184 protein-coding genes and 4 pseudogenes (1 of these 188 running past the window's edge) are annotated in these 230,686 nt (G+C 56.0%); 91 read left to right on the top strand and 97 right to left on the bottom strand.

Features of this window, described 5'->3' with window-relative positions; genetic code table 11:
- The 3 genes from R3F50_07810 to R3F50_07800 form a co-directional block, all read left to right on the top strand.
- Positions 1–1,590, top strand: the 3' portion of a protein-coding gene (locus R3F50_07810; protein MEZ5490211.1) for a sulfotransferase. The gene continues 246 nt to the left of window position 1, outside the view; the window shows 1,590 of its 1,836 coding nt (coding positions 247–1,836); its start codon lies beyond the left edge, outside the window; its stop codon occupies positions 1,588–1,590.
- 137 nt (positions 1,591–1,727) lie between these two features.
- Positions 1,728–2,273, top strand: a complete 546-nt coding sequence (locus R3F50_07805; protein ID MEZ5490210.1) for a hypothetical protein — start codon at positions 1,728–1,730, stop codon at positions 2,271–2,273.
- Positions 2,274–2,334: 61 nt separating this feature from the next.
- A complete protein-coding gene (locus R3F50_07800) occupies positions 2,335–3,009 on the top strand; it encodes a putative 2OG-Fe(II) oxygenase (GenBank protein ID MEZ5490209.1) in 675 nt (224 codons plus the stop codon).
- Positions 3,010–3,354: 345 nt separating this feature from the next.
- Here the strand turns inward: R3F50_07800 and R3F50_07795 are convergent, their stop codons facing one another.
- From R3F50_07795 to R3F50_07775, 5 genes are all read right to left on the bottom strand, one after another.
- Complete coding sequence (locus R3F50_07795; GenBank protein MEZ5490208.1) at positions 3,355–3,822, bottom strand: hypothetical protein; 468 nt, start codon at positions 3,820–3,822, stop codon at positions 3,355–3,357.
- A gap of 585 nt (positions 3,823–4,407) precedes the next feature.
- Positions 4,408–7,611 (bottom strand): efflux RND transporter permease subunit, encoded by a 3,204-nt coding sequence (locus R3F50_07790; protein ID MEZ5490207.1) that lies wholly within the window; start codon positions 7,609–7,611, stop codon positions 4,408–4,410.
- Positions 7,612–7,638: 27 nt separating this feature from the next.
- Positions 7,639–8,832 (bottom strand): efflux RND transporter periplasmic adaptor subunit, encoded by a 1,194-nt coding sequence (locus R3F50_07785; GenBank protein ID MEZ5490206.1) that lies wholly within the window; start codon positions 8,830–8,832, stop codon positions 7,639–7,641.
- Positions 8,833–9,334: 502 nt separating this feature from the next.
- Positions 9,335–10,744 (bottom strand): TolC family outer membrane protein, encoded by a 1,410-nt coding sequence (locus R3F50_07780; GenBank protein MEZ5490205.1) that lies wholly within the window; start codon positions 10,742–10,744, stop codon positions 9,335–9,337.
- Between the two features lie 55 nt (positions 10,745–10,799).
- Positions 10,800–11,261, bottom strand: coding sequence for a hypothetical protein (locus R3F50_07775; protein ID MEZ5490204.1), 462 nt, complete (start codon positions 11,259–11,261; stop codon positions 10,800–10,802).
- Positions 11,262–11,430: 169 nt separating this feature from the next.
- On the opposite strand from R3F50_07775, the gene R3F50_07770 reads away from it, so the two are divergent.
- Positions 11,431–12,156 carry a response regulator gene (locus R3F50_07770; protein ID MEZ5490203.1) on the top strand — a complete coding sequence of 242 codons (726 nt, stop codon included), beginning with the start codon at positions 11,431–11,433 and terminating at the stop codon, positions 12,154–12,156.
- Entirely contained in the window at positions 12,156–13,529 is a 1,374-nt protein-coding gene (locus tag R3F50_07765; protein MEZ5490202.1) for an ATP-binding protein, read from the top strand. Before R3F50_07770 ends, R3F50_07765 begins: the two co-directional genes overlap by 1 nt.
- A gap of 395 nt (positions 13,530–13,924) precedes the next feature.
- On the opposite strand, the gene R3F50_07760 is transcribed toward R3F50_07765, so the two are convergent.
- Together R3F50_07760 and R3F50_07755 are read right to left on the bottom strand one after the other, a co-directional pair.
- Positions 13,925–16,345, bottom strand: coding sequence for a hypothetical protein (locus tag R3F50_07760; GenBank protein ID MEZ5490201.1), 2,421 nt, complete (start codon positions 16,343–16,345; stop codon positions 13,925–13,927).
- Between the two features lie 120 nt (positions 16,346–16,465).
- Entirely contained in the window at positions 16,466–17,776 is a 1,311-nt protein-coding gene (locus R3F50_07755) for a hypothetical protein (GenBank protein MEZ5490200.1), read from the bottom strand.
- A gap of 446 nt (positions 17,777–18,222) precedes the next feature.
- On the opposite strand from R3F50_07755, the gene R3F50_07750 reads away from it, so the two are divergent.
- The 6 genes from R3F50_07750 (at position 18,223) to R3F50_07725 (ending at position 25,290) form a co-directional block, all read left to right on the top strand.
- A complete protein-coding gene (locus tag R3F50_07750; GenBank protein ID MEZ5490199.1) occupies positions 18,223–18,459 on the top strand; it encodes a hypothetical protein in 237 nt (78 codons plus the stop codon).
- A gap of 242 nt (positions 18,460–18,701) precedes the next feature.
- On the top strand, positions 18,702–19,196 hold the full coding sequence (locus R3F50_07745) for a hypothetical protein (protein MEZ5490198.1): 495 nt from the start codon (positions 18,702–18,704) through the stop codon (positions 19,194–19,196).
- 49 nt (positions 19,197–19,245) lie between these two features.
- Positions 19,246–21,504 carry a multicopper oxidase domain-containing protein gene (locus R3F50_07740; protein MEZ5490197.1) on the top strand — a complete coding sequence of 753 codons (2,259 nt, stop codon included), beginning with the start codon at positions 19,246–19,248 and terminating at the stop codon, positions 21,502–21,504.
- A gap of 52 nt (positions 21,505–21,556) precedes the next feature.
- Complete coding sequence (locus R3F50_07735; GenBank protein MEZ5490196.1) at positions 21,557–22,735, top strand: aminotransferase class V-fold PLP-dependent enzyme; 1,179 nt, start codon at positions 21,557–21,559, stop codon at positions 22,733–22,735.
- 66 nt (positions 22,736–22,801) lie between these two features.
- Positions 22,802–24,175 (top strand): GntP family permease, encoded by a 1,374-nt coding sequence (locus R3F50_07730; GenBank protein MEZ5490195.1) that lies wholly within the window; start codon positions 22,802–22,804, stop codon positions 24,173–24,175.
- A gap of 239 nt (positions 24,176–24,414) precedes the next feature.
- Positions 24,415–25,290 carry a DNA/RNA non-specific endonuclease gene (locus R3F50_07725; GenBank protein ID MEZ5490194.1) on the top strand — a complete coding sequence of 292 codons (876 nt, stop codon included), beginning with the start codon at positions 24,415–24,417 and terminating at the stop codon, positions 25,288–25,290.
- 85 nt (positions 25,291–25,375) lie between these two features.
- Here R3F50_07725 and R3F50_07720 read toward each other — a convergent pair whose 3' ends face one another.
- Entirely contained in the window at positions 25,376–28,327 is a 2,952-nt protein-coding gene (locus R3F50_07720) for an FAD-linked oxidase C-terminal domain-containing protein (GenBank protein ID MEZ5490193.1), read from the bottom strand.
- Positions 28,328–28,494: 167 nt separating this feature from the next.
- Between R3F50_07720 and R3F50_07715 the strand changes: the two genes are divergently transcribed.
- The 3 genes from R3F50_07715 to R3F50_07705 all read left to right on the top strand — a co-directional run bounded on the left by R3F50_07715 (position 28,495) and on the right by R3F50_07705 (position 32,435).
- On the top strand, positions 28,495–30,498 hold the full coding sequence (locus R3F50_07715) for a DUF1800 domain-containing protein (protein ID MEZ5490192.1): 2,004 nt from the start codon (positions 28,495–28,497) through the stop codon (positions 30,496–30,498).
- A gap of 206 nt (positions 30,499–30,704) precedes the next feature.
- Complete coding sequence (locus R3F50_07710; GenBank protein ID MEZ5490191.1) at positions 30,705–31,952, top strand: DUF1501 domain-containing protein; 1,248 nt, start codon at positions 30,705–30,707, stop codon at positions 31,950–31,952.
- Between the two features lie 12 nt (positions 31,953–31,964).
- Positions 31,965–32,435: a universal stress protein gene (locus tag R3F50_07705; protein MEZ5490190.1), complete on the top strand. Its 471-nt coding sequence runs from the start codon at positions 31,965–31,967 to the stop codon at positions 32,433–32,435.
- A gap of 18 nt (positions 32,436–32,453) precedes the next feature.
- On the opposite strand, the gene R3F50_07700 is transcribed toward R3F50_07705, so the two are convergent.
- The 3 genes from R3F50_07700 to R3F50_07690 all read right to left on the bottom strand — a co-directional run bounded on the left by R3F50_07700 (position 32,454) and on the right by R3F50_07690 (position 34,609).
- On the bottom strand, positions 32,454–32,864 hold the full coding sequence (locus tag R3F50_07700; GenBank protein MEZ5490189.1) for a hypothetical protein: 411 nt from the start codon (positions 32,862–32,864) through the stop codon (positions 32,454–32,456).
- Between the two features lie 135 nt (positions 32,865–32,999).
- Positions 33,000–34,085 carry an alpha/beta hydrolase gene (locus R3F50_07695; GenBank protein MEZ5490188.1) on the bottom strand — a complete coding sequence of 362 codons (1,086 nt, stop codon included), beginning with the start codon at positions 34,083–34,085 and terminating at the stop codon, positions 33,000–33,002.
- A 317-nt stretch (positions 34,086–34,402) separates the two neighbouring features.
- Positions 34,403–34,609 carry a cold-shock protein gene (locus tag R3F50_07690; protein MEZ5490187.1) on the bottom strand — a complete coding sequence of 69 codons (207 nt, stop codon included), beginning with the start codon at positions 34,607–34,609 and terminating at the stop codon, positions 34,403–34,405.
- Positions 34,610–35,865: 1,256 nt separating this feature from the next.
- Between R3F50_07690 and R3F50_07685 the strand changes: the two genes are divergently transcribed.
- Positions 35,866–36,378 carry a hypothetical protein gene (locus tag R3F50_07685; GenBank protein MEZ5490186.1) on the top strand — a complete coding sequence of 171 codons (513 nt, stop codon included), beginning with the start codon at positions 35,866–35,868 and terminating at the stop codon, positions 36,376–36,378.
- Complete coding sequence (locus tag R3F50_07680; protein ID MEZ5490185.1) at positions 36,375–37,532, top strand: DcaP family trimeric outer membrane transporter; 1,158 nt, start codon at positions 36,375–36,377, stop codon at positions 37,530–37,532. Before R3F50_07685 ends, R3F50_07680 begins: the two co-directional genes overlap by 4 nt.
- Before the next feature lie 45 nt (positions 37,533–37,577).
- Here the strand turns inward: R3F50_07680 and R3F50_07675 are convergent, their stop codons facing one another.
- The 4 genes from R3F50_07675 to R3F50_07660 form a co-directional block, all read right to left on the bottom strand.
- Positions 37,578–38,156, bottom strand: coding sequence for a histidine kinase (locus R3F50_07675; GenBank protein ID MEZ5490184.1), 579 nt, complete (start codon positions 38,154–38,156; stop codon positions 37,578–37,580).
- 499 nt (positions 38,157–38,655) lie between these two features.
- Entirely contained in the window at positions 38,656–39,612 is a 957-nt protein-coding gene (locus R3F50_07670; GenBank protein MEZ5490183.1) for a D-2-hydroxyacid dehydrogenase, read from the bottom strand.
- Between the two features lie 4 nt (positions 39,613–39,616).
- Positions 39,617–40,159 (bottom strand): carboxymuconolactone decarboxylase family protein, encoded by a 543-nt coding sequence (locus R3F50_07665; protein ID MEZ5490182.1) that lies wholly within the window; start codon positions 40,157–40,159, stop codon positions 39,617–39,619.
- 150 nt (positions 40,160–40,309) lie between these two features.
- On the bottom strand, positions 40,310–41,182 hold the full coding sequence (locus R3F50_07660; protein MEZ5490181.1) for a hypothetical protein: 873 nt from the start codon (positions 41,180–41,182) through the stop codon (positions 40,310–40,312).
- Positions 41,183–41,602: 420 nt separating this feature from the next.
- On the opposite strand from R3F50_07660, the gene R3F50_07655 reads away from it, so the two are divergent.
- From R3F50_07655 to R3F50_07640, 4 genes are all read left to right on the top strand, one after another.
- A complete protein-coding gene (locus tag R3F50_07655) occupies positions 41,603–43,969 on the top strand; it encodes a membrane-bound PQQ-dependent dehydrogenase, glucose/quinate/shikimate family (GenBank protein MEZ5490180.1) in 2,367 nt (788 codons plus the stop codon).
- A gap of 119 nt (positions 43,970–44,088) precedes the next feature.
- Positions 44,089–44,562 (top strand): hypothetical protein, encoded by a 474-nt coding sequence (locus tag R3F50_07650; GenBank protein ID MEZ5490179.1) that lies wholly within the window; start codon positions 44,089–44,091, stop codon positions 44,560–44,562.
- 18 nt (positions 44,563–44,580) lie between these two features.
- The gene (locus R3F50_07645; GenBank protein MEZ5490178.1) at positions 44,581–44,964 is read left to right on the top strand and encodes a hypothetical protein; all 384 of its coding nucleotides are present in this window, start codon (positions 44,581–44,583) and stop codon (positions 44,962–44,964) included.
- 313 nt (positions 44,965–45,277) lie between these two features.
- Positions 45,278–46,243, top strand: coding sequence for a tetratricopeptide repeat protein (locus R3F50_07640; protein ID MEZ5490177.1), 966 nt, complete (start codon positions 45,278–45,280; stop codon positions 46,241–46,243).
- A 161-nt stretch (positions 46,244–46,404) separates the two neighbouring features.
- On the opposite strand, the gene R3F50_07635 is transcribed toward R3F50_07640, so the two are convergent.
- From R3F50_07635 to R3F50_07625, 3 genes are all read right to left on the bottom strand, one after another.
- Positions 46,405–48,321: a PQQ-binding-like beta-propeller repeat protein gene (locus tag R3F50_07635; GenBank protein MEZ5490176.1), complete on the bottom strand. Its 1,917-nt coding sequence runs from the start codon at positions 48,319–48,321 to the stop codon at positions 46,405–46,407.
- Between the two features lie 248 nt (positions 48,322–48,569).
- Positions 48,570–50,222 (bottom strand): amidase family protein, encoded by a 1,653-nt coding sequence (locus tag R3F50_07630; protein MEZ5490175.1) that lies wholly within the window; start codon positions 50,220–50,222, stop codon positions 48,570–48,572.
- A 360-nt stretch (positions 50,223–50,582) separates the two neighbouring features.
- Positions 50,583–51,461, bottom strand: a complete 879-nt coding sequence (locus tag R3F50_07625; GenBank protein ID MEZ5490174.1) for an SDR family oxidoreductase — start codon at positions 51,459–51,461, stop codon at positions 50,583–50,585.
- Between the two features lie 134 nt (positions 51,462–51,595).
- Here R3F50_07625 and R3F50_07620 point away from each other — a divergent pair, with 134 nt between their 5' ends.
- From R3F50_07620 to R3F50_07605, 4 genes are all read left to right on the top strand, one after another.
- Positions 51,596–52,945, top strand: a complete 1,350-nt coding sequence (locus R3F50_07620; GenBank protein ID MEZ5490173.1) for an aminotransferase — start codon at positions 51,596–51,598, stop codon at positions 52,943–52,945.
- Positions 52,946–52,969: 24 nt separating this feature from the next.
- A complete protein-coding gene (locus R3F50_07615) occupies positions 52,970–54,667 on the top strand; it encodes an amidohydrolase (protein ID MEZ5490172.1) in 1,698 nt (565 codons plus the stop codon).
- A 232-nt stretch (positions 54,668–54,899) separates the two neighbouring features.
- Complete coding sequence (locus tag R3F50_07610) at positions 54,900–55,574, top strand: alpha/beta hydrolase fold domain-containing protein (protein ID MEZ5490171.1); 675 nt, start codon at positions 54,900–54,902, stop codon at positions 55,572–55,574.
- A 66-nt stretch (positions 55,575–55,640) separates the two neighbouring features.
- Positions 55,641–57,014, top strand: coding sequence for an APC family permease (locus R3F50_07605; GenBank protein ID MEZ5490170.1), 1,374 nt, complete (start codon positions 55,641–55,643; stop codon positions 57,012–57,014).
- A 15-nt stretch (positions 57,015–57,029) separates the two neighbouring features.
- Here R3F50_07605 and R3F50_07600 read toward each other — a convergent pair whose 3' ends face one another.
- The 4 genes from R3F50_07600 to R3F50_07585 all read right to left on the bottom strand — a co-directional run bounded on the left by R3F50_07600 (position 57,030) and on the right by R3F50_07585 (position 62,963).
- A complete protein-coding gene (locus R3F50_07600) occupies positions 57,030–58,361 on the bottom strand; it encodes an amidohydrolase family protein (GenBank protein ID MEZ5490169.1) in 1,332 nt (443 codons plus the stop codon).
- 3 nt (positions 58,362–58,364) lie between these two features.
- On the bottom strand, positions 58,365–61,340 hold the full coding sequence (locus R3F50_07595) for an amidohydrolase family protein (protein MEZ5490168.1): 2,976 nt from the start codon (positions 61,338–61,340) through the stop codon (positions 58,365–58,367).
- Positions 61,341–61,688: 348 nt separating this feature from the next.
- The gene (locus R3F50_07590) at positions 61,689–62,153 is read right to left on the bottom strand and encodes an NIPSNAP family protein (protein ID MEZ5490167.1); all 465 of its coding nucleotides are present in this window, start codon (positions 62,151–62,153) and stop codon (positions 61,689–61,691) included.
- A 45-nt stretch (positions 62,154–62,198) separates the two neighbouring features.
- On the bottom strand, positions 62,199–62,963 hold the full coding sequence (locus tag R3F50_07585; protein ID MEZ5490166.1) for a methyltransferase domain-containing protein: 765 nt from the start codon (positions 62,961–62,963) through the stop codon (positions 62,199–62,201).
- A gap of 217 nt (positions 62,964–63,180) precedes the next feature.
- Between R3F50_07585 and R3F50_07580 the strand changes: the two genes are divergently transcribed.
- Together R3F50_07580 and R3F50_07575 are read left to right on the top strand one after the other, a co-directional pair.
- Positions 63,181–64,335, top strand: a complete 1,155-nt coding sequence (locus R3F50_07580) for an alpha-hydroxy acid oxidase (GenBank protein ID MEZ5490165.1) — start codon at positions 63,181–63,183, stop codon at positions 64,333–64,335.
- A gap of 307 nt (positions 64,336–64,642) precedes the next feature.
- Positions 64,643–65,680 (top strand): hypothetical protein, encoded by a 1,038-nt coding sequence (locus R3F50_07575; GenBank protein ID MEZ5490164.1) that lies wholly within the window; start codon positions 64,643–64,645, stop codon positions 65,678–65,680.
- On the opposite strand, the gene R3F50_07570 is transcribed toward R3F50_07575, so the two are convergent.
- Both R3F50_07570 and R3F50_07565 read right to left on the bottom strand, forming a co-directional pair.
- The gene (locus tag R3F50_07570; GenBank protein MEZ5490163.1) at positions 65,670–65,834 is read right to left on the bottom strand and encodes a hypothetical protein; all 165 of its coding nucleotides are present in this window, start codon (positions 65,832–65,834) and stop codon (positions 65,670–65,672) included. The two genes, R3F50_07575 and R3F50_07570, sit on opposite strands and share 11 nt — an antisense overlap.
- 111 nt (positions 65,835–65,945) lie before the next feature.
- Positions 65,946–66,524: a GNAT family N-acetyltransferase gene (locus R3F50_07565; GenBank protein ID MEZ5490162.1), complete on the bottom strand. Its 579-nt coding sequence runs from the start codon at positions 66,522–66,524 to the stop codon at positions 65,946–65,948.
- Positions 66,525–66,859: 335 nt separating this feature from the next.
- Here R3F50_07565 and R3F50_07560 point away from each other — a divergent pair, with 335 nt between their 5' ends.
- On the top strand, positions 66,860–67,147 hold the full coding sequence (locus R3F50_07560) for a ferritin-like domain-containing protein (protein MEZ5490161.1): 288 nt from the start codon (positions 66,860–66,862) through the stop codon (positions 67,145–67,147).
- Between the two features lie 65 nt (positions 67,148–67,212).
- Here the strand turns inward: R3F50_07560 and ftsH are convergent, their stop codons facing one another.
- Positions 67,213–69,108: an ATP-dependent zinc metalloprotease FtsH gene (gene ftsH, locus R3F50_07555; GenBank protein MEZ5490160.1), complete on the bottom strand. Its 1,896-nt coding sequence runs from the start codon at positions 69,106–69,108 to the stop codon at positions 67,213–67,215.
- A gap of 322 nt (positions 69,109–69,430) precedes the next feature.
- On the opposite strand from ftsH, the gene R3F50_07550 reads away from it, so the two are divergent.
- Positions 69,431–71,569 (top strand): hypothetical protein, encoded by a 2,139-nt coding sequence (locus tag R3F50_07550; GenBank protein ID MEZ5490159.1) that lies wholly within the window; start codon positions 69,431–69,433, stop codon positions 71,567–71,569.
- A 72-nt stretch (positions 71,570–71,641) separates the two neighbouring features.
- Here R3F50_07550 and can read toward each other — a convergent pair whose 3' ends face one another.
- The 4 genes from can to cysQ form a co-directional block, all read right to left on the bottom strand.
- Entirely contained in the window at positions 71,642–72,271 is a 630-nt protein-coding gene (can, locus tag R3F50_07545; GenBank protein ID MEZ5490158.1) for a carbonate dehydratase, read from the bottom strand.
- A gap of 26 nt (positions 72,272–72,297) precedes the next feature.
- Positions 72,298–73,602, bottom strand: a complete 1,305-nt coding sequence (locus tag R3F50_07540) for a serine hydrolase domain-containing protein (protein ID MEZ5490157.1) — start codon at positions 73,600–73,602, stop codon at positions 72,298–72,300.
- Positions 73,603–73,635: 33 nt separating this feature from the next.
- Positions 73,636–75,483, bottom strand: a complete 1,848-nt coding sequence (locus tag R3F50_07535) for a DUF885 domain-containing protein (protein MEZ5490156.1) — start codon at positions 75,481–75,483, stop codon at positions 73,636–73,638.
- A 400-nt stretch (positions 75,484–75,883) separates the two neighbouring features.
- Positions 75,884–76,699: a 3'(2'),5'-bisphosphate nucleotidase CysQ gene (cysQ, locus tag R3F50_07530; GenBank protein MEZ5490155.1), complete on the bottom strand. Its 816-nt coding sequence runs from the start codon at positions 76,697–76,699 to the stop codon at positions 75,884–75,886.
- A gap of 65 nt (positions 76,700–76,764) precedes the next feature.
- On the opposite strand from cysQ, the gene yrfG reads away from it, so the two are divergent.
- The 4 genes from yrfG (at position 76,765) to gshA (ending at position 81,306) form a co-directional block, all read left to right on the top strand.
- Positions 76,765–77,502 carry a GMP/IMP nucleotidase gene (gene yrfG, locus R3F50_07525; protein MEZ5490154.1) on the top strand — a complete coding sequence of 246 codons (738 nt, stop codon included), beginning with the start codon at positions 76,765–76,767 and terminating at the stop codon, positions 77,500–77,502.
- A gap of 10 nt (positions 77,503–77,512) precedes the next feature.
- Positions 77,513–77,923: a S4 domain-containing protein gene (locus R3F50_07520; protein ID MEZ5490153.1), complete on the top strand. Its 411-nt coding sequence runs from the start codon at positions 77,513–77,515 to the stop codon at positions 77,921–77,923.
- Positions 77,924–78,093: 170 nt separating this feature from the next.
- On the top strand, positions 78,094–79,656 hold the full coding sequence (locus R3F50_07515) for a phosphoenolpyruvate carboxykinase (protein ID MEZ5490152.1): 1,563 nt from the start codon (positions 78,094–78,096) through the stop codon (positions 79,654–79,656).
- Between the two features lie 42 nt (positions 79,657–79,698).
- On the top strand, positions 79,699–81,306 hold the full coding sequence (gshA, locus tag R3F50_07510; GenBank protein MEZ5490151.1) for a glutamate--cysteine ligase: 1,608 nt from the start codon (positions 79,699–79,701) through the stop codon (positions 81,304–81,306).
- 8 nt (positions 81,307–81,314) lie between these two features.
- On the opposite strand, the gene R3F50_07505 is transcribed toward gshA, so the two are convergent.
- Positions 81,315–83,492, bottom strand: coding sequence for an FAD-dependent oxidoreductase (locus R3F50_07505; GenBank protein MEZ5490150.1), 2,178 nt, complete (start codon positions 83,490–83,492; stop codon positions 81,315–81,317).
- Positions 83,493–83,726: 234 nt separating this feature from the next.
- On the opposite strand from R3F50_07505, the gene hemB reads away from it, so the two are divergent.
- From hemB to ubiD, 4 genes are all read left to right on the top strand, one after another.
- Positions 83,727–84,731 carry a porphobilinogen synthase gene (hemB, locus tag R3F50_07500; protein ID MEZ5490149.1) on the top strand — a complete coding sequence of 335 codons (1,005 nt, stop codon included), beginning with the start codon at positions 83,727–83,729 and terminating at the stop codon, positions 84,729–84,731.
- 350 nt (positions 84,732–85,081) lie between these two features.
- Complete coding sequence (gene trxA, locus R3F50_07495; GenBank protein MEZ5490148.1) at positions 85,082–85,408, top strand: thioredoxin TrxA; 327 nt, start codon at positions 85,082–85,084, stop codon at positions 85,406–85,408.
- A 732-nt stretch (positions 85,409–86,140) separates the two neighbouring features.
- Positions 86,141–87,400, top strand: coding sequence for a transcription termination factor Rho (gene rho / locus R3F50_07490; GenBank protein MEZ5490147.1), 1,260 nt, complete (start codon positions 86,141–86,143; stop codon positions 87,398–87,400).
- Positions 87,401–87,454: 54 nt separating this feature from the next.
- Positions 87,455–88,927 carry a 4-hydroxy-3-polyprenylbenzoate decarboxylase gene (gene ubiD / locus R3F50_07485; protein ID MEZ5490146.1) on the top strand — a complete coding sequence of 491 codons (1,473 nt, stop codon included), beginning with the start codon at positions 87,455–87,457 and terminating at the stop codon, positions 88,925–88,927.
- 10 nt (positions 88,928–88,937) lie between these two features.
- Here ubiD and R3F50_07480 read toward each other — a convergent pair whose 3' ends face one another.
- From R3F50_07480 to hemC, 4 genes are all read right to left on the bottom strand, one after another.
- Positions 88,938–90,212: a heme biosynthesis HemY N-terminal domain-containing protein gene (locus R3F50_07480; GenBank protein ID MEZ5490145.1), complete on the bottom strand. Its 1,275-nt coding sequence runs from the start codon at positions 90,210–90,212 to the stop codon at positions 88,938–88,940.
- A 70-nt stretch (positions 90,213–90,282) separates the two neighbouring features.
- Positions 90,283–91,404, bottom strand: a complete 1,122-nt coding sequence (locus R3F50_07475; GenBank protein ID MEZ5490144.1) for a uroporphyrinogen-III C-methyltransferase — start codon at positions 91,402–91,404, stop codon at positions 90,283–90,285.
- Positions 91,405–91,439: 35 nt separating this feature from the next.
- A complete protein-coding gene (locus tag R3F50_07470) occupies positions 91,440–92,348 on the bottom strand; it encodes a uroporphyrinogen-III synthase (GenBank protein ID MEZ5490143.1) in 909 nt (302 codons plus the stop codon).
- A 40-nt stretch (positions 92,349–92,388) separates the two neighbouring features.
- Positions 92,389–93,321: a hydroxymethylbilane synthase gene (gene hemC, locus R3F50_07465; GenBank protein ID MEZ5490142.1), complete on the bottom strand. Its 933-nt coding sequence runs from the start codon at positions 93,319–93,321 to the stop codon at positions 92,389–92,391.
- Positions 93,322–93,536: 215 nt separating this feature from the next.
- On the opposite strand from hemC, the gene argH reads away from it, so the two are divergent.
- Positions 93,537–94,976 (top strand): argininosuccinate lyase, encoded by a 1,440-nt coding sequence (gene argH, locus R3F50_07460; GenBank protein ID MEZ5490141.1) that lies wholly within the window; start codon positions 93,537–93,539, stop codon positions 94,974–94,976.
- A 62-nt stretch (positions 94,977–95,038) separates the two neighbouring features.
- Here the strand turns inward: argH and R3F50_07455 are convergent, their stop codons facing one another.
- Together R3F50_07455 and R3F50_07450 are read right to left on the bottom strand one after the other, a co-directional pair.
- Complete coding sequence (locus tag R3F50_07455; protein MEZ5490140.1) at positions 95,039–96,115, bottom strand: trypsin-like peptidase domain-containing protein; 1,077 nt, start codon at positions 96,113–96,115, stop codon at positions 95,039–95,041.
- A gap of 98 nt (positions 96,116–96,213) precedes the next feature.
- On the bottom strand, positions 96,214–98,103 hold the full coding sequence (locus R3F50_07450) for an ATP-binding cassette domain-containing protein (GenBank protein ID MEZ5490139.1): 1,890 nt from the start codon (positions 98,101–98,103) through the stop codon (positions 96,214–96,216).
- Positions 98,104–98,285: 182 nt separating this feature from the next.
- Between R3F50_07450 and R3F50_07445 the strand changes: the two genes are divergently transcribed.
- Complete coding sequence (locus R3F50_07445) at positions 98,286–98,987, top strand: response regulator transcription factor (GenBank protein ID MEZ5490138.1); 702 nt, start codon at positions 98,286–98,288, stop codon at positions 98,985–98,987.
- Positions 98,984–100,318: an ATP-binding protein gene (locus tag R3F50_07440; protein MEZ5490137.1), complete on the top strand. Its 1,335-nt coding sequence runs from the start codon at positions 98,984–98,986 to the stop codon at positions 100,316–100,318. The genes R3F50_07445 and R3F50_07440 overlap by 4 nt, the downstream gene beginning before the upstream one ends.
- Before the next feature lie 574 nt (positions 100,319–100,892).
- Here R3F50_07440 and R3F50_07435 read toward each other — a convergent pair.
- From R3F50_07435 to R3F50_07425, 3 genes are read right to left on the bottom strand one after another with little or no spacing between them, the layout of a single operon-like run.
- Positions 100,893–102,902, bottom strand: coding sequence for a Gldg family protein (locus R3F50_07435; GenBank protein ID MEZ5490136.1), 2,010 nt, complete (start codon positions 102,900–102,902; stop codon positions 100,893–100,895).
- Positions 102,903–102,936: 34 nt separating this feature from the next.
- Complete coding sequence (locus tag R3F50_07430; protein MEZ5490135.1) at positions 102,937–103,671, bottom strand: ABC transporter permease subunit; 735 nt, start codon at positions 103,669–103,671, stop codon at positions 102,937–102,939.
- 12 nt (positions 103,672–103,683) lie between these two features.
- Complete coding sequence (locus R3F50_07425; GenBank protein ID MEZ5490134.1) at positions 103,684–104,610, bottom strand: ATP-binding cassette domain-containing protein; 927 nt, start codon at positions 104,608–104,610, stop codon at positions 103,684–103,686.
- Between the two features lie 290 nt (positions 104,611–104,900).
- Between R3F50_07425 and R3F50_07420 the strand changes: the two genes are divergently transcribed.
- The 5 genes from R3F50_07420 (at position 104,901) to R3F50_07400 (ending at position 111,280) form a co-directional block, all read left to right on the top strand.
- Complete coding sequence (locus tag R3F50_07420; GenBank protein MEZ5490133.1) at positions 104,901–105,047, top strand: lipoprotein; 147 nt, start codon at positions 104,901–104,903, stop codon at positions 105,045–105,047.
- 54 nt (positions 105,048–105,101) lie between these two features.
- On the top strand, positions 105,102–106,352 hold the full coding sequence (gene lysA / locus R3F50_07415; GenBank protein ID MEZ5490132.1) for a diaminopimelate decarboxylase: 1,251 nt from the start codon (positions 105,102–105,104) through the stop codon (positions 106,350–106,352).
- 78 nt (positions 106,353–106,430) lie between these two features.
- A complete protein-coding gene (gene dapF, locus R3F50_07410; protein ID MEZ5490131.1) occupies positions 106,431–107,273 on the top strand; it encodes a diaminopimelate epimerase in 843 nt (280 codons plus the stop codon).
- Positions 107,270–107,980, top strand: a complete 711-nt coding sequence (locus R3F50_07405; protein MEZ5490130.1) for a DUF484 family protein — start codon at positions 107,270–107,272, stop codon at positions 107,978–107,980. Before dapF ends, R3F50_07405 begins: the two co-directional genes overlap by 4 nt.
- Before the next feature lie 36 nt (positions 107,981–108,016).
- Positions 108,017–111,280 (top strand): glycosyltransferase, encoded by a 3,264-nt coding sequence (locus R3F50_07400; GenBank protein MEZ5490129.1) that lies wholly within the window; start codon positions 108,017–108,019, stop codon positions 111,278–111,280.
- Positions 111,281–111,366: 86 nt separating this feature from the next.
- On the opposite strand, the gene R3F50_07395 is transcribed toward R3F50_07400, so the two are convergent.
- The 10 genes and pseudogenes from R3F50_07395 to R3F50_07350 all read right to left on the bottom strand — a co-directional run bounded on the left by R3F50_07395 (position 111,367) and on the right by R3F50_07350 (position 124,194).
- On the bottom strand, positions 111,367–112,584 hold the full coding sequence (locus R3F50_07395) for an alginate export family protein (GenBank protein ID MEZ5490128.1): 1,218 nt from the start codon (positions 112,582–112,584) through the stop codon (positions 111,367–111,369).
- 10 nt (positions 112,585–112,594) lie between these two features.
- Positions 112,595–113,809: a hypothetical protein gene (locus R3F50_07390; GenBank protein MEZ5490127.1), complete on the bottom strand. Its 1,215-nt coding sequence runs from the start codon at positions 113,807–113,809 to the stop codon at positions 112,595–112,597.
- Positions 113,810–113,825: 16 nt separating this feature from the next.
- Positions 113,826–115,196 (bottom strand): proton-conducting transporter membrane subunit, encoded by a 1,371-nt coding sequence (locus R3F50_07385; protein ID MEZ5490126.1) that lies wholly within the window; start codon positions 115,194–115,196, stop codon positions 113,826–113,828.
- Positions 115,189–118,116, bottom strand: coding sequence for a DUF2309 domain-containing protein (locus tag R3F50_07380; protein ID MEZ5490125.1), 2,928 nt, complete (start codon positions 118,114–118,116; stop codon positions 115,189–115,191). Before R3F50_07380 ends, R3F50_07385 begins: the two co-directional genes overlap by 8 nt.
- 14 nt (positions 118,117–118,130) lie before the next feature.
- Positions 118,131–119,246 carry a SulP family inorganic anion transporter gene (locus tag R3F50_07375; protein ID MEZ5490124.1) on the bottom strand — a complete coding sequence of 372 codons (1,116 nt, stop codon included), beginning with the start codon at positions 119,244–119,246 and terminating at the stop codon, positions 118,131–118,133.
- A gap of 76 nt (positions 119,247–119,322) precedes the next feature.
- Positions 119,323–119,694: pseudogene (locus R3F50_07370) on the bottom strand (SulP family inorganic anion transporter).
- 212 nt (positions 119,695–119,906) lie between these two features.
- Entirely contained in the window at positions 119,907–120,275 is a 369-nt protein-coding gene (locus tag R3F50_07365) for a hypothetical protein (GenBank protein MEZ5490123.1), read from the bottom strand.
- A gap of 299 nt (positions 120,276–120,574) precedes the next feature.
- Complete coding sequence (speA, locus tag R3F50_07360) at positions 120,575–122,578, bottom strand: biosynthetic arginine decarboxylase (GenBank protein ID MEZ5490122.1); 2,004 nt, start codon at positions 122,576–122,578, stop codon at positions 120,575–120,577.
- A 13-nt stretch (positions 122,579–122,591) separates the two neighbouring features.
- On the bottom strand, positions 122,592–123,563 hold the full coding sequence (locus R3F50_07355; protein ID MEZ5490121.1) for a deoxyhypusine synthase family protein: 972 nt from the start codon (positions 123,561–123,563) through the stop codon (positions 122,592–122,594).
- 241 nt (positions 123,564–123,804) lie between these two features.
- Positions 123,805–124,194, bottom strand: coding sequence for a VOC family protein (locus R3F50_07350; GenBank protein ID MEZ5490120.1), 390 nt, complete (start codon positions 124,192–124,194; stop codon positions 123,805–123,807).
- Between the two features lie 162 nt (positions 124,195–124,356).
- Between R3F50_07350 and R3F50_07345 the strand changes: the two genes are divergently transcribed.
- A complete protein-coding gene (locus R3F50_07345) occupies positions 124,357–125,046 on the top strand; it encodes a YafY family protein (protein ID MEZ5490119.1) in 690 nt (229 codons plus the stop codon).
- 982 nt (positions 125,047–126,028) lie between these two features.
- Here the strand turns inward: R3F50_07345 and R3F50_07340 are convergent.
- Genes R3F50_07340 through R3F50_07330 form a run of 3 tightly spaced genes read right to left on the bottom strand, consistent with a single transcriptional unit; the run spans position 126,029 to position 128,476 of the window.
- Positions 126,029–126,958, bottom strand: coding sequence for a glycosyltransferase family 2 protein (locus R3F50_07340; GenBank protein MEZ5490118.1), 930 nt, complete (start codon positions 126,956–126,958; stop codon positions 126,029–126,031).
- A gap of 4 nt (positions 126,959–126,962) precedes the next feature.
- Entirely contained in the window at positions 126,963–127,934 is a 972-nt protein-coding gene (locus tag R3F50_07335; protein MEZ5490117.1) for a glycosyltransferase family 2 protein, read from the bottom strand.
- 20 nt (positions 127,935–127,954) lie between these two features.
- On the bottom strand, positions 127,955–128,476 hold the full coding sequence (locus tag R3F50_07330; GenBank protein MEZ5490116.1) for a hypothetical protein: 522 nt from the start codon (positions 128,474–128,476) through the stop codon (positions 127,955–127,957).
- A 193-nt stretch (positions 128,477–128,669) separates the two neighbouring features.
- Here R3F50_07330 and gshB point away from each other — a divergent pair, with 193 nt between their 5' ends.
- The 5 genes from gshB to R3F50_07305 all read left to right on the top strand — a co-directional run bounded on the left by gshB (position 128,670) and on the right by R3F50_07305 (position 132,354).
- Entirely contained in the window at positions 128,670–129,620 is a 951-nt protein-coding gene (gene gshB, locus R3F50_07325; GenBank protein MEZ5490115.1) for a glutathione synthase, read from the top strand.
- 12 nt (positions 129,621–129,632) lie between these two features.
- Positions 129,633–130,508 (top strand): TonB family protein, encoded by an 876-nt coding sequence (locus R3F50_07320; GenBank protein MEZ5490114.1) that lies wholly within the window; start codon positions 129,633–129,635, stop codon positions 130,506–130,508.
- A gap of 79 nt (positions 130,509–130,587) precedes the next feature.
- Positions 130,588–131,166 (top strand): YqgE/AlgH family protein, encoded by a 579-nt coding sequence (locus tag R3F50_07315; protein MEZ5490113.1) that lies wholly within the window; start codon positions 130,588–130,590, stop codon positions 131,164–131,166.
- A 53-nt stretch (positions 131,167–131,219) separates the two neighbouring features.
- Entirely contained in the window at positions 131,220–131,660 is a 441-nt protein-coding gene (ruvX, locus tag R3F50_07310; protein ID MEZ5490112.1) for a Holliday junction resolvase RuvX, read from the top strand.
- Positions 131,661–131,862: 202 nt separating this feature from the next.
- Positions 131,863–132,354 carry an SRPBCC family protein gene (locus tag R3F50_07305; protein MEZ5490111.1) on the top strand — a complete coding sequence of 164 codons (492 nt, stop codon included), beginning with the start codon at positions 131,863–131,865 and terminating at the stop codon, positions 132,352–132,354.
- Between the two features lie 522 nt (positions 132,355–132,876).
- Here the strand turns inward: R3F50_07305 and R3F50_07300 are convergent.
- On the bottom strand, positions 132,877–133,911 hold the full coding sequence (locus R3F50_07300; protein ID MEZ5490110.1) for a type IV pilus twitching motility protein PilT: 1,035 nt from the start codon (positions 133,909–133,911) through the stop codon (positions 132,877–132,879).
- A gap of 103 nt (positions 133,912–134,014) precedes the next feature.
- Between R3F50_07300 and R3F50_07295 the strand changes: the two genes are divergently transcribed.
- The 11 genes from R3F50_07295 (at position 134,015) to argA (ending at position 143,040) form a co-directional block, all read left to right on the top strand.
- On the top strand, positions 134,015–134,698 hold the full coding sequence (locus R3F50_07295; GenBank protein MEZ5490109.1) for a YggS family pyridoxal phosphate-dependent enzyme: 684 nt from the start codon (positions 134,015–134,017) through the stop codon (positions 134,696–134,698).
- Positions 134,699–134,766: 68 nt separating this feature from the next.
- On the top strand, positions 134,767–135,588 hold the full coding sequence (gene proC / locus R3F50_07290; protein ID MEZ5490108.1) for a pyrroline-5-carboxylate reductase: 822 nt from the start codon (positions 134,767–134,769) through the stop codon (positions 135,586–135,588).
- Between the two features lie 21 nt (positions 135,589–135,609).
- The gene (locus tag R3F50_07285) at positions 135,610–136,197 is read left to right on the top strand and encodes a YggT family protein (GenBank protein MEZ5490107.1); all 588 of its coding nucleotides are present in this window, start codon (positions 135,610–135,612) and stop codon (positions 136,195–136,197) included.
- Between the two features lie 14 nt (positions 136,198–136,211).
- On the top strand, positions 136,212–136,511 hold the full coding sequence (locus R3F50_07280; protein MEZ5490106.1) for a DUF167 family protein: 300 nt from the start codon (positions 136,212–136,214) through the stop codon (positions 136,509–136,511).
- Positions 136,504–137,694: a homoserine O-acetyltransferase gene (locus R3F50_07275; GenBank protein ID MEZ5490105.1), complete on the top strand. Its 1,191-nt coding sequence runs from the start codon at positions 136,504–136,506 to the stop codon at positions 137,692–137,694. The genes R3F50_07280 and R3F50_07275 overlap by 8 nt, the downstream gene beginning before the upstream one ends.
- Positions 137,691–138,284 carry a methionine biosynthesis protein MetW gene (gene metW, locus R3F50_07270; GenBank protein ID MEZ5490104.1) on the top strand — a complete coding sequence of 198 codons (594 nt, stop codon included), beginning with the start codon at positions 137,691–137,693 and terminating at the stop codon, positions 138,282–138,284. Before R3F50_07275 ends, metW begins: the two co-directional genes overlap by 4 nt.
- 48 nt (positions 138,285–138,332) lie before the next feature.
- Positions 138,333–138,953, top strand: a complete 621-nt coding sequence (gene rdgB, locus R3F50_07265; protein ID MEZ5490103.1) for an RdgB/HAM1 family non-canonical purine NTP pyrophosphatase — start codon at positions 138,333–138,335, stop codon at positions 138,951–138,953.
- Entirely contained in the window at positions 138,932–140,071 is a 1,140-nt protein-coding gene (gene hemW / locus R3F50_07260; protein MEZ5490102.1) for a radical SAM family heme chaperone HemW, read from the top strand. Before rdgB ends, hemW begins: the two co-directional genes overlap by 22 nt.
- A 60-nt stretch (positions 140,072–140,131) precedes the next feature.
- Positions 140,132–140,473: a 4a-hydroxytetrahydrobiopterin dehydratase gene (locus tag R3F50_07255; GenBank protein ID MEZ5490101.1), complete on the top strand. Its 342-nt coding sequence runs from the start codon at positions 140,132–140,134 to the stop codon at positions 140,471–140,473.
- 42 nt (positions 140,474–140,515) lie between these two features.
- On the top strand, positions 140,516–141,697 hold the full coding sequence (argE, locus tag R3F50_07250) for an acetylornithine deacetylase (protein ID MEZ5490100.1): 1,182 nt from the start codon (positions 140,516–140,518) through the stop codon (positions 141,695–141,697).
- 17 nt (positions 141,698–141,714) lie between these two features.
- Complete coding sequence (argA, locus tag R3F50_07245; GenBank protein ID MEZ5490099.1) at positions 141,715–143,040, top strand: amino-acid N-acetyltransferase; 1,326 nt, start codon at positions 141,715–141,717, stop codon at positions 143,038–143,040.
- A 277-nt stretch (positions 143,041–143,317) separates the two neighbouring features.
- Here the strand turns inward: argA and R3F50_07240 are convergent, their stop codons facing one another.
- Positions 143,318–143,851: a hypothetical protein gene (locus tag R3F50_07240; GenBank protein ID MEZ5490098.1), complete on the bottom strand. Its 534-nt coding sequence runs from the start codon at positions 143,849–143,851 to the stop codon at positions 143,318–143,320.
- Between the two features lie 70 nt (positions 143,852–143,921).
- Positions 143,922–144,431 (bottom strand): hypothetical protein, encoded by a 510-nt coding sequence (locus R3F50_07235; GenBank protein MEZ5490097.1) that lies wholly within the window; start codon positions 144,429–144,431, stop codon positions 143,922–143,924.
- Between the two features lie 786 nt (positions 144,432–145,217).
- Between R3F50_07235 and R3F50_07230 the strand changes: the two are divergent.
- A pseudogene (locus tag R3F50_07230) lies at positions 145,218–145,436 on the top strand (site-specific integrase).
- 172 nt (positions 145,437–145,608) lie between these two features.
- Here R3F50_07230 and R3F50_07225 read toward each other — a convergent pair.
- The 3 genes from R3F50_07225 to lgt are packed head-to-tail and all read right to left on the bottom strand — an operon-like array spanning position 145,609 to position 147,777.
- Positions 145,609–146,115: a dihydrofolate reductase gene (locus R3F50_07225; protein MEZ5490096.1), complete on the bottom strand. Its 507-nt coding sequence runs from the start codon at positions 146,113–146,115 to the stop codon at positions 145,609–145,611.
- Between the two features lie 15 nt (positions 146,116–146,130).
- The gene (locus R3F50_07220; protein MEZ5490095.1) at positions 146,131–146,964 is read right to left on the bottom strand and encodes a thymidylate synthase; all 834 of its coding nucleotides are present in this window, start codon (positions 146,962–146,964) and stop codon (positions 146,131–146,133) included.
- A gap of 21 nt (positions 146,965–146,985) precedes the next feature.
- Positions 146,986–147,777, bottom strand: coding sequence for a prolipoprotein diacylglyceryl transferase (lgt, locus tag R3F50_07215; GenBank protein MEZ5490094.1), 792 nt, complete (start codon positions 147,775–147,777; stop codon positions 146,986–146,988).
- Between the two features lie 408 nt (positions 147,778–148,185).
- Here lgt and R3F50_07210 point away from each other — a divergent pair, with 408 nt between their 5' ends.
- Positions 148,186–148,977, top strand: a complete 792-nt coding sequence (locus tag R3F50_07210; protein ID MEZ5490093.1) for an NRDE family protein — start codon at positions 148,186–148,188, stop codon at positions 148,975–148,977.
- 46 nt (positions 148,978–149,023) lie between these two features.
- Here the strand turns inward: R3F50_07210 and ptsP are convergent, their stop codons facing one another.
- Together ptsP and R3F50_07200 are read right to left on the bottom strand one after the other, a co-directional pair.
- Entirely contained in the window at positions 149,024–151,297 is a 2,274-nt protein-coding gene (gene ptsP, locus R3F50_07205; protein MEZ5490092.1) for a phosphoenolpyruvate--protein phosphotransferase, read from the bottom strand.
- An 83-nt stretch (positions 151,298–151,380) separates the two neighbouring features.
- Entirely contained in the window at positions 151,381–151,866 is a 486-nt protein-coding gene (locus tag R3F50_07200) for an RNA pyrophosphohydrolase (GenBank protein ID MEZ5490091.1), read from the bottom strand.
- Between the two features lie 221 nt (positions 151,867–152,087).
- Between R3F50_07200 and R3F50_07195 the strand changes: the two genes are divergently transcribed.
- Complete coding sequence (locus R3F50_07195) at positions 152,088–152,747, top strand: HAD family hydrolase (GenBank protein MEZ5490090.1); 660 nt, start codon at positions 152,088–152,090, stop codon at positions 152,745–152,747.
- Positions 152,748–152,822: 75 nt separating this feature from the next.
- Here R3F50_07195 and R3F50_07190 read toward each other — a convergent pair whose 3' ends face one another.
- The 3 genes from R3F50_07190 to R3F50_07180 form a co-directional block, all read right to left on the bottom strand.
- Positions 152,823–153,347 carry an ACT domain-containing protein gene (locus R3F50_07190; protein MEZ5490089.1) on the bottom strand — a complete coding sequence of 175 codons (525 nt, stop codon included), beginning with the start codon at positions 153,345–153,347 and terminating at the stop codon, positions 152,823–152,825.
- 69 nt (positions 153,348–153,416) lie between these two features.
- Positions 153,417–155,828 carry a DNA polymerase II gene (locus R3F50_07185; protein ID MEZ5490088.1) on the bottom strand — a complete coding sequence of 804 codons (2,412 nt, stop codon included), beginning with the start codon at positions 155,826–155,828 and terminating at the stop codon, positions 153,417–153,419.
- A 152-nt stretch (positions 155,829–155,980) separates the two neighbouring features.
- Complete coding sequence (locus tag R3F50_07180) at positions 155,981–157,144, bottom strand: sulfite oxidase (protein MEZ5490087.1); 1,164 nt, start codon at positions 157,142–157,144, stop codon at positions 155,981–155,983.
- A gap of 166 nt (positions 157,145–157,310) precedes the next feature.
- Here R3F50_07180 and R3F50_07175 point away from each other — a divergent pair, with 166 nt between their 5' ends.
- The 4 genes from R3F50_07175 to R3F50_07160 all read left to right on the top strand — a co-directional run bounded on the left by R3F50_07175 (position 157,311) and on the right by R3F50_07160 (position 159,735).
- Positions 157,311–157,679, top strand: coding sequence for an MmcQ/YjbR family DNA-binding protein (locus R3F50_07175; GenBank protein ID MEZ5490086.1), 369 nt, complete (start codon positions 157,311–157,313; stop codon positions 157,677–157,679).
- Positions 157,680–157,949: 270 nt separating this feature from the next.
- Complete coding sequence (locus R3F50_07170; GenBank protein MEZ5490085.1) at positions 157,950–158,246, top strand: helix-turn-helix transcriptional regulator; 297 nt, start codon at positions 157,950–157,952, stop codon at positions 158,244–158,246.
- A 144-nt stretch (positions 158,247–158,390) separates the two neighbouring features.
- On the top strand, positions 158,391–158,567 hold the full coding sequence (locus tag R3F50_07165) for a hypothetical protein (GenBank protein ID MEZ5490084.1): 177 nt from the start codon (positions 158,391–158,393) through the stop codon (positions 158,565–158,567).
- A 274-nt stretch (positions 158,568–158,841) separates the two neighbouring features.
- Complete coding sequence (locus tag R3F50_07160) at positions 158,842–159,735, top strand: LysR family transcriptional regulator (protein ID MEZ5490083.1); 894 nt, start codon at positions 158,842–158,844, stop codon at positions 159,733–159,735.
- A gap of 99 nt (positions 159,736–159,834) precedes the next feature.
- Here R3F50_07160 and R3F50_07155 read toward each other — a convergent pair whose 3' ends face one another.
- Positions 159,835–160,734, bottom strand: a complete 900-nt coding sequence (locus R3F50_07155; protein ID MEZ5490082.1) for a TraB/GumN family protein — start codon at positions 160,732–160,734, stop codon at positions 159,835–159,837.
- Positions 160,735–160,978: 244 nt separating this feature from the next.
- On the opposite strand from R3F50_07155, the gene R3F50_07150 reads away from it, so the two are divergent.
- Positions 160,979–161,341 (top strand): DUF6164 family protein, encoded by a 363-nt coding sequence (locus R3F50_07150; protein ID MEZ5490081.1) that lies wholly within the window; start codon positions 160,979–160,981, stop codon positions 161,339–161,341.
- Positions 161,342–161,440: 99 nt separating this feature from the next.
- On the opposite strand, the gene R3F50_07145 is transcribed toward R3F50_07150, so the two are convergent.
- Positions 161,441–161,797: a PilZ domain-containing protein gene (locus R3F50_07145; protein MEZ5490080.1), complete on the bottom strand. Its 357-nt coding sequence runs from the start codon at positions 161,795–161,797 to the stop codon at positions 161,441–161,443.
- 509 nt (positions 161,798–162,306) lie between these two features.
- On the bottom strand, positions 162,307–166,845 hold the full coding sequence (locus tag R3F50_07140; GenBank protein ID MEZ5490079.1) for a DEAD/DEAH box helicase: 4,539 nt from the start codon (positions 166,843–166,845) through the stop codon (positions 162,307–162,309).
- Between the two features lie 142 nt (positions 166,846–166,987).
- On the opposite strand from R3F50_07140, the gene R3F50_07135 reads away from it, so the two are divergent.
- From R3F50_07135 to R3F50_07095, 9 genes and pseudogenes are all read left to right on the top strand, one after another.
- A complete protein-coding gene (locus tag R3F50_07135) occupies positions 166,988–167,152 on the top strand; it encodes a hypothetical protein (protein MEZ5490078.1) in 165 nt (54 codons plus the stop codon).
- Positions 167,153–167,163: 11 nt separating this feature from the next.
- The gene (gene lepB / locus R3F50_07130) at positions 167,164–167,883 is read left to right on the top strand and encodes a signal peptidase I (protein MEZ5490077.1); all 720 of its coding nucleotides are present in this window, start codon (positions 167,164–167,166) and stop codon (positions 167,881–167,883) included.
- Between the two features lie 137 nt (positions 167,884–168,020).
- Positions 168,021–168,251, top strand: a complete 231-nt coding sequence (locus tag R3F50_07125) for a hypothetical protein (protein ID MEZ5490076.1) — start codon at positions 168,021–168,023, stop codon at positions 168,249–168,251.
- 12 nt (positions 168,252–168,263) lie between these two features.
- Positions 168,264–168,602 (top strand): annotated as a pseudogene (locus R3F50_07120) (redoxin domain-containing protein).
- Positions 168,603–168,922: 320 nt separating this feature from the next.
- Positions 168,923–171,166 (top strand): DUF5916 domain-containing protein, encoded by a 2,244-nt coding sequence (locus R3F50_07115; GenBank protein ID MEZ5490075.1) that lies wholly within the window; start codon positions 168,923–168,925, stop codon positions 171,164–171,166.
- Positions 171,167–171,513: 347 nt separating this feature from the next.
- Entirely contained in the window at positions 171,514–172,605 is a 1,092-nt protein-coding gene (gene gcvT, locus R3F50_07110; GenBank protein ID MEZ5490074.1) for a glycine cleavage system aminomethyltransferase GcvT, read from the top strand.
- Positions 172,606–172,648: 43 nt separating this feature from the next.
- Positions 172,649–173,038 (top strand): glycine cleavage system protein GcvH, encoded by a 390-nt coding sequence (gene gcvH, locus R3F50_07105; protein ID MEZ5490073.1) that lies wholly within the window; start codon positions 172,649–172,651, stop codon positions 173,036–173,038.
- A 98-nt stretch (positions 173,039–173,136) separates the two neighbouring features.
- Positions 173,137–176,052, top strand: a complete 2,916-nt coding sequence (gene gcvP, locus R3F50_07100; GenBank protein MEZ5490072.1) for an aminomethyl-transferring glycine dehydrogenase — start codon at positions 173,137–173,139, stop codon at positions 176,050–176,052.
- Positions 176,053–176,164: 112 nt separating this feature from the next.
- Positions 176,165–177,319, top strand: a complete 1,155-nt coding sequence (locus tag R3F50_07095; protein MEZ5490071.1) for a DUF2235 domain-containing protein — start codon at positions 176,165–176,167, stop codon at positions 177,317–177,319.
- Positions 177,320–177,328: 9 nt separating this feature from the next.
- Here the strand turns inward: R3F50_07095 and R3F50_07090 are convergent, their stop codons facing one another.
- The 3 genes from R3F50_07090 to nhaA form a co-directional block, all read right to left on the bottom strand.
- On the bottom strand, positions 177,329–177,991 hold the full coding sequence (locus R3F50_07090; protein ID MEZ5490070.1) for a hypothetical protein: 663 nt from the start codon (positions 177,989–177,991) through the stop codon (positions 177,329–177,331).
- A 220-nt stretch (positions 177,992–178,211) separates the two neighbouring features.
- Positions 178,212–178,544 carry a heavy metal-binding domain-containing protein gene (locus R3F50_07085; GenBank protein MEZ5490069.1) on the bottom strand — a complete coding sequence of 111 codons (333 nt, stop codon included), beginning with the start codon at positions 178,542–178,544 and terminating at the stop codon, positions 178,212–178,214.
- A gap of 621 nt (positions 178,545–179,165) precedes the next feature.
- Positions 179,166–180,371 carry a Na+/H+ antiporter NhaA gene (nhaA, locus tag R3F50_07080; protein ID MEZ5490068.1) on the bottom strand — a complete coding sequence of 402 codons (1,206 nt, stop codon included), beginning with the start codon at positions 180,369–180,371 and terminating at the stop codon, positions 179,166–179,168.
- A gap of 109 nt (positions 180,372–180,480) precedes the next feature.
- Between nhaA and pepQ the strand changes: the two genes are divergently transcribed.
- Positions 180,481–181,845 (top strand): Xaa-Pro dipeptidase, encoded by a 1,365-nt coding sequence (gene pepQ, locus R3F50_07075; protein MEZ5490067.1) that lies wholly within the window; start codon positions 180,481–180,483, stop codon positions 181,843–181,845.
- Positions 181,846–181,865: 20 nt separating this feature from the next.
- Here the strand turns inward: pepQ and waaA are convergent, their stop codons facing one another.
- Positions 181,866–183,149: a lipid IV(A) 3-deoxy-D-manno-octulosonic acid transferase gene (gene waaA / locus R3F50_07070; GenBank protein ID MEZ5490066.1), complete on the bottom strand. Its 1,284-nt coding sequence runs from the start codon at positions 183,147–183,149 to the stop codon at positions 181,866–181,868.
- Between the two features lie 116 nt (positions 183,150–183,265).
- Between waaA and R3F50_07065 the strand changes: the two genes are divergently transcribed.
- The 3 genes from R3F50_07065 (at position 183,266) to R3F50_07055 (ending at position 186,003) form a co-directional block, all read left to right on the top strand.
- Positions 183,266–184,501: an FAD-dependent oxidoreductase gene (locus tag R3F50_07065; GenBank protein MEZ5490065.1), complete on the top strand. Its 1,236-nt coding sequence runs from the start codon at positions 183,266–183,268 to the stop codon at positions 184,499–184,501.
- A 28-nt stretch (positions 184,502–184,529) separates the two neighbouring features.
- Positions 184,530–185,324 (top strand): aldo/keto reductase, encoded by a 795-nt coding sequence (locus R3F50_07060; GenBank protein ID MEZ5490064.1) that lies wholly within the window; start codon positions 184,530–184,532, stop codon positions 185,322–185,324.
- 163 nt (positions 185,325–185,487) lie between these two features.
- A complete protein-coding gene (locus tag R3F50_07055) occupies positions 185,488–186,003 on the top strand; it encodes a GNAT family N-acetyltransferase (protein MEZ5490063.1) in 516 nt (171 codons plus the stop codon).
- Between the two features lie 332 nt (positions 186,004–186,335).
- Here R3F50_07055 and R3F50_07050 read toward each other — a convergent pair whose 3' ends face one another.
- Positions 186,336–186,773: a DsrE family protein gene (locus R3F50_07050; GenBank protein MEZ5490062.1), complete on the bottom strand. Its 438-nt coding sequence runs from the start codon at positions 186,771–186,773 to the stop codon at positions 186,336–186,338.
- Positions 186,774–187,329: 556 nt separating this feature from the next.
- Here R3F50_07050 and R3F50_07045 point away from each other — a divergent pair.
- Positions 187,330–187,950 carry a LysE family translocator gene (locus R3F50_07045; GenBank protein MEZ5490061.1) on the top strand — a complete coding sequence of 207 codons (621 nt, stop codon included), beginning with the start codon at positions 187,330–187,332 and terminating at the stop codon, positions 187,948–187,950.
- A gap of 547 nt (positions 187,951–188,497) precedes the next feature.
- Positions 188,498–189,265 carry a DUF3800 domain-containing protein gene (locus R3F50_07040; GenBank protein MEZ5490060.1) on the top strand — a complete coding sequence of 256 codons (768 nt, stop codon included), beginning with the start codon at positions 188,498–188,500 and terminating at the stop codon, positions 189,263–189,265.
- Between the two features lie 411 nt (positions 189,266–189,676).
- Here R3F50_07040 and hldE read toward each other — a convergent pair whose 3' ends face one another.
- Positions 189,677–191,122: a bifunctional D-glycero-beta-D-manno-heptose-7-phosphate kinase/D-glycero-beta-D-manno-heptose 1-phosphate adenylyltransferase HldE gene (hldE, locus tag R3F50_07035; protein ID MEZ5490059.1), complete on the bottom strand. Its 1,446-nt coding sequence runs from the start codon at positions 191,120–191,122 to the stop codon at positions 189,677–189,679.
- A 437-nt stretch (positions 191,123–191,559) separates the two neighbouring features.
- Here hldE and lpxL point away from each other — a divergent pair, with 437 nt between their 5' ends.
- Both lpxL and R3F50_07025 read left to right on the top strand, forming a co-directional pair.
- On the top strand, positions 191,560–192,501 hold the full coding sequence (gene lpxL, locus R3F50_07030) for an LpxL/LpxP family Kdo(2)-lipid IV(A) lauroyl/palmitoleoyl acyltransferase (GenBank protein MEZ5490058.1): 942 nt from the start codon (positions 191,560–191,562) through the stop codon (positions 192,499–192,501).
- Positions 192,501–194,012: a hypothetical protein gene (locus R3F50_07025; protein MEZ5490057.1), complete on the top strand. Its 1,512-nt coding sequence runs from the start codon at positions 192,501–192,503 to the stop codon at positions 194,010–194,012. Before lpxL ends, R3F50_07025 begins: the two co-directional genes overlap by 1 nt.
- Positions 194,013–194,047: 35 nt before the next feature.
- Here R3F50_07025 and R3F50_07020 read toward each other — a convergent pair whose 3' ends face one another.
- From R3F50_07020 to R3F50_06925, 20 genes are all read right to left on the bottom strand, one after another.
- On the bottom strand, positions 194,048–195,796 hold the full coding sequence (locus R3F50_07020; GenBank protein ID MEZ5490056.1) for a carbamoyltransferase C-terminal domain-containing protein: 1,749 nt from the start codon (positions 195,794–195,796) through the stop codon (positions 194,048–194,050).
- 33 nt (positions 195,797–195,829) lie between these two features.
- Complete coding sequence (locus R3F50_07015; GenBank protein MEZ5490055.1) at positions 195,830–197,299, bottom strand: lipopolysaccharide kinase InaA family protein; 1,470 nt, start codon at positions 197,297–197,299, stop codon at positions 195,830–195,832.
- Between the two features lie 8 nt (positions 197,300–197,307).
- Entirely contained in the window at positions 197,308–198,123 is an 816-nt protein-coding gene (rfaP, locus tag R3F50_07010) for a lipopolysaccharide core heptose(I) kinase RfaP (GenBank protein MEZ5490054.1), read from the bottom strand.
- Positions 198,123–199,250, bottom strand: coding sequence for a glycosyltransferase family 4 protein (locus R3F50_07005; GenBank protein MEZ5490053.1), 1,128 nt, complete (start codon positions 199,248–199,250; stop codon positions 198,123–198,125). Before R3F50_07005 ends, rfaP begins: the two co-directional genes overlap by 1 nt.
- Positions 199,250–200,317, bottom strand: coding sequence for a lipopolysaccharide heptosyltransferase I (waaC, locus tag R3F50_07000; protein ID MEZ5490052.1), 1,068 nt, complete (start codon positions 200,315–200,317; stop codon positions 199,250–199,252). Before waaC ends, R3F50_07005 begins: the two co-directional genes overlap by 1 nt.
- Positions 200,318–200,335: 18 nt before the next feature.
- Complete coding sequence (gene waaF, locus R3F50_06995; GenBank protein ID MEZ5490051.1) at positions 200,336–201,379, bottom strand: lipopolysaccharide heptosyltransferase II; 1,044 nt, start codon at positions 201,377–201,379, stop codon at positions 200,336–200,338.
- Between the two features lie 21 nt (positions 201,380–201,400).
- Positions 201,401–204,328: a bifunctional [glutamate--ammonia ligase]-adenylyl-L-tyrosine phosphorylase/[glutamate--ammonia-ligase] adenylyltransferase gene (gene glnE, locus R3F50_06990; GenBank protein MEZ5490050.1), complete on the bottom strand. Its 2,928-nt coding sequence runs from the start codon at positions 204,326–204,328 to the stop codon at positions 201,401–201,403.
- Positions 204,329–204,345: 17 nt separating this feature from the next.
- Positions 204,346–206,118 carry a GspE/PulE family protein gene (locus tag R3F50_06985; GenBank protein MEZ5490049.1) on the bottom strand — a complete coding sequence of 591 codons (1,773 nt, stop codon included), beginning with the start codon at positions 206,116–206,118 and terminating at the stop codon, positions 204,346–204,348.
- A 377-nt stretch (positions 206,119–206,495) separates the two neighbouring features.
- Entirely contained in the window at positions 206,496–208,019 is a 1,524-nt protein-coding gene (locus R3F50_06980; GenBank protein MEZ5490048.1) for a M48 family metalloprotease, read from the bottom strand.
- A gap of 67 nt (positions 208,020–208,086) precedes the next feature.
- A complete protein-coding gene (locus R3F50_06975; protein ID MEZ5490047.1) occupies positions 208,087–208,767 on the bottom strand; it encodes a hypothetical protein in 681 nt (226 codons plus the stop codon).
- Positions 208,768–208,808: 41 nt separating this feature from the next.
- The gene (locus R3F50_06970) at positions 208,809–209,429 is read right to left on the bottom strand and encodes a hypothetical protein (GenBank protein ID MEZ5490046.1); all 621 of its coding nucleotides are present in this window, start codon (positions 209,427–209,429) and stop codon (positions 208,809–208,811) included.
- A 432-nt stretch (positions 209,430–209,861) separates the two neighbouring features.
- Entirely contained in the window at positions 209,862–210,860 is a 999-nt protein-coding gene (locus tag R3F50_06965; protein MEZ5490045.1) for a VWA domain-containing protein, read from the bottom strand.
- Entirely contained in the window at positions 210,860–211,960 is a 1,101-nt protein-coding gene (locus tag R3F50_06960) for a VWA domain-containing protein (GenBank protein ID MEZ5490044.1), read from the bottom strand. The genes R3F50_06965 and R3F50_06960 overlap by 1 nt, the downstream gene beginning before the upstream one ends.
- The gene (locus R3F50_06955; GenBank protein MEZ5490043.1) at positions 211,947–213,323 is read right to left on the bottom strand and encodes a hypothetical protein; all 1,377 of its coding nucleotides are present in this window, start codon (positions 213,321–213,323) and stop codon (positions 211,947–211,949) included. Before R3F50_06955 ends, R3F50_06960 begins: the two co-directional genes overlap by 14 nt.
- The gene (locus R3F50_06950) at positions 213,320–214,135 is read right to left on the bottom strand and encodes a MotA/TolQ/ExbB proton channel family protein (GenBank protein ID MEZ5490042.1); all 816 of its coding nucleotides are present in this window, start codon (positions 214,133–214,135) and stop codon (positions 213,320–213,322) included. The genes R3F50_06955 and R3F50_06950 overlap by 4 nt, the downstream gene beginning before the upstream one ends.
- Before the next feature lie 42 nt (positions 214,136–214,177).
- Positions 214,178–214,447: a hypothetical protein gene (locus tag R3F50_06945; GenBank protein MEZ5490041.1), complete on the bottom strand. Its 270-nt coding sequence runs from the start codon at positions 214,445–214,447 to the stop codon at positions 214,178–214,180.
- Between the two features lie 4 nt (positions 214,448–214,451).
- Complete coding sequence (locus R3F50_06940; protein MEZ5490040.1) at positions 214,452–216,530, bottom strand: PEGA domain-containing protein; 2,079 nt, start codon at positions 216,528–216,530, stop codon at positions 214,452–214,454.
- Between the two features lie 4 nt (positions 216,531–216,534).
- Entirely contained in the window at positions 216,535–218,082 is a 1,548-nt protein-coding gene (locus tag R3F50_06935) for a hypothetical protein (protein MEZ5490039.1), read from the bottom strand.
- A 56-nt stretch (positions 218,083–218,138) separates the two neighbouring features.
- Positions 218,139–219,245, bottom strand: coding sequence for a hypothetical protein (locus R3F50_06930; GenBank protein MEZ5490038.1), 1,107 nt, complete (start codon positions 219,243–219,245; stop codon positions 218,139–218,141).
- A gap of 74 nt (positions 219,246–219,319) precedes the next feature.
- Positions 219,320–219,829, bottom strand: a complete 510-nt coding sequence (locus tag R3F50_06925) for a hypothetical protein (protein ID MEZ5490037.1) — start codon at positions 219,827–219,829, stop codon at positions 219,320–219,322.
- Between the two features lie 307 nt (positions 219,830–220,136).
- On the opposite strand from R3F50_06925, the gene R3F50_06920 reads away from it, so the two are divergent.
- Positions 220,137–220,409 (top strand): hypothetical protein, encoded by a 273-nt coding sequence (locus tag R3F50_06920; protein MEZ5490036.1) that lies wholly within the window; start codon positions 220,137–220,139, stop codon positions 220,407–220,409.
- Between the two features lie 523 nt (positions 220,410–220,932).
- Here R3F50_06920 and R3F50_06915 read toward each other — a convergent pair.
- Both R3F50_06915 and R3F50_06910 read right to left on the bottom strand, forming a co-directional pair.
- Positions 220,933–222,363 carry a hypothetical protein gene (locus R3F50_06915; GenBank protein ID MEZ5490035.1) on the bottom strand — a complete coding sequence of 477 codons (1,431 nt, stop codon included), beginning with the start codon at positions 222,361–222,363 and terminating at the stop codon, positions 220,933–220,935.
- A gap of 63 nt (positions 222,364–222,426) precedes the next feature.
- Complete coding sequence (locus R3F50_06910) at positions 222,427–224,442, bottom strand: hydantoinase/oxoprolinase family protein (protein MEZ5490034.1); 2,016 nt, start codon at positions 224,440–224,442, stop codon at positions 222,427–222,429.
- Between the two features lie 108 nt (positions 224,443–224,550).
- On the opposite strand from R3F50_06910, the gene mutM reads away from it, so the two are divergent.
- Positions 224,551–225,366 (top strand): bifunctional DNA-formamidopyrimidine glycosylase/DNA-(apurinic or apyrimidinic site) lyase, encoded by an 816-nt coding sequence (gene mutM, locus R3F50_06905; protein MEZ5490033.1) that lies wholly within the window; start codon positions 224,551–224,553, stop codon positions 225,364–225,366.
- 55 nt (positions 225,367–225,421) lie between these two features.
- Here mutM and coaD read toward each other — a convergent pair whose 3' ends face one another.
- From coaD to rsmD, 3 genes are read right to left on the bottom strand one after another with little or no spacing between them, the layout of a single operon-like run.
- Positions 225,422–225,919: a pantetheine-phosphate adenylyltransferase gene (gene coaD / locus R3F50_06900; protein MEZ5490032.1), complete on the bottom strand. Its 498-nt coding sequence runs from the start codon at positions 225,917–225,919 to the stop codon at positions 225,422–225,424.
- A 54-nt stretch (positions 225,920–225,973) separates the two neighbouring features.
- Positions 225,974–227,005, bottom strand: a complete 1,032-nt coding sequence (locus R3F50_06895; GenBank protein ID MEZ5490031.1) for an alpha/beta fold hydrolase — start codon at positions 227,003–227,005, stop codon at positions 225,974–225,976.
- 1 nt (position 227,006) lies between these two features.
- On the bottom strand, positions 227,007–227,627 hold the full coding sequence (gene rsmD / locus R3F50_06890) for a 16S rRNA (guanine(966)-N(2))-methyltransferase RsmD (GenBank protein MEZ5490030.1): 621 nt from the start codon (positions 227,625–227,627) through the stop codon (positions 227,007–227,009).
- Between the two features lie 448 nt (positions 227,628–228,075).
- Here rsmD and ftsY point away from each other — a divergent pair.
- From ftsY to ftsX, 3 genes and pseudogenes are all read left to right on the top strand, one after another.
- Positions 228,076–228,987 (top strand): annotated as a pseudogene (ftsY, locus tag R3F50_06885) (signal recognition particle-docking protein FtsY).
- Positions 228,984–229,661, top strand: coding sequence for a cell division ATP-binding protein FtsE (ftsE, locus tag R3F50_06880; GenBank protein MEZ5490029.1), 678 nt, complete (start codon positions 228,984–228,986; stop codon positions 229,659–229,661). Before ftsY ends, ftsE begins: the two are co-directional and overlap by 4 nt.
- Positions 229,654–230,637 carry a permease-like cell division protein FtsX gene (ftsX, locus tag R3F50_06875; GenBank protein ID MEZ5490028.1) on the top strand — a complete coding sequence of 328 codons (984 nt, stop codon included), beginning with the start codon at positions 229,654–229,656 and terminating at the stop codon, positions 230,635–230,637. Before ftsE ends, ftsX begins: the two co-directional genes overlap by 8 nt.
- Positions 230,638–230,686 lie beyond the last annotated feature (49 nt).

Below are 230,686 nucleotides of genomic sequence, written 5' to 3'. Positions count from 1 at the left end.
GTCCTCACACACGCCTGGCAGGTGAATCCCGACCACACTCAGATATGGCAGGTGGCCGTGGCACTGGCCGCCGAGATTCGGGACTGGGCTGAGTTATTGCGGATAGCCGAGGCCTGGACTCAGCAGCAACCAGACTCCCTCGAGGCCTGGCAGGCACTGTCCCGCGCTCACTTTGAAGAGTCCCGATTCGATGCCGCCATCGCCGCGTATGCCGGCGTGCTTAAGCTGGCACCCGGCAACCCGGCAATTCTGGTCGGCGCAGCCCGCCTCGCAATCGCAGCACAGCAGTATGACCAGGCCCGCACGTATCTCGACGCGGCGCAAAAGCTGGCACCGGATCTGCCAGAGCTCCTTTATACGCTGGGGCGCCTGCACCACATGACTGGCGACCTCGTCCCCGCCGAAGACTGTTTTCGTCGTGCCATCAAAGCCCGACCGGATTTTGCGACCGCTTATGTTGAGCTGGGGACACTGCGTGAAGGCAGGATGGACGATGGGGAGATAGAGGCGGTCAGAAAATTGTTCGGTGACCGGTCCGTCCACCCCGAGTACCGGGTCATGCTCGGTTTTACCCTGGGGGATGCACTGGATCGCCGGAAAGACTATGCCCAGGCGTTCGCCGCCTGGGACAGAGCCAACGAAATAAACCGCGCGATCTCCGAACAGGAAGGTATCACCTATCAACCGGCCCGGACAGACAGCGAACCGGAACTCCTCGCTGCCCTCTTCAGCAATCTGGATTGTGAGCTTGAGCCGCTGAGTTCCAAACATCCGCGACCAATTTTCGTGGTCGGCATGCCCCGCTCCGGTACGACGCTGATCGAATCGATCCTGGCTTCTCATTCAGAGGTCTACGGTGCCGGAGAACTGCCTACTCTCTACGATATTTACGAAGAGATGATGGAGGTGGCTCGCGGGCAGGGCATCGCAGTCGCGCGTGAAATGGTACGCAGCAAGGCAGCCAGCTGGCGCCAGCGCTACCTCGAGGCACTGCCGGCTGCCGCCGTTGAGGCCTGCGTGGTGGACAAACAACCAATGAATTTCCGGTCCATCGGCCTGATCCGCCTGCTGTTTCCCGATTCGCCGGTTATCTTTACCGTGCGCTCACCCCTTGATGTCGGACTTTCCATCTACCGGCACAAGTTCTCCAAGAACTGGCCCTGCGCCCACAGACTGAGTGACATTGGCCATTACTATGGCATGCATACCAGGGTCTTTGAGCTATGGAAGAGTCGCTATCCGGATGCCTTTCTGACCGTTAATCATGCCGACATGGTGCAGGATACACAGGCCGAAATTGGCCGCGTGCTGGAGTTTGCCGGACTTTCCTTGCAAGCCGCGTGCTTCAGCCCCCATGAAACTAAGAGGCCTATTGCCACCTTCAGCTCGGTGCAGGTTCGCCAACCGGTGTCGGCCGCATTCAGCGGTCGGGCGAGGCATTATGATCTACAACTGGCCCCATTGCGCGAAGCTCTGCTGAAAGCCGGTGTTGATGTCGAAAGCGGCCTCACAGAGCGCAGCACCCTGGAAGGCGACTCACTTGAAGGTGTCGATGACGACGGAGCCACAAAAAAGGACGAGAGCACATGACAATCTCAAACCCTGACTTACAAGCTGTCTCACTACATCAAGCCGGATCCGGTAACGAAAATATCGCGACTCACTTTTCCATTGCGACTTTCCAACAACAACTCCTGACCCCAGCCCCTAACCCAGGGAATAAACTTATGTTGAAACTCAATCCGATAGTTGTTGCCACAGTATTTTCCGTAGCGCTGTCATTCACCACTTCTGCCGATGCTCAGACTCCCCTCACGGGCACCCGCCTGAACACAGCAGGGACCGCCAATCCGAGAACGACCATTCAATTTGAGGAACCTGACGAAGTTTCAAGCATTCGCCGTCTGCTTTCTCAAGACAAACCGGACGAGGCTCTTACACTGGCACTGCGGTTCAAAGAACGGGCGCAGCAGGCCGGGATGGATACCAGCAGCCGTTATTTCGCCTACAATTCATTGTGCGTTGTTTATACCTACATCCGGGAGCTGGCCAAGGCCGAGGTGGAATGTACAGAAGCCGTAGAGATGATACCGGGTCAATGGTCGGCCTGGAATAATCGGGGCACCGCCCGGTATCTGGCCGGCGACATGGTCGGCGCCCAACAGGATTACCTGCGCGCTCTCGAAGCGGCCGGCGACAGACAGGGGGTGGTTGATCTGTTGCGCCACAACCTGTCATTGCTCGATGTGCCGGCGCCCACCCTGCAGCCTTGAAAACATAAGCTGCTGTTAACATAATCATCACTCCAGAATTCTAGCCAGCCCTTAACGCACTATGAGCCAATTACTCCCACTGTTCAGCCATCCGGTACTGACCGTCGACGATTTCCCGGACAAGGAAGCCCTGGCTGATAAGTTTTTTGCCAGAAGCATGGCATTAATGGAGGAATACCCGGACGCCGGACTGATCAGCGATGCCTGGCACAGCGGCAAGCGCGCCGAAAGCAGGGAAGATATCAAGCAGCATGGGTTCACCTCGTTCTACAACGTAAACCTGGGCAGACGGAAGGATTTCGACTTTATCAACAAAGCAGCGATGGACGTGTTCGCCCACTATCTCCAGGTGGTTGGCAAGCCCGGTCTCGGCATGCGGCTCGATAATGCCTGGGCCTCAGTCTACGGCCGGGGACATTATGTCCCGGAGCACACCCACCCGCTTTCCCATCTGAGCATGGCATTTTATGCAGCCGCAACGGAGAACACTGGCCGTATCGTGTTTGACAACCCATCAAGGGGTCACTTCCAACACTTTTACCCCCCGGAAATAAGCTGGCTTAATTACCGCTACTCGATCCAGCCGACGAAAGGTCTTTTTGTGGTATTCCCGAGCTATCTGATGCACCACACCGAACCCCATGAAAGCGACGAGTATCGGGTTATCTATTCTGCCAATGTGCAACTGCAGTACAGTAAGCCGACCGATGCGGACAAGGTGGTTGCGAAGACTTAGGGACTGTGACCTTCTCAATCCGTAACTCGCTGCTGAGACCGAATATAGTTGCCTCTACGTGCAAATTGGAGGATTCTTTAAAAAACTGCCAAGTCAGGTCAGTTTGGCAACTGCAGACAAGGATCGACGATGAAAGTTACGGGAAAATACAGGCGAGTATTCGGTTCGATAAACGACCTTTCTGAGGTCAACTCTCAAGTAGAAAAAAAGCTACTTGAAGGATTTAGTCAAACGCATAAAGAAAAGCGCGTTCTTCAAACGGCCTAGTATTGAAACACTAAATGCAACATAAGTTGTATTGATAAGCATCCCGCATGTATCGAAATCAATAAGTTGGGGTGAAGTTCAATTCTTGTTATATCCATCGCCTCGATTCAAAAGGTTTGCGGTGTCTTGTCGTCTCTGCCGCCACATCGACAAGAGCGCAACTGTCACGCTAAAAACACAAATCGAAATATAATACGCCACGTTGCGTCTTCCAGGAAAACTACCTGTACCCGTGAGATTGGTGCCCCAATATTCAAGGCTTACACCAGCTATGGCGTAAGCCAGTGGTATGACAATCAACATGATTAGCGCACCAAATCGATTAACGAAACCGAACACTATCAGTGCCGCACCTGTAATAAGATTCGACGCACCGAATGCGATCATTAAAGTCAGCTGGTCGAGCCCGGTCGAACCGGCCAAATCAAGACCGGCCAGTATTGCACCTTTGTTTCCTACAAAGACAGTGTGCACGAGGCCGCGAACGATATCGAAGCTGCCAAGCAAAATTGCAACGATTGATACAAAACGGGGAATGGTATGCATGAGAATCCGATCCAATCTCTATTTCAGGCAGAGCTGCTGCCCAATGGCCTCCAACAGCCTTTTATGGCGTGATAGTGTCGGTAGTTTCAGCTGTAAGATTTAAAGCAAGTCGTTCTTGTGCGGCAAAAACGTGCGCTGGACCTCCAATACCAGGCCAAAGGGTGTTAGGTCTGCCTCGCATTATTGAATAGCTACTTGATTGGCTAAGGAACCTCTGATTAATTAGGGAATCGCTCTGGCTTTCAGGCGAGGTCACTGACGAGGCGCCTTGCCGCCGGCATGCGTCGGCCTGTCAAGGCGAGGCAACGAAGGCAGTGGGCTCGCCTGAAAGCCCCTTCGGGCGGGGCCTGTCGGGCGCCACTGCGGCGTTGTTGCGCTTGGCAAGGGCCGGGCCATTCCCTGCGCACGACGCCTTGCAATGACGCCCGACAGACTCCCGCAGAGCGTTTCCCTAATTAATCAGAGGTTCCCTAACTCTGCAGACACCTCAATACTGTATTCTCCCGCTGTTCTACCATCACTATCATTAAAGAAATGCCCAGTTGGCCCGCGAGTAAGAACCTGAAGGCATGGCTAAACACTCGGCTAGTGCTGGTAGGCCAGTGCGCGTTCTTCGGCTGAATCGGTGTGGCCGATGAAGTCGTGCAGGATCAAATACAGGCTGGGAACCAGAAACAGCGTGATCGCAGTGGAAAACAGCACGCCAAAAGCCAGGGATATAGCCATTGGGATAACAAACGCGGTAGCCGGAGTAGCAGTCGCCATCAGAGGCACGAGTCCTATAAACGTAGTAATAGAAGTCAAAATGATGGGGCGAAACCGCATCATGCCTGCCTTGGATAACGCTTCCACCATGCCGTATCCTTCATTACGAAGACGATTGATCGAATCCACCAACACCAGGCTGGCATTCACAACTACCCCACTCAGAGCAATAATACCTAGTAGTGAAAAGAACACGAGATCAGCGCCCATGATGAAGTGTCCGCAAATTGCACCAATAGCCCCGAAAGGAATCACACTCATGATGATGAGAGGCTGCAGATAAGACTTCAGCGGTATTGCCAACAAGGCAAAGATCACGATCATAGCGAGCGGGAATGTTGAGAACAGATTGGATAGAGATCGCACCTGTTGTTCGGCTTCACCACCAAGCACCAGTTCCACATCCAGCTCCCGCTCCCAACGCTGGGCGTACTTTGACATCACTTCAGATCGAATTTCTTCCGGCTTGACGATGGTGCGATCGATGTCACCCCGAACAGTTATAACTCGACGTCCATTTTGACGATTTATGGAGGAGTAACTATTTCCCAGTGTGTATTCGGCTACGCTGAGAAAAGGCACCTCGGCGCCACTTGGCGTGCGAATCAACAGATCTTCCAGGTTGCCAAGTGACTGGCGCTCCTGTTCGGGGTAGCGAACCATGACACGGATGTCGTCGGCGCCACGTTGAATACGCTGGGACTCGGCGCCATAGAAGGCCTGACGAACCTGAGTGGCGATATCATTTAGAGTAAGCCCCAGTGTCTTACCCTGCTCCAGGATCTGGACCTGCACTTCCTGTTTGCCAGCGCGGAACGAATCGCTGATATCGAAGACACCAGGGTACTGGGCCAGCTCACCTTTTAACTGATTTGCAGCTGTCTTTAGATTTTCTTCGTTGCGTCCTTCCAACCGATAGTTGATCGCTTCGCCTGCCGAAAAGGCATCGGAGACATAAGTTAATTCCAACGCATCGGGAATAGTTCCGACTTTTTCCCGCCAGCGATCTCGAATCTCTGCAGAACTGATCTGTCCGCGATCTTTAAATGGAGCCAGGTATAACACGACTTCTGCTACTTCGCTGCTGCCAGCTGATCGCCTGCCAGGAGGGTTGGGGCCTCCGCGAGGTGCCTGGCCACCAATGATGGTTAGAATTCTGTCAACTGCCCGCTCAGTAGAATCAGGTGCCATGCCTATAGCTTTCAATTGTTCCAGTTCGACATCAAGTTCTGCGGCGAGTTCTATGGCCTTTTCCTGCAAATTACTGACAGCATCTTCGGTAACTTCGCCAGGCACTCCCGCTGGCATTTGTAGTGACCCATACACCACATCTCCTTCTACCGAGGGCATGAACTGAAAAATCACCCTACCACTGAACACTAGAGCCAACGTAATGATCATCACACCTGTTGCAGTTGCCCAGGCAGCGTAGCGATATTTTAATACTTTTTTCAGCGCACGCTGGTATCCATGCTCGGCAAGTTTCTCCATGCTCTCCGCAATGCGGTTTTGAAAGCGCTGCCACCACTGCACTAACGCAGAGCTTTCAAGAAAATACCCTTCGGTTTTCCGATGCGCAATATGCCCCGGCAGAATCAGTTGTGATTCAACGAGACTAGCGATCAGGCAGAATACGACTACTGCCCCAATCGTGTTGAAAAACGCACCCATTTGTCCATCGAGTAACAGGATAGGAAGGAAAGCGGCAATTGTTGTGAGTACGCCAAATATAACTGGTACGGACACTTCACAGGTACCTTCTATTGCAGCCTGCTCCTTGTCGAAACCCTTGCGTTCGAAGGCGTGAATACGTTCACCTACGACGATAGCGTCATCTACGATGATCCCCAGCACCAGTATGAACCCCATTACAGTCAGGGAACTGATGGTCAGACCCACGCTGGGAAACAGGGCCAGTGCACCGAAAATAGCGATGGGAATGCCTGCTGCTACCCATACGGCCAATTTGAAGCGCAGGAAAAGCCCCAGTACGATCAATACGAGAATAAGTCCTGTGTAAGCGTTCTGAGCTACCGTCGAAATACGTTCCTGCGTGGCTGAGGCTGAATCTGTCACCACTCTCAAGGTCATCCCTTCTGGTAGATCCAGCTTCGCAGATTCCATCCACCGACGTATCTGCCGCGCAGAACGCACAATGTCCTCGTCGCCCACCCGCAACACATCAATAATGGCCGCATTGACGCCATTGAGACGCGCATCCAGGTAACCTTCTTCGAATCCGTCTTTTACCGTAGCAATATCGCCAAGGCGCAGTTGGGTGCCATCGGGGAATGAGCGTATAACGAGATTCTGGTACTCGGAGCCGTCATAAACCTGCCCCTTGGTGCGCACTAGAATTTCACCCGACTCGGATCGGATGGTGCCGCCAGGCATATCCAATGAGGCCCTGGAAATGGCCCGGGAAATCTCGTCTAGGGTCAATTCATACTGGCGCAAGGTGTACTCTGATACCTCGATAGAAATTTCCAGCGGTCGCAGATACTCGATATTGACGGTGGAGATACCCGGTAGGTCGAGGATGTTGTTGCGAACCTCTTCTGCAATGAGCTTGAGGCTAAGATCGTCTGTCTCGGAAGCCAAGGCAAGGGTCATAACGTTGCTAGTGGGGCTCAGTGCCCGCACGATGGGTCTTTCTGTCTCGACCGGGAAAGTAGTGATGGCATCCACCTTGCCCTTTACGTCATTCAATACGCGATTAAGATCCGCTCCACTAGTCAGCTCCAGGGTGGCATCACATCCACCCTCCCGCGCCGTGCTGATCAGGCGTTCGATATCTTCGGCTCCTTCCAGTGCCTCCTCGATACGAAGACAGATAGCAGACTCGGATTCTGCAGGCGTTGCACCCAGGTAGGCGACACTGACCTGTACGAATCCAAAGTCGATATCGGGGAACTCTTCCTGGTTGAGGTTTATATAGGCGATGAGGCCACTCGCTAGAAACAGCCACATCATCAGGTTGGTGGCCACGGGATTCTTTACGAACCAGGTTATTGGTGTGCGCATGTTTGGCTCTCCCGGATACCAACTGGCTTAGTTTGAGGCCTGAGCAGCAGCGGAATTCATTTCACGCAAAGGCTGCACTGTCATGCCATTGACCACTGCCTGGATCGGCGAGATACAGATCAGCTCACCTGGCAACAGGCCGCCACTGATTAGCACTCGGTCTTCTTCCAGGCGGAAGATCTCCACATCCCGGAAATACATTTTATTCTCCGCATCAATTACTAGCACCTGGTCGTTATTGCGAATCACGGAACGGGGCAGAGCGATTAACTCTTCTACCCGTTTGCCCTCAATCTCCGCTCGTACAAACAGACCAATGGGCAGAGGAATCTGATTGGTGTTCGGGGAATTGCTCACGGCCAGGGGACCCGGCTGCTTTACACGAATTATGGATTGCACCGTATTGCTGTTGGCATCGATGGCTGCCTCGGTTCTCACCATTCGGCCAGTCCAGTGATGTTCTTCGCCACCGTAGATACCGGTGAGTGTTACAGTTGGCGCCGCTGTTTCGCTGAACTCACCTCGTGAACCGAGGGGAATGTTCAGGTAACCGAGCTGTCTGATGGCCAGCGGCACCCTCACCTCAACTTCTTCAGCACCATACAAAACCGCAACCTGCTGGGCCCGGTTCACATACTGACCAAGTTCAACATCACGGCTTGCTACAATGGCATTGATGGATGGCCTGATCTGGGTGCGCTCGAAATCCAGTACAGCCTGATTAAAATTCGCTTCTGCATCTGCCAGACGTGCCTTGGTTACCTCTACCTGCCTTGTCGAATCCTGCAGCTGGGATTCACTTGCGAGGCGTTGATCTGCCAGTTCCTGGAATCTGGCCAGTTCCGCTGCGGCATGGCGGGCTTCCGCCTCTGCCTGCTGCATGGCGGCCCGACTCCGCGCCATGACCGTTTCGAAATCGCTGGATTCCAGGCGTATTACTACCTGGTTTACTTCCACATAACCGCCAGCTTCGAGAGCCGGGCTAATCCACTGTACCGGTCCGGCTACCGGTGCTGACAGGCTCACCGTCTGTGCCGCCTGCACCTTGCCCTGGGATTTCACTACCAGGTCCACCGTTTCCATTTGCACCTCGGCAACCCTGACCGTGACCGGAATGACTTCCGGCGCACTTTCTTCCAACAGAGTCGGAGTTCGAATCAGGAAGACGGCTACCAGGATACATCCCAGCATTATGCCGATTGGAATTAGAACTCGCTTCATGTAAGAACTCCTTAGTCTTCCTTCTCCTGCTGCTTGTGCGTTACTTTTGCTTATCCATTCACCAGGTCAGAGCAAACCTTTACCTGAACCTGGTCTTGGGCAAATAGCTAAATGACACAGCGAAAGCCGGCAAAGTAAGTCATTTAGCATTCCATTAAACCAATAATAGGGGGAATACTAGCCTTCGAGAGTTACCTCGTTATGTCGCAGGAGCAACCAATTGTTGCGAAATGTTGCCGAGAGCTGTCTTTCGCATTAAAGCGCCACAAAGCCGAAGTTGAGCGTGTCATATGAAGCAGATAAGCCCCATTCATGGACATGTCTTACCGCATCCTGATTGTTGATGACGATCTCGAGATCTTTGACCTGATTAATGGGGTACTAAATCGGATTGTATGGAAAAGCGCTGAAAGGGTTGAAGAGACTACCGTTCTAGCGGCATAAAGAAGGTGACTATCTAGCATAGATAACACCCATTGTGTTTATCCCGTCATTGCTGATGTTATTGGACGGTTTGTTCCGGAGCTTCCAGCCACTGGTTTAGATCCAGTATATCTTGCGGTGTCAATACGCCGGTAATCTGCTTAAGTGCCAGGGTATCGAGTACATAGTCATAGCGCGATACCGCATACTGTCGTAAAGCGCGATATAGATTCTCGCGGGCACGTAATAATTCAACTATATTCCGCTGCCCGATTTCCAGCCCCAGTTCAGTCTGATCCAGTGCACTCTGGGCAGAAACGATGGACTGCTGCCGCTGGGCGATGACCAGCACATCAGTGTTGACGCGACGATAGGCGTTGCGGATGTTCTGGGTCAACTGGCGCCTGGCTAGCTCCAAGCTTTCCTGAGCAGCTGTAACATTATACTCGGCAGCGCGACGTCTCGAACTGAGTGCGCCACCGGAATACAGCGGAATGTTCAGCGCCAGTCCGAGATTGGTCTGATCAAAAGCACCACCTGAGGCCTGAACACCGTCACGCACGATAGTTGGTGTGACGAAATGGCTGAAACTACCGGTTGCAGTAAGAGTGGGGTAGCGATCCGCTTTGCGGGCGCGCAAAGTATCCTGCGAAGCTTCCAGGTTATATTTTGCCGCGGCGACGGCCAGACTGTTTTCACCCGCCATAGCCTCCCACTCATCCAAGGAACCGTCCACCTGCAGGATGGGGAAATCTTCCCGCAAGACTTCAACCTCCAAATGGCGCTGGCCGGTTATCGCTTCCAGTGCTTCGTAGCTGGCTCGCAGAATGTCGCGCTGCAGGATCGTAGTGTTGCGTGCAAGATCGTAAGCCGCCTGACTGTCATTGACATCGATGATGGTGTCCAGGCCCACTTCCTCCCGCCGGCGCGTCTGCTCAAGAGATGTCAGAGCTGCCTCTTCCTCCTGGATGTTTGTTTCAAGCAGGTCGATGGCTCGCAGTACATCGAAGTAGGCAATGGCGACGCGGAAAATCAGGTTCTGTTCCTGGGCGGCAAAGTCCATAGCGGCTGCCCGATCCGTGGCTTTAGCACTCTGGTAGGTATACCACGCCGGCAGATTGAAAAGAGCCTGGGACAGGTTCACGAAGTAACCGTGGCTGTTCAGGCCAGGTTGGAAACTCATATCGTCCGCGATCCTGATTCTTCTTATTTCGCCAGTCTGAGGATCGGTTATCGTGGCATAAATGGAGTCAGACGGACCGGAAGTTTGGCGTGACGTTGTACCAGTTGTACTTAAACTTGGCATGAGGGCCGCCCGTCCCTGTACCAGCACTTCCCGGTTGGCCCGGTATAAGGCCCGGGCTTGTCGTAAGGTCGGGTCGTTGTCCAGCGCCAGATTCAGTATTTCGGCCAGGTCGTCCGCGGGGGCAGCCTGCGGAATTGACGCGCAAGCTAGCATAATGCCGAGTGTTCGTAGGAGCGATCCCATGGAGTCACCTTTTACCTAGGATGGGCAAGCATCGAGGGGTGTAAATTGAGCGGTTTCAGTTAGCCAGGGAATCAAGTCTGTTGGTATTGCTCATGCCCGCACGTAGTGCAGCCATTTCTTCACTACTAAGCACTTCATCATTATTTTTGTCACCAGCCTCGAACATGGGCTCGGGTCCTTCTAGTAGTTCAGAGCGCGAAATGCGCTGATCTGCATCGACATCGTAGCGGGCTTTCATACGGTTAAATGCTTCATCGAATCGCCGTCCAAACCCAAAACCGGGACGGTCCTGCTTATCAACAAATCCATCGCCATTGCGATCTAGACGCGCAAACGCATTTGTCCGCATCTCAATCACTTCAGACCAGGTGATCTCACCGTCTCCGTTTGAATCGGCACTCAATATGGAAGACCGACTGCCCTGGCTTTGTGCCTTGGATTCCAACGGTGTGGCCAGTAATATAAAACCAGCAGCCATGAAGTAACTAACACGGGCACAGCGGGAATAGAATTTCATATTGCACTCCATCAATCTGAGAATTGGCTAAATATTAGCCTCTGTGTCTTGTCGCATTTTGCCGGACAACTGACCAAATGTTGCGAAATGTTGCCAAGGGCTGACTTTGACACTAAAGCGCCACAAACCGGAAGTTGAGCGTGTCTTCTGAAGCAGATAAGCTCTATTCATGGACATGTCTTATCGCATCCTGATTGTTGATGATGATCTCGAGATCCTTAATTTGATCAAGGAGGTGCTGGAGCGTAACGGGATGGAAACACAAATAGCCTACTCTGCAGCCACAGCCGATATCGAATTGGAGCGCTTTGATCCAGACCTGATAGTGCTCGACTTGATGATGGAGGGCGAAGACGGCTTGTCTTTCTGCCAGCGCCTGAGAAGAAAGTGCAACGTACCGATCATTATGGTGACAGCGCTTGCCGAAGATGTAGATCGTATTGTAGGCCTTGAAGTGGGTGCTGATGATTACCTTGCTAAACCCTTTAATCCCCGGGAATTGGTCGCACGCATAAAATCTGTGATGCGCCGGGCACAAGACAAGACCGGCTCTCCCGCATCCAGCACAGGTCGCGCCTTCGCTTTTGGACACTTCACTTTATTCCCCGAACGCAGGTCGATCCAACGAGACACGGGTGAGTCGATTGACTTAACGTCTGGAGAGTTCGCTCTATTGCTTGCGTTAGTAGAGCGGGCCCCGCGGGTTTTATCGCGAGATCAGCTTATTGATCTGTCGCGTGGTGTAGCCACTAATCCATTCGACCGCAGCATTGACTCTCAGATCAGCCGCCTGCGCGGCAAAATCGAAAAAGACCCCCGTCGTCCTGAATATATAAAGACGGTACGCAATCTCGGCTACGCATTCGCGGCCGAGGTAAAAACGGTGAATATTTGATGGTCCGCTTGAGCGACGTTTTTTCGTCGATCATAGTGCGGGTGATGGGCCTCACAGTGGGCGGTATTATCCTCCTGTTCCTGTTGCTCATCGCGCTCATGCAAACTCCTTTTACTAACCTGGTGTTCCCTTCAGTGGTAGAAGAGAATGCAGTGAGCATTGCAGAGCTTGTCTGGCTCTTGGAAAATGTACCCGAAGAAATGGAGCCGTTCATTCTGTCGGCGTACTCTGGGAGTGAGCGGTTGGCATCAGTCAGTGATTCCTTTGAGAACGGTCTCCAGTTACGGGCAGAGTTACGTGCTGAACTCGATAGTGCCGACAGCGATGTAACAGGGCGACTTAGAAACCGAGAAATTCGTTTTCGCAACCTGGGCGCGTTAGAACTTCGCAGGGATGCTGATTTCGGCAGCAATGAAGCGTTAGACGCGGCCTCTGCGATTCATATTGCTATCGAGCTGGAGGATGGACGCGTTCTCAATCTGAAGCTCGCTCCATCGGCTTCATTGCCTGGTCAACCAAGAGGCATCTTAGTGGCCATTACTTTACTTGTGGTATTTGCCCTAATCTTCAGTTACTCGCTTTCTTCGGTCATGTTACGACCAGTACAGGATTTGGAACGAGATGCCGAAAGAATCGGCCTGGCAGAAGTCGGCACAGTTGTATCGGAGTCAGGGCCGGTAGAATTGAGACGCATTGCAAGTGCGCTGAATCGAATGCGGTCCAGACTAGCAAACCTGATACGGGAGCGCGAACAGATTATGGTCGCAATTGCCCATGACATCCGAACTGGGTTAACCAGGGTTCGGCTACGCATGAGTGAGGGGCACACTATTACAGAAAAGGAAATCGAATCTGATCTAAATCAGATGGAGTCACTCGTCACCGACATGCTTGCTTATGCCCGCGCCGAAAGTCCAAAAGGCCCTCGGGAGTTGATCGAACTGAATACTTTTCTTGCGAAGATTGCAGAAACGGCCCCCTTCGAGGTTGCCTACTCAAATACCAGATCCACCGACCGTTTCGAGATCGCTGGCGACCCGATTGCCCTACGACGACTTTTCGAAAATTTGTTAGATAACGCAAGGTCTTACGGTAATGGTCAAATTTCATTATGTACGATCTTTGACGGCAAGAACTTTGTAGTCCGGGTGGAGGACAATGGTCCAGGATTGCCAGAGGATCAACTTGAAGATGTGTTTGAACCGTTTTACCGCCAGGATTCCTCACGGAGCAGGCAGACTGGCGGTAGCGGCCTTGGACTTGGTATTGCCCGCGCCATCGCCCGAGCCCATGGTGCATCTTTGGAGCTGGAGAATCGACCTGCTGGAGGACTATCTGCAATCGTTAGCTTTCCAGAGGCTATTCGAACTTGAGGTGAGTAGTTTACCGATTGAATTCGAAATTGTTGTAGACAAGGAAGGCGATCCGACAGAGTCAGTTTTCAGTGAAAACGAGTAAGGAAAACGGAGTTTTTACCTGTTTTGAGTTCAACTCTCACTCCTTTTTACCCCCAAAATGTTGTAAAAAACCACGAGCTTTGATGGCAAAATAGGCCATTTTTGGAAGAGTTGAACGCAACACTGAACTGAACGTTTAAGCTATTGATTTATATAGATAATTTCGGAGATATCGGGTTGCAACATTTCATAGCAACACACGTGGCAACATTTACGAAACTTGAACTCATCTTTATTTATTAATATCAGATAGTTAGAAGCCTAATTCAACTCCCCACGCCAGCACGCTACGGTGCTCGGTCAAAGCGCCCCTAGTGCAGAGCCCTGCGCAGAAAATTGGCCGGTAAGGCCAGGGCGGCATAACAGACCACCGCTATCAGCAGGCTGGCGCTGATGCCGGCCCACATGGAAATGGCGACGGCCAGTACCGAAGCCAGTACGCCGGTAGCCCCGTTGATACCCCACATCCATGGCAGGCAGGAGTCGGCGTATTCCCGGAACAGGCGCAGACCCAGCGGGAAACACATTCCCATGGGGAAGGCGACGATGGACACGATAAGCACCACGATCAGACAGCGGACCAACAGTGACTGATCAATACTGTTATCAATCACCCATCCTGAAACCAGGTAAATAATAAACAGCAGTGAGGCGATCACCGCAGGCAGCCACACCGTCCAGCGGCTGGCGCGATTGACCGCGAGGCGATCGGACACGAAACTGCCTGCTCCGGCAGAGAGAATCATGGAAAACAGCAATACACTGACCGCATAGACCGGGTGCCCCAGATACACTGAATAGCGCTGAATGAGCGGAATCTGCACCATCATGAATCCCGTACCGATCAGTGCAAAATACAGCAGGCCACTGGAGAACACCCCGACCGGCAAAGCCGGTTTACCCATGGTGAGCAACGGAATCAGGATGACCAGTACGACACCGAACAGACTGAGACCACACAGCACCAGCAGTGTATAAGTTGCCAGCAGGTTGCCTCCGGCTACGATACCCAACTCCTCCAGATCTGCACCGTCGCTGAACAGGGCACCAGGCTTGAGTATATTGAAAAAGTACGGCCGGCTGTCGGTGGGCGGGGTAAAATCCAGCCACTCATGCCGTGTCGCCTGCTCCAGTTCCGGCAGGGATTTACTGGCCAGGACGCCACGAATAAGCGCATTGTCACTGGCGTGGCGGGGTGACTGGATGATTGAGAATTTATAGCGGTCGGCCACCTGCTCGAGCTTATCCAGGTCCGCCTCGGACAGAGGTCGTGGAGAAACCAGCAGCGTGGCGACCCGGTCCCGCGCCACCAGGGCCATATAATCGGCAGGATTCGTAACCCCTCGTTCCAGTAATGCGCCCGTTGCCAGGGATAATAGCCGATTGGTTTCCGAAAGGGCTTCGGCGGAATACCAGCGGGACACACTGAACAGACCATCAGGCTTCAGTCGATCGAGGAAGATCTGCCAGCCTTCAACAGTGTAAAGCCCGTTCTCAGACAGAGTAAACGCGCCAGCTCCGGTGGCAGCCCAGGTGTCTATCAGCGACATCTGGATCAGGTCGTACTGCTGATCGCCGCGAGTCAGAAAGGAGCGTGCCTCGTCGTGAACGAAAACCACCTCCGGCTGGGTCGCCAGATTGACGAAGTCGCGCATTTCGTTCTCCAGCAGGTCCAGTATCGCCGCGTTGATTTCGATGCCGGTGATGCTGGTGCTGTCCGCCCACAGAGCCGTAAGGATATCGCGACCGCCCCCGACGCCGATTACTGCCACTTCGCCGCCGGGACGCAGATGATAGGGTAGCGCGGTGACATCGAACTGGGGCCATTCCAGCTCATCGCGGTTGCCGTCCCAGCCGGTGACGGCCGTGCCGGCTTCCCCGTCGATGACCAGGGGGTGTAACAGCATGCCAGGGGTTGAAGGTGCACCCTCGCCCGGCCCCCAGAAGAACGGCCCGCCTTCGTTGCGGACCGGGTGGAGCAGGATCTGACCGTGGATAGTCCAGTATTCCCGCATGGTTTCGTCATAGGTGATAGTAGTGCCTTTGGGATGAAATACCCGTAAGCCGTTTATGCTCTGATGATTGACCAGCCCGGCTATTGTCGCTATCAGCGCCACCGCGAGCCAGGCAAGCGGCAGTGGCTTGCTGCTGAGACTGGCGAAGCAGGTGACACCAACCAGCGCCACCGCAGCGACAATAAACGTGGCACTGGATATATCCAGTGCACTCAGCAATGCCAGACAGGCAATGCTGCCAAGCGCCGCACCCGCCAGGTCCACGGCATAAATGAAGCCGCTGTTACCTGGCACCTGGGTCAGGGCAACGGTGACAACTACACCGCTGAGAAAAAAGGGAACGGCGATAGCCAGGGTGATCATGGCCATCCGCATCACCAGCGCGGCAGTCCATCCCTCCCGGATATCCAGCACGGTGTTGACGATAACGATATGGCAAAGCACGGTGCCGGCGGCAAACAGCAGACTGTAGACAAACAGATTATGAAAGGCTCTTGCCCGGGTAAATTTTCCCGGCCGCAGATAAACCCACAGCGCACCAGCCGCCATGCCAAACATGGCCATGGACACGGCAAAAAAAGACAGGTGGTACCAGGTAACAACCGACAACAGCCGGGTGTTGAGAATTTCCAGCAACAGGGTCGATGAGGTGATAAAGAAAAGTCCAACCAGGAAAAGACGGTTGGTGGGCTGGCTGGTGTCTGCTGTTGAAGTCACGGATTTTTTGCTCGCGCTGCCCGAAGGGCGATTTCAGATTTGGCGACCTCTGAGAATGACACAGAAGCTCGACGATTTCAGGAAACCCCAGTCAGATGAGAGGTTTCGTTCTCTGGCTGATTACACTTTCTTATGCCCCCTGCTCATGGTTGCCAGCAGCGCGCCAAAGTAGACGGCCATCAGAGCGAACTGTATGAGCAGCGTTATCCGGTCACCCGGCACCATGGACGACGCATAGAAGTGGCCCAGGTTGGCTGCCTCCCCGTATGCGGAGAATAGCAGTGCCGGGGCAGCACCAGGATCGAACAATTGCCCGCCCTCATCACCAGGGATCGGCAGAAACACCCGGAAAGTGAGCGTCTGGACCAGGACAAGCGGCCCAAAGAATAACACTTTTCGCAGCCGATCAGTATCGCGCCAGGGCAGGCATTCCAGCACCTTGCCGAATACCACCAGCACCGCCGGGTAGGCCCACAGCACCAGCCGGTCGGTATGAAACCCCGCTACCAGGGCCAGCAGCGACAGGCCCAGCAGGTAAAGCAGAATATCCTGGTTGGCACCCAGAAATCCCAACAGCCGGTGATTTAGCCGCAACAGGATAATCACCGGTATCAGCCCAAAGGCAGTCAGCCAGGCCAGGGGGTAAATAGTGGGCTGCTGCACAAGCTGGGTGATTACCCGCTGGGCCTGCACCAGATACTGGTAGCTGCCGGTGGATTCCACGGCAGCATTGGCCAGCCATATACCGGCCAGGGTGGCGGCGACGGGAACCAGCGCCAGCCCCAGTGCAGAAAAGGATTTCAGCCGTAGCCACGGCGCACTGACGGACAGGCTGGCACACTGGCAGAAGCTGGTTACCAGCACCGCGCACAGCACCAGTTCCCGAAACAGTGCGCCGACAAATCCTGCCGTGGCAAACACCAGGGCCGTGCGCAGATTCAGCGTCGCGATACGACGATTCAACAACAGTAACAGGGTAATGAAGAACAATGCCGGCGGATCTGTATAGGCCGGCAGATAAAACACAAACCGCAATGGTGAATTGGGATTCACCACGGTCAGCAGCAGCAGCGACCAGACCAGCCATTCACTGCGCAGAAACTCCCGCAGAAAAAGCCCCAGCAGTAGCAGCCCACCCAGTGCAAAAGCAATATTAAGCACGGTGAATCCCAGCATCAGGTCGGCTGGAAACAGCTTACCAACCAGCCAGGGCAGCGCCACCCTGGAGGCAAACGGCCGTAGCTCCTCAATCCGCTCCCCGGCAGCGACCTGTTCAGCCATGTGGTAGTAGGACTGGGAATCGTAAGGATGGCCATCGCCGGACACGATGGGGGGCTGAGTGAACCCGTAGAGCAGGATGACCGCTGGCAGTGTGAGCAGCAGAAGCAGCTTCCCGCTCACTTCCAGTACGGACCGGTTTCGGTCGAGCATAAAAATACCTGGGCAAAAACCCGCAAAGGCCGAATTCTGGCGGAGAAAGCCAGCCAGCGCAACAGGCGGTATCTGTGGGCCCGATGCGCAGAACTGTGATCCAGCGCCTCAAGCGAACAGTTCTGATAATCGTAGCGTGCGTTGCAATAACAATACGTTTCGTCAACGGAAAGGCATACGCGGCTAGCAAAGAACTCATAACTTACCTCGATACCAGTCCACCGGTGTTCGTTGCGGTATTCTGGACCTCCCTCGCAATGCTGGGCGCAATCTGTTGTCTGGCACTCGCCATGCCACGGGTACGCGTCAGGCATCTGCACCAGGAATGCAGGCGCAAGCGCATTGCAAGCCAGTGGTTGCCTCTCTTCAATGCGGAACAGGCTGATCGCCCCTGTGAAATACGCAGGGACGGGACTTCTTCTCTGCCGTAACTGCTGAAGTTGTGGGTGGATTACCGCAAACTGGTTCGAGGTCCCGGTGGCGACAGGCTCGACGAACTGACCGTGGAAATTCCAGGCGCCATGGAGGGGCTTGCGCTGCGCGTCCCTGATTCCTGGCAAGCGGTGGAGCTTCCTGATAACGTCCGCATGATAGGCGATGTACTGATCTTCGACACCCTGTCGGGCAAACAGGAACTCACGCTGCATGTAAAAACGCTTGAGTTTGATCAGGGAAGTGACTAACCTGACAGATCGCAATCTGCAGGACCACGGGCCTGGATGAGCCTGAATTACGGGCACATTCAAAGCACCTGTGAATGTGGTTGTGAGGTTGTGTAGTTGTGTAGTTGTGTAGTTGTGTAGTTGGACATTCGCGGATTTTGGATACCCGTAGTTTTCAGATGCGCACGGGTTGCATCTATCCAGAAAGGCACGGCCGCGCTATTGAGAAAATGCAGAAACGCCACCAGGTACCTTTGCAGACAATGCCAAACCTGAAAGCACTTCATCGCCTTAGCCTTTTCCTGATTCTGTCGTTGCTGGTCAACAGCAGCCAGGCACTTGAGATCGCCGTGCATAATATGCATGGCCATAATGAAAGCTCTATGCTGGCAGGGGCACATGACGATCCGGGCAGATTCGAAGGCAGATTTAAAGATCACCACAACTCTGACCACAATGCAGACAATGACCTTCCCCACCCTGGCGACGAAGCGTCACGCCCCGATGAATCTCGGCTCCGGGCGACTGATCTTTCCCCTGCCAGATCAGCTGGTGGTCTGACTGTTGATTCAACTGATTACTCCCTCGAGAGTACTGATGATTGCCTTTGTGCTGAATTGTGCTGCATAAGTCTGGCCGGGTTCAGCTTCGCAGCGACCGGCCATTCCCATTACCCAGGCATCTCGTTCGAAAAACGCCTGCCCGACCACTATCAATCAATCTCTCTGGACCCGCTGCGACCACCGCCAAATCACTGATCCTCTTTACGCTGTATTTCTTCAAGTCAGCCGATTACGGAGAGGCAATGTGTTCAAACATCTGTTAAACCTTTTCCTATTAGTTCCTGTCGTCGCCCTCGGCGCTACGACAAGCTATGAGTTCGATATTGATACTGTTCAACTCAATGTAACAGGGTCCCCGGTGGAGGCCCTTGCCATTGACGGGCAGATACCCGCGCCAACGATAAGCGCTGCTGTGGGTGATACCCTGCGGGTCACCTTTCATAACCACCTTGGCGTCACCACCTCGGTGCACTGGCACGGCATTCTGCTGCCAGCCGACCAGGACGGCGTTCCCTACCTGAATACGCAACCCATTGCACCTGGAGAATCCCACACATTTGAGTTCCCCATCCTGCATGACGGAACCTTCTGGTATCACTCGCACACCGACCTGCAGATCCAACACGGGCTGTATGGCGCCGTGGTGCTCAAGGATGGAGCCTCACTGCTGCCTGAAGATCAGGTGGAAGACCAGGTCGTGGTATTTTCCGACTGGACCGACGAAGACGCGGAAACGGTGCTGGCGAACCTGAAAAAGTCGGACGACTTCTACGCCTGGAAGAAGGGTAAGGTGCAGTCCTGGGACAAAGTATTTGCCAACGGTGGATACGCCGTGCGCAATCGAATCGACAATGCCCTGACACGTATGGGGCCAATGGATCTTACCGACGTGGGTTATGACGCTTACCTGGTCAACGGTAAACGGGAAAGTGTGTTGCCGTTGCAGGACCAGACTGCCGGGCAGGTCAAATTGAGGCTGGTCAATGGTTCCACTTCCAGTTATTTCGATCTTGAGTACGCCGGGGGGCCAATGACCGTTGTCGCTGCCGACGGTCAGGATGTCCAGCCGTTGCGGGTGCAGAGACTGCGCATCGCCACCGCTGAGACTTATGATGTGCTGGTCTCAGTGACACCGGAACGGGCTTACGAACTGCGCGCCACTTCGTTCGATGGAACCGGACACAGCAGTCTCTTCGTAGGCACAGGCGAACGGGTGGCCGCGCCGGATAGGATTCCGCCCAATCTGTACCTGATGGATCATACGGATATGTCTGCAATGGACATGGACATGGGTATGTCGATGGATAGGCCTGCGGACAGGGACAGGGCTTCCGGTGAAGCCATGAACACGGACAGCGCCGCGTCGGCAATGAAACCCCATGACAGTCACGACGAACCTGGCGTAAATGTCGAACCGTTGCCGATGGCGATGCCGGCAGATACGAGCACCGTCGCTGAAAACAGCTCCGCTCAAGCAGACCATCACAGCCACGCCGATCACCTGGCAGAGGCCCGGCCCATGCCCAAATCCGGCAGGATGGCAATGGCGATGCCGGGCGAGGTGATCGAACACATGACCGACTACCGCTACCTGGCGGCCAGGCACGATACGTCGCTGCCCGATGACCAACCCTGGCATGACATCGAATTGACCCTGACCGGCAATATGGAACGTTATGTCTGGAGTTTCGACGGGCAGACTGTGCGGGAAAACCCGCAAGTCATGATCCGCGCCGGTGAAAACGTACGATTCCACCTGACCAACGACACCATGATGCACCACCCGCTGCATCTGCACGGGCATTTTTTCCGGATAGTCAACGAACAGGGTGAACGCAGCCCGCTGAAACACACGGTGAATGTGCCGCCCATGGGCCACGTAGTCATTGAATTTAATGCCAGCGAGAAAGCAGACTGGTTGTTCCACTGCCACAACCAGTACCACATGAAAACCGGCATGAACCGGGTGATCAGCTACGAACAGAGCAGCACTTTTGACCCCCAGATGGCCGACCTGATTGTGCCATCGATCCGCTGGTTTCGGATCAATGAATTCCACCTGCTGACTTCTTTCGCAGATTATGAGTTCCGCGTATCCGATGAACGGCACTCGTTTGACCTGGAGCTGGATACCGATCTCGACGATACCCTTGAGCTGCATCTGTTCTACAACTACCATTTCAATCGATTTGTGTCTGCCTTTGGCGGCCTGGAAAGACGCGAGCACCATCACGGCAAGAGCCATGATCTGCCGGTTGCCGGACTCAACATTCTACTGCCCTTCATGATAGACAGTGAATGGCGAGTGGATGACCACGGCAGGTTTCGCCTGGAGCTGGAGTCACAAATGCACTTCACCCGCCGCTTCGGTTTCGACTGGCGCTGGAATTCCGATGACGAACACCGCTATGGTTTCAGCTACCGGCTCAGTAACCGTTTCTCTGTCACTGTCCACACCGATACCGAGTACGGTGATGGTATCGGTGTACAGTTTTTTTATTAGCCCAATAGGTTAGACTGCGAACTTTCCAGCCAACAGTCTCAGGCGACTACACATGAACCAGAACAAGCCACACCATGCGGGCCGTCACTTTCTCCAGATACCGGGCCCTTCCAACGTACCGGACAGCGTACTGCGCGCCATGGCCCAGCCGGTAATCGATCATCGTGGCCCGGCATTTCCGGAACTGACCTATCGACTTCTGGAGAAGTTGAGCAGGGTATTTAATTGCACAGGGCCAGTCTTTATCTACCCCGCTTCCGGTACTGGTGGCTGGGAAAGCGCCCTGCTGAATTGCCTGTCGCCGGGCGATCGGGTACTGGGGGTAGAAACCGGACACTTTGCCACTCTGTGGAAAAACGTCGCAGAAAGACTTGGCCTGGAAGTGCAGTGGCTGGAAGGGGACTGGCGCCATGGGATCGATCCGCAGCGGATCGAAGAGGCCCTGCGCGAGGACAGCGGCCACAGAATACAGGCCGTGCTGGCCGTACATACTGAAACATCTACCGGCGTTACCAGTCGCATACCGAACATACGAGCGGCCATTGACAACGCGGGACATCCGGCGCTGTTCATGGTGGACGCGGTGTCCTCTCTGGCCTGCTCCGAATTCAATCACGACGCCTGGTCTGTGGATGTCACCGTCAGTGCATCCCAGAAGGGCCTGATGCTGCCTCCGGGTCTCAGCTTCAACGCGGTGAGTGAAAAAGCGCTGAGCCGGTCCCGCAACTCAACGTCTCATCACTCCTACTGGCGCTGGGATACCATGCTGGAAAACAATCAGCGGGGTTACTACCCTTATACGCCCGCCACCAATCTGTTGTACGGACTCGATGAGGCATTGAGCCTGCTTCATGCCGAGGGGATGGATAATGTGATCGCCCGTCACGCCCGTCTCGCCGAGGCTACCCGTCGGGCAGTATCGGCATGGGGGCTGGAAAATGTCTGCCTGGATGCACAGGAGTACTGCAATTCCACCACGGCGGTGCTGGTCCCCGATGGCCACGACGCGGATGTGTTGCGTAAGCTGATTCTTGAGCGCTTCGACATGTCACTGGGCACCGGCCTGGGCAAGCTGAAAGGAAAAATTTTCCGTATCGGGCATATTGGTGATTTCAACGAGCTCATGCTGGCCGGCACGCTGAGCGGTGTTGAAATGGGTTTGCAGCTGGCAGGAATTCCCAGCAATCGAGGCGGCATTGGCGCCGCCCTGGAATTCCTGGCGGCAGGCTGAGAGAGCAGTTTACAGTCCTGTTTTCAGTGACAGATAAAGAAAGAACAATAACAAGGTACTAAAAAAATGGATCCTTCTACCGCGGTCAACACCAGCGCCGCCATCTCCCTTCTTGGCTTCTCGGTCGTTATCTTCCTGCTGCTGTTCCTCATTGCAAAGTGGAAATGGCATGTATTTTTTGCGCTGTTGATTCCTATCCTGCTGTTCGGCGTGTTACCCGGGATACAGCAGAACAATTTTATCGACGCTTTCGAGAGCGGGTTCGGCAATACGCTGGGATCAATCGGCGTCGTGATCGTGCTGGGCTCGATCATCGCCGAAGCAATGAAGCACACCGGTGCGATTCAGGTGATAACGCGATCGATGGTAAACCTGGTGGGGCGATCCCGCATGCCGCTGGCGCTGACACTGACCGGGTTTATCATCGGTATCGCCATTTTTTCCGATGTGGCCTATGTGATTCTAAACCCGCTGGTGCATTCCGCAGCCAGGACCATGGGGGTCAGCATCGCGACCATGTCTACGGGCCTGGTAGGCGCTCTCCAACTGACCCATGCCATCGTTCCGCCCACGCCCGGTCCACTGGCTGCGGCAGCCATCGTCGGTGCCGATATCGGTACCACCATCATCTATGGAGGCATCGCCTGCCTGGCCGGCTCCCTGGCCAGTTGGGCCTGGGGCATGTACGTTGCCGGGCCACGGATCAAAACCATGGCCAGCGACGAGTTTGAGGGAATCTCCATGGAGAGTCTGCACGTCGAGGGCCCGTCCGACCTGCCCAGCACCCTCAACTCCTATACGCCCATTGTCATTCCCATTCTGTTGATTGGAACCCAGAGTGTGGTGTCCCTGGTCCTTGAGGAGGGGCATTTCATACGCACCCTCTTCCAATACCTGGGCTGGCCGGTGGTGGCACTTTCCATCGGGGTCTGGCTGGCCTACCGTAACATCCGCAGTGCGGATGATCGGGAAAAAGCCCGGGATCAATGGGTGGAGGCGGCACTTAAAACCTCGGCAATGATCCTGGTTGTGACCGGGCTCGGGGGTTCACTGAGCGCAATTCTGCGCGGCACGCCGGCTGTCGAGACTATCGCCTCGCTGTTCACCGATTACGGTCTGCCCACTATTCTGCTGCCTTTTGTTATTGGCATTATCGGCAACATGATTACCGGCTCCACGACCGTCGGGGTGATTACCGCGGCCTCGCTGGTGGCGCCAATGCTGGGCAGCCTGGGCCTGTCGCCGGAAGCCGCCATGCTGGCCGGCGCGAGCGGTTCTGTAATCATCAAGTACGTCAACAGCAGCTATTTCTGGGTGTGCACCTCGCTGTCCCGATTGCGGGTCCCCGATGCAGTCTTTACCTACGGCGGGGCAACCTTCGTGGGCGGCATCGCGACCTTTCTGACGGTCTGTCTGATGTGGACACTGGGGCTGGTGTAAGCAGCGGGATGTAAGAAGTACCTTAACATTGATCGGAATCAAGAGTAGGTCCGGTACCCGTGACAGTTTGCTGCGCAACCAACCCTAAAAGTTGTATTCTGAGCAAAGAAGTTGGGCCTTCCCGCCCAGTTGGCCAGCGATTATCAGGAAACACCAGAATTGATCTGGTGCGAGAGACGGTGAGAAAATCGCTATCCACTTATATATCACTAGGATTCGGTGAACCAGGCACTATGAAAATGTCACTCAGCAAACAAGTCAATCCGTTGCTTGCCGGCTCGCTAATCGCCGCCGTCATGCACCTGTTTCCGGTCACAGCCTCTGCCCAGGAAATCGCCATCACCCATTGTCAGGACTCCTGTCCACAGTACCGGTCGGCTATAACCGCCAACAACTCAAGAGTGGTGATCCATCACCTTTATGCCGCAGGCCTGAACAGCTACAGCCGCCGCTCCGACTGGGTTGCCTACCGGCTGACCCGGGATGCCGTGGGTATTGCCTCGCTGCTGCCGAGGGAATGGCATCCGGACCGGCTGGCCAATCTTTCCGAGATATCGCGGCTGGCGGATATGGAGGAACTGGAACCGGTGGATAACCTGCCCGATATCAGGAGTAGCGCCAGCCCTTACGGTGGCATTTCGACGCCTGTCAGCCGGGAACAGAACCGGGTCCGCCTGGTGCCTTTGACCAGCTTTGCCAGCACTCCGTACTGGTCAGAACTCAACAACACCAGCAATATGCTGCCAATGCCTGCACCGCTGCGCCTGGGGGCCTGGCTGCAGCTGGAGCAGGCGCTGAACTCCCTGACAGCCCAGGAAGAAGAGATCCATGTGATTGCCGGGCCTGTCTATTTTAACGGTACGGCCCCGGGCTCCGACCCCCTTGAGCCTGGCACCAATCTGGCGGGCTATTATAAGATCGTGGCTACCGATTCGGGCATCGCGAGCTTCGTCTTTCCCCATGACATGCGGCAATCGGAGTCATTCTGCCAGCAGCTGCAGAGTCTGGGCGACGTTGAACGGCTGACCAATCTCGAGCTGTTCCCGGGACACCAGAAGAATCAGTCCTGGCAGCTGGTCGCCGATCTGGGCTGCAGCCAGCCGGTCTCCCCTTAGAAACCCCCGGGCTCACCAAGATTCTGCTGCGGGGTCGGGGAATCTGAAAATTCCGGGAATGAGTTACCCCCGGCCAGACAGGGCATCAACGCGCCTGCGAAGTTTTCGGTACGAAAAGGGGGTTGATCAGAGCTTCCTTCAACACCTGCACTACGTGCACAGCCTGCCTGCCGGTACCGTGGCTGATCTGGCTGCGACAGCTGGTGCCATCCGCCACGATCAGGTCTGTTGCATCGGCGCTCTGCACGGCAGGAAAGAGTGATAACCCGCCCATCTGCATGGAGGCTTCGTAGTGCTCGGCCTCGTAACCGAATGAACCAGCCATACCGCAACAACTGGATTCTATGGTCTGAACCTCAAGGCCGGGAATCATCGCCAGTAATTTCTGTACTGGCGTCAGCACATTAAAAGCTTTCTGATGGCAATGTCCGTGCAGCAGGACACGGTTCGCTGCGATGGGTTTCAGGTCCAGCTGTAACCTTCCCGCCTCCTGCTCGGCGACCAGAAACTCTTCCAGCATGAACGCCTGCTCAGCCAGTCTGCGCGTATCCGCGCCGGGCAGAACAGCCAGGTACTCATCGCGCAGGGTAAGCAGGCAGGAAGGTTCCAGACCGACCACGGGCACACCTCGTTCCAGGAACGGTTGCAGGGCGGTGATTGTGCGCCGGGCTTCGTGCCGAGCCTGATCCAGCAGACCGCTGGAGAAAAAAGTGCGCCCGCAGCACAAGGGCCGGCTGGAGTCGGCTGCACCAGGGCTGTGGACCCGGTAGCCGGCGGCACGCAGGACATCCACTGCCGCGCGGGCATTCTCACTCTCGAAGCAACCATTGAAGGTATCGACCAGCAGCACCACTTCTTTCTCGCGGCCCGGCTGAGGGTCAGCCCGGGTTATTGCATGGTCTTTCGTTAATTCTTCTGCAGCCCGAAACTGATCCCTGCGCCAGCGTGGCAGAGTGCGTTTGCTGCTGAGCCCCAGCAGCCATTGTGAAACAGTGGCCAGCCCCGGCACCTGGTCACGCAGATTAAGCAGAACACTGAGATTGCCCAGGCGATACGCATAACGGGGCAGATAGGCGAACAGACGATCACGCAGCGCCAGCCCATGGCGCTGTCTGTATTGAGACAGAAACTCCATTTTCATGCGCGCCATATCTACACCGGTAGGGCACTCACGCTTACAACCTTTACAGCTGACACACAGATCCATGGCCTGATACATGGCTTCTGAGGTGAGAGCATCCTCGCCCAGCTGCCCGGTCAGGGCCAGCCGCAAGGTATTTGCCCGACCCCGGGTCAGGTGCTGTTCATCTCCAGTGATACGATATGAGGGACACATGACGCCTACGTTGGCCTTTCGGCAGGCGCCGTTGTTATTGCACATCTCGGCGGCACGATCGAAACCGCCCCAGTCTGACCAGTCCAGCTGCGCGTCAGTGGCTATCGGCCCATAGCCGGGCGGAAAGCGCATCAGGCGCCTGTCATCCATTTTTGGGGGGTTAACTATCTTACCGGGATTGAACAGATTGTCGGGATCGAAACAGCGCTTCACCTCCGCGAAATTCTCCACCATGCGACGACCGAACATGGATTCATGAAACTCGGATCTGGATATTCCGTCTCCGTGCTCGCCGGAATGAGAGCCTTTGTATTCGCGGACCATCTCGAGAGTTTCCTCAGCGATAGCGCGCATTTTCTTCGCCCCGCCTTCTTCTTTCATATTCAGGACAGGCCTGACGTGCAGGGTTCCTACCGAGGCATGCGCATAGAACGTGCCGGTTGTCCCGTGCTTATGAAAGATATCCGTAAGCCGCCGGGTGTATTCGGCCAGGTCTTCCAGTCGCACGGCGCAATCCTCAATGAACGATACCGGCTTTCCGTCACCCTTCATGGACATCATGATATTAAGGCCGGATTTCCGCACTTCCCAGACAGCATTCTGGAAAGCCGGTTCGGTCGCGCGGACCACGGCATCCGGGAAACCAAGATCAGCCATCAGTTCCACCAGACCATTCAGCCTGCGCAGCTGTTCATCCAGGTCATCACCGGCAAACTCCACCAGCAGCAAGGCATCCGGCTCGCCGTTGACGAAGCGGCTGACGGTAGGAGCAAACAATGGAATGTCCCGCGCCAGTTCGATCATAGTGCGATCCACCAGCTCCACCGCATCCGGATTCAGCCCTACTATATGCCGTGTGCTGTCCATGGCCTGGTAGAAGGTGGGAAAATGACAGATCCCTAACACCTTGTGGGTGGGAATCGGTTGCAGGTTCAGATGAATGCGTTGAAAAAAGCCCAGCGTGCCCTCGGAACCGACCAGCAATCTGGCCATATTAGGGGCATCCCGGGTCAACTCGTCGATGTTATAGCCGCCAACCCGGCGCAGCAGGTCTGGAAACCTGGCCCGTATCTCGTCAGCCTCCCGCGTGCCCAGAGCCAGTAAATCCGCTACCAGCTTCTGATAAACGGGACTTTCGTCGCCAGCGCTTCGGGCGTTCTGAAAATGGGCCCTGGTGCCGTCCGCCAGCAGAGCTTCAATGGAGCGGACGTTATGGACCATGTTGCCATAGCGAATGGAGCGGGCTCCGCAGCTGTTGTTACCAGTCATGCCCCCCAGGGTGGCCCGATTGGCGGTCGACACGTCAACCGGGTACCAGAGGCCATGGGGTTTCAGATAACGGTTGAGGGTATCGAGTACGGTGCCCGGCTGGACGCAGACCGTGCGTGACTCAGGGTCGAAATCCAGAATCCGGTTGAGATGCCGGGTGGTGTCCAGCATCAGCGCCTCGCCGATAGCCTGGCCATTCTGAGAGGTACCCCCGCCCCTGGGCAGGACAGGCAATCCCTCGTCCGCCGCCATCTGCACGGCGATCTCGACATCCTGCTCGTCGGCCGGGATAACCACGCCGAGAGGCAGCAACTGATAAATGGAGGCATCCGTGCTGTAACGACCGCGGCTGAAATCATCAAACAACACCTTGCCACGCAGCGCTTTAGCAAGCCGCCGGGCGAAATCACTGTGCTGGTAATTTTCAGCCATCTACCCGCTCTTTCCTGCTGAGAAACAAAAACACCTTATAACACAATGTCGGGCGCTTCACGCAAACCGGGGGTATCCGGAATGATCGGGTAGTTTGATCGGGCGCATTGAAATGTGTTTACTGCTCCATTACTCTGCCGGTAGTTCCACAGAATCTGGAGGAGTCTATGAAGACCTTCGTGCGCCGCATCCCGGCTCATAACGCCCCTGTTCGCGCAGCGATACGCCCGGCAGATCTGCCCGGGCCCCTCTTTAAGGGCCTCTTCAGAGTTCTCTCCAGCAGTGTTTCCAAGACAGACCCCCGGCGTCTCATAAACGGTCTTTTTAAGGATTTCTCCAGCGGGCGCGCCAGGCACCGGACGGTTTCGATGCCCGTGTACGCGGCGGTCTTGCTGGTCTCCAGGCTCGTACTGGCGCAGGATGCCGGCTTACTGTCCTGGCAGGACAATCTTTCTCCACTCGCGGACGCCGACTGGAATTATGACCGCGCGGCGCACCTGCTGGAACGGGCCGGCTTCGGGGGCACCCCGGAGCAGGTCCAGGCCCTGGCCGCCCTGCCGGTATCAGAAGCGGTGCGCAGCCTGGTTTATTTCGATGCGGCCGCCAATCCTCACCTGCAGGCCTTTGACCACTCCGGCATCCACGACCCGGGCCTGGAGCCCTTCCCGCCCAGCCGCCCGGCTACTACTGCGCTGGCCAGGGAGCACGGCGAGGCGCTTGGCATTAAAGTAAAGCCGGCCGGCAACCGCCCCCTGCAGCCGATCGTTAATAAGTTTTTTTACTGGCTGCGGGCCAGCACCCTGGAAACTGACCGGGTTGCCTACTGGTGGGCAGACCGAATGGTAACCACCAATACACCGCTGCAGGAAAAGATGGCCCTGTTCTGGCACGGCCATTACGCTGTCAATGAGGGCAAGGTGCGTGATTACCGCAAGCTGCTGAAAGAGCTGGAACTGTTTCATGCCCAGGGCACCGGGAGTTTTCGTGACCTGATGATAGCGGTGGCCCAGGACCCCGCCATGCTTGCCTTTCTTGACGCCGGCGTGAATGTCAAAGGCGCTCCCAATGAGAACTTCGCGCGCGAAATCATGGAACTGTTTACCATGGGCGTCGGTAATTACACTGAAGTCGATATCCGGGAGGGAGCAAGGGCTTTCACCGGCTGGAACTTCACCGACCTGGATTTTGTCATTAACGCCGATCAGCATGACGATGGCAGCAAGAACTTTCTTGGTCGACAGGGCAACTTCGACGGTGTTGATATCATAGACATCATCATGGAGCAGCCGGTCACTGCGGAATACCTTGCCGGCAAGATCTATCGGTTCTTTGTGCGCGAAGACCTTAGCCCGGAACTGCGGCGACAATTGGGTACAGTGCTGAGGGATGCGGACTACGGAATCGCGGCCCTGCTGGAAACGATCTTTATGTCCCGGGATTTTTACAGCGCCGCCTCCGTGGGCACGCACATAAAGAGTCCCGTAGAACTGGCCGTCTCCACTTACAGAAAACTTGGCCTCGAGGGCGTGCCAGGAGTCCCTGATTTTAACCAGGCAACTGGCGCCCTGGGCCAGAGCCTGTTCAGACCACCTACCGTAGCCGGCTGGGCCGGAGGCCGCAGCTGGATCACACCCGGTCTGCTTCTGGAGCGCGGCAATTTTGCCAGGGACGTCTTGTTCCCTGACATTAATTTCATTCCGGCCGACCGCCGCAACCCAAGCCGCGAGATACAGAGTGTAGCCCAGCGGATCCGCCAGGGGCTGGATATCACCTCCGCGACTCAGCCCGCCAGCATCGGCGAGGGCCAGATCATGGCTGAGTCAAACAGGCTGGCCGACCGCGATGAAGACTTCAACACCCGCTACGGCAGCTTCCGTGGCTGGCAGATGGCGATCGAGCGGGTCAAACCCATTCCTCGCCACACCGCCCGGCTGAACCTTAGCCGGATGGTGATCCAGCAGGAACTCCAGACTACCGCCGATGTCGTCGACTATTTGATCAGTCGGTTCATGCGTGTATCGCCGGGGCCGGAAGCGCGCCGCTTGCTGATTGGCTTTCTCGATCGGGAACTTGGCACGTCCGCTATTGCAGAAGCGGAAACCTACATGGAGGATGCCCTGCGAATGGCATTGCATATTCTCATGAGCCAGCCGGAATACCAGTTGGGCTAACCCAGTCATTGCATAACTTGTTGAGGTCAGGAGCTTTCAGAGTGGCAATGCCAGTGTCGTACGGAGAATTTTATGGGTTGAGCGCAGCCACGCTGCGTGATATCGAGAAAAATTGAGTACGGCGCTGGAAAGGCTGCTATGGAAACAGCGCAGCGGTCCCGGGCCAACAATTTATGCAATGATTGGGTAAACAAAGGGAGAGAGGTATGACAAGTCGAAACCTGCTTAATCAGGCAATCAAACGGCGTGACCTGCTCAAGAAAGGCCTGGCCGGGCTCAGTGTAGCCGGCCTGAGTGGCAACATTCTGGCGCCCTCAGTCCTGGGCAGGGCGGCGGAGGCTGCAGCGGCCGCACCTCGTAATGATAGAATTCTGGTGATCCTGGAGTTGTCGGGTGGCAACGATGGGCTGAATACCGTGGTGCCTTACGGTGACGATGCCTATTACCGCCAGCGGCCGAACATTGGCCTGGCAAAACAGAACCTGCGGCTTCTCGACGATCATTTCGGCCTGAATCCGGGCATGGCCGGCTTCGAACGCCTCTATAAAGAAGGAGACCTGGCGATCATCCACGGCTGTGGTTATGACAACCCCTCTTATTCCCACTTCACCTCAATGGCATACTGGCACACAGCGGCCCCGAACAGCGGCGAGGAATACGGCTGGGTAGGACGACTGGCTGACTCCATGGCACCGGACGCACCCCCCAACTACCTGGTCAATGTGGCCGCAAGACAATCCCTGGCTGTCCGCAGTGAACACCACGTACCCGTCGTCTTCGATCAACCGGAAAGTTTCATGCGGGATGCTTTTTTCGAAGAACAAGACACGCTCGCCATGGTTCGCGACAGCGGCAATATCGACAACCCGTCACGACGATTCCTGCTGGACATCGCACGCAGCGCCAATGATGCTTCGGCCCTGGTACGCCAGGCGTGGTCAAACTACCGCTCTCCGGTGGACTACGGTATCAACGGGCTGGACCTGCCGAAAGTGGTCTCGCTGATTGATGCAGGCATGCCTACCAGGCTTTACTACGTGTCCTATCGCAACAACGCCTTTGATACGCACGTCTTTCAGAACGCCCTGCATCAGCGATTGCTCACTTACACTTCGGATGCCATTGCCGCCTTCATCCAGGACCTGGAGCGTATCGGCCGGGCCGACGATGTCACGCTGATGGTTTTTTCCGAGTTCGGCCGCCGAGTGCCCGAGAATGTCAGCCTGGGCACCGACCACGGCGCTGCCAACAACATGTTTGTGGTCGGCAAACCGGTGAAAGGCGGTCACTATGGCGAATTACCGAGCCTCACCGCGCTGACCGAGGGCGACAATCTCGCACACACCACCGATTTCCGTCGCGTCTATCAGACCATGATAGAAGGCTGGCTTGGTCATCAGGCGCCAGAAGATTTCTTAAATGGTAGCTTTGAATCTTTTGATCTTTTTGGTTGAAGTGCAATCTTTATGTCGACCATTAAACACATTCTGGTACCCACCGATGGCTCAGAGGGGGCCCTCAAAGCGGCCTCGTTCGCCGGTGACCTGGCGCGTTCACTGGACGCCCGTGTCAGTCTGTTGTTGGTGCAGAGCGACGATCTGCTCGTCGCCAGTGCCTGGGGAGCAAGCGGCTTTCCGGCGGGCCCTCCGCAGGGAACCATGTCGGTGGAGGAAGTCCGCAATATGCTCGAAAAAAGAGTTCGTGAGAAAGAGCTGCCCGATACGGTAAAAGCACTGGGCAAACTGAATGCGGCGCCAGAGCTGGCCACCACCTGGGGTCAGGCAGCGGAAGAGATCTCCCGTTTCGCTACCGAAAACTATGTCGACCTGGTTGTCATCGGCTCCCACGGCCGCTCAGGTATCAGGAAAGCGATACTGGGCAGTGTCAGCCACGCGGTCGCCAACCACGCACCGTGTCCGGTCACCATTGTGAGGTAACTTTGCGTTAACAGACTGTTAACCAGTCCAGCGGCTTCTGGACCGCCACAGTACCACCGCAAGGGCCAGGAAAGGCAGGGCCGTCAGCAGTCCGGCTACCAGGCCCGCGCCGCGCTCATCCAGTGTGCTCCAGACCAGCATCCCCACCGCGACCTGCCCCGTGTACAGGCTGGCCCAGGGATGCATCCATTGTTTCATCTGCCAGAACCCGGCAGTGCCGGCAGCATAGATCAGAAAATGAAGAGGCTCGGTGGCTTTGGCCGCCCAGCTCAACAGCAGTATGCCGAACCAGACTTCCTGTGCCTCCGCAACCGGCTTGGATAACATATCCCAGGGCACATAGATAAATGTCATGTAGGCACAGAACAGCATAAGCCCGTTCATCCACCATGGGCGCCTGGCAAGATTGTTACGCAACTTTTCAAACATGGTGTATTGAATCCTTCCCTTAAGCCAGCGGGATGGTCAGCAACCCCCGGGGCAACGGTCTGCAGAATGACACCAGCTTCCTCACTGCCATCGAGGCGGTCTGGCTGATTATCGGGCAGAGCTTCCAGACTGAAATCAGCGCGCCAGATGTCTGTCAAAAAACAGGGCCATCTCTTCAAACACCTCCTGCGCCTCGGGAATGTCACGCAGGTAGTAGGCATGGGCCTGGGCTTCATAGACGTGCAGATCCGCAATCACTCCCGCGCGCCTCAGTTTGCGATGAACGCGAACGGTATCGCTCAACAGCAGGTCACGTGTTCCGGTAGTCAGTATGGTGGGCGGAAAACCACTCATGTCTCCATAAACTGGCGACAGCATCGGGTCACTCAGGTCGTGTCCGCCGGCATAAACCTCGGCCATCGCCTGGCATCGCCCTTCCGTTCCGAACAACACGTTATCGACCAGGCGGTTGGTAGAGAAAGAGTCGCTGCTTTTCGTCAAATCGGACATCGGCGTACCGGGGCCTATGGCGGCTGGCAATGGCAGTCCCTCCGCCTTCAGACGAAGCACAGTCGAAAGTGTCAGAGCACCACCGGCGGAGGCACCAAAGATGCCCATCCTGTCAGGATCGGCCATTTCCAACAGGCCCTGCCAGGCCGCCACAGCGTCGTCCAGCGCCGCCGGGTACAGGTAGGTGGGTGGTCGACGGTAATCGATTGAGAGTACTCTGAACCTGCCATAGCCGGCCATCCTGATACCTTCAGCCATCGCGGCCTCACCGCCAAACATCATGTAGCAGCCCCCATGAATATGCATGAGCAGTCTGTCACGGTTGGCCTCGGGCATGTCTTCGGGCGTCAGCATAAAGGCGTTTACACCATTTACGACCATCGGTTCTGCTGTGACCCGGAAGCGTTCGAGGAGAGCCTGGGCGCCACTGGGCGCCTCGTCCATTCGAGCTGCAATTGGCAGCCACGCTTCACGGGTGCGTGGTGGGGAATCCCATCCGTCGGGAGCAGGGGCCGAAAGAAGCTGTTGCATTTGCGGACTCACCGTACTCGGTACCGGCAGAGTACGCGACGGAATTTCCCGCGGCTCGGGTGCCTGGCCCGCAACAGTGGGCAGCGCTAACGTGACAATGAACAATCCGATAAGCCGCCATGCCCTCGTATAAATCGTTACGGGCTTGACTGAGGGTAGTAAACGGCCATTACTCTTCATTTTTATACCCCTTTTCCTGGTTTCCCAGTGATTGTGACTCTAACTGCTTTCAAACAGCCTGTTAATTTACTTCTATGGCTGTCACTTTTCTACTTTTCTATTGTTCTTTTCTGATGTGCTTTTTTATTGTGCTTATTTAATACTGACTTCCTTATCGCCTACTGCTTTGCCGCTTAGGTCATCAGCCCTTCACAACTTTTCCGGGACTGATTTATTTGTCGGCCACTCTCTCATTGACTCGGGGGAAAATGCTGCAGACAAAAAAAAACGGCGCCCGCAAAGCGGACGCCGTCTCATTCAACTAATGACTGGCCGGATTAGCCGGGTATGACATTAGTCGCGCAAGGGCCTTTCTGGCCTTGCCCAACTTCAAACTCTACAGCCTGACCATCGTTCAGTGTTGCGTATCCGCCATCACTTTTGATTTCAGAAAAATGTACAAAGAGATCCTTGCCACCGTCTTCGGGTGTAATAAAACCAAAACCTTTGTCCGCGTTAAACCATTTAACTGTGCCTTTACTCATATGACCTTCTATATAACTAATGGTGAAAAAGTTGAAATTCCTCAGTCTCGGCTTCACCAATCCGAGCTGGGAATACGTGAATCCACACGACTCACGCATTATCTTTGCACTCACAACACTATGATCTAACTCATACCGACGTGCATACCGGTTCAAAACATGTGCAAGACCAGCGAAATGCTCGAGACTCCCACTTGCATTCACCCCGGTTCGGGCCTTCAGCGGTGCAGGTTCCCAAGTAACAACAATGGCGGAAACAACAATGATCCAGCAATCTGCAAAGGATAACTGGGGTCTATTTTAGGCTAATTAGTTGTTAATTGCAGGTATAAATTGGTAGACACGGGTCAAAATCCGCGAAATAGACTGCAGACTCACTTGAATTTGACCCGAATTGGTCCCCGGATCCATGAATCAGCCAGAATTCGCAGCTTTCAATCTGTTCGCCCACCCCAGTCAATGGTTTCTGCGCTGACCCCCTGTCTGAATTTTTTGACACCTCGGGGAATCACCGTAGAAGACCCCCGTTGCGAGGGCGACCCGCCGCCCGGGGTGATGCTGCGTCAATTCTGCAGCCGCTCGGTGAGAAACAAGAAAAATGCCATTGAGCCTAACCCGGCCTCTGCTGGCGTCAAGCTCACCTGATGATGAATGGGCGGACTCATCTGAAGGTCGGCGCATTGCAGTAATTAATCAGAGGCTCCTTAACTTTAAACGAGGGTCGCAGTTGTTCAGGGAACTGGTGTCTCTCGCGTACCGGTAAACTTTGCCTCCGCCTGATCCAGACAGGACTCTCCGGAACGATCGGTTGCGTAAACCAGTCGCCGGTGATGGGATTGAGCGTGGCCTCACCGGTGCGGGTATTGGGCACGTGACCGACAGAAGCCCAGTTACCGTTTTCGGTAGCGGGTTCAGGGAACCTCTGATTAATTAAGGAATCGCTCTGGCTTTCAGGCGAGGTCACTGACGAGGCGCCTAGCCGCCGGCATGCGTCGGCCAGACAAGTGATCAGCGGTTTTGAAATCTATTCTTGCCAGTTGTTCCTGTTAACAAACATCACCTCGTCACTCCACCGGGGTTCCAGTAACTGTCCCACCAGACCTTAGTGTTTATTGGCAATTGACGCAATACGGTGCCACCAAGACCCCGGCGAAGCAAACTCTGACCGGCATCCCTGCAGGCAGGGCGGTTTCTTCTTTAACAGAGGCAGCGTCGCAGTGTTAGCATTGCCCTTGTTCAGCTTGAGTATCAGGACCATGTTCAATCCACAGCGATTCTTTCCAACCGCAGTGTGTCTGTTGACCGTGCTGCTCGGTGCCTGCGCCGGCGAGGTTTCGTCCCGCCCACCTGAAATCTCCGAAACAGGCGACGGGGCTGAAACAGCCGGTCTGCACGCCGTGATGAGCGAGCAGTTGATGGTGGACAGCGCCCGCCTCAATGCACTGCTGTTCGATCTGCATCGCACAGAGACTGTCCTGGCGAGGGAACGGGAACAGCAGATCAGGCGTATCGGCGAGTCTGCGCGCAGCCTGCAGCAGGGTGCGATCGGCGTGGGGGGGCTGGCGACGTCTCTGCCGCTGTCGGAAAACGATACCTCCCGGTTTGCTGACCTTGCCGCTCGGCTTGTGGAGCAGGCGGACTCCCTGGCAACCCAGGCCGAGGGCGGACAGCTGACGCCGGGGCAGATGGAAATTATCCTGTCCCGCATCAACACCACCTGCAATGACTGCCATATTCTGTACCGCCAGCCGAGAGGAATTGGCCGGTGACACGGGCAGCCGCGTTGCGCTCGGGCCTGGTGATTGCTGCCCTGCTGAGCCAGAGTGTCGGGCCGGGGACTGCAGCAGGAGCAGAGTTTCCCGCTCTGAGTACCGGCGGATTCGCCAGATTACACCTGCTGGCAGGTGATATCTCTGCCGCAAGGGACCGCGCCGGTGACAGTGAACTCTGGGCCCCGGATATCCCTGTTGCCGGCGAACCCGGCCTGATCCGACACCGGATGAATGCCCACGCGCGGGAATCCCGGATCTGGGTGCGAGCGGTTCAGGAGACACCCCTGGGTGATCTGGAGGCACTGGTGGAAGCCGATCTCGATGGTGACCGGGCCGACGGTCATGATCCCCGTTTACGTCATGCTTACCTGATGCTGGGTCCCCTGCTGGCGGGACACACCTACACGACTTTCTCCAACACCTCGGCGCTGGCTGATCTCGACAGTGGTATCGCGGTCGGTAATGTCGTAACCCGGCACCGGCTGGTACGCTGGCAGCAGCCGCTCGGTGGTACCGTGCTGCTCAGCCTGGCACTGGAGGATTCCCTGAACCGACTGCATTTCGCCGGCACGGACAACATAGTCAGTAGCGGCGACCGCCGACCACCGGACGTGGTAGCACGACTGGATCAAACGGGTGAATGGGGCAATCTGTCGCTGAGCATGCTGGCGCGGGAAATCACTACCACCAGCCCCACAGGCACGGCCGCCCGCAGTGACGGCGATCTGGGTACAGCATTCAGCCTGGCCGGAAGAATCGAAACCGGTGCACTGGATAACCTGCGCTTCATGTTTAATTACGGCAATGCCCTGGCGCGCTATTCAACCCTGTCGACCTACGCCGATGCTACCGTTACAGCGGAAGGGCAGGTTGCGCTGGCGACCACCTATAGCGGCCTGATAGCCTGGCAGCATTTCTGGTCTCCCCGCTGGCGCTCGTCATTCGCCTTGAGTCTGTCCGTGACCGATCCTCACAGAACAACCAGCAACAGACTGACCCGGGAAAGCCGTTCCGCCCATGCCAACCTGATCTGGGCACCCAATCAGAGGATTTCCCTCGGGGTCGAATACCTCTATGGCTGGCGCAGCCTGCTGAGCGGTGAAGACGGAAATCTGCACCGCCTGCAATTGACTACCCGAATCAATTTCTGAGCGGGAGCGATCAGCGGAACGGCCCCTATCCCGTTTACCTCCTGTTTATCTGATGCGTTGGCTGTAGGGCGAGACCGGGGCGAAAACCCGGTAAAAGCTCGACTCATCCCGTATCTCTATCGGGCGTTGCAGCCTTTCAGACAACTCATCGGCCGAAAAAATCCCCTGTATCTGATGAGTCTGCCGGTCCAGTACCAGGGCAAAGCGGCAGCCGGATTTCTTGATTGCGGAAACCACGTCACCAATGGTCGCTCTCTGAATCTCCTCCGCATCAAAGGCCGGCAGGTCCCTGCGTCTAATCATGACATCGCTTACCTTGATTTCCTTTCGGAAGAAACCCTCGGCCTGCTTTCTGATCAATGCCTGGTCGCTGAGTTCTCCCAGGCTCACAATCCCTGCAAAGTGAGATTGTGAGTCGAGAACCGATATCGGCTGGATATGCGAATGGAGCATGAAAGATTTCAGCTCGTCGGCGGAAGTCGTTGCATCATAGACTATTGGCTTGATCTGCCTGAAGTCGACCATGAATTTCGATGCCGGTGAATCCAGGTTGCAGCTGGCAGAATCATCCGGCCAGGCTAGTTCATCGACTTCCAATGCTGTGTAAAGGTGTAGATTTTGCATAAATAAATACTCCAGAAACTTGAACCTGAAAGGCCCACCGCATTCTTCAATTGATTGATTTGACACTTTACTGTGGCTCCTGATTGTGGAGCTCAGGCAAACAGTGATCAGGCGGGGGTAACTGGAGGGGCGCGGCTATGCTGAGGCAGCCATCGGCAGGACCGGATGACGCCGGCAGGATGATAATAGACAATGGCAGCCGACAAAGACAGGACGGTATCGGTAGCGGGTATACCTGGCAGACCGGGTTCCGGTGAATCGACATCATCCAGTAATTCAACGCAATACTGGTAACCAGACTGGCGGTCATCGCCCACCAGTGCGGTGTCCGCAACCGCACTGAAACTGAGAAATAAAACAAGGCAAGGAAGTAATACGCCCGGTACTGCTCCTTTTCTGAGAGCCCTGCAGGGAAGGACTGAGTCTGCGCTCACACTAAATTCCTTTATCGACCGGTTTCACTATAACACAGTTCCTTTATCTGGCCAGTGATGACATCTCAATACCCCCGGGCAAAATCCACCAGGTACCGCAGCTCATTGCCAGCGTTGAAAAGGCGATAGTTTTCAGCAAACAAGCGGACAATATCCCGGGGCTGACTGACCGCGGCAATATGCCCGGTAATTTTCAGTTCAGGGGTATCCCATAGCGGGCTGTCGGGTGGTAAAGGTTCCTGCCTGAACACATCCAGTACGGCACCGGCCAGTTGCTGCTCCGCAAGCGCCCGGCATAAAGCCTTCTCATCGATCAGGTTGCCGCGCCCGGCGTTAATCAATACTGCAGTGTCTTTCATTCGAGCAAAGGCCTCGGCATCAAGCAGGTTGTTGGTCGCGGGCGTATCGGGCAGGATGGACACCAGGTGATCACATCGCGCCAGAAAGGGCTGGATAGATCGCCTGCAGTAGACTTCATCAAAGGGTTCGACCGACGCACCCCGCGTGTTGAAACCAATGGGCACCATGGCGAATGCCAGAGCGGTTTTTGCCAGGTACCGACCAATCGAACCAGTACCCATGATACCCAGCACCTTGCCGCGCAACGAGCCGCTCTCAACGTCATCCCAATGATGGGCCTGTTGTTCCCTGAATCGCCTCGCTATCCCGATTTCATGGGCAAGCAGATAGGAAAACACATATTCCGCCATCTGGGGCCCGAAAATACCTTTAACGCCGGTCAGCTGGTAATCCCTGAAATTCAATTTCAGCAACGGCGCAACCCCCGCCCAGGTGGACTGTACCCATTGGACCGGGGGCCGGGTCTCCAGCAGGTCGGTCAGGTAGTCCGGGGAGCCGAGGATTATCGGCTGCCCCTGGTAGCCGGCTGTCACTGCGGATCTGGAACAGGCAATGTCGACAGGCACCGCCCCGCCAAGCTCAGCGGTTATAAGATCCCGGTACGCTTCAGCATCGTGGGCGGCAACAAAAACAGCCGGCGGATCAGACTGGTGCTGACTCATGGAATCACCCTGCTCCATCGCTTGAAGGCGCTTCCACCTCGAATACGTTGAGAGTCATCGCAACCAGTGCATAATAACCAAGTACCCCGACCAGTTCGACGACAGCCACTTCTCCAAACTGCTCCACAGCCCGCTTATAGGTGGCAGCACTGACTCGCCGGAGGTCAAACAGTTCCCTGGCGAAGTCATACACGACGGCCTCATCGTCATGCTCAAACACCGGACGCCGGTCTGCCTGCAGAGAAGCGATAAGCTCTGCGGATAATCCCGCCTCTCGCGCGATTGGCTCATGAATACGCCATTCCACGTCAGCCTGCCACCAGCGCGCGGTAACCAGAATCGCCAACTCTGAGAGACGGGGTGGAAGACTCGTGTCATAGCGACAGAAGGCGCCCAGCTTCTGGGCCCGATCGGCAAATTCCGGTGCATGCAGCCAGGCCTTGAACGGGCCTTCGATGCGCCCGTTACGAGACTTCAGAATATCCTGATAGATTGCTTCCTGCTGCCGGGACAGTGCTGCTCTATCGAGTTCTTTCAGTCGGCTCATTGGTCCGCTCCATGCCAGGAATCTCTGATTTACTCTGACCATTAATCATAGGTTGCTTAAATTGCCTCGAGAACTGGCGGACAATCACTGTCTATTAGGGCCACCTGGCATTCTTAGCGATGATTGTTAAGAGTCTGCCCGCCTGTGAACTCAGGGCTTTTCGAAAACCAGCACGAAGCGGTCAGTCTGTCCGCGCAGGTCCTCATCGAAAACAATGCGCCGACGATCATCGTCAGGATTGTGCAACGCAGTGGACGAGGTAACGAAGCGAAAGCCACGGGATTCCACTTCCCGCCTGGCAAATCCTTCCTCCATCCGGTGCAGGTCCGCAACCTGGTCCGGGGCCATGCCGGGTTCGCCGGCATGGTCCACCACCACGAAACGCCCCCCCGGTTTGAGCGAGAGAAACACCTGCTCCAGAAAATTACCGGCATCCATGGGTTCGCCCACCGGGACATATTCCTGTCCATTATATCGCTTGGGGACAACATAGAGATCGTGCAGAGCCATGACTATCAGGGCGGCATCCAGCGATTCCGGGGCCAGATCCAGATTGATCCCGTTGGTCGTGTGACGCTTCACATTACCAGGATTCCGACGGTAGAACCGGTCAGTCAGCTCATTCACACCCCAGGCTTCAAACCCCATGTTGTTGTGCAGAACCGCCTCGCCTTCGGGACCCAGTACGCGGGCCAGCAGCTCACTGTAGTAACCGCCGCCGGCGAAGATGTCCAGGGCCCGGTCACCCGGCTCCAGATTGAGTAAAGGTATTACCTTTTCCGGTCTGCTGCGGGGGTCTCTGGCGATATCGGTTGCCAGCCTGCCGGACTGATTCATGGCCTCCACGACTGCCGCCTCGCCAATAACACTGGCATACAGGTGGGTAGCGCCTGTCAGCCAGGCAACCAGAGCGAGCAGGAATAGTTTCTTACCTGGCTGTCGCAGTCCGAATTGGCGACCTTTGACCAGCCTGGCTTTGGGGCCTCGCCCCCCTGTCAATGTAGACGGAATTCTGAAAATCATAGCAGGCCTCTCGTGATTCACTGCCCCGTGGCTCGTCGGAGCCAGAATCGCCAGCGCAATTGCCTGGCTCCGGCGATCCGCCGATTCAGGCGGATTCAACTCACCATCAACCGCACTCTGGCACTCTGGCAACCTGACCACCGACCTGAAAGTGGCGGTAATTCGGGTTGTAGCTTAAACGAACAGGGCAGAAAGACATAGACAATGGTATATTCGCGGATGTTGCTTAAAGATCCCATAAAGACAACAGCAGCCAGGCAGTGAATACGGTCGTGTCGCCAGCCCACCGACCGGTTCGGATAGACGGTTTGCGCAGACCTTCAAGACAAGTAACGGTGCAGTGCAGATTGAGAGGCTGCGCCAGTATCGCCTCGGCTCATCCGTCTCTGCAGCAGACGAACTGAAAAGAGAGAAGACCTTGTGACTGAGCCCATTACCCGCTACCCCAAACCCCTTTTCCTGGCCATCGTCATCGGTCTGTGCAGCATCGGACTGCTGCGGCAGGGCTATGGGCTTATCCTGGCAGGAGGCTCATTCTACTACCTGCTGGCGGGAGTTGCGCTGGTCCTCTGCAGCGGACTGTTGTTTCGGGGCGACCGGCGCGGTGCAACATTGTATGGCGGCTTCCTGATCGCCACTTACCTCTGGGCATTCTATGAAGCTGGCCTGGCATTCTGGCCATTGATGCCACGGATAGCCTTTTTCACCGTACTGGGGCTCTGGTTCGTGGTACCGAGAGTGCGCCGCGGTCTGTTGCAGACACAACCAGAACCTCTGTTCCAGAAAACTGAAACCCAACTCACCCTGGGGGCCTATGCAGTCTTTGTGCTTGCCCTTTCCTTAGCCAACACCGGTTACCAGGTCGGTACACCAACGGCCCCAGGAACCGGTCAGGTACGTAATGACTCCGGGGAATGGCGACACTACGGATCATCGAAAGGTGGTACCCGCTATGCTGCCGCTGACCAGATAAACCGGGGCAATGTGAGCCGATTGCAGAAAGCCTGGGAAATTCGCACCGGCGTGCCAGGAGAATTCAAAGGCACACCCATCCAGGTTGGCAACGGTCTGTACCTGTGTACCGGTCAGAACATCATCCTGTCACTGGACCCGGACAGCGGCGAAGAACGCTGGCGGTTTGACCCTGAAATACAATCCGCCCGCATCGGTTTCTGGGACACCTGTCGGGGTGTTACCTACTACCAGTCGCCGACTGATGCAGAAACGAATGACTGCCCGGAGCGTATCTTTACCGCCACCACCGACGCCAGGCTGGTAGCGGTCAACAAGGAGACCGGCCTGCCCTGTCGGGAATTCGGCACCGGCGGCGAAATCGACCTGCTGGAAGGTATGGGAGAGGTAAAACCCGGGTTTTACTTCGTCACCTCGCCGCCCACCATTGCCAATGATGTGCTGGTACTGGGCGGCTGGGTGATGGATAACCAGGAGACCCAGGAGCCTTCCGGAGTTATACGAGGATTCGACCCCCTCACCGGCGACCTGATCTGGGCCTGGGACATGGGCCGCGAGGAGCGCCCCGGCCTGCCGGCCGCCGGAGAAACCTATACTCGCGGCACGCCGAATGTCTGGAGCCTGACCAGTGCCGACGAAGACCTCGGCCTGGTCTACGTACCTACCGGCAATGCGACGCCTGACTATTGGGGAGGTCACCGCAGCGAAGCCATGGAGAAGTATTCAAGCTCTATCGTCGCTCTCGACTCCCGCACGGGTAAAGTCAGGTGGCACTTTCAAACCACTCACCATGATATCTGGGACTACGACGTGCCGGCGCAACCGACCCTGGTGGACCTGCCCGTCAACGGCGACATGCGCAAGGCAGTGGTTGTACCCACCAAGCGGGCTCAGATCTTCCTGCTGGACAGGGAAACCGGTGAGCCGATTGCGGATGTGGCCGAGCTGCCGGTTCCGCAGACCGACCTGCCAGATGAAACGACGTCACCCACCCAGCCGTTTTCCATCGGCATGCCCCGCTTTGATTACGACAGACTCTCTGAACGGGATATGTGGGGTATCACGCCGTTTGATCACGCGGCATGTCGCGCTCAGTTCAAAAAGATGCGTTATGAGGGACCACTGACCCCTCCTACTACCGGCGATGGCACATTTCATTATCCCGGCGTTGCCGGTGGCATCAACTGGGGCGGAGTTGCGGTAGATGAAGTCAATCACCTGATGGTAGTGAACGCGCTGCACAACCCTTCGGTAGTCCGGCTTATTCCCAAGGAACAACTGCAGGGCGATGAATTTCTGGGAGTGGGCGGCGCCCAGGCCGGCACACCGTATGGCGTCTATTCCTTTTTCTTTCTGTCACCGCTCTTCGCACCCTGCCTGCGCCCACCCTATGGCGAGCTGGCAGTGGTAGATCTGGTGTCCCGGGAAATCCTCTGGCGTCGCCCACTTGGCACGGCCAAAGACCTGGGCCCCCTGGGCCTGGCTACCGGCCTGCCCCTGCCTATGGGGATGTATTACAACCTGGCCGGATCCGTCGCTACCGGGGGAGGGCTGATTTTCAATGGCAATGTTGTTGACAGCACCATGCGGGCTATTGATATCTTTACCGGCGAGGAAGTCTGGACCGACGCCCTGCCTGGTTCGTCCACGGCCACTTCCATGACTTATGTCAGCCCGTCCTCCGGCAGGCAGTACGTGCTGGTGACTGTACCCGATGGCGGGGGAGGTCTGCAGTTGGAGACAGCTACCGACCGGAGCGCCGAACAGACAGAGGTACCCGGTGGCTGGGTTATCGCTTATGGTTTGCCGGACTGACTGACAGGCTGCTGAACAAGGTTATGCGCGCAGCCACGACGGGGCAGAAACTGGCGGGAAAGCACAGTTTTTTCCCGCAAAGGCCATTGCAGTAGTTCGTACCGACAGGATCAGCATCGATGAACAACAACGACATTAATTACATGGAGCGCACGCGTCAGTACTACCGTGCCCAGGGCTATACCAGCGACTATCAGTGGGCTCACTTCGAAACCATTCCGTTCTCGAAGCCGACAAGAACCCTGAAGGAATCGAAGGTGGCGATTATCACCACGGCCATGCCTGCTGAAACAGAACACAAAGCCGATCGACAGGTGGAAGCGGTTCCGGTGGATCCGCCACCCTCTGCCCTGTTTACCGATCACCTGTCCTGGGATAAAGACAATACCCATACGCGCGATGTCCCCACTTTTCTTCCCATCGAGCAACTGAACAGGCTGGTGGCTGAGGGCACAGCAGGTGAGCTGGGTCGGCGGTTTTTCTGCGTACCTACCGAGTACAGCAAACGACTCACCCTGGATAACGACGCACCCAGAATTCTGGAGCTCTGTCGAGAGGATCAGATTGACCTGGCACTTCTGGTACCCTTGTGACCCGTCTGTCACCAGACCGTGAGTCTGGTCGCACGCCACCTGGAGGTCAACGGACTGCCCACCGTGGTACTCGGCTCCGCGCTGGATATCATCGAATATTGCGGCGTTCCGCGTTTCTACTATGTTGACTTCCCGCTGGGCAACCCTTGTGGAAAGCCGGGTGACAAGGCCATGCAACTGGAAATTGTCCGGCAGGCAATGACCCTGTTTGATAGCGCGACCGTCTCCGGCGTTACTGTCAGGTCGGCTTATCTGTGGAGTGACGACCAGTCGTGGCGGGACCGGTATGCCCGGGTAGACGCCAGCAACCGCGAGGCCTTGCTCCGGAAAGGGGAGCGTCGGCGGCAGCAACAGGCCCTGGCCAGGGCCGAAGGGAGAACAAGAATACCGATGATCGACTGAACACCGAATTAAAAAAAAGTTGAAGCATTACGGTATACGGCCCTTGTTTGCCCGGGCTGTCGATTTTGAGTTCTGTAGTTTTGTGTTATAAAGGGACTGTTCGGCAGGCTAAGAACAAAAACAGAGCCGCCGGCAGCCATGCAAATGAGAGAGGCTGGGATGCGTTAATAACGTAACCCGGGTTTGCATACACATGTCGAAATCAACTATCGCAAGCGCTGCGGGGCGCTGGATTGGTTGTTTGCGGGTATGTCTGTTAATACCTGTTCTATGCCTTTCCGTTCCGCCACTCGGTGCCGGCCAGGATTTACAGTTGCCGGCTTCATTCCGTTCCTATGGCAATCTGGAACAGCCTTCTGCAGTGGTACTCAGCCAGGAACTGGCAGACCACCGCCAGACCCTCGGCAGGATGCAGAGCGAACGGGGACAGTACGATCCTGCCCTGATCGAGGTCTATGACGACCTGGCCGGAATCTATCAGCAGCATGGCGACTTCGAAAAGGCGACCGCCAACTACCAGCAGGCACTGCAACTTACCCGGATAAACTTCGGTCTCGACAGCGAGCAACAGTTACCTTTTCTCGGGAAACTGATCCTTTGCAGTCTCTCCCTGCAGGACTGGCAGCAGGCGGATACCCAGCACCAGCTGCAGTTTTATCTCAAGAACCGTCTCTATGAGAGCACCGATATTCGCTACGCGGAGGCCGTGGTGGAACTGGCAGACTGGAAAATACGCAGTCTGCGGGAAAACCTGCTGGGCGAAGGTCCGCGCGAAAGAGGTTGGAAGGCGGAGGAGATAAGCACCATTTACCGCACCGGCCTGGCCCGGGTTAAAGACAATCCGGCCAGAAATGTCGCCGCGCTGGCTCTGCTTTACCAGGGCAAGTCCCAGGCGGATCTCGCCATGGCCAGAACCCTGGCCGAAACGCCCCACCAGTTTTTCCCTGGCACGGTAAATCCCTACGTCCAACAGCAGGTCTGTCAGAATAACGGCCAGGGTGGCCGAGCGCGTCAGTGCACTTCGGTGAGACGGGACAACCCCCTCTACCCTGAGTCTCAGCGAGACACCAGACGCAACCTGGTCTACCGCAGTATCAGCGAGCTGGAGAGATCACTGGAGAACCTTGGCCGGTTACTGGCGCAACACCCGGTCGCGCTTGCAGATCAGCGGGACAGCGTGCTGACCGAAATTCACGCTCTGCAGGCTGAGTTCAGGGAATTCAAAACCCATTCGTTCGCCGCCTGCTGTGCCCAGGGCACGCCGCTGGCACATCGCTGAGAATCCTGGTTCGCCCGCCGCCGCCTGCCAGCCCAGGCATCATGGGAGCCTGGCGTGGCGTTTTCTGCACTGCCCGGACAGATTGAGGTATGGCAATGACTATGACCTCCCAGGGAGTTTGTCGCCCGAGCAGCGTATTGCGCTACTCGACGAGAACCGCCCTAATCCAGTGCCAGCGCAATCCACTCCGCTGCCGAACCCAGGTTACCGACCGCTACCACGATGTACTGCCTGCCCTCATGCAGGTAACTCATGGGGCCTCCGGTAGTGCCTGAGGGGAGCGCCATTTCCCACACTATATCGCCGGTGGTCTTATCGAAGGCGCGGAACATTCTGCCCCACATATTGGGCTGGGTTCCACCGTACACGTTGCTGCCATCGCCCAGAAACAGCAAAGTTTTGGTCACCAGCGCCACCGGCCGGCTGGCAATACCCAACATCGGCAGGTCGAGATTTCTCAGCGCCGGGTGGTCGCTCAATGAGTCGCCATTGGCAACCTGCCAGACGTGCTCACCGGTATTCATGTCGATTGCGGTAATCCTGCCCCAGGGTGGCCTGGTCAGGGGTATACCGTCTATATAGGGCGCATCCCTGTTCGGGCTCCAGTAGGCCATTTCGGTATCCTCCTGGGTCGCCTCCTCAAGGCGATAAACCCGTGGTACATCATGCGTCACTCCGAAGTAATACCCGGTTTCGGGATCGAACGCACCGGTGTTCCAGTTTGCCGAGCCCCACGAACCCGGCAGCATCAGGGTTCCCTGGGTACCACCCACCTGCTCGCTGGCCAGAGTGGGCGGCGTAAAAATCGGCCCGGTGACGAAATTCGCCGCCGTCGCACGGGCAATCTGCCCTATTTCCGGAAAGTCGATAATATCCGCTGCCGTGATGCCCTGGGTGGCGATGGCTGCCGGTTTGGTAGGAAAGGGCTGGGTAGGAGACAATACTTCGCCCGGCACATCGGACTGCGGCACCGGCCGCTCCTCGATAGGCCAGACCGGCTCGCCGCTGACCCGGTCAAAGACATACACCCAGCCGGTCTTGTTGGCCTGCATCACTGCCTGGATGGTTTTGCCCTCGACCGTTATTTCTCCGAGTACCGGAGGCCCGATGTTGTCGTATTCCCAAACATCGTGATGGACCATCTGGAAATGCCAGACGCGCTCGCCGGTTGCGACGTCGATCGCAACCAGGCTGTTGGAGAAAAGGTTGTCGCCTGGCCGATGACCACCGTAGTAGGCGGCTGTTGGGGCCGTGAATGGCACGTAAACATAGCCCAGTGACTCGTCGGCACTGAGGCAACACCAGGACCCCAGGTCCCCGGACTCCCGCCAGGATTCATTGCCCCAGGTGTCGGTGCCGAATTCGCCTTCCCTGGGAACCGCATGAAAGGTCCAGAGGTGTTCCCCGGTTCTGACATCGTAACCACGCACATCTTCCGAAGCGACCCCCCGCCATAACCGGCCACTGTCTCCCGCGCCATCGAGAGTACCCGCCACTACGACGACATCGTTGACCACTATCGGACCGCCGGAAATGAAGGAGAATCGCTCGGCGGAGTCAGGCACCAGGTTGACGCGACCGTCGATGCCGAACCCCGGGATCGGCTGGCCTGTTGCCGCATCCAGCGAGAAAAGGTAATTATTTCTGACTACCAACAGGTGATTACTGGACCCATCGGTCCAATAATCAATACCCCGGGTACTCTGACCTCTCATTTCTTCCAGAGTCGGGGCAATCGGCTGCTGTATCCAGATTGTCTCTCCGGTGGCGGGATCGAATGCTTCGACCAGGCCGACGGCGTTAGTCGCATAGAGCAGGCCATCGAGGAGAATCGGCGTAGAGCGGAGATTACCGGACACGCGAATTTCCGGGAACGCGTTCTGGAGAGAAGGGTCCAATGCCGGCCGCCGCCAGGCGATTTGCAGATCGGCCACATTGTCTGCGTTGATCTGATCGAGGCTGGAATACCGATTAAACTCCCTGGTGCCACCCCAGTAGGGCCAGCCGCTCGTTTCTTCGGCCGCCTGAATCGAAACGCTGACGAGTGCCAGCATCACGCAAGGAAACAATCTAACCATGATGAACTCCTTTTAGTTCAAAGCCACTTCTACCCACAGTGGTGTCACTGCAGCCAACAGCTCTCCAACACTTTACAGTTGCTGCATGTTGCGTTTCAAGAAGCCTGATCTACGCTCTTGTAGAGACTTGAGGAGCCTCTGATCAATGAGTTAAACCAGTGACTGGACGACCTGATTCTTCAATTTCTTGGGTTCTTGTTTTCTGTTGTTTCTGTGTTTCTGTGTTTCTCTATTTCTTGGCCACTCAGCTACTCAATGGTAATCAACTCACCGGGTAAAACCGGCGTATGCGCAGGCAATCGCCTGGCGTGGGTCCGTTGCTCAAAGGCATAGCCGAGCCCCAGCAACCGTGGTTCACTGAAAGCGGGACCGAGAAAAGAAAGAGTTATGGGTAGACCACGGGCGGTAAAACCCGCCGGTACTATCATATCGGGAAACCCTGACATGTTTGCCAACGTCACCGGAGATTCACCACCGCCCGGAGCACTATCGGGATCAGGATCGGGGTCCACCCTGCCGGGCCTGGTCGTCGATGTGGGATAGACGATCGCGTCCAGTTCATTTTCACGCAGGATGCCTTCCAGCACGCTGCGTACCAGCGGTAGCGCATGGTCTCGCACGGCTATGTATTCAGCGTCGCTGAGTTCGCCGCTCGCGTCTTCCCTCATCATGAGATTCCATCTGCCAGGATTTGGAATAGCCCCGTCTTCCCTTCGCGCGGTAAGCGCCATGGACTGTTTGATGAGTTCATCGAGAGACTTGGGATAATCCGACCCCAGGGTAGCGAGATAATCGGCGATCTGGGCGCGAAACTCACGGTAGCGGATCGTCTGATAGAACCGGCCGCGCACATCCATGAGCCAATCAGGTATCGTCACGTCCACGACTTCGGCGCCGGCATCACGCAGGGTCTGTAACGCTGACTCGACGATCCAGTCGACTTCATTATCGCTGCCCATGAATACTCTGGCGACGCCGATTCTGGCGCCGCTCAAGGCGTCAGCGTCCAGGTAGCGGGTATAGTCGGTCTCAAATTTCCCGAAGCTTTTTGACGTCGAGGGATCGGCTCTATCGATGCCAGTCATCACACCCAGAGCCACAGCTACGTCATAGACGCTGCGCGCCATTGGACCGACCGTATCGAAGGACAGGGCCAGGGGCACGACTCCGTCGCGACTGAGCAGACCATGTGTGGTTTTCAACCCCACAATACCATTGGCCGAGGAGGGTCCACGCACCGAACCCCCGGTGTCGGTTCCCAGCCCCATCATGGCATAGCCGGCTGCGATGGCGGCACCGGTACCCCCGGACGAACCGGCCGGGGTACGTGACGTGTCATGGGGGTTAAATGTCGGTCCACCCAGGGAATTCAGCGCCCCACCGGAGGCGAATTCGCTCATATTGACTTTGGCCAGTATGATCGCGCCGGCGTCACGCAGTTTTTTCACGATAAACCCATCATCCGGAGGGATCGAACCCTTAAGCAGAAAAGAACCGGCGGTGGTGGGCAGGTCCCGGGTATCCATGTTGTCTTTAAGCACAATGGGGATGCCGTGTAATGGCGACCGCCGCCCGTTCTGCTGCCTCTCCAGATCCAGCAGACGCGCCTGATCCAGCGCATCCGGATTCAGTGTCAGCACGGCGTTGATGGCCGGCCCCTGCTTGTCATAGGCGGCTATGCGACTTTGAAACATTTCAACCAGCTGCACAGAGTTCAGCGTGCCCGCATCCATCGCCGCGTTTAAATCAGCTATGGTTGCATCGGTAAGTTGCAGCTCCGCCGCCAGACTAAGGCCCGAACAAGAAGCCAGCAGAAACCATAGCAGGAATCTGGAACGGTACTTCTTCAGGCTGCCACTCGCCCTGCCCCGCGCTACCCGACACCCCGCTCCGCTGTTCATAATATTCCTCTTTGTTTCGCTTTATTTGTTTCGCTCTATTTATTGCGCTTTATTGAGCCACTGTTCCTGCAGTTTTTACTGGCCACGCTGGCTGACAGAGAAACAGAGTGACATTCGGCGCCGACAGGCCCTGGCCGGTTAACCGGTGGTCTGAATGAGCAACCATCGAGGAACGCCTGTCTCGGCAGCTGTGTGGATAAGACTTTCTACCGACCGTGACACCGACAATATGAATTTTTTAATCACAGTGTCAATGCCAGGTGACTGGTGTAGTGGAGTTTTTTATTGCTGACAGGACTATCGCCCCGCTTTGGTGCCAAACCGGCAGGTTTCAGGTCGAGCCGCCCCAGCAAGGGGCAATCATTCGTTCAGAAAGGGTTGCACCAGTTCCAGGCTGACGCTCCAGAGTCTGTGGGCTGCCTCGTCGGTAGCAAAGGAAGCAATGGACGGTCTCTTACGCTTGAAATAATAGTGTCCATTGGCATGGCGCGACAGATCATCCGTGGAACTGGCCAGCCAGATCATGGTGTCAGCGCCTTTCTCAATACTGATCATGAACGGGTAAAGCAGGAGACCCAGCAACCGGCCGGATACACCGCCCTTGGACCAGATGGGCGTGCGCACAGCACCCGGATGAAAGGAACTGGCCACAATACCCTGGTCCCGATAGCGCTGGTCCAGCTCGCGGGCGGTTAACAGGTTCATCAGTTTGGATCGCCCGTAGGCTTTCAGGCCACGGTAACCCTTTCGCATATTCAGGTCGTCGAAGTCCAGTGGCCCGCTCTTGTGACCCAGTGAACTGGTGAACACGATGCGGGCATGGTCTTTTCCGGCGGCGGCCAGTAACGAGGGCATCAGCAACTGGGTAAGCAGAAACCCACCCAGGTGATTGGCGGCGAAGGTCAATTCAAATCCCTCTGCAGTCTCCTGGCGCTTCTCGTTGGCTGCGCCGGCGTTGTTGCAAAGCACATCGATACGGGGAAAGTCTTTCTGCACGGCTCTGCCTGCCTCGGCAACACTGGACAGCAGACTGAAATCAGCCAGATAAAGATACACGTCCGGATTGCCGGTTTCCTGCTTGATGGTATCCACCGCTTCCTGACCGCGTGCTTCGTTGCGGCACAGGATGACGACGGTGGCACCACGGCGGGCGAAATCCCGTGCCGACTCGAAACCGATGCCACTGTTGGCGCCGGTGACAACAAAAATCTTGTCCTGCAAATCTTTTTCAGTCTTCATAGGGTTCCATTGTGGCGGGTTGCTGTCGAGTTTACGCCCATGCAACCGTGAGTGGTTCAGCCATAGTACCTGTTACCTGGGAAACCTTCACCGCATGTTGGCAATCGGGCCCGTGCTGACTTATGCTCTAGCCCATGACAAAACTTGTGTATCCCACCACCAACCTCAAACAGGTCGAACAATTGAATATTGTTCGCGGCGAGGGTATCTACGTTTACGACGCCGCTGGCAAGCGCTATCTGGAGGGCCTGGCCGGATTATGGTGTTCGGCACTGGGATATGGCAACCAGGAACTGATCGAAGCCATCACCGAACAGTTGCAGACTCTGTCTTACAGCCATCTGTTTGGCGGCCGTACCAGCCAGGTCGCCATGGACCTGGCCGATCGACTGACCGCCATGGTGCCGGTCGACGGCGCCAGGGTGTTTTTCGCCAATTCAGGCAGCGAGGCCAACGACTCCCAGATCAAGATGCTGCACTACTATCACAACGTGATCGGCAAACCGCGGAAAAAGAAAATCATCACCCTGGATCGTGCCTACCACGGCGTTACCATGGCCTCCGCCGCACTGACCAGCCTGCCCGCCATGCATACCCATTTCGATATCCCTGTTGAGGCGCTGGGTATTCTGCGAACCGCAACCCCGCACTACTACCACGGCCACGAGCCCGGGGAAACCGAGGAGGCTTTCGTGACCAGGCTGCTGGCCGGGCTGCGAGTACAGATCGAACAGGAAGGGCCGGAAACCATTGCTGCCTTTGTTGCCGAACCCATAGGCGGTGCCGCCGGCGTGGTGGTGGCACCCGACAGCTACTTTCCGGCGCTGGAAAAATTACTGGCAGAGTACGACATCCTGTTCTGGGCCGATGAGGTAATCTGCGGCTTTGGCAGGACCGGTAACGACTTCGGCAGCAATACCATGGGCATCAAACCGCAACTGATGAGCCTCGCCAAGCAGCTGTCATCAGCCTATATCCCCATCAGTGCGGCCATAATCCCCGACTTTATGTATGAAGCCATGCAGGAACCCAGCGCCCAGGTTGGCGTCTTCGGGCACGGATACACCTATACCGGCCATCCAGTGGCCTGTGCCGCTGCATCGAAGGCCATTGAGATTTATCAGCGTGACGGACTGTTTGCCCATGCCGCTGCGGTGGGCCGGCACATGCAGTCACGCCTGCGGGAATTCAGTGAGCATCCGTTGGTGGGCGAAGTGCGCGGCAAGGGCCTGATCGCCGCCGTGGAACTGGTAGCCGACAAACGGACCAGGCGGGGCTTTGTCGATGGCCGGGTTGGAGCCATGGCCAAACAGTTCTGCCAGAATCACGGCCTGTTAACCAGGGCAGTCAGTGGCAACTGCCTGGCTTTCTGTCCGCCGCTGATTATCAGCATAGAGCAGATAGACGAGATGATTCACCTGTTCAGTAAGGCACTGGACGACACGGCAGCGTATGTGCAAAAGGAAAATCTGTCAGCATCCTGACTGTAATAACCAGCGAGGTATCACATGAACAAGAAGATCAGCATTCGGCTACCCGCAATACTCACCACGTTTTTATTCGGTCTACTGCTGGCCGGTTGCGGTCCGCAGGAACCGCAGCAGAATTCAACTGACACGGCAGATACCCGGGAAACCAGGGGCGTCGATCTCATTCTGACCAACGGCAAGGTGCTGACGGTAGACGGAAATTTCTCCATCCACAATACCGTGGTCGTCGACGATGGGCGTATCGTGGCCACCGGTGGCAGTGAGTTGGCCAATCGTTATGAGTCAGACCGGTTGGTGGACCTGGAGGGCAAGACGTTGATGCCCGGTTTCATCGACTCCCATATCCATATCCGGGGGCGCCCACAGCGCTACATTGAACTCAGTGAGGTGGAGTCCATTGCCGAAATACAGGCGTTGATCAGCGCCAAGGTCGAGGAGATCGGCGAAGGCGAGTGGATTACCGGTTACGGATGGTCAGAGGACGAACTGGCGGAGGGTCGACGGCCACTGCGCCGGGATCTGGACGAGGTGGCACCCAACAACCCGGTCACCCTGACCCGCGCCGGAGGCCACAGTGCCGTGGTCAACACCCTGGCGCTGGAACTGGCCGACGTTACTCTTGAAACCCCGCAACCGGAAGGTGGTGTTATTGAGCGGGATGACAACGGGGAATTGAATGGCATCATCAGAGAGCGCCAGGAAATTGTCGGGCGCCTGGTCCCTGACTCCACCTACGAGGAACTGATCGCCAGCCTGGAGGTCAATCTGAATGCCTTATTGGCCAAGGGAATCACCAGCATCATCGATGCCTCCAAAACCACTAACGATTACCTGATGTTCGAAGATCTTTACGCAAACGCAGATCTTCCGCTGCCGCGGGCAGCGCTGCAGTTTCAATGGCGCAATCCGGAAACCATCAACGATCTGAAAGCCCGGGTCGGTGACGGCACCGAATTCCTGAAAATCGGCCCCATCAAGGTTTTCGCCGACGGCGGGTTTACCGGCCCGGCCGCCTACACGCTGGAGCCCTATGTGAACCAGGGCGAGTATCGGGGCTATCTGAACATGCCAGAGGGCGAACTGGTGGCCCTGCTCAATGAAATACACGATGCCGGCTGGCAAATGGGCATTCATGCCATCGGCGACGCCGCTATTGTCCTGGTGGTCAATACCCTGGCGGACACTCTGGAAAGAAATCCCCGTGCAGACCATCGCCACTACCTGAATCATTTTTCCATGCGCCCTCCCGAAATTACCATGGAACTGATGGCCGAACATGACATCCATATCACGCAGCAGCCTAACTTCACCTATACCCTTGAGGGTCGCTACGCGGAAAATCTGGACGGCTGGCGTTTGCAGCATAACAATCCATTACGCAGCCCCATGGATCATGGCATCACAGTGGCAATATCCAGCGACATTCTGCCAATCGGCCCGTTGGTAGGGCTGTATGCAGCAGTGACCCGCAAAGGCATGAGTGGCCAGGTCTATGGCCCTGATGAAGCCATCACCATGGAGGAAGCCATTCGCGGGTACACGATTCTCGGGGCCTACCTGAATCGCGAGGAAGCGGTGAAAGGTTCATTGGAGCCGGGCAAGTTTGCCGACATGATCGTACTCTCAGACGATCTGCTTACCATTGACCCGGAACAGATCATGGATGTTGCGATCGAACAGACCTGGGTGAATGGCGAGCTGGTTTACCAACAATAATTGTTCCCGGCGGGAATCAAGGCAGAGGCGGCCTCATGCTTAAAAATCTTTGCTCATTCCTTCTGTGCAGCCTGTTGCTGGCTGGCCAGTCAGCGCAGGCGCAGCTTGTCCCCAATCCAGATTTTCTGAGTGGTGCTGGCAGCCACACGTATAAGTCGGTGGATGGTGTCACCTTGCGCCTGCATGTTTTTCAGCCCCACAGCGACAGCGTCGAACCCAGAGCCGCCATAATATTTTCTTCGGCGGCGGCTGGAGACAGGGTTCGGTGCAACAATTTGTGCCACACGCTGAGCATTTAGCCAATCTGGGCATGGTCGCGATCGTTGCCGATTATCGGGTGTTGTTTCGTCATGGCAGCAACGTTGCAGCGGCGGTGGCTGACGCCAAATCGGCTATCCGCTGGGTGCGCAGCCATGCCGGCGACCTGGGCATCGACCCGAATCGCATCGCCGCGGCGGGGGGTTCCGCTGGCGGCCATCTGGCAGCGGCTGCCGCGGCGCTGCAGGGTTTCGAAGCACCCGGTGAAAATCTTTCCGTCAGCTCGAGACCCAATGCCCTGGTGCTGTTTAATCCGGCAGTCAATACAGGCAAGATCGGTGACTCCCGGCCCCGCCAGTTCCCGGGTGATGCTGAAGCCCTGTCTCCCTATCATCAGGCTGGCGGCGATTTCGTCCCCACATTGATCCAGCATGGTTATGGAGATACCACAGTGCCATACAGCGATGTCCAGGATTTCTGCGACAAGTTGACCCGCCTGGCCGGAGATTGCACGTCAATCGGCTACGAAGAGGCAGAACATGGTTTCTTCAACAAGGGTGTGGAGAACGACCGCTGGTACCTTCCGACGGTGGAGCAGATGGACGGCTTCCTGGTCAGGCTGGGCTATCTCGAAGAGCCCGGACGCTGATTCGCCAGCCCGCGGAGTTTGGGCTCCCCGCCCGCCCGGGTTTCTGAAAATAACGACAAAACAGCCATGAGTGAAAACAATAAAGATCACGCCTCAGAGAAATCCAGCTTTCTTCGCGTCCTGGGCCGTCGGGACGTCATTGCCCTGGCCTTTGGTGCCATGGTCGGCTGGAGCTGGGTAGTACTGACCGGCACCTGGATACTCTCTGCCGGTACCCTTGGGGCCATCCTGGCTTTCCTGATCGGCGGCGGCGCCATAGCGATCGTAGGGCTCACCTACGCGGAGCTGGCCTCAGCGCTGCCCTTTGCCGGCGGGGAGCATGTTTACAGCCAGCGGGCCCTGGGTAACAGCGCCTCGTTTGTGTGTACCTGGGCAATCATTCTGGGCTATGTGTCGGTCATTGCGTTCGAAGCCGTGGCATTGCCTACCGTCCTGAGTTCTCTGGTTCCGGGGCTTGACCGCGGCTATCTGTGGACCATCGCCGGGTGGGATGTTTACCTGTCCTGGGTCTTGACCGGCGTGGTCGGGGCGGTGGTGATGACCACCCTGAATAGCATCGGCGTCAAGATGGTCGCTATCGCGCAGACCGTCGTCGTCGCATTGATGCTTCTGGTTGGCGCTCTTTTTATCGGAGGATCGGCATTCAGCGGCAGCCCTGACAATCTTCAGCCCCTGTTCACCGATGGTGTCAGCGGCATCACGCTGGTGCTGGTCATGGTGCCCTTCATGTTTGTAGGCTTCGACATTATCCCCCAGGCAGCCGAAGAAATTGACTTACCGTTCCATGACATCGGTACCGCGCTGGTACTGTCCATTCTCATGGCGATCGCCTGGTACAGCCTGATTATTCTCGGCGTCGGTCTGGTGATGGATAGCGGAAGCCTCGGTGACACTGACGTGGTCACGGCCGAAGCCAATGCCCTGATCTACGGCAGGGTTGGCGGCACTGTCCTGTTGCTGACCGGTCTGGCCGGCATCCTGACCACCTGGAATGCACTCATTGTCGGCGCCAGCCGGGCCATCTACGCCATGGCCCACGCCAACATGCTGCCGCAGTTTCTGGGTAAAGTGCATCCGAAATACCGGACGCCGGTAAACGCTATCCTGCTGGCCGGCGCCCTGTCACTGATCAGCCCCTTGTTCGGCCGGCCGGCCCTGGTATGGCTGGTAAATGCCGGCGGACTGGGTATCGTTGTTGCTTATACTTTCGTAGCCTGGTCGTTCCTGGCGCTGCGGAAAAACGAACCGGAGCTGGAACGACCTTATCGGGCGCCATACGGCACACTCACCGGCTATGCGGCACTGCTGCTGTCCATTGGGCTGATTTTCCTGTACCTGCCGGGTAGCCCGTCGGCACTGGTCTGGCCCCAGGAATGGGGCATCATCCTGTTCTGGGTTATCCTCGGCGGAGTTCTGTTCGGCCTGAAAAACCGTTTCTGAGCCGCCGCTACCGGTTCAGTCTCTGCGGGGCTGCGAGTAGCGTTCCTGATACCTCTCATACAGCTCCTGCTGAGTGCCGTACAAGTCGATTTCCCGCCCCTGAATAAAGGCCAGGATGACATTGCTGGTACGCATGTCGAGGGCATCTCCCGTGGAAACTATCAAAGTTGCGTCCTTGCCCACCACAAGCGTCCCGACCCGTTCGGCAACACCAAGTATCTCGGCATTATTGCGCGTGATCATCGACAAGGCGGTTTCCCTGTCCAGACCGTAGGCCGCCGCCGTGCCGGCGAAAAACGGCAGGTTGCGCTGCCTGTCCAGGGATGTGCCGCCGCCACCGATGCCGACTTTGAGCCCGGCATCATGAAGCAGAAACGGCATCCGGAACGACTCGTTAACGTCACTCCAGGTATTTTCCGGCAGCGCATGAATCTCCTCGTAGAGGACCGGCACCGCTTCCTCAAGCAGCAGATCCTTGACCAGCAGCGCCCGACGCCCTCCGACGAGCACGATATCAGAGACGCCGTAACGGCGGGCGAAGCGCACGGCGCTGATGATCTCCCGTGCCTCGTCGGCATGAAGGTAGAGTCGGGCAGCGCCATTGAGAACAAGCTGCAGGGCACGCAGATTCAGGTTGGCCGGTTCACCGGTGTAGGCCACACCATTCTGGAACAGCGAATTCAGAACCTGAACGGCGCCTTCATATTCTGGATTGTCTATCGTTTCCAGCTCGCCGGTCTCCTCGTCGCGCTCCCGAATCCGAAGACTCGGCCAGCGTAAATGTAAGCCATCATCCTCCTGCAGCAGGGCGTCCTCCCAGTTCCAGCCGTCCAGCTTCATTACTGATGAATAGCCGGAAACAAGCCCGCCTTCCGGAGTGATCTGGGCTGTGAGGATGCCATTGAATCGTTGCGTGGGAATGAACTCGGAATCGGTGTTGTAGGCAATCGCCGATCTGACACTGGCATTGATGTCGCCCTCTTCTACAACATCCTGCGTAGCGCGTACGCTGCCGACCTCTTCAAGCCCCAGGACGGTGTTGGGCAGGACGAATCCCGGATAGACGTGCTGCCCTTGCAGATCGATGATCCGGTGCCCGGCGAGATTAATCCTGTCCGCCGCCTGGCCGACTGAGGTGATGATACCGTCATCGAAAGTAATCACTCCGTCACCAATAATCGTACCATCACCAACATGAATGATGGCGCCAACCACAGCGATGGGTTCACTCTGGTCCGCCGCCGGAACGGGTACTACCGCCCCGGCCAGACTGCTGAAGACCAGGCAAACCGTCACAACCAGACGGCGCAATGAGGAAACAGCTCTCGACCTGTTTATCCAGTTCATGCCCTACTCCTCCTCTTCACTGCTGTCATTGCCGTTCGCCGCGCTGTCCCGGGTTATCCTGGCGATCAGCCTGGCCCGTTCGGCGGCGATTTCAGTGCGTAATTGCTGGTCAGACTCCAGGTCAAAGTAGGGGATACCGTCCACCCAGGTCGTTTCCGCTACCGCGTAAACCGACAAGGGGTGATCGGACCACAGCACCAGGTCCGCATCCTTACCAACCCTGATGCTCCCCATGCGATCATCGAGGTGGAGGAGCCTGGCGGGATTCAGCGTGATCATTTTCATCGCATCCACCTCGCTGACACCCCCGTACTTGACCGCCTTGGCGGCTTCCTGATTCAGGCGCCGGGACATCTCTGCGTCATCCGAGTTGATTGCCACTACCACGCCGGCCTGCTGCATGAGAGCGGCGTTATAAGGTATCGCATAGCGTACTTCCCATTTGTATCCCCACCAATCAGAGAAAGTGGAACCTCCGGCACCATGCAGCGCCATTTTGTCAGCTACCTTGTAACCTTCGAGGATATGGGTGAAGGTATTGATATTGAAATCGAAACTGTCGGCCACCTGCATCAGCATATTGATTTCCGACTGCACATAGGAATGGGCGGTCACATAACGTTCCCCATTCAATATCTCGAGCATGGTTTCATGGACCAGGTCCCTGCGGGGTCTTGGCGTATTGCGGCGCGCCACACCGGAAAGGCTGTTGTAATCGTTCCAGGCCTTTTCGTAGGCTCGCGCATTGGTGAACGCATCAACGAAGACCTGTTCCACACCCATGCGCGTCTGCGGGTAGCGGACCGACGCCGGGTTGCTGCTGCGCTTGACGTTTTCTCCCAGGGCGAACTTGATAAACCTGGGGGCATTTTCGATCAGCAGTTCCTGCGGCGGCCTGCCCCAGCGCATCTTGATCAGCGCGGACTGTCCGCCAATGGGGTTGGCGGACCCGTGCAATAGCTGGGCGGCAACCACACCGCCGGCCAGGTTGCGGTAGATATTGATATTTTCGGAGTTCACCACGTCCGGCATGCGCACCATGCCGGAGTTGGTGGCCCGTTCATTGATATTGAAAAGGGCGATATGGGAATGTTCGTCGATGATGCCCGGCGTCAGATGCTTGCCGGTGCCATCGACCTCCAGCACATTGCCCGCTGCCAGATCGGGCCCCACCGCGCTGATTCTGCCTCCTTCGACAAGCACGTCGGTAACCACGATTCCGGCCGCTTCATTAGTCCAGACCGTGGCGTTTCTGATCACCATGTCCTGTTGCGCCGGCAGGGATTCCCGCCCGTAAGCCACAAAGGGATAGATCACTGCACCAGGGCTGTCTTCCAGACTGTCTGATGCTACCCGCTCTTCCTCGACGGCCACGTCTCCGAGTCGGGACAGCGACCAGCTGACGGACGCACCGCCGGGCAGGTTGCCGTTTCCGCGCCAACCGTCACCGTCCGGCCAGCCGGCGAGTCGCGTCTTGTTGCCGTTGTCGTCACTGACATAGTTAAGGGAGATGAACTCGTCATCGACTTCGATGTCGACCACGGTGTCAGATTCGGTCAGGCTGGCATTGGCCTCACCATTCCGGAAGGACAGTTCCATGGTCGACACGCGATCACCAACGGCCAGCCGATACTGCCCTGAGCGGTCCGACTTGTCGACATCCAGGGGATAGCGCTGGCCCTGAATCCAGTTCTCCAGCAGCACGGTGCCATCATCCATCAAGGGACCCGAGGTGATAAGGAAATTGGCCAGTGCACCAGGGATCAATTGCCCGACACGGTCCTCGACGCCAAGTAGGCGGGCGGGATGCAGGGTAACTGCCTCCACCGCCGCGGATTCAGACAAGCCTTTTTCTACCGCCTCGCGCAGATTCGACCAGAATTCTTCCCCGGCTCCATGACTGGTAATCGCAAAACGTATTCCAGCCTCTGCAAGTCTGGCCGGGTTATAAGGCGCCAGCTCCCAGTGCTTGAGATCAGCCAGAGAGACTTCGTCGCTTTCTACCGCATCTTCAACAGCAGGCGCCTCAGGAAAATCAATCGGCACGATAAGGGAAGCACCGGTTGCCCGGACCAGGTCAAGCTGCTGGTAACTGTCACCGGCTGTCTTGAGAATGTACTGAGTCGAGAACTCATCCCCGATCCGGTCCATGGTCAAGGCCAGCTGCCAGTTATCCACCTCCATAATCTGCGGCAGGGACCGGTTTCGAATCAGCGCTTCCAGCGATTCATCCGTGAAAGGCCTGGGGCTCTGTGCCGCGAACCATTCCGTATCCAGATAGGTCTGTCGCAGCAACGCCATCGCCCCCATCAGCGATCCCGGCACTGATTGCACAGAGGTGCCCTTGTCCAGCGAGTAGTGGGTAGCCGCATCGGGAACGATCACCGACTGGTTGGCTCTCTCGTCACCCAGCGTAACCAACGATGAAGTGCCGCGGGCGATGCCGTCACTGCGAAAACTGAGCACGGTGGAAAAACCCATCTCACGCAGTGCCTGTCGCCTCTCTTCATCGGGACTGAAAACCATGCTGGCGCGGAACTGGGACTTGATCGCGTCGTTAACGTAAAACGCCTGCTCGGTGGCGAACAGATTTTCCGCCGCCCCGTTGCTATCCTGAGCGCGGTCCGGCGCCGGCAGCCCGTAATCCGTATAGATATCGATCAGCCCCGGATACACATAGCGACCCGCCACATCGATTTCGAAATAGCCGGAAGGTACTGCACCATCAACACCCACCTGGTCAATTTTCCCTTCACTGACCAGCAGCATACCGTTCTCAAGAATGTTGCCACCAGACTGGTAAATACGCGCATTGGTGATCGCGAAGGCATCGCGGCGATTATCGGCAACGCCGTTGGGAGTGAAATTGTCCTGCCCATAAGCCCCGAGAGCGGCCGAAATCAGCCCGGTGGCGACGCTGACTACGATGGCCAGACGCTGTTTCCTGCCTGGCAATCCGGCAATTGGAAGAGAATTCATCGTTAATTCGGCCTCATCTGGAAAGCTGAAGGGTCTTTTGTCAAGGAGCCTCTGAAAAGCGATCTCCTTATAATCAACCCTCTGTGAAGGAAAATCTGTGATTAAGGAACCTTTGGTCTATTACCGCGGCGCTCTGTGCGAGCCTGCCGGTTCCCGTTGCAGAGGTTAGTGCGCTCAAAATGAACTGCCACCCTGCCCGGCTCTGTAATAGCGAAACGATGTCTGACAGGAAAACTCAATTGGACTGCAGGTAGAAACTGTTACATAACCGAGATTGCGCTGACCTGTATGGCAGACGCTCGCAAGGGGCAGCAGTCAGACTGTGCCCCGCAGCTCGCGATTTTCGGACTACTTCAGGTTTGAATAATCGGTGTTGCTCATCATGTAGACTTCAGCAGACACCTGAACCGGGTACTTCTCGCGCAGCGCCAACCACTCCGCATCGGTACGGAATGCATCCCAGACTTCGGTGCGGTGGGCGCGGTCACGATAGGCCAGCATCCACACCAGGGTGTTGGGATCGTCCAGCCGTTGCCAGACGGCGATTACTTCAGCGCCCAGGCGTTCAAAAATACCCACTTCCTGCTCACGAAAACGCTGATGCAGCTCACCGATGCCATGATTGCCATTTTCGTCTGGCTGTGCGGTGTACATGCGCAGCTCGAAACAGCGTGCATCCTCCGCCACGTCCGCGGCTAAATCGGCGGGCAGCTGGCCGGCAGGACCGCAGGGAGCCGGCGCCTGCTGGGCAGAGGCAGCACTGCCAAAGGCAAGCAATAGAGTTGGTATCAAGGCCACTAAAAGGTTTTTCATTATTATCTCCTTCGCATATTGTTAACAGGTAATTCAGATAATTTCTTATTTTCGATATAACGCCACGAACTTGCTGGTCTGACCCTGTATCGATGGGTCAAAAACACTGTTATCCAGGGGGTCTGCGTCGTTCCTGTGCAGATTTGAGTTACGCACCATCTCCAGCCCCACGGCTGCAGCGTAGCCGGTCACCACCTCTTCACGGATTCGGTGCAGGGTACCACCCACTTCCACACCTGAGCCCGGCGGGCCGATATGGTCAATGGCCAGGAACAGCCCACCGGGTTTCAGGACACGGCTGATTTCGGCAAACGCGGTTTCCGCATCGCCCAGGGATTCTCCATCGGGGGCATAGCCCAGTTCGTGAGGTCCCAGAATCCAGGTCACCATGTCGACGGAATTATCCGGCGCTTCCAGCACATCAAAATTGGTCCGGGTCACGCGCACGTTGGGCAGCCGGTCGTTTGCCACGCGCTGGGCAACGGAATCACCGAGAAAACTGTCGAACGACGGTGGATTGTGCATGATTACCGCTCCGGCAGGCCCTACTGCACGACTCATGATCTCCGTGTAGTAACCTCCGCCCGCTTCCAATTCGAAGACTGTCATGCCCGGCTGCAGCCCGGCAAATGCCAATACTTCGAGGGGCATGCGTCGTGCGTCGTCCGCAGCGTCGGCTGCTGGTCGATCACCATGGATCAGGGCATTGCCGACCAGGTCGGCGGTAGCGGGCTGGGCATTCAGTCCCAGGCTGGCTGCCAGTAATCCGACACCGACCAGGGGTATAAAGAGTTTCTTGATTGTGTTCATTTACTTGTCCCAACGTTTGTTATTAATAGGCAGGGCCCCTAAGTGTAGGGGTAAAAGCTGAGGAACACCACGCCTGACGCAGGTCCGATAGGTAGATTCAACCCAGGTGAGCGCCGTTTTGCCGTCGATCAGGCTTGGGAACCCGGTTCTCCAGAATGTTTTCCTCCCTGCCGGATTAGCGCTAGACTTGATTCTATTTTTCAGCAGGACAGCCAACATGTTCCGACGCCTCAACAACTGCCACAATGTTCATGACCTGCGCCTTCTGGCAAAACAGCGTCTCCCTGGTCCGATCTTCCACTACATTGACGGTGCAGCGGACGACGAAGTGACCTATCGGCGTAACACCAGCGCCTTCGAGGAGTGCGACCTGGTCCCCCGGGTACTGGCAGGGGTAGAAGAAGTGGACATGTCAGTTACTGTCATGGGGCAGAAACTGCAGATGCCGGTGTTCTGTTCACCTACCGCCCTGCAACGGCTGTTTCATCGCGATGGCGAGCGGGCGGTGGCGCGGGCGGCAGAAAAATTCGGCACCATGTTCGGCGTGTCGGCTCTGGGTACTGTTGCGCTGAAAGAAATTGGCGAAATGATCTCCACGCCAAAAATGTTCCAGTTCTACTTTCACAAGGATCGTGGCCTCAATGACGCCATGGTCGAACGGGCCCAGGCGGCGGGATTCAATGCCCTGGCCCTGACCGTGGACACTATTACCGGGGGCAACCGGGAGCGGGATCTTTACACCGGGTTTACTTCCCCGCCCAGACTGACTTTGCGCAGCCTGATGAGTTTTGCTACCCATCCGGGCTGGACTTTCGACTACTTTTTTGGTGAGTCATTTGAACTGGCAGAGCTGAAGGACTTTGTTCAGCAGGGCTCCAATGTCGCTGTTTCAATCGGTGACTATTTCGCCTCGATGCTGGATCAGACCATGAGCTGGAGTGACGCTGAGGCGCTGAAAACCAGGTGGGGAGGACCTTTCTGCCTCAAAGGCATCATGAGTGTGGAGGACGCCCGCAAAGCGGTCGACATCGGGGCCGATGCCATAATGATCTCCAATCACGGCGGTCGTCAGCTGGATGGCTCCAGGTCACCCTTCGACCAGATTGCCGAGATCAGCGATGCTGTCGGTGACCAGATCGATGTCATACTCGATGGTGGCATTCGCCGCGGCACTCATGTGATCAAAGCCCTGGCGGCGGGCGCCAGGGCCTGCTCCGGCGGCCGGCTCTATCTGTATGCCCTCGCTGCCGCCGGGCAGCCCGGCGTGGAGCGGGCATTGAACAACCTGAAGCTGGAAATCGAAAGGGACATGAAGCTGATGGGCGTGACAAGCGTGGCTCAACTGAATCGCTCCATGTTGCGTTTCCGATAGCCTCCGGTCGCATTTCAAACTGCTTTGCAGGACACCCTGCGTATCAGGAATCGTCGTGTGTTTCCCCTGCAGCCGGGCTGCCTGCTGCGCTCAGCACCCATTGTCGGGCGGGTTTCGCGGGTATCCACCAGGCTCACTGGCGTCGGGAATAGTCCCGCGTGCCGCCCCATAGTGTCCCTGACAAAGCAGGCTGGCTTACCAGAACCGACAGTTGAGAATAGCGATGTTTGCGCGTAGTCTGTACAGGGTATGAATAGGCGTTCCCCGTCAATACTCGTAAACCAATAAAAATAAGGAGCACCCTGTCATGGGACCAACTCAACCTGATATACAAAAAGCCTGCTGGTTTGCGCTCGGTCTCGCAGTTTTTGCGCTCCCGGCCCAGGCCCAGGACGCCGGGCGCCCTGATCTTGAAGGGATCTGGACCAATGCATCCTTAACCAGCCTGCAGCGCCCCGCAGGTGTCGAGACACTGGTGGTGTCTGCCGAGGAGGCCCGGGTAATAGCAGCCAGCACTCCCATCGCGGGCATTGAAGGAGGCCTGGACGAAGGCGACGGAATCAATGACATCCCCGATGAAGGGGCGTCAGATTTTGGTGTCAGGGCTTACAACAATTTCTGGGTGGATCCCGGCTCCAATCTGGCCCAGGTCAAGGGCGAATTCCGGACCTCTTACATCATCGAACCCGCCAACGGCCGCGTACCCTGGCTGGACAATCCCCGTTTCGACTTCGAACGCGCCAGTTTCGGCTCCCGCTATGCCACCGGTGTCGCGGACTTCCGCGGGCCGGAGGCGTTCCCGAATTCAGAGCGTTGCCTGCTGGGGTTCGGGAATAAAGCCGGGCCCGGCATGATGGGAGCGCTCTACAACAATACCTATCAGTTTGTGCAGACCGACAAGTACGTAACCATCCTCGTTGAGATGGTCCACGACGCGCGTATCATTCCAGTTTTTGATACCCCCGCTGAGGCGCGGGCCAATCGCCGGCCAGCCGTTCACGAGCCCTGGTTCGGGGATTCTGTTGGCTGGTACGAAGGCAACGAGCTGGTGGTGGAAACCGTTAACATCAACCCGCAGCAGCTCAGCCAGAGCACGGTGTCCATTACCAAGCAGGGGCGTATTATCGAACGCTTCAGCCGCTATTCCGATGCTGAAATGCTGTACCAGTTCAGCGTTGAAGACAGTAATCTGTACCGCCAGCCCTGGACTGCCGAACTGAGCTTCTACGCCACCGACGATGGACTCTATGAATACGGCTGCCACGAGGGCAACTACTCCATGCCGGGGTCATTGGCTGGTGCCCGTACATTGGAAGTCTACGAAGAATTCGGCATCACTGACTGAGACGGGCGCTGCCCAGCAGCAGGTCCGGCACACTGTCAATGCTGCCGTCTGATCGGGATTTCAACCGCACAAAGTCGTCCTGTACGGTCTGTGACAGAGTCGCCACCTTGTCGGTGTTGGATGTCGTGCTTTCCACCAGCTGATTCAGCCCCATCAGGCGCTGGTTCAGCTGATCAAGCTGCTCACGCAGGCGGGGATCATCGATGGCCGTGGTATCAATGCGCGAGGCCAGGTTCTGCAGTTCTTCCGAGGGCTGCCTCCAGACTCACTTGCCGGGCGGTAGTCCTGGAAAACCATCACCGGCCGGCCTGTGTTCAGACTTAAGCACGCCAAACAGATCGACGTCTTCAGGTTTGCCCCATTTAAGCAGTTGCTGGCGCAAGGTACCTTCATGACGCATGCCTAACTTCTGCAGCACCCGCTGCGACGCCTGATTCCGCCGCAGCGCGCGGGCAAAGACCCGTTGCAGACCCAGCTCGCCAAAAGCGTACTCTACCACCGAACGGCCGGCCTCGGTGCAGAATCCCTGCCCCCAATAGGGCAGCCCTATCCAGTAGCCCAGCTCACCCAGGTATCCGCTCTCCAGCATCAGCCCGATGGCGCCCAGCGGCTGATCGCTGGCATGCAGCGTGATGGCAAAAGTGACCTGCTCACCAGTCTTGAAAGCATCGGCGTGGCCGGCAATCCAGGACTCCGCCATACCGTCCTCGTAAGGATGGGGAATGTTCGCCGTGGTGTCGGCGATCTCCCAGGCACCGGCCAGGCGCTGCACGACGGGCCCGTCCTCAAGCTGGAAAGGCCTCAGTCGCAGGCGTGTGGTTATAAGATCCGGTTGCTGTAACATGCGTATCCATCGTCAGGGCTCAGGCGCCTTGCCGGGATGTTTTGCTGACTGCCAGGATGGTAGACTTCCACCTGCTGAATTCCAAGATGCAATACTGATAAACCCGATCATTGCATAAATTGTTGAGGTCAGGAGCTTTCAGAGTGGTATTTCCAGCGTCGCTTGGAGATTTTTATGGATTGAGCGTAGTCATTCTACGTGATATCCAGAAAAATCGAGTACGGCGCTGGAAATGCTGCTAGGGAAGCAGCGAAGCGGTCCCGGGCCAAGAATTTATGCAGTGAGCGGGTAAATTTAGGTATCACTGCCGTGATGCCATCAACAAGGAGAAAACAATGGCAAATGAAGGCTATCACGAACCCATTGAGGAACTGTCAGATGCTACCCGCGACATGCACCGGGCCATTACCTCGCTGATGGAAGAACTGGAAGCCGTGGACTGGTACAACCAGCGGGTAGATGCCTGCAAGGATGACGAGTTACGGGCCATTCTCGCCCACAATCGCGACGAGGAGATGGAGCACGCGGCCATGGTGCTGGAGTGGATACGCCGTCGCAGCCCACGCTTCGACAAGGAACTTAAAGACTATCTGTTTACCGACAAGCCTATTGCCCATAAATAGCGGAGGCTTCGTCGCCCCCTGGATCTTTGCGCTGGCCAGACCGGGCACCCGGCCCGCTGATCGAACTAACTGACAGGAGCCGCAGCGGCTTTCTTCTTGAAGGGCGCCAGCATCTGTCGGACATCTTCATCGGTCAGGGTTTCTTTCTCCTGCAGGGCCGCGGCAATGGCATCCAGCTCTTCCCGGTGGGCCTGCAGGGTATCGAAGGCGCGCAGCTCGTTATCACGGACCAGCCTGCTCACCTCCTCGTCGATCAACTCTGCGGTATGCTCGCTGTAATCCTTACGCAGCACCAGTTCCTGGCCGGGAAAGGTCTGGTCCGGGTGCTGGAAGCTCAGGGGGCCAAGACCCTCGTTCATTCCCCACTCTGTAACCATGTGACGAGCCAGCGTGGTCGCCTGCTGCAGGTCATTGGCAGCACCGGAACTGACTTCATCGAACACCAGCTTTTCCGCACTGCGCCCACCCAGCATGATGGATATCCGGTCCTCCAGGTAGTGCTGCCCGTAATTGACCTTGTCCTCTTTCGGGGTCTGCTCAGTAAAGCCCAGAGACAACCCCCGCGGAATGATACTGACCTTGCGCAGCGCATCGGCATAAGGCATGTAATAGGCTGTCAGGGCGTGACCGGCCTCGTGGTAAGCAGTGCGCTTGCGCTCATCCTCGGTCAGTAGAGATTCCCGTTTCTCCCCGAGAATCACCTTGTCACGGGCACGCTCCAGGTAGCTGTTGTCTACCCGCTCCTTCCCTTCCCGGGCCGCCAGCAACGCGGCCTCGTTAATCAGGTTCGCCAGGTCTGCGCCGGAAAAACCTACCGTGCCGGCTGCAATCCTGTCCAGATCCACGTCTTCCGCCATGATGACTTTGCTGGCATGGACTTTCAGAATATCGAGCCGCGCCTGACGCTGGGGCAAGTCCAGCACTACCTTGCGATCGAAACGCCCGGGGCGGGTAAGGGCCGTATCGAGTACGTCCGGCCGGTTGGTGGCAGCAATGACCACAATGGCTTCATCGCCGGTAAAGCCGTCCATCTCGGCGAGAATCTGATTCAGAGTCTGTTCCCGCTCATCATTGCCCAGCCCCGCGGCACTGCTGCGGGCGCGTCCCACCGAGTCAATCTCGTCGATGAAAATGAGGGCCGGTGCCACTTCACGGGCCTGCTTGTACATATCCCGGACGCGGGACGCACCGACACCGACGAACATCTCCACGAACTCGGAGCCCGTAATACTGAAAAAGGGGACACCTGCCTCTGCCGCTGTCGCTCTGGCGAGGAGTGTCTTGCCGGTGCCGGGCGGACCTATCAGCAGTATGCCCTTGGGAATTTTTGCACCAATGCGCCGATACTTGTCCGGGTTCTTCAGAAAGTCGATAACCTCGGCCAGGTCATCCTTGGCGTGCTTAAGGCCGGCAATGTCATCGTAACTTAACTTGATATTCTCACCACGGGTCATGCGCGCCTTGGACTTGGTGAAACTGAACACACCGCCGCCAGGATAGCCCTTGCCGCCAGCCCGCATCGCCCGGGTTCCAAGCATAAAAATGCCGATCAACAACAACCACGGAAGCAGGTTTATCAACAGCAGGGTCCACATGGACTGCTGTTCGGAGCTGACCCGAACCTCCACGTCCATTTCCTCCAACAGTGGAAACAGATCATCGTCAGCCAGAGGAGGGAAGGTGGTAGTGAACTCAGTAAAATCATTCACGGCAAAGCGGTAGGTACCGTCGATCCTGTCACCGCGCATGTTGATGCTGGCAATCTCATCGTTACGCAGCCGCTCCTTGAACTCCGAGTAGGCAATGTCCGCCTGCCCCTGCCCGCCCCGGTCAAAGAAGGTAATCAGCGCAAAAAACAACAGGGTGAGAATGAACAGGTCGGTCCAGCGCTGGATACCGGGAGGGATGGCAGGCGGTGGTGTGCCTGACGGCTTGTGGTCCTGCTGTTCTGGTGTTGGCATGCTTCAGGCCATTGCTGCTTGGCGGACTTTAGACTTGAGGAGCCTCTGATTTATCGCCACAGCGCGTTGTGGGAATCAGTCAGAGGCCACTTAACCGTAAAACGAGCATAAACAGGTTCCCCAGCAGTGTCCACTGGTCAGGGCAGACGCGAAGCCCCATTTTAGCGGCATCAACGCCAGATCGAGGCACCGGGCAACAGATACTGGAGCCTGCGACACCCTGGCAGGAGAATCGCGCCAGAAAAAATCTTCACTAACCGCTTGCTCACCGACCAAAGAGGGGGTTAACCTGCCAGCCTGGAAGGCCAGAATAATAATAACCATGGCACTCAAATACCCCCGCCTCCGCTTGCTCTGCGGGCTTTTTTGCCTGTCCCAGACCCTGTCGTTGCAGGCTCAGGATACACCCGACGGCACCGTCACCTATGCGGCGGGTTTTTTTACCCAGTACGCACCGGTTACTGTCAATGACATGCTGAACCGGATTCCGGGCATCGGCCTGGCGCTCGATGGAGACAGTGCCAGTAATTTCAGGGGCGGCAACGATCGGGGCCTGGGTGGCAGCGACCGGATACTTATCAATGGCAAACGCCTGGCCGGCAAGTCCAATGAAGCGCGATCGCAGCTTGATCGGATTACTGCGGATCAGGTGAACTATATCGAAATTATCCGCGGCAACTCCGGCAACCTCGATGTACAGAATGCCGGCCAACTGGTTAATATCGTACTGTTTGAGTCCCAGTCCTCCATCGCTTACTCCAGCGAACTGGGTATGACTCACTTTCAAGACGGTACTGTCGAGCCGACGGGGTCCTTTTCTCTCAGCGGCCAGCGCGGGCCGCTCAATTACCTTTTCAGTACCAACCTGGCGACCAGCTATGAGGCGCTGGAAAGTTACGAACTCAGCCTGCTGTCCGACCACTCCCTGAACGAAACAAGAACGTTTGACCGCTACCGGGATCAGCAGAACATATCTGTTAATTCCAATCTGGTCTACCAGCCAACACCGTCGGACCGCATCGCTTTTAATGTGCTGTATGGGGAGAGCGACCCACCAAGCAGCCTGGTCCGGGTGATCACCGACCTGAAGCCAAACCCGGGACCCGTTGTATTCGAGCGGGAGGAACTCCCCGCGACCGCGGATAACTGGGAATTCGGCGGCGACTACGAACACAACTTCGACGGCGGCGGACGCTATAAGCTGTTATTTATTGTTAACGAAAAGAACAATGCCATTAATCGGCAACGGTATGTATCCACGGCCATTAATAACGAAGAGATCAAAAACCTGTTCCTGGATACCCGCAGCCAGTACCAGGAGAGGATCGTCCGCACCTCTTATGCCTGGGACATTGCCGGAGGCCAGAACCTGGAGCTGGGGATAGAGGGCGCCCAGACTATCCAGGATTCCAGCCTCAAACTTGGCCTGCGCATCCCCGGCGATCCCCTCCCGGAATACGGTGGGCTCGTGCCTGCCGATCCTCCCAATGCCGTATCCACCGTAGAGGAGTTACGCTTCGAGGGATTCGCAATCCATAACTGGCAGATTAATACGCGCATGTCCCTGCAGAGCAGCCTGCTCTATGAAAAGTCTGAAATTGAACAGCGGGCCGATGACTTTAAATCCAGGATATTCGATTTCCTCAAGCCCAAACTGGATTTCCGGTTCAATGTCAGCAACTCGCTTCAGCTGCGCATGTCGGCGGAGAAGCAGGTGTCTCAGTTAAGGTTCTCCGATTTTTCTGCTGCCACCAACGACCGGGACGAAGATCAGGACACCCTGGCGGGCAACCCTGAACTGGTGCCGGAAGAAAGCTGGCGTTATGACCTGAATATTGACTATCGCCTGCCCGCTGACGGAGGCGTGTTGAACACCCGGCTGTTCTATTACGACATCAGCAATGTCATTGATCGTATCGACATCTCCAGCAGCCCCGGCAGGCTGGCCACAACCAATGGCAACGTGGGTGACGGAACAGTCTATGGCCTGAATATCAATGCCAGCCTGCGCCTGGGCATAATAAACCTTCCCCAGGCCGTTCTTACGGCAGGTCTCCTGGTGCAGGATTCGTTTATCGATGATCCGATGATCGCCATGGAAAGGAAGGTTGTGCCTTATGACCGGGGCCGGGTAAGTCTTGGGTTCAGGCATGATATTCCATCCATCAATCTGAACTATGGATTCAATTACTTCGATGGCATCGATGGTAACCGACCGTTCTTCGATATCGACAACGTCATCTACATCGGCTCGAACAGCAACCTGAACCTGTTCGTGGAGAAAGTCGGTTTTGCCGGCATGACTTACCGCTTTGAAGCAGACAACGTGCTCGACCACGAGAACTGCCGGGAAAGAAGGCGTTATTTCGGCTACCTGAGGGATGACAACCTGAGAGAAATTGAGCGCTATTGCACAACCAATGGCACACGTTTCGTGTTTAAGGTGAGAGCGACATTCTGATACCCGATCAGCTGCAAACGCTACTGGCGAAGAGGCTGCAATCAGATCTGACCGGCGTTGTTCAACGGGCTGTCAGTCGAGACGGTGTATCCGCGCTAGCTCCTCTGTGCCGGTTACGCTGACTTCGAGATCTTTAAGGATGCCGTCACCAACGCTGTAGATCCAGCCATGCACCGTCAACTGCTGGCCTGATTTCCAGGCATTCTGTAAAACCGTGGTGTGACAGACGTTGGCCACCTGCTCAATCACATTACACTCGCACAGCAGATTCTGTTGCTCCCGGTCCGAACCTGCCGCTTCCAGCTGCGCCTGATGAATGCGGTAAATATCCTTGATATGCCGTAGCCAGTTGTCGATAAGCCCGTGGTCCTTGTTTTCCAGCGCCGCCCGGACACCGCCGCACTCGTAGTGGCCACAGACGATAATATGCTTAACCTTGAGCACCTCGACGGCGTATTGAATGACCGACAGGCAGTTCAGGTCCGTGTGAACGACCAGGTTGGCGATGTTACGGTGAACAAACACCTCGCCGGGCAGCAGGCCCACTATCTGGTTAGCGGGCACGCGACTGTCGGAACAGCCAATCCAGAGGTACTCCGGACTCTGCTGTTCGGACAGTTTCCTGAAGAACTGAGGGTCCGCCTCTTTTATGCCGTCGGCCCAGTTACGGTTCCGGTCCAGCAGAAAATTCAGATCGCTCATAGTGCCGTTCGCCGCCCCTGCCAGCCCTAACGCCGCTCCACAATGGCCGCATCTACCAGGGCTTTGAAATTCTCGCGAAAACCATTCCCGCTGGCGGGGGAAACCTGGGCCATGATGACTACCACCATGTTCTCATTCGGGTCGATAAAATAGCGGGTCCCGGCCGAGCCATCCCACCAGATAGTGCCGTTGCTGACCGGAAAATTGTAGGCTTCGCTGTCGAGGACCACGTTGAATCCCCCCAGCGACCAGCCGGACCCCAGCCAATAACCTCGCGAATTCAAAGGCAGCACACTGTCAGGCACGGCGTTGGCAAAAATCTGCGCAACGGTCTCTTCCTGCAGAACCCTGACACCGTTGAACTCGCCACCGTTCAGCAGCATCTGGGAAAAATTCAGGTAGTCTCGCGCCGTCGAAAGCAGGCCTACACCGCCTTCCACCAGTCGCGGCCTGACGGTGAAGGGAACGCTTTCAATCTGGTAGGGAACCAGCTTTCCGTCGGTTGGACGATAGACAGTAGCCAGCCTGTCTACCCGGGACGGATCCGCCCAGAAGACGGTATCGGTCATTGCAAGCGGTTCGAACAGCCGGGTCTGCAGAAAATCCTCGAATGGCATGCCGGAAACCACTTCCACGACCCGCCCGAGGATGGTGGCGGAGATGCCATAGTTAAACTGGGTGCCCGGGTCGAAAAACAGCGGTACACGGGCTGCATTGTCCACCATTTCCTCCAGGGTAATATTGCGATCCCTGACATTGTTCTCCCGATACACAGGCACGCTGCGGCTACCCAGTCCGCCGGTATGGGTGAGCAGGTGTGCAATGGTGATGTCGCCAACCCGTTCCCGGGTCTGATTGATGTCCGGGGCAGCCTGATTCAGGAATACCCGCTGATTTTCAAACTGGGGAAGGTATTTCTTGACAGGGTCATCAACGCTGAGCGCCTGCTGCTCCGCCAGCAGCATGATTGCTGTGCTGGTGATCTGCCGGGTCATCGAATATTGCCGGAACAGCGCATCGTCGACCATCGGCTTGTGGCTCTCCAGATCCATCTGACCCAGGGATTCGAAATAGACGACTTTATTATCCCTGGCCACCACGGCTACCACGCCGGCAATATCACCGTCGTCAATGTGCTGTTGCAGCCGGGCCGTTGCGGTTGCCAGACCAGCGCGGGAAAGACCGACATCTTCCGGTGCGGCGCTCGCCAGACCCTGGGCGTAGCCAGCCATCGACCAGCTCAGCAACACCAGCGCAGTAGCGACCAGGCCGCCGCGCTGCCGCTTAACCCGGGCCTCGCTGCTGTTTCTGTTTTTTAACATTCGTTTCATAAAACCTCCACACCACTCTGTTCTGCTGTTATCTCAGACCTGCTGCTCGCGTACCCAGCGCTCCACCCGCTCACGCAGGATGGGCATCGGCAGGGCGCCCGCGCCAAGAACCACATCGTGGAACTCCCTGATATCGAAACGATCACCGAGTCGGGATCGCGCCTCTTCCCGCAGTTCCAGGAATTGCATCATGCCTATCTTATAGGCAGTCGCTTGTCCCGGGCCAGTTATATAGCGCTGAATCTCCGATCGCACGGCGCCTTCCGCCAGGGGTGAATTTTCCAGCATATAGCTGACCGCCTGTTCCTCGCTCCACTGCCGGGAATGAATACCGGTATCAACGACCAGTCGAATTGCCCGCCAGATTTCACCGGTCAGGCGGCCGAAGTCTGAATAGGGATCCTGGAAGAATCCCATCTCCTTGGCCAGATACTCAGCATACAGCCCCCAGCCTTCGGTATAGGCGGTGTTCCTCGACTGGGTGCGGAACCTGGGAATGTCGGTCAGCTCCTGCTGAATGGAGATCTGCATGTGGTGACCAGGGCTTCCTTCATGGTAAGCCACGTCCTCCAACTGGTAGACCGGCATGGCGTTCATGTCGGACAGGTGGGTATAGAAGGCTCCCGGGCGGGATCCGTCCGGCGCACCCGCCATATAATGCTGCGCGGCACCGTCCTGTTCACGAAACGCTTCCACGCGTCTGACTTCCAGTCCGGCCAACGGCAGCCTGCCGAAGTACTCCGGCAGTTTTTCGTCCATGGCGCTCAGGTAACTGCGGGCCAGCTCCAGGTAGTCCTGCCGACCCTGATCGGTGTTGGGGAAGTAAAACTGATCACTCTCCCGCATGAAAACAAAAAATTCCTGCAGGGAGCCCTCGAAGCCGACGCTGCGTTTGATGGTCTCCATCTCACCGGTCAGACGTTCCACTTCGGCCAGCCCGATGTCGTGAATCTGGTCGGCAGTCAGGTCGAGTCCTGTCATCAGGTTAAGTCGATAATTGTAGTAGGCTTCACCATCGGGCAGATTCCATACTCCGGTGGCCGCTTCGGTGCTGTTTTCGCGGTCCGCCCGCAACCAGTCGGCCAGTGCCGAATAGGCTTCGGCCACCGGCCCGCTCAGCAGCTGCCGGCCTTCCTCCAGCAGGGCCGACGCAGCCATGGAATCCAGTGTTCCGGCCTGCACGAGGGCCCCTACCTTAGTCTTCAGATCAGCCCAAAGGGGCGACTCACCCTCGGTACTGAAAGGCTGACCGGCGGTCACCCGCGCAATCTCCTCCAGGGCGAAATCAAAGGCAAACCGAGGCTGGCGGATGCCTTCCCGGGCAGCCAGCTGTGCACGTTCCAGCAGCTGGTCGAATACCCGTGGTATCTGTTCCAGCCTCGACAGGTAGGCCCGGGCGTCCTGCTCGGTATCCACCCGGTGAAAGTTGATCAGGAAGTTGGGCAGGCCGGCATGAGGCCCGCCTCTACCAAAAATATAGCCATGGCGCCAATACGGCCTGCCCCGCTCAGCGATGTCCAGGTTGTATTCCCACAGATCCCAGGACAGCTGACCATCCGGAGTCAGTGCGTCATAATCAAATTGCCGGCGCATACTGGCTACGCTGTCCCGCCGCCAGTCCAACTGCCGCTCGGCAGCCGCTTCGGACCTATCGTCCAGTTGGTCATAGTCGGTTTTTTCACCAAGCCGGGTGCGCATTTCCGGGCTGAAATCGAGCAATTCCAGGAACTGTTCGTCAAGCCAGGCATTGAGACGCCCGGTTTCAGTCAACGCTGTTGCGGGACTGGTTACAGGCGCAGCCTGGTCGGTCCGGGAAGTCTCCTCATTGCCGCAGGCAACCAGCAAAGGGAGCAGAATAAAGAGGGCGAGAAAGCGTTTCATGGTGTACTCCGTGTCAGCCGGGCTCAGGGAACCCCTGGTGCCACCGCAGGGTACCCAATCATTGCATAAGTTGTTGAGGTCAGGAACTTTCCGAGTGGCATTTCCAGTGTCGCACGGGGATTTTTTTGGATTGAGCGTAGTCATTCTACGTGATATCCAGAAAAATTGAGTACGGCGCTGGAAATGCTGCTACGGAAGCAGCGAAGCGGTCCTGGGCCAACACTTTATACAATGATTGGATAAACCAGACCCTGGCGCAAATCCAGGCGCACCCGCGCGGACATCAGGTTACGTCGCCAGTCAGCCTGTGGTCTGAAGGGTCTGGCGCTCCCGGCAGGTCAGTGGCCGACCAGCAGTGGGCCACTGTTTACGGCAGGTTGTAGTGAGCCGTTGTTAAGCATCAGTCGAAGAACTTCTGCCAGTTAACAGACGGATCAGCAATAGCGGTGAAGTGCGGATTAAGCAGCTCGGCCTTGCTGTTGTAGCGCAGCTCTTTGAAGTCCGGGTCCACCAGCGTCCCGCCAGCGGCGAGCAGGACTCCGTGGGCCGCCGCTGTGTCCCACTCGCAGGTGGGTCCCAGGCGCGGATAGAGATCCGCCTGCCCGGCGGCAACCAGACAGATCTTCAGGGAACTGCCCATGCTCACCAGGTCCAGGTCGGTGAATTCAGCGCGCAGCCTGTCCAGCAGACCATCCAGCGCCGGTGCACGGTGACTGCGACTGGCCACTACCTGCAGGGATTTCTGGCCGGGGCTGATCCTGCGGCAATGAATCGGCGTGGCGTTGCCCGCCTCCACGCGACTGGCTCCCACACCCTTGAGGCCAAGATAAGTGATACCCGTGACAGGAACATGGACGATCCCCATGACTGGCTGGCCGTCTTCAATAAGGGCAATATTGACAGTAAATTCACCATTGCGTTTGATGAACTCCTTGGTGCCGTCCAGCGGATCTACCAGCCAGTATCGGGACCACTGGCTTCGAACAGTAAAATCCAGTTGCTCGGATTCCTCCGACAGAACCGGCAACGGTGGGTTCAGCTGGCTCAGCCTGGCCACGATCAGTTCATGGGCCCGCCGGTCAGCCTCGGTCAGGGGTGAGTTGTCATCCTTGACAGTTACATCAATATTGCCGGTCTTGTTATAAACTTGGAGAATCTCCCGGCCTGCGGCTTCAGCAATCTGGCCGGCAAGGTGCAGAAGTTGTTCATCAATCATACTTGGGAACCTCAGATTAAATACCGCGATTTCCAGCTAAATCACGAGTCGTTGCACAACGTACTATGCGCGAGTTAAGTAACGAAAGCCACCCGCAGGGCAGCCAGATGCCACCCTGGGCACAAATTGATACCGTCATGTTCGACATGGACGGTACGCTGCTGGACCTGCATTTTGACAATTACTTCTGGCAGACATTCCTGCCCCGCGCCTGGGCCCGCGCCAGGGGCATGGACCTGGAGAGTGCCAGCCACAGGCTGCACCAGATGTACAGCGAACTGCGGGGCACCCTCAACTGGTACTGCCTTGATTTCTGGGCCGAGCAGTTGCAGTTGGACATCACGCTGCTCAAACACGAAGTCAAACACAAGATCGCTATCCGACCCAACGTCGTCGATCTGCTGACCAAGCTGCGGCAGCTGGATAAACGCATACTGCTGATTACCAATGCCCACCCCGACAGCCTCAATCTGAAACTGGCACACACCGGTATCGGCAGGTACTTTGACAATACGATCAGCTCCCATGTGCTGCGCCTGGCCAAGGAAAACCATGGCTTCTGGACTGCCCTGCTGGAACTGGAACACTACGACCCCAATCGAACCATGCTGATCGACGACAGCCTGCCGGTGCTGCGCCAGGCGCAAAAAGAGCAGATCCGCTACCTGTACGGTATTTATCAACCGGACAGTCAGCAGGACCCCCTGCTGGCGGAGGAATTTCCGCAGATCATCGACTTCGGGCACATCATGCCGGCACTCCACCCAGCTGCCGGTTCCCGGCCATTGAGTGAAGCCCCGTGAGCAGGGAACCATGAGCAGACAGGACAACCCGTTGCGGGACAGCAAGGTAAGACTGGATAAATGGCTGTGGGCAGCCCGCTTCTACAAAACCCGCGCTATCGCCAAGCAGGCCATCGAAGGTGGCAAGGTGCACTGCGACGGGGCACGGGCAAAACCGGGCAAGGAAGTTCACGAAGGCCTGCAGATCAGCCTGCGGCAGGGCTTCGACGAAAAGACGGTCATTGTGACGGGGCTGACCGAACAGCGACGCGGAGCCATGGAGGCCCAGCTGCTCTATGAAGAGACCCCGGAGAGTATCGAACGCCGGAAACTTGCCGCGGAACAACGCAAGGCGCTACCCAGGCATCTGCAGACCGAGGGCCGGCCCACCAAAAGGGACCGGCGCCTGATCCATCAGTTCAAGAACTCACAGCAGGAATAACGCATTTCACGCCAGGGAAGCTTTTACTCCAGGGCTTTTTATTTGGCATAATGGCTGCCTTCTTGAATGCCACGAGTAAGCACGCCCGGCAGCTTCCGGGAATCGAACAGTCAGCCCACCAAACAAGTTGCACAGTCAAGGCACTTTTTTGCCTCACAGGTAAACCGATAATGACGAGTCAGTCTGACATCCCTGACCAAACCGTCCACCGCAATCTTCCCAACAGTCAGCTCATTGAGCTCGCCCTGCAGAACCGTGAAGGTCGCCTGGCCGACACCGGGGCACTGGTGGTTGAAACCGGTCACCGCACCGGTCGGAGTCCCAAAGACCGCTTTATCGTAATAGAACCCAGCACCTCCGATTCCATCGATTGGGGGGCAGTCAACCAGCCCTTTGAGCCGGACGCCTTCGACGCCCTGTGGAACCGGGTGAGCCAGTTTCTGTCGGAAAAAGACATTTACGTTGCCGACCTCCATGTCGGGGCGGATCCGGAACACTACATACCAGTTTCTGTGACTACCGAGTACGCCTGGCACAACCTGTTTGCCAAGACTCTGTTCATCGGCCCTGACACCTACAATCCCAAAGACAAGCAGATCTGGCAGATCGTCAGCGCACCCGGGTTTGTCTGCGAGCCGGAGCGGGACGGCACTAACAGCGATGGCGTGGTCATTATCAATTTCGCTCAACGCAAGGTTCTACTGGCAGGGATGCGCTACGCAGGAGAGATGAAGAAGTCGATGTTTTCCGTGCAGAATTTTCTGTTACCGGAAAAAGACGTGTTGCCGATGCACTGTTCGGCAAATGTGGGGAACGACGGAGATGTCTGCCTGTTTTTCGGCCTGTCCGGCACCGGCAAAACCACTCTGTCCGCCGATACGGACCGCTATCTGATCGGTGATGACGAGCACGGCTGGGGCAAAGGGACTGTTTTCAATATCGAAGGGGGCTGTTACGCCAAGTGCATAAACCTCAGCCAGCAGAACGAGCCGGTTATCTGGGATGCCATCCGGTTCGGCGCCGTAATCGAGAACGTGGTAATCGACGAAAAGACCCGGGTTGCCGATTACGCGGACACCACCCTGACCGAAAACTCCCGCACCTGCTATCCCCTGGCACACATCGCGAAGCGCGTGCCTGAAAATCGCGCCGGCGAGCCGCGCTCCATCATCTTTCTGACCTGTGACCTGACGGGTGTCCTGCCTCCGGTAGCAATCCTGAGCAAGCAGGCGGCCGCCTATCACTTTCTCAGTGGCTATACCGCCCTGGTGGGATCCACTGAGATGGGTGCCGGGGAAGGCATCAAGTCCACTTTCTCTGTGTGTTTCGGGGCACCGTTCTTCCCGCGCCCGGCAAATGTCTATGCAGACCTGCTGATGAAACGTATCGATGATTTCGGCAGCCAGGTATACCTGGTAAATACCGGGTGGACCGGCGGCCCCCACGGCGTGGGAAAACGCTTCGACATCCCCACTACCCGCGCCATTCTCGCGGCAATACAGACCGATGCCCTGCGGGACACCGAAACCGAACACCTTCCGGGCCTGAATCTCGACATACCAAAGCTGGTAGCCGGTGTAGACAGCTCTCTGCTCAATCCCAGAAATACCTGGCTGGACCACGCCGCCTACGACAGGCAGGCGGCCAACCTGATTGCCCAGTTCAACGAGAATATCAAGCGGTTCGATATCGCGGACACGATCATCGCGGCAGGGCCGCAACAACAGGTTTGAGTGCCTGCAAAAACAACACCGCCGCAATCATCAGAAATCTGATTGCAGCATATAACAGAGAGAGGGACGCCATTGGCCGGGCAATTTGAGCAAAGTCTCGAGTACTTCAACCTGGTGGAATTTTTACCTGAATGGGGAAACGTTCGCCGCGGCATCGAGAAAGAAAGTCTGCGGGTTTCACCAGAAGGCAGCATAGCCCTGTCGCCTCATCCCGGTGGCCTGGGTTCCGCGCTTACCAACCCCTACATCACCACGGATTTCTCTGAAGCCCTTCTGGAATTCATAACTCCGGCCCGTGACAACATCGATGAGTGCCTGCAGTTCCTCGAAGCCATCCATCGCTTTTCCTATCAACACCTGGAAAACGACGAGTTGCTATGGGCGTGCAGTATGCCGTGCCCGACCGGTAACCTCGACGATATACCCCTGGCCAACTACGGCAATTCCAATATCGGCAGGCTGAAAACTCTGTACCGTCGCGGCCTCAGCCAGCGGTACGGCAGCCTCATGCAGACTATCGCCGGCATTCATTACAATTTTTCCATGCCCGACGAATTCTGGCCGGCCTTTCAACGCCACTGCAACGACGAAGGCAGCCTGCAGGAATTTCAAACCTCCCGGTATCTGCACCTGATTCGTAATTTCCACCGCTTCAGCTGGCTGCTGCTGTATCTGTTCGGTGCCTCACCGGTCACCTGCAAGTGCTTCGCCCGGGGGCGAACCCATAATCTCGAAGAATACGATGACGGAACCCTGTATCTGCCCTATGCTACCTGTCTGCGGATGGGCGACCTCGGATACCGCAGCGAGGCGCAAAAATCCCTGTTCGTCTGCTACAACGATCTGCACAGCTACGTCGACAGCCTCAGCTCCGCCCTGCAGACCGTCTACCCCCCTTATCAGGCAATCGGAACCGGGCCCGACGGCGAGCGCCGGCAGATGAACAGCAACCTGCTACAACTGGAGAACGAGTTTTACAGCACCATTCGCCCCAAACGTATAACTGAACCGGGCGAAAGGCCGCTTTCGGCACTGCTGCGTGGCGGTATCGAGTATATCGAAGTCCGTTCGCTGGATCTTAATCCCTTTATACCTATCGGTATAAACAAGGAACAGACAAAGTTTCTGGACGCGTTCCTGCTTTATTGTCTGCTCAGCGACAGCCCGGATTGCAACCCTGAAGAACAAAAAGAGATTGGCGAGAACCTGGAAGCAGTGATCTCCCGCGGCCGGGACCCGGAACTGCAACTGAACTGGCGCGGCAATCCAGTCGCTCTGACCGAGTGGGCAAACAAACTGCTGGACGGTATTCAGCAGGCCGCCGTTATCCTGGACGAATGCGAGGCCAACAAGATGCATGTGGCGAGCCTGGAGAAACAACGTGAAAAAGTTGTCAATCCTGACCTGACCCCTTCCGGCAGACTGTTGAACGGCATGCGGCAATCCGGTAAATCTTTCTACCGCTACGCCATGGAGGTCTCCCTGGAACACCGGGAAACGTTACGGCGGGGGACTATCGACAGCAAAAATCTGGCTATCCTGGAAGCGGCCGCCTCAATTTCCAGAGAGCGACAAAAAGAAATTGAGGAAAGCGACACCAGCAGCTTTGAAAGCTACCTGGCTGAATGGAACGCGTATCACGTTTCGTGAACCGCTGATCAGTCAACGGACACCGAGCGGGCCGCCCTGTCCGCCCTGGATTCCCGCCGCTGCCAGCGGAAAAAACGCTCCATGTAAGGAAACAGCTTAACGGGCAACCTGGCACTGCGCCAGTTGTTGGCCGCAAACCTGTTGGCTTCCATCAGTGTCGGGTAGATGTGGGTGGTGGCGGCGATCTTTTTCAAACCCAGCCCATGAGTCATGGCAAACACGTACTCGGCAATCAGCTCGCCGGCATGATAACCGACGATCGTCACCCCCAGTATCTTATCCTTGCCGGGTACGGTCAGCACTTTGACGAACCCGTGGGCCTCCTGGTCGGCCAGGGCACGATCCAGGTGGGAGAGATCGTAGCGGGTTACTTCGTAGGCGATGTTTTTTTCCTTTGCTTCCTGTTCGTTCAGTCCCACCCTGGCCACTTCCGGGTCGGTAAAAGTGGCCCAGGGAACGACCCGGTAATTGATCGGGGATTTGCGCAGCCAGCCCGCCAACGCGTTCAGTGCTGCATACCAGGCCTGGAATGAGGCCATGTGGGTGAACTGATAAGGACCGGCAACGTCTCCGCAGGCGTAAATATTCGGATAGGCGGTCTGCAGGTATTGATTCACCTCCAGCGTACCCTGTCTGGTCAGCGGCATATTCAGCGCTTCGAGACCAAAACCCTCTACATTGGCTTTACGCCCAATGGCCAACAGGACCCGGTCGAAGCCTACTTCAACCTTTTCACCCTCGCGTTCGGCCTCCATCACGGCCCCATCGTCCGTCTTGCGGAAACTCACGACCTTATGCCCGGTTAATACTCTGATACCCTCATTCTCAAACCGGCGGGCTACCAGCTCTGACACTTCCGCATCCTCCCGCGGCATGATGCGGGGCGCCTGATCCACCTGGGTCACGGCCGCCCCAAGGTTATTGAACGCCTGTGCCAATTCGCAGCCGATCGGGCCGCCACCGATAACCAGCAGGCGCTTCGGCAGTTCACGCAGTTCCCAGACAGTATCAGAGGTGAGGTAATCGATCTGGTCCAGGCCCGGTATGGATGGCACGAAAGGTCTTGCACCCGTGGCAATGATTATTGAGCGGGTATTGATTACACGGTCGTTCACCTTTACCTGGTACGGATTCAGAATACTGGCTTCGCCCTGCTCGCATTCGACACCCAGCGAAGTAAAACGCTCAACCGAATCATGGGGTTCAATCGCCTTGATCACTCCCTGAACGCGCTCCATGACCGCGGGGAAATCAACCTCCGCTGCCGGGGCCTTCAGACCATACTCACAGGCCCGTTTCAGATAGGACGCCACCCGCCCGCTGCGGATCAGCGATTTGCTCGGAACACAACCGGTATTCAGGCAATCCCCACCCATCTTGTGCTTCTCGATCAGAACGACCCTGGCCTTGGCGCCAGCTACGATCAATGACGCTACCAGGCCTGCGGAGCCGGCACCCAGAACCACAACGTTGGCATCGAAATGAGAGGGCTTTTTGAACTGCCTGAGCATACGATTCCGCCTGATCGTGTTAACCAGAAGTCGTGCAATCAGCGGGAAAACACCTATCAGAGCGAACGACAGCAACACAGTACCGCTGACCAGACCGGACAAAGACGTAATCTGGGCGAGTTCTGAACCCGCGTTGACGAACACGATCGTCCCGAAGAACATGCCCGCCTGACTGACCAGATAAAAAGACAGAGCGGATATGGGTGTAAGACCCATCAGCAGATTTATCATGAAGAAGGGGAAAATAGGCACCATGCGAAGGCTGAACAGGTAAAAGGCACCATCTTTCTCCACTCCCCTGTTAAAAGAGGTCAGGTAGTCTCCAAAGCGCGCCTGCACCCAGTCCCGAAGCAGAATACGGGACACGAGGAATGCCAGGGTTGCACCTATGCTGCTCGCAAAGGACACCAGCACGACCCCCCAGGCAAGGCCAAATACCGCACCACCCAACAGAGTCATCAACACCGCACCGGGAATCGAGAGCGCTGTTACAAGCACATAGATGAAAAAATAGGCAGCGGCAAACAGCACGAAATTTTCATTCTTAAGCTGCTCGACGGAGGTCAGCTGAGACTGCATGTAATCAAGCGTCAGAAAACGCCCCAGATCAAAAGCAAAATAAGAGGTCAAGGTTGCGGCGATTATCAGCACGAGCAGAAGTCTGGAGCTTTTCAAATTATTCTTCCTGTTGTTGTCTTTACAGGATGGCGGGGCCACCCGGCCAACGTCCTGAATTCAAGGTCAGAGACATTCCCTGTCAAACGGATTTCCCGTTTCGACCCTGAGCGAGATTGCGTGCGGGCAGCAGGGGCTGCTTGCTATTGCAGGGACCCGGCAGGATGTAATTTCTTTCAAGGTCAGCCATAATAACCCCTGGACCCTGAATTGGAAGCGCACCAGGATTACAACGTGCCAGAAATAAAGCGTAAATTCCCCGTTACCCGAATGCGCCGCATGCGCCGGGATGGGTTCAGTCGCAGACTGATGCAGGAAACCCGGCTTACGGTCGATGATCTTATTTTCCCGATCTTCATCGTTGAGGGTGAGCGGCAGCGTCAACCCATCGACTCCATGCCCGATATGTATCGGCTCAGCATCGACAAGTTGCTGGAGGAAGCCGCACAGCTGGTCGATCTTGGCATTCCGGCTATTGCCCTGTTTCCGTCTCCGGATCCGGCAGGTAAAACGGAAGACGGCCGCGAAGCTTACAACCCGGAAGGGCTGGTACAGAGAGCAGTTCGAGGCCTGAAGGAACGTTTTCCCGACCTGGGGATAATCACAGACGTGGCCCTGGATCCCTATACTACCCACGGGCAGGACGGCATCATCGATGAAAACGGCTATGTGCTGAATGATGAAACCGTGGAAGCGCTGGTCAGGCAGGCGCTTTCTCAGGCTGAAGCAGGCGCCGACATAGTGGCACCCTCAGATATGATGGATGGCCGCGTCGGTGCCATTCGGGAAGCGCTGGAAGAACAGGGCCTGATCTATACCCGCATTCTGGCTTATTCAGCCAAATACGCCTCCAGTTATTATGGGCCTTTCCGCGATGCAGTGGGGTCCAGTTCCAACCTGGGCAGTGGCAACAAGCATACCTACCAGATGGATGTAGCGAACAGTGATGAAGCCCTGCAGGAGGTTGCTCTCGATCTCGCCGAAGGGGCGGATATGGTAATGGTAAAGCCGGGCATGCCCTATCTGGACATCGTCAGCAAAGTGAAGAATCAATTTGGCGTACCGACTTTCGTCTACCAGGTGAGCGGAGAGTACGCCATGCACATGGCGGCTGCCAGAAATGGCTGGTTGAACGAGGACGCGGTAGCGCTGGAGTCTCTGGTTTGTATCAAACGTGCCGGTGCGGACGCGATTCTGACCTACTTCGCCCCGAAAGTGGCCCGCATGCTGAAGGGGTGAGGGGATTCCCCCGCCGCGTCTGACCCGGCTTTCGCACCCGGGATTCCGCTACCAACCGACATCCGCTGGCCATTTTCCATAAGCCTGCCGGGCCAAAACAGGGGCCTTCGGCACGTTTACGGCATTTTTCGCTTGAATCTCCCTGTTTTGGCCTTATTATAGAGCCCAGCTAAAAGTTGCCTGAGCCCTAAAGGTCAAGGAATCCACGATTATCGCTAGTTTAGAGACTGATTTTTTCACGAGATTGGCCAGTCAGAACTACCATAACGCCCTCTTCCAGCCAGCCCGGCAGCTATAATTTCTCTACATATTTCCCGCTAAACGACTAACTGAATCAAAGGAATCTATACATGAGCGAAAAAATCGTTCACATAACTGATACCAGTTTTAATCAAGATGTTCTGGAAGCAGATGGCCCGGTCCTGGTGGACTTCTGGGCTGAGTGGTGTGGCCCCTGCAAGATGATTGCTCCGGTTCTGGAAGAACTTGCCGACGATTACGAAGGCAAGCTGAAAATCTGCAAATTGGATATTGACGCCAATACCCAGACTGCCCCCAAGTATGGAATTCGCGGCATACCAACGCTTATTGTGTTCAGTAACGGTGAAGTGGTTGGTACAAAAGTGGGCGCTCTGTCAAAATCCCAGCTGTCTGCTTTTATTGACAGCGTAATATAATTTACGTTTAATGGCTTCCGGTTCCGCTACGTCAAGCGGAATCGGCTCCCAGCTGAATCACTCCTTATTCGAGACCATCGCGACAATCACGATAGTAGAGAAAGTCGAGATAGCTCAACAAGTCCGGGGATATCAATAACGACGCCCCCTGACGAGAGATTTCGGGAATATTTCCTTAGTGTTAGCTTGAAAAGTTCGGCAGACGTATGCCGATATAGTGCTCAATCGAATAGTATTCAGCCGTAAAAGCAAAAAAATCTGGACGAAGTGTGAGAGTCGTTCTATATTGAGAGCATCAAAAGCACCTGACCTCTTGCTTCTCGCTGATTTACCCTGACCTCTTGCAAAACCCAGTGGCCACACCGGGCCGTCGCAATCAATTGAGAATTTGAAGTTAGAAATCCTAAAAAAGACATCGATAATATCCAGAGTTTTTCTGAAAAGAGTTTACCTGGAAAGAGGTACTGAAAAGAGCCAACGAGGCTTATCAGGCCGCTGATCCAGAACTGCATTACAGTATCAGAGCAACTTGATATTAATTCTCTTTTCGGCTGGCGCAGAGTTACGAATTCAATCGAGTTAGTGAACAGGACGTATGTTGATCGATTAATTGAACAGATTTCAAAATGCTGACGGCTTTCCCCGGGGCCAGATTTTTTCTGTAGTTTTCTCAACACCAACAAACTAATTAATAAACCCAATCTCCCTTTACCCTTTTGTGATCCCCAAGCTATGAATCTAACTGAACTAAAGCAGAAACCCATCGCCGAGTTATTAAAAACTGCTCAGGAAATGGGCCTGGATAATGTATCCAGAACCCGAAAGCAGGACATCATCTTCGTTATCCTTAAGAAACACGCCAAGAACGGCGAAGATATCTACGGAGATGGTGTACTGGAGATACTTCAGGACGGCTTTGGTTTTCTGCGTTCATCCGACTCTTCCTACCTGGCAGGTCCGGACGACATTTATGTTTCACCCAGTCAGATAAGACGCTTCAACCTGAGGACCGGAGATACAATTTCCGGAAAAATCAGACCACCTAAGGAAGGCGAGCGGTATTTTGCGCTACTGAAGATTAACGAGATCAACTTCAGCAAACCGGAAGCCGCCAAGAACAAAATCCTGTTCGAAAACCTGACTCCATTATTCCCCAATGACAGGATGAAACTGGAAGTCGGTAACGGCAGTACCGAGGATCTCAGCGCCCGCGTCATTGACCTGGTAGCGCCTATCGGAAAAGGCCAGCGCGGACTGATCGTGTCGCCACCGAAAGCCGGTAAAACTCTTATCCTGCAGAACATCGCCCAGTCGATTACCAGGAACAACCCGGAATGTCGACTTATCGTTCTGCTAATCGATGAACGCCCCGAGGAAGTGACAGAGATGCAGCGTTCTGTGCGCGGCGAAGTAGTAGCCAGTACTTTCGATGAACCCCCCTCACGCCACGTACAGGTTTCCGAAATGGTTATCGAGAAAGCCAAACGGCTGGTCGAGCACAAGGAAGACGTGGTCATTCTGCTCGATTCCATAACCCGACTGGCACGCGCCTACAACACTATCATCCCTTCCTCTGGCAAGGTTCTTACCGGCGGGGTCGACGCCCACGCACTGGAACGCCCGAAGCGTTTCTTCGGCGCAGCCCGTAACCTCGAAGAAGGCGGCAGTCTGACTATTATCGCCACCGCCCTCGTCGAGACCGGCTCCAAGATGGATGAAGTCATCTATGAGGAATTCAAAGGCACCGGCAACATGGAATTGCACCTGGACCGCAAGATTGCCGAGAAGCGGGTCTATCCGGCAATCAACGTCAGGCGTTCGGGAACCAGGCGCGAAGATCTGCTTACTTCCGAAGAAGAACTGCAGCGCATGTGGATTTTGCGCAAGATACTGAGCTCCATGGAAGACGTTCAGGCAACGGAATTCATTCTCGACAAATTGAAGGATACCAAGACCAACGAGGAGTTCTTCAACGCCATGAAGCGTAAATAGACTGATTCGATAACACCTGGTTTCTGGCACTGACAGTCTGTTTGAGGATAATCGATGGCGCTGCGCGACTTACGTGATTTTATCGCTCTGCTTGAAAAGCAGGGTGAGCTTAAACGCATTGCCACCGAAGTAGACCCCTACCTGGAAATTACCGAAATCTGCGATCGCACCCTGCGTAACGCCGGTCCGGCGTTGCTGTTTGAAAACCCGAAGAACAAGACACCACTGCTCGGCAACCTGTTCGGCACACCCCGACGCGTGGCGCTGGCCATGGGGCAGGACGATATTCAGGGGCTTCGGGAGGTCGGTAAGTTACTGGCGCTGCTGAAGGAACCCTCACCGCCCAAGGGCTGGAAAGAGCTGCTGCAGAATCTGCCCAATTATCGCCAGGTGTTGAACATCAAGCCCAACATCAAACGCAGTGCTCCTTTTCAGGAAGAGATCTTCGAGGAAGATGACATAGACCTGTCCAGCCTGCCTATCCAGACCTGTTGGCCTGGTGATGCCGGCCCGCTCGTTACCTGGCCCCTGGTGATAACCCGGGGACCCAGACAGGATCGCCAGAATCTGGGCATCTATCGTATGCAGCTGATCGGTCGCAACCGACTCATCATGCGCTGGCTGTCACATCGGGGAGGCGCACTGGATTTCCGGGACTGGCAGGAAGCCCATCCGGGCCAGCCGTTTCCGGTATCCATCGCGCTTGGCGCCGATCCTGCTACCATTCTTGCCACCGTGACACCGATCCCGGACACACTGTCAGAGTATGCATTCGCCGGCCTGTTACGGGGCGAAAAGACCGAGCTGGTTGCCTGCCAGACCAATGATCTGCAGGTGCCCGCCAGTGCGGAAATCGTGCTGGAAGGGGTGATCGAAGCTGGCGACCTGGCGCCAGAAGGGCCGTTCGGCGACCATACCGGTTATTACAACGAAGTGGAAAAATTCCCTGTATTTACCGTCAAGCGGATGCTGCGCCGTAAAGACGCCATTTATCACAGCACCTACACCGGCCGCCCCCCCGACGAACCCTCAGTATTGGGCGTGGCACTGAATGAAGTCTTCGTGCCGCTTTTACAGAAGCAATATCCTGAGATCGTGGATTTTTATCTGCCACCGGAAGGCTGCTCCTATCGCATGGCGGTTATCAGCATCAAGAAACAGTACCCGGGTCATGCCAAGCGGGTCATGATGGGCGCCTGGTCGTTTCTACGACAGTTCATGTACACCAAGTTCGTCGTGGTGACTGACGACGATGTCAATGTCCGTGACTGGAATGATGTGATCTGGGCGCTTACCACGCGGGTGGATCCGTCCCGTGATACCGTACTTATCGACAACACGCCGATCGACTACCTGGACTTTGCCTCCCCGGTATCAGGCCTGGGTTCCAAAATGGGTATCGATGCCACCAGCAAATGGCCGGGAGAAACCAGTCGGGAATGGGGTCAGCCTATAAAAATGGATGCTTCGGTTAAAAACCGGGTTGATGATCTGTGGGAAGAACTGAATATCTTCGCCAGCAAGTAAGCCAGCCCAGTCAGCCGTTCGGCTCTCCAACCGAAGACTCAGATTCAGGTAGCGGCAGTTCAGGCAGCGGACTGTCGACGGCCTGCAGGTATTTTTCAAAATAAGGCAGACTGGCTTTTGCCTCGCCGAGACTGGCGAGCAGCCTGGCGAGCTCCCCGTAAACCTGGCCATCGGGCCTCAGCAGACAGCTGGCTTCAAAGTATTCCCGCGCTTTACTCCATTCCCTGTTACGCAGTGCGAGTCGGCCAAGGGTCAGAAGCAGAACACCGTTATTAGGCCGTTCCTGCAGCCAGCCTTCCGCAATCAGCAGCTGTGCCTGGTAGTTACCCAGATCTTCGGTGCCATACAACTCAATCAGCTGATCATCCCAGGCCTTGGACAGGGTTGACTCGAGAATCTGGGCCGACTCCTCCCTGGCGCCAGCGCCGGCCAGCAGCCTGGCTATCAGGGCGACCAGCTCCGGGTCCTTGTGATAGGCGTGCGGTGCGCCATCCCAAAGCCTGATGAGTTCAGCCGCAATGCTGTCGCTGTCCGGGACATCGGCGCCAGCCCGTTCGCCCAGCTGCAACAGCCTACCGCGAAAAATGCGCCGCGCCAGCTGTTTCGCTTCTTCTTCGCTGACCAGTTGCCGGTCTGTCAGCTGCGTCATCAGGGTGTCGAGTCTGTTCCAGTCCTGCAGATCAAGATACACCCGTTTCTGCAGGGACAGCAGTTGCCTGCTACTGGCCGAAGTCCGCTCTAGTTGTTCCAGGACCACCCGCGACTCTTCCTGGTGACTGTTTTTCCACAACAGCTCTGCCCGGGTTTCGTTGATCAGCGACAGCGCCGCCGGGAATCGCTTCGCAGCCATATCCAGGCACCTGGTCCACACCGCCTCCTGACCCAGCTCATTGGCCGATTGGGCGGCGGCCAGGTAGTTCGCCACACTGATATCAGCGTCGTTAAAACTGAGCTCCAGCTCCCGGTAAGCCGACTCCCAGTCGCCTCTGACATAGGCAATCAGGCCCTGAGTAGTGCGGTCATTTTTGACGACCCCGGGTTTTTGTGCTCCGCGCAAAAACCGGAGCCAGCGACGAGGATCGAGCCAGGCCACCAATCGCACCAGCAGCCAAAGCAGCAGCAACAGAAAGACGCCGGCCAAAACGACGGCAACCAGGCTGGTCTCGAAGGTGACATTGCGCCAGGCCACCAGCAGATAACCGGGATCTTGAGCCAGATCGAGAAAAACAGTCAGCGCAACCACACCGACAAGCGGCAGCACCAGATAGAGCAGCATTTTCAACATGATCGAGGTCGGGCACCTTTCCTGGTTGGCTGATTTGGGTTCGCCTGGCATCGCGCCTGTCTGATCCTGCTCATCTTCCTATCGAGCCTGCCACCAGACGCTCCATGAGTTCGCTGGACTCCAGAGTCTGCGGAAGATCGGGAAACGCATCCCCCTCGATCAGACTGCTCAGCTCGCCAGGCAGCTCCGCCGCCGGCTCACCCAGCAGCGTCTGATAGCGCCCGGCCAGGTCCCGGGCCCTTTGCAGGCTGTCGAGAAAGATACCCCGACGTCGCGTCAAAAGCGCCAACTGCGCCTGCTGCAGTACCAGACTGATGTTGTTGCGGGCGTAAAACAATTCACCGGGAAGCTGCAGATTTTCCGGGCCATCGGGCCACTTCCGCCAGATGAAAACCGAGCGCAGGTAAGCCGCGGCGCTGTCCAGCAAAGAGCGATTCTGTTGCGAAGCTGCTTCGGCACCATCCTGACCCTGGTTCGCCAGTCGCTGTAAATAAACGTCCTGCACCGAGGGCGCAGGCCCGGCCAGCTGCTCGCGAAGACGATTGAGGCGTTCATACACGCGTTGGGGATCGAAATCTTCAACAGCCCGCAGCCGTTCCAGATCAGCCGCCAGGGCCTGCCGAACGGGTGCAATCCGATCATCCGCCGACTCCACCAGCAGGCGGTCAGCGGTTTGCAGGAGGCGGATTGTGCTTGGCACGTCGGCGCTCAGCGGCAGATGCCGGCTGGCCAACCGCAGCAGGTGCTGGGCTTCGGTAAACTGCCAGCGCCCGTTCTCCTGATCCAGAGTACGTGGCAGCTGGTTCTGCAGTGCCGCCAGCACCGCATTAACCTGTTCAAGACGACTGGAGAATTCATTCTGCAGGGATTCGATAGCCGCTGCATCGAGCGCCGCCGAAGTCGAGGCCGAACTCACCTCGCTCTCCAGTTCGGCAATCCGGGCGCTGCTGGTACGGACAGTGTCCTGTAACCGGCTGTTATCCGTGGCGAGTCGATTGAAGCCTGCGTTTAGCTGCCACTGCAGGTAGGCAAGATAGCCCAGGCTCAGTAACAGTGGCACGTATAGCAGCAGGGCGACCAACAGGCGACGCAAAACCGAACGTCCCGCCCGGCCTCTCCCTGCGGGCACGGGAGCGGCGTTGGCCCTGGTCAGTTCATCCAGGACCCTGGGTGTTTCAACGTTGTCGGCCACTGTCTGCCCCTTCTCTGATGTCCCGTGATGACTCGCTAGGGTGCCTCATCCTTTGCTGCTCTGAGGGAGTCATGCCTTTCCTTTCCATGCTTTTCCTTAACAGCCCTTTCTGTATCAAGCCTTTCTGTAGCAAGCCTGTCGGCATCGCCTGCCCGGGGACTGCGTCCACCGGCAATCTCCATCAGCGCAGTAACGATTGCGTGGTCCGTGGCACCACTGCTGTTAATAACCTGCTCGAAACCGGCAGCCAATGCCGCCTGTTGAATCCGTTCAGAGGGCACCACTAATGGTATCAGACTCACAGGGACGTGCCTGCAATCGACCAGCCTGCACAGTGTATCGAGCATCTGACCACTGGTAACGCTGATCGCGTTAATGTTCCTGTCACGTAAAACTTCAAGCAGCTCGGCACCCTGGACACCGGGCTCGCTGCGCAGATAGGTTTCTATGTAGTCTACCTGAGCTCCGCGCTCCCGCAGCGTGTCCGCCAGCAGCTCACGCCCTCCCACTCCGCGAAACAGGCCGATTTTCTTCTCTTTGACATCGGTCAGCAGGGGCAGCTGCAGAATATCTTCGCTCTGCATACCAGCGGGTGAAGTAGCGATGGCACAGGGCAAGGCCGCAAGCGCCTCTGCAGTGGAAGGGCCGACGGCGACCACGTCGATACCGGTGGGAAATTGTGGCCAGTAGCGGTCGATCCACTCAAGGCCGAACCTGGCCGCATTGGTGCTGATAAAGACCAGAATATGATAGTTATCGAGATCCTGAATACGGTGTCTGATCAGCGCTACCCGGGCGGCATCCTCAACCGGCTGGATACTCAGCAGAGGGAACAACACTGGCACTCCGCCAGCCCGCTCGATCGCGGCGGCCAGAGAGTCACCCTGGCCGGCCGGCCGGGTCACCAGGACATTCAGTCCCGCAAGGCGGTCAGATTCACTCATACCGGGTCCGATCTTTCAGTCGGTTGGTTTAAAGTGGGGTTCACTTCAATAAGCGCAACGCGGCGAGAATCCTGTCGGCTCCCTGGCTCAACAGGTCTTCGGCAACCGCGATACCCAGGGTTTCGGGATCGGCGCAATCCCCTTCGCGCTGACTCTTCAGCAGAACACTGCCGTCAAGATTACCGACCCGACCCCGGAGAAACAAACGGTCCCCCTGCAGTTCGGCAAAGGCTGCCAAGGGTACCTGGCAGCCACCCTGCAGATGACTGTTCACCGCCCGTTCAGCACGCACACGAAGCGCAGTCTGTTCATCATGCAGGCAGGCCAGCAGTTGTTGCACCTGCTGATCGTCGGAGCGGCACTCAATCCCCACGGCACCCTGGCCTACCGCCGGCAGGCAGGTGGAATAATCCAGGCGCTGCTGGATTCGTGCCTCCAGCTCTAACCTGATCAGCCCTGCCGAAGCCAGGATGATCGCCTCATACTGCCCGGCGTCCAGTTTCCCCAGCCGGGTTCCTACATTGCCCCTGAGATCATGAATCTGCAGATCGGGCCGCAGATTGCGCACCTGGCACTGACGCCGATAACTGGAAGTGCCGACCCGGGCCCCTTCCGGCAAGGCCTCCAGCGACGCGTATTGATTGGACACCAGGGCGTCGGATGGGTCCTCCCGTGGGCAGATTACCGCCAGCCCCAGGCCGTCAGGAAACTCTACCGGTACGTCTTTCATGGAATGTACGGCGATATCGGCCTCCCCGTCGAGCATGGCCCGTTCCAGCTCCTTGACAAACAGCCCCTTGCCTCCCACCTTGGCCAGCGGTGTATCGAGAATCTTGTCCCCCTGGGTCGTCATGGTGAGGAGTTCAACCTGTAAATCGGGATGCTGCTCCAGCAGACGATCCCGGACATAGTAGGCCTGCCACAATGCCAGGGGGCTTTTCCGGGTTGCGATAGTAAGTTGCCTGGCAGTCATTCATCCTCCGTTTGCGGCTCCTGTCTGGTTTTCTCTGCTTTCCCAGACAGTGAGCTTTTCCTGTTTTTCCTGTTTCTACTCAGCTTTTTCGGACCCGCCGGAGCCAACAGGACAGTGAAATCAGGCTGTTCATTCTACGGGATAATCCGTCATAGTCCGAATAATATTGCTATAATCGCGCGGCAATTCAAACCAGACAGTTATCAGAGAACACCATGAGCAACGACAAAGACGCCGATAAACTTTGGGGCGGACGCTTTTCAGAACCCACTGACCAGTTCGTGGAACGTTTTACCGCGTCCGTCAATTTTGATCAGCGTCTTTATCAACAGGACATCACGGGTTCTATCGCTCACGCCAGAATGTTGTACAGAATCGGCGTGCTCAGTGAAGACGAAGCCGGGCAGATAATCTCGGGGCTCCAGGCTATCGCAGACGATATCCTGGCGGGCAGCTTTCAGTGGTCGGTAGCGCTGGAAGACGTGCACATGAACATCGAGGCCGAGCTGACAAAGCGTATCGGTATAACCGGAAAGAAACTGCACACCGGCCGGTCCAGAAATGACCAGGTGGCAACCGATATCCGCCTCTATGTGCGGGAGCAGGCCGACATCATAGCGGCTATGATCACGCGACTGCAGGAAGCACTGCTGGTGCTGGCAGAACAGGAAGCCGATACCATCATGCCTGGGTTCACCCATCTGCAGACCGCCCAGCCGGTAACTTTCGGTCACCATCTTATGGCATGGTTTGAAATGCTGGACCGTGACTACACACGCCTACTCGATTGCCGAAAGAGATTAAACCTGTCACCTTTAGGCGCCGCAGCCCTGGCAGGCACCACCTACCCTATCGACAGAAACTTCACCGCGGCCGAACTGGGATTCGACGGGCCAACAAGAAATTCCCTGGATTCCGTGAGCGACCGGGATTTCGCCATCGAACTGGCGGCATTTGCCAGCATCCTGCTTACTCACCTGTCCCGTTTCTCCGAAGAGCTTGTGCTGTGGGCTTCCAGCCAGTTTGATTTCGTCGACCTTCCTGACAAATTTTGTACCGGCTCATCCATAATGCCGCAGAAGAAGAACCCTGATGTGCCAGAGCTGGTGCGCGGCAAAACCGGCCGCGTCAACGGGCATCTGATTGCCCTTCTGACCCTGATGAAATCCCAGCCGCTGGCCTACAATAAGGATAACCAGGAAGACAAAGAACCGGTCTTCGACCTGATCGATACCGTGAAGGATTGTCTGCAGGCCTATGGCGACATGGTGCCCCATATCCAGGCCAAACGGGACAATATGCGCCAGGCGGCCCTGCGCGGCTACGCCACCGCCACCGATTTGGCCGATTACCTGGTCAAGAAGGGTATTGCCTTTCGTGACGCCCATGAAATTGTCGGCAAATCAGTTGCCTATGGCCTCGCCAAAAGCAAAGACCTGAGCGAATTCGAGCTGGTCGAGTTGCAACAGTTTTCCGACGCGATCGGCGCAGACGTTTTTGATTTTCTGACCCTCGAGGGTTCCGTCAATGCCCGGGACCATATCGGGGGAACGGCACCGGGCCAGGTGAGGCGCGCAATCAGCACAGCCCGGGAGATGCTGCAGCAGCGGATGGCTGAGCGACGGCAGGCCGGGCACAGCACCGGCCCGATCTGACACCGCCGATGACCAACTTCGTTACCGCACTGGGCTTCGGCCAGTGCGAAACCTCAGTGCTGTCAATCTGGCGGAGCCATCAGGCGGACCTGGTACTCCTGGTTATCATTACCTCTTCGTGATTCGACCGTCACCGTATCGCCGGCCCGGTGACTTTCCAGTACTGTGAGCAGGTCATCCTCATTGCCTACCGGCATGTCGTCAATAGCCACAATAACATCGCCCAACAGCCAGCCGCTGGCGCTGGGTGTCAGTCCTCGCATACCCTGTCTGTCCAGATCACCACCGGGCAGCACGTCCAACACGATAACGCCCTCTATACCCTCGTTGCGCCGGTAGTAGTCTGCCTGGGCCTGGGAGAATAGCGACACACCCAGCACCGGAGTCTGAACCCGGCCATACTGGATCAGATCGGGCACTATCTTCTTTACGGTGTTGATTGGAATGGCAAAGCCTATGCCGGAACTTGCACCGCTGGGACTGTAGATCGCCGTATTCACTCCGATCAGCTCACCCAGAGAATTGAGCAGCGGGCCACCGGAATTTCCCGGGTTGATGGCCGCATCTGTCTGGATCACATCGCGGATCTTGCGGCGGGTAATGGAGTCTATTTCACGCCCCAGAGCGCTGACCACGCCAACGGTCATGGTGGTATCCAGTCCGAAAGGATTGCCGATCGCGATAACCTTGCGCCCCACTTCCAGTAACGAGGAATCGCCCACCGTGACCGGCACGAGTTTGTCGGCCGGTGCCTCGATCTTCAACACTGCCAGGTCTTTATTGGGCTCAAACCCCACCGGCGTAGCATTGTAAGTGCTGCCATCCTGCAGGGTAACGGCGACGCGATTGGCCTGCTGCACTACGTGGTAATTGGTGACCACATAGCCGTCCTTGTTCCAGACAAAACCGGAGCCGCTGCCCTGGGGGACTTCCTGGGGATTGAGTGAGTAATAGGACCGCACCAGCCGCGAGTTTGTGATGAAGACTACGGACGGGCTGGCCTGTTTGAAAACCTCGATGTTGTTTTCTTCGTCGTTAGTCTTGAAATTCAGGTAGTTCTGGGCACTGGTAACGCCACTGACAAAGCTTAACAGTACCAGCAGGCCCAGGGCATAGAGCTTTCCGGTCAACCTGATCATTGCATGATTCTCCCCTTCAGACGGGCCCGGAAACGCCTCCGGGTCTGTATAAAATGGGCACGCTTGAAATAAATTCAAGTGCCCGGCCTGCCGGCCGCTCAGGGCTCCTGGTATTGTTCACTCAGTTCCAGCCACGTTTCCTCAATTTCTTCCAGCTCATTCTTGAGGTTGCCCTGCTCCTGCAACAGGTCCTTAAGTCGCTTACGATTCTGCTCTTCATATAGCTCCGACTCCAGCAGCGCCTGCTCAATCACGCCCAGACGACTGCTGACTTTCTCCATGCGAGTTTCCAGTCTCGCTATCTCTTTTCTTAACGGGGCCAACTCGGAACGCCTGGCCGCCGCCTGCTGGCGCTGTGCCCGCTTATCCAGCCGGTCGACCTGGCCTGGGCTGTCACCGCTGTCTCCCTGTTGCCCGTAGCCGGCGCTGGCCTGAACCTGTCTCTCGTAATCCTTCAGATCACCGTCAAAACGGGATAACTGGCCCTCACTGATAGCGTAGAACTCGTTCACTGTGTTGTTTAACAGGTAGCGGTCGTGCGAGACAATAATGATCGCCCCGTCGAACTCCTGCAGGGCGACGCTGAGAGCCTGGCGCATATCCAGGTCAAGATGGTTGGTCGGTTCATCAAGCAACAGCAGGTTGGGCTTCTGCCAGGCAATGGTTGCCAACGCCAGCCGTACTTTTTCTCCGCCGGAGAACTGTTTAATCCGATTGTCGGCGCGATCGCCACGAAAATCGAAACCGCCAAGGTAGTCCCGGCCGGTCTGCTCATCGGCTTCCGGGTCCAGGCGCAGGAAAAGCTCCAGCGGCGAGGCATCGGCATCCAGCACATCCACCTGGTGCTGGGCAAAGTATCCGACCCGAAGATGTCGGGCAGTCTGCACTTCACCGGCGAGAGGAGCCAGTTCTCCCGCCAGTATTTTCAGCAAAGTCGACTTGCCACAGCCATTCACCCCCAACAAACCAATTCGGCTGCCGGCCTGGATAGCCAGATTGACATCCCTGACCAGTGGCTCGCTGAAACCTATATCCAGGTGATGAATCCCTAACAGGTGCTCAGGCAGCTTGACCGGCTCGCGGAACCGGAACTGAAATGGGGAATCCACATGGGCCAGCACAATGTCCTCCATGCGCTGGAGTTCCTTGATCCGGCTCTGCGCCTGTTTCGCCTTGGTCGCCTTGGCCCTGAAACGCCTGACAAAATCTTCAATCTCGGTGCGGCGCCGCTGCTGCTTCTCGAAGAATGATCGCTCCAGCGCCAGCCTGGCAGCGCGCTGCTTTTCGAAGGCACTGAAATTACCCTTGTATAACTGCAGCCTGCCGTTCTCAAAGCTGACCACATGACCAATGACTTTATCCAGAAATTCACGATCATGGGAAATGATCAGCAAGGTACCCTGGTAACCGACCAGCCACTGCTCGAGCCATAGTGTTGCTTCCAGGTCCAGGTGGTTGGTGGGCTCGTCCAGCAACAGCAGGTCGGAGGGGCTCATCAATGCCGCCGCAAGATTCAGGCGAACCCGCCAGCCACCGGAAAAACTGCTGACCGGCCTGTCGAACTCAGCAGGTTTGAATCCCAGGCCGGACAGCAGTTTTTCAGCCCGGTGCCTGACCGTGTAACCGTCTATCTGATCCAGTTCACCATGCAGTCGGCCCACCTGCTGCTGATCGTCAGCCTGCTCCGCCTCCAGCAGCTGCTTCTCAAGCTGCCGATAGTGATCATCGCCATCTATGACATGGTCGACGCCGCTACGGGAGGTTCCCCCGGTTTCCTGCGCCATGGCGGCTATTCGCAATCCGTCCGGCAGACTGAGCTGCCCCTGGTCGAGGCCCAGCCGCCCCTGCAGGCAGGCGAACAGGCTCGACTTGCCGGTTCCGTTTCGGCCCACGACGCCCAGCTTCTGCCCGTTATGTATAACCAGGCTCGCCTCCTCAAAAAGAAGCTTGGCTCCTCGATGCAGGCTGGCATTCTGAAGGGATATCATGGCTTCTTTGACTCAGCTGCGGAGGTTTTGATTGATTCTGTAGGCTGTTCAGGTAAGTGATTGATTTCAGCGGTCCTTCTTCGTACTATTGCCGGACGACCCTGGCCCGCTTAGCGGGCCTGATGTCCGCGCAATTATACAGGAACCTGGGACTCTTCCGCCGGAATCCCGGACCAGACAACATGAAAAATATCCTGATTATCGACGACGACGAAAAGCTGTGTCAGCTGCTGACACAGTACCTCGAGCGCTATGACATGACGGTGCACGTGGCCCATTTGCCGTCGCGCGGCTTCGAACTCCTCAGGCGTATCAAACCGGATCTGCTGATACTCGACGTCATGCTGCCTGAAAAAGACGGATTTGAAATCTGTCGGGAAATACGCGCCAAGTCTTCTGTTTATGGTCAGTTGCCCATCCTCATGCTCACTGCCCATGGGGAGGTAACCGATCGGATCGTTGGCCTGGAGCTGGGCGCCGACGACTACCTTTCCAAACCCTTCGAACCCCGGGAACTGGTAGCCAGAATCCATAACATTCTCCGCCGCACGAGTGACGAAGGTGCGGCCCCGAAAGAAGTCAAGCCGGTGGACGGGCTTGAAATAGACTTAGCACGCCGAGAAGCCAAGCTGGATGGCGAGTTGCTGGAACTGACCACCATGGAGTACGAACTGCTCCTGCTGTTCATGCAGTCTCCCAACAAGACATTTACTCGTGACGAGTTGATGAACAAATTGCGTGGCATCGATGCGGAGTTATTTTCCCGGGCCGTGGACACACTAGTCAGTCGCCTGCGACATAAGTTGAAGGATACGTCCAAAACTCCTCGGTTTATCAAAACCGTGTGGGGACGTGGCTACACTTTTGTCGGGGCGGATAAATGACGCCGCTGCTCACCCAGGTCAAGCGCTCACTTTTTCTTCGCCTGCTGCTGATCTTCGGCCTGACCGTCATTCTGATCTTTGCCATCATCTATATCTCTCTGCAACAGCTCAACCAGATCAACAGCAATCAGATTATCGAGATTCCGGATTATTTTGTCCGTAATTTCGAGACCATAATCATCGACGATATCGGCACACCTCCCGACCTGGAAGTGGCCGCGCTGCTGGCCCAGGATCTGGAGTGGACGATTCGCATCGAGCATCCGGTTATGGTCTGGCGCTCAGACAGCGATTACCGCCTGCCGGTCGAGCTGGCGGAGTTCAGCCGCACACTGTCCGGTGATGCTGAAATCCGCACCTGGAACGACGAGGACATCATCGTCGTAGAGCGTAATGGCTACCGCTTCTACATGCACCAACGCTTCCTCGATTCCACCGACTTCAATTACGTGGTGCTGTATTTCGGCCTGGGCATTGCCGCCATCGTACTGTTCCTGAACTATTTCCTGATCAGCCGTCTGCTGGCTCCTGTGAGATTGCTCAAGGAGGGGGCGGAGCGGATTCAGCACGGTGATCTGGGCTATCGTGTTCAGACTGACCGCCAGGATGAACTGGGCGAACTCACTGCCAGTGTAAACCACATGGCCGACTCGCTGCAGTCCATGCTGGAAGCGAAGCGACAACTGCTGCTCGCCATTAGCCACGAACTGCGCACACCCATCACCCGGGCCAAACTGCAGCTGGAATTCATGGACGATGACAAAACCAAGGATGCTCTGCTGGACGACATCAATGAAATCGATCTGCTGATTTCGGACCTGCTGGAAGCAGAGCGACTCAATAATACTCACTCGGTGCTGGTCACTGAAGAGGTCGACTTATCCGATTTTATCGAATCTGTAGTGGAAAGTTTTACCAGCGACAGCTCAAAAATACTGTTCAGGGGCCCTGAACATGACGAAAGTTTTGTCCTCGACAAGCTGCGCATCCGCCTGTTGATTACCAACCTGCTGAACAATGCGGTGCGACACGGCAGAGGCAACCCCATCAACGTGAATCTCGGGTTTGTCGACGACTCCGCCACCATCGAAGTTATCGACCAGGGGGAAGGTATTGCCGAGGAGCACCTGGTGGATATCACCGAACCTTTTTACCGGGCGGACAGCGCCCGGCAGCGCAACACCGGCGGTTTCGGTCTGGGCCTGTATCTCTGCAAGCTGATCGCCGAGGCCCATGGCGGCAGCATCGTAATCAGCAGCGAAGTGAACAAAGGCACCCACATCACCATCACCATTCCCCGTGAGCCTCCGGAATTCAAATCTAAAAACTAGATTTTTCGTGCTTTTGATTTTTTGGCACTGTGCCTTTAGCGACGCCACACCACTTTGGGGCAAGCTATCGTTATGTTGTCTGGAAAGGTTGAGGGTGCACGATTTAAGTCCGCACCGCCCCAGAAGAGTCTGATCCTCCGCAACTTGCACCCCTCCGGGGTTCCCTCCCTCGGTCAGGAGCCCGCAAGCGGTCTCCTTCGGTCAGTCGGTGCTGCGTTTTGATCGCTCCGTCCTCAGACTCTCCTGGAACGGTGCTCAGTGCAACATTCAACGCGAGGCGCTGTTTTCAGAATCTGAAAAAGCGAAGCCACGACAACAGGGATGCTACACAAGTGCAAGGTGCGGCCTGGCGGGGTGTTGTGCGGCTGCAATCAAGGACCAGCGCTGAACGGCGAAAAATGACCGCCCTCCAGGGCATTAAGGAGCCTCTGAGGGGCGCGGGCCGCAGCAGCGCAACACCCCGCCAGGCCGCGCCGCTCGAAGCCACATACCGCCGACTACCCTAAACAACAACTAAGCCCGACCCCAACGCAAACAACACACATCCAGCCCTCGCAACCACGCGTCCGACAAATCACACGCCGGACGGTTTCCGCCGCTGAGCTCTGAACCAGGCCAGTACCAGCATCAGAATTGTCAGCAGGACCGGGATCAGCACCGTATTGATAAGCTTTAAATTGGAGCCAAGTCTCTCAATATCCGCGTTCAACTGAAAACGCACATCCCGCAGTCGCCGACGGGTTTCCAGAATCTCGCCGTTGACCCGGTCTATCTCCTGCTGAACCTCAGGGGTAATCTGCAGAATCGGATTTCCTTCCTCATCCCGGCTGAGTTCGTTGAGGGTCTCCTCGGAAGCGGACAGGGTATCCAGCAATACGGCTTCCTCCTGACGCAGACGATCATCGGCTTCCCGCTGCAGATCCAGCACCCGGGTAAAGGGCCTGGAGTAGCGACCGCGGCTGCGGATGCTTACCAGGTCAGCGCCACCACTGAGGTTGTCGAGGCTGTTGACTACAAAGTCGCCGTTGTTGGCAAACGGCTGAGGAATACGTTGTCCCAGGAACTGGGAAATCTGTACCCATAAGCGGTCACCGAGTACATCTGTGTCGGCAAACACGATCAGGTTTACCTCGCCTGCGGAAGTCGTCAGGTGTTCCCGTTGCGGTTCCTCCTCAGCGCTTTCCTCCGCTTCGGTGGCTTCCTGGTCAGAATCGCTATCAGTCGCCTGGTCTCCATTCGCTGTCGCTTCCGCCTCTTCGTCACTGACGGCCTCTTCGGCTTCTTCTTCCAAAACCGGCGCCCCTTCAGGGAAGGCCGAGTTGATAACGCCGCTGACGCGTGCGGCTATGGTGAAGCGCTGGTTGGCGGATTCAAATTCATCAAATAATACTGAAGGGTCATCCACGTCCTGAAACACACCGACATTCATGAGCATGGCATTGCTGCTCGACTGCAACAGCGGTTCGAAGCGGGTGGTGGCGCCCTCGGCGGGGCTTATGGCACCGGCCGAAGAGACGTTGACCGCTTCCAGGCGGCTGGTAACGATATCGTCGGCTGTCAGGCCATTGCGCTGCACGCCCAGCATGCCCAGATGGGACACCGGTCGAGAGCCCTGGCCAAGCATGACCCGCAAGGCCATATCCGCATCGGTCAGAACCTTCAGGCTGTCGTACTCAACTCCCCAGGCTGACAGCAGGTCAGGAATGTCGGAACCGAAGCCGGCCGGAATGGTAGTGCCGAACTGATTACGCTCGATCATGGACTCGGCATTCGGGTCCAGAAACACCATGGCCTTGCCATTGCGCAGAATGTGCTGGTCAATGGCATAACGCATCTGATCTGACAGGCCTTCCGGGTGAACGATAAACAGGATATCGATATCCTCATCGATCTCACCGGCGGTTATGTCCACGCGGCGCACTTCATAGAGCTGACGCATGATGTCCATGACCATCCAGGCCGGAGTCGGCTGCCCGAAAGCAGGATTGAAACCGCCGTCCACTGCCAGTTCAGTAATCAGGCCGACCACCTGTCGATCCGGGTTTTCTACCCGGGTAATCAGCTTCATGAATTCATATTCCAGGAATTCTTCCTGGTCGGGCCGAATCAGCGGCATGGTCTCTGATACCAGCGCTGACATTGGCGTGGCTACATCTTCGGGCTCCTCGACCACCACCAGACCAAAATAAACTTCCTCACCCCCCTGGGTGATGGGCACTGCCTGAATGCCGAATCCCGTAGCCAGATCCTCATCTTCAGAAAATGGTTCTGGATCAACCAGTCTTAAAGACAGATTGCCGTCGCTGGCCAGAACGATTTCCTCAAGCAGTTCCTGCACACGGGTTGCGTAACTACGTATCTGGGGAACGTCCTCGGTGGCTCGATCAGAATAGAAGAAAATCAGCTCGATGGGTTTATCGAGGTCCGCAACAATATTCCGGGTTCCCTCCGACAGCGAATAAAGATTGTCTTCGGTCAGATCCACACGAATGGAGGGAAACAGGCTTATGACCAGCACAGAAAACAGCAGGAACACCGCGATAGAGATCAGACCGGTCGTAGAAAATAAAGTCTTACTGTTCATGTTCGAATTCTCTAAAGCTCATTATCAGTTGTTTCTAGTTGGCTTTCTTGATCTCGATGACCACAGCGCTGGCCATCAGCCAGGCCAGAATAAACACGGCAAAGAACAGGATATCCCTGATATCCAGCACTCCCTTGCTGATGGAATCGAAGTGCGTCATGAATCCCATTGCCGCAAAAGCATCGACGATAAACTGCGGCAGCCACTCCGGAAAGGCGTTAAGCACGATGGGCGAGCCCATGACCACAAACAGGAAACAGATGCTGACGGTCAGAATAAAAGCTATCACCGGATTCCTGGTGCTGGCAGACATACAGGATCCTATGGCCAGGAAGCCCCCCGCCATGAACCAGCTGCCGAGGTAAGCGGCAAAGATGACCCCATTGTCGGGATCGCCCAGGTAGTTGACGGTAAGCCAGAGCGGGAAAGTCAGGGCCAGGGCAATGCCGGTCAGTGCCCACGCAGCGAGAAACTTGCCCAGTACCGCTTCTGACAGTTTGACCGGCAGGGTCATCAACAGCTCGATAGTACCGGTCTTACGTTCATCAGCCCACAGGCCCATGGCCACCGCAGGCACCATGAACAGGTATAACCAGGGATGAAAGCTGAAGAACGGCAACAGATCCGCCTGACCACGGAGATAGAAACCGCCCAGGTCGAAAGTGAAAATACCGTTCATGATCAGGAAAATAACAATGAAGATGTAGGCCAGTGGGGTCGCAAAATAACTGGCCAGTTCCCGTTTACAAATGATTCCTAAATTGTTCATCACAGCGGCTCCTTAGTTCGTACCCTGGGTCACGGTTCGGAACACGTCTTCCAGTTGCCCCTTGTTGATGTGAAATTCCGACACCGGCCAGCTCTTGGCCTGGGCCAGTTCGGAAACAGTCTGAAATATCGGCTTTCCATCTTTGGCGAGAATGGTGTAATTGAGCCGGTCTTCGGCGTTCTGCTCCACGTGATCGACCCCCGCTACATCCCTGAGGTCGGCAGCCAGATCATAATCCCCGGTAAGCCGGATGCTGATGGCCTGGTGCAGACGGGACCGCGCCTCCAGTTCCGCAGGCGTGCCATCGGCGACGATACGACCGTGATTGATGATGATAGCCCGGGTGCAGACGGCGTTTACTTCTTCGAGAATATGCGTGGAGATAATGACAATCTTGTCCCGCGCCAGGTTCCTGATCAGCTCCCGCACATGGTGTTTCTGATTGGGATCCAGGCCGTCGGTGGGCTCGTCCAGAATCAACACCTTGGGATCATACATGATGGCCTGGGCAAGACCCACCCGGCGCTTGAATCCCTTGGACAGGGTATCGATGATCTGGTGACGCACCTCCGACAGAGCCACCTCCTCGATGACGTGTTCAACGCGCTGTCGCACTTCATCGCCCCGGAAACCCCTGACTTCGGCAATGAAGTTAAGGAAGTCCAGGGTTGTCATGTCGCCGTAGCTGGGCGCACCCTCGGGGAGATAACCGATCAGAGATTTGGCCTCGATAGGGCTGGTGGTGATGTCGTAGCCATCGATCTTGACCGAGCCACTGGTAGGTCCGAGAAAACCGGTGATTACCTTCATGGTAGTCGATTTACCGGCACCGTTTGGACCCAGAAATCCCAGTACTTCTCCTTCAGAGACAGTGAAGCTCAGATCGTCGACGGCCGTGAACTGGTCGAATTTTTTAGTCAGATGGCTTATTTCGATCATGCTGTCAGTCCGTTTTTATTCCGTTCGCAGTGCAGGCCAATGAAGCCTGAAACCAGGTAATGTTCTGTAAAACCGACGAAAATTAGAGATCGGCTACTATAGGGGTGCTACCTGCATTTTTCAAGGCATCACTGGTTTACACGATTTGCGACTGCGCCCCGGAGCAGGCCTCAGCTTTTATTGCCGGTTATACGGAGTTTCAGCAATCTGTGTTTACCAGCCATTCACGGGTATAATTGCCGGTTTTCACGCTTAATTTCGCAGCAGCAACGGGATAGAGCCGCAGCAGCATGACAAAGATCGCTTCACTACTTTTACTGGCCACCCTGGCCGCGGGCCTCACCGGCTGCGGGCAGAAAGGGCCTCTGAGGCGCCAGGATAGCGGTAACCTGGCCGTGGTCATAGCGGCACAGGCACCAGAAACAGCGTTCCGCTGATTCCGCACCCGTTGGAAAGTCCCTCCCGATTCATTCTTAATGGCAGATGCAGACATGGAAGCATTTTCGTACAGGCACGGTGAACTGTTCGCCGAGCAGGTGTCATTGACAGAGTTGGCCGATCGCCACGGTACGCCCTGCTTCGTCTACTCGCGGGCGAGCCTTGAAAGCAATTACCAGGCCTATGAAGAAGCCCTGCGCGACACACCGCATCTGATCTGCTATGCCGTCAAAGCCAATTCCAACCTGGCCGTGCTGCAGGTATTGGCCCGGCTGGGTGCCGGCTTCGATATCGTGTCCGCCGGTGAACTGCAGCGGGTAATCAGGGCGGGTGGAGACCCGGAGAAGGTGATTTTCTCCGGCGTCGGCAAGTCTGTCGAAGAAATAGAAATGGCGCTGGAGGTCGGTATTCACTGCTTCAATGTTGAATCAGAAGCCGAGCTGGTGCGTATCAGCCAGGTAGCGACACGTCTGGGGCGCCAGGCACCGGTATCGTTGCGGGTGAATCCTGACGTGGATGCCGGCACTCATCCTTATATTTCCACCGGCCTGAAGGAAAACAAGTTCGGTATCGACAGCGACGCTGCCCTGGGGGTTTACCAGCAGGCGGCGAAGCTGCCAAATATCGAAGTGATAGGAATCGACTGCCACATCGGTTCACAGCTCACCGACATCGCCCCCTACCTGGACACGCTGGATCGGCTGCTGAGTATCATCGATCAGCTCGACCAGAGCGGCATATCGATCAGACATCTGGACCTGGGCGGCGGGCTTGGCGTGACTTATAAGTCCGAACAGCCGCCGACACCCGGCCAGCTTGTCACGGCGATCCAGCAACGGCTGAGTGGCAGAAACCTGACCCTGCTGCTGGAACCGGGCCGTTCAATAGCCGCCAATGCCGGCATCTTCCTGACCAGAGTGGAATATATCAAGGAGACTCCGGACAAGCAGTTTGTCATTGTCGACGGCGCCATGAACGACCTGTTGCGCCCGGCCCTCTATGGAGCCTGGCAGAATATCATTGCTGTGCGGCCACGGGACGAAGCCGTCCCGGTGGTTTGCGACGTGGTGGGGCCGGTCTGTGAGTCCGCCGACTTTCTAGGCAAAGACCGGCAGCTTGCCGTGCAGGCCGGGGACCTGTTGGCCGTGTGTTCCGCCGGCGCCTATGGTTTCGTGATGAGTTCCAACTACAACTCCCGCAATCGCGTCCCGGAAGTCATGGTGGACGGTGAGCAATCCTTTCTGGTGCGGCAACGGGAAACCCTGGCGGATCAACTGTCTCTGGAACAGCTGTTGCCGGTCTGAGTTGCCCTGGCGCTCTGGCCTGGCGATTCAGCCTGCGGGCCGATAAGATCAGCAACGCAAACGTCAACGGGAATACCGATGAAAGTACCATTCACCAAGATGCATGGCCTGGGGAATGATTTCCTCGTGCTGGATCTGGTCACTAATCCGGTGCAACTGAGCAGCGAGCGAATCCATCAGCTGGCGGATCGCCATTTCGGGGTCGGTTTTGACCAGTTGCTGCAGATAGAGCCCGCCAGCAGCCCCGATGTGGATTTCGACTATCGCATTTACAATGCCGACGGGCAGGAAGTTGAACACTGTGGCAATGGTGCCCGGTGTTTTGCCAGGTTTGTGCACGATCACGGTTTGACCGACAGGAACCCCATCCGGGTAAAAACAGTCAACCGGGTCCTGGAGCTGGCTATTCAGCCTGATGGCCAGGTTACGGTAGATATGGGTAGGCCAATTTTCAATCCTGCCGACATACCTTTCAGGACTTCCGAACCGGCCAGACTCTATCGACGCACACTGGAACTCGATGGAAGATCGATGGCGGTGGAATTTTCCGCACTCTCCATGGGAAACCCCCATGCCGTGCTTGTTGTGGATAAATTGGCCAGTACGCCGGTGGAGGCCCTTGGTAAAGCACTTGGAAGCCATCCGGATTTCCCTGCGGGGGTCAACGTGGGCTTCATGGAGATAGAAAACAGCAGCCGGGTGAAACTGCGGGTATTTGAGCGCGGGGCAGGAGAAACCCTGGCTTGTGGTACCGGAGCCTGCGCCGCCATGGTGGCAGGCCGACGCCTGGGCCTGTTAGACGCAACCGTGCAGCTTACTTTGCGGGGCGGCGAACTGACAGTGTCCTGGGATCAGGGTAGCGATTCGGTCATGATGACCGGCCCGGCCAGAACAGTATTCGAGGGGAGTTTTGAACTATGAAGAACGAATCAGGCGCAGCCCATCAGCTGCCAGACGCCGCGGCAGAAACAGTTACAGCAGACCAGGTGGCTGCCTACCTGAGCGAGAACCCGGACTTCTTTCTTGCCCATCAGGAACTGCTGGCCGAGCTGACCCTGCCCCACGAGAGCGGCCAGGCGGTTTCCCTGCTGGAACGGCAGGTCTCGCTGCTCAGAGAGCGCAACTACTCGACCCGGGAGCAACTGGGCAATCTGTTGGAGAACGCCAGCAAGAATGACCAGTTTTTCGAAATTACCCGCAGCCTGGTGCTGGCGCTGTTGCGCGCGGATTCGGCGGACAGGATGATCGAGTCGGTGCGGGACACATTTCTCGCCCAGGATGCCATCGATGCCTGCGAACTGATACTCGATCCCCGCTACAACCCGGATTCCGCTCCCGGCGAAGCCCCGTCACAGGAGCTGGCGGTAACCTTTGCCGATGTCTTCAGGCTCAATCATACCCACTGCGGTAAACCGTCTGCTGAGCAACTCAACTGCCTGTTTGGCGATCAGGGAAGCCTCATCAGATCAACCGCGCTGTGCCCCATCATGCACGACGACAAGACACTGGGAATCCTCGCAATTGCCAGTCGGAAAAACCATTATTTCAACGTCAACCTTGACACTCTGTTTCTGGATTTCATTGGCAGCGCCATTGCCGCCATGCTGGAAGGCCATCTCTCCCGGTAACATGCGCCCGATCCAAATTGCCCGGAGAGTAACTCCATGACCGATATCGATAATGGAGGCGGGCCTCAGACCCCGCTCGTTTCGGTTATCGTAAGGACCACCGGACGACCGGAGCTGGACGAGGCGCTGCAGTCCATCGCGGCCCAACATTACCGCCCGCTGGAAATCGTTCTGGTCGATGCGGCCGGCACAGGCACTCTGAAAGACACCCTTGATGCCTGGCCGACCGGGACGGATGTGCCAATCCACCCTGTCTCTAACGGCTCACCATTGCCACGACCACTCGCCGCCAACCTGGGCCTGGAAGCCAGTCACGGCGAGTATCTGCTGTTTCTGGACGAGGACGACTGGATTGCCCCGGAACACATCGGCAATCTGGTTGCGGCTCTGGGGGCCAATCCTGCGGTGCAGGCGGCCTACAGCTCTACCCGTAAGGCAGATCCCCAGGGCAACCTGCTGGATGAGGTTTTCGAGCATGAATTCGACGCGACACTACTCCGGCTGGACAACTACATCCCCATTCATGCCATGCTGTTCAGCCGTCGGTTGCTGCAGGATGGTTGCCGCTTCGACGAGTCACTGGCCATTTATGAAGACTGGGATTTCTGGCTGCAGTTAGCCCAGCAAACCGATTTTCTCCATATTGACGAGATGACCGCTTTCTATCGACAGGGTGGCGGCTCTGAAACCGACAACATCAACCATGAAGCGAAGTTCAGACATGGCCAGCTCCTCGCGGAGGCCCGGACAAAGCTCTATGGAAAATGGAAAGCCCGGTGGACTGCAGAACAGGTCAATGAGTTGATAGGTGCAACCGTCTCCCGTTCGGAGTTCAATGCAGCCGCGACAGAACTCAGCCGAGTCGCACTGGAGCTCAATGAGAAAAAACAGAAGGTTCAGGAAATGGATTCCTATGCCGCCAGCCTGCGAGCCCTGCTCGACAAGAGCACCCGGGAATCCGCTGCACTGGCACGGGAGTCCGAAGAGCTGCGTAAGACCCTGCAGCGCGTAAAGCGTCAGCACGCCCTGTCGGACCTGCACCGTGACAGACATATAAAGGAACTGGAATCCCGGCTGAATGCAATTTATACCCTGCCGAGCTGGCGGTTGATGGGCCCCTTCAGAAGGGCTAAACGGCTACTTGATGCAGTCCTGTTGTTCCCGCTGAAAAAGAGACTACATTTTTGGCGTTACGGTACAGAATTAATCATTCCCGCTCTTGAAGGCGACACACAGCTGCCGCTGGACGAAGAAAATCACAGCCCGCAACTTGAAGCGGATACCAAGAGCCGTTATCGCCAGGCAGCCGAGCTCAATCTGCAGCGTTTTCTGCAATCAGACAACACGCTGGCCATTCCCCCCAGCGAACAGCCTCTGGTTTCGATCCTCCTCGTTCTTTACAACCAGGCTCCCCTTACGCTGCTGTGCATCGAATCGATACTCAAGTTTGCTCCGGCCCCCTATGAACTGGTCATCGTGAATAACGCATCAGCGGATGAGACTGACCGCCTGCTGAGTAAACTGACCAACGTAACGGTCATCAACAACGCCGACAACGAAGGCTTTGTCAGAGCGGTAAACCAGGGCGTTGAACATTGCCGGGGCAGATACCTGCTGCTGCTGAATAATGATGCAATGCTGCATCTTTATTCCATCGAGTCCGCCATTGAAACACTGCAGCGGACACCGGATGCCGGCGCAGTTGGGGGGCGCATCCTGTTGCTGGACGGCAGCCTGCAGGAAGCCGGCAGCATTATTTTCGACGATGGCGGCTGCCTGGGTTACGGTCGCCATGGCATTGCCGACGCGCCTGAGTTCATGTTCAGCCGCCCGGTCGATTACTGTTCCGGTGCTTTCCTGCTCTGCGAAACGGCGCTGTTCAGGTCCATGGATGGCTTCGACCTGGATTATGCGCCGGCCTATTACGAGGATTCGGATTTCTGTATTCGCCTGCAGGAACGGGGCCTGAAGGTGATTTACGACCCCAATGCCGTGATCACGCACTACGAATTCGCCAGCTCCGGCGGGCAGGAAAAAGCCGGCCAGTTACAGGAAAAACACCGACAGGTGCTGCAGGCTAAACACCCGCAATACCTTGCCCGCCGGCACCCGGTTGCAGCGGAGCCGGCTCTGTTCAGCCGCACTGCCAACAACCAGCCCAATGTGCTGGTTATCGATGACCGGGTACCCCATGCCAGCCTGGGCTCCGGTTACCCCCGCTGTCGTGAAATCCTTTCCTTACTGGCAAGCTCCGGCTTTAATGTGACGCTCTATCCGTTGCAGTTCCCGGAGGAATCCTGGCGGGAAACCTACGACACGCTGCCAGACACTATTGAAGTGATGCTTGATCTAGGTCTACAGAGACTTTCGGAATTCCTGCAGAAACGACGGGGCTTTTACTCCACTGTCATTGTCAGCCGCATACACAACATGCAGGTTGTCAATGAGGTGCTTGCCGCACAGCCGGACCTGTTCGACGGCGCAAGGCTGATTTACGACGCGGAGGCGATAACCGCACCCAGGGAGATACTCCAACGTGAGCTGCAGGGAGAGACTGTCCCCGAGCGGGAACGGTTTGACCTCGTGGAACAGGAGATCTCTGCCGCCAGAACAGCCGACCGGATCGTTGCGGTATCTGACCAGGAAGCGGCTATCTACGGGCAGCACGGGTTCAACAATACGGTCGTGCTGGGCCATAGCCTGCACCCCGTCCCCGGGGAAAAGAATTTTACTCAGCGGGCGGGCCTGCTGTTTGTCGGTGCGCTGCGCGACGAGGATTCTCCCAACGTCGATTCGCTGCACTGGTTTATCTCACACGTTTGGCCCCTGATCAGAGCGGCTGAACCCGCGGTCATCCTTCACGTGGTCGGAGACAACGAGGCGCCGTCTCTGCAGGCGCTTGATGCAACGGGAGTCTGCTTCCACGGCCGCCTGGGGGACATCAACGAGCTCTACAACAGCGCGCGGGTATTCATCGCCCCGACCCGGTTTGCCGCCGGTATTCCCCACAAGGTTCACGAAGCGGCAGCACACGGTGTGCCCAGCGTCACCACCAGCCTGCTGGCCAGCCAGCTTGGCTGGGAGAACCGCAAACAACTGCTTACGGCAGACTCACCCCAGGACTTCGCTGAGCGCTGCATCGAGTTGCTTGGTGACGAGAGTCTATGGAATAAGATTCGCCGCAACGGGCTTGCTGCCGTCGCCTCGGACTGTTCACCGGCGCGTTTCCGCGCCGTACTGCTGGAACTGCTGGAACTGCTGGAACCCGCTCAAAACAAAGCTGCATCGAAGGAAGAATAGCTGGAGGCAGGTCAATCGGGCATGCAATTCTACACCAGCGTACCCGTCTTAAGGCCAGAGCACTGTGGTAATTAGTCAGAGGCTCCCTAGAAATCAGCGGCCAGCCAGATCCAGTACTTTCGGGTATCCCCATAGGATTTGAAGTCAACCTGGCGGAAGTCGGCCATCGTCACGCCGAGTACATAGTGATCGCCGAACGCATGCTGGTATTGCATGTCCACCTCGGTTCCCAACTTATGCTGTCCGTGAGACTGGTATGCGGCCCTGAAATCATGGTAATCCACGCTGAGCGTGCCACCCAGTCCTCCGATGCTCCACTCAAGATATTCGTCGACAAGCCCGACTGCCGGTGTCACAAGGAATTTATCAGCCCACCCGTTCACCCCGTGATGAGCGCCGGCAGGGAAAGTAACCCCGAAAAGTCCGTGGTCCGAGCCCATGTGTTCGTAACCCATCACGACATCACCGTAGCCGCCGTGGAAACCTGTAGACACCAGCCAATAGTCTGCGCCGAAAGAGCGACCTGCCTGAAGGGCATTCTGATGAGCGAATTCCAGCTGATAGTTCATGTCAAACTGATCACGACGTCGGTGACCCTGCAGACGAAACCCGGCGGACTTGAGCTGCTGACTGCCGGGCGCGGAGGGATTCAAGTCGTAGTAGTAGGCGACCAGGACATCTTCCGGCAAAGCATAGGAAGCATTCAGGAGCAGGTCCTGAGTTCTGACGTCAGCAAGTTCTGCCACCCCACGGTTACGTTTGCCAACTGCGTAAAAAGCAAGTGACAGTCTGTCGGCGGAATACTGCAACCCCAGCGCATCGAAAGTCATCTCATCCTGCCGCCAGGACGCACTGCCTACAAAGCGCTGATTATCAAGCCTGATCAACTGCCGACCCGCTCTGGCACTGAATGCACCCTGATTGAAGTTGAGGTAAGCCTGATTCACCTCTGTCACTTCAGGATCACCAATGGTCGCGTACTCTCCTGCGTGAAAGCCGGCCGCAGGTACTGCATAGCGATCGACTCCGGCGACGATTCGGGTGTCTTCGATTTCAAAAAAGCCGGAAAGGCCCTTGCCGATCTCACTTTCGACACTGATATTGGAACCCAGAGTAAGAGCCTGGGCGCCATTGGTATTCTCCTGGCTGACGTTTTCGTACCTCAGCCTGAAAACACCATGTACTTGTGTGTCATTCTGCGCGGGGATGAGCCTGTTGATATCAGCTTCTGCCGCCATCAGTGTCGACGGCAGAGACAGCAGGCCTGCAGCCAGGCACAGCCGGCCGTAATTCATAAATTTCATGTCGCGCCCCCTATGCTGCCACGGTGAAGCTGGCGGCCAGCAGATAGATTGTCGCCAGCACTGCCGCAAAGAGTTTCGCCGGCAATATATCAATGCCCGGCTCATGGCCTTTTCTGCCATGACACAAATAAAGGTACATTTTAACAACCAGGATCGCCATCAACGCCGTGACGACAAGCCACGACATTCCCATCAAGGGTGTCTCGCTGAAACCGGCTTCCAGGATAAGATCCTCCGCGATATAGGCCAGAGAAAGTGGGAATCCTGCCCCCATCAGCCCAAATAACAGCATCGCCGAGGCAAGCTTTGGATAAGAATCATATTGACCTGATGGTCGCAGCAGGTTCAACTTGCCAGCCCGCATTTCGAGTGTGCCGATAGTAAGGATAAGACCTGGTACAGTGACCATTTGCGCCTGCGCCAGGAGTGTCGCCGCCAGCTCTGAAAAATGTCGACCTGAATCCGCGTATATCAGAAAGGCCAGTTGACTGGCTGCCAGGCCGGCAAGCGCACGACGGGCACAGCCCTGGGACAGCGCCATCAGCAGCGATAGCACCGCGAACACGGGCAGCACCAACAGAAGCAGACCGCGATCCAGGGCCAGTTGCTGTTCGAATGCCATAACGAGGATGACCTGGAACACGAATACCGAAGCCAATGTACCGGTCGGCAGAATTTCGAAGAGTCTGCTATACCAGCTCGACAGTGGGAACAGACCGACCAGTATCATCAGACCTATGAGCTCGGCCACCCTCATTTGACCGTCTATTTCACCGGCAACATTGACCGATAGGAACAACAACAGGCAAGACACAGCACCGAAGGAGAGTAGCAGTCGATGCATACCGTGCTGTTTCCCCACGGCCGCGAGCAACAGTCCAAAGAAAACTGGCACCGACCACATCAGCAACTGGGGCGTGTTGAACTTTGTCAGCGTCAGAGTCACCAGGTTCATAGTCAGAATCAGGACAAAGGTCAGCCTTGAGCTCATAAAAGCCGGGGTATAGAAACAGGCCAGCAGGTTGCCCAGCACGACCACACTGCCAAGATCGCTCAGTGTGCCGGTTTCCTTTGCGGGATCCATTCCTGCGTAGAGCTCTATTACAAACAACAGGCTGAGAGTAAACAGACCGGCGTTGCGCACGGCGTTTCTGTTCGAGAAGCTGGCAACCCCTAACAAACCGATACAAGTCAGTATCGGAGTCAGAAAAACAGGGAAATTCATAGTCAAAATACTCCGGCTATTTTTGTTTCAATGCCACACCAAGCGCATCCATGTCTGCTGCCTGGCCGGTTTTTACTGTGCCGCCATCACCTGCGATCTTTGCTCCGACTATCCGTTCGAAACGATCCAGATGTCGGGCCAGTCGCAGAATGCTGTGTACCACCCAGTCCACCAGGATGATGTCAAGGAACGCTCTTTCCAGGCTGAAGCGATACATGAATCGCTGGAACCCCTGGCTGTGCCCCTGTTGGGGATGGTAAATGCGGACGTGATGCCCCAGCATTTGCTCCAGATGGTGCCGTTCGTGTAACAGGCTTGGAGCACGCAGGAACTGCAGCGTTCGAAAAACGGCGTGGGCCACCACATGCAGGAGGGCCAGCTCGAACCAGCCGAGCCCGATCTCAAAGACGATAAAGCCCAGTTGAGTAACGGAGCCGTAGGCCAGTCTGCTCTTGATATCACTTTGCACCCGACCGACTATATTGCCGGTCAATACCGTCAGCAGTCCGACCACCAGCAGTAATGCCTGCGCAGTCGGGCTGTGGCTGATGAGGTCTGCCATTCTGAGCAGCAGCAGCGGCCCCAGGTGAACAGAGAGTGCACCGTAGAACACGGCGCTCGAAGGAGTGGGACCCTCCATCGCCCTCGGCAGCCAGTTGCAGAGGGGAAACAACGCAGACTTTCCGATTACTGCCAGCAACAGCAGCAACTCTGTTATCTGGGCAGACTGGTGTAGTGGTATCCCCGCCCAGCGGACTTCAGTCTGGGCACTGAATTCGGTCCCGACGCCGACATGGTGCAGATAAAGAATCGCTGCATACAGGCCAATATCTGTCAGGCGGTAATTGACGAAAACCCAGAATCCGTTCCGGGCCGGTTGCGGTCGCTGCGTGAAAAAAGCGATCAGTAGCACCGAGCTCAATCCAACCACTTCCCACCCTACCAACAGCAGTTCAAGTGTTCCACTGAAGCAGACCAGGTTAAGTCCCAGCGTGAACAACAGTAAAGCAAGATAAAAGCGGTGAAACCCCGGTTCTTTGTGTAAGTATCTTTGCGAAAAACTGCAGATCAGGTAGAGAAGAAGTGAGGAAAAAATAGCGTACGCGACTGCAATCAGATCCGTAAGCATCACGATATCATAGTGGTAACTTTCGGTGCTGAACCAGCTTCCCAGGTTTACCTCGCTGCTTGCGGATAGAGGAAGCAGACTCGCCATCAGCACCCCGCTGGCCAACGCCATGCCAATGGCAATGCGCGAGTACCGGACTACGTTCAACTCCGAAGGCTTCCTTGACAGCAGCATACTGACCGCCAGCCAGATGAAAACGGCCAGGGTCGGCAGGAATATCAAGGCCCCCAGAATTTCAAACAACAGCAATTCAGACATACTGGCCTCCTGGCAACCTGTCGCCGATATGAGCAAGGCCCAGATAACTGGCACTCCCCCGAAAAAAGTGTTCCGAAGTCTCGCTAATCGGGTAGCCCTGCCGTTCGATCCGATGTGGCACGAAAGTACCTTTATCGAAAACGGCCAGCTCCCCTGTCGCCGGGTTCATGGAAACCAGTTGAATCCACTCGTTGCTCACCAGTCTCCCGACCACAGGCCTTTCGCCAGCGATTTTCAACAGGTCTTCCGGGCTGGCTTCCACGATAGTCAGCAGCCTGACCGGCTCATGTATTTCCACCATCTGCCAGGGAAGGCCGGTTCTCAGGTCGGAGCAGTGTCCTTCCATGACTCCGACCAGGCCGGAGATGTTATGGGGCAACTTGGTGCCACACCCGAAGGCAACGGGGTCGACAAAGCTGAAGTAATATTCAAGGTTGATCCCGGCACCTACCGGCCCCGCGGACTCAAGCAGGTTCGCGAGAATAGACCGGTCGGGATCCTGATCGGGATCGTAGGAGATCAGAAACGAACGACGGTCCATGAACAGCCCTCGCGTGTACTCCCGGCGGCCGATCACACAGACTGCATTCGTTGCGTGCCCGTATTCGGGCCTGGGCTGGGCAAGGTCGATGGAATGCTGATGTGCAAATCCGAGTGCCTGCACGGCAGTCACATCTACCGGCACCTCTTCGAACTTGCGACAACGCTCCAGGGCGTCAAGCGTGCAGGCCCTGGCCATTACCCCCTTCACATGCTCAAAGGCCGCGTGATGTTGCGACGGAATCAGGTCCTCGTCGTAATAGCGCATCGAATCATCACAGGTATTGTGATAAGCACCGACAACCCAGGTGTCACAGGTCAGTTCGATGCCCTTTGTTTGCAACAGTGATCTGACCTCGGGATCATTCGCCATCGCTGCGAACGCTCTCGCATTCGGTCCACCTCTTCCTCCGCCAGTGGCACCACAGTCGTGAGCTGCTTCGTGGGGGTTGTTCAGGCTGGAGGACCCATGCCCAACGATCAGCAGGATGCTGGTAAAGCGGCTGCGCAGGCCCATTGAAGAAAGCGTCCCGAAAACCACCTCGGCAGCCTCTTCAACGCTATATCCGGGCAGGTATCCCTCAATCTGTTGATCACCTTTGTACCGGAAGACTCGCAGCCTGGTCTTCGGCCTGGCGGGACCAATCGACTCAAACCGTCGAGACAACTGTTCCCCAACCCGGGGAAAGAGGCTGCCGATCACCAGGGCTGGTGACTTGGCAATTCCCATCAGCAGAGACCAGAAAGGACCAATGGAAAGCATGGCTTCATGATGCATGACAGCCCGGGAGTAGCTGCCCAGCCACTTCCGATATCGCTGATAGCGCTCAGCTTCATTGATGTCGATCGGTTCTTCACGGACAAAATGTTGTGGTTGCCGGTTAACCGGGCACAGAGGGCGGCCGGTTACATCGTCGAGTCCCTGATAGTGCATGGCTACACCGAAAAATCCGGCAAAACCAAAAGTCTGGGCACGAGGATCCAACTCTTCTATATGCCGGCGTGTGGACTCTTCCCGTTCATCCATGCAGAGCACCGCCTGAAAGCTTGCCGGTGGCTTATCTGCCTCTCTGGCCACAAAGCGACGATGTTCCAGCAAACCGTCAAGTATGTGCTGGCGATGGCGGCGCTCATAGGCCAGCTGCAACAGATAGCGACGTTCAAAGCTGTTGAAAAGGCCTGTCTCTGTAACCCATTCATAGGCATTTTCCGGACTCGCGAACAGCCTGGCAGGCAGGTCGAATGCCTGCGCTGTGATAAAGGCCTCATAGACGTCCTGTACCGACTTCCTTCGCTCCGTGTGCTCGATGCCGCGTGTGTCCACATAGTGTCGATAGGCGTCCAGATCGGTGTTGCATTGCCGACAGGCATTCGTGAAGGCGACTTTTTCCAGCGTGAGCTGTACGGCAAGGAAGTCGAGTAGCCTCGCCGGATAAGCGGACACTGGGACCTTGGCAGGAAAACACTCAAACTGCTGAAACATGCCGGCCCAGCCTTTCAATACCTGCAGGCTGTCACTGATAAAGCGATCCCAATGCGCCAGCGCAATGCCGAAATGCGCGATGACATCGCAGATGACCGTCAGTGCCTCTGCGCTGGCCTGCTCCTGGCGCCGGCATTCTGCTTTCAGACCACGCATCCATCCCGGCACCGGTGTCACACCAGCCAGATGCATGCGCCTGAAACTCACCAGCAGACCTTCCTCCTTGTCCGGTTGTGGCAGACTGCCGATGCCCTGATCAAGATAAGCGGCACACACGCGGATCAGGGCAGGTTTGACCCACTCATCCGTATCGCAGTCAAACCGATTAAGGAGATAGTCCCGGGGCCTGGCCTGAGAACTTCGCTTGAGCTTGAATGTCGCGCTACTTTCCAGATTGCCCCACAAGGCTTGCAACTCGCCCGGTAAGTACTGCCGCCGACTTTGAAAAAACAATGAGCTGGCAGGGGATTTCACCGCCGAACCGGCTAACGCATGAGGTTTGTGTAAATACCCTTTCTCATGCAGCCACCAGTTCACCGATTGGCGACTGGGAACATTGAACAGAGAAGTAAGGCGCCAGAGCAGAACAGCACGGCGGGTCGGGGCACCGAAAAAGACGGCCTGGTCGAGCTGAGGGACCTCTTTCTCCAGTACTGCTTCGATGTCCGTTAAAAGTATACGGCCACTGTCAGCAGCCTGGCGAAACTGCTGCTCACTCATCAAGGGATCGGCGTCCAGCTCTCGAGCAGCCTCTTTCAGAGCCTCCTTGAAACTCAGTTTTTCGAAGGCGTGAAGCGTATTGTGATGCACAAAAGTATGAAGGGGCGATTGAGAGGGCAGCAGCCTGGCAGCCCTCTCGATGACCTCACGAAGTTTGTCTGAATCCGGAATCGGCATATCTTTCAACTCCCTCAGTGCGCGCGGGTAGTCAGATGAGTCGCTTCCGGGTGCTGACTGATACCGCGGAAAGTGTCGATACCAAAAATGGCAGACTTCGGATTCACATGATTGTTAATCAGCATTCCCAGGCCGGAGAGGAAGGTGTGATCGATCAATTTGGCCTCGGTCAGATCGATTCGCAGATTGGGTAACTGCTCGGGAGTCAATTGATTGATGATATTGTTGATTTTCAACAGAGAGGGAAATGCGGCATCGCCTTCGACGCGCAATATCACCAGATCACCACTTTCCTGTTTCTTTATTTTCACACCGAAGAGTGACTTGAATGTTGATCCTCTGATCAGATGAAACACCACCTTGAGGACAAGTCCGGCCGCGACGCCAATCAACAGATCGGTGAAAATTGTCACCAGAAAAGTCGTCAGGAACAGAAAAAACTGGTCCATGCCGATATCCCTGGCATGGATAAACTCCTTAATTGAAGCCAGGCGTGAGCCGGTCAGGATCAACATGGCGGCCAGGGCAGCCATTGGAATCATCTTTAACAGACCCGGTACCGCCAATACAAACAGCAACAGAAAGAGTCCGTGAAAGAAATTAGACCTGTGACTGCGAGCCTCTGCATCTATGTTGGCTTTGCTGCGGACAATTTCCGAAATCATAGGCAGGCCACCCAGCATGGCCGACAGAAAGTTGCCCACCGAAACACCAAGCAGATCCCGATTGAGATTCGATCGCGGTTTGTCTCTGACGATGCTGTCGATCGCAACCACGCTCAGGGTGGATTCGATGCTCCCTACCAGCGCAAACATCACGATGTATTTGATGGATACCGGTGACAGCACTACCGAGAAGTCCGGCAGGGCGAAACCGTCCATCAGGTTATCAGGCAGGCTGACAAAGTAATGGGAATCCGTGATGCCCAGGAACATGGCAAGGGGGATGGTCACCAGCAGTACAATCAGTTGTGGCGGACTCTTCTTCAACGCCGTGACCGGCACCTTGGGCCAAAGGAACAGAATGGCCAGGGAGACCGCGCATATAATGGCTACCGGAATATTGGCGGTCATCAGTGAGTGGGGAATTTCCTCGAGCAGCTCGAGGGTCTCGCCACCATGGGGTGTCACACCCAGCCCGACATGAATGAATCTGCTTGGCGATAATAATCAGCCCGATAGCGGCAAGCATGCCATGCACGACAGACTTCGACATTGCTATTCCCAGGTTGGCCATTCTGAACCGAGCAAAGAGAAACTGACAGACACTGGCTACCACGCCCACTGCCAGGGTTCGCTGATATCCAAGCAACATGTCGCCTCCACCGAGTTCAGTGACAGCGCCGAGGGCAATCACTATCAGACCGGCAGCCGGCCCCTTGATGGAGAGCGAGGCGCCGCCGAGCCATGACACCACGAGACCCCCGATAATGGCCGTGGTGAGGCCTGCGATGGGAGGAAAGCCGCTGGCGCTGGCAATTCCAAGACAGAGGGGCAGTGCAATTAAAAAGACAAGAAAGCCGGATTTAAGGTCATTGAATACCGAGTTTCCGAGTTGTGTTTGGGAAATACTTTGCATTGGTTACTCCACGCGGTTTTTGATTGCCCGAGGCAATCAATAAAAGTCATTGAATTTCTTGCTGAAAACAAAAGCAGACTGCGGGAAGCTGCCGAGCGGCAACGCCGACCGGCCTGGACGGAAAGACAAAATAATGACGAATTCCGCGAACCGGAGACAGCCTGACGAACCACATCATGCCGGCGTAAACCGGAGAGAGGTTCAGCGTTTCCCTAGTTCAATGGTGGCGCACGGGTAGGGTGGAAATTCCTGGCTCGATTCCAGGGTGTCTCTGCCGGATCATTAAGGGAGACCTGGCCTGTTTTGGCATGACGTACGAGCGGCAGGCTAAGACATTCAAGTTCAAAGTCATCCCCACAGCTATCACTGCAGTCGGATTCATTGACGGAAACCTTGTCCTGGAAAGTGAGGCCATGCAGCAAGTGCTCAATCGCACTCTGCTGAGCCCCAACATCAGTAGAGTCCGCGATTGATGCAGGATCCGCTCTATGATCGAAGGCCAGACCGGGAACCGACTGAAACACGAACAGGAAGACCAACAGGCTCAGGTAAAAAGGACGTCTGAATTTGCTGACTTTCACTAACTGTCGGTTCCACTTGAATGACACGGTCTAACCCGGTTAGGGCAGCATCCCCGATGAGGACGCGTCAGCATTATAGGACTAAAATGTGACATTGCCAAAGGGGCTTACAGGAAAAAAGAGGAATTCCCTACAGGGACACTGATAACTTAACAACTTAACGAATTATTGTTCTCTTCTATTCTTTGTACATAGCACATAGTTACCAGGTGGAAGCAAAGCTTTGTGGAGGAAAAACAGGACTAAGGTCTTTGCTAAGTTAGTAAGTTATCAGCGCCACATAGTTACCAGTGCGAGAATCAAGGGTCTGGCTCATTGTGCGGTCTCCTCCAGTCGTTGTCCCGCGGATTGGCGAGATAGGTTTCGTCCTGGAACATGGCCATGTACTGGTCGAGAATGGCCATCGCCCGCTTGGGCCTGAGTGCGCCTTCTTCAATCTTGGTCTTTATCATGGATTCGACGCGCCTGCGCAGGTCATTGGGGAAATACTGAACCTGGGCCAGCATGTCTTCTACGCGGGCGCCCGGCAGTACTTTCTCGATCCAGAAATTACCTTCTTCCTCGGCGTCCGCGTATATGTGCGCCTCGGCGGTGCGGCCAAACAGGTTGTGGACGTCGCCCATGATGTCCTGATAGGCGCCCATCAGGAAAAAGCCCAGGTAGTACGGTTCGCCCGGCTGCAGTTCGTGCAGCTCCAGGAAATTCTTGTCATCCCGTGACGAGACGTACTGGGCCACCTTGCCGTCGGAATCACAGGTCAGGTCGACCAACAGCCCGCGGCGGGTCGGACGTTCATCCAGGCGGTCCAGCGGAACGATCGGAAAAGGTTGCTGGATAGCCCAATGATCGAGCATGGACTGGAACACCGAGAAGTCGACCAGGTACTGATCGACCAGCTTGTCTTCCAGTTCCTGCAGCACCTGCTGGTGGGGGCCCGTGTCGGCGTGGCGTAAGTGCTGAAGCACGGCCGAGCAGGCGCTCCAGTACATGCGCTCGATCAGCGCGTTCTGCGCCAGGGACAGGAAGCCCATGCTGAACAGGGCGGACGCTTCCTGGTGAATTTCTTCCACGTCGTGCCAGGATTCGAGTATCTGGGTAGCCTTGGCGTCGCCCGGCGCCAGCTGCCGCAGCCCAATCAGCTTTTCGCGCAGGTCGTGAACCAGGCGATGGGCGTCGGCGGGTATCTGCGGGTCCTTGTCGGCCTGGTCCTTACGATAGGCGCCGACGGTTTCGGCCACCAGGACCGAGTGGTGCGCGGTCATGGCCCGGCCGCTTTCCGACACCAGGGTCGGATGCGCCACACCGCGTTCATCGCAGACAGACTGGATCGCGGCAACCACGGCATTGGCGTATTCACCCAGGCTGTAGTTGATGCTGCCTTCCTGCATGTCGCCGGTGTAGTTCACGCCGAGCCCGCCACCCACGTCCAGGTAACGGATGGGCATGCCCAGGCCGACCAGTTCGGCGTAGATCTGGGCGAATTCCTTGGCAGCCTGGCGCAACTGCTGAATGTTGGATATCTGGCTTCCAAGGTGAAAGTGGAGCAGGCTGAAACGGTGTTGGATGCGGCCACGGTTGAGCCGATCGATCATCTCCATGAGTTCGGGCAGGGTGATACCGAACTTGGAACGATAGCCGCCGGAATCGGCCCATTTGCCCGCCCCTCCGGTGCGCAAACGGACGCGCACGCCGAACTGCGTCGGCATGCCGGTCTCGTCCGCCAGGGCAATCAGTTGTTCGAACTCGGCGAACTTCTCCATTACCGGCATGACGTTCTTGCCCAGTTCCTGTGCCGACAGGATCAGTGACAGCATGGTCCGATCCTTGACCCCGTTGCAGATCAGCAGGGTTTCGTCCGACTCCAGGTGGGCGAGGGTGGCCACCAGTTCCGCCTTGGACCCGCACTCCAGCCCCAGGCCGAACGGCTTCCCGGCGTCGATCACTTCCTCGACCACTTCGTGCAGCTGGTTGACCTTGATCGGATAGACGCCGCGGTATGCGCCCTGGTAACCGGTTTCGCTGATGGCCAGGGCGAAGGCCTGGTTGAGGCGCTGAACCCGGGCGCGCAACACGTCCTGGAACCGCAACAGCAAGGGGAAGCGGACGCCCCTCCGCTGCGCTTCGGCAATCACGTCGAGCAGGTCGATGCTCAGGCTGTCGTTACCGAACGGCCGGACCGCGACGTGGCCTTGCGGGTTGACGGTGAAAAAGCCATCGCTCCAGTCATTGACCCGGTAGAGTTCGGCAGCATCCTCGGGCCGCCAATCCGGTTGGGCAGTCTCCAGCTTCGGCTCCCCGGTCATGTCGCGATACTCTTCAACGGCCCAGTACGCAAGCGAAGATCAGCGGTGCGACGATGGTCGCGTCCGACTCGATGATGAACTTGGGCGTGTCGGCCGACAGCTTGCCCCAGGTGATTTTCTCGTTGGGAACCGCGCCGGAGTAGGAGCCGTAACTGGTGGTCGAGTCGCTGATCTGGCAGAAATAACCCCAGCGCGGCGTTTCGTCCTTCTGCAGGTCCTGTTGCAGCATCGGCACCACGCAAATCGGGAAATCGCCGGCGATGCCGCCGCCGATCTGAAAGAAGCCGATAGAGGCCGAGGCTGCGGTTCGCTCGTACCATTCGGCCAGCATGATCATGTATTCGATGCCGCTGCGCACCGTATGCACGTTCTTTATCTCCCCGGTGATCACGTGCGAGGCGAAAATATTACCCAGGGTTGAATCCTCCCAGCCCGGGACGATGATGGGCAGGTTCTTCTCGCAGGCCGCCACCATCCAGCTGTCTTTCGGGTCGATCTGGTAGTGCTCTTCGAGTGCGCCGGAGCGCAGCACCTGGTACAGGAACTCGTGGGGAAAGTAACATTCGCCGGCGGAGTCGGCCTGGGTCCACGCGTCAAGAATCACGCGTTCGATCCGGCGAATGGCCTCTTCTTCGGGGATGCAGGTGTCCGTCACGCGGTTGAGGTGCTTGCTGAGCAGGACTTCCTCGTCGGCGGCCGTCAGTTCCCGGTAGTGTGGCACCCGGACGTAGTGATCGTGCGCAACGAGGTTGAAAATGTCCTCCTCAAGGTTTGCGCCGGTGCAGCATATGGCATGCACCTTGTCCTGGCGGATCATGTCCGCCAACGACAAACCCAGTTCGGCCGTACTCATGGCGCCGGCCAGGGTCATGAACATGACTCCGCCCTGGTCCAGGTGCTTGACGTAGGCGTCTGCGGCATCGATCAGCGCCGCCGAATTGAAGTGCCGGTAATGATGGTGGACGAACTCGCTGATGGTACTCATTTGAACCGATGACCTCCAATGGCTGTTTGCGAGAATCTACAGGGACACTGATAACTTAACAACTTAATGAACTAAATTTCCTTTTTATTTTTGGAGATATGGGCATAAATATCAGGTGGAAGCAAAGCTTTGCAGGGGAGAAACAGGACTAAGGTCTTGCGAAGTAGTTAAGTTATCAGTTTCCTATAGTGGCCCGTAGCAGTCGGGCCAGCAGGCGCCGGCCCGGCAGTTGGTACCTTACTTATTCCGGAACCATGCAGAATGCATTAAGCTTGTTACCATCGAGGTCGCGGAAATAACCGGCGTAGAATCCCGAGGTGCTTTCTTCCGGCCGGAAGCCGGGGTCGCCTTCATTGGTACCGCCCAGCTCCAGGGCCCTGGCATGAAATGCATCGACCTTTTCAGGCGAATCCATGAACAGCGCAACCATGACACCGTTGCCCACCGAAGCGGGCTCCTTGTTGAATGGAATTGACACAGCAACAGACGGGGCTCCAGGCACCGTTGCCCAGGCAATGAAGTAGTTCTCTTCTTCCATGAATCGACTTGCACCTATGGTCGCGAACAGTTTGTCGTAGTAGGCCGCCGCGCGGTCCAGGTCGTTAGTTCCAATCGTTACGTAGCCAATCATCGCTTTCTCCTCGAATGGGCTGCTGTTTTAGGGATTTTCAGCATACTGCAACCCTGCTGACACCGTGGTGTCAGTAAACTTGCAGTAGGATACTATTCACCGGGTATCGCTAGAAATTGACGACCGAAGGGCCCAAGCGAAAGCTGGCGAGGAAAGTAACCGATGCGCAGAGCAGACCGCCTGATTCAGATCGTCCACTACTTGCGACGTATGCACCACGCCGTGACGGCAAGGCGTATCGCCGATCAATTCGACATCTGCCAGCGCACAGTCTATCGAGACATTCAGGACCTGATGAACTCCGGCGTCCCGATTTATGGCGAGGCGGGTGTCGGCTACGTGATCGACAAGAAGTATCACCTGCCGCCAGTCATGTTCGATCCCGATGAACTGGAGGCGATCGCTCTAGGCATCAGCATGGTCCGCACGTGGACGGACGAGCGCTTCGCTGAGAAAGCCGCGAGCGCGCTGAATAAGGTACAGGCTGTTTTGCCAGCGAATCTGCTCAACAACATGCAGCAGGTCGCCACCTTTTCCGAGAACAGCATGGCAAAGATCCCCTGGGAGGTAGATTTTTCCGAAGTCAGGAATTGCATCCGGGAGCGCAGGAAGATCCGCTTCGAATACATGGATTTATCAGACTGCGTTTCTGCCAGAACGGTCAGGCCTCTTGCGCTGACTTTCTTCGGCCCGGTCTGGTTGCTGCTGGCCTGGTGCGATACCAGGCAGGACTTTCGCAATTTCCGATTGGACCGTATGCGAAGCATGAAGATTCCCGGAGACCTGTTCCCAATCGAGAAAGACAAGAGCCTGGACGAGTACCTCAGGAAAGAGCGACAGGAAAATTCGTAAAATTCGAAAGCCATGCTGCGGTAGAGCCCGTTTCATTCTGCACTTGTTCGTCAATCGGCCGTAGAATTGACAGGGAGGCTGATAACTTAACAATTTAACGAACTAATATTCTCTTATATCTTTAGACAAATGGGTGTAGTTACCAGGTGGAAACAAAGCTGTGTGGAGGAAAATTGGACTAAGGTCTTTGCTAAGTTATTAAGTTGTCAGTGTCCCGTATTAGCCCCAGAGTTCGTTTTCTCCCGGTAGAACCGCGCCCGGGAAGAACAGCGCCAGCGGCTCGGCGAACCAGTCACGTGTATCGATGCGAGTAGTCGCGGTGAATACATCCGTTTGGTTTACGTCGACCGCAAGAACTGTACCAAACAGGATAAAACTGTTCAAAGCAGCTTAAAGAAGAAACGAAAATGTGCCAGAACATTGGATATCTCCTGAGTTGAAGGTGCACCAACGGCAAGCGGGACAGCAAGTCTTAATATGATTACTCACATTGCGTGTTGAGTATTTGAATGGATCGAACAGTGACGATAATCTACTTATCAGGATGAAGATTGTCCAGCCCAAAAAGAAGGGGGGCATTTGAAAAATGCAATGCCCCCTTAGTTATAGTCCTGATACATAGCCTATTGATTTGTCACCACTCATCTCTATCCCGAAAGATTCAATAAGTTGTAAGAGCCTGATATTTTCAATTCTTTAACTGCTCCGCCGCAGTAAATACAGCCTCGCATGAACTCATTGAACTGGCTGGCATGACGGGAAGTTTGTCGCCATCTTTTACCAGCCCCGGTCGTGGATCGAAAGGAGTCAGGTATATGTATTTTCGTGACTCCAGAAGGGACTGGCTTTTTTATTTTCGATTCGAACTTCAAGTCATGTCGCAAGTGAATAATTCTATCCCCAATCCGACGCTGCCCTGCATTCTGGACAGGCTGTCAAAAAGATTCCGTGAGGACACAGCACCCTCAACGAGTAGTTGCGGCTAGAACCTGAGTAACCGGAATAGTACCCGCTGTAAAAAAAAGCTGTCGGTGCGAAGTCCGCCGGCCAGAGACAGGCAGACCCGTTGCCGCCGAGACAGATCCGCTTTAAACCGGCTGGCAAACACGTCCGCCTGCTGCGCGACGGAAAACAGCATTTCATCCGGATTCTTCTGCCACAATCGACGCCAGGTCGTCCTGCTGAATAATTTGCGAGGCTGATACTCGCGAGCTCCCAATGTATTCTGATCATGCTGACGATACTGGACGAGTCTGGCAGGCACGAAACCGATCTCCCCGAAGGCGGCTGCCACCATGGCGAGCCACCAGTCATGCATCATAGCCGTCTCGGGAATCGGCAGGGCCTTACGAACCAAATGTTCATTAACCAGCGCGGTGCAGCCGGTTACCGTATTGCTGAAAATGATATTGCGCAGATCGTTGCGGCCCGCATCCAGGCCATGAAAGGCCAGGAACGATTCAGCGATAGGCGTAAGCTCCTCATCGACCACCACCAGGTCGCTGTGAACCAGCAATGGCTTACCGGGGTGACTGGCCTCAAGTTTCAGCAACGCCTCAAGCTCGGTTTCTATTTTACGGCCGTCCCAGACATCGTCCTGATCGCACAGCATCAGGTAGGCGGAATCGAGCCCCAGGGTTTCCCTGTTATCCAGCGCATACTGCATAAGAAAAGAGAAATTGCCGCTGGGACCAAGGTTCTGTTCCGCGCCGGCCACCCGATGAAATTTCCCGGGCCACTGCTGTGCGTAGCGCTCCACGATCTCACAGGTTTGGTCGCAGGAGCCATCATCCCGGGTAACGATGACCAGATCGTTAACCGACTGAGCCAGAATTGAGTCCAACTGCTGACCGATAAAACGGGCACCATTGAAGGTAGGTAACAGCACGGCGATTCTCGGATAATGCGGCATCTTGTCAGGGCCTGTGAGCACTGTCTGAACCCCCTCTGCCCGGCGCTGCTTCATCCCCGTCCAGGTTCCGGGAGTCGCGAATTCCGGCGCTGATGTTCCGCCAGTACTGCCGCCTTTCGGTCGACGTCAGAATCAACCACACCGCTTTCAGAAAAAAACGGGGGATATCCCTGAGCTTCCAGCCCAGGGGCGCATAGTGCTGTCGGTACAGGTGCACCCGGTTGCGACTCGAGTAATAGGTTCTTGCCGGCTTGTGCTGCGCCATCAGGCCCCTGCGGACCAGCGGGTTATTACTCGGCTCGCCGATCGCATGATACAGCACGGCGTCGCTGGTGCCGGCCAGCTCATAGCCGCGCATCCTGGCCCGGAAACACCACTCGAGGTCGATATTGTCAATGAAATAGCTGGCCTTCATGTCGCCTGTCTGTTCCAGACAGGCGAGCGGCAGCAGCGTACCGGAGGTGATAAGAAAGTCGGCCTGAAATAAGCCGGATGCGCCGTGAAAGGGCTGGTCCGAACGCCGAAGTAGCCGGTTAAACAGCTTGAAGGGTGTCTGGCGCTGATTGCGGTGGTTGATAATTCGCGGGCCAAGCGCCGCTAATCTGCCCTCGGCGAGCGTCTCGGCGCGGGCAAAGGCAGCCAGCATGTTGTTCACGAAGGCGTCACCGGGACGACTGTCCTGATCGAACAGAAACGCAAACCGGTAATTGCGTTTGCGTACTTCCTGCAGGCCCTTGTTCAGCGCCTCAGCCAGGCCGATATTCTCCGGCAATTGCAGAAACCCAACACAGCGGTTGCAGGTGAGGATCGACGCCCGGTACTGGTCAGCCTGCGGAGACCCATTGTCAATCACCAGAAAATCCGTTTCCCTGTTCAGCTCATTCAATAACCCGAGCAAGTCCTTAAGCCCCGGATAGTGAGTCACCACAATGGCACAGCTGTCTGTCCTGGACTCTTCTCCGGTGGTCCCTGGCATCCGCTGATCCTCAGCCAATTTTAATGATCGAGTGTTGTGACACCTGGTACATCCGGTGAAACCGTAAGTAGTTCCGGCCTGAAAAACGACTGAACCAGGTAGTAGAGAATCGAAGCAATGCCGATTGCCAGCCCGGTAACCACCCCTGCGTCTACGATACCCCGCCAGGGCTGCGGCAGCATCCGTACAAGAACCACAAAACAGACAATCATAAAGGTGAGTGAAAATGAGAGGATCTTGCGCTTTCGTGTGGCATGGATATAACCCATACAGAAAAGAGGCGCGAGAAAAACCTTGTCGAGACTGACGTGGCGCTCAAGATAGCGCGCCCTGGCGATCACCCGAGGCGCAAAGCTCTTATGAAACCCCCGGTATCCTTCCGCATAAGCCATATAGCCAACACTGAATACCAGCGCCAGCCAGTGCAGGGAACTGAGTGGCTGCTGGGTCAACTCCATGGCCATAGGCGAGAGTCGATAGACAGCAAACAGCAACAGCGTCAGCACACCGCCGATCCCCCAACCCAATCCAATTAAACCCACAGCGGATAACCCCTTAGCCAAAACGCGGGCTATTATAGCCGGATCGGTGACCAGACTGAAAATCACCGGCAAAGAGCGACACCAGGCTGCCCTTGCGTCGCGCAGCGACGCAAAGATTGCTATTATGCACAGACTTCGGAGCAGCCCCGGTGGCCCCTGAAACCCGCAGATTCCCCAGGATTGAAACAACATTATGAGCATCAAACTCGGCATCGTAATGGACCCCATCGAGTCCATTTCCTACAAAAAGGATACCAGTCTGGCCATGTTGCTGGCCGCACAGGCCCGGGGCTGGAAAATTTATTACATGCTGCAGACCGACCTGTACATGGAGAGCGGCATCAGCAAGGGAATCATGCGGGAGCTGACTGTCAAAGCGGATCCTCAGGACTGGTATGCCTTCGGCGCCACCGAACAGCTGCCCCTGGGAGAGCTGGACGTGATCCTGATGCGCAAGGATCCCCCCTTTGACAACCACTATGTGTATTCCACTTACCTGCTGGAAGAAGCCCAGAAAGAGGGCGTGCTGGTGGTTAACGACCCGCAGAGCCTGCGTGACTGCAACGAAAAACTGTTTGCCGCCCAGTTCCCGCAATGCTGCCCGCCATTCCTGGTTACCTGCAACGGCGCCAAGCTGCGGAAGTTTTATGAGGAAAACCAGGACGTCATCTTTAAACCACTGGACGGTATGGGCGGTACGGCAATCTTTCGCCTGCGCCAGGGCGATCCCAACCTCAGCGTCATCACCGAGATCATCACCGAAGGTGGTCGCAACCAGATAATGGCGCAGAAATACATCCCGGAAATCGTCAAAGGTGACAAGCGTATCCTGCTGATCGACGGTGAACCGGTGCCCTATGCGCTGGCACGTGTGCCTGCCGTGGGCGAGACCCGGGGCAACCTGGCTGCCGGTGGCAACGGAGTTGCCCAGGAATTGACCGACAGAGATCGCTGGATTTGTGAACAGGTTGGACCAGTCGTGAAGAAAAAAGGGTTACTCTTCGTTGGATTGGACGTCATAGGCGATTTCCTGACCGAGATCAATGTCACCAGCCCTACTTGCGTCAGGGAGCTCGATGAAGCCTATGGCCTTGATATTGCAGGGGATCTAATGGACTGCATCGTCACGAAACTGGACAGCTGAATACAGACCAACATGGCAACATCGGTAAGTGAACATCAGAACGAGCGCTTCGGGTTTACAGTGTTCCTGTCGGCCTGTGTGCACGCCATGCTGATTCTCGGCGTGGGTTTTACTTACCTGGATGAAATAACCAACGAACCCACCATGGAAATAACCCTCGCTCAGTATCGCAGCGAGGTGGCCCCCGATCAGGCGGATTTCATTGCCCAGGAAAACCAGACCGGCTCCGGCACCCTGGAAGAGCGCTCCGCACCCAGCACCCCGTTCACCTCGGAATTCAATGCTGACGTGATTCAGGAAGTATCGCCGGTGCGTCAGGCCATGGCGGCCCGCCAGAACACTGCCACGACCGATATTTCAGTGCTCACCGCCTTACAGGCCGAGGAACAGATAGATCAGAGCCCTGAAGATGAGTCCACCGAAGCGGAAAACCCCGACGCCGACGACTTCACCCAGGAAGAGCTCAGCCTGGCCATTGCCAGCCTGCAGGCACAACTGGATCTGCAGCGGGAGGCCTATGCCAGAAAGCCCCGTAAATACACCATTTCCTCTGCGTCTACCCAGAAAAGTCACGATGCCCTGTACCTGGACAGCTGGCGCAAGCGCATTGAATCGGTGGGCAATCTTAACTACCCCGAATCGGCCCGTAGGCAGCAGATTTTTGGTGACCTGCGCTTGCTGGTCGCGCTGAATCCGGACGGCTCGGTTAAAGAAATTCTGATCCTCAAGTCCTCCAGCAGTGCCGTGCTCGACCAGGCGGCTGTCGATATCGTGAACCTTGCGGCTCCCTTTGAACCGTTCCCGCCGGAATTGCGCGGGCAGTACGATATCCTGGAAATCATTCGCACCTGGCGCTTCCAGGAAGGCGCCGCATTTACCACCGAGTAGTGTTCTGGCATAGTGCCAGTAAAACCAGCATTGCAAAGCAAGCCAGTGCCTGAATTTACCGAGTATCCCATCGCTGCCTATGTCTGAATCGGATTACGAGAACTCCCTGGAGGATCAGCTCCTGATCGCTATGCCGCAGCTGGCTGATCCGTACTTTGCCCACACTGTCACCTACCTGTGGAAACACAACAAGGACGGCGCCCTGGGCATCGTCATCAACCAGCCGCTCACAATCAGCGTGGCGGATATTTTCGATGAGCTTGAAATAGTCTGTTCCGTTGATGACACTGCATTCAAAAATCGCCGGGTGTTGGCAGGGGGACCGGTAGAGCGGGATAAAGGTTTTATCATCCATGACTCCAGCAATGACTGGAATTCCTCAGTGCGCGTAGGTGAACGATTCAGTCTCTCCACCTCCAAACAACTATTGCAGGATATTGCTGACGGCAAGGGGCCGGAACGGTATCTGATTGCGCTGGGCTGCGCCGGCTGGGACGGTGGTCAGCTGGATCGGGAGCTGAGCGAAAACGCCTGGCTTACCGCACCGGCAACTGCCGAACTGGTTTTTTCCGAAGACTTCGAAAACATGGCGGCGCGGGCCGCTGAGCAATTGGGAGTAGATCTCAATCAGCTGTCCCCCGATGCCGGTCACTCCTGAACCGACGACCACCGAATTCACTCCGCCAACCGACTATCCCGATGCCCCTCGAAATGTTTCCTGCTTCCATCCCCGCTGAAATTACCGCTCTCGGGTTTGATTTCGGTACGCGCCGGATTGGCGTGGCTTACGGACAGTCAATCTCCGGCACGGCCCGCCCCCTGGCCATCCTGCCGGCCAGAGACGGCATACCAGACTGGCAACAGATCCAGCAGCTCATGAATACCTGGCAGCCGGACCTGCTGGTAGTCGGTCTGCCCTACAACATGGATGGCAGCGACAGCGACCTGCTGCTGCGGGCCACCAAGTTCGGCAACCGGCTGCATGGCCGCTTTCACCTGCCCTGTTACGGGATTGACGAGCGCCTGTCGTCGAAAGCGGCCGAGGAACTGGCTGGCTCCAGGGGCGAGCCTCTCGACAGCATCGCCGCTCAGCTGATCCTGGAAAGCTGGTTCGCCGAGCTGCGGCAGCGCTCGAGAGAACCAGCCCCTTAGTGCCTGTGCCTGAGCTCCGCACAGACTCCATCGGAGGTGGCTTCGGTTCACTGGAGGGTTTGCCTCGAAACGGCTGGTGCCGGACAAGCCGCTTGGCGGAAAAAGATACCTTTTGACGACGATCCGGCAAGCGATTACTCTCCTGCCTTAAACACACGCTTTATCAACAACAACAAGCACAATCCCACCCTTGGAGAAGTCTATGAAACGCCTGCTACTCACCTGCGCAACATTCCTCGCATTCTGCGGATTTGCCAACGCCCAGCCGGAATACACCCGGATCGAGATGGACATCGAGATCGACAAACCGGCATCCGAGGTCTGGGCCGCGGTCGGTGACTATTGTGCCATCAGCGAGTGGCTGAACCTGGACTGCGAAATCACCTCCGGTGACGGTGGAATCGGAACTGTGCGGGCATTGGCCGGTGGCCGCATCCTGGAGATTCTGGTAGCCCAGACGGAACTGGCGTACGGCTACACCCAGCCGACCCGGGAAGGCCAATTCTACAATCTGTATCACGGCTTCATGGAAGCCCGACCGCTCGGTGCAAACCGCACCCGGCTTATTTACACACTGATGCTTGATGTTTCAAATCAGCCGGACCAGGCTGCCAAGGACGCCGATGTTGCCCGGCGCCGGGGGACTTTTGAGAACGCCCTGCAGAACATGAAGAATATCGCTGAATCCCAGTAGTCAGCTTTGGCCCTCCTGCAGCCGGTTCCTGTCAGGGCCGGCGCGGGGAGGGAGTTCTCCTCGCTGATCTGCACAGACTCAATCGGGAGGGGCTTCGGTCCACGGGCGGTATTGCTTCGAAGAGGCTGGTGCTGGACGAGTAGCCTGGCGGGGGTCCGGGGAAGTTTTCCCTCACGGCCTAGGGCCTGATTGTTCGGGAAATCTTCCCCGGACCCCCTTGGTCTCGACATGAATTCGCGTCGCTGTCTTTGACTATTTATCGTTCAGGCTAAACTTTCCCACCTCGCAGAATCCCGCAAACTTGACGACGTCAGGGGCAGGCCGTGGAGAGCTTTTGACGAGCAATCAGGCCGCAGGCCGCGAGGAGGAAGTTCTCCACGGCCTGCCCCGCACAGACTCGTTCGAGGGTACGGGAGGGTTTGCTTCGAAGGGACAACTCAAAGCCTGCTGAACTGTGACGAACAACCTAAAACCTTTTCGGGACATGCTGCTCGCCTTCAAAGCTTTGGAAACCAGGGCCCGCTAAAAATTATCCGGCATTTTGGCCTTGGCGCGGGCGTCTTCCCGGGTCACCAGGCCCTTGGCCAGCAGGTCCTTCAGACACTGATCCAGGGTCTGCATACCCGCTGAGGCACCAGTCTGGATGGCAGAGTACATCTGCGCCACCTTGTCCTCGCGAATCAGGTTGCGAATCGCCGAGGTGCCGATCATGATCTCATGGGCCGCAACCCGACCTCCCCCCGGCCGTTTCAGAAGGGTCTGAGAGACTACCGCCTGCAGAGATTCTGACAGCATGGAGCGGACCATGTCTTTTTCAGCGGCTGGAAACACGTCGATTACACGGTCGATAGTCTTGGCTGCGGAGGTGGTGTGCAGGGTGCCGAACACCAGGTGACCAGTTTCGGCGGCGGTCAGGGCCAGACGAATGGTTTCCAGGTCCCGCAATTCTCCCACCAGGATGATATCCGGGTCCTCACGCAGGGCTGATCGCAGTGCTTCATTGAACCCCAGGGTATCCCGGTGGACTTCCCGCTGATTGATCAATGCCTTTTTACTGGTATGCACAAATTCGATCGGGTCCTCGATAGTGAGGATGTGCTCGTATTTTTCCGAGTTAATGTAGTCGATCATGGCGGCCAGTGTGGTGCTCTTGCCGGAACCGGTAGGCCCTGTCACGACCACCAGCCCCCTGGGGACATTGGAGATCTTGCGAAACACCTCGCCCATGCCCAGTTGCTCCATGGTGAGAACTTTCGAGGGAATGGTTCGAAAGACCGCCGCCGCACCGCGGTTCTGATTGAACGCGTTAACCCTGAAACGGGCCAGGTTGGGGATTTCGAAGGAAAAGTCGGTTTCCATGAACTCTTCGAAGTCCTTGCGCTGTTTGTCGTTCATAATCTCGTAAATCAGGCTGTAGACTTCCTTATGGTCCATCTCTGGAACATTGATGCGGCGAATGTCGCCGTCCACGCGAATCAGTGGCGGCATACCGGCAGTGATGTGCAAGTCAGAGGCACCCTGTTTGACACTAAAATTCAAAAGTTCGGTAATATCCATAGCCTGTACCCGTGGTGTAAGCGCGCTTTAGCGCCTTTTGGTCTGATGCTGGTAAGTCAGCGTATACTGCGGGGTTATTCAATTTATTAGCCAATCCCCGTAAATGCCGAGAATAGCAGACAATATTTCCGAAATTCTTGAACGAATCCACGCTTTTGAACAAAGGTATCAAAGGCCGCCCGGATCGGTGACGCTGCTGGCTGTAAGCAAAAAGCAGTCTGAGCAGTCAATTCGCACCGCTTTTGCCGCCGGGTTGCGGGATTTCGGCGAGAATTACCTGCAGGAGGCAGAAGCCAAAATCAGTGCCCTGCAGGACCTGGCTATCTGCTGGCATTTCATCGGGCCTGTCCAGTCCAACAAGACCCGCCCGATAGCCAGCCTCTTCGACTGGGTTCACAGCGTTGACCGTCTGAAAGTTGCGCAGCGGCTCAGCGAGCAGCGCGATAGCTCCCTGCCGCCGCTTAACGTCTGCATCCAGGTCAATCTTTCCGGCGAAGACAGCAAATCCGGGGTCGATCTGGCCGACGTCGAATCTCTCTGCCAGCAGGTGGCTACCCTGCCCCGGCTGCGGCTGCGGGGTCTGATGACCATCCCCGCCACCGAAACCGATTTCGATCAGCAGCGCCGGCAATTCGCCCCCCTGGCCGGGGAATTCCATCGACTGCAGGGTGTCTTCCCCCACTTCGACACGCTCTCCATGGGCATGAGTGGCGATTACGAAGCGGCCATCGCCGAAGGCTCTACGCTGGTCCGCATCGGAACCGCCGTGTTCGGCGCCAGGATATAAATGCACCTGTTAATTAAGATAGAATACCGGCTACTTTTTTTCCTGCTGAGTGAATACCCGAAGTGAGCCTGGAAACTAGCACCACCGGATTTGTTGGCGCGGGCAATATGGCCAACAGCCTTATTCGCGGCCTGCTGGCCAGAGGGGTCCCACCGCGCCAGCTGATAGCCGCCGACATCGATACTGACAAGCTTGAGGTTCTGCGCACCGAGTGCGGCATCCAGGTGGCCAATTCAAAGGAAATTGCCGCCACCGCCGATGTCGTGGTGCTGGCAGTCAAGCCCCAGGTGATGAAAGACGCCTGCCAGCAGTTGCGCTCCACCCTGGCGGGCAGAGACTGCCTTATCGTCTCCATCGCGGCGGGCATCACCTGTGCTCAGCTTGCTGACTGGCTGGGAGGCGAACTGGCGGTGGTCAGGTGCATGCCCAATACGCCGGCCCTGGTAGGCAAAGGCGCTACCGCGCTGTATGCCAACGACAAGGTATCCGCCGAGCAGAAAACGCTGGCCAAAGACCTGCTCGAGGCCGTAGGCCTGGCCCTGTGGCTTGACGTCGAAGCGGACATTGACGCGGTGACCGCGTTGTCCGGCAGCGGGCCGGCCTATTTTTTCCTGTTGATGGAAGCCATGCAGAACGTGGCTCTGGAGATGGGGTTGACGGCAGACACGGCCCGGCAACTCACCTACCAGACCGCCCTGGGGGCTGCAGAACTTGCTGCCAGCAGTACCGCCAGCACGGCAGAGCTGAGGCGCCAGGTGACTTCCCCAGGCGGTACAACCGAACAGGCATTGAATCAATTCGAATCAGGCGGGCTCCGCGAGCTGGTATCAAAGGCGCTGCTAGCTGCCCAGCAGCGCTCCCGGGTGCTGGCCCGAGAGCTCGGCAGCTAATCACAGGTTAAAGGTTAAAGCATGAACGCTATTGCAAGTCTGGTAAGCACCCTTGGTGGACTGTATCTGTTGGCAATTCTGCTCCGGTTTCTATTGCAGATAGCCAGAGCCGATTTTTATAACCCCCTGTCCCAATCAGTGGTCCGCATAACCGATCCGGTGGTCAGAATATTTCGCAGCTTTATACCCGGTTATCGAGGCATCGATTTTTCCTGCCTGGTGCTTGCCCTGCTGGTCGAAGGGCTCCTGATCACAGCCCTGATCAACCTGTACGGCTATGAAATGCCCGGTATTGGCTCGATCGTTTCCTGGTCGCTGGCCGGCGTTATCCTGTTTATTCTGAATATTTATTTTTACGCCATACTCGCCACCATTATCATGTCTTTCGTGATGCTGTTCTCCGGCAGTATGAACCCGCATCCGATCCTGCAACTGATCTGGCAGCTGACCGAGCCGGTCATGGCGCCGATACGCAACATCATTCCGCCCATGGGAGGGCTGGATTTCTCGCCAATATTTATTTTCCTCGGTATCGAATTCCTGAGCAGTTTCCTGATGGAGGTTTTCGGTATCTCTGAGGGGGTCCGCCAGGTGATTGTTGGTGTCTGACCGGCTTATTCCCGGTGTTCTATCGCTGGCTCGATGACGACCTGGTTCTAACCTGTAGAATACAGCCCAGAGCCAGACAGGATGGCTTCGCTGAGATCAGCCAGGATGCTGTGAAGATTCTGATTACGGCGCCACCTGTTGATGGCAAAGCGAACCAGCATCTGATTAAATTCCTGTCCAGACAGTTTAAAACTCCGCAGAGCAATATCCAGATTGAACAGGGGGCTGCGGGGCGAAGCAAGCGAATAAGAATCTGTGCGCCGAAACGGCTGCCACCCGAACTGCAAATAATAGACCGATATCCTGATGCCTGAAGTCATTCCCGAAAATTCCGTCGGCCTGGTAGAACCCGAGGTTCACCACTTCGACGAACCATTGAAACTGCGTAGCGGCAAGGTGCTGCCCTGCTATGACCTGATGGTGGAAACTTACGGAACCCTGAATACCAAAGCGAGCAACGCCGTTCTCATCTGCCATGCCCTGAGTGGCGACCATCATGCCGCCGGCTACCACAGTGAATCCGACCGCAAGCCTGGCTGGTGGGATGAATGCATCGGGCCGGGCAAACCCATCGACACCAACCTGTTCTATGTAGTCAGCCTGAATAATCTCGGTGGCTGTGCCGGCAGCACCGGCCCCCGCTCGATGAATCCTCAGACTGGCAAAACCTACGGCCCGGACTTTCCGGTTATGACCGTGCGGGATTGGGTCAACAGCCAGGCCAGACTGGCGGACCGGCTGGGCATCAGCAAGTGGGCTGCTGTGATCGGTGGCAGCCTGGGAGGCATGCAGGTGCTGCGCTGGGCCATCAGCTACCCGGAACGGGTCGACAATGCCATTGCCATCGCCACGGCTCCGAAACTCTCCGCCCAGAATATCGCCTTCAACGAAGTGGCCAGGCAATCGATTACCTCCGACCCCAATTTTCACGAAGGCCGTTACCTGGAGTTCAACACTTCACCCAAGAAAGGTCTGATGCTGGCCAGAATGGTCGGGCATATCACCTATCTGTCAGAAAACGCGTTACGTAACAAATTCGGGAAAAATATCGAGGATCTGGTACCTGGCAGCAGTAACTTCGGCCGCGATCTGACAACCGGTAAACTCAGCTTCGGCCTTGATATTGATTTCCAGGTGGAGAGTTACCTGCATTACCAGGGTGAACGTTTCTCCGAAAACTTCGATGCCAACACCTACCTGTTGATGACCAAGGCACTGGATTATTTCGACCCCTCGGTGGATTACGACGGAGATCTCAGCAAGGCATTCGCCAACAGTCACTGCAGGTTTTTTCTGATGTCATTCAGTACCGACTGGCGATTTCCCCCGGAGCGCTCCAGAGAGCTGGTGGAGAATCTGCTGCACGCAGGGCGGGAAGTCAGCTACATTGAGATCGAAGCCGACCAGGGCCACGATGCCTTCCTGTTGCCTATCCCCCGTTACATGGAAGCATTCCGTCGTTACCTGCAACGGGTTCATGAAGGGCTTGCCACATGAGACCCGACCTGGAGATCATTCAGCATTGGATAGAACCTGACAGCCGGGTCCTGGATCTGGGTTGCGGGGACGGCAGCCTGTTGCAATACCTGAAGGAAAACAGGAATATTGTCGACATCGGGCTGGAGATCGATGTCGATAATATCAATGAGTGCCTGTCCAAGGGCGTCAACGTTATCGAACAGAATATCGACAACGGCCTGCGGAACTTCCAGACCGACAGTTTCGATACAGTGCTGTTAACTCAGACCCTGCAGGCGCTCAGCAACCCTGCCCTGCTGATCGATGAAATGCTCAGGATCGGTAAAAACGGCATCGTCACGTTTCCCAATTTTGGCAACTGGAAATCCCGCCTTTACCTGTTAAGCAAAGGCCGGATGCCGGTGTCCAAGTTCATGCCCTACCAATGGTATGACACACCGAACATTCATTTCTGCACGGTCAAGGATTTCGACGCCCTTTGCCGGGAAAAGAATATCCGCATACTGACCCGAACCGTGGTGGACAATGAACACCAGGGTAACTGGTACATGAGAGCCTGGCCCAACCTGCTGGGTGAAATTGCCATCTACCATCTGACACGCAACTAAGGCTTTTGCAAACTGGAAGCATAAGCACCAGGCAGAAAATTATTTAGAATGAACATACGGAAAACCAGGCAGGAAATTGTTCTGGCCAGCGGTAACGCCGGCAAATTGAGAGAGCTGCAACAGACGCTGGGCGATAGCGGTGTGGTGTTTATACCCCAAAGAGAACTGGGGGTCACCGATGCCGATGAAACCGGGCTGAGTTTTGTGGAGAACGCCATCATCAAGGCCAGGCATGCTTGCGAAATGACGGGGAAAGCCGCGATCGCAGATGATTCAGGCATTGAAGTCGACGCCCTCAATGGTGAACCGGGAATCTACTCAGCACGATACGCCGGAGACAAGTCTGCCGACGCTGACAAATCAAATAACGTCAAGCTGTTAAAAGAACTCGAGGGCGTACCCGAAAACGAGCGCAGTGCGCGCTTTCAATGCGTGATTGTCTACATGCGCCATGCGAGAGACCCCATGCCGCTGATCTGTCAGGGCACCTGGGAAGGCCGCATTCTGTTTGAAGAAAGCGGGCCCAACGGCTTCGGTTATGATCCACTCTTTTATGTACCCACCCATAATTGCGCGTCGGCGCAACTGGATCCATCGGTTAAAAATCAGCTGAGTCATCGCGGCAAGGCCATCAGGCAACTATTACAATGCTGGAACTCCCGCCGCTAAGCCTTTACATCCATGTGCCCTGGTGTATTCGGAAATGCCCCTACTGTGACTTCAACTCTCACGCGGCTGGCGGCGATTTACCCGAGGAAGCCTATCTCGCGGCATTGCTGAATGACTTCCGTCGGGATCGCGAATACATTCAGGGCAGGCCGCTGCAATCGATTTTTATCGGCGGCGGGACGCCCAGTCTGCTCAGCGCGGGGTTCTATGACGAGCTGCTCAGCGGGCTCGGGAATTCTGTCAACTTTGCCAGTGACATGGAATGTACCTTGGAGGCCAACCCGGGAACCGTCGAAATGCAGCGCTTCTCCGGCTTTCGTAGTGCAGGCATCAATCGGTTGTCGCTGGGCATTCAGAGCTTCAGCAACAGCGCACTGCAGGCCCTGGGAAGGATTCATGACGGTGCCGAAGCGGAAAAAGCCATCGCTATCTGTCAACGGGCAGGATTTGACAATTACAACCTGGACATCATGTACGGCCTGCCGGGGCAGACACCCCGGCAGGCGGAGAACGATTTGCGCAAAGCCATCGGTTTCGCACCGGCGCACCTGTCCTGGTACCAACTGACCATGGAACCTAATACCGCGTTCTACAGCAATCCCCCGCAGCTGCCCGATGAAGACACCCTGGTAGAGATTATGGAGTCCGGCTTTTCCCTGTTGGAGGAAGCCGGGCTGAACCGCTACGAAATTTCCGCCTATGCGCGACCCGGCAGGCCCTCACGGCACAATCTGAATTACTGGCAGTTTGGTGACTACCTCGGTATTGGTGCAGGAGCCAGCGGCAAGATTACTTTTGCCACTGAGAACAGGCTGATCCGTACCCGCAAGGTCAGGCAGCCCAATCATTATCTGTCGGTACAGGATAACTACGCGGCCGAGGTAAAAGACGTGGAGCCGGACAGCCTGGACCTGGAATTTCTGATGAATGCCCTGCGCCTGATAAACGGCTTTGAGACAGACCTGTACCAGTCCCGCACCGGCAAATCTTTCGGCACGATTCGAAAGCGGCTAGAATATCTGCAGCAGGAAGGGTTTCTGCAGGTAACGGACAGCAGTGTGAGACCCACAGCAAAGGGTGTGCTGTTTACCAACAACCTGCTGGAAAATTTTCTGTAGCGCGGATTTAAGGAGCCTCTTATTAAGTACCACAACGCTCTGCGGGAGGCTCCCTGACTTATGCCTGCCCTCCACAGGTTACACTGTCAGGCCTGTCGCTCGGACTCCAGCGCCGTGAACAGCGCCGAGGCAGATGAGTTACTGGCGCAGCTACCAGGCTGGATAATACAGGAACAGCACGGAGTGGCCAGGCTGGTACGGGAATACCGGTTTGAAAACTTTCGCCTGGCTTTCGATTTCGCTGCCAGGATTGCGACGCTTGCCGAGCAGGAAGATCACCACCCTGCTCTGCAGGTGGAATGGGGCAGGGTTGTGGTTCACTGGTGGACCCATCGGATCAGCGGCCTGCACCTGAATGACTTTATCATGGCTGCCCGAACCGACCAGGCTGCCAGGCTTTAATACAATCATTTCCGGCCCCTGCGGCCCGGTGACATCCAGATCATGGCTATTGAAATACCAGGCTTCATCGAAAATCTGAATCAGCTTGTCAGTCGCGCCAGCGTCAGTTCTGCCAATCCGACACTGGACATGAGCAATCGCCCGGTCATCGACTACCTCGCAGGCTGCTTCGAGGAACTGGGGTTTCGCTGTGAAATACTCGAGTGTGAGTCTTTCACAGCGAACAGAAAGTACAACCTGATCGCCACCCGCGGGTCCGGTTCCGGAGGCCTGGTACTGTCCGGCCATACAGACACAGTACCCCTGGATGAAGAGCTCTGGTCAGTGAATCCGTTTCAGGTGACGCAGAAAGATAACCGGCTTTATGGTCTGGGTTGTACCGATATGAAAGGGTTCTTTCCGGTCGTCATGGAGGCCGTACGCCAGCTTGGCGATGCACAGTTCAAAGAACCGCTGATAGTGCTTGCCACGGCGGACGAGGAAACATCCATGTACGGGGCCCGCTCGCTGGTGGAACTGGGCATCCCCCAGGGCCGGTACGCAGTAATCGGTGAGCCCACCGGGCTGGTGCCCGTGAAAGCCCATAAAGGCATCATGATGGAATCCATCAGACTGCTGGGGCAAAGCGGACACTCCTCGGACCCCTCTCTGGGCAACAATGCCCTCGATGCCATGCACGCGGTAATTACCGACCTGATGACCTGGCGCAACCAGATACGGCAGGAGTACGCCAGCGACCTGTTCAAGGTCGCCTACCCTACCCTGAATCTGGGCTGTATTCATGGTGGTGATAACCCCAACAGGATCTGCGGCCATTGCGAACTGGAAATCGATATCCGGCTTAACCCGGGAATGGAACCGGATACCATCAGGGAAGAGCTCACCAGGCGGATCAGTAAAATTGTCGACCCGCTGAATATTCAGTTTGAACTGGTACCACTGTTCCCGGGCGTGCCGGCATTCATGGCCGATCCACACAGCGAAATACTGCGCCTGGTAGAGCAAATGACCGGCCAGCATGGGATCAGCGTGGGATTTGGTACGGAAGCCCCGCATTTACAGGAGCTTGGCCTGGACACGATCATATTCGGGCCAGGCAGCATTGATCAGGCTCACCAACCCGATGAATATCTTGCCCTGGACATGATTGAACCAGGAATCGGGCATATCCGAAAAATTATCGAGAAAGTGTGTCTCCAAAGCGACACGTCATCACGCGGTTAACAGGGAATTGGCAGGAAATGAGTGAAAGTGTTCAGCAATATATTGAGTGGTTCCGTTATTCATCGGCCTATATCAATGCACACCGTAACAAAGTTTTTGTCATCCTGATAACCGGTGAAGCATTGGCCGACGGGAATTTCCCCAATATCGTCTATGATGTCAGTCTGCTCAACAGCCTGGGCGTCAAACTGGTACTGGTGCATGGAGCAAGGCCGCAGATATCAGCCGCCTTGCAGCAGGCCGGTATCGAATCCCGCTACCACCGCAATCTGCGCATATCGGACCCTGCCAGCCTGGGTGCCATCAAGGACACCGTGGGCCACCTGAGTATCGATATTGAAGCTCAGTTCTCATTGGGCCTGATCAACTCACCGATGCATGGCTCCGATATCAGACTGTGCCGTGGTAACTTCATTACTGCGCGCCCCTATGGAATTCATGACGGCATTGACTTCTGCAACACGGGCCTGGTGCGCAAGGTTCAAAAGAAAGCCATTGAGAGCCAGTTAAGCCAGGGTAATATCGTACTTTTATCCAATCTTGGCTACTCGACTACGGGCGAAGTGTTCAATCTGTCCGCTGAAGAAGTAGCCATGAAAACAGCGACAGCACTTGCCGCCGACAAGCTGATACTGTTTATTCCGGGCCAGGGTGTAATGAACTCCGAGGAGGCTCTCATCCACTCGATGAGCCCGAACAGCGCCCGGGATTATCTACAGGCGAATGAGCAAAGTCAGGATAAACAGCAAAGAGTGACAAACGACGCCTTGAGCGCCGCACTCAAGGCCAGTGAGGGGGGCGTACCCAGAGTGCACCTGATCAGCCACCAGCAGAATGGCGCATTACTACAGGAGCTATTCACCCGCGAGGGAAACGGCACACTGATCAGCAACGACAGTTTCGAAGAACTGCGCCAGGCAGGCATCGATGATGTGGGCGGCATACTGGAGCTGATAAAACCACTGGAACAGGCTGGAACGCTGGTGCAACGTTCCCGGGAACTGCTGGAAACCGAAGTCACCAACTTCAAGGTGGTCGCCTGGGAGGGCATGTTGATCGCCTGCGCAGCACTCTATCCTTTGGAGAACGCCAGCGGCGAAATCGCCTGCATCGCCATCCATTCGGACTATCAGAATCGTGGATTGGGCAAGCGACTGCTGACCAGTCTGGAAAAGGAGGCACGGACCCGGGGTCTGGAGCGGGTTTTCATTCTCACCACGGCTGCAACCCACTGGTTTCTGGAAAACGGATTCCGGCTGTCATCGGTGGATGAACTGCCGGAGTCCAAAAAGCAGCTCTATAATTATCAGAGAAATTCTAAGGTCCTGGTTAAGACTCTTTGATTTCTCCGCCTGTTTACCCTCGAACCCGCTGATTTTCCATGACACCGATCATCCATCTGGTAATGAAATATATTACTCGGCAGAAACAAAGAATTGTAATCAGGCCCAATAAAATCAATCATGACCAGTAATGGTTAAGGCTCAGCAGTAATGTTGAAACGTAACCCCTGTAGTGCTGTGCAGGATCGCGATCATGGGGCTGGTAAAAACAGCCGAAAGTCATGCCTCGACCACTGATACTGAGCCGGTCTCAGATTGATTTTCTCGTTAAAGTGGATCAGCAGAGAACTCCCACACTTTTAGTCTGAGAGCCGTCAAGAAGTAACCAGCCGGGTGATGTTCCGTCCGCCCAAAGAACCCTGATCCATGCCTGAATATCAGGAGAGCTTAGAATTTCATCATCATCGATGAACATATTACACTCCAGATCGTGTACGGCCACTTTCGCATACCCTGCTCCAAGGCAGTAAAGATAATCAGCGGTTTCTCCGACACGGAGAGTAACTTCTGTAGCTGACTGAACGTTACACTGATGGAGAGTTTCAGGGCTGGTTGCACGCACCTCGCCTGTTTCTATAACCCGCGTGAGTCCAGCTAATTCCGTATAGGGAATCAGCCAGTTCTCTCTGTAAGGAACTTGAATGCCTTCGGCCTCCAGATCTGGCAATAAGTAAAGCTCCAGTACGTCGGAATTTGACGCAAACTGGGGAAAGCACTCTCCAAAAAGCTGTGAAACCTCGATATGCGCTGGTTGCCCGCTCAGACTCGAAATGCCCGACAAGGCTACCAGGACAGCACTGACTTTCTTCATACACTTGAACAACCCTGTTTATTGACAAACGGCGCAGCAGTTTGACCTTTATAGAGCTGATAGTTAGCTATCAGAATGGCACGAGTAAATTATCTTCTGTTAAGTCATCCGGTAGATGAAACTCGAATACGATAATTCCTTGGTCCAAAGGGGGATTCGTAATGTCCTTTAGTTTCCATAAGCGATTATCAAACATTTTTCCTGCATTAACTTTAACGATGAAACTGGATTCAGGAGATGAACTAATTTTCCTGTAGTCCACTTTAAGCGCATTTGTGCCTCTGTTGAGTGAGAAAGCAAACTCATATTCCGGTGGAGCAATAGCTTTGTTAGGAGCGTCACTGTTCTGTAGTTGCAGCACACCCTCAAACCTCTCGTAGTCAGCCATATACACTGGCTCGACTAGAATACCATTCATATAGAGTTTTACTTCAAAACCAGTCCCGTCTATCGCAAGTTGAACGGCGTACCAATCCAAGTTCCGATCATACTCCCGTCCTGCTGTTTGAGAAGTCGTCTCCCGCATGCAAAGGCTCGAGATAAGCATCAAAAAAGATAGAGAAAATGCTTTTTTTGTCATCCGAGTTCTACGTATCCGTATATAGCGTCCGTAGTTACAGAAGCACCAAGTGCTACCTTTCTGATTCTCATGTCCCGCTTACACTAATATTCACCTGGAGCTCGCGGTTCGGTACGTAATTCTTCTACGAATTGGCCGAATTCAGGTCACGAAGTTTCTGCACTTTGCCAGAATTCTTTAGCCAGATCACTTCTGCCAAGATGATCGATTAGCGGACCAATGGAGCGCCTGGCCAAAGTACTATCGATAAATCCGTTTTCGAACTGCACAAATGCTAATTCCGATTGCCGCTGTAAAATTCTTAGATAAGCAATATACCTGCGGGTATCCTCTTCGCTTATATTGGGATCGTTAGTCAATGCCGCGCATCTAATACGTTCAACTTCGTCATCTAAAAGAATAAGGGAGTTAATATCTATAATACTCTCTGTTAATGCTTGAAAAGCAGTTATCTGCGTAGTCCTTGTGTTCTAGTTGATCTCCACGGCAAGAAAGACTATGCCTGTTAGAACCCCAATACTGGAAACTAAGGCAAACAATTCATTAAATTTTATAATACTCATTAATCCAGGACTATTTCAGCTTGCATTGAGTTGAAAAAGGCACATAACACCATTAAAAATAGGAGCGCTTTGTGCTTCCTTTTTAATTTTTGAACGAAGCCGCTACGCGGCAAATTCTTAAATCAGTTTTGTCTACAATAATCCCTCTACGCACTCTAGCCGGAGTGCGACAACTAGAGGAACTATTGTATGAACAAAGCACAGCAAACAAAGTTTTGATTCACTGTACCAACAACATGGTAACGCATTACGCCGCCAAGGCAAGGCCACCACGACAATTGATGTCTATAGCCGCGCGGTTAGGCGCATCACCGCTTTCTTTGATACCCCTCCGGATCAGTTGACCCCTGATCATTTCAAGACCTATTTTGACTCTTTGGTTAAGAGCCATTCCTGGAGCACTCTACGAATAAAGCGTAACGGTCTACAGTTTTTCTATAAGCTTGCACTTTTTCGGAATCATACAGAGAATTCCAAGGGTTTGTAGAGATACCTTCTGCATCGGCATTGTAAAGGCTTGACCTGCCCTGGCTTGCTTTCCGGGCATTCTCAGAGCGATATGCGCTTTGAATCACTAAGATTTGAATCAGTATGTTGTCAATAAAAAACCGAGCTCAAAGTCGCCGCTCGAAAACGCAGATACTGTATGGGTAAGGATTGTACTCGTCGGCTTCGAAATGTTCCTTGCCGACTTCTTCCCATTCAGACACATCAAAATCCGGGAAGTAAGTATCGCCATCGACCTCGGCGTGGACCATGGTTATGTGCAACCGGTCGATGAACGGAAGAGCGTGTTTGTAAAGCTCTGCGCCACCGATGATGAATGCCTCGTCGGTGCCGTCAATAAATGCGATGTTCTCCGCCAGTTCCAGCGCATCGGTGAGGCTATCCACGACCCGGGCATTCTCTACCTCGTAATCTCGACTGCGTGTAACGATAATATTTGTGCGGCCCGGTAGCGGTTTACCGATGGACTCATAGGTTTTCCGACCCATGATGATACATTTACCCATGGTAGTGCGTTTGAAGTACTTCAGGTCCTCCGGCAGGTGCCAGGGCAGGCTGTTGTTGCGGCCGATGACCATGTTTTCATCCATGGCGCAGATGAGTGAAAGCTTCATAATCCGTAACCTTTGTTACACGGCAACCGGCGCAGGTATGTGGGGGTGGGGGTCGTAGTTGCGTATCTCAAAGTCCTCGAATCGATAGCCATAGATGGACTCGGGTTTTCGCAGTAGGTGTAATTCCGGCAGTTGCCGTGGCGCGCGGGACAGTTGCAGTTTCACCTGTTCCAGGTGATTGCTGTATATGTGACTGTCTCCGGTACAGATGATTATTTCCCCCGGGTCCAGGTCACACTGCTGGGCCAGCATGTGGGTCAGCAAGGCCAGGGATGCGGTATTGTATGGCAGCCCCAGCAGACTGTCGGAAGAGCGAATCAACAGCTGGGAAGACAATCGATTGTTGGCGACATAGAACTGATACAGCAGGTGGCAGGGCGGCAAAGCCATCCTGCCCTGCTTGACGTTTTCCTGGGGCGAGAGACTTTCGTCAGGCAGGTATTCGACATTCCAGGCATGGAAAAGTATGCGGCGGCTGTTGGGGTTGGTCTTGAGACAGTTTACGACGTAATCGATCTGATTGATGCTGCCTCCGTCCCGGGTGGGCCAGGCGGTCCATTGCTTGCCATACACTGGCCCAAGGTCCCCGTTCTCCGTCGCCCACTCGTCCCAGATGCTGACGCCGTTCTCCTTCAACCACTTCGTATTGGTATCTCCATTCAAAAACCAGATAAGTTCGTTGGCGATGCTCTTGAAGTGGAGTTTCTTTGTAGTCAGCAAGGGGAATCCCTTACTCAGATCGTGTCTGAACTGACGGCCGAACACTGAGATCGTGCCGGTTCCGGTTCGATCGGATTTCTCCACCCCGTTATCAAGAATATCCTGAAGCAGGTCCAGATATTGACGCATTGGACTGATCTCCTCCCCGGTTCAGTTCGCGGTCGATGATTTGCGATAGGCCATAGCCAGCAGCACAGCGCCGGCCACGATCATCGGTACGCAGAGTAGTTGCCCCATCGTCAACCAGCCAAAGGCAATGAACCCCAGGTCAGCATCCGGCTCGCGGAAAAATTCTATGAAAAAGCGGAATGCACCATACCCCAGACTGAACAAACCCGACACGGCGTAGCGTGGTCGTGGTTTCGAAGAGAACCACCAGACGATGGTAAACAGTACCACCCCTTCGAGGAAGAATTCATACAGCTGCGAAGGATGCCTGGGTTGTTGATCCGGGTAAGGAAACACCATTCCCCACGGCACATCGGTGGGTCGACCCCACAATTCTGCACCGATGAAGTTTCCAAGTCTCCCTGCACCAAGACCAAAAGGCACGAAGGGGGCTATAAAGTCGAGCACCTCGAACCAGGGGCGCTTCAGCTTGCGCGAGTACCAGTAGAAGGCTGCCATGACACCGAGGAACCCTCCGTGAAAAGACATACCTCCTTCCCATACCTGAAACAGCCAGAGGGGATTCTCCAGCAGGCGATCGAAATTATAGAAGAAAACCGAGCCCAGCCGGCCGCCCACCACGGCGCCGAGCGCGCCGTAGAAGACCAGGTCCGATATCTGCTCTGGGGTCCAGCGGCCCGGTCCCTTGCTGGCCCGGTAATTAGCCATCAGCCAGGCGCCGCCGAAAGCGATGATGTACATGATGCCGTACCAGTGCACATCCACTGGGCCGATGCTGAAAGCTATTGGGTCGATATCAGGGTAAGTGAGCATGAAGGTTTCGGGCAGTAATCGCTGTCGGGGAACAGAACCCTGGTCCGGGAACAGGTTTCTGGATTCAAGTAGTGCCCGCGATGCTCTACTATGGGAAATGCGCTGTCAAGGAATGCGTGGAGAGGAATAACTAAAAAGAAACAAACTGCGGCAATATCAGGTGTAGTAAAAAAAGAAGGCCAGCGTTTTCATCCTGAATACGCCGGCCTTCCAAACATCCTTATTTAATACCCTGGCACTGCAAGCAAACTGCCCGGGCCGTCCCTGAGCAACCTATTATCCTCAAACCACTGTCCATTACTATAGGAGAAAGGCGCATAATCCCGGAAATGTGATGGCCTTCAATTTTTCGCTGTCACTTCCGTGTTGACCGACTGAAACAGCCTGAAATTCAAGGAAATCGTGAAAATGTGCCTGATTGTTCTGGCCTACCGATATCATACGCAACTGCCACTGGTGATAGCTGCGAACCGGGATGAGTTTCATGCCCGGCCCACACGCCAGGCCAGATTCTGGCGCGGGGAAGCGCCGCAACGGGAACTGCTGGCCGGGCAGGATCTCACCCAGGGCGGGACCTGGCTGGGCCTGTCCCGCAGGGGCCGGTTTGCTGCCGTCACCAACATCAGGATGCCAGGCAATTCCACCGGCAGCCGCTCAAGAGGCTTTCTCACGCGGGACTTCCTGCTGGGTAAGGCGACACCTGCCGACTACCTGGCTTCGCTGCTTGGCGTGCTGGAAGACTATGCGGGGTTCAATCTGCTGGCAGGCGACGCGAATGAGCTGTGCTATCTCAACAGTCGCAGGGGCGAGGTCGTTAAACTGCAGCCCGGCATTTACGGCCTGTCCAATGGCGCGCTGGATTCAGACTGGCCGAAAGTTCACCGCAGCAAAGCGGCACTGAAGGAATTACTGGGCCGGGAGAGCCCGATATCCACCGACCGCCTGACAGCGATCATGCTGGACCGCAACCGGGCACCGGATGATCAGCTTCCGGACACGGGGTTTCCGATCGAACTGGAGCGGAACCTGTCACCAAGCTTCATCGTCAATCCACAACGGGACTACGGAACACGCTGCACGACAGCAGTTATCATCAACCAGCAGGGCACCGCCCGCTTCAGTGAACAGAACTACGCCGCCGACACGTGCATAACTGCCAGGCGCCTGTTCCATTTCCCATTGCAGGTGTCGCAATTCTGAGTGTTCTGAGCACGGTTTCAACGCCGCTGCGCGCCGTCACAGGACACTAGTGGATGCGGGATGAACGCAGCAACCTGTCCACCCCGGCATTGTACAGCGCCATATCCACCGCACTGCGAATAGTCTGTGCATCGTCCATCAACAACACCTGCTCCAGCAGGTCCTGTGCCGCTTCCAGCGTCATGGTGCGGATCACCGATTTCACCTTCAGCAGGGTAGACGAGTTCATCGACAGCACATCGAATCCCATGGCCATCAGTAACACAGCGGCCCCGGGGTCGCCGGCCATCTCACCGCAGATACTGACCTGCTTGCCTTCCAGATGTGCCTCGACGACCACAAAACGCAAGGCCTGTAGCACGGCAGGATGGAACGAGTTATAGAGATTGGCAACCCGGGGATTGTTGCGGTCCACGCCGAGGATGTACTGGGTCAGATCATTGCTGCCCACCGAGACAAAGTCCACCATCCGGGCCAGGGTCCTGGCCTGATAAACCGCAGCCGGCAATTCGATCATGACACCGATGCGGGGATACTTCACATCGTGCCCTTCCTGCAGCAGCTCACGGAAGGCTTTCTTTATCAGCTGGGTCGACGCCACCACTTCACTGACATTGGAAATCATCGGCAGCATGATCTGCAGGTTATTCAAACCGATACTGGCTTTCAACATGGCCCGGATCTGGGCGGAGAATATCTCGGGGTGGTCCAGTGTCACCCGGATGCCGCGCCAGCCAAGAAACGGGTTGGCTTCATTGATCGGGAAATAGGGCAGATCCTTGTCACCACCAACATCCAGTGTCCGCATCGTAACGGGCATTGGGGCAAAGGCCTGTAACTGTTCTCGGTATATCGCCGCCTGTTCCTGCTCGCTGGGAAACCGTTCGGCCAGCAGAAAGGGAACCTCGGTGCGGAACAGCCCGATCCCCTCGGCACCCTGATCCAGGGAACGTATCACGTCGGAGATCAGTCCTGTGTTAACCCACAGGTGCACACGATGATTGTCTGCGGTCTCACAAGGCAATTCCTTGATGTAGGCCAGACCCTGGGTGAGAACATCTTCTTCCCGAATGGTATCTTCAAAGCGCTGGCGAAGCTGGTCCGTCGGGTTACTGATGACCTGCCCGTTGTAACCATCCACGATGACTTCCCTGCCATCGAGCTGATTAATTGGCAGATCCACTACCCCCATTACTGTGGGCAGGCCCATCCCTCTGGCCAGGATTGCCACGTGAGAGCTGCCGGACCCCCGCACCGAGATCAATCCCTTCAGATTGTCCTTGGGCACCTCAGCGAGCATTGCGGGTGTCACCTCCTCGCTGACCAGGATAGTGTTTTCCGGGTACTCGGTTTTGACCGGCTCCCGCTCCTGCAGATAGGCCAGCACCCGGCTGCACAGGTCTTTAATGTCGACTGCCCGCTCTCGCAGGTATTTGTCGTTCATCATTTCGAAGCCGCGGACGTGCTCGTTCGCTACGTGGGCAAGGGCGCCCTGAGCCCAGATTCCAGTGCGAATCTGCTCCACAACCTCCTTACCCAGTGCATCGTCATCCAGCATATGCAGGTATACATTGAACAGTTCCCGCTCGCCATCGGGCATGCGGCCAGCGGTTATTTCATACAACGCAATCATGTCGCTGCGCACTGCCCGCAGCGAGTTGTTAAACAGCTCTATTTCCCGCTCAATATCGGTAATTCTGCGCCTTGGAACCTGACGCAGGTCGGCAGGCGGAAATACCACCACGGCAGTCCCGATAGCCACCCCGCTGGAGCCGGGTACGCCGGAAAAGCTGGTATCCGCCGTCTTGTGGCCGGAAGGGCTGGTTCCCTCGATGGCTCCGGTTGCCTCGGCGTGTGCAATCACACCCGCCAGTTGAGCCGACAAGGTAATCAGGAAGGCTTCTTCCCCTTCATCAAAGCGACGCCGATCCCGATTCTGCACAACCAGGACGCCCAGCACCGAACGATGGTGAATTATTGGCACGCCAAGGAAAGATTTAAAGACTTCCTCGCCAGTTTCCGGCAGGTAATGAAAGCTGGGGTGTTGGTCTGCATCGACCAGATTGATGGGTTCAGCCTGCTGGGCAACCAGGCCCACCAGGCCCTCCCCCATAGCCAGACTCACATGGCCAACGGCAGACTGCTTGAGGCCCTGGGATGCCATCAGCACATGGCCATTGATGTCCGTGTCCAGCAGGTAAACGGAACAGACCTCGGTGTCGATGGCCTCTCTGACCTGCGAGACAATGATATCCAGCGCAGACCTCAGGTCCTTGGCCGAATTCACTGCCTGCACAATACTGCGCAATCTATCCAGCATAATGCTGTCCCAGTCCAGAAAGAGCCTTCGACCGGTATACTTTACAGAGTCTCAAGGGAATGTTCTGCCGCGTTATGGTCGAGTTATTCTTGTAAATACAGGTGCAGGGGCTGTTCCAGCTCCTGCAGCGCCTGTCGATAAACTTCGCGTTTGAAATCAATTACTTCGCTCAGCGGGTGCCAGTATTCCACCCAGCGCCAGGCATCAAACTCCGGTTGCGTACTGCGGGCCAGATCAATCTCCTGCTCGGCAACCTCGAGCCCCAGCAGAAACCATTTCTGCTTCTGGCCAATACAGACTGGCAATGAGTGGCGGCGGATAAAGTTACGGGGTAAACGGTATCTGAGCCAGTCCTCGGTCTGATGCAGGATCTTTACGTGCTGTTCCTGCAGCCCTACTTCTTCATTCAATTCACGATAGAGCGCATCTTCCAGCGACTCGCCCGGTTTGATGCCGCCCTGGGGAAATTGCCAGGCGTCCTGGCCAATTCGTTTGGCCCACAGCAGACTGCCCTGTTTATTACAAATGACAATTCCAACGTTAGCGCGGAAGCCTTCTTCATCAATCACCTGTGAAAGTCCTTAGACACCGGAAAACGCCCATTGTTTCACAACTGGGCCGGCGTGATCAATGTTGAAAATGCGAGTTGACGAATTTAACTATCTATTTTTCAATAAGTTAGAATGGTTTACGGCGGCTAAATCGATGCCCGCCCCGCACCTGGATAAACTCCATCAACGGCCCTCGACAGAGTATAATCGCGAGCTTTGTTTCAGGAAGCCTGGTAACCATGGGATTAGCTATTTTTGACCTCGATAACACGCTGCTGGGCGGTGACAGCGATCATGCCTGGGGCGAGTTTCTTATTGCCAGGAAACTGGTGGACGCCGCGGTGCATGGCGCCAGAAACGATGCCTTCTACCAGCAATACACAGAGGGGAGGCTCGATATCCACGATTACGTTCGCTTCACTCTCGGGCCGGTGCTTGGCTACTCACTGAAAGAACTGGACGAGTTGCACGAACAGTTCATGGCTGAATTCATTGCCCCGCTTATTCTCCCCAAGGCTCTCGCGCTGATAGAACGTCACAAGGCTGACGGCGACCATTGTCTGATTATGTCCGCCACGAATTCTTTCATAACCGGACCCATTGCCCGCAGGCTGGGCGTGCATGATCTGCTGGCCACCGACCTGGTCATTCAGGGCCGGCATTACACCGGCGATATCGCTGGCACCCCGTGCTTTCAGGAAGGAAAGGTGATCCGTCTAAGGCAGTGGCTCGAGTTACAGACTGCTCAGTTTATTATTAAAGAAAGCACTTTTTACAGTGATTCGTTCAACGACCTTCCGTTGCTGGAAGCCGTCGGCAGACCCGTCGCCGTGGATCCCGATGATCGTCTGGCGTCAGTGGCCACAGACCAGGGTTGGGAGATAATCAGTCTGCGTTAGCCAACCCGCGCCGCCGGCCTACTGCCCCGGTGCGCCGCTGGAAATACCACTCTGAAAGCACCTGACCTCAACAATTCATGCAATGATTGGGTTGAATTGAATATCAACGATAAGGTCATCGGCTATCTGTTCGAGGCGTCTTTGCAGAGCATCCAGATCCAGGTCGGAAGGGACCCGCAGCCTGACCTGCGCATTGAACAATGTCTCACCCGACATGGGCGCAATGCTGCACTCGGTATTCAGTTCTTCCACATTCACCCGCTGGCTCGCCAGCGCCGTAGAGATTTCCTTGATTATCCCAGGCCGGTCGTTGCCAATCAGGCTGAGGCTGAGGGTCTGGCTGACTTCACCTGACTGATTGCCAGTGCCCTTTTCGATTACCAGTTTCAGGCTGCCGGAAAGTGACTCCAGTTCACTGACCAGCTGCTCGACGTTTTCATCCGGCACACTGACACGCAGAATACCGGCGAACTTGCCGGCCAGTTGAGACATACTGCTTTCCAGCCAGTTGCCTGAATTACGCGCCACCACCAGAGCCAGCTGCTCTACCAGGCCAGGCCTGTCATCGCCGATAGCTGTCAATACCAGATAAGTAGCCATGCTTTGCTCCCAATTAATTCCAAGTCTCAGCCAGATTCCCTGACGAACCACGCCCTGGCCCGCACAAGCTCACCGGAACAGCTCTATCTGTTTATCGAGCAATTCCTTCATTGATGTAGATTTAAACACAAGAATGGAGTCCGCAATGGGCGTGATCTGTCGTTCAATGTAAAACTCATAATCTATTGGCGATTGCTGATACTGCCGCGGTTCGGGGCCATTGACGGTCATCAGGTATTCTACCCATCCGCCCTGTTCGTATAGCGACGGCAGGTGCCGTTCGGCCCGAATCGCCTCGGCCTTGCGGGCGGCCTGGACGTGGGGCGGGACGTTCTTCAGGTAATCCTTCAGTTTGCGTCGCAGTCGGCGGCGCAGCACCAGTTCATCAGCGAAGTCGCCATCCTGTATGGCCTGGACGGTCTGTTTGATGAAAGCCCCGAATGGACGATCCAGGAAAATCCGCTCGTACAGCTCCTGCTGAAAGCGCCGGGCCAGGGGTGACCAGTCACTGCGCACGGTTTCAAGCCCCTTGAAAACCAGGCGGTAATCGTCCTCGCCGACTCCGGTGCGGACCAGACCCGCGTAACGTTTCTTGCTGCCGGTTTCCGCGCCCCGGATGGTCGGCATAAGAAACCGGTCGAAATGGGTTTCGAATTCAATCTCGAGACAACTCTGCAACCGTTGCTCCTCGTGCAGTTTTTCTGTCCACCAGCGATTCAGGCCGGCAGCGAGTGACTGCCCCAGGCTTTCCACGCCCTCCCCCTGGGCCCCGCCCGCCTCTCCTATCAGCACAAAGACCGAGTCCGTGTCGCCGTAGATTACCTGGTAGCCGGCCTGCTCGATAAAGTCCTTACTCTCCTTGATAATCTGATGACCCCGGCGGGTAATCGAACTGACCAGACGCGGGTCGAAGAATCGACAGCCGCGGGTACCTAACACGCCATAGAAGGAATTCATGATGATCTTTATGGCCTGGGACAACACCTTGTTCCCGGTGGCTTTCGCACGGTCTCTTGCCCGCCACAGTGTTTCAATCAACTCCGGCAGCAGGTGATGCCGGCGTGAAAACATCCCACCATCGAAACCCTGGATCGGGTCACTCTCGGCTTCCCCTTCAACCAGGGCCAGTGGATCGACATGAAAAGTGCGGATAATACTGGGGTACAGGCTTTTGAAATCCAGCACGATTACATGCCGGTAGATGCCCGGTATGGAATCCATCACATAGCCGCCGGGGCTGAAGGTGTCGCTGAGATTCTGACCCAGTGCCGGCGCGACGAAGCCCGCCCGGTGCAGCCTTGGCAGATACAGGTAATCGAACGCGGCAACCGAACCGCCATAACGGTTCAACTCCAGGCCGGTGAGCTGACTCCGCGCGATGGCGAAATCGATCAACTGTTCCTGCGCGAATATATCCCAGACCAGCTTGCAGTCTTCCAGGTTGTAGGCCGCCAGCGCCGCTTTATCCTGCTCGAAAAGGCGGCTGATTTCTTCACCGCGCTGGTCCACGTCATCCACCAGCTTGCCCCGATCAAGCAGCTTTCGGGCTACATGGTCCAGGGAAAAATTCTCGAAACTGTAGGTCGCGGAACGCATGAGCTCGATGCCATCAAGGACTACGCGACCGGCAACGGTGGCAAAGAACCGGTCATTGCTGTCCCTTGCCTTGCGCCAGGTGACTTCCTCTTCACCTCGCCCCAGGCGCAGTCTGAGTGCCACCCTGTCGCAGACCTGCTGCAGGAAGCGCAGATCGAAGTTGACCACGTTCCAGCCTATCAATACATCGGGATCGTAATCTCTGATCCAGTCGAAAAACGCCAGTAGCAGGGACTTCTCATCCGGATAGAAAACCAGACTGCCGGATGGCTCAGCGTCAGGCTGCCCGGAGTCTCCAAGCATCAGGACGAGACGCTCCCGTTCGGCAACCAGACCAATGGAATAGAGCTGATCACCGGAATAGGCGGTCTCGATATCAAGAGAAACGCAGCGTAGAGCAGGTCGGTAGTGGGCCGGCCTCAGTCGCGGATTTACTACCTCGGAATATCCGTCACCGGGTGTAACCGGCCCGGTCAATTCAAAGCCACCGGTTATAAACCTTTCCATCAAATACCGATCGAGGGGATTAATGTCACCCTCCAGGATGGTCAGGCCCCGGGCACCCAGCAGGTCTCTCGCTTCGTACAGGCCCCGCTGGGATTTGAAATGCAGGGCTGCAACAGGTTCACGGCAGAAATCACGTAACTCAGGCATTGAGTATCGCCAGCCGCTTCGACGCGACAGTATCTGCCTGGCCGCTGGCAGATCCACGGCGGCCACAAAGCAGACACTTTCCTGATCCTCAACCACAATGCGGAGCGGGCCCTGCGGTGTAGATGCCCAGTAGACCAGTTCCTGCTGCCCGGCCTTCTCGCGGCGCTGGCGGGAAAGGACAAACCCGGATAACAGGCTGGCAGCTGTGCTGGAAGAGGTTTGCTTACTCATCGGTGAATGCGGTGCCCAAATCTTCCTGGCAGGCGGCCTGCCAGAAACAAAAAGCCGGTCTTTCGACCGGCTTCCGTTTGGTGCGCCTTTGAACCAGGAAACGTCTGACTACCAACAGACTACTGCAAGCGTCAGCGTTTCTCCAGAAACTGTCAGATACGGACAGTCCGCGGCCATTGGGCGAAGTTTTCCCAGTAACTGACTTTTTCCGGGACTTCGTCGGCGGTCGGTTGTACATTGCCATTCGCATCAGTCACACGGGAAACGATGGTGTGTTCCCCCGGCGAGGGATTCTGCCAGGTATAACTGAACAGCTTCCAGGTGTATTGCCTGTTGCGGGGATTCAGCTCGGCACGCTGCCAGGGGCCGTCGTCAATCTTGACTTCGACGCTGCTGATGGGGGTGCCGTCATTGAGGACGAAGCCCTGAATCCTGTGTTCGTTACCCAGGCGACTGACCCGCGCAATAACGGATTTCAGATTGATGGTAGTCACAGAATTCTCTACCCAGCGCTCTACCCCACCGATGTTTTCCTTTTTGAGCGTCACATAGTCACGCCCCATAAAACGACCCATGTAACGGGTATCCTGCACATGGATCTGGGTCAGCCACTTGACGTTGGCGACACCGTACCAGCCGGGGACGATCAGACGCAGGGGACGCCCATGATACAGGGGCAGAGGTTCTCCATTCATTTCAAAGGCGAGCATGTTTTCCGGACGCATGGCATCGGGGATCGACAGGCCACGGGCAAAGGCCTTGTCCACTTCGGCACCGCGGATTTCCTCGGTACCGATATCGCCACCGAAAAATACGATCTCTTTGGCGCCATCCTGAATGCCGGCCTGTTCCAACAGGCTGCTCAGGCTTACGCCACGCCAGCGGGCGTTACCCACCAGGCCATTCATGATAGTCCCGCGATTTCCGCCGCACTCCCAGCCGGCATCCAGCTCGATAATGCTGCGGTTCATCACATCCTGCAGGGATAAGTCCAGGGGATTATCCACCATGCCGGTGACTTTCAACCGGAAATTGGAAAGATCCAGCTCCGGCTGCCCGTAGTGCTGGACTACGTAGAAGTCCTCGTTGGGGCTGTAAAACGAATTGATATCCCGGATGTCCTGGAAGTAAGTCCCTCCGGCCTGCTTGTTTCGGAGCTGAAACGTGTCCGGAATGTCGGTAAACGGCACCAGTTGCTCGCCCTGGGCCATCGCCGGCAGCAGCCAGCTGGGAATCGATGCAGCACCAGCAGCCAGTACTCCGCTGCCTACTGCCCCTTTTAACAGTTCTCTTCGACCTTCATTTTCCGGTTTCATGTCATTCTCTCTCTATTCTTGGTCTTTAAGCCGACCGGATAATTCTGTATGGTTCCTGATTCGTGGTTCCTGGTTCCTAGACTGGCTCACTGGCGTGAGCCATGTGATCGAACAATACCACATCTGAAAGCCCAGTCTACAGCGCTAATCCTCCAGGCAAGAAGCGATGGATTACCAGGCAGCAAAACGCTATTTACTCAGCAAGCCGGAAGCCTGGGAGGACTACCCCTTCTACCCCGATGTGATGGTGCCTAAAGTCAGGGGGAAAATGTTTGCTACCCTCAGCCAGCAGAACGGCGTTGGGGCAATGAATCTGAAATGTGATCCGGACGAGGCGCTGGCATTACGCGACATTTTTCCTGCCGTCAGACCTGGTTATCACATGAATAAAAAGCACTGGAATACGGTTATCCTGGACGGCAGCATTCCCCCGAACGAAATCCGGCGGATGATGGACAACTCCTACCGCCTGGTAGTGATGAACCTGCCCAGGCTGCATCGTGTAGCGCTTCTGGCGCAGCTGGAAGGCTCCTGAAAACTCCAAAACAGCGGTTTCCCGATGGAAATCGGCTATAACTCCTTGCCTGAAAACTACAAATTCGGGAAATCGTAAAATTCATTTTCGTCCCCCAAATTTCCTGTGCTAGCGTAGTTCGTGGGCAGTGGCTGCTGCCAGAACCTGACAGCCCAGACGCGCTTGGAACCAATGGCCCCGTGCGCTGGCCAAGTGACAGAGATTCAGGCAGCAGCCGTTTTTACCTGGTGTAACCAGAACTGTAAAAACTACAAGGTGTATAGAAAAGTAATGAAACAAACCGTATCGAAGTTTTCACCTATCACAATCGACGTCAAGCGCAAGATCCGGCAGCTGCGACTGCAGAAGGGGTTCCCCATGAACGAGGCCGCGAGCCTGCTGGGTGTTTCCCGGAAACAGCTTGAAGACATTGAAACTGTCAGAAATTACGGTTGTCACCTGGACCTTGAGCTGTTGGCCAAGATCAAGGTTATCTATGGCGTGTCTCTTGACGAGATTTTCGGGGACCTTCCCGCTGATTACTACTCTGACTACTACGTTCGGCCCCGCAAGAAACTCGCGGACTGAGGACGAACCTGGCAGGGATCGGAAAAGCTCTCTCACCTTGGACCGGTAACCCGGGCCGCGCCGCGATGGGCGTCTGCCCGTCGCGGAAGCACCGACTTTTGTGTATAATGATCGGCCTTATCAGAGAAGTACATGTAGGCAGTTATGGCAAACAAAGCAAAAAAGGCAGCACCCGTCGCCAGTCGTGACGATCTCGAACAGCACATCGCCGCATTTCTGAAGTCAGGTGGCAAGGTACAGAAAATACCCTCCGGTGTAAGCGGCCAGACCTCCACGAGCGGGCCCCGGCAGATTGTACTCAGCCACAAGACCAGTTCCTGATTCGCCCCGCTGAGGGGCATTTTCCGCCAGCCTGAACGACCAGAGCCGTCCGCAACGACGGCCTGCGCCGTTACGCTGCAACAGCGCAATGGCAGCCACCTGGTGTCGTAGCAACCGACGCCGACCGCGCTACATCAATAATGTTAGGGACACCGTTCGAAACAGGCATTTCGCGGCGTCGCGGCCGGCGGGCCAGCCTGGCTTAAATCATACACTCTCACTTCTGCTACCATAAACGCCTTCTACAGGCTGGCTTGCCAGCGGGATACTGGCTATGGACACGCAGAATCTGATCGCATTTCTGGCGGTTGCCGATACCGGCTCCTTCTCCCTGGCTGCAGAGCGGCTGCACCTGACCCAGCCAGCCATCAGTAAGCGCATCAGTCTGCTGGAGCAACAACTGGACGCATCCCTGTTTGACCGCCTGGGTCGCCACATCTCCCTGACGGAGGCCGGGCGAACCCTGCTTCCACGTGCCCGGGAAATCATGCAGGCATTTCGAGACGCACAGCAGCAGATTAAGGACCTGCGTGAGTCCGTCAGCGGCCAGTTGCGACTGGTTACCAGCCACCACATTGGCCTGCACCGATTGCCTGCCCTGCTCCGCCACTTTGCCGGCAGTTACCCGGATGTGCAGATTGATATTCAGTTCAAGGATTCGGAAGAAGCGTGCCAGAGCATTCTGGCTGGCGAGTTCGACCTCGGCGTTGTAACCCGCTCCTCGTTCGCGGATAACCGAATTGATCGGGAGTGCATCTGGCTGGACAGGCTGGTTTTTGTCGCTGCGGCAGACCATCCGCTGGGAGCCCGGAAGTCCGTCTCTCTGTCTGAAATCAGCCGTCATCCCGCTCTGCTTCCGGATCAGAAGTTTCTTACCACCAGAATCGTCGAAGATCTTTTCCGGGACCATCGGCTGGAGCTCAACACCATCATGAGCACTAACTACCTGGAAACGATCAAGGCACTGATCAGTGTGGGCTATGGCTGGGGAGTTTTACCAGAGATTATGCTGACGGACGATAGTCTGATCAGGCTGCCAGTGAAAGGGGTCAAGTTAGTCCGACACCTGGATTGCATTCACCATCGGGAGCGTAGCCTGAGCAATCCAGCCAGGTGTTTCATGGCGCTACTACGGGCCAACTCGACGGGCAGCAACAAGTCATCCTGATCCGGCCCCTGGCCTTCAGCGCCTTGCCAGCGGGTTCCCCTGAAAGCCAGAGCATGGTGGTAGTTAATCAGAGGCTCCCTGGTTTTGAAGAGAGGCCTGCTAGAGTTTCTCTACCCGGTAGCCTCTGTCTTCCAGCAGTTTCAGTAATCCGTCTTTTCCAACCAGGTGCGCCGCCCCTACCAGCACAAACTCGTTGCCGTCCTCCTGGAACAGCTGTTCTATTACAGGAAGCCAGTTGTTGTTTCTTTCCAGCAACAGCGAGTTATACAACTCTTCGGATTCGACACGCATGTCTTCAACGAAAAGGCTTTCGAGCATATCCATATCACCATTGCGCCAGGCCAGTATCAGATCTTCCATGCTGGTGGCGATTTCCTGTAAATCCCCCAGAGAAAGCAGAATAAATTCGCTTTCGTTGCCTTCGCCCATGTTGGCGATGTAGTCAATCTGTGCATCGATGCTTTCAAGTTCGCCCACTGCTTTGGCATCACCCAGAGCCCGGTTGCTGAAATGGACATCCACGCCCTGGGGGGTAAACCCCATGCGCTGAAATTCCAGCAACTGCAGGGTGCTGACGATCAGCCCCGGCTTGAACTTCTCCATCATCATAATCGGCATACCAACCGCCATGAGATGTTCGGAAAGCGCCCTGTAGGCTTCCTCGCTCAACACGGTTTTCAGGGTTCGTGCATCGCCATAGGTCAGCTTCTGCAGCATACGCGCCTGAACCGCCATATCATTCATGGACGCCACATCAGTCTCAAAGAATACCCGGCTGGAATCCCTGTAGGCCTGTTCGTATTCTTCAGGCAACGGGTAGTCGCTGGGCCGCAGAAGGTGAACCGTACCGCCAAGATAGATCCTGCTGTCACCCGAGCTTGCAACCCAGACCGAGCTGTCGGCAACTGCGCCGGCAGTGAAGAAGGATAAAATCAGCGCAACGATCGGGCCTGCCGGTTTCGCTACTCGACCGGTGAAAATCCGCCAAAGGTAAAACATAGTGTATCCTGCTGTAGATATTTATTGACCGGAAGATACCTGGTAAAGAGAATCTCTGAAGGTGCCCCTGACTGATTACCGCAACACGCTGTTGAACGATTGCGATTGACCTGTTGTCTCGGCATTCAAAGGCTCTCTGAATCAGAGGTTCCCTAAACTTAGCATGGCTTCTGCCAGCGACAAAGCCGAAACAGCGCGTTTTTAGACCTGCGTCCTGCTACTACGGAGAATTGACCTACTGCTCATGGCCATTCTGCTCTTTAAATTACGTTCCGTACCGGAAGATGAAGCCGAGGAAGTCCGGGCTTTACTGGATGATCACGAAATCCTCTACTATGAAACGTCCGCAGGCAATTGGCGAATATCAATGCCGGCACTGTGGCTGAAGGATGATTCCCAGCTACAGCAGGCCAGGAACCTGTTGGACGCCTACCAGCTGGAGCGTCGGGAAAGAGTCAGAAAGGAGCACGAGGCACAGAAGCTGGCCGGCCGGCATCAGACTATGTGGAAAAATTTTCTCAGGGAGCCTTTGCGGGTATCGGTATATCTGGGTGCGGCACTGGTTGTTTTATACCTGTCGTTACAGGTATTCCTTTCATTGGGATAACAGCGCGGGAGGAGTAAAGATCGGGTAATGAGTGAGTTCAGGCGGCAACGTGGAGGAGAGAATTCTAGGCTGCCGCCTGATTCGCTTCGGTAGTGGCGGTCAGGCAATCTCACGGTACATGGGGTCAAAATCAAATGCCAGCTCGTCTTCCAGGTAGGACATTTCCCAGTTTTCCTCGTCGACGTCCATGAACTTCATGGCAACTTCCCGATTCTGCACTCGCACAACCTGTACCGGCAATGCGGGCATGGAATCGTCCCAGCCTTCACCGTGGATTCTGGCGTCCATCTCCATCATCTCGAACAGAGATACTTCTTCATCCAGAGACAGCGAAAGTCCACCGTGGGACATTTCGTGGACCTGCCCGGTCACTACTCCCAGAAGGGGGTGAGACAGGCTGACCCAGAACTGAACTGGTACCCGCTTGTGGCGGCGTCTTTCCATTATTTCCATCATTTGCATTTGCATTTTTTGTCTGACCCACGAAATACCTGATGACAAACGTAGTCTAGGTCAGTGGTTGGAAATTCGATGTGAACTACTGCACAGTAACCCGGGGGGAGGTGTGAACTGCGACACACAAATAACGAGAACCGGGGTGAAACCGTGAAAAAAATTTTGTTTTGACAGGGCGCGGGGGGGTGAGATATAAAACCTGTGACTCTATGTAGTCAGCTTTAACAGGGGAAGCTTTCTTACATTCGATTACCACCCTGAATGCAAAGAAAGGAGGTGATCCCATCAATAGTCAATCTATTAAGGGAGCCTCCGGTTATTCCATCTGATCTGATTCGATTCATTCGGTCAGTGCCCGATGGGCGATAACTGGAGTTCGCTCCCCTAGGCAAAAGGTCCCGCTGTTGGCCCTGGTCGGCAGCGGGATTTTTATTTTTCTGCATTGGCTGGTGAGGGGCGCCGCGACGAAACGCTACCAGGCTGTTGCTTGCTTCAGGAAATCAGCCCCGTCAATGCACGCTCTTGCCCAGGTAACTGCCAAGGCGAGGCGGAAAACGCCGTTGCAGGAGTAGCTGCTGCAGCTTCCATTGCTCCTGGGGGGCAACCTCTCTCAGGAAATTGACCTGATTGCCCTGCAGCACCGCCAGTGGTACCCCGTCAGCAAACAGCACCCGGTTATTAGCGAGGCGCGGCAGGCGGCTGTCCGGCAGCATGAGTGTCAGCAGATTCAGCGGATCGGTGGCGGCAAGTGAGATGTAGTCGATGGGCCGTGCCGGACCGGATTCAACAGTCTGCTGACGTGCAATCCTGCGCAGGGCGTCCACGGTTTCGGTATAGGCAAACTGTTCGCCGCTGATACCAGTGATGAAACGGCCGCCGCGCAGGACTCCCTGCAGCTCCATGCGCCGAAGCACACGCAGCAAAACCCGCCACGGCGGAGCAAACGCCTCCCGCTCCAGCAATTTTCTGAACAGCACACCCCAGCGTTGCAGATAGACCGTCACCAGGCGCTCAAGCTGTTCGTCGGTCAGGGGCTGCACGCCAGCCCTGGCGTCCCCGGCCGTCTGCCTGGCGTTACTGTTGAGCAATGACCAGCGCCCGGCATCTTCGATACCGAACATGGCGCGTCTGCCACGGCGGGATCGGTTACCGGGCTTGCGATCCTCCGGTGTCAGCAGGGCCCGAAGACCGGTGAAACTGTCACTGGTGGCGCGGCCCAGGCTGACCAGCTCGGCCAGCCCCTGCTCCAGGCGGGATCTCAGCAAACCGGTACGCTGCTGAATTTCCGGCACAAAGCTGGCGCCATATTGCTGTAGATCCTGCTGGATGGTTGCTGCGTCGTGGCCAGTCTCCAACTCATCTCCGGCACCATTGACGGTGGCGGCCAGCGCCTGCCAGATATCCAGGTTTTCGCGACTGACCAGCATAATAGGCGTGCTGCGAACAGGACCCGCCTTCTTGTGTTCTTCGCGACCACTGCGGCCGACCGGCAGCTTGAAGCGTCCCCAGGCTGTGCGGCCACTGATGCACATGACGTCGAGCCAGTTAGGATCGTAGTCGTGGACCCGGGCGGGAATTATATCGGCTTCCCAGGCCGCCGCCGGCGCCGCGACACCGTCCAGCAGGGCGAGACTGGATTGCAGGCGCGTCTGACCGTCCAGCGCTGGTGGTGCTGGCACCTGTTCGGTCACCGTGTGGTGACTCTGCAGCTGATGCAACTGAAACAGGAAGCGCAGGTAGTTCTGCAGGGATACCGGCTTGATCGCCTTGCGATGGGCATCGATGGTGTAGCGATGGATCCGTTGCAGCAATCGACGCTCGCACCATTCGATTGCGGGGCCGGGCTGACCGGCGGCCGCCGCACCCTTGGGTCGGCTGCTGAACTGCCCACGGAATACGTAACCTTCAACTTCCAGCGCCAGCAACGCGGCTTCAACTTCTTCGCGAACCAGACCGCTGTCATCGGCCATCTGCGCCGCAGTCACCGGGCCGACCCCCTCGAGCCTGCCACGCACAACCTCCCTGACCGCATCCTCCCGCTCCCAGGCCTGGCGGCTGATTGCCTCCGGCAATTCCAGCGCCGGTGCCAGGGTGGCCTCCGGCAGGGCAGCCCGCAGGCAGGGTACTCGTTCCGCCGCTATCCACAGTGCCTGTGCGCCGGTCAGCTGACAGGCCCGCCGATCAGCCACCAGCTGCTGCAGATGGCGCCCATAGACATGGTCCTTCGCTTCCGCCCCGGTCACGTATCCGAGGCTCAACAGGGCATCATGGAGTTCGTCCGGATTCCCGACCGTGGGCCAGGCCTGTTCCCGAACCAGCCGGATAGCCTCCGGATCAAGCTCGGCCAGGTTGCCGGTTTCAGCAGGATCGAGCCAGCTGCGGTTCTTGATGGCATTGGTACGACGCTCTTCAAAGGGTGCATCATCCAGAAACGCATAGGGGCGGGCGTTGATAATTTCCTGTGCGAATGGAGAAGGCTCCCGCAGGTCCAGGGCCACCAGCTTCAGTTCCCGCTGTTCGATACGGCCGATCAGCGCCGTGAGCTCTTCGATGTCCATGGCTTCGGTGAGACAGTCATGAATAGTCTGATTGACCAATGGATGATCGGGAACCTCCCGCTTGCCCTGAATATTTTCAAAACAGGCGATCTGATCAGGGAAGACATGGGCGACCAGATCCTCGGCGTCCATGCGCTGGAATTGCGGCGGCACCCGCTTGCCTGACCGATTACGCTGAATGGCCAGCGAGCGGGTGGCATTCCAGCGCCAGCGCACTTCGAACATGGGCGCGTCCAGCAGCGCCTGCACCAGCACATCCTTGAGGCTGGCGGTCTGCAGGTAGTTGTACACATCCTGCAACTCGAAACTGTGCACCGATCCCAGCGAGATGACGATGCTGTCCTCGTTGGCAGCGGCCTGCAGCTCGAAATTGAACGTGCGACAGAAGCGCTTACGCAATGCCAGCCCCCAGCCGCGGTTAATGCGGCTGCCATAGGGCGAGTGAATGACCAGGTGCATGTCACCCACTTCATCGAAAAAGCGCTCGATCACCAGGGTGTCCCGGGTTGGCATTTCTCCCAGGGACTGCAGCCCGGCATGCAGGTACTCCACCAGTTGCAGGGCCGCATCGTGGGCAATACCGGTTTTCTCGACCACCCGGGCTACTGCTTCCTGAGGTGAACCCTCCAGCAGACTGTCCGCCACCTCGGCGCGCAAGCGGGAAACCGCCTCGGAGAGCTCCCGGGTCCGGCCCGGCCCTTCGCCGAACCAGAACGGAATAGTGGGCGGCATACCCTGAGCATCGCGGACCCGCACTTTCAGACCGTCGACCCGGAGCAGCTGCCAGCTGTGGGTGCCCAGCGTGAAGACATCCCCCGGCAGAGCCTCCAGGGCGAAATCCTCATTGAGAGTCCCCACCACGGTATCCTCAGGATCCAGCACAACCTGGTAATCAAACATATCGGGTATCGCCCCGCCATTGGTGAGGGCGATCAGCCCACTGCCACGGCGGGGTCTGATACGATCATTGATCTGATCCCGGTGCAAATGGGCTCCGCGGCGACCGCGGCGGGTGGTGTAACCCTCGCTGAGCATCTGCAGGATTTCGTCAAACTCTTCACGCGTCAGGTCACGGTAGGGATAGGCGTTGGCGAACAGGTCATAAAGCCGTTCGCTGCTGTAGGCCAGGTCGGGCTCCTGCTCGGCAGCACCTGGCGCGGCCACCTCGGCCACAATCTGCTGGCTGAGAATATCCAGCGGTTTCTCCGGCATGACGATGTGATCCAGCTCGCCGCGCTGGATACTTTCCAGCAACGCCGCACACTCCACCAGGTCGTCGCGGGTGAGCGGAAACAGCACTCCCTTTGGCATACCACCTACCGAGTGACCGCTTCGACCCACCCGTTGCAGAAACGTGGCGATGCTTTTGGGTGAGGCGAACTGCACCACCAGATCAACCGAGCCGACATCGATACCCAACTCCATCGAAGCGGTCGCGACCAACACTTTCAGATCACCCGCCTTCAGGCGCTGCTCGGCGCTATGCCGGTGATCCTTGCTCATGCTGCCGTGGTGTGAGCACACACTACCCTCGCCCAGCCGCTCGGTAAGCGCCAGGGCCAGTCGTTCCGACAGGCGCCGGGTATTGACGAATACCAGCGTGGTATCGTGACTCTCGATCAGTTGCACCAGCCGCTCATACAATTCCCCCCACACTTCGTTACTCATCAGGGCAGACAACGGCGAGCGGGGAATTTCCAGACTCAGCTGCAATTGACGCCGATGCCCGGAATCGACGATCACACAATCCGCCTGCCCTTCCACGACGTTGCGATTGCCTACCAGGTAACGGGCCACCAGCTCCACCGGCTTCTGCGTGGCCGATAAACCGATTCTTTGCAGCCCACCGGCCACCAGCGCGTCAAGCCGTTCCAGAGAGAGGGCCAGGTGGGACCCTCGCTTGTCACTCAGCAGGGCATGAATCTCGTCGACGATCACCGTACCAGTATTCCTCAGCATGGCACGGCCACTGGCGCTGGTCAGCAGCAGGTATAAGGATTCCGGAGTAGTCACCAGGATATGGGGAGGCTTCTTCGCCATTTTCTGGCGCTCACTCTGCGGGGTGTCACCGGTTCTTACTCCTACCCGGATATCAACCGGTGCGCAGCCTTCCCGGTGCAGCTGTTCGGCGATCCCATTGAGTGGAATTTCAAGATTGCGATAAATATCGTTGCTGAGCGCCTTCAGTGGCGAGACATAGACCACCTGTACCCCGCCAGGCAATGGCCGCTCCATACCCCGCTCCACCAGCTCGTTGATCACCGCATAAAAGGCGGCCAGGGTTTTACCACTGCCGGTCGGCGCCGCGATCAGGGTATGGCGTTTCGCCTGGATCGCGGGCCATGCCTCGGCCTGTGCCGGCGTCGGGCGCCCGAAGCGCTCCTCGAACCAGGTGCGACAGACAGAATTGAAGCGACTCAGTGGCATCGGCAGGCTGAAACCCGGGTAGTGGTTGGCGTCAGTTCCGAGTCTATACCGTTTCAGTGGCAATCGGTACAGGGCCCTGTCAGCTGCTTATCCGGGGCAACTCTGATCAGGTACCGCAACGCTCTGCGGGAGTCTGACGGCCGACTGAATTGACACAGGAGCAGCCCGCGACTACTGTTACACAGAACGCAACAGGGATTGAGACGTGACAACTTATGTGGCGTTGCTGGTAATAAGTCTGCTGAGCATGGTTGCAGCAGCGGAAATGGCCAAGCGGCGGGGCCTGAGCCCTCGCTGGTGGTTTTTACTCGCCGCAATTATCGGGCCTCTGGCGTTACCCGTGTTGTTTTTTCGTAAAAGGGTCGCATAATAGCTGGTGTTATGAAGGAATCGAATCAACAGCACGGCATGCTGGAAGAACAGACCAGACTGTCCGTACGAGTGCAACGTGGCATCCGGACATTCTGGTATGAAAACCGGCAGTTTCTGTTACTGCTCTGCTGTATCGTGTTTTTCAAAAGCGCTATCGCCGATCTCAGCTCCATTTCCGGGGCTTCAATGCAGCCAACGTTGCTGGATGGCGACAAAGTCTGGGTCAATAAAGTGGCCTACGACGTCAAAATTCCTTTCACCGAAATATCCCTGGGCAGTTTTGCCGATCCGGAACGGGGCGACATTATCATCATCGACTCGCAGAAAGCGGGAAAACGCCTGGTCAAACGCATTGTCGGGCTACCCGGTGACACCGTCTACATGCGGGACAACGCCCTGGTTATAAACGGTGAGGCGGCAGATTATAAGATCGTGACGGAGGATGATGACTCCATGATCATCACCGAGCAGCTGCCCGAGCATTCCCACCAGGCCCAGCTTTCAACCAGCTATTTCAGCCGTACAATGCGAAACTACGGGCCGGTTACTGTCCCGGAGGACAGCTATTTCGTACTCGGCGACAACCGTGACAACAGTGCCGACAGCCGTGCCTACAGCTTCGTGCCCCGGGATGAGATCATTGGCCGCTCCAGCTCGGTAGTTTTTTCGCTGGATTCCCAGAATCGCTTTATGCCACGCCCGGACCGCTTTCTGTCGGGACTGGAATAGCCCCGCGTCGCGGACAGCGCATCAGCGACTGCCTGACAGGCAACGATTCACCGCCGGGGGAAGAATTCTGCTGCCCGCCGGTCATGACAGGTAGACGGCAGCGTTGCCGTTCCGACGACCACCAGAGAGGCTATAACATGAAAAAAAAGCTCTACCTGCAGTTCGCCAGTCTGCTTTCCCTGCTACCGATTCTCCTGCTGGTGCAGCCTGCACAGGCACAGGAGTTTGTCTGGGCACCTGATCTTCCGGTGGGTAGCAGTATTCCCCCGATTCAGGCGCGGGATCAGAATGGGGAAACTAAAACCTTTGACGATCTGGTGGGCGAGAACGGCCTGTTGCTGATGTTCAGCCGTTCCTTCGACTGGTGACCGTTCTGTAAAGCTCAGCTCGTGCAGCTGACAGAGATTCAGAACCAGTTCCCGGCCATGGGCATCACCATTGCTGCAATCACCTACGATCCGTACGAATTTCTCAAGGAAGTCGAACTGGACGAAGGTATCGAATTCACTTTATTGCAGGATGAAGACCGCCAGCATGTCAATGCTTTCGGCATCTTGAACACCACACTTTACAAGCCCGGGGACCGGGCCTGGGGAGTGCCCTACCCGGGCATTTTCCTGATTGATCCGGATGGCGTGATTCGCTACAAATTCGCCGAGGAGAACTACCGCATCCGGCCGGATTTTGCCGACGTGCTGGAGGCGGCGGCAAACATGTGACAACCGGTACTGTCCTGAAACCAGGGCCTGCTGACCCTGATTAGATCGCCTCAGATCATAAACGACCTGATCTGTATCGGCAGCCCCAGGCGGATTCACTGGGTGGTGGGTCCGCCTTTTTTGGACTCAGGATTCTACGCTGCCCGCCTCGCCCACAATTAACCTGTGCCAGCCTATTTGTATTCTGTCCCGGATGCGGGCCCTAACTGCTCTTACCGGTCGGCATGGACTGGGCTGCGGCGACGGATTCACTGTATACTCTCCCCTCATTAACACAGGCCACCATAAGGCCTACCTGTCTTTCGGGTCCAATAACAATAATGCGCAACATTATTCCTTTCAGATACCGGCCCGGGCTGCCGCCCTTTCTGGCCTGGGCTGTACTTTTCCTGCCCACCTTTCTCATGGCCCAGACAGCCGATGTGGATTTTCAGATTCCTCGCATCAGCACTCCACCGGTCATCGATGGAAACATCGGTGAACTGGAATGGGCAGCAGCCGAACGGGTTTTGCTGGACATAGAAACCACCCCCGGGGAGAACATCCCCGCCCAGGTGACATCGGAAGCGCTGATCATGGAAAACGGCGAGGTGCTCTATGTAGCGTTCATCTCCTGGGACCCGGACGTCAGCCAGATAAGGGCCTTTTATCGCGACCGCGACAATGTCAGCAACAATGACCGGGTCGGTATCGTTCTGGACACATTCAACGATGAACGTCGGGCCTTCGAATTCTATGCAAATCCCTTCGGGGTTCAGATGGACGCCATCAATGATGACGTCAACAACCGCTACGACAGTTCCTGGAACGCCATCTGGGACAGCGCGGGAAGAATCAACGAAGAAAACTACACCGTTGAAATGGCGATCCCGCTCAAACAACTGCGGTTCGCCGAAGGACTGGAACAACAGACCTGGGGCATCAACTTTGTGCGCCGCTACCCGCGGGACCGGGACTACAACATCAGCAACCGGCCGCGCAATCTCAACATATCCTGCTACCTCTGTGACATCGGCAAGGCACAGGGCTTTGCCGAACTGGAACCAGGCCGAAACCTGGAAGTCATCCCCACCGCAACCACCAGTTACATCGAGAACCGGGACCCTCAGACAGACGAGTGGGAAGCGGAAGACCTTGACCCGCAGGCCAGCCTGGACGTTCGCTGGGGAATCAACCAGAACCTTTATCTGAATGCCACCATCAACCCGGATTTTTCCCAGGTGGAAGCGGATCGCACCATACTGGATACCAACACAACATTCAGCATATTCGTTCCAGAACGAAGAACATTTTTTCTGGACGGCGCTGACTACTTCAATACCTATTTAAATCTGGTGCACACCCGTAACATTGCGGCGCCCGATTACGGTACCAAACTCACCGGAAAATCAGGCAACCACACTTACGGCTTACTGGCAGCCAATGATACCTCTACCAGCTTCCTGATTCCCCGCAGCCTCGGCTCCAGCGTGGCGACGCTGGGCGAAGTGGAAAGTGACGTGTCCATTTTACGCTATCGCTATGACGTCATGGAAAACTCTGCGATCGGCGCAGTGGTTACCAACCGTGAGGCGGATGGTTACCGCAATACCGTGACCGGCATCGACGGTGTCTTTCAATTGACAAATAGCGACACCTTAACCTTACAGACACTGCATTCCGAATCCAGGTACCCGGGCGCCATACAGGAACGTTATGGGCAGCTGCCGGAGATCAGCGACCAGACTCATGTGATCGATTATCGCCATCGCGACCGACGCTGGGACTGGTGGATAAACTATGTGGACTACGGTGAGGATTTTCGCGCCGACCTGGGTTTCATCAATCAGGTTGATTTCCGTCGTCTCACTCTCCGGGCCGGTCACACCTGGCGATGGAACGACAGTTTTTTCAATCGCATCTGGATCGCGGCGGACTGGGACAAAACCTACGACCAGTCGGGGTTGAACCTGGAAGAGGAAGTGGAATTCTTCCTCGAAATGGATGGCCCCTTGCAATCCCGGCTCAGCGGCCTGTTCGGCGGCAGTAAGACCTACTTCAATGGCAAGTATTTCGACGAACAATTCAACCAGCTACGCCTCAATTTCAGACCCACTGCCGATCTGTTTCTGAATATGTATGTGCGTGTCGAGGATGTGGTGGATTTCGCCAATACGCGCCTGGGCAGGTCACGGCGGATCGGGCCGGAGATCACCTACAACTGGGGCCCTCACCTGCAGTTGAACCTGGAGCACACTCTGCAGGAATTTGACGTGGATGGCGGCCGACTCTTCACGGCCAATCTTACTGACATCAGGGCCACTTACCAGTTCAGCACCCGCAGCTTTCTGCGTTTCACGGCGCAATACACCGACCAGGACAGAGACCCGTCCCTTTACATCAATCCCGTGCAGAGTAAATCCAGAACCCTGGCCAACCAGCTGCTTTACAGTTACCGGATCAATGCCGCGTCACGTTTCTTTGTCGGCTATTCAGACTCCGGATTCCAGAACGACGTCTACGACTCGATCGAGCCGACCAACCGGACAATTTTCGCAAAATTCAGCTACGCCTGGCAGCCCTGAAGCAGGTATCAGCGGACAGGTGCGAACCTTAAGAACCTGCGTTGTCACAGTATTCAAGAGCAGGCTCAAGCATTGCTTGACAGTTCTCCGCAACTCTCTTTCGCTGACAAAAAACTGCAATACCCCACCTAAACCCGGTTGAGAATTTCATGGCTGATTACTTTTTAGGATTGCAGCGTCGAGCAACAACCAAAGCAACGCCCCCCAACGCTAACAGTCCCAAGGATGGTGTTATCGCTGGCAAGAGGCTGACCACGCCCCTGTAAATGGGGCCGTTCAAGGGGTACACTTGCGACTTTCGCGTCTTAGTTTTGAGTTTTCAGTCATATAAAAGGACCCAACAAACCGTGGGACAGAAAACACCCCTCTACCGGCAGCACCTCGACGCCGGCGCAAAAATGGTCGATTTTGCCGGCTGGGATATGCCAATCAACTATGGATCCCAGATTGAGGAACACAATCAGGTCCGCCAGCATGCCGGCGTATTCGATGTTTCTCACATGACCGTGGTCGATATATCCGGCACCGGGGCCAATGAATATCTGCGGCGTCTGCTGGCCAACGACATTGCGCGGCTGGATCAGGTGGGCCGGGCTCTCTACAGCGCCATGCTCAATGAAGAAGGCGGCGTTATTGACGACCTGATCGTTTATCGCCTTAGCCAGGGTTACCGGATGGTGGTCAATTGTGCCACCAGGGACAAAGACCTTGATTGGATGCACCGCCAGTCGACAGGCTACCAGGTACAATTGAAGGAGCGGCCGGAGCTGGTAATACTGGCGGTACACGGCCCGGAATCCATCGACCGGGTGTGTGAGATCCTGACTCCCGAACAGGCCGGACCGGTTCGCGAACTGGGTAACTTCCGCGCTGTAGAGTTACCGGGTGACTGGTTTGTAGCCCGCACCGGTTACACCGGCGAGAAAGGCCTGGAACTCATTTTTCCAGACCACGAAGCACCGGCAGTCTGGGACCGGCTGCTGGCGGTGGGCGTTAAGCCTATCGGGCTCGGAGCCCGGGACACCCTGCGCCTGGAGGCAGGTATGAATCTGTACGGTCACGACATGGATGAGACTGTCTCGCCATTGGCTGCCAATATGGGTCAGACCATCGCCTGGGACCCTGACTCGAGAGACTTCATCGGTCGGGGGGCCATTACCGCGCACCGGGAGTTACAGGCAGCGAACAAACTGCCGGTCCTGACCGGGCTCGTGCTGGAATCCCGGGGGGTCCTGCGAGAGGGACAGCGGGTCGTAACCGACCAGGGGGACGGGGTTATAACCAGCGGCGGGTTTTCTCCCACATTGAAGCATTCCATCGCATTGGCTAGAATTCCCCCAGGCAGCTCGTCCTGTGAGGTAGAGCTGCGCGGCACGCTAACGCCTGTTCGCCTGGTGAAACCAAATTTCGTCAGGTTCGGCAAAAAAGTGTTCGAGTAATTACCCTCACCGTTACCGGAACACACCATACGAGGAATATCCATTGAGCAAGTTTCCTGATGACTTGAAGTACACCAGCTCTCATGAGTGGGTAAAGCTGGAAGACGACGGCAGTGTCACGGTAGGGATCAGCGATCATGCCCAACAGGCGCTGGGCGACATCGTGTTTGTGGAACTGCCGGAGACCGAAGCCCAGGTCACTGCCAGGGTTGAAGTGGCGGTGGTGGAATCCGTAAAGGCGGCATCCGACGTATACTCTCCACTTACAGGCGAAGTTATCGCTATCAACGAAAAACTGATCGATGCACCGGAGACTGTTAATACAGATCCGTATGGGGAAGGCTGGTTTTTCAAGCTCCGCCTGGAGGACGACGCCGAGTTGGACGAGCTGCTCGACGCAGACGCCTATAAGGAAATCTGTGACGAGGAATAGCTATTCCTGGCCGCGGATTTTAAAATCCCCGCTATCTCATTTCTCTCATTCCAAAGGGCTGGTTAAGTACCTGCCCTTTTTTCACTTGCCGAGGCTCAATGAACAAAGCCCTCTCTGATACCACTGTGACTTTACGCGAGCCGCTGGCCAAACTTCAGCACCAGGATGAATTCGTTCACCGCCACATCGGGCCCGATATCGAGCAGATTCAAACCATGCTGGACCATCTCGACCTGAAGTCGCTGGATGACCTGATCGACCAGACTGTGCCTTCCAGTATACGCATGAGTGCCCCGCTGGCCCTGGATCCACCGGCCAGTGAAGCGGCGACACTCTCCAGGCTGCGACAGCTGGCAGCCATGAATAAACCTGCGCGCTCGTTTATCGGCCTTGGCTATTACGACACCTACACACCTACCGTCATACTCCGCAATGTGCTGGAGAACCCGGGCTGGTATACCGCCTACACGCCGTATCAACCGGAAATATCCCAGGGCCGGCTGGAATGCCTGCTGGCCTACCAGCAGACGGTGCTTGACCTGACCGCGATGGATCTGGCCAATGCGTCCTTGCTGGATGAAGCCACCGCTGCCGCTGAGGCTATGGCGCTTGCCGGGCGGGTGAACAAAAATCGCAACGCCAACCGTTTTTTTGTCGATCGCCAGTGTTTGCCACAGACCATCGACGTCATCAAAACCCGGGCAGAATGTTTCGGGTTTGAGCTGATAATCGATACGCTGGACGCCCTGCCTGAGGAAGGCCTGTTTGGGGCGATCTTCCAGTATCCGGGCGCAGCAGGCGAAATCCGCGACCTGGGCGATGCCATCAACAGCCTTCACCAGCAACAGGGCATAGCCATTGTGGCTGCCGACCTGATGAGCCTTGCTCTGTTGAAAGCCCCAGGGGAAATGGGTGCCGACGTGGTAGTGGGTACCAGCCAACGTTTCGGTGTACCGATGGGCTACGGAGGTCCTCACGCAGCTTATTTCGCCACCCGGGATCAGTTCAAGCGGGCGGTTCCCGGTCGCATTATCGGCGTCTCGGTAGACAGTCGTGGCAACCGCGCCTACCGGATGGCGCTGCAGACGAGAGAGCAGCACATACGCCGGGAAAAGGCTAACAGCAATATCTGCACTGCCCAGGTTCTACTGGCGGTGATTGCAGCGCTCTACGCCATGTATCATGGCCCGGCGGGTATCCGGCGGATTGCCAGTCGAATACATCGACTGGCTGCGATATTGGCTGGTGGGTTGGAGGCCAAAGGCCTCACATTGAGGCACAGTAACTTTTTTGACACTGTCACCGTTGATCTCGACAAAAAAGAGCAACAGATTGTCAAGTCCAGGGCGGATAAAGCCGGCATTAGCCTTTGCTACCGGGATGATTCCGTCAGCATCAGTGTCGACGAATGTACTACCGACGCCGAACTGAAGCAGCTATGGGAAATTTTGCTGGGCGGCGACGCTGAGGGGCTGAGCATAGCGGAACTTGATGCTGTCCAGATGGTGGCTGAACCACGCATACCGGAACAACTGGCCCGGCACAGTGAGTACCTACAACATCCCTGGTTTAACAGCTACCACAGCGAAACCGAGATGCTCCGCTACCTTAAGCGGTTGGAAAACAAAGATATTTCTCTAGCACACTCGATGATCCCCCTGGGCTCCTGCACCATGAAGCTGAATGCCAGCACCGAGATGATTCCCATCACCTGGCCGGAATTCAGTAAGCCCCACCCTTTCGCGCCACTGGACCAGGTGAAGGGCTATCAGCAGATGATCGCCGAGCTGGAAGCGATGCTCAGGGAAATTACCGGATTCGACGCCATCAGCATGCAACCTAATTCCGGCGCTCAGGGCGAGTACGCCGGGCTGCTGTCGATTCGTAAATACCTTGATGGCAAAGGCGAGCAGCATCGAAACGTATGCCTGATCCCCCAGTCTGCCCACGGGACCAACCCCGCCAGCGCCCAGATGATCGGGATGCGGGTAGTCGTTGTCGCCTGCGACGACGAAGGCAACATCGATCTGGAAGACCTGCGCCAGAAAGCGTCGCAACACAGCGCAGAGCTGGCGGCACTGATGATAACTTATCCCTCTACACATGGTGTTTTCGAGGAAGGTGTGCGCGAAGTCTGTCAGATCGTGCACGACCATGGCGGCCAGGTCTACATGGATGGCGCCAATCTCAATGCCCAGGTGGGTGTTTCCAGGCCCGGCGACATAGGGGCCGATGTATCCCACGTGAACCTGCACAAGACTTTCTGCATACCGCACGGCGGCGGTGGGCCGGGCATGGGGCCCATCGGGGTGAAGAAACATCTGGCGCCCTATCTGGCAGGCCATCCTGTTATTACGCTGGAGGGACGGGAACACAACAGTGCTGTATCCGCGGCACCGTGGGGCAGCTCCGGAATTCTGCCAATTTCATGGACCTACATAGCGCTCATGGGCGGCACCGGGTTGCAGAAGGCCACCCAGGTTGCCATCCTGAGTGCCAACTATATTGCGGCCAGGCTGCGCGACCATTTCCCGGTGTTGTACACCGGCCGCAATGGCAGGGTGGCGCACGAATGTATTATCGATCTGCGCCCGCTCAAGCAGGCGTCCGGCATCAGTGAAGAAGACATCGCCAAGCGCCTGATGGACTATGGCTTTCATGCTCCAACGATGTCCTTTCCGGTAGCCGGTACACTGATGATCGAGCCGACCGAAAGTGAATCCCTGCCTGAGCTGGATAGGTTCATTGAAGCCATGATCAGCATTCGAGCTGAAGTCCGGCGGGTGGAGCGGGGTGAACTGGACTCTGATAACAATCCGCTTAAAAACGCCCCCCACACCCTGGAAGATATCCTCGATGAGAGTTGGGATCGCCCTTACTCCAAGCGCGAGGCCGCTTTCCCCCTGCCCCACCTCAAAGAGGGCAAGGTGTGGCCCGCCGTAAATCGCATAGACAATGTTTACGGCGATCGCAACCTGTTCTGTTCCTGCCCCGCGCTGGAGAACTATCAGTAAGTCGCACAGTTGACCGGAGCTGACCTGCGGTCAACTTTTCGAAATTTAGCGGTTGCAGCCTGCCTGCTTATTCCCAATAATTGGTTTCACATTGTGTGGAGGTTGATTCACCATGCCACAGAAAAAAGAAACCTATGAAGTAAAACTGGAAGGCAAAGCAAAACCTCGCGCCCTGCTGATTTTCATGGACGGCACCTGGAATGATGAGAACGGACGCGGTAACGACGGCGCCGTTACCAATATCTATAAAATGTTTTCCACCCTGTCCGGCAGCCACCGGGGTGGCGACATTCCCCACCAGAAGCGTACCGCAAAACACCTGGGGCTCTATTTTCGCGGTGTTGGTAACGACGAGGAAAATATAAGATCGATCGGTTTCTATCAGGGCGCTTTCGGTGCCGGCGAAAGAAACATCCGGGACCATGCCTACGCCAGCCTGTGCCGCCACTACCGGCCCGGCGATCAGATCTGCATTCTGGGTTATAGCCGCGGCGCAGCCAGCGCCAGACTTCTCGCCGCCAAACTGCACGAGCATGGCCTGCCGAAACGGATCGATTTGTACTATCGTCAACTGAAAAATAGAGTCAATGGCGAGAGTGAATGGATGTTCTCCCACTACCAGGCCGAAGAAGAAAACAGCATGCCGATTGAAGTTTCTTTCCTCGGCCTGTTCGATACAGTCGGTGCCTTCGGAATTCCAATTGACCTTGGCCCCTTGAACTTTCAAAGAATCAATCTTTTCCGGGACCTGACCGTGGCAGCGAATGTAAAACAGGCGGTTCACCTGGTAGCCATCGACGAGAGCCGGGAACCGTTCATTCCAACTCTTACCAATTTCCGCGAGAGTATCGACGAAGTATGGTTCCCCGGAAATCACGGCGATGTGGGCGGCGGCTACCATGAAAGCAACCTTGGTAACATCGCGCTTGACTATATGGTCACCCGATTACAAGAAACCGTAAAAGACCCGGAAATCAATTTTTCCAAGCACATCGCCAGATTTCTTGACTACGATCTGCGAAGGGACGATTTTCATATTCACTACCACGAGGACGGCTTTAAGAAGGAGCCGAGGAGAATGCACGTTCTGCATGATCAGCAACCCAGTGATCTACCCGTGAAAATCCACAAGGCAGCTTTAAGTCTTCAGGAACAGGACCACTTCTACTTCGCCGAGCGCTTCAACAGTTTTACGACAAGAACACCGATCAGGTATAACCCGATCAACCTGCGAGCGCTGGGCGAAAATTATAAGGTAGTGAAGTAACCTCCCTGTTTACCGGCTAACCGCCGCAATGCGAAGAGCTTTTCGTGGAGCAGCCAATGGGAAGCCGAGCCGTAATCGTTGTTCCAGGTATTTTTGCTGCGCGGCAGTGAATGGGTCTTCGATAAAATCCCGATAACGCTGAAACCCGTTGCCTTCCTCTTCGAAAAAACTTCGATACTGACGGTGAGCTGTCAGTGAAATGCCATGCCCCCCATAGGCATTGACACTGTATCCGGACCAGGAGTAACCACTGGCCCGGTCCGCGAGGGAATTCTGCACAGGCAGCAGTTCAATGTACTTCTGACAATCAAGTGCGATATTACCCCCTGTCAGCCGGCGACAGACCGGGTTGCCTGGCATCGGTGGGTATAGCCGGTCGAAGCGGTTGGCAAAATAATCGGCGTAAGTGGAGTTTACCTGGCGCACCATCTGGATCAGCCCACTGCATGAAAATGCACTGATCAACAGATGCAGTTCGCCGGGAAGCAGGACATAGGTATGTAACTGTTGGCGATACGCCTTGAGGCAATTGAACAACCGGTTCAGATAATAGCGATAACAACCGGCATCAAAGAAAAAAGAATTTTCTGCCTTCCCAGTCTGATACACATAGAAGGTTGAATCCTTCAACACACAGATTTTCTTTTTTTTGTTCGCATCACTTCCGCTCATGCAGTCTCTCCCTGGCGTTTCTTCAGCCGGAATCCGTTCCGGCCCTGTTAATGGTCCCCTTATTTCATTAACAGTGTAGACGTGGTTAGACGGCGGCGCCAGAAAACCTGGCACATTCCAGCACCAGTGTGCCTTGACGGGCCCATGCATGCCGGCAGTAATACTGCCTTGCCAGCGGGTTTGCCCTGAGGCCAGAGCATTGCGGTAGTTAAGAGACGCCCTAGTCGCGCTTCAGACGGGTCTTCACTGCGGTCCCACTGACGCTGACCATCATCATGCCGCCTTTGACGCCTACGACCTCATAGTCCAGGTCGATACCGACAATCGCATCGCCACCCAGCATGCGTGCCTCCTGCTCCATCTCTTCAAAGGCGATATCCCGCGCATTGCCGAGTTCTTCCTCATAGGCGCCGGCGCGGCCACCAACAATGTCACGGACTGCCCCGAAGATATCCTTGAAAATGTTGGCACCCAATATGGCTTCGCCGACAACAATTCCCAGGTAATCCGTAATTTCCCTGCCCTCGATGGAAGGAGTGGTTGTTTTGATCATCGGTAACCTCACTGAATAGTAAAAAGGCAGGATCGTTTCCCCAGGCGCTGGACGGAACACCCCGCCCGGGTTCTGCCTTCAAGTCTTCTGATCGGCTGTGAATTCTCACACTACCAATCGGCGAGGGTTAATTGAAAAGTGTCGGTCGACTCCTGTCAACCAGTCTCTTCCGGGCAGTACCGTAAAACCGGACGCTGTTCGGTAGCCCCAGTTCAATAGAACAACTGTGGAGAGACAGCGCCCAGAATGCCCGCCAAGGCGACTGGTCGCTATCCAGGTTCTGTTTCCGGACACCTTTGTCCAAAGACGCCAGCCAACGCAACTCCAGCCTCCTGATCTCACGCAGGAGGTCCTGGGTCTGCATCTGCTGCCAGGACCCGGTCTTCACAATTACCAGCCCAGGTCCACAGAACAGCACGCCCATCGCCCAGGTCAAACTGGCCTTAAGATCAGAGACCGCGAAGAAATTCAGCGTGCAGAACACCAGCGCCACAAACCCAATAACGCCGAACAGCCAGATCCCGGCACTGAGCCACCATTCGGGGTGTGACTGTGCACGGTATACCGGCTGGCGCAGTCACAATCTCACCTGCTTTCTGCGATGCCTGAAAATAGCAGGGGTTAGTCTCGGGCGTTTCTGGCAGCGGCCAGGCGTAATGTGAGGTAGCCCAGCACGCCGGAGAGAGTCGACCCTGCCAGGATTCCCAGCCTGTCATCAACCCCCAGTGCCGGCCCTCCCTGCTCAAATGCCAGGCCGCCAATGAAAAGACTCATCGTAAAACCGATACCGCAAAGCAACGAAACCCCGTAAATCTGCAACCAGGTCGCGTCCCTGGGCAACCTGGCAAAACCTAGCTTGATCGTTACCCAGGAAAAGCCCATAACGCCGATCTGATTACCGAAAAAAAGCCCCAGGCCGATACCCAGCGAAACTGGATGCAGGAAGGATTGCAGGGACAGATTATCGAGGGGAATGCCGGTATTGACGTAGGCGAACAGTGGCAAAATGGCAAACACAACCACCGGGTGAAGATCATTCTCTAACCGTTCCAGTTGGGTTTGTGAGTCTCCCGGCAGGGCTTTGTAAGGAATAAACAAGGCCGCAATGACTCCCGCAAGGGTAGCGTGCACACCGGATTTCAATACCGCAACCCAAAGGATTACGGTGAGGAGTATATACGGCGCGAGGCCGATTACGCCGCGTCGGTTAAGAGCAAAGAGGCACATGATAGTCAGGAAAGCCACCACCAGTGAAAGCATGGAAAGATTACCGCTGTAGAAAATCGCGATGATAATAATGGCGCCAAGGTCATCAACGATTGCCAGAGTCATGAGAAATATTTTCAGAGAATTCGGCACCCGGGTTCCCAGCAGGGCGATGATACCCAGGGCAAAAGCAATGTCGGTAGCCGAGGGGATGGCCCAGCCTTTCATGGCGACCGGGTCGCCCCAGTTGACTACCGAATAGATAACCGCCGGTAATGACATTCCACCAATTGCAGCGACAATTGGTAAGACTACCCGCGCAGGATCGGACAGTTCCCCGACCAGGAATTCACGTTTGACTTCCAGTCCGATCATGAAAAAGAACATTGCCATAAGACCGTCGTTTATCCAGAGTAACAGCGGCTTATCGATGTAAAAATCACCAAAGCGAATTTCTACCGGTATCTCCAGAAAGGCGTCATAGAAAGGACTCAGCGAAGAGTTCTGCACCAGCATCGCAAGCAGCGTGGCGACGATCAGCAGGAGCCCGCCGGAGGCCTTGAACTGGAAAAATTCCTTGACGGCTTTAGTGACGGTTTTAGTGACGGTTTCAACTACCATAACGTGACATTCCCTCAGATTCCCTGAAGTCGCTACAAGGCAAAACAGTGAATTGAACCTGTATTCTACACGGCAGCGGGCTCGTGGTTAAAATTTCAGCAACCTGCCAATGAAATCCCCGCCGGTCACCTGTTATAGTAGCCACATGCATAGTAGCCACACGAAACAACTCTTTGCCGCTCATATTGCGCGCCTGCAGGCGTGCTACGCCGACGCTTTGGGACAGCTTCCCGGCGCAGAGGGGATGCTGCTCTACAGCGGCACAGAACAGGTTTATTACGCTGACGACCAGGCTGTCTCGTTCAGAGCCTACGGGCACTTCTGCCACTGGCTGCCAGTAAACAGACCCGATCAGGCAATACTGGTTACTCCGGGACGGCGGCCTGTGTATTTTCAGGTGGTCCCTCCGGACTACTGGTATGACCAGTCGATTGTCAACGCCAGCTGGTGGGCCGACGAGTTCGATATTGTCACACTTAACAGCATTGAACAGATCAGGCCCTGCCTAAGGAATCCGGACAGGCTGGCCTTCCTGGGTGAGCCGGATTCCCTCGCGATGACAATTGGAATCGAACCGCAGTATCTCAATCCGAGAGTGCTGTTGAACAACCTGGACTTCGCGCGAGCAAGGAAAACCCCCTACGAGATCGAACAGATCCGGTCTGCCAACAGGCTGGCACTGCAGGGTCACGCGGCGGGTAGGCAAACCTTTCTTGACGGCGGCAGCGAATACGCTATTCACATGGCCTACCTGCAGGCCTGCCAGTTGACCGACCCGGAGTGCCCCTACACCAGCATCGTGGCGCTGGACGAAAAGGCTGCCATTCTGCACTACCAGCACAAGCGTCGACACCGTCCCCGGGACGGTGAGGGTCAGGTGCTACTTATTGATGCCGGCCATAAGGTCAACAACTATTGTTCCGACATTACCCGCACCACGGTCAGGCCTGGCTGTAATGAGCTGTTCAGCCAGCTTCTGGCCGGTATGGAAGCCATCGAAGAACGCCTGGTCGCCGCAGTCAGGCCGGGAATTTCCTACCTGGATATTCATCGTTCCGCCATGCAGCAGATCGCCGCCCTGGGAATTGATCTGGGCCTAATAAGTTGCAACGTGGAAGAGGCTTTGGCCCTGAATCTACCGGGGCTGTTCATGCCCCACGGTGTCGGGCATCTGCTCGGCCTGCAGGTCCATGACGTCGGCGGGCATCTCTGTTCAGCGGATGGGGAGGCCTCTCCCCCCCCTGCCGAGTATCCATTTCTGCGCAATACCCGCACACTGGTGCCCGACATGGTGTTTACCATCGAACCGGGTTTCTATTTCATCCCCTTGCTGCTGGACGCCGAGCGCGACACGCCCAGGGGCAGGCACTTGAACTGGCGCTTAATTGACCCCCTGATTCCTTTCGGAGGCATCCGGGTGGAAGACAATGTGCGGGTTACTGCCGACGCGGTGGAAAACCTTACTCGCCAGTAGGCTGTTCAGAGCAGCTCTCATCAATCTGCCAGTTGTGCCTCTATCAGTGACAGGAGCCGCCGCAGACAGCCGCGGTTACTCTCAACGATGCGCTTTCCCGCCTCACCCATTGACTGACGCCAGGGGGTGTTGGCGAGCAGGTGTAAGACCTGCTGGGCCAGATCGTGCTCATCTGCCACTGCAATCAGTGCGCCGGATTGCTGTAGCAGATTGCAGATGGTTTCAAAGTTGAACCGGGAAGGACCGATGAGGATAGGTATCCCCAGGGCCGCAGGCTCCAATACATTGTGGCAGCCGGTATCCACCAGGCTTCCGCCCACAAAGGCCAGGTCAGCGAGAGCATAGTAGTGCCACATTTCTCCCATCGAATCGCCCAGTAACACCTGGGTACTCTGTTCGCAGTGCTCGTTGTCACTGCGCCTTACCATAGTGAAGCCCCGGTCCCTGCACAGCCGGGCCACGCTGTTGAAGCGCTCCGGGTGCCGTGGAATCAGCACCAACAACAGTGCCGGCTCCTGGTCGAGGCATTGGCGGAATGCCGTCAGCACTTTTTCTTCCTCGCCTTCCCGGGTGCTGGCGGCCACCAGGACCGGTCGCTGCAGCTGGGCCAGCCCATGGAAAACCGGTGGCAGCTGCGCCTCCTTGATGGACGGCGGTGTGATGTCAAACTTCAGGCTGCCAATGACTTCTACCCGTTCGGCGGGGGCCCCCAACGCGATGAATCGGTCGGCATCAGGATCAGCCTGTGCCGCGATGAGATCGAGATTGGTCAGCATGCTCCGGGTGAGCGGGCCTAGCCGGCGATAACCACGGGCAGATCTCGATGACAGACGAGCATTAACCAGCAATGTGCGGCAACCGGCCTTCCGGCACTGATGCAGCAGATTCGGCCATAGCTCCGTTTCCATGATCAGCAGCAGAGCCGGGTTCAGTTTCCGGATGAAGCGTGCCATGGAACCCGGTAAATCGTAGGGTAGATAGACATGAAAGACCGTGTCGCCGTAACGGGTGAAGACCCGCTCCGAGCCTGTAGGCGTCATGGTGGTCACCACGATTCTTCGATCGGGGTATCGGGCCAGTAAGGCATCGATCAAGGGTGCGGCGGCAACTACCTCGCCCACTGAGACGGCGTGAATCCAGATCGGTTGCCGCTCCGCTTTCCAGTCAGCAGGCAGCCGGAAAAAACCGAATCGTTCGCCCCAGCGCCGCCGGTAGGCAGGCGCCCGCAACGAGCGCAAGACCAGGCGCAAAAGCGCGAAAGAAATAAGCAGGTAGAAAACCAGGCTGTAGAGTAAACGGGCCATGGGCGGGGGGGATTACTTCCGGGTATTGATGCGTGTTGGGAATACTCTCGCAGGTCGGTATACTTAAGCAAGTTTTAGCAGGTTTTCCTCCACCAGGCCAACTGCCCACCGGAATCATGACTACGACCGCACCCAGCAGCGCAGAGGTTTCTGCCGATATCGTTATTTTCGGTGGGGGTGTTGCCGGGTTATGGATACTGAACCAGCTCAGCAGTCTGGGATTCTCAGTACTGCTGCTGGAATCCACAACCCTGGGCAACGGCCAATCGATCGCTTCCCAGGGCATTATCCATGGCGGGCTCAAGTATGCCCTTGGCGGTTCGCTTTCGGAGGCCGCCAGATCCATAGCCGGCATGCCGGACCGCTGGCGAAACAGTCTTGCCGGCAACGACCGGGTAAATCTCGCCGCTTGCCGTACCCTGTCAGACCGATACTACATGTGGTCTGAAGGCAGTTACCGATCCCGTCTGAAAGCGTTTCTCGGCAGCAAATCCCTACGAGGAAAAATCGATGCGGTTGCTGAATCCGAATATCCCGCTTCCATGCAGCAGGCAAAGGGTCAGGGATCACTTTATTCCCTGCCGGACTTCGTCGTTGATACAGGCTCCCTGATCGACACACTGGCAACACATCACCGTGAACGTATTTTCAGTCTCGATGGGACAGTGTACGGGTTTTCACCGAGTGCCGAGCGAAACGGCACAGACCTCACTATCGATACCGGTACCGGTCGATTGACAATAAGGGCACAGCGCATTGTTTTAGCAGCAGGGGAAGGTAACGCCGCCCTGCTGCAACTGGCCGGCCTGGACGCCCCGACGATGCAGACTCGTCCTCTCAATATGGTGCTGCTGAAGAAGCGCGGACTGCCGAAGCTGTTTGTCCATTGTATTGGCGACAACTTTTCCCTTACTCCGGTACTCACTCTGACCAGCCATCCCTGCAGAGATGGAGACACCGCCTGGTATCTTGGTGGCGAGTTGGCAGAGACCGGGGTTAAAAGAAACGACCAGGAACAGATCGCTGCCGCCACGCACACCGTGCACGATCTGTTTCCCTGGGTTGACCTCAGCGATGCCCGCTGGGCCTGCCTGCGGATCAATCGCGCCGAGGGCAGTGAAGCGGGACGACATCGTCCGGATTCAGCCTTCCTCAAGGCGGAGCAGAACTTTCTGGTGGCGTGGCCGACCAAGTTCACCCTGAGTCCCGCCCTGGCGGATCAGGTTGTCCTCGAACTGTCAGAACAGGGAGTAAACCCAGCCTGGAGCTACCAGCCGGAAATTCCTGCATCTTTCCTGAAACCCGTTACAGTTGCAAAGCCACCCTGGGAGACCTGTTTTGCCGAAGCTTGAACAACGGCCCCTGGGACAGACCGGGCTCATGGTTTCCTGTCTGGGCCTGGGAACCGTCAAGCTGGGGCGTAATCAGGGTGTAAAATACCCCGCCGGGTTCACGCTGCCTGATGATGACACCGTGGTTGCGCTTCTCTCCCAAGCCCGGGCGCTGGGAATTAATCTGATCGATACCGCCCCCGCCTACGGTACCAGTGAGGAACGCCTGGGAAATTTGTTGACCCATCGACACAAATGGATTATCTGCAGTAAAGTCGGTGAAGAGTTTAAAGACGGTAACTCCTTTTTTGATTTCAGTGCCGGGCATGTAAAACGCAGCGTAGAAAGAAGCCTGCGGCGGCTCAATACGGATTATCTTGACATTGTGCTGGTGCATTCCGATGGTAACGACCTGAAGATTATCAATCAGACCGACTGCTTAGAACAGCTGCAGCGGCTCAAGCAGGCGGGTAGTATCCGGGCCTTTGGTATGTCAACCAAGACCGTGGCGGGCGGACTGACGGCTGCTGAACTTTCTGACGTCGTCATGGTGACGTTTAACACCCAGGCCACCGAAGATGCCGTAGTAATCGACAAGGCGTCTTCGCTGCACAAGGGCGTGTTGATCAAGAAAGGACTTGCCAGCGGTCATCTGGATGCCCTGACCCAGGCAGATCAGGACCCGGTCAAGGCCAGCCTGGCATTTATTCTCCGCAAGAGTGGCGTCAGCAGTGTGATTGTCGGCACTATCAACGCCAGCCACCTGGCCCATAACGTGGATGCGGCTATTGCAGCAACCAGGCAGGGCCAGGGGCGAAGGTCCGAAAACGACGGAGCACTCTGACGTTCCGGACGCGTACTTTCGTCAGAGGGCGGCAGCGTCTTCTTGGTTGGCAGGTTAAGCGTCCCCTGCGCAGGACCCACTTAGGTGTGGCGCTTTCAATATTTGCGCAGAACGCTGTGGTCACTGACAAACTAGTATGTGCTGATACTAAAGGAAATCCAGATTGGAGATTCGCCCAATTCAAGTGGCTGACGTGCCTGGTTTCCTGGATCTGTGGAATCGGGTTTACTCTGAGGGTACATTCCTGGCTAAAGGCCCTCCTCCAGTAGATCGTGCAATGAGCACCATAGAGAGAGTCGTCAAAGAGAGCATTCCAAATTTCGTTGCCATTATGGAAAGCCGGTTGATTGGGGCAGTGGAAGTCTTCCCAGGAACAATGTGTGGTAAGAACTATGACGGGGCAGAAAAAGCAGGCCACCTGGGAATCCAGGTTGACTACTCTTACAGAAGAAGAGGCATAGGGAGGAACCTCATGATCGCGGCGATTTCTGATTCAGCGCGTTTTGGCTACAAGACTATTCAGCTTTCCGTATTCGAATCCAACACCCCGGCAATTCGACTGTATAAGAGTCTCGGGTTTCTTGTTTATGGTCATGGAGCCACCGTTACTCTGCCTGCGGGCACAACTACGAGAGAGCTGCACATGGTTCTTAATCCTGAAAACATGGACTTAACCTGACAGCAGATCTCCGGTTTTATTGCGAGCAGATAGAAAAAGACTTTCAAGAGTTATGACGGCTTCTGGCCGAACGCGGCTGTAGAATCGCTGCAATTGTAGTACCGGTTTGAACCCTTTGGGGACACTCACAGTTTAATGGCTTAAGAAAAGCGAGGCTAAATCTGAGGCACGTTAAGCTATTAAATTGTTAGTGCCCGTCAATACTATTCAGTGATTCAAGGCCTCTTAGTCAGTGCACTTTCTCCGGCTTCTGTCCGCATCATGCAGGCAAGTTGCCCGGCGACTTAAAGGCGCGCAGACTCTTGCCTGCAGAGCGGATTGTCCTGACCAAATTAGTAGCTTACGACTGTTGTGCCGGGCTCGAATAGAGCTGACATTCCACCTTGAACCTTGACTCCATCAATCAGTTCATCTTCCTTGATTCCACCGACATTATTCATGCACATCCCGCATACGTAGACGTTCCCTCCTCTATCCATGAACTGCGACAGGAGCCCTTTCAAAGAGTCTCCATTTGCATTGGTTTTTGCCGGAATATTCCTGTCTGCTATCCGCGTACCTTCAACAGTAAGATGTATGGTGACAGGTATGTTCATTTCAGTGAGCACCCTAGTGCCGAATACAATCGCCATCGTAGCCCGGTTGATTTCATCGCTGGTTAGATTGACGAATAGCCTCTGGCCATCATCTGCAGCAATCACACTGCTTGTAGCAAAAATGCACATGCTTAGAAACGCCAGTATAGTCATCGATTTCTTTATAGTCATCATTTCGTTGCCCTCTTTTCATAGAAGTGAATTTCATTAATCTAAGAACGTATCTCTTGGTATTGTTTGATCAAATTATATACCTAAGGGTTGCAAAGCTGACTGCGACATATTGTCCTGCGACAAACCGTCGCAAACCCAATCTAAAGCAGGAGGAACATGGGAGAGCCTAAAGGTGCATCAAGCTCGCTGGGCGATGGCAAGATTGTATTTCAAGGAGAAGCTGCGATGTGCGCGGCACAGTTTCTAGTAAGCAGGATTGTTAAAGTGGGGATGACTAATCCAGATGCCCCACAGAATGTCCAATTCTGCCTGAATACCGACAGATGGCTAACCAGAGTCGGAGTGCCCGATAATTAGTTTAACCACTAAGATCATATTAGGAGATTCTCTGTGGCGTGTTTGGGTCCTTACCTTTGCTTTTAAATACCATTTAGTGTTGAACAATCAAAAACTAAAGTCCGCTATGAAGCCGTGAACAGAAGTAATCTCAAAATTATCGTACTTCCTTTTTTAGACCCTATGCCGACATCGTCCAGCTGAGTGATACAATAAACCCATGGACTTCATCAGCACTTCGTCATTCTTCCTGATCATGCTTGCCTTAGCCGCGATGCCGAGCGCGAGCGTGGCCCTTGTGGTGACGAGGTCAGCTACTCTAGGCGTACAAAATGGCATCGCCGTATCTGTTGGAATTGTAGTTGGTGATCTTGTTTTCATAGCGTTGGCATTGTCGGGAATGAGCGTCCTTGCTGAGACATTAGGTGTCTTTTTCACTCTGATAAAGTACATCGGCGGGGCATACCTAATATGGCTTGGTTTCTCTCTCCTTCGATCAAAACCGGCTATTGATAACTTGGTCGAGTCCAATATAAATAGCTCATCTCTGCTTGCCAGTGCGCTGTCAGGGTTCGTGCTTACGCTTGGCGACTTAAAAGCGATCCTCTTTTACGCTAGCCTGTTCCCAAGCTTGCTCAACGTCCCTTCGCTCACAGTGACTGATCTTCTAGCAATTGTTGCAGTGACTGTTCTAGCTGTGGGAGGTGTCAAAATCTTATACGCGTTTTCGGCCCGCAAATTGTTGGAAAAGATACGAAACACCGCAGCAAGTCGACACGCTCAAACAGTTGCTGGCAGCTGCCTAATGGGGACTGGTACGTATTTGATCGTGAAAGTTTGAAGCGCTATTTTCGCTCTGAAGCCGGAAGCTGAATATGAAAGAAGGATGGGTACGTTACAAACCAGGCGAAAGTTTGAAGGAAGCCGATATTCCAATATGCAGCCTGTGCCATGAGAAGCCAGATCATAGTGGCAAGATCGTCGCAGGTCGAGATGGAATATACCTTTGTCGAAACTGTATAAAATGCGCCTGCGAAGTTCTCAGAGAATCAGGATTTCCTGTTTATGACTGAGTAATTTGACCAAGGCCAGAAGCGAAACGTCCGCTTCGAGGCCGCAAGGAGCCGACCAGAGCAGCGACTGAAACGTCTGCTATCAACGTAAGTTGTTGAATTTACTTGCGCCTGCAAAGCGGACGTCCAGATTCGAACTAACCTGGTCGCCTTTTAAACCCGAAGCGGAATTAAGAGATTTAAGACTGCGAAGTCAATTTGCCAATCCATGCGTGGTGGACTACTCTTTAAATTGGTGGGGTCTTGTATTTCAGTGAATTGTTCAATTCCCTTACTTCTTGTAATGAGTTTTGTGTGAATTGGATTTCTAGCTAAATGTTTTTGATCTACATCGATGAGAGCGGAGATAGCGGGATGGTTAATAGTCCTACAAGGTACTTTGTCCTCTCCGGATTGGTTATACACGAGCTACGCTGGAATGAATATCTTGAGCAAATCATCGAATTTAGAAAACGCATGAGGGATAGTTTCGGATTGTTACTGAGAGAAGAGATTCATTCAGCACGCATGTTGAATCGACCCGGTGAACTGGTCAGGATTAAGCGCAACGACCGCCTTTCTATAGTAAAGTACTTTATCAACGAACTTGCCCAAATGACTGACGTGAGCATCATAAACGTAGTTGTAGATAAAGCAGGCAAGGCGAGAAACTATGATGTCCTAGAGAATGCTTGGCGAGCATTAGTACAACGATTTTCTAACACTATTTCGAATAGAAATTTTCATGGGCCAGCAAATCCTGATGAACGTGGAATGATAGTTCCTGACATGAGCGAAGTGAAAAAGATAAGGGAAACTATCCGAAGGATGAGAAGATACAATCCAATACGGAACCAACAAAGGCATGGCGCCGGTTACCGAAATATCCTAGTTTCCAATATGGTGGAAGATCCTTATTTCAAAGACTCAGAGAAATCTTATTTTATCCAAGCCGCGGATGTTGTTGCATTCGCCCTATATCAAAGCATAGCCCCATCCAGCTATGTGAAAAAGAAGTCAGGACAGAATTTCTTTCAGAGATTGGACCGGATTCTATGCAAGGTGGCTTCTACGACTGATCCAGATGGTATTGTGAGACTCTAAAAAATAAGGGGCCTTTCGGCCCCGGGTGAATCCTACTACTTGGTTGAGCCAAGGTTCAGATTCAAAATAAGCTTAGTACCGCAGGTTGTGTATGGCAAGATCTGTAGCTACTAGGTGTAGTATCGGCACATAGCTATTTGAATTTAATAGAAATTGGGCATCCTGAGTGCGTTTGGCATGTAACCCCGGATTAAAAATTAAGTCGGCTATTAAGCCGGAAGCTGACTTTTGGTAGACTCAATGCTACTTCCACTTTTGGCCGATCTAAGCCAAAACTCAGAGTTAAATTACAGGCCTATCAATGACTGCTTTCAGGTGAATTCCGGACACTGCCTGGGCCGTCGAATCGGAGCTAATATACTTTATTATCTTACATAAGAAAGCAACTTCGCCGCTCACTTGAGGCGGGCGTCAGCCAGACGTTCCCCTGGAACGCGAATCCTGTATTTTTTCTACAATAGCAGATGTGGAACAATCATCCAGAAATTCCAGAACCTCTACCCGTCCCCCGTAATTGCTGACGTAATCTCCACCGACCACCTTGTCGATACTGTAATCTCCGCCCTTAACCAGAACTTCCGGCTGCAGGCTCCGCAGCAGAGACTCTGGCGTGTCCTCGGAAAACGAAACCACCCAGTCCACCGCTTCCAGGCCCGCCAGCACGGCCATGCGGCGCTCCACCGGATTGATCGGCCTCCCCGCACCTTTAAGATTTCGCACCGAGGCGTCATCGTTAACTGCTACAACCAGCCTGTCACCCAGCTTTCGTGCTTCTTTCAAATAACCCACGTGCCCGGCATGAATGATGTCGAAACAACCGTTGGTAAAAACGATGGTTTCGCCGTGGGCCCGGGCGTCCTGAATGGCAATCAGAAGCTGGTCGGAAGTCATCACCCCTCGACCGGCACCCTGTTCCCGCAGAGTGGCCCGGCGCAACTCGGGGCCGCTGATTGCAGCAGTTCCCAGCTTACCGACCACAAGGCCGGCCGCCAGGTTCGCCAGCGCGGTGGCTTCCGGCAGAGATTCACCGGCCGCCAGCGAGGCGGCGAGTACCGATATCACCGTGTCGCCGGCACCAGTCACATCGAATACTTCCTGGGCCCGGGCCGGGAGGTGCAGTTCCGGGGCATCGGGCCTTAGTAAAGTCATGCCGTGTTCTCCCCGGGTGATCAGTATCGCCTCGAGATTGAGCCTCTTCACCAGGGCCTGCCCCTTCTCGACCAGGGTATCCTCATTAGGGCACACACCGACGACCGCTTCGAATTCAGCCAGGTTAGGAGTAATCAGGGTGGCATCACGGTATTTTTCGAAGTCAGTGCCCTTGGGGTCGACGATCACCGGTATGCGGTTCTCGCGCCCCAGCTTTATCAGCGATTCGACATTCGCCAGTGCGCCTTTTCCGTAGTCAGAGAGAATCAGCGCCTGGGCATTTTTCAGCAGGCCCTCTACCTTGGCCTGCAGACCAACCAGGTCTGCGGCTTGATGCAATTCTTCAAAATCCAGCCGGATCAGCTGCTGATGCTGACTGATAACCCTCAGCTTGGTAATAGTCGGCTTGTCAGGGGACACCAGGAAATCGCAGTAGACCCCCGCCGCATTAAGACGGGACTGCAGGTCTTCGCCATTCGCGTCGGCACCGATGATGCCCACCAGAGAGGCGGCGCTGCCAAGTGCGGCCAGGTTCAGTGCCACGTTACCCGCACCACCCGGCCGGCCTTCTTCACTGCCGACTTTGACTACCGGCACTGGTGCTTCCGGGGACACCCGTGTCGCCTTGCCATGCCAGTAGCGATCAAGCATAACATCACCGACCACCAGAATACGGGCCTGCTGGAAAGGTGGTATTTCAAAGTTCATGTCTATTCAGGGTCCGTGGCAATGGCAATCAGTATGTCTGGCGGCAGATCATAGCACAGGGCCTGTTCTATGTAGATTGCAGGTGATTGGCACTATTCTGGCCGTTTTCTGACTATTGTGGGTATTTAAGTGCATATATTCGCGATTTGGTTCGCTTTTGTGGGTTATGAAGCCAATATTTCGCCCCTTTGGATTTCGATTCTGTAAGCCAGGGAACCTCTGGTTAATTACCACGATGCGCGGCGTGAAACTGCCGGGCGCTACTGTGAGGCGTCGTGCGCAGGGGATCTTCACTCCCCTGCCAGCAGGTTTGACTGAAGGTCAAAGCATTGTGGTATTTAATCCGAGGTTCCCTAGGCATACTGCACTGATTTGCTACAATGCGGCTTCCAGAAATTGTGGCACAAACCGGCCCTAGAAAAAGACATGCACCCCAGGTGAGCTCCACAAACTCTGACAAAACCCCTCTCTCACAGTTTTACGCTCCTGGATACTGGCCAACCTGGCTGGGCCTGTCGTTTATGTGGTTACTCGCCCATCTGCCGTTTCCCCTGCAGATCAGGCTGGGCAGGCTGATTGGCTGGCTTCTTTACCTGTTCGCAAGAGAAAGGCGGGAGATCTGCCGGATAAATCTGGAACTCTGCTTCCCGGAGCTGTCGGCAGCAGAACGCCAGGCACTGCTGCGCCGGACATTTGTTTCCAACGGTATTGGTGTGATGGAAGCGGTCATGTCCTGGTATCGTAACCCGGAGGACTTTCGCGACCGGGTAAGCATTCAAGGCCTGGATAATCTAAGGCAGGCAAAGGCCGAAGGACGCGGCGTTTTGCTGGTTTGTGCCCATTTCACGACCCTGGAATTTGCTGGTTCTCTACTCAGTCTGTATGAACAGATGGACGTCACTTACAGAAAACACAAGAATCCCCTGTTCGAGGCCGTCATGACCAATAGTCGCAAGCGCTTTTACCCGGCTGTTATCGAACGTGAAAACGTCAGGGAGGCTTTTCGGAGTCTGAAAAAAGGGCACATAGTCTGGTATGCACCGGACCAGGACTATGGACCCAGGCATTCCGTGTTCGTGCCGTTCTTTGGAGTTCAGGCGGCCACCATCACCGCTACAACACGGTTTGCGAGAGCCAATAACTCACCGGTAATTTTCTTTTCTCATTACCGAAGAGACGACAACTCGGGATACGAACTGGAATTCAGCCCCCCGATCGAGAACTATCCCAGTGGTAACGAAGAGGCCGATGCGATTAAAATCAATGGAATTATTGAACAGGCTATCCGCAAGCATCCCGACCAGTATCTCTGGTTACACAAGCGCTTCAAGACACAGCCTGGCGGAAAATCCGCCCGCCCCTACCCGGACAGGTCCTGATGACAGGTAAGAAATACCGCTGGCGCTCCGTGGATATTCGACTGCTGACGATCGGTGCCAGTCTGTTACTTTCCGGTTTAATGGTGCTTACCGGCTGGTTACCCAACGAGGATGCCTTCACCTACATCCGAACCGTCGATATCTTCAATGAAGGCGGCGTGGATGCGGCCTTCAGCCACTACCCCTGGGCAACCTATCCGGTTCTGATTGCGCTGGTACACAACACGCTGGCACTGGAGCCGTTTCTGGCCGCGGTTCTCGTCAACGCTTTCTTTTATGGCCTGCTGGCGTATTCGTTTATCAGCCTGGTCGCCGAGTTGAACAGTTCCCGCACCACGCTGTTATTTGCCGCGATTACGGTACTGGTTTACCCCCAGCTGAATGAGAATAGACTGGTCATCATCAGGGATAGCGCCTACTGGTCACTGGCACTGTTAGGCCTGTGGCAATACCTCCGTTTCCTTCGCAATAATCAGTTCAGAAATGCCGCCGCCTTCTCGCTGGCTTATCTGCTGGCCGCGACGTTTCGCGCCGAGGCACTGGCCTTTCTGTTTCTCCTGCCTGCCTCCCTTCTGTTTGACAAGCGCATGGACTTCCACCGGCGCTTTCTTTTGCTGGGAATGTTTACCGGCAGCTCGGCAGGGTTTCTGTTTGCGCTCACGGCACTGGGCTTTCTGGCCGGGGTTGATTTTACAGATCTACTGGCAAACCAGCTCTCGGTGTATTTTCCGTTTGTGCAGGATACGTTTTTCCCCACCGCTGAAAGAACCGCGGAGATGGGCCGGATCGTGTTTGGAGACTATGCTGCGAACTTTACCAGCGACTACCTGCCTATTTTCCTGGCGGCTGGCCTGTTCGCGGTTTTTATTACTTACCTCGTCAAAGGAATCGGCACCCCATTCCTGCTGATCATGCTGGCTGGCGGTCTCGCGAGGCAGTGGTCATTGCCCCGCTGGCAACTGATACCACTGCTCACTGTGATTGCGGTGAATTGTCTCATCGCCATGGGCTTTCTGGTTACGACCCGGTTTCTTTCCAGCCGCTATGTCATGCTGATGAGCCTGGTTTTTGTGCTGTTCGTTCCACTCCTGTTGAACAGACTGCTTTCAGCCGCCCAGGCAGCAGGCAAAGAGAAACGCTATTTCTGGCTCGTTGGCTCATTACTGGTCTATTGTGCAATCGATGCCTATGTCTCCTTTGGAGCCAACAAGGATTATCTGCGGGACGCGGGAGAATGGATTGCGCAGAACAGTGGTCCGCAGGCTACTTTGCTGACCAACAACAGAACCGTTGCCTATTACAGTGAACGCATTGACGACTATGACATCGTGCCAGTGCTTCTTACCGAATCAGAAATACTGCAGCTTCCTGCCGGCAGCCTGATCGCTTACGAGGAGGACACCGCCTCATTAGGATTATTTTCCCGGGCCAGCACGGAGACTGCTGTGGAGGAGATTATCCGTATCGGTCCTGAAACGAGCAGGCAGGTCGTTATTTATCGCCGCCGCTGAAACACCCTGCTGATTTACTCATGGCGACCAGTCAATCACCAGCTGTCCGACTCTTCCCGCTTGGTGACCAGGATATCCTCCATGATAAGGTATTCCAGTTCCGAGCCAATGAACAGGTTAACCGCATCCTCGGGTGAACAGACCAGCGCTTCTCCCGGGCGATTCAATGCGGCGTTTATGACCATACCATAGCCTGCCATGCTCTCCATGTACCGGAGCAGCTGATAGAAGCGAGGGTTGGCATCATGGGTCACAACATGGGGGCGGGTCGTGCCATCCTTGTAAACTACCGAGGCAAACGGTTCGTGCCATTTTTCCCTGACCGCTTGATTGATGCACATGAAGCCATGATTGGCCCCCGTTTCGAGAAATTCTGCGGCAAAACTGTCCAGAAGACTGGGCGAGAAGGGCCGCCAGCGTTCACGGAATTTTATTGTGCTGTTCAACAGGTCCGCGACACCCTCCTGGCAGGGGTTAGCGAGAATACTGCGGTTTCCCAGAGCCCTTGGGCCGAACTCCATCCGCCCCTGAAACCAGGCCACCAGATGTCCCCTGTTGAGCAGTTCTGCCGCTTTCTGCGGGGCATTCTCCACCTCTTCCCACTGAGGTCTGTCGCGGTGATTTCGACAGGCGCTGATACATTGCGTCTTGGTGAAGCGGGGCCCGAGAAACATGTTGCGTAAAGGCTTGATCCTGACACCCTCGCTGGCCAGCGCATAACTGGCGGCGCCGATGGCGGTTCCCGCATCGCCGGCGCCGGGGTGCACGAGGAATTCCTGCACCGCAGGCAATTCCTGCAGGCGGTGATTAAGCTTGATGTTCATGGCACTGGTGCCGGCGAAAACCAGCCTCCCCCCTTCTTTCAGTACCGGATAGAGGTAATTAATCACCAGCCCGGCGGCTATATCCTCGTAAAGTTTCTGGATTGCGGCAGCATAATGAACATAAGGATCGTCTACCAGCGCGCCTTCGCGACGAGGACCAAGCTTCTCGATAAGCCTGGGACTGAAAAAATGCCCGCGGGATTTAGCTTTATAACGACGAAACCCGACCGTACTGATCAGCCGGTTGTCCACCTTAAAATTGCGGCCTGTGAAGCGCGCCAGGAACGAAAGATCATAGCGCTCTGGATCGCCGAACGGCGCCATGCCCATGACCTTGTATTCACCATCGAGAATATCAAAGCCAAGATAATCGGTAATGGCCGCATACATCCCGCTAAGGGAATCCGGGTCATAGAATTCCCGGATTTTTCTGATCTGGCCGTGTTTTCCCTCTGCCAGAAGGATGGTGGCGTACTCGCCCCGTGAATCGATTGTCAGGATGCCTGTTGGCGCATCGGAGCCGCTCAGATGGTAAACGCTGCTGGCATGTGCAAGCTGATGCTCAACCGGGAAAAATTTAATCCTGCTCCAGGGTATATGCAGTCGCTCCAGTAAATTCCTCACATCCTTGATGTAGCGGCGATAACGTCGGTTCCCATTGAAAAGACTGTCAAAAGCACGATCCGGTGCATACCAGTGGCGCCGGGCATAATGCCAGCGGGCCGGGCTGAGCAGACTGATCGGCGCATTGGGGATTGCCACGATATTGACATCGGCAGGATTGACGCTGGCGTACTGCAGGCAGAAGCGGGCGGCGTGATAGGGCACTTCACCCTTGGCATGCTTGCGCCTGATCAGCCGCTCTTCTTCCGCAGCAGCAACCAGTTCGCCATCTACGAACAGCGCTGCTGCGGGATCATGACCTATGGTCCCGGTGAGACCAAGCGTGATCAGAGTCATCGAACTGCTCCCATTGCCACTTTTGCCCGCGTTTTAATCACTCAGCGACCTCACCAGTTCGCGGGCCTGACCACGCAGGTGATGCAGACCCGAATCCTCCGAAAAATTCTTTAAGAAGCGTTCCAGATCTTTTCTGAAAGCCCGCCTGAACGTCAAGCGCAATGAATGGCGGGTAGTAGCGTCGAGATCCAGCAACACCAGCTCGTCGTTTGCATAGATAAAATTGCTGGCTTTGAGGTCTCCATGGGAAATCATGTATCGACGCAGGACTTCCAGAAACTGCCCGAAGCTCTCAAAAATCCGGTCTCTGACCTGCGGGCTCAGGCCCGCCGAACCCAGCACTTCGGGAACCGTTTGCCCCTTTACCAGCTCATAGAGGATGTAGGACTCTCTGCGTAAATACCAGGCCTGGCGCTTCTCCAGCATCAACAAAGGCCTGGCGGTGGTAACGCCCAGCATCTCCAGCACCAGCCCCGAGCGCCAGGAACGGGAAGCGCGGCTGGCGCGCAACATCCTGCGTAATCCATGCAGCCTGTTCTTGATATTGTAGCGCTTCAGCACATAGTCAGTGCCTCCTACCGCAACCTGCCCCACTGTTGTGGTATTTCCGCCTTTGAGCAGAGTCCCCTGCTCGAGATAAGAATCGGGATTCTGCAGAAAGTCACGGAATTCTTCGGACATTATTTTCCGGTTACACAACAGACGTCGGTCCCTGCGGTGCTCCACATGAAAGGCACTGGTCTCACGGAAGAGCTTGGATTGGTACTTGTCGAGCCGTCGTTCCCTGGCCTGCCTGATCAATGCCTGCAGGTTCGTAATGTCCGCGATAGCCCCGTTCCCGGGCAGTTCACTATTGTAGGCTTCCACCATTACTCTAACCCGCGGATCCCGATACACAGAGAACTGTGCAAAAAACAGCGCCAGGTTTGAGAGGCGTTGCGCTTCTGAAAGCAACATGCCGGGGTTTTCAGATTTGAACTCGGCACTGTCCAGCAGGTACATGGTGCCATCCAGCGCCATAAAATTGCCCAGATGGATATCCTGCTGCCAGAGACCCTGCTGATGGCAGCGGGCGATCAGGCCAAGGGCCTGCCGGACATGGGTGTCAAGATCCATGGCGTGTTCATCCACCAGAGAATCCAGCCCGACGCCCTCGGACAGATATTCGCTTATCAGGTAGCCGCCCTTGTGACCAGCCAGATTACCACTGGCCAGCACCTGGGGAACCGGCAGGACGCATTGCTCGGTTAACGCATAGCCGGCCAGTTCTCGCTGCAGATGACGGGACCAGCGTCGCCGGTGGTAAAAAAGCTTGATAATCACGGCCCGATTCTGCCAGTGGGCAACCCCCACCAGTCGCTTGCCTGGCAATAATCGCAGTATCCTGCTGATAGCCAGTTCAACTGGCTCGGGAGGCGCTGAAGTATCCGCCACAGCGGGAAGCAACGTCACTGTCAGCGGGGTACCTGCATCGTGTTCAAGACCGACAAGTTGGTCATTCATTTCAGGACTCATTGCTTGGCTCGAAGCGGGTTACCCAGCTTTGTGTAAAGTGCCTCGCCACGGGCAACAACATCTCTCCAAAACCCGTTATCCTGGTCCAGAGTATTCCTGAGGCTGGAATCGCTATAAAGACGGGCAAATCGTAACCGATCTCGCTGTGTCAGCCCAATATCCTTGCTGGAAAAATACAACCCGGCAATGTCTTTCTTAACCCACCGGGAGTCAGGACTCTTACCGAACAGCGCCCGATGCAGGTCAATCAGGTAGATAACCGGTCCGGAGGCGCCAGAGGAAAGTTCAGAACCGGACAGCAAATGGAAATGACAAAGATAGTAGTCACGGTGGCAGACACCGGCTGCGTGCAGGCGACGGCTGATTACGGCCACCTTTTCAATCAGCGCTTTTTTAACTGCAAACGCAGGCGGGTTTTCTTCCCAGTCGGCGCAATAGGCTTCCAGGTCGATGGTGTTTTCCAGTTCCCTGGTTACAAGGAAGGACTGCAGGGCGGCCGGGTTCCAGCCCCGCTTGCCATACGCGGCGACAGTCAGCGTATCGATATTCCGTTCCTGCAGCAGACGGACGGCACGCCATTCATTCTCGGCACTGATTACCGGCAATCGAAAGCGTATCAGATTCTTGACTATTTCTTTCCAGCCAACCCCAGAATGAAACTTAAGAAAATAGCCCTTTCCTGCCAGCCTGAACAGCAGCGTTCTGCGTCCCTTCACCTGCCGGTAAATCTTTCCTTCCATCCCGCCCAGCAATCGAAAGACATCCTGCTCCTGCCAGATCCTTTCAAGCTCGTCATCCAGGTACAGAATCATCAGCTTTTCGCCTGCGCGAATTTTTCCAGGTGGTCAGTAGCTACCTGGGCCATGGCATACAGCGCATCGGAGCGCCCGTAGGCAATACCATTCTGCTGCCAGGCCGGCCTGTCTTCGGAAACCAGCATGTGCTGCAGCTTATCGTTCAACTCCTGCTGGTCGAATGGTTCACTGCAGACCAGGCCGGAGCCGGCTTTCTCTATGTGGCAGGCATACCCACAGGTGCTGGTGGTCAGTACCGGCAGGCCGACAATCGTCGCTTCCAGCAACACGTATCCCGCACTCTCGCTGTAAGCAGGATGCAACAGCAGATCGGCGCCCAGCAAAAAGCGTGGAATATCATCCCGGCCGGGCAGCACCTTGACCCGATCGGCAATTCCAAGTCGTTTTGCCAGGCGTAAATAGCGCCCCGGTGCGTCCTGACCGACGAGCAGATAAGTTACCCTTTTGAGAAGCTGCTCCGGCAGCGAAGCGATCGCGTGCAGCGACCGGTCAACGCCTTTGACCCTGAAACCAGAGCCGATCTGTATAACCAGCAAATCATCGTTACTAAGCCGAAATTCACTGCGAAACTGGCGACGGATCAGAGACGATGCATCGGTCAGTTTACGGTCTGGATCAATACCGGGCGGGATCAAGTGCAGCCGCGGACCGCAGCCTGGGTAATACTTTTCAAAGCCCCGCTGCTGTAATCGCGAAAGCAACAAGACCTGAGTCTTGCTCTGTGCGCCGAACACCGACCGCTCGTAGTCCATGAAATGACGAAAGCGCGGTGTATAGCGATAGTACCCACCCCGCTGGTTTTCCGCCTTGTCGGCAAAACAGGGATCGGCGGCAAAGTACACATCGAGCCCGGGCATTTTATTGAACCCCACAACCAGATCACAGGGTTCTTTCTGCAATTGCTCGAGGACCCGGTCGGTAAAGCGTTGGTAGAGCTTCAAGCGAGAGCGGGCGGCGACCTCTACGAACCGCAGGTCCACATCAGAGGGAGTTTCCCCCTGCCACTTTAAGGTGTAGACAACGACCTGGTGTCCCCTGCTGACACACTCCTTCATAATCCGGTGAAAATCCCGCTGCTGGCCTCCATAGGGGAAGTACGAATAAATGAGGAAGCCAAATTTCATCAGGAAACCGGTTCAGCAATCAATTTACTGAATTTATGCCAGACCGTTTCCGGTCTGAGAGTTGAAAAGCAGGGCGGAAAAACCAGAAACGAGCTACCCAGGTAATTATCTGTGACACCTGGCCCTGTATAAGTGCATTCCCGTTTTACACAGGGCGCACAATTGAGGTTTGATTTCAGGTGATACTGGTTGTCGCCATAGGTGCCGGAAAGCCCCGGATCAGTGGGACCGTACAGGGAAAGAGTGGGTATCGACAAGGCCGCCGCCAGGTGGCCCAGCCCGGTATCCACGGCGATTACTCCCGCCGATACGGCAATATGACAGGCCAGGCCGGTGAGAGACTGCCTTGGCAGGATTTCAATCTGATTATCACCTTTGGCGATCAGTTCGGCGCGTTGTTTCTCCGAGTCATTGCCCCAGGGCAGCAGTACTCGGTAACCCGCCGAGGTCGCCATACCGGCCAGTTCACGCCAGTAATTGTCGGGCCAGTTTTTAGTTTTCCAGGTCGTACCGTGAAGAAAAACCAGCTGTTTCTTCCTGGGTTCCTGTCCCGACAGACCGATTCTCTGATAATCGATGCCATAATCCACCTGCCCGGGATCATACTTGTACTGCAGGGCCCGGGAAAACAGTTCTCTCACGCGCTCCACGGCGTGTTCGGTCCACGGCACGGAATACACTTTGTTGTAGAAAAGAGTGGCCATCGGCTCCCTGATCGTCCTGTTGCTCAGGCCGACGGTTATGCCCTTCGACATACGGCTTACAATTCCGCTCTTGATAAGGCCCTGGGCATCAATCACCAGGTCGTAGTGGACTTTCTGCAGATTTTTACGGAATTCCGCGATTTCCCCGCCGAAATAACTTTTGAACCAGTGACCTCGCCAGCGCCTGATGCCTACCGGTATGACGGTCTCAACCGCAGGATGCCAGGCGGGGACTTCGGTGAAGGCCTCCTCCACAACCCAGTCAAAAGTCAGATTACGGTTGGCGCGACTGGCATCAGTGACAGCGGGAAGGGTGTGGATAATATCGCCCAGAGAGGATACTTTGACTATCAGAACGCGCAAATCGTTGACTCCGGACTCTCAAGGCAACAGCAGCTCCAGAAGACTGCCATATACACGCTCAGGCGTGATTTCAGTGAGACATCGCTTATGGCCCAGCGGACAACTTCGTTGGAAGCATGGCCGACAGGCAATATCAGTGAACAATGATTTTACCCTGTCTGCCAACGGAGGTGTAAAGTCTGGTGAAGTAGAGCCATATAATGCGATCAGTGGGCTGCCAACCGCCGCTCCGATGTGCATCAGGCCGGAATCATTGGTAATCGTGGCGCTCGCCAGTGATAGCAGGTCGATTGCCTGACCGAGATTGGTCTTGCCGGTCAGGTCATGGCAATGGGGCCGGGCAACCGATGATACCCGAGCGAGTAGCTCCCGGGCGGCATCACGATCCTTCGGTGAGCCAAGAACCCAGCTCTGCCACCCGTCGGCCACCGCCAGTTCGCAAAGCTTTGCATAATGCTCCAAAGGCCACTGTTTGGCGTCTCCGAATTCTGCCCCGGGACACAGGGCGAGGATTTTCCCGTCCGCTGCCAGGCCCAGGGCCTGCGCGGCAGCGCGGGCCTGCTCCGGATCTGTCTCCAGGCACGGGCGGCGGTAGCCTGGTAAGGGCTCCCCGGGGCCGACACCCAGCGCCACGAAGCGCTGAACCATTAACGGATACCTGTCGGTATGCAGCTTTCGACAGTCGGAAAGCAATGCATTACGAAACTCACCCCGCCAGCCAGTCCGGCGGGCGATCCCCGCAAATCGTGGGATCAGTGCCGACTTGAATGAGTTGGGCAGCACGATCGCCTGGTCGAACCGGCCTGCCAATTCTCTACCCAGCCGGTATCTTGCCCGCAGGCTGATCTCACCATGAGCGAAAGGCGAATCGATGGTTTCGTTCACTTCGGGCATACGTGCTAGCAGCGGCCGGGACCAGGCGGGCGCCAGGACCGCGATATGGCATTCCGGATGGCGGTCTCGCAGCAAACGCAGCAGAGACTGGGCCATCACCATATCCCCTATCCAGGACGGCCCCGCCACCAGAACGCGATCGGCAGGTATATTACCGGGAGCCGGCATTGCAGGTCATCGGCCAGGGACTCATTGGAAGCAAGCGGATTCGAAAATCCGTTCCCAGATGGCAGTGACTTCTGCCTGGTGCAGCTCGAGGACGCTGGCTGATTGCAGATCCTTTGGCTGCTGCAGAGCGATCTGATGGGAGGCAGCCCGAAGGTCCAGATAGGCGCTGATCAAGGTATTCATCTCCCCTTCTTCCAGCAATTGACACTCTCGAGCCGCCTCGAGAATACGATAGTTATCCGTATAGGTGAGTAGTTGCGGGAATTCTCCGGCATAGGCCAGCACCAGGTATTGAACCAGAAATTCTATATCAACGATCCCGCCCTGCCCCTGCTTGATACGAAAAGCCAGCTGGTCCAGTTCACTGGTTGAACTGGCCTTCAGCTCCTTGCGCATTCTATTGCGCATGGATACGACTTCGCCGGCAAGTTCATCCTTATCCCGTGGGGCGGACAAAATTTCGGCGCGAACCTCAGCAAACTTTTCCAGCAGACCTGGAGCTCCTGCTACTCCCCGAGCCCGCACCAACGCCTGGTGCTCCCAGGTCCAGGCCCTGGTTTTCTGATAGTCACGAAAGGATTCTACAGAGCTTACCAGTAATCCGGATTCACCCGATGGACGCAGACGCATGTCAGCTTCATAGAGTTTCCCTGACATGGTAGGGGTGCCCAGCAGTAAAATTATTCTTTGGGCAAGCTTGATATAGAACGCCCGGCTGTTGAGCGGCACCTGTCCTTCACTGACCACAGTCTCTTCGTCAAGGTCCGCCTGGTGCAGGAAAACCAGATCCAGATCAGAGCTGTAGCTTAATTCGAGCCCCCCCAGCTTTCCGTAACCTATAATTCCAAAATTTGGCTCACCGTATCTGCCGTCGGTATGCACAGGAAAACCGTGTTTGTCGACCATAAACTGCCAGGACAGATATAGCACAGCATCCAGAATGACCTCTGCGATATAGGTGAGATAGTCGCTGACTTTCATCAGGTGCATCTTGCCCGACACTTCCGCCGCAGCGACCTGCAGATGGTGAGACTGCTTGAAGTAGCGGAGGCTGTCCAATTCTTCTTCGAAGTTGTTCTCATCGACCCTGAGAAGCTGCACCCTCAACTCTTCAGCCAGGCGATGCTTCTCCGGCGGCGCATCAAGCACATTGAGCAATTCGTCCAGCAGTATTGGATACCTGCTCAAATAGTCTGCAATCAAAGGACTGGCAGCGCAGTATTGTACCATCTGTTCCAGCGCCTGGGGATTCTCCAGTAGCAGAATCAGATAGGCTGTCCGACGGCTGACCGCCTCTATCAAGGCCATCACCCTGGCCAGGCACAGGGAAGGCGCTTTCGTTTTGGCCACGGCATCCAGCAGTACCGGCATGAAAACATTGAGCCGCTCGCGGCTTTCTGCCGGCAGGGTAAGGAATTTCTTTTCCCGGCGAAATTGCAGGATTACATTCTGACTGCCCTGAGGGTCTTCAAACCCGCCCGCTCCCAGCATGGCAACCGCATCCTGCTCCGAAAGCTCCTGCCGCCACAAGGGTGCCCAGTCGTCGCCCTGGTGCCTGGTCTTTTCGACCTCTTCATCCGTACCCAGTACGTCTCTGAAATGGTTGCTGACAATCTGACGATTCTGCTCCAGGGCTTCGAGCAGGGCAGCCCAGTCAGCGTGCCCCATCGCGAAAGCAATACGCTGCTGCTGTTGCTCGCCGGTTGGCAGGCTCTGGGTCTGCTGATTCGCAAAAGCCTGCAGTTTGTGTTCAAGATTACGCAGATACCGGTATGCTGACTTCAGCTCATCCGCCACGTCGGCGGGCAGGTAGCCGCCGGCTACCAGGTTTTCCAGGGTGCGTACCAGCGCCGGATAGCGCAGCGATTTGTCGCGACCACCGTAAACCAGTTGCAGAGCCTGGGCGGTGAATTCCACTTCACGTATTCCCCCCGGCCCCAGCTTGATATCGCCGGCCAGCTTGCCGCGACGGGCCTGCTTGTTGATCTGTGATTTCATGCTGCGCAGGGATTCGAACATGGCGAAATCCAGATACCGGCGGTAGACAAAAGGTTTAAGACGTTCCAGCAGCTCTTTCCCGGCCGGCTTGTCGCCCGCTACAACTCGGGCCTTGATCAATGCGTAGCGTTCCCAGTCCCGACCCAGGCTTTGGTAGTAGTCTTCCATGGCATCGAAACTGGCCGCCAGGGCCCCCTCGCTGCCATAGGGTCGAAGACGCATATCGACTCGGAACACGAAGCCATCGGCGGTAGTGGTATCGATAGTATCGATCAGGCGCTGTCCGAGCCTGGTGAAAAACTGCTGGTTGGTCAGTTCCCGACCATCGGTCTGGCTGGTATCGACCTGGCCGGCCCCGGGGAAACAGAATATCAGGTCAATATCCGACGAGACGTTCAGCTCATGGGCTCCCAGCTTGCCCATGCCGAGTATCACCAGCTGCTGCTTTTTACCCTTGGAAACGGGCTCACCCCACTCGCGGTGTGCCCAGTGCTGCAGAATTTCCAGGCTTGCCTGCAGGGCGGCATCTGCCAGCTCCGACATCTGGCGACAGACTTCATGAACATCCACCAGCCCGCAGAGGTCCCTCCACAGCACAAGCAGGTATTCGCCCCGATGAAAGTGGCGCAGGCGGCTCTTCAACTGTTCGGCGCCATTCTGGTAACCGAGATCGCGAAGCGAATCCAGTACAGAGCGCAGCCGCGTTTCATAGTCGGTGCTGGCCTGCCTTCTTTGAGCGGCTACTTCCAGCAGCAACAGGGGCCGGGCCAGCGTGATGCCAGCAATGAAATCACTGGCACACCAGACACGAAACAGTTCCTGACGGAAGTCCAGGTCCTGGGTCAGTAATTCTTCGAGCTGCCCGGCATAGTCGGCATGTTCCTGGAGCCGTTTCCAGTAACCGGCTACAGTACCCTGTAAATTTTCCGGGATGAAATCAGCACCCTGCACGTTAGTGACCCGCCAATTTATTTCTGGTACTCAGGTGTGACACGCAGTACTTCGCTGATAGTGGTTTTACCCGCGGCAACTTTCAATGCCCCGGCCAGACGCAGACTTCGCATGCCTTCTTTGTAGGCCTGTTTGCGTAACTGTACCAGTGAGGATTTATCATCCGATAGAGCCTGCAGGCTTTCACTGAATGGCATGACTTCGTAGATACCTTCGCGCCCGAGAAAGCCGGTTTCCCGACACTCGAGACAACCCTCTGCGCTGGCCGCGTTGGCCGGCGCCTTCACCTTCCAGGGGGCCGTCATCAGGTTCCAGGCCGATTCGTCCGGTTCGGACGGTTTCTTGCAATAGGGGCACAATACCCGCACCAGTCGCTGAGCCATAACTCCAATAACTGTCGCCTTGATAAGATAAGACGGCACTCCGAGTTCCAGCAGTCGGGTGATTGCCGAGGGGGCATCGTTTGTATGCAGGGTAGTGAATACCAGGTGGCCGGTCAGTGCCGCCTGTATGGCCATATCGGCCGTTTCCAGGTCACGGACTTCGCCGATCATGATGATGTCAGGATCCTGTCGCAGCAGTGCCCTGACACCGTCGGCAAAACCCAGGTCGATGTTCTCCTGAACCTGCATCTGGTTGAAGACCGGCTCTACCATCTCGATCGGGTCTTCGATGGTGCAGACATTCACTTCATCCGTGGCGAGCGACTTCAACGTTGAATAAAGGGTGGTGGTCTTACCGCTACCTGTCGGGCCGGTTATGATCACAATCCCGTGGTTATTACCGGTTATATGTTTCCAGCGCGTAAGATCCTCGTTGACCAACCCCAGTTTTTCAAATGGTTTGAGCAGGACTTCCGGATCGAAAATACGCATCACCAGTTTCTCACCAAACGCAGTGGGTAACGTGGATAAGCGCAGTTCGACTTCCCGTCCAGCCGGGCTCTTGGTCTTTATGCGTCCGTCCTGGGGCTTGCGCTTCTCGGCAACATTCATGCGCCCCAGAATCTTGAGACGACTGGTAACCGCACTCATAACCTGCATGGGCAATGAATAGACCGTGTAGAGCACACCGTCAATCCGAAAGCGGATGTTGCCTTTGTCCCGCCGCGGCTCAATGTGGATATCACTGGCTCGTTGCTCGAAGGCGTATTGCAACAGCCAGTCGACCACGTTGACTATGTGCTGATCATTGGCCTCCGGCTCCTTGATATTGCCGAGCTCCAGCATCTGCTCCAGATTACCGACACCTTTCCTCTCTGTCGCACCCTCACTGGCACGATTAATGGAGTTGGCCAGGCTATAGAATTCGGTGGTGAACTTTTTGATCTCTGTAGGGCTGGAGACAACCCGACTGATCTTTCTTTGGGTAGTATGGGCCAGGTCCACTTCCCAGCTGTCGATATAAGGCTCCGCGCTGGCCACGGTAATCTCCACTGGCGTGACTTCCACAGCCAGGATGCCGTGACGCTGGGTAAACGCGTACGACATGATGTCGGTAATGCTTGCAACATCGATTTTCAGGGGGTCGATACGGTAATAACTCTGGCCGCTTTGCTGGCTTAACACCATGGTCAGTGTTTCCAGGTCCAGATTCTTATCCGGCGCCAGGCGATCAACCAGATTCAGACCGGCCAGATGCTGCAGAACATGGCTACCCCGGCTGGCAGAGCGGTAGCTTTTCAGGGCAATGTCGTAGTCTTCCTGGTTGATACGCCCCGTGTTCAGCAGGCCCTGAAGAAACGGCTGGAGCTGGACCTGCTGCTGTTTGCGCTGATCCAGTCCTGACATGACGGTTTGCGGATTACCCATGTGTAAAATCCAGCTGTTAGATACTTGCTAAAGTTGTCGGCAGCTGCCACGAACCTGTGACCTGTCCGTGAAGCGCCTGACAGTCGCAGCAGAAGAATTGCTGCTCCAAGGCGTGTTCACATTATTTGATTTTAGTCTGAGCAGGCCCTGATAGAAGTGTATCTGCGGCAGGGAGGCGAATAAAGAAGGTTGGCTGACAGAGCATCTTATCTTTGAACCAGCGCACCCTTGTGTGCAGAGATTGTGGTGTGGAGGGATTGTGCTACCCGGGCGAATTCGTCTCCCCGGGGCAGGCCCACAGGCTTTGGCGTGCGCTGGCGGAACTGATCAGCCCGGAGTAGTGCTGACCAGGGAGTTCACTCCACCAGCTTGACCCATTCTCCAGCCTCCGGCGTGCCGGTGGGGTAGTAGCCGTTAAGCAGGCGAAGAGTTTCCTCCGGATATTCAGCGAGTTTGCTGTTCCGGGCTACGGTGGCGAAGTCAAAGTACTCGCTGACCTGGTAGTATCTGATCTTCAGCTCATTGCCCGGCACCATCTCATTACGCTGGATCGCCCGGAAAGTTCGTATCGAAGAGAGCAGCATGCTGTCAACTTCTTCGGGAAAATCAGCGCTGCTTACCTTGCCACGAAAAATATAGGCCCGCGGCCCCATGTAGATAACCGCTATCCGCTCGGAACCGCCCGCCGCAGACTCGACCACACCGGTGTGACCGATCAGACGGTACTGGTTGAGGTCCTCAGACTTCTGCAGGTTCACAATGCCGAGTTTTTCGCGAATAAATACCCGGGGCTGGATATTCTCCGTGATCCGTTGCACTTCCACGTGCAGGGAATCCAGTTCCGGGCCCGTAGCCGTGACCGTGGTGGGAGTCTCCTGTACCTGCCACTCGGGTGGAAACACCATCGTGTACCCCAGCAGGTTCTGATAGTAGCGATTGCGGTCATCCCGGGTCTGGGAGGCGTTGCTTTCCCCCACTACCAGGCCGTCTATTCTAGCGCGGAACGCTGCCTCATCAACCGCCAGAACCCGGCTGCTGTCCAGCTGGCCTACGCTGGCAATAGCCTGTTGCAAGCGGGTGTCGTTACGCGGATGGGTTGCGAACAAACCGTGGTAGCCCCCTCCCTGACCGGTCACACGCCGCCGGAAGTCCTCCTGGTTTTTCAGTACCGTTATAACCTCGATCATGGCGGCCGGATCGTAGCCCGCCCGAAACAGGTACTCGGCACCCAGGCGGTCGGCTTCCAGCTCCGCCTCGCGTCCGTAGCCACTCAGCCCGGTCTGCGCCCAGATGGAGGCGACCTGGCTGACCTGTGACCCGATGTAGCCGCTGCGGGTAGCCACTGCCGTAACAACTCCCCCCACCGTCGATGCCACATTCGCCAGACCGGCTCGGGCCTGTTGCTGTACCGCGTGGCGGGCGGCAATGTGCGCAATCTCGTGGGCGATAACCGCGGCCAGTTCAGCCTCTGAGTTGGTAAAGGTGATCAGACCACGGTTCACATAGACAAAACCTCCCGGCAAGGCGAAGGCGTTGATCTCCGGGCTGTCAATCAGGGTGAATGTAAAGGGCAGGTCCGGCCGATCGCTGGCCTGCACCACGCGATTACCGATCTCGGTGACATAAGCGAGCAGTTCCTCGTCGTCGTAAACCGGCATACTGGCAAGAACTTTCTCGTGTTCCTCCTCGCCAATTTCTATCTCCCGATTCTCCGACATGAGCACCAGGTTGGGCTGGCCGGTAGCCGGATTGACCGCGCAGGACCCGACCGACAGCGCTATCACCAGCAGCGACAATGCCATGACCAGGTATCGCGGGCGGTGAGCGGCCCATAGCCTGATGAAGTAATAAAGTGCAGTAGGTGTAAGAGTGCTCATCATATCTTGGGAGACCGGATGTCTTTACCAGGGCCTGCTATCAATGGACTTTCTCAAAACCTTCTCAGCCTCAGCCGCCGTTAACAAAAGTCTTCAGCTGGTCCGCCAGCCGACTGCAGGCATTGGCCTCTACCCTGGCCAGCAGGGGAATCGGAATAACCACCGCCGGCAGGTAGGACTGGCCGGTGGCATCTGTGCTGATAGTGCCGACTGACGTCAGGGCATCCACGTCCCAGATGCGTGCGTCGAATTCGGAGTCGTCTTCCCAGGAGCCGAACCCGAAGCAACCGCCGCCGCCCGGACCTATGGCACAGGAGATCGAACCTGAACGACCGGTTGTCTCCGTGAACCCGTCTACCCAGACAATATAGCGAATACCGAACTCATCTATCTTATCCGCGACAATCTCCTCGGACATCAGACGCTCCAGATCCTGAGTCCGCAGCGGCGCAGTGCGCGGTTCGAACCACGGAAACAAGGCATCAACGAATTCCTTCTCAGGAACCACGTTAATGCTGTTCGAACCGCGGTTCACCTCGTCACCCACACAATCCACAAAGTCGGCGCGGGTTTCATAATCACTGGCCTGCCTGCGCCCCAGAATTACAATGGACTCATGACTTTCGATGCCAGTTTCACCCTGCCTGAACTCGTCGACCGTCGTGCTGGTGCAATTGGCAAGTATCAGCCCCAGGGCCCAGAATACAGACAGACTGCGCAAGTGTTTCGTGTATTCACCAGACTTATTCATTGTCATCCTCAAAACTCTGTTCAGACCTACTATTCAATTCACTAGAGACTCGCCAGCCAGTCTCTGATTTCCGGAACCCTGGCAAACTTCAGTGTAAAACTGGAAGCCAGGTCCCGTAAGGCGATGACCGCTGCCTCGTTGATAGACGCCTCGTTGGAGCGAAACGTTTCTATCGTGGTCTTGCCGTAGGATGTCTCCACCCAGTCCGCAATATATTCTCCGTCGGGAGTCGTGAGGCGCATGTTGTACTTAATCCACACCTCGTAGACATCCAGCTTGGTTTTGTACGGCAGGGCAAGCTGAAAGTCCTCGATCGCCGGTTCAAAGACCGCATCCACGGCCAGGTCCCTGGCCTGATCCAGCGAGTTGATCAGCACCACTTCCTCGAACATGCCTGGCAAAATGGCATTAAACAGGTCGACATGAGATTGACCGCTCTCGATGTTATATTCTTCCTGCCCCTGCTCCGTGTACTCCGTATAGACAAAATTTCGCAACGAGTCATCGTAGTAGACCGCTACTTTAAGAGGAATTTTCGATACTGTTGGCGTTGGATAATTACCGGAGATAGTAACAGTACTGGCACCGCAACCGGCAAGCAGACCGAGCACGGCCGTCAGGATCATGCCTGTAATACGTTTTCGGTAATTCAATGCCGCCATATCGCTCACTACTTTGGTTGCTGAAATGTGTTGACCGTTAAACCGGTTGGCTCTCTGTTTAAGCTGTATAAGCCGTCAGACCGATTATTCTTAACTATCCTGCACGACCACCGTGACTTACCCTGACATCCGTTACAACCCTGGCAACCTGTGTCCAGCCCGGGACTGCACCACGCTTTCCTGCAGGACAGCCTGTTCACTGGCCGTTGCTTAAGGGGCGAACCGGTGCCAGGTTGTCTCATCGGCGGCGGACGGCTCCTTCCCCTGTTCCGCGCGGAATCTTGTATCCTGCCATTTGCCTGGTATACGCCGAAATCTGCCGGCAGGATTATCCCTTAGCTGCTATAGGGCCCTCACCTGCCCACTTTACCCCTGTCCTTGAAGTTTCTGAATCACTTTCGAAGCAGATTTAATACCGGTTTATCGATTCTGTCAGCGAAAATCGTTCAGGCCCACGAAAGTTCCCCCATTTCGCTGGGTGAGTTCCCGCATCAGATTGGAAAACCGGTATACACTTTGCTGGAATCGGGCATCAAGCTGAAAAATGTTCGGAAAACCGATCCCGTGAATCCGAACCCGCCGGTTCCCGTCAGCATCCGCGACATTGATGCGGTCGATTGTTCGCAGTACTTCGGTAATAGACCCGCCTGGCTGGAAATCATCACCGAGCACGTAAATGCTTATCTTCTTGTCAGGTGAATAGAAGCTGTTGATGGCCCGCGTCACTCCCTCAACGGGGCTGCTGTTACTGTAGGGATTCCAGCTCCGCAGCGTGGAAATAATCAGGTTACGCCGGCTGGGCGTGTCAGGTATCCACTGACCCCGATAGGAATCGAACATGTAATCGCCCATGTCGTTCATTACCTGAATGCCTTGCACATTGGGGTACACATCGAGGGTGTCGCCGATCACCTCCAGCATCCGGTTCCAGCTGGACTCGTACATACTGCCCGACGTATCGATCACGAAAATAATGTATTCGCTGTCCACCGGAATACCACCGATTACATTATTTTCCCGACTGAAACTCTGCCCCAGCAGCCGCTCCATTTCAGCGGTAAGGCTCTGCCTGGCAATGGACAACTGACCGATTTCCTCACTGGATTCCTCTGCCAGTTGTGAAGAAGTCTGGAATGCGCCCTGAATATCGGTCAGCTCCCGGCGTAGCCTGGCGACCCGTTCCCGATAGGCTGACAGCTGTTCCCGCTTGGCGTTGAGTTCCCTGTTCAGCACAGTGGTCTCTCCGCGGATGGCGAACAGCTGTTCCCGCAATTCATTGACGGACCCTTCCGGATTCACGTCGGTGAATTCAATCACCACCGGTGTGGCACTCTTGGTGATCATCAGCAACAGAATGATGGCGCCAAAGCCGCAGGACATGACGTCAAGAAACGAAACACTGAACGAATCCGTCTCGCGATTTTTTCTCATCAGGGCCAATCCTTCGAAGGCGACAAAAAGGATCCTCTGGTGTACTGGGCCAGTTGCCAGTACGAAGCCGCCGCTGAGGGGTCGCCCTCGAGGGGAAGCAGGACAATATTGACCGGTATCCCGTTCGGCAGCTCATCCACGGCGTCTTCAAAAAGTTGCAGCCGGCGCCGGGGCGTGACCAGGGCGTCGGTATTGCGACCATTGCCCAGCGTGGGCAAACCGTCGGTGATCAGGAATATATTGTCCGGCGGCGGATTCATCCCGGCAACGGCCTGGAATACCTGGGCCAGATTGGTGCCCGCGTCCGGCACAGTATTTTTCACGCCATCGATGGCTTCATTCAACTGTTCACGGTCTGCGACTTCCAGCCACTGACCTTCGGTACCTGCCAGGGCCGCCGAGGTTTCATCACTGAAGCTGTAGATCTGATAGCGGCTGGTGATAGGCAGCTGACTGCTGATCCAGTCTACCGTCTTGACCACACGCTGCCATTTTGGGGCATTGCGCTTGGCCTCCTCGGACATGTTGCGGGTTCTGATGATGTTCACCAGGGTTTCATCCAGCATACTGGCAGAGCGGTCGACCAGGATCAGAATTCTGTTGCCGCCAAGATACAGGCCGGACAGATACTGGCGATCCCCGTCGCCGAGAAACTGGCGCGCGCTGTTACCCTCCTGTTCAAGGGCGCTGGCCTGGAGCCGCTGCAGCTCCTCTTCCAGAGCGCGCACATCGGCACGCAACTGCTCGACGCTTTCCACCCGGGCCAGGCTGTTGTTTTCCAGGGCCGCCAGTTCCTGCATGAAGTCGTCGATCTGATTCTGAATCTGGCGCGCCAGACCCTCAGCCCTCACCACTTCCAGGCTGACATCATCCAGGGTATTGCGGATTTCGACCAGACCGTCCTGCCCCTCGAGAACCTCCCGCTCCAACAGGTCTATTTCAGCCGTAAGACCGGAATCACCCTCCACGGCCTCTACCTGGGCGGCATGATCCAGAATCAGAAAAAGCAGAACTACCGCCCCAAAGCCACAGGACATCACGTCCAGAAAAGCCAGACTGAGGGGGTTGAAAGCCCTGCGCTTCTGTTTATTTGATGCCATCCCTTACTCTGATCAAGCGTATCGTTTCACTATTTTCGCCAAACTGAACCAGATCACCCAGCGCCAGGGGCTGCTTGCCTGAAATTCTCTTACCATTGACCAGCGCACCGGCCTCTCCACAGACCAGGCTGACCTGCGCGCCATCTCTCTCTATCTGACCCAGGTAGGCGGGCAGTCCGTTCATCGCCAGCTGAATCGTCTTGCCGTTTACCCGACCAGGACCGTTACCCTGTGCCTCGTTGTTAATCGTGATCTTTCCCAACGGCAGGGCGTAGCTGTCAAAAAGTACGTGGGTGGGCGCATCGCCAATCGGGTCCACGGGGGACGCGTCAGGCCCGGCAGCCTCGCTGAGACTCAATGGCGCGGAAACCGGCAGACGGGTGACGAACTGAAATCCTTCATCCACGCTGTGGATATATTGTGCAAACTCGATACAGGTCTTACCCAGCGTTTCCGGCCGGGCAATCTTCAATTTCCCCTGTTCCGGAAGCGAGCTGACAAAATCCGGCAGGCCTGCCAGAGTCGATGAAACCACCAGCTGGGTGTCCGGCCCGGTGTTTATGCCGGCTATCTGCTGATTGATGCGCTGGTAAAACTCCGCAAGCTTCTGCAACAGGGTTTCCCAGGGCAGTTTTGCCTGGTGTACGGCACTGCTGGTCTTGATCTCCATCAGCAGACTGCTGCGATTCTCGCCAAATTTGCTGAGCCAGCCGGGGATCGCGTTGTACAACTGTTGTTCTGAGAAGGCGTCATGTTGGGGATTGAAGCGGCACTGTTGAATGAACAGTCCGGTAGCAAGCTGCATGATAAGGTTGTAAAAATTCTGCAGGCCGGCTTCCGGGATCTGCACTACCGAATCCCGCTGCAGCTGGCCATCAACCAGGGAGAACCGGGTCAATAGCGCCTGGTGAAGCTGAATATCAGCGAATATCAGGGTCGGCCTGTTGACCAGGTTGACGGTGCTGGCCAGCGCCGCGTCCACTACACCAACCGGATTAAAGGGGCACTGTCGCGCAAGCCCAAGCAGTATAGCCAGTTGCTGACTGGTAAAATTACCCGGCACGGCGAAGATTACATCACCGTCGAGTGCGGCTTCCTCAGCGACGTGCAACAGATGGGCGTACGCCAGATCGGCGAAGTGTCGGATATTGCCCAGTGAATAGCCGAGCGGCTCGAGGCTCAGCTGGTGCCAGAACTTGTTGAAGCTGGTAGTAGGGCGCAGGCGTGCCTGCTGCTCAGCTGCTCTGCCGACTTCCAGTCCACGATCGCCCACCAGGGCAAACCCCGGGCTTTGTATCAACAACCCGCTTTCGTCGCTGACCGATACCGCTGAGTCATTGAGCTCGACTACCTTTATGCTCATACATGACCATCCTGGCCGGGGACCTGTAACCTTCGGATCAGGTTTTCATTGCAATAACTCTGGGCATCCAAAACCAGCCGGTCCTGCAGCAACTGCAACTGGTGGAGCAGAAACATCAACAGAATGCTGACCACCAGGGCGACGAAAGTAGAGTTGAAGGCGACACCCAGGCTGACGGTAACACCGACAATATCACCGCTTACGGCCTGATAAGCCTGGCCCAGCGCCTGTCCGATACCTCTCACCGTACCCAGGAAGCCGATAGACGGGATTGCCCAGGCGATATAACGCACGATTGTCAGCTCGGTTTCCAGCCGCTCCGATTCAGTTTCGCAGACGTCTTTCACAGTCGTCGCCACATCCTGAATATTGCGGGTAGTCTGAAACCGGTGCAGCCCCGCCAGCAGGGCTCTCGGCAGCAGGTAGTCGCGCTGCACGTCGGGCAGCGCCTGCACAGGCCTGGCAAAATTGCGTGAATCCTCCGGGAGGATACTCATGCCGTCCCCCACATTGATCAGTGACTGCTCCAACAGGCTGCGCTCGCGCAGAGTTCTCTGAATCTTCAGCCCGATAATGGAGATCGCCCAGAGCAGCAGAACGATGCAGGTTTCCTGCTCGAAGTCCTTGAGAATGACATAGACTGATCGTTCAGGAATATAATTCTCATCCGTTTGCTGTAGAAATGTCTGTTGTTCCTGTATCAGGTCGGCGTTGGGCCTGATAACTGTCACGTAGACAGAATGCACCAGGATTACGGCGATAATCAGCGCCGCTACCTGATAGATCAATTCCCAGAGTAATCCTTGTTTCATAACGTGTTCCTTGCCGAAGTTTATGCCTGCTCAATCGGGTAATCAGATATCGGCGGGAAATGACACGCCGAGATCCTGGGAAATCTGTTCGGTGGGAATAAATCTGGATGGACTGTCCTCTTCCTCCAGTTCATCCGTCTGATCGGACTCCTCGTTCAATTCACTCTGTGTCGAAGCGCTGTCCTCCTGACCGGGCGTGGCTTCTGCCCCGTTATCGGCAACGGCCCCGGAATTCGCCTCCGCGGCCATCAGCGAACCTGGCACGCAGAATCCCGCCAGACAGATCAGTACAAATGCTCTATATAGTGCCATCCCATCAGTCTCCGAGATACCGGGCAACCCGGAACCCGACATCGTCTCGCGGGTCATTACCGAAATCCCGAAAGGACAGGCGGAGCTCGGTAACCGAGCCATTCGACCAGCTGGAGCCGCGAATGGTGTGATATTCGCCGGATTCAGGACCAAGGGGGTCCGTCTCGGGCGCCCCACCCAGGGTCCCCACCGACCCATAAATATCGTGAACCCACTCCGCCACATTACCGGTCAAATCGAAAACCCCGTGATAATTGGCGTCAAAACGCCCGACGGGAGCGGCCACGGGGTAACCGTCAGTATACTCGATCACGATTTCTCCCAGCAGGGCACGGGCCGAGGTGTCGGCTATATTGCCCGGGCTCCCGACCGGTGGCAGCCTGTCTCCCCAGGCGAATCGCAGTTCGCCGTCACTGCCTGTCGTGCGTGCGACCCAGGCCCATTCGGCTTCCGTGGGCAAACGATAGCCCACTGAATCGGGATTGGAACCTACCACCTCCCCTTCTTCGACCACGTAGAAGACCGGCAGTCCCTCCTGCTCGCTAAGCCAGTTACAGTACAGGGCAGCATCCTGCCAGCTGACATTGGCAACCGGCTGATCATTCAATCCCAGCGGCTGGCCCTGAAAGGTACCGGTTGTGTGATCCGGCTTGAATCTTTGAAAGGCTTCGTTGGTTACCTCATGCAGACCGAAATAGAACGGTTTTTCCAGAATTACTTCGCGCAGGGTTTCGTTGGGTCGCCGGCCAGGTTCCCGACGGGACGCACCCATGGTGAAGGCTCCGGGGTTGAACAGTTTCAAAGTCTGGCCGCCGACCGTGCTGATCTGTGGCCTTATCTGCTCTCTGCGCTGCTGTTCCAGGGATTTGAGGGTGACCCGGATCGCCTGGTCCAGCCCCGGCCGTGAGACGAACTCCGTCGTGTAGGGAACATAACCCGCTTTACGAATCTCAATCTGCTGACTGGCAGCCATCAGCTCAATGGTCTGATTGGCACTGCCCCGGAACTCCCCGTTCACGTACAACTCGGCGTCTTCCGGGACAGCTGCTATCTGAACACTGGTGACTATCGGTTGCAGATTCAGGGTTACCGCCGACTCCTGGTCAGGCACAGTTGTGATTGACCGGCTGGCCTCCTGGTATCCCGCCTTGAACAGGGTGATTCGATGCTGTACACCTGGCGGCAGGGCGACCTCCAGCGGAGTCTGCCCCTTGAATACGCCATCTATAGTCACGCTCGCATCGCTGGGGTTGGAGCGAATGAAAACCAGGCCGTCGGCAGGGATGAGCTGCACCCGGGGAATACTGGTGTCCTGCCCGGCGATTATCGAGAGTCGCTGTTGCCAGGCCTGGTGCCCGGCCAGTTTGACGGTGACATCCCGCTCTCCCTGCAGCAATTCTGCATTCATTGGGGTGGTACCCACCGACTCGCCATCGACCAGCACCTCAGCACCAGCCGGTTCGCTGGTGAAACTGACCACCGCCCAGGCCGGATCCAGCTGCACTTCAAAACGCTCCCGCAGGGAACGTCCGTTGACCGTTATGGTTTCCCTGTGCGGCAGATAGCGCTCCCGGGACACGACCAGTTCGTGTTCACCCGCCTCCACCCTGGCATCCAGCAGCGGTGTCTCACCTATGTCTACCCCGTCAATCTGAACTCTGGCCCCGGCCAGATTCAGGGACTCCACGGCTACCAGGCCTGGCAGTATGCGCATCTCAATGGGATGAGTCTGGGACTGCTCGTCAGTCACGAAGAGCTTGGTATCGAGATCCTGATAACCGGCATTCCGGAGGCTGAGGTCGTAGATGCCTTCGCGAATCAGGTACCGCTGCCCCATCTTAATGGCCAGGCCACCGTCTATTGTGACATCGGCTGTAACCGGTTCTATCTCGATAAAAACCGATTTCGCGGTCAGAGTGAACCACGCGGCTGTGGCGGAAACCAGAAGAAACGCCACCAGAAACAATTGCCCCCAGCCCAGTTTGAAAGTAAACGCTTTTTTCCTGCCATCGTGGGGAGCGAAATCAATTGGAACGATGGTTTCGGGAATTGTGTTCTGCCGTTTCTCGTCAATGCCCGCCATATCATCAACGACCTCGGGTCGCTACAACTTCTTCTTCGCACACCACTACAACGGCTTCCGGCGTTTGCCCGAAGCCAACCACAAATTCCGTCCGCACGTCCCGGTACCCCTCTCTGATCCCCATGGCCACGTAGCGGCCGGGTTTCAGCGACAGGCTTCTGGCGTCAAATGAACCAAGCTCCTCATGACGCAACAGGGTGACTCGCGTGGCATTGTCAGATACAAAATTGACTGTCACGGGAATCTGAGAGCTTTCCAGCAACGCTTCCAGTCTATCCAGCTGTGACCGCAGTCGGGGTCCGGGTGATTCAAGGTTGCGGCCGGTGTAGTAGACGTCAACAGTCTGCTGATACACCTGATCATCAGCAAACCGTTCCGGGCTGGCGATAGCCGCCTCCAGCAGTTGATCGAGCCTGAGACGCTTGCCAGCGTAATCCAGTCCCTGCTGGGCGAACACCAGGTTGGGGTCGATCTCCAGAACCTCTTCGTACCTGGCAACCACCTGCTGCCACTGTTCAGCATTCTGCGCCTCTTCTGCCTGACTGCGCAGACGGTCGATCTCCACGAGTGCTACAGCATCCCGGGTCTGCTGAATAGCCGCTGCTGCCTGATCCTGATTAATACCCAGTGCCGCCGCCTTCTCAAAGGCTTCGATGGCCCGTTCCGGCTGCTGGTTCTGCAATAGACTGAAGCCCTCGGACATCACCCTGGCAAACCGGTTTTCCAGTATCTGCCGGTTGATCGCACCATAGGCGTCCCGGGCCATGCTGTTCTGTGGATCCAGATCCATTGCTTCCCGGAATCGATCACGGGCAGTTTCCAACTGGCCGGCCTGGAGCAGACTCTCGGCTTCGGCGATGATTGCGTTCACCTCATCGAGGTTCCCGGCCCTTTCCAGCCCGATTGCCGCCCGCTCGTTTTCCGGATCCAGTTTTACAGCGATGGAGAACTTTTCCAGCGCCCGTGCCGAGTCACCGGTTCCGAGTGCCGCCTCGCCGTCCACAAGAGTTTGCTCAAGAACGGTGGGAACTCTCTGCAGCAGGCCCTGCAACCCGCTGAGACCGGCCTGGTAGCTGCTCTGGGCACCGATAAAATCCTGGGCAAGATAGGCGTCATCGCCCGCCTGTGCCTCTGCCAGTGCTGACTGGTAGTCAACCTCGGCCCAGGCTTCTACCTCGATGGCATCCAGCTCAGCCTGCACCGCCAGTAATTCGGCCAGCACATCCTGGGCTTCCTTGCGCTGAATTGCGCGCTGGGCCTCGGTAAACGGAGAGACTGCATTGCTGGAAGCGCGGGCCGGAGCCTGCCCCGGCTCGGGCGCTACAGAGGCTACATCTACTGCCCGGCGCTCGAGGGGAAGCTCATACTCAGTAACCAGCGTGGGCAGGACAAAAATGACTACTAACGCCAGCAAGGCCAGCATACCAAGCCCAAACCAGACCCAGGGCGAGGGCCGATCGGATTTCTTTGCCGCAGAAGCCGGCGTCAGTGCGGGTGAATTGGCAGCGTCAAATTCAACCGGCTGGATTTTCTCAATATCATTGTCTGGCATAAGTCAGGAATCGAAGAGCTCTAATCAAACAGGGCTGGCGGACAGGAAACTTCCGGTTATTGTAATCCCGCTTCAACAGCATAGATATCCGCCAGAATTTCTTTCCACTGGTCGTATTGTTCTTCTACATTGCCTGACAGCGTAACAGTGCGATCCTCCAGATTGATCACTTTGGGGGCCACCTCGGTTTCCAGTGACTGGCCCAACTCTTCCAGTGCCGCCACGTGAATCTGTGCCTCGGCCCGCTTGTCGAAACCGCTTTTAATCAGATAGGCACCGGCACCCACGCCAATGGCTCCTCCGGACTGACCCACATAGGTACCGCTGCTGGCTGCCGCGATACCGCCTATCACTGCCGCGGTGCCCGCGATAAAACGCCGCCGGGCTGACTGTTGCAACTCACGCAGGGTAATGGTTTCGTAATAACTCTGTTCCCGCCAGGAGTCGTAGGGCAGTCTCATCTGGCGGCTGAAAGTAGAGTAGTAGTCCTGTACCGTATCGATGAACATGAAATCCCGTTCTCGAATGGCCTGTATGCGGGCCAGGGTCGGATCGTTCTCGGCGGGCAGCCTGTTCAGCCGGTACTGGCCGTTTCGATCCAGGGCCAGGTAACTGTCATAAACCTCCGGCGCGAAACGCTGGGCGAACAATACCTCGGAAATCTGTCGGATCTCGGTAATGCGGGTACTGGTCAGATTTTCCTTACGATAAAGCAGCAGGTCGTTGGCGATGTTGTTATAGATCACCTGGAAGGGGTCTGCCATGCTGCGCTGGCTCGGATCGTAACTGAACTGACTGATTACCTCGTAGTATTCCTTGGAATACCATTCCCGGCCGCTGGAATCGCGGACATTAACCCGGATTTTCATGGCCTCGCCATTAGACTGGAGAATTGTGCCACTCAGCATGACGTCCAAAGGGCTGCTGCCGTTGGGAAGGACCCGCACCAATCCCCAGTTGCCGGAACGCTGCAGCGTATCCGACAAAAGATAGGTCGCGTAGCGGGATTCGGCGACCCGGATCTGGCCGTTCACGGTATCTTCCTCGCCATCTTCAATCTCGTCGATACCCGGATCCAGGACCATGATACCTACATCCATCAGCAGGTCTTCGGGCTGATACTCAGTATCCTGTATCACGGGCGTATAGGTGGTACTTTTCACGACATGTGAAGCACACCCGTTGACCAGTAGCCCAGCGATTAAAACCAATAGCAACCTGAAACTGATTCTCTGCATCACTCCTGCTCACTTATACCCGTGTATTTACGATATTCATCCCAAAGCGCCTCACGAAGCTCCGGATCCGGTTCCCGCATGGCTGCTTCTCGCAACTGCCTGGCCACTACGTCATCATCCCGACCACTGGGAATGTCTTCCGGTGGCGGAAAGGTTTCGGCCGGTGGAGCACTGGAAGATGAAGAAGGCATCGAACCGACTGGAACGCCACTCTGCTGCCCCCCCGTACCTGGCGGCAATACCTGCGGTCGTCCACCGGCACTGCCAGCACCACCTGCCGCAGCAATATCACCAATGCCGCCCTGACTGCCCGGCTGCCGTTCCACTTCACGCTGGGTGCGTTGCCTTTCGTCTAGAATCAGGCCATCGAACACCTCGTAACCGCGGCGCAGCTGTTCGTCCAGCACCCCGGCCCGCTCGGAGGCTGTGAGTGTACCGGTCGATCCGCCGCCGGTTTGTCCGCCGCCTGACTCCGTGCCACCGAGGCCACCTCCAGGGAGGGAATCCAACGTGTAGTCACCGCCGCCACCGGCGCTTTGCCCACCCAGGCCGCCCGGGTTACCGCCGATAAGGTCACCGGTAGAGCCATCTCGCTGTCCACTGGAGCCACCACTGCTGTCGCCGGCTCCGGTTGCGCCCCCGGAACGGGGATCAAACCCCGGACTACCAGGGCTTCCTGCCTGAGAACCTGCCGTGCCCGTGCCGCTGGTCTGTTGCCCGGTCGTCTGGGCACCAGGCAGGCTGGACTGCCCGCTGGAGCCAGCGCTATCGCTGCCCGGTAACTGCTGACCCTGGCTGCCCGCCTGGGAGCTGCTGGTGGGAGAACCCTGCGACGAAGCGGAACCACTGGAGACTGACGGGAAGCTGCCTGCGGAACTGCTGGAGGGCGAACTGCTCGCCGAGGGAATACCAGGTGATGGAAAACTGCTCGACGATGAGGAACCGCTCGACGAACTCGATGACGAGCTGGAAGAGCTCGAAGAACTTGATGAGCTTGTTGAACTGGATGAACTGGATGAACTGGACGTCGAGCTGGAAGCCGAAGGCATGCTCGGCATACTCTGGGAACTTGACGAGGATGACGATTGACAGGCCGTGAAAGCGGCGGCAATACCGATAGCCAGCAAGGTAGACTTAAAGTTAATTCTGTTCACGGTAGTCATGGTTGTTTCCCTGTTCAGACAGCTTCCATTTCATAGAAGATGTCTGTCTGCTTTCCTCTGTTTGCTGCAGTAGGACGTCGTTTAATCCAAGCTTACTCATTGATCCAATCTACATTCAGCCGCATCAGTATTTAATACTGCACCAGCACTCTAATAGACCATCGGGTTCGCTAAATATTTCCCAGCGCGCCTCCACGGCACAACCTTTCGCACCTCTTCGGACAGGTAAAAGAGTGGCTTACTTCCTGATACGTCACCACTTCCCGGTCAGATTCCGACTAAAGATTCAGCCCGCTGGCTTTGTTGCACTGCCTTGACAGGCCGACGCATGCCGGCGAACTGGCCTGAAGGCCAGAGCTTTGTGGCAATTAATCAGATGCTCCTTAGTAGCAGGGCAACCCTTAACCGGCCCTTAACAATAAGCGAAGCACCGAATGCTTGCCAGTCTTTCAATAAACGTACCGGTACCGGAAACGATTACTTTCGCTTCTTACCGGTTGACCGTCCTGCACCACCGGCCGGAAAGTGGTCGACCTGACGAGGCGCCGAAGAGAGGAAAGAATGCGTGCATCCACCTCGTCACCCTCGGCCAGAACCTGCAGATCCACAACCGTGCCGTAAGGCGTCACATCAAACTCGACATCCACATGACCACTCGCCCTGGCGACCAGCTCCCGGCCCTTGACATTAGCCTCCACGAAAATCGAGTCGATCTCATCCGAGAAGTCTGGCAGCGGCTTCACACTGCCAAATACCGCTGTTAACAGCTCATCGCGATTTTCCTGTCCAACCAATGCAGCGTAGGCTTCACTGTAAGCTTCGTGGGCGGACCGATGCCGGTCAAACAACAGGTACCAGTCGGCCAGGTGTATCAAGGCGGTAACGTGCTCAATTGACCCTGCCTGCTCTTCGGAATAGGCTGCGACCACCCGCTCCAGGGCATCCAGCCCCTCTTCGTAACCCTCAACAAAAGCCGCATTGTGGGCTCGATAACTGCCGGGGTACCTTTCCTGAATGACTCTGAACTCCGTCATCGGTGTGCTCTCAATCAAGCCCCGGTAGCGGGAAACCAGGAACGCAGTACCGGCGGTGTCGCGCAGGTACTTGACGTAACGCTCATCCCGATTTCCGAAGTTAATACTCACTATGTTCGATGCCGCCTGATACAGGCGCAGCGCGCTGACCAGGTTCAACGCTATCTGGTCTCCATAGCCGGCGTTGAATGAACTCAGTTTCCAGTTGGCCAGCCGATGGAGTACCGGAACCAGGCGCGGGTCATCCTCCCCGTAAGCCCGGCGCTGATTGTAATACAGGTACTCCTGGTACTGATCCGCGCCTTCCCAGTCCCCCAGGGCAAGATGGGCATTCACCAGTCGCTCTGCCAGGGGAATGTGATTCAGGCTGTTCAGCCCCAGATTGACCCGGCTTATGTGCATTGCCCTGGTGTAAGTGTCTATCGCTTCCTCGTAAGCACCCTGTTGTTCGTAAACCTCTGCCAGCGAGGCGAGGTTTTCAGCCAGGTTCAATTCCCAGGGTCCGCCTTCAGATTCGATCTCACTGATAGTCTGCTGCAGATTCTGCAGATTGGGCAGGGGTGCCTGCCGGGCGCGCTGCGCCGCTCGCCGGGGGGTCGCCTGATCATGCTCCGGCTCTAGCAGGCCATCAGCTTCGCTGCGCAGTGGCACGGGCGTATCGAAAATGAGCGTCTGATAGATGAAGTCAGTCGACGATGATTCGGATTCTGACGTCTGAGCGGATTCTTCCACATCCTGGGAAACGTTTTCCTGGGCAGATCTTCCCTGTGAAAAGCAAAGCAAGGGCCATGCCAGAATCAACACGGCCAGGTGCAGAGGAAGAACTTGTCGAGCTATTCGAGACATCATGACGCCCTAAGCTACCAATTACATCACTGATCGCCAACAGTTCACCGGTCAATCAATCGATCAATCCGTCCGGCTAAGCCGCAGATTTCCGAGATCGTCCAGTTTCGCCGTCCAGCCTTTTTCCAGATAGGTGGTTGCCGACAACTCGCAAATTATAGCCGGGCCTTTGACTTCCATCGTGCTATCCAGCTGCTCCCGCGCATACACCGGCAATGTATTACTACTGCTTGAGACCTTAAGTGGATCGAATTTATTCGCTGCCAGTGTATTTCCTGCGGCCGCCAGGCCCGGTTGCCGGTGAGCCGCAAAGATACGTGCCCTCAAGTTCACATACTCCAGCTCCCGGGACAAGGAAAATCCGTAGCGCTCCCGGTGCAGACGGTGAAACTGCTTCTCGGTCCCCGCCTTCCCGACCCAGGGCAGATTGAGGGTGGACGACTGCCCCTGATAGCAGATATCCAGGCTGGGGTCAGCTTTCAGCTCTCCGGCGTTGAGACCCTCGGCCACCAGCTCCCCCATACCCTGTTCGATCAGATCCGACAGTGCCTTATCAACATCCGGTTCGCTCACTTCAGCGGCAGACAGCCTGACGGTGCGTGAATACTGGCGCCCCCGCGGAGCCACGAGCATTCCCATGGCGGACAGGACGCCCGCGTTGAGTGGCACAATTGCCTGTTTCATGCCCATGGAATCGGCCAGGGCACACACATGGAGCCCCCCTGCACCGCCGAAGCTGGCCAGCACAAAATCAGCGGGGTCATAGCCCCGTTGCACTGAAATCATCCGCAGGGCGCTGGCCATGTGTTCGTTGGCCACCTGAATAATCCCCAGCGCCAGTTGGTCCATATCCAGTCCGGCTGCCGAGGCCAGGATGGCCATGGCACGCCGGGATGCCGGCAGATCAAGCCTGAAGTTTCCCGCCAGCGTAGCGTCGGCCGGAATGCGGCCAAGTACCAGATTGGCATCGGTGACTGTCACCTCGCCCCCTCCCCTGCCATAGCAGGCCGGCCCCGGCTCGGCCCCGGCGGAACGGGGTCCTACCTGAAGCATGCCACCGCTATCCAGGAAAGCAACTGACCCGCCACCTGCACCAATTGTGTGCATATCCACCATAGGTACGGACACTGGATAACCTGCGATCTGACCCTCGCTGGTGGTTTTCAGCTCTCCGTCCAGGAGCGCTACATCTGTCGAGGTCCCGCCCATGTCAAAGCTGATGAAACGGGATTGGCCCAACTGTCTGCCCAGATGCCGCAGCGCTGTCAGCCCCGCCGCAGGACCCGAAAGAAGCAGATTTACCGCCCGCGTGGCTGCCGCTTCCGCACCGATGGTTTCACCACTGGATTGCATGATGGCAAGCCGGCAGCTGCCCAGTTGTTCTCTCAGCGCCAGCAGGTAGCGGTTGACGATCGGTCCAAGACTGGCATTCAGCCAGGTCGCCATGCCGCGTTCGTATTCCCGGAACTCTGGCAATACCTCCGACGAGCGACTGACAAACACCCCGGGCAGCGCAGCTCTGACGGCGGTTTCCAGATCCCGCTCGAAGCGGTCGTCCAGAAATGAAAACAGCAGGTTGATCGCCACGGCCTCCGGGTGCAATTTCACAACACCGGCCTGGACAGCCTCGATTTCATGCTCTGGCAACGGTTCCAGAACCGTTCCGTCAGCCCCCAGACGGCCGGCCGTTTCGAGGCACAGCGCGCTGCTGACCGGAACCGGTCGCGGGGTAAACTCGAGCTTGTACAGGGCGGGGCGAGTCTGACGGCCAATTGACAGCATGTCACCAAAGCCATGGTTGGTGATAAAGACGGTTCTTGCGCCCTTTCCTTCCAGCGCCGCATTGGTGGCCACGGTACTGCCGTGAACAATGTTCAAAGCGCCATTGCCGGCCAGCTCAGCAAGGCCCATCTCCTGTATACCCTGCATAATTGCCCGTTCCGGTGCTGCGGGGGTAGACAGTACTTTATGGACCCGTAGCTGATTGCCGGCATCGGTTTTCTGCCAGAAAACGAAATCAGTGAACGTCCCCCCGGCGTCAACGCCCAGGATGGCGGTGTGTTGTGCGGATGTGGGCATCTTAACTTGCTGAAGGTTCTTTACAGGATCCGTGAGAAAAGATTATAACGCGCGTTCACCGCTTTAATCAGTGCAATCGTGGCGAGCCACACCAATCCTGACCCATCCATGCCTGAACTACCTGAAGTAGAAACCACAAGGCGAGGCATCGCGCCTGCCATACTGCACCAGCCTGTCAAATCGGTCGTCGTGCGTACCCTGCGTCTGCGCTGGCCGATTCCTGAGCAGCTTGCGTCCAGCCTGGTGGGAACCCGATTCAATCAGGTCGAGCGACGGGCCAAATACCTGTTGCTCGACAACGGAACCGGCAGACTGATTATCCATCTGGGCATGTCGGGCAGCCTGCGTATCGTTCCCGCCTCGTTGCCAGCGGGAAAACACGACCACGTGGATATCGTATTCCAGAATGGCATTGCGTTGCGATTTACCGATCCAAGAAAATTTGGCTGTCTCCTTTGGCAGCAGGGCCCCCTGCTGTTACACCCGCTGTTTCGCAGACTTGGCCCCGAACCCCTGACCGCAGATTTCGACGGCGACCACCTTTGGCGGGCAAGTCGTAACAAAAAAGTGGCGATAAAAAATTTCATCATGGACAGTTCGGTTGTCGTCGGAGTGGGGAACATCTACGCCAATGAGTCGCTCTTTAACGCGGGCATTCGCCCCACCCGACCGGCCGGAAAAATTTCCCGGGCCCGTTATAGTCGGCTTGCAGATGAAATCAAACAGGTGCTGCACAATGCCATCGAAGTGGGAGGCACCACGCTGCGTGACTTTACCGGTGGCGATGGCAAACCCGGCTATTTCAAACAGTCGTTACGGGTCTATGGTCGCGGCAATGCTCCCTGCCAGGTGTGCGGTAAGCCCTTGACGGAGGTAAGGTTGGGCCAGCGCAGCACGGTTTTCTGTCGGCAGTGCCAGACCTGAACACCCCATAGCCGTGAGTCCAGACAGCTTCCTCACGGGGCAATGCAGAACTTGATCAGAGACTCCCGGACCCTGAGGGCGGTTTTCTTCTGGTCATCGCGGCCACCACTGCCGGGTGGACGAATTTTGAGATATCACCTCCGTAAGAGGCTATTTCCCTGACCAGGGTAGAGGAAATATAAGACAGGTGTTCAGCCGGCGCCAGGAAAATGGTCTCTATCGAGGGTTCCAGGACACGGTTCATACCCACCAGCTGAAACTCGTACTCAAAGTCGGCGACGGTCCGCAGACCCCGCAGAATAATATTGGCACCTCGCTGTTTGACGAATTCGGTCAGCAATGAATCGAAGGCGCAAACCTCGACATTATCCACGTGCGCAAGCACTTCACGGGCCAGGTCCACGCGCTGCTCGGTAGAGAGGGCGACGCTTTTCTGCCTGGAGGTGCCGATGGCAACGATGGTGTGGTCAAACAGCCTTGACGCCCGCTCCACCAGATCGGTATGCCCGTTGGTGATGGGGTTAAAGGTACCGGGATAAACGGCTACTTTCATTGTGAGCTCGCGAGAGGAGTTACGGAGGCATTCTATCGGAACGGTTCGGGCGGCTCAACGCAGGTTTTGCCACTCACCAATGAACTTGACAATCCGATTCTCCAGCCAGAATCGATCGGCTGAGGAGGCGAATCCCACATGCCCACCCCGGTCGCTGAAATCCGTAACCAGCGTTTCACCGAAATGGCGCTCCCCCGGCAGGGCGGCCTGAGGAATAATGGGGTCATCCAGGCTCTGCAACAGCAGGGTGGGTACCTGTATGCCCTCCAGAAAGCGAAGACTGCTGCACTGCTCATAGTAGTCGCCGGCGCCGTCGAAACCATGCAGCGGCGCGGTCACGCGGTCGTCAAAATCCCATAATGATTTCAGCTTCCCCAGGTCGCCGCAGGCCCGCAGGAGTTCGAGCTGTTCGGAATTGCCCTGGCGCTCGAAATGGTGCTTCTTGGCTTCCACGTCCGCCACCAGACGCCGCAGAAAGTAGCGACCGTATATTCTGCTCATGCCTCCCAGCATTGCTCTGGAGCATAAGGCCAGGTTGAAGGGTGTGGACACCGCCACGGCACTCTGTACGGCAGCAGACCCGCCCGACTCCCCCAGCCACTTCAGTAACACGTTGGCGCCCAGAGAAAAACCAACGGCCGCGAATCGATGGTCAGGCAATTGATTGCTCACCGCCGAAAAAACTTCTGACAGATCTGAAGTGACCCCTGAGTGATAAGCTCTGGCAAGGCGATTGATCTCCCCGCTGCATCCACGGAAGTTCATCGCCACACTCTGGTAACCTGACTGCCCCAGTCGATGCTGCAGAGACTGGATGTAGCTGGAGCGCGAACACCCGCACAGGCCGTGCAATAAAAGAACTGCCGTTCTATTATTATCCAGGAGCTGCGGAGAAGGGTCATACCAGTCGACATCGATGAAATCACCGTCACGCAGTTCAATGCGCTGACGCCGGTGATTAATGGAAGGTACGGTCGCAAATTTCCGCCACAGCGTTTGAGCGTGACCATTTTTCAGCCAGGGTACGGGAGTGAATTCCGCTGATTCGGCAATCAAACTGCCTTTGTTAGTGTGTGTCCTGTTCACCTTAGGGAACCTCTGATTCCGCCCACTTTCCGGTCTGCTGGCCTTCCAGTTGCCGGCGTTCCAGCAGCACGAAGTGAACGGCCCCGGCCCGCTTCTTTTTAAGCATACGCCAGTTCTCCGGAACCAGATTCTCCAGCATTTCCTTATTCGACTCCAGATAAATAAGCGCCCTGTCTGTTAACAATCCTGACTGCTCAAGGGCCTCGCAGCAGACTTTTTCCAGCTCCGCCGCATAGGGTGGATCAATGAAAACGATACTGAATTTTGCGTCTTTTGCCGGTTTCGCCAGCCAGGCCAGTACGTCGGCGCAGATTACCGGCATCTGTGCTTCGCCCAGAAGGGCGAGGTTGTCCCGAATCGCTTTGGCAGCCTGGGGATTTTTTTCCAGGAACGTGACGCGCCGCGCTCCTCGGGAGAGAGCTTCGAGACCACAGGCGCCGCTACCTGCAAACAGGTCCAGGCACTCTTTCCCTGCAATCTCGTCCTGCAACCAATTGAACAGGGTCTCCCTGACCCGGTTAGCAGTTGGTCGCAGTTGATCGACAGCAGGGAAATTCAATTTGCGGCTGCGCCAGCGGCCTCCGATTATGCGCAGCCTGCCTGGCGGAGTATTCGCTTTCATAGTAACGGACCGGATCATTGAGCAGCGTGCAACCGGTGGTGGCGGCGGATCTCACCCCGGCCTGACCCGCAGACCGGCGCACCGGCTTCGCGGCTTTGCTTTGGATTGACAGGCCGGCGCGTACCGGTGGCCAGGCGCCTTGCCGGCGGGCCCGTCCGGAAGTCAGCGCATTGCTAATTAAAGGTTCCTTAACTCTAACCGTCTAACCCACCGGTGTATACCGCTTTGCCGTCCGCCTCGCTCGATGTAAACCGTGGCTGTCTAATGGTAGGATAACCGGTTCTCGTAACCTGGAGATACCAGCCGGTATCCCGCTAGACGGAAATAACTACTGATGTTTGGTTTTGGGAAGAAACAGGGCTCTGAGAATGAGACCACAGACAAGGACAAAGAGTCTTCAAGCACTGCAAAGTCACCGGAAAAAGGGTCTGAACAAGCCCAACCGGCCGGTTTTTTTGGCCGGCTGATTGCCGGACTGGGTAAAACCAGAGCGGCACTCAGTGCCGGCCTGGGCAGCCTGATCCTCGGTTCTGCCTCTATCGACGAGGACCTGCTGGAAGAAATCGAGACCCGTCTGCTGACCGCCGATGTCGGCATTGAAGCCACCGACCAGATCATCGACCACCTCAAACAGAAACTCAAGCGCAAGCAACTGGCCAATCCCGAGGATCTGCTGCAGGCGCTGAAGAGGGAACTGGTCAGCCTGCTGCGGCCAGTCGATCAGCCGTTGACAATCAGCGCACACAAACCGTTCGTCATCCTCGTCGTCGGTGTTAACGGGGTCGGTAAGACCACCACCATCGGCAAGCTATGCCGCTATCTGGAAGATCAGAAACTAAAACCAATCCTGGCGGCCGGTGACACCTTTCGCGCCGCCGCCGTGGAACAGCTTCAGGAATGGGGTGTTCGCAATAACGTGCCGGTAGTTTCACAGGCTACCGGCGCCGACAGCGCATCGGTAATTTTTGACGCTTATCAGTCTGCCAAAGCCCGTGGTGCGGATGTGCTGATCGCGGACACCGCAGGAAGGCTGCATACCAAAGACAACCTCATGCAGGAATTGGAAAAGATCGTCAGGGTACTGAAAAAGCAGGATGCTGATTTACCCCATGAAGTCCTCCTGGTGCTGGATGCTACCACCGGCCAGAACGCCCTCAATCAGGCGCGCAGTTTTCACAGGTCCGTTAATCTGTCCGGTGTCTGTCTTACCAAGCTGGACGGAACTGCCAAAGGAGGCATGGTTTTCGCCATCGCCAAAGAGCTTGGTCTGCCGATTCGATTTATCGGTGTCGGGGAAAAGATCGACGACTTACGCCCCTTTTCTGCCGAGCAGTTCGTAGAAGCCCTGTTTGCGGAATGATCCGGCTTGATGACGTCAGCAAACGCTATGAAGGCGGCAACGAAGCGCTGAGTCACATTTCATTCGAGCTGCAGAAGGGCGAGATGGCCTTTCTGACTGGACGCTCTGGAGCCGGTAAAAGTACCCTGCTCAAACTGATTACACGTATCGAGCAGCCCAGCCAGGGCCAGGTGTTTGTCGCAGGGCGGAATCTCAATCGCCTTTCACGATGGCAAATCCCCTATCACCGGCGTCAGATCGGCATGGTCTTTCAGGACCATCAACTGCTATTCGATCGCACGGTCTTCGAGAATGTGGCTCTACCCTTGAAAGTAAGTGGTTACTCCAGATACCAGATCGAGCGGCGGGTCAGAGCAGCGCTTGGTAAAGTCGGCCTGTCGGGTAAAGAAAAGTCTCTGCCTGAAGCCCTGTCAGGCGGAGAACAGCAGCGGGTAGGTATTGCCCGCGCCGTAGTAAATCGACCGGCCATACTGCTGGCCGACGAACCGACCGGCAATCTGGACCCTCTTCTGTCGCGTGAACTGTTTGCGTTGTTCGAGGCATTCAATCAGGTGGGGGTGTGTGTGCTGATCGCAAGCCACGATCTCGACCTGATTGCCAGTCGTGGCCGGCGGATCATTACCCTCGAACAGGGAAAGCTTGTACTCAAACGGGAGCAGGGTATCCATGGCTGAGAGACGCAAGCGTCATGCTCCGGTCAGAAAAGAAGTCAAAAAAGGTGCCAGAAAAGACCAGGCACCTGCAGGTAACGGGTTGCTCGCCAGTCACCTGGAGACGCTGGCAGACTGCCTGCGTAGATTGCTCAAGGCCCCCCTCACCAGCACGCTGACCGTATTTGTCATTGCCATAGCCCTTTTCCTGCCTGGCCTGTTTGGCCTGGTGGCGGAGAACCTGGCCGCACTGGGGACAAGGTTCCAGGAGAGCGCGAGCATTACCCTGTTTCTCATTGACAGTGTAAGCGAGGTAGAGGCCTTGCGACTCGGAGGCGAAATAGTCGCTTCTGAGAGTGTCGTGGCAGTGGATTACACGACCCGGGAACAGGCTCTGGCGGAATTCCGGCAACGATCCGGATTTGGAGGGATATTGACGGAACTGGGAAGCAACCCACTACCGGCATCACTGGCCGTGACCCCTGCCTCCAGTGCACTGGTCATGATTGAGAAACTGGCGGAAGAATTCGAAGCCTTGCCGCAGGTTGAAGCTGTGGCCGTCGACTTGCGCTGGATGCAGCGCTTGTCGGCAATACAGGCGACGCTGGAAAACCTCGCCCTGCTCATAAAAGTGGTCCTGGGGCTGGCGGTGATTTTTATCGTCGGCAACACCATACGGTCCAGCGTGGAACACCGCAAACAGGAAATAGAGGTTCTCAGGCTGGTGGGAGCCACGGCGGGGTATATCGCCAGGCCGTTTCTCTACAGCGGCCTTTTACTGGGTTTTTCAGGGGCCCTGCTGGCCTGTGTCATGCTTGTGATCTTCCAGCTGGCCCTCGGCGACACTATAGACAACTTATTGTCTTTATATGATTCAACCCTCCAGATCCGGACTCTGGCGCTGACTGACGCAATTGGCCTGTTGGTGTCAGGAAGCCTGCTCGGTTGCCTGGGAGCCGCTGTTTCCGCCGGAATTCGGCTGCTTTCCAACCCACCTTGAATCCAGCTCAAAAATTTCACGTTCAGCACCTTGAAACAATGTATGGCTG

The organism is Gammaproteobacteria bacterium (assembly GCA_041395725.1).
Taxonomy (GTDB): domain Bacteria; phylum Pseudomonadota; class Gammaproteobacteria; order Pseudomonadales; family Pseudohongiellaceae; genus NORP240.
Note: the sequence above shows the minus strand (reverse complement) of the source record. Positions and strands in the feature narration are given on the sequence as shown.

Excerpts from the sequence above, each read along its gene's own strand:
- R3F50_07805 (MEZ5490210.1), top strand. The coding sequence starts at position 1,728 with ATGTTGAAACTCAATCCGATAGTTGTTGCCACAGTATTTTCCGTAGCG.
- R3F50_07800 (MEZ5490209.1), top strand. The coding sequence starts at position 2,335 with ATGAGCCAATTACTCCCACTGTTCAGCCATCCGGTACTGACCGTCGAC.
- R3F50_07795 (MEZ5490208.1), bottom strand. The coding sequence starts at position 3,822 with ATGCATACCATTCCCCGTTTTGTATCAATCGTTGCAATTTTGCTTGGC.
- R3F50_07790 (MEZ5490207.1), bottom strand. The coding sequence starts at position 7,611 with ATGCGCACACCAATAACCTGGTTCGTAAAGAATCCCGTGGCCACCAAC.
- R3F50_07785 (MEZ5490206.1), bottom strand. The coding sequence starts at position 8,832 with ATGAAGCGAGTTCTAATTCCAATCGGCATAATGCTGGGATGTATCCTG.
- R3F50_07780 (MEZ5490205.1), bottom strand. The coding sequence starts at position 10,744 with ATGGGATCGCTCCTACGAACACTCGGCATTATGCTAGCTTGCGCGTCA.
- R3F50_07775 (MEZ5490204.1), bottom strand. The coding sequence starts at position 11,261 with ATGAAATTCTATTCCCGCTGTGCCCGTGTTAGTTACTTCATGGCTGCT.
- R3F50_07770 (MEZ5490203.1), top strand. The coding sequence starts at position 11,431 with ATGGACATGTCTTATCGCATCCTGATTGTTGATGATGATCTCGAGATC.
- R3F50_07765 (MEZ5490202.1), top strand. The coding sequence starts at position 12,156 with ATGGTCCGCTTGAGCGACGTTTTTTCGTCGATCATAGTGCGGGTGATG.
- R3F50_07755 (MEZ5490200.1), bottom strand. The coding sequence starts at position 17,776 with ATGCTCGACCGAAACCGGTCCGTACTGGAAGTGAGCGGGAAGCTGCTT.
- R3F50_07745 (MEZ5490198.1), top strand. The coding sequence starts at position 18,702 with ATGCCAAACCTGAAAGCACTTCATCGCCTTAGCCTTTTCCTGATTCTG.
- R3F50_07735 (MEZ5490196.1), top strand. The coding sequence starts at position 21,557 with ATGAACCAGAACAAGCCACACCATGCGGGCCGTCACTTTCTCCAGATA.
- R3F50_07730 (MEZ5490195.1), top strand. The coding sequence starts at position 22,802 with ATGGATCCTTCTACCGCGGTCAACACCAGCGCCGCCATCTCCCTTCTT.
- R3F50_07725 (MEZ5490194.1), top strand. The coding sequence starts at position 24,415 with ATGTCACTCAGCAAACAAGTCAATCCGTTGCTTGCCGGCTCGCTAATC.
- R3F50_07720 (MEZ5490193.1), bottom strand. The coding sequence starts at position 28,327 with ATGGCTGAAAATTACCAGCACAGTGATTTCGCCCGGCGGCTTGCTAAA.
- R3F50_07715 (MEZ5490192.1), top strand. The coding sequence starts at position 28,495 with ATGAAGACCTTCGTGCGCCGCATCCCGGCTCATAACGCCCCTGTTCGC.
- R3F50_07710 (MEZ5490191.1), top strand. The coding sequence starts at position 30,705 with ATGACAAGTCGAAACCTGCTTAATCAGGCAATCAAACGGCGTGACCTG.
- R3F50_07705 (MEZ5490190.1), top strand. The coding sequence starts at position 31,965 with ATGTCGACCATTAAACACATTCTGGTACCCACCGATGGCTCAGAGGGG.
- R3F50_07700 (MEZ5490189.1), bottom strand. The coding sequence starts at position 32,864 with ATGTTTGAAAAGTTGCGTAACAATCTTGCCAGGCGCCCATGGTGGATG.
- R3F50_07695 (MEZ5490188.1), bottom strand. The coding sequence starts at position 34,085 with ATGAAGAGTAATGGCCGTTTACTACCCTCAGTCAAGCCCGTAACGATT.
- R3F50_07690 (MEZ5490187.1), bottom strand. The coding sequence starts at position 34,609 with ATGAGTAAAGGCACAGTTAAATGGTTTAACGCGGACAAAGGTTTTGGT.
- R3F50_07685 (MEZ5490186.1), top strand. The coding sequence starts at position 35,866 with ATGTTCAATCCACAGCGATTCTTTCCAACCGCAGTGTGTCTGTTGACC.
- R3F50_07675 (MEZ5490184.1), bottom strand. The coding sequence starts at position 38,156 with ATGCAAAATCTACACCTTTACACAGCATTGGAAGTCGATGAACTAGCC.
- R3F50_07670 (MEZ5490183.1), bottom strand. The coding sequence starts at position 39,612 with ATGAGTCAGCACCAGTCTGATCCGCCGGCTGTTTTTGTTGCCGCCCAC.
- R3F50_07665 (MEZ5490182.1), bottom strand. The coding sequence starts at position 40,159 with ATGAGCCGACTGAAAGAACTCGATAGAGCAGCACTGTCCCGGCAGCAG.
- R3F50_07660 (MEZ5490181.1), bottom strand. The coding sequence starts at position 41,182 with ATGATTTTCAGAATTCCGTCTACATTGACAGGGGGGCGAGGCCCCAAA.
- R3F50_07650 (MEZ5490179.1), top strand. The coding sequence starts at position 44,089 with ATGAACAACAACGACATTAATTACATGGAGCGCACGCGTCAGTACTAC.
- R3F50_07635 (MEZ5490176.1), bottom strand. The coding sequence starts at position 48,321 with ATGGTTAGATTGTTTCCTTGCGTGATGCTGGCACTCGTCAGCGTTTCG.
- R3F50_07630 (MEZ5490175.1), bottom strand. The coding sequence starts at position 50,222 with ATGAACAGCGGAGCGGGGTGTCGGGTAGCGCGGGGCAGGGCGAGTGGC.
- R3F50_07625 (MEZ5490174.1), bottom strand. The coding sequence starts at position 51,461 with ATGAAGACTGAAAAAGATTTGCAGGACAAGATTTTTGTTGTCACCGGC.
- R3F50_07620 (MEZ5490173.1), top strand. The coding sequence starts at position 51,596 with ATGACAAAACTTGTGTATCCCACCACCAACCTCAAACAGGTCGAACAA.
- R3F50_07615 (MEZ5490172.1), top strand. The coding sequence starts at position 52,970 with ATGAACAAGAAGATCAGCATTCGGCTACCCGCAATACTCACCACGTTT.
- R3F50_07605 (MEZ5490170.1), top strand. The coding sequence starts at position 55,641 with ATGAGTGAAAACAATAAAGATCACGCCTCAGAGAAATCCAGCTTTCTT.
- R3F50_07600 (MEZ5490169.1), bottom strand. The coding sequence starts at position 58,361 with ATGAACTGGATAAACAGGTCGAGAGCTGTTTCCTCATTGCGCCGTCTG.
- R3F50_07595 (MEZ5490168.1), bottom strand. The coding sequence starts at position 61,340 with ATGAATTCTCTTCCAATTGCCGGATTGCCAGGCAGGAAACAGCGTCTG.
- R3F50_07590 (MEZ5490167.1), bottom strand. The coding sequence starts at position 62,153 with ATGAAAAACCTTTTAGTGGCCTTGATACCAACTCTATTGCTTGCCTTT.
- R3F50_07585 (MEZ5490166.1), bottom strand. The coding sequence starts at position 62,963 with ATGAACACAATCAAGAAACTCTTTATACCCCTGGTCGGTGTCGGATTA.
- R3F50_07580 (MEZ5490165.1), top strand. The coding sequence starts at position 63,181 with ATGTTCCGACGCCTCAACAACTGCCACAATGTTCATGACCTGCGCCTT.
- R3F50_07575 (MEZ5490164.1), top strand. The coding sequence starts at position 64,643 with ATGGGACCAACTCAACCTGATATACAAAAAGCCTGCTGGTTTGCGCTC.
- R3F50_07570 (MEZ5490163.1), bottom strand. The coding sequence starts at position 65,834 with ATGGGGCTGAATCAGCTGGTGGAAAGCACGACATCCAACACCGACAAG.
- R3F50_07565 (MEZ5490162.1), bottom strand. The coding sequence starts at position 66,524 with ATGTTACAGCAACCGGATCTTATAACCACACGCCTGCGACTGAGGCCT.
- R3F50_07560 (MEZ5490161.1), top strand. The coding sequence starts at position 66,860 with ATGGCAAATGAAGGCTATCACGAACCCATTGAGGAACTGTCAGATGCT.
- ftsH (MEZ5490160.1), bottom strand. The coding sequence starts at position 69,108 with ATGCCAACACCAGAACAGCAGGACCACAAGCCGTCAGGCACACCACCG.
- R3F50_07550 (MEZ5490159.1), top strand. The coding sequence starts at position 69,431 with ATGGCACTCAAATACCCCCGCCTCCGCTTGCTCTGCGGGCTTTTTTGC.
- can (MEZ5490158.1), bottom strand. The coding sequence starts at position 72,271 with ATGAGCGATCTGAATTTTCTGCTGGACCGGAACCGTAACTGGGCCGAC.
- R3F50_07540 (MEZ5490157.1), bottom strand. The coding sequence starts at position 73,602 with ATGAAACGAATGTTAAAAAACAGAAACAGCAGCGAGGCCCGGGTTAAG.
- R3F50_07535 (MEZ5490156.1), bottom strand. The coding sequence starts at position 75,483 with ATGAAACGCTTTCTCGCCCTCTTTATTCTGCTCCCTTTGCTGGTTGCC.
- cysQ (MEZ5490155.1), bottom strand. The coding sequence starts at position 76,699 with ATGATTGATGAACAACTTCTGCACCTTGCCGGCCAGATTGCTGAAGCC.
- yrfG (MEZ5490154.1), top strand. The coding sequence starts at position 76,765 with ATGCGCGAGTTAAGTAACGAAAGCCACCCGCAGGGCAGCCAGATGCCA.
- R3F50_07520 (MEZ5490153.1), top strand. The coding sequence starts at position 77,513 with ATGAGCAGACAGGACAACCCGTTGCGGGACAGCAAGGTAAGACTGGAT.
- R3F50_07515 (MEZ5490152.1), top strand. The coding sequence starts at position 78,094 with ATGACGAGTCAGTCTGACATCCCTGACCAAACCGTCCACCGCAATCTT.
- trxA (MEZ5490148.1), top strand. The coding sequence starts at position 85,082 with ATGAGCGAAAAAATCGTTCACATAACTGATACCAGTTTTAATCAAGAT.
- rho (MEZ5490147.1), top strand. The coding sequence starts at position 86,141 with ATGAATCTAACTGAACTAAAGCAGAAACCCATCGCCGAGTTATTAAAA.
- ubiD (MEZ5490146.1), top strand. The coding sequence starts at position 87,455 with ATGGCGCTGCGCGACTTACGTGATTTTATCGCTCTGCTTGAAAAGCAG.
- R3F50_07480 (MEZ5490145.1), bottom strand. The coding sequence starts at position 90,212 with ATGTTGAAAATGCTGCTCTATCTGGTGCTGCCGCTTGTCGGTGTGGTT.
- R3F50_07470 (MEZ5490143.1), bottom strand. The coding sequence starts at position 92,348 with ATGAGTGAATCTGACCGCCTTGCGGGACTGAATGTCCTGGTGACCCGG.
- hemC (MEZ5490142.1), bottom strand. The coding sequence starts at position 93,321 with ATGACTGCCAGGCAACTTACTATCGCAACCCGGAAAAGCCCCCTGGCA.
- argH (MEZ5490141.1), top strand. The coding sequence starts at position 93,537 with ATGAGCAACGACAAAGACGCCGATAAACTTTGGGGCGGACGCTTTTCA.
- R3F50_07455 (MEZ5490140.1), bottom strand. The coding sequence starts at position 96,115 with ATGATCAGGTTGACCGGAAAGCTCTATGCCCTGGGCCTGCTGGTACTG.
- R3F50_07450 (MEZ5490139.1), bottom strand. The coding sequence starts at position 98,103 with ATGATATCCCTTCAGAATGCCAGCCTGCATCGAGGAGCCAAGCTTCTT.
- R3F50_07445 (MEZ5490138.1), top strand. The coding sequence starts at position 98,286 with ATGAAAAATATCCTGATTATCGACGACGACGAAAAGCTGTGTCAGCTG.
- R3F50_07440 (MEZ5490137.1), top strand. The coding sequence starts at position 98,984 with ATGACGCCGCTGCTCACCCAGGTCAAGCGCTCACTTTTTCTTCGCCTG.
- R3F50_07435 (MEZ5490136.1), bottom strand. The coding sequence starts at position 102,902 with ATGAACAGTAAGACTTTATTTTCTACGACCGGTCTGATCTCTATCGCG.
- R3F50_07430 (MEZ5490135.1), bottom strand. The coding sequence starts at position 103,671 with ATGAACAATTTAGGAATCATTTGTAAACGGGAACTGGCCAGTTATTTT.
- R3F50_07425 (MEZ5490134.1), bottom strand. The coding sequence starts at position 104,610 with ATGATCGAAATAAGCCATCTGACTAAAAAATTCGACCAGTTCACGGCC.
- R3F50_07420 (MEZ5490133.1), top strand. The coding sequence starts at position 104,901 with ATGACAAAGATCGCTTCACTACTTTTACTGGCCACCCTGGCCGCGGGC.
- lysA (MEZ5490132.1), top strand. The coding sequence starts at position 105,102 with ATGGAAGCATTTTCGTACAGGCACGGTGAACTGTTCGCCGAGCAGGTG.
- dapF (MEZ5490131.1), top strand. The coding sequence starts at position 106,431 with ATGAAAGTACCATTCACCAAGATGCATGGCCTGGGGAATGATTTCCTC.
- R3F50_07405 (MEZ5490130.1), top strand. The coding sequence starts at position 107,270 with ATGAAGAACGAATCAGGCGCAGCCCATCAGCTGCCAGACGCCGCGGCA.
- R3F50_07400 (MEZ5490129.1), top strand. The coding sequence starts at position 108,017 with ATGACCGATATCGATAATGGAGGCGGGCCTCAGACCCCGCTCGTTTCG.
- R3F50_07395 (MEZ5490128.1), bottom strand. The coding sequence starts at position 112,584 with ATGAAATTTATGAATTACGGCCGGCTGTGCCTGGCTGCAGGCCTGCTG.
- R3F50_07390 (MEZ5490127.1), bottom strand. The coding sequence starts at position 113,809 with ATGAATTTCCCTGTTTTTCTGACTCCGATACTGACTTGTATCGGTTTG.
- R3F50_07385 (MEZ5490126.1), bottom strand. The coding sequence starts at position 115,196 with ATGTCTGAATTGCTGTTGTTTGAAATTCTGGGGGCCTTGATATTCCTG.
- R3F50_07380 (MEZ5490125.1), bottom strand. The coding sequence starts at position 118,116 with ATGCCGATTCCGGATTCAGACAAACTTCGTGAGGTCATCGAGAGGGCT.
- speA (MEZ5490122.1), bottom strand. The coding sequence starts at position 122,578 with ATGACCGGGGAGCCGAAGCTGGAGACTGCCCAACCGGATTGGCGGCCC.
- R3F50_07355 (MEZ5490121.1), bottom strand. The coding sequence starts at position 123,563 with ATGAGTACCATCAGCGAGTTCGTCCACCATCATTACCGGCACTTCAAT.
- R3F50_07350 (MEZ5490120.1), bottom strand. The coding sequence starts at position 124,194 with ATGATTGGCTACGTAACGATTGGAACTAACGACCTGGACCGCGCGGCG.
- R3F50_07345 (MEZ5490119.1), top strand. The coding sequence starts at position 124,357 with ATGCGCAGAGCAGACCGCCTGATTCAGATCGTCCACTACTTGCGACGT.
- R3F50_07340 (MEZ5490118.1), bottom strand. The coding sequence starts at position 126,958 with ATGCCGCATTATCCGAGAATCGCCGTGCTGTTACCTACCTTCAATGGT.
- R3F50_07335 (MEZ5490117.1), bottom strand. The coding sequence starts at position 127,934 with ATGCCAGGGACCACCGGAGAAGAGTCCAGGACAGACAGCTGTGCCATT.
- gshB (MEZ5490115.1), top strand. The coding sequence starts at position 128,670 with ATGAGCATCAAACTCGGCATCGTAATGGACCCCATCGAGTCCATTTCC.
- R3F50_07320 (MEZ5490114.1), top strand. The coding sequence starts at position 129,633 with ATGGCAACATCGGTAAGTGAACATCAGAACGAGCGCTTCGGGTTTACA.
- R3F50_07315 (MEZ5490113.1), top strand. The coding sequence starts at position 130,588 with ATGTCTGAATCGGATTACGAGAACTCCCTGGAGGATCAGCTCCTGATC.
- ruvX (MEZ5490112.1), top strand. The coding sequence starts at position 131,220 with ATGTTTCCTGCTTCCATCCCCGCTGAAATTACCGCTCTCGGGTTTGAT.
- R3F50_07305 (MEZ5490111.1), top strand. The coding sequence starts at position 131,863 with ATGAAACGCCTGCTACTCACCTGCGCAACATTCCTCGCATTCTGCGGA.
- R3F50_07300 (MEZ5490110.1), bottom strand. The coding sequence starts at position 133,911 with ATGGATATTACCGAACTTTTGAATTTTAGTGTCAAACAGGGTGCCTCT.
- R3F50_07295 (MEZ5490109.1), top strand. The coding sequence starts at position 134,015 with ATGCCGAGAATAGCAGACAATATTTCCGAAATTCTTGAACGAATCCAC.
- R3F50_07285 (MEZ5490107.1), top strand. The coding sequence starts at position 135,610 with ATGAACGCTATTGCAAGTCTGGTAAGCACCCTTGGTGGACTGTATCTG.
- R3F50_07275 (MEZ5490105.1), top strand. The coding sequence starts at position 136,504 with ATGCCTGAAGTCATTCCCGAAAATTCCGTCGGCCTGGTAGAACCCGAG.
- metW (MEZ5490104.1), top strand. The coding sequence starts at position 137,691 with ATGAGACCCGACCTGGAGATCATTCAGCATTGGATAGAACCTGACAGC.
- rdgB (MEZ5490103.1), top strand. The coding sequence starts at position 138,333 with ATGAACATACGGAAAACCAGGCAGGAAATTGTTCTGGCCAGCGGTAAC.
- hemW (MEZ5490102.1), top strand. The coding sequence starts at position 138,932 with ATGCTGGAACTCCCGCCGCTAAGCCTTTACATCCATGTGCCCTGGTGT.
- R3F50_07255 (MEZ5490101.1), top strand. The coding sequence starts at position 140,132 with ATGCCTGCCCTCCACAGGTTACACTGTCAGGCCTGTCGCTCGGACTCC.
- argE (MEZ5490100.1), top strand. The coding sequence starts at position 140,516 with ATGGCTATTGAAATACCAGGCTTCATCGAAAATCTGAATCAGCTTGTC.
- argA (MEZ5490099.1), top strand. The coding sequence starts at position 141,715 with ATGAGTGAAAGTGTTCAGCAATATATTGAGTGGTTCCGTTATTCATCG.
- R3F50_07240 (MEZ5490098.1), bottom strand. The coding sequence starts at position 143,851 with ATGAAGAAAGTCAGTGCTGTCCTGGTAGCCTTGTCGGGCATTTCGAGT.
- R3F50_07235 (MEZ5490097.1), bottom strand. The coding sequence starts at position 144,431 with ATGACAAAAAAAGCATTTTCTCTATCTTTTTTGATGCTTATCTCGAGC.
- R3F50_07225 (MEZ5490096.1), bottom strand. The coding sequence starts at position 146,115 with ATGAAGCTTTCACTCATCTGCGCCATGGATGAAAACATGGTCATCGGC.
- R3F50_07220 (MEZ5490095.1), bottom strand. The coding sequence starts at position 146,964 with ATGCGTCAATATCTGGACCTGCTTCAGGATATTCTTGATAACGGGGTG.
- lgt (MEZ5490094.1), bottom strand. The coding sequence starts at position 147,777 with ATGCTCACTTACCCTGATATCGACCCAATAGCTTTCAGCATCGGCCCA.
- R3F50_07210 (MEZ5490093.1), top strand. The coding sequence starts at position 148,186 with ATGTGCCTGATTGTTCTGGCCTACCGATATCATACGCAACTGCCACTG.
- ptsP (MEZ5490092.1), bottom strand. The coding sequence starts at position 151,297 with ATGCTGGATAGATTGCGCAGTATTGTGCAGGCAGTGAATTCGGCCAAG.
- R3F50_07195 (MEZ5490090.1), top strand. The coding sequence starts at position 152,088 with ATGGGATTAGCTATTTTTGACCTCGATAACACGCTGCTGGGCGGTGAC.
- R3F50_07190 (MEZ5490089.1), bottom strand. The coding sequence starts at position 153,347 with ATGGCTACTTATCTGGTATTGACAGCTATCGGCGATGACAGGCCTGGC.
- R3F50_07185 (MEZ5490088.1), bottom strand. The coding sequence starts at position 155,828 with ATGAGTAAGCAAACCTCTTCCAGCACAGCTGCCAGCCTGTTATCCGGG.
- R3F50_07180 (MEZ5490087.1), bottom strand. The coding sequence starts at position 157,144 with ATGAAACCGGAAAATGAAGGTCGAAGAGAACTGTTAAAAGGGGCAGTA.
- R3F50_07175 (MEZ5490086.1), top strand. The coding sequence starts at position 157,311 with ATGGATTACCAGGCAGCAAAACGCTATTTACTCAGCAAGCCGGAAGCC.
- R3F50_07170 (MEZ5490085.1), top strand. The coding sequence starts at position 157,950 with ATGAAACAAACCGTATCGAAGTTTTCACCTATCACAATCGACGTCAAG.
- R3F50_07165 (MEZ5490084.1), top strand. The coding sequence starts at position 158,391 with ATGGCAAACAAAGCAAAAAAGGCAGCACCCGTCGCCAGTCGTGACGAT.
- R3F50_07160 (MEZ5490083.1), top strand. The coding sequence starts at position 158,842 with ATGGACACGCAGAATCTGATCGCATTTCTGGCGGTTGCCGATACCGGC.
- R3F50_07155 (MEZ5490082.1), bottom strand. The coding sequence starts at position 160,734 with ATGTTTTACCTTTGGCGGATTTTCACCGGTCGAGTAGCGAAACCGGCA.
- R3F50_07150 (MEZ5490081.1), top strand. The coding sequence starts at position 160,979 with ATGGCCATTCTGCTCTTTAAATTACGTTCCGTACCGGAAGATGAAGCC.
- R3F50_07145 (MEZ5490080.1), bottom strand. The coding sequence starts at position 161,797 with ATGATGGAAATAATGGAAAGACGCCGCCACAAGCGGGTACCAGTTCAG.
- lepB (MEZ5490077.1), top strand. The coding sequence starts at position 167,164 with ATGAAGGAATCGAATCAACAGCACGGCATGCTGGAAGAACAGACCAGA.
- R3F50_07125 (MEZ5490076.1), top strand. The coding sequence starts at position 168,021 with ATGAAAAAAAAGCTCTACCTGCAGTTCGCCAGTCTGCTTTCCCTGCTA.
- R3F50_07115 (MEZ5490075.1), top strand. The coding sequence starts at position 168,923 with ATGCGCAACATTATTCCTTTCAGATACCGGCCCGGGCTGCCGCCCTTT.
- gcvP (MEZ5490072.1), top strand. The coding sequence starts at position 173,137 with ATGAACAAAGCCCTCTCTGATACCACTGTGACTTTACGCGAGCCGCTG.
- R3F50_07095 (MEZ5490071.1), top strand. The coding sequence starts at position 176,165 with ATGCCACAGAAAAAAGAAACCTATGAAGTAAAACTGGAAGGCAAAGCA.
- R3F50_07090 (MEZ5490070.1), bottom strand. The coding sequence starts at position 177,991 with ATGAGCGGAAGTGATGCGAACAAAAAAAAGAAAATCTGTGTGTTGAAG.
- R3F50_07085 (MEZ5490069.1), bottom strand. The coding sequence starts at position 178,544 with ATGATCAAAACAACCACTCCTTCCATCGAGGGCAGGGAAATTACGGAT.
- nhaA (MEZ5490068.1), bottom strand. The coding sequence starts at position 180,371 with ATGGTAGTTGAAACCGTCACTAAAACCGTCACTAAAGCCGTCAAGGAA.
- pepQ (MEZ5490067.1), top strand. The coding sequence starts at position 180,481 with ATGAAATCCCCGCCGGTCACCTGTTATAGTAGCCACATGCATAGTAGC.
- waaA (MEZ5490066.1), bottom strand. The coding sequence starts at position 183,149 with ATGGCCCGTTTACTCTACAGCCTGGTTTTCTACCTGCTTATTTCTTTC.
- R3F50_07065 (MEZ5490065.1), top strand. The coding sequence starts at position 183,266 with ATGACTACGACCGCACCCAGCAGCGCAGAGGTTTCTGCCGATATCGTT.
- R3F50_07060 (MEZ5490064.1), top strand. The coding sequence starts at position 184,530 with ATGGTTTCCTGTCTGGGCCTGGGAACCGTCAAGCTGGGGCGTAATCAG.
- R3F50_07050 (MEZ5490062.1), bottom strand. The coding sequence starts at position 186,773 with ATGATGACTATAAAGAAATCGATGACTATACTGGCGTTTCTAAGCATG.
- R3F50_07045 (MEZ5490061.1), top strand. The coding sequence starts at position 187,330 with ATGGACTTCATCAGCACTTCGTCATTCTTCCTGATCATGCTTGCCTTA.
- R3F50_07040 (MEZ5490060.1), top strand. The coding sequence starts at position 188,498 with ATGTTTTTGATCTACATCGATGAGAGCGGAGATAGCGGGATGGTTAAT.
- hldE (MEZ5490059.1), bottom strand. The coding sequence starts at position 191,122 with ATGAACTTTGAAATACCACCTTTCCAGCAGGCCCGTATTCTGGTGGTC.
- R3F50_07025 (MEZ5490057.1), top strand. The coding sequence starts at position 192,501 with ATGACAGGTAAGAAATACCGCTGGCGCTCCGTGGATATTCGACTGCTG.
- R3F50_07020 (MEZ5490056.1), bottom strand. The coding sequence starts at position 195,796 with ATGACTCTGATCACGCTTGGTCTCACCGGGACCATAGGTCATGATCCC.
- R3F50_07015 (MEZ5490055.1), bottom strand. The coding sequence starts at position 197,299 with ATGAATGACCAACTTGTCGGTCTTGAACACGATGCAGGTACCCCGCTG.
- rfaP (MEZ5490054.1), bottom strand. The coding sequence starts at position 198,123 with ATGATTCTGTACCTGGATGACGAGCTTGAAAGGATCTGGCAGGAGCAG.
- R3F50_07005 (MEZ5490053.1), bottom strand. The coding sequence starts at position 199,250 with ATGAAATTTGGCTTCCTCATTTATTCGTACTTCCCCTATGGAGGCCAG.
- waaF (MEZ5490051.1), bottom strand. The coding sequence starts at position 201,379 with ATGCCGGCTCCCGGTAATATACCTGCCGATCGCGTTCTGGTGGCGGGG.
- R3F50_06985 (MEZ5490049.1), bottom strand. The coding sequence starts at position 206,118 with ATGTCAGGACTGGATCAGCGCAAACAGCAGCAGGTCCAGCTCCAGCCG.
- R3F50_06980 (MEZ5490048.1), bottom strand. The coding sequence starts at position 208,019 with ATGATGAGCACTCTTACACCTACTGCACTTTATTACTTCATCAGGCTA.
- R3F50_06975 (MEZ5490047.1), bottom strand. The coding sequence starts at position 208,767 with ATGAATAAGTCTGGTGAATACACGAAACACTTGCGCAGTCTGTCTGTA.
- R3F50_06970 (MEZ5490046.1), bottom strand. The coding sequence starts at position 209,429 with ATGGCGGCATTGAATTACCGAAAACGTATTACAGGCATGATCCTGACG.
- R3F50_06965 (MEZ5490045.1), bottom strand. The coding sequence starts at position 210,860 with ATGAGAAAAAATCGCGAGACGGATTCGTTCAGTGTTTCGTTTCTTGAC.
- R3F50_06960 (MEZ5490044.1), bottom strand. The coding sequence starts at position 211,960 with ATGGCATCAAATAAACAGAAGCGCAGGGCTTTCAACCCCCTCAGTCTG.
- R3F50_06955 (MEZ5490043.1), bottom strand. The coding sequence starts at position 213,323 with ATGAGCATAAAGGTAGTCGAGCTCAATGACTCAGCGGTATCGGTCAGC.
- R3F50_06950 (MEZ5490042.1), bottom strand. The coding sequence starts at position 214,135 with ATGAAACAAGGATTACTCTGGGAATTGATCTATCAGGTAGCGGCGCTG.
- R3F50_06945 (MEZ5490041.1), bottom strand. The coding sequence starts at position 214,447 with ATGGCACTATATAGAGCATTTGTACTGATCTGTCTGGCGGGATTCTGC.
- R3F50_06940 (MEZ5490040.1), bottom strand. The coding sequence starts at position 216,530 with ATGGCGGGCATTGACGAGAAACGGCAGAACACAATTCCCGAAACCATC.
- R3F50_06935 (MEZ5490039.1), bottom strand. The coding sequence starts at position 218,082 with ATGCCAGACAATGATATTGAGAAAATCCAGCCGGTTGAATTTGACGCT.
- R3F50_06915 (MEZ5490035.1), bottom strand. The coding sequence starts at position 222,363 with ATGTCTCGAATAGCTCGACAAGTTCTTCCTCTGCACCTGGCCGTGTTG.
- R3F50_06910 (MEZ5490034.1), bottom strand. The coding sequence starts at position 224,442 with ATGCCCACATCCGCACAACACACCGCCATCCTGGGCGTTGACGCCGGG.
- mutM (MEZ5490033.1), top strand. The coding sequence starts at position 224,551 with ATGCCTGAACTACCTGAAGTAGAAACCACAAGGCGAGGCATCGCGCCT.
- coaD (MEZ5490032.1), bottom strand. The coding sequence starts at position 225,919 with ATGAAAGTAGCCGTTTATCCCGGTACCTTTAACCCCATCACCAACGGG.
- rsmD (MEZ5490030.1), bottom strand. The coding sequence starts at position 227,627 with ATGAAAGCGAATACTCCGCCAGGCAGGCTGCGCATAATCGGAGGCCGC.
- ftsE (MEZ5490029.1), top strand. The coding sequence starts at position 228,984 with ATGATCCGGCTTGATGACGTCAGCAAACGCTATGAAGGCGGCAACGAA.
- ftsX (MEZ5490028.1), top strand. The coding sequence starts at position 229,654 with ATGGCTGAGAGACGCAAGCGTCATGCTCCGGTCAGAAAAGAAGTCAAA.